Source organism: Xanthomonas sp. 3307, assembly GCF_014199735.1.
Lineage (GTDB): Bacteria > Pseudomonadota > Gammaproteobacteria > Xanthomonadales > Xanthomonadaceae > Xanthomonas_A > Xanthomonas_A rydalmerensis.
Map to the genome: position 1 here is coordinate 1 of NZ_JACHOG010000006.1, position 230,686 is coordinate 230,686.

The 230,686-nt window shown below is 68.1% G+C and carries 185 protein-coding genes and 1 riboswitch; of the genes, 87 read left to right on the top strand and 98 right to left on the bottom strand.

Annotation, left to right across the window (positions count from 1 at the left end):
* Window positions 1–178: 178 nt before the first annotated feature.
* The 11 genes from GGR64_RS14645 to GGR64_RS14695 form a co-directional block, all read right to left on the bottom strand.
* Window positions 179–658, bottom strand: a complete 480-nt coding sequence (locus tag GGR64_RS14645) for a transposase (RefSeq protein ID WP_184646746.1) — start codon at window positions 656–658, stop codon at window positions 179–181.
* A gap of 254 nt (window positions 659–912) precedes the next feature.
* Window positions 913–1,254: a lipid-A-disaccharide synthase N-terminal domain-containing protein gene (locus GGR64_RS14650; protein WP_048491144.1), complete on the bottom strand. Its 342-nt coding sequence runs from the start codon at window positions 1,252–1,254 to the stop codon at window positions 913–915.
* 1 nt (window position 1,255) lies between these two features.
* Entirely contained in the window at window positions 1,256–1,978 is a 723-nt protein-coding gene (locus GGR64_RS14655; RefSeq protein WP_010342743.1) for a glycosyltransferase family 2 protein, read from the bottom strand.
* A gap of 86 nt (window positions 1,979–2,064) precedes the next feature.
* Window positions 2,065–3,030 carry an NAD-dependent epimerase/dehydratase family protein gene (locus tag GGR64_RS14660; RefSeq protein ID WP_160969519.1) on the bottom strand — a complete coding sequence of 322 codons (966 nt, stop codon included), beginning with the start codon at window positions 3,028–3,030 and terminating at the stop codon, window positions 2,065–2,067.
* 58 nt (window positions 3,031–3,088) lie between these two features.
* Window positions 3,089–3,814: a suppressor of fused domain protein gene (locus tag GGR64_RS14665; protein WP_160969521.1), complete on the bottom strand. Its 726-nt coding sequence runs from the start codon at window positions 3,812–3,814 to the stop codon at window positions 3,089–3,091.
* 40 nt (window positions 3,815–3,854) lie between these two features.
* Window positions 3,855–4,163: a helix-hairpin-helix domain-containing protein gene (locus tag GGR64_RS14670; protein WP_017908743.1), complete on the bottom strand. Its 309-nt coding sequence runs from the start codon at window positions 4,161–4,163 to the stop codon at window positions 3,855–3,857.
* 36 nt (window positions 4,164–4,199) lie between these two features.
* A complete protein-coding gene (locus GGR64_RS14675) occupies window positions 4,200–5,120 on the bottom strand; it encodes a ParB/RepB/Spo0J family partition protein (protein WP_160969523.1) in 921 nt (306 codons plus the stop codon).
* Entirely contained in the window at window positions 5,120–5,917 is a 798-nt protein-coding gene (locus tag GGR64_RS14680) for an AAA family ATPase (protein ID WP_160969525.1), read from the bottom strand. Before GGR64_RS14680 ends, GGR64_RS14675 begins: the two co-directional genes overlap by 1 nt.
* An 89-nt stretch (window positions 5,918–6,006) precedes the next feature.
* Complete coding sequence (gene rsmG / locus GGR64_RS14685; protein ID WP_184646748.1) at window positions 6,007–6,648, bottom strand: 16S rRNA (guanine(527)-N(7))-methyltransferase RsmG; 642 nt, start codon at window positions 6,646–6,648, stop codon at window positions 6,007–6,009.
* 90 nt (window positions 6,649–6,738) lie between these two features.
* The gene (locus GGR64_RS14690; RefSeq protein WP_260303031.1) at window positions 6,739–8,067 is read right to left on the bottom strand and encodes a Fic family protein; all 1,329 of its coding nucleotides are present in this window, start codon (window positions 8,065–8,067) and stop codon (window positions 6,739–6,741) included.
* Window positions 8,068–8,190: 123 nt separating this feature from the next.
* Window positions 8,191–8,817: a 4'-phosphopantetheinyl transferase superfamily protein gene (locus GGR64_RS14695; RefSeq protein WP_184646750.1), complete on the bottom strand. Its 627-nt coding sequence runs from the start codon at window positions 8,815–8,817 to the stop codon at window positions 8,191–8,193.
* Window positions 8,818–8,946: 129 nt separating this feature from the next.
* On the opposite strand from GGR64_RS14695, the gene GGR64_RS14700 reads away from it, so the two are divergent.
* Window positions 8,947–9,198, top strand: a complete 252-nt coding sequence (locus tag GGR64_RS14700; protein ID WP_017908994.1) for a GlsB/YeaQ/YmgE family stress response membrane protein — start codon at window positions 8,947–8,949, stop codon at window positions 9,196–9,198.
* Window positions 9,199–9,262: 64 nt separating this feature from the next.
* On the opposite strand, the gene GGR64_RS14705 is transcribed toward GGR64_RS14700, so the two are convergent.
* The 11 genes from GGR64_RS14705 to GGR64_RS14755 all read right to left on the bottom strand — a co-directional run bounded on the left by GGR64_RS14705 (window position 9,263) and on the right by GGR64_RS14755 (window position 20,737).
* Window positions 9,263–9,694, bottom strand: a complete 432-nt coding sequence (locus GGR64_RS14705; protein WP_184448911.1) for a GFA family protein — start codon at window positions 9,692–9,694, stop codon at window positions 9,263–9,265.
* A complete protein-coding gene (gene xth, locus GGR64_RS14710; RefSeq protein ID WP_184448910.1) occupies window positions 9,691–10,467 on the bottom strand; it encodes an exodeoxyribonuclease III in 777 nt (258 codons plus the stop codon). The genes GGR64_RS14705 and xth overlap by 4 nt, the downstream gene beginning before the upstream one ends.
* A 78-nt stretch (window positions 10,468–10,545) precedes the next feature.
* Window positions 10,546–11,385 (bottom strand): hypothetical protein, encoded by an 840-nt coding sequence (locus tag GGR64_RS14715; RefSeq protein WP_184448909.1) that lies wholly within the window; start codon window positions 11,383–11,385, stop codon window positions 10,546–10,548.
* An 11-nt stretch (window positions 11,386–11,396) separates the two neighbouring features.
* A complete protein-coding gene (locus tag GGR64_RS14720) occupies window positions 11,397–12,281 on the bottom strand; it encodes a peptidylprolyl isomerase (protein ID WP_184448908.1) in 885 nt (294 codons plus the stop codon).
* A gap of 99 nt (window positions 12,282–12,380) precedes the next feature.
* Window positions 12,381–13,484 carry a glycerophosphodiester phosphodiesterase family protein gene (locus GGR64_RS14725; protein WP_184646752.1) on the bottom strand — a complete coding sequence of 368 codons (1,104 nt, stop codon included), beginning with the start codon at window positions 13,482–13,484 and terminating at the stop codon, window positions 12,381–12,383.
* A 531-nt stretch (window positions 13,485–14,015) separates the two neighbouring features.
* A complete protein-coding gene (locus tag GGR64_RS14730; protein WP_184646754.1) occupies window positions 14,016–15,452 on the bottom strand; it encodes a coniferyl aldehyde dehydrogenase in 1,437 nt (478 codons plus the stop codon).
* Between the two features lie 307 nt (window positions 15,453–15,759).
* Entirely contained in the window at window positions 15,760–16,443 is a 684-nt protein-coding gene (yjjG, locus tag GGR64_RS14735; RefSeq protein WP_184646756.1) for a pyrimidine 5'-nucleotidase, read from the bottom strand.
* 123 nt (window positions 16,444–16,566) lie between these two features.
* A complete protein-coding gene (locus tag GGR64_RS14740; protein WP_160969544.1) occupies window positions 16,567–17,064 on the bottom strand; it encodes a M35 family metallo-endopeptidase in 498 nt (165 codons plus the stop codon).
* A gap of 182 nt (window positions 17,065–17,246) precedes the next feature.
* A complete protein-coding gene (locus GGR64_RS14745; RefSeq protein ID WP_184646758.1) occupies window positions 17,247–18,977 on the bottom strand; it encodes a cation acetate symporter in 1,731 nt (576 codons plus the stop codon).
* Window positions 18,974–19,291: a DUF485 domain-containing protein gene (locus tag GGR64_RS14750; protein WP_184646760.1), complete on the bottom strand. Its 318-nt coding sequence runs from the start codon at window positions 19,289–19,291 to the stop codon at window positions 18,974–18,976. Before GGR64_RS14750 ends, GGR64_RS14745 begins: the two co-directional genes overlap by 4 nt.
* Window positions 19,292–19,324: 33 nt before the next feature.
* A complete protein-coding gene (locus GGR64_RS14755; RefSeq protein ID WP_184646762.1) occupies window positions 19,325–20,737 on the bottom strand; it encodes a DcaP family trimeric outer membrane transporter in 1,413 nt (470 codons plus the stop codon).
* A 215-nt stretch (window positions 20,738–20,952) separates the two neighbouring features.
* Here GGR64_RS14755 and acs point away from each other — a divergent pair, with 215 nt between their 5' ends.
* Complete coding sequence (gene acs / locus GGR64_RS14760) at window positions 20,953–22,896, top strand: acetate--CoA ligase (protein WP_184646764.1); 1,944 nt, start codon at window positions 20,953–20,955, stop codon at window positions 22,894–22,896.
* A 139-nt stretch (window positions 22,897–23,035) separates the two neighbouring features.
* The gene (locus tag GGR64_RS14765; RefSeq protein ID WP_010342764.1) at window positions 23,036–23,701 is read left to right on the top strand and encodes a response regulator transcription factor; all 666 of its coding nucleotides are present in this window, start codon (window positions 23,036–23,038) and stop codon (window positions 23,699–23,701) included.
* A 42-nt stretch (window positions 23,702–23,743) separates the two neighbouring features.
* Here the strand turns inward: GGR64_RS14765 and GGR64_RS14770 are convergent, their stop codons facing one another.
* From GGR64_RS14770 to GGR64_RS14795, 6 genes are read right to left on the bottom strand one after another with little or no spacing between them, the layout of a single operon-like run.
* A complete protein-coding gene (locus tag GGR64_RS14770; protein ID WP_184646766.1) occupies window positions 23,744–24,406 on the bottom strand; it encodes an epoxyqueuosine reductase QueH in 663 nt (220 codons plus the stop codon).
* Window positions 24,403–25,293 carry a 3-hydroxyisobutyrate dehydrogenase gene (gene mmsB / locus GGR64_RS14775; RefSeq protein ID WP_184646768.1) on the bottom strand — a complete coding sequence of 297 codons (891 nt, stop codon included), beginning with the start codon at window positions 25,291–25,293 and terminating at the stop codon, window positions 24,403–24,405. Before mmsB ends, GGR64_RS14770 begins: the two co-directional genes overlap by 4 nt.
* Window positions 25,290–26,477, bottom strand: a complete 1,188-nt coding sequence (locus tag GGR64_RS14780) for an enoyl-CoA hydratase/isomerase family protein (protein ID WP_184646770.1) — start codon at window positions 26,475–26,477, stop codon at window positions 25,290–25,292. The genes mmsB and GGR64_RS14780 overlap by 4 nt, the downstream gene beginning before the upstream one ends.
* Window positions 26,462–27,271, bottom strand: coding sequence for an enoyl-CoA hydratase (locus GGR64_RS14785; protein WP_184646772.1), 810 nt, complete (start codon window positions 27,269–27,271; stop codon window positions 26,462–26,464). The genes GGR64_RS14780 and GGR64_RS14785 overlap by 16 nt, the downstream gene beginning before the upstream one ends.
* Window positions 27,268–28,446: an acyl-CoA dehydrogenase family protein gene (locus tag GGR64_RS14790; protein WP_184647030.1), complete on the bottom strand. Its 1,179-nt coding sequence runs from the start codon at window positions 28,444–28,446 to the stop codon at window positions 27,268–27,270. The genes GGR64_RS14785 and GGR64_RS14790 overlap by 4 nt, the downstream gene beginning before the upstream one ends.
* A gap of 11 nt (window positions 28,447–28,457) precedes the next feature.
* Complete coding sequence (locus GGR64_RS14795; RefSeq protein ID WP_184647032.1) at window positions 28,458–29,972, bottom strand: CoA-acylating methylmalonate-semialdehyde dehydrogenase; 1,515 nt, start codon at window positions 29,970–29,972, stop codon at window positions 28,458–28,460.
* A gap of 138 nt (window positions 29,973–30,110) precedes the next feature.
* Window positions 30,111–30,311, bottom strand: a riboswitch (cobalamin riboswitch).
* A 506-nt stretch (window positions 30,312–30,817) separates the two neighbouring features.
* Between GGR64_RS14795 and mntP the strand changes: the two genes are divergently transcribed.
* Window positions 30,818–31,393 (top strand): manganese efflux pump MntP, encoded by a 576-nt coding sequence (gene mntP, locus GGR64_RS14800; protein ID WP_184646774.1) that lies wholly within the window; start codon window positions 30,818–30,820, stop codon window positions 31,391–31,393.
* A 292-nt stretch (window positions 31,394–31,685) separates the two neighbouring features.
* Here mntP and GGR64_RS14805 read toward each other — a convergent pair whose 3' ends face one another.
* From GGR64_RS14805 to GGR64_RS14820, 4 genes are all read right to left on the bottom strand, one after another.
* Entirely contained in the window at window positions 31,686–32,165 is a 480-nt protein-coding gene (locus GGR64_RS14805; RefSeq protein ID WP_184646776.1) for a hypothetical protein, read from the bottom strand.
* Window positions 32,166–32,301: 136 nt separating this feature from the next.
* Entirely contained in the window at window positions 32,302–35,013 is a 2,712-nt protein-coding gene (locus GGR64_RS14810) for a TonB-dependent receptor (protein WP_184646778.1), read from the bottom strand.
* 324 nt (window positions 35,014–35,337) lie between these two features.
* Window positions 35,338–37,170: a sulfotransferase gene (locus GGR64_RS14815; protein WP_260303032.1), complete on the bottom strand. Its 1,833-nt coding sequence runs from the start codon at window positions 37,168–37,170 to the stop codon at window positions 35,338–35,340.
* A gap of 145 nt (window positions 37,171–37,315) precedes the next feature.
* Window positions 37,316–40,747, bottom strand: a complete 3,432-nt coding sequence (locus GGR64_RS14820; RefSeq protein WP_184646782.1) for a PAS domain-containing hybrid sensor histidine kinase/response regulator — start codon at window positions 40,745–40,747, stop codon at window positions 37,316–37,318.
* 275 nt (window positions 40,748–41,022) lie between these two features.
* On the opposite strand from GGR64_RS14820, the gene GGR64_RS14825 reads away from it, so the two are divergent.
* Both GGR64_RS14825 and GGR64_RS14830 read left to right on the top strand, forming a co-directional pair.
* On the top strand, window positions 41,023–43,449 hold the full coding sequence (locus GGR64_RS14825; RefSeq protein WP_184646783.1) for an AAA family ATPase: 2,427 nt from the start codon (window positions 41,023–41,025) through the stop codon (window positions 43,447–43,449).
* Between the two features lie 236 nt (window positions 43,450–43,685).
* Window positions 43,686–44,231 carry a gluconokinase gene (locus tag GGR64_RS14830; protein WP_184646785.1) on the top strand — a complete coding sequence of 182 codons (546 nt, stop codon included), beginning with the start codon at window positions 43,686–43,688 and terminating at the stop codon, window positions 44,229–44,231.
* A gap of 242 nt (window positions 44,232–44,473) precedes the next feature.
* On the opposite strand, the gene GGR64_RS14835 is transcribed toward GGR64_RS14830, so the two are convergent.
* From GGR64_RS14835 to GGR64_RS14855, 5 genes are all read right to left on the bottom strand, one after another.
* On the bottom strand, window positions 44,474–45,088 hold the full coding sequence (locus GGR64_RS14835) for a DNA-3-methyladenine glycosylase (RefSeq protein ID WP_184646787.1): 615 nt from the start codon (window positions 45,086–45,088) through the stop codon (window positions 44,474–44,476).
* A gap of 385 nt (window positions 45,089–45,473) precedes the next feature.
* Window positions 45,474–47,621 (bottom strand): S46 family peptidase, encoded by a 2,148-nt coding sequence (locus GGR64_RS14840; RefSeq protein WP_184646789.1) that lies wholly within the window; start codon window positions 47,619–47,621, stop codon window positions 45,474–45,476.
* A 156-nt stretch (window positions 47,622–47,777) separates the two neighbouring features.
* Window positions 47,778–48,146 (bottom strand): hypothetical protein, encoded by a 369-nt coding sequence (locus tag GGR64_RS14845; protein ID WP_184646791.1) that lies wholly within the window; start codon window positions 48,144–48,146, stop codon window positions 47,778–47,780.
* 63 nt (window positions 48,147–48,209) lie between these two features.
* A complete protein-coding gene (locus GGR64_RS14850; protein ID WP_184646793.1) occupies window positions 48,210–52,052 on the bottom strand; it encodes a translocation/assembly module TamB domain-containing protein in 3,843 nt (1,280 codons plus the stop codon).
* Window positions 52,049–53,830 carry an autotransporter assembly complex family protein gene (locus GGR64_RS14855; protein WP_184646795.1) on the bottom strand — a complete coding sequence of 594 codons (1,782 nt, stop codon included), beginning with the start codon at window positions 53,828–53,830 and terminating at the stop codon, window positions 52,049–52,051. The genes GGR64_RS14850 and GGR64_RS14855 overlap by 4 nt, the downstream gene beginning before the upstream one ends.
* A gap of 218 nt (window positions 53,831–54,048) precedes the next feature.
* Between GGR64_RS14855 and GGR64_RS14860 the strand changes: the two genes are divergently transcribed.
* On the top strand, window positions 54,049–54,585 hold the full coding sequence (locus GGR64_RS14860; protein WP_184646797.1) for a GNAT family N-acetyltransferase: 537 nt from the start codon (window positions 54,049–54,051) through the stop codon (window positions 54,583–54,585).
* A 2-nt stretch (window positions 54,586–54,587) separates the two neighbouring features.
* Complete coding sequence (locus tag GGR64_RS14865) at window positions 54,588–55,130, top strand: DinB family protein (protein ID WP_184646799.1); 543 nt, start codon at window positions 54,588–54,590, stop codon at window positions 55,128–55,130.
* Between the two features lie 238 nt (window positions 55,131–55,368).
* Here GGR64_RS14865 and GGR64_RS14870 read toward each other — a convergent pair whose 3' ends face one another.
* From GGR64_RS14870 to GGR64_RS14905, 8 genes are all read right to left on the bottom strand, one after another.
* The gene (locus GGR64_RS14870) at window positions 55,369–56,019 is read right to left on the bottom strand and encodes a DUF480 domain-containing protein (RefSeq protein WP_184646800.1); all 651 of its coding nucleotides are present in this window, start codon (window positions 56,017–56,019) and stop codon (window positions 55,369–55,371) included.
* A gap of 206 nt (window positions 56,020–56,225) precedes the next feature.
* Window positions 56,226–56,678 (bottom strand): hypothetical protein, encoded by a 453-nt coding sequence (locus GGR64_RS14875; RefSeq protein WP_184646802.1) that lies wholly within the window; start codon window positions 56,676–56,678, stop codon window positions 56,226–56,228.
* Between the two features lie 128 nt (window positions 56,679–56,806).
* Window positions 56,807–57,613 carry an IS5 family transposase gene (locus GGR64_RS14880; protein ID WP_184646804.1) on the bottom strand — a complete coding sequence of 269 codons (807 nt, stop codon included), beginning with the start codon at window positions 57,611–57,613 and terminating at the stop codon, window positions 56,807–56,809.
* A gap of 174 nt (window positions 57,614–57,787) precedes the next feature.
* On the bottom strand, window positions 57,788–57,994 hold the full coding sequence (locus GGR64_RS14885; RefSeq protein WP_184646806.1) for a hypothetical protein: 207 nt from the start codon (window positions 57,992–57,994) through the stop codon (window positions 57,788–57,790).
* Window positions 57,991–62,574, bottom strand: a complete 4,584-nt coding sequence (locus GGR64_RS14890) for a hemagglutinin repeat-containing protein (RefSeq protein ID WP_326520345.1) — start codon at window positions 62,572–62,574, stop codon at window positions 57,991–57,993. The genes GGR64_RS14885 and GGR64_RS14890 overlap by 4 nt, the downstream gene beginning before the upstream one ends.
* Before the next feature lie 299 nt (window positions 62,575–62,873).
* Complete coding sequence (locus tag GGR64_RS14895) at window positions 62,874–63,293, bottom strand: hypothetical protein (RefSeq protein WP_184646808.1); 420 nt, start codon at window positions 63,291–63,293, stop codon at window positions 62,874–62,876.
* Window positions 63,290–78,409 carry a hemagglutinin repeat-containing protein gene (locus GGR64_RS14900; protein WP_184646810.1) on the bottom strand — a complete coding sequence of 5,040 codons (15,120 nt, stop codon included), beginning with the start codon at window positions 78,407–78,409 and terminating at the stop codon, window positions 63,290–63,292. The genes GGR64_RS14895 and GGR64_RS14900 overlap by 4 nt, the downstream gene beginning before the upstream one ends.
* A 76-nt stretch (window positions 78,410–78,485) precedes the next feature.
* Window positions 78,486–80,189, bottom strand: a complete 1,704-nt coding sequence (locus tag GGR64_RS14905) for a ShlB/FhaC/HecB family hemolysin secretion/activation protein (RefSeq protein ID WP_326520346.1) — start codon at window positions 80,187–80,189, stop codon at window positions 78,486–78,488.
* A gap of 278 nt (window positions 80,190–80,467) precedes the next feature.
* On the opposite strand from GGR64_RS14905, the gene GGR64_RS14910 reads away from it, so the two are divergent.
* The 3 genes from GGR64_RS14910 to pyrF all read left to right on the top strand — a co-directional run bounded on the left by GGR64_RS14910 (window position 80,468) and on the right by pyrF (window position 82,831).
* Window positions 80,468–81,091, top strand: a complete 624-nt coding sequence (locus tag GGR64_RS14910) for a hypothetical protein (RefSeq protein WP_184646813.1) — start codon at window positions 80,468–80,470, stop codon at window positions 81,089–81,091.
* Window positions 81,092–81,176: 85 nt separating this feature from the next.
* Window positions 81,177–82,088, top strand: coding sequence for a 5'-nucleotidase, lipoprotein e(P4) family (locus GGR64_RS14915; protein WP_184646816.1), 912 nt, complete (start codon window positions 81,177–81,179; stop codon window positions 82,086–82,088).
* Window positions 82,085–82,831: an orotidine-5'-phosphate decarboxylase gene (pyrF, locus tag GGR64_RS14920; RefSeq protein ID WP_184646818.1), complete on the top strand. Its 747-nt coding sequence runs from the start codon at window positions 82,085–82,087 to the stop codon at window positions 82,829–82,831. Before GGR64_RS14915 ends, pyrF begins: the two co-directional genes overlap by 4 nt.
* A gap of 168 nt (window positions 82,832–82,999) precedes the next feature.
* Here pyrF and GGR64_RS14925 read toward each other — a convergent pair whose 3' ends face one another.
* The 3 genes from GGR64_RS14925 to GGR64_RS14935 form a co-directional block, all read right to left on the bottom strand.
* Window positions 83,000–84,517 (bottom strand): tryptophan halogenase family protein, encoded by a 1,518-nt coding sequence (locus GGR64_RS14925; protein ID WP_184646820.1) that lies wholly within the window; start codon window positions 84,515–84,517, stop codon window positions 83,000–83,002.
* 118 nt (window positions 84,518–84,635) lie between these two features.
* Window positions 84,636–87,695 (bottom strand): TonB-dependent receptor, encoded by a 3,060-nt coding sequence (locus GGR64_RS14930; RefSeq protein ID WP_184646822.1) that lies wholly within the window; start codon window positions 87,693–87,695, stop codon window positions 84,636–84,638.
* A 91-nt stretch (window positions 87,696–87,786) separates the two neighbouring features.
* Window positions 87,787–88,848 carry a LacI family DNA-binding transcriptional regulator gene (locus GGR64_RS14935; protein ID WP_184646824.1) on the bottom strand — a complete coding sequence of 354 codons (1,062 nt, stop codon included), beginning with the start codon at window positions 88,846–88,848 and terminating at the stop codon, window positions 87,787–87,789.
* A 551-nt stretch (window positions 88,849–89,399) separates the two neighbouring features.
* Here GGR64_RS14935 and GGR64_RS14940 point away from each other — a divergent pair.
* From GGR64_RS14940 to GGR64_RS14950, 3 genes are all read left to right on the top strand, one after another.
* Window positions 89,400–90,338: a hypothetical protein gene (locus tag GGR64_RS14940; RefSeq protein ID WP_184646826.1), complete on the top strand. Its 939-nt coding sequence runs from the start codon at window positions 89,400–89,402 to the stop codon at window positions 90,336–90,338.
* Entirely contained in the window at window positions 90,338–93,004 is a 2,667-nt protein-coding gene (plsB, locus tag GGR64_RS14945; RefSeq protein WP_184646828.1) for a glycerol-3-phosphate 1-O-acyltransferase PlsB, read from the top strand. The genes GGR64_RS14940 and plsB overlap by 1 nt, the downstream gene beginning before the upstream one ends.
* 249 nt (window positions 93,005–93,253) lie before the next feature.
* Window positions 93,254–94,093 carry a YggN family protein gene (locus tag GGR64_RS14950; RefSeq protein WP_260303041.1) on the top strand — a complete coding sequence of 280 codons (840 nt, stop codon included), beginning with the start codon at window positions 93,254–93,256 and terminating at the stop codon, window positions 94,091–94,093.
* Between the two features lie 87 nt (window positions 94,094–94,180).
* Here GGR64_RS14950 and GGR64_RS14955 read toward each other — a convergent pair whose 3' ends face one another.
* Together GGR64_RS14955 and GGR64_RS14960 are read right to left on the bottom strand one after the other, a co-directional pair.
* Window positions 94,181–94,759 carry a DUF488 domain-containing protein gene (locus GGR64_RS14955; protein ID WP_160967089.1) on the bottom strand — a complete coding sequence of 193 codons (579 nt, stop codon included), beginning with the start codon at window positions 94,757–94,759 and terminating at the stop codon, window positions 94,181–94,183.
* Entirely contained in the window at window positions 94,756–94,959 is a 204-nt protein-coding gene (locus GGR64_RS14960; protein ID WP_017908896.1) for a DUF465 domain-containing protein, read from the bottom strand. Before GGR64_RS14960 ends, GGR64_RS14955 begins: the two co-directional genes overlap by 4 nt.
* A 164-nt stretch (window positions 94,960–95,123) precedes the next feature.
* On the opposite strand from GGR64_RS14960, the gene bamE reads away from it, so the two are divergent.
* Entirely contained in the window at window positions 95,124–95,702 is a 579-nt protein-coding gene (gene bamE / locus GGR64_RS14965; protein ID WP_184646832.1) for an outer membrane protein assembly factor BamE, read from the top strand.
* Between the two features lie 136 nt (window positions 95,703–95,838).
* On the opposite strand, the gene GGR64_RS14970 is transcribed toward bamE, so the two are convergent.
* The 7 genes from GGR64_RS14970 to GGR64_RS15000 form a co-directional block, all read right to left on the bottom strand.
* On the bottom strand, window positions 95,839–97,230 hold the full coding sequence (locus tag GGR64_RS14970; RefSeq protein WP_184646834.1) for an XVIPCD domain-containing protein: 1,392 nt from the start codon (window positions 97,228–97,230) through the stop codon (window positions 95,839–95,841).
* A gap of 12 nt (window positions 97,231–97,242) precedes the next feature.
* Window positions 97,243–97,878, bottom strand: coding sequence for a hypothetical protein (locus GGR64_RS14975; protein WP_184646836.1), 636 nt, complete (start codon window positions 97,876–97,878; stop codon window positions 97,243–97,245).
* A gap of 109 nt (window positions 97,879–97,987) precedes the next feature.
* Window positions 97,988–98,551, bottom strand: coding sequence for a hypothetical protein (locus GGR64_RS14980; protein WP_184646838.1), 564 nt, complete (start codon window positions 98,549–98,551; stop codon window positions 97,988–97,990).
* Window positions 98,552–98,967: 416 nt separating this feature from the next.
* A complete protein-coding gene (locus tag GGR64_RS21000; protein WP_184646840.1) occupies window positions 98,968–101,172 on the bottom strand; it encodes a methyl-accepting chemotaxis protein in 2,205 nt (734 codons plus the stop codon).
* Window positions 101,173–101,740: 568 nt separating this feature from the next.
* Window positions 101,741–103,327 (bottom strand): choice-of-anchor Q domain-containing protein, encoded by a 1,587-nt coding sequence (locus GGR64_RS14990; RefSeq protein ID WP_184646842.1) that lies wholly within the window; start codon window positions 103,325–103,327, stop codon window positions 101,741–101,743.
* A gap of 292 nt (window positions 103,328–103,619) precedes the next feature.
* Window positions 103,620–105,170 carry a cryptochrome/photolyase family protein gene (locus GGR64_RS14995; protein WP_184646844.1) on the bottom strand — a complete coding sequence of 517 codons (1,551 nt, stop codon included), beginning with the start codon at window positions 105,168–105,170 and terminating at the stop codon, window positions 103,620–103,622.
* A 52-nt stretch (window positions 105,171–105,222) separates the two neighbouring features.
* Complete coding sequence (locus GGR64_RS15000) at window positions 105,223–105,381, bottom strand: DUF2256 domain-containing protein (protein WP_184646846.1); 159 nt, start codon at window positions 105,379–105,381, stop codon at window positions 105,223–105,225.
* Between the two features lie 201 nt (window positions 105,382–105,582).
* On the opposite strand from GGR64_RS15000, the gene GGR64_RS15005 reads away from it, so the two are divergent.
* Entirely contained in the window at window positions 105,583–106,491 is a 909-nt protein-coding gene (locus GGR64_RS15005) for a DUF6624 domain-containing protein (RefSeq protein ID WP_237475320.1), read from the top strand.
* A 15-nt stretch (window positions 106,492–106,506) separates the two neighbouring features.
* Here GGR64_RS15005 and GGR64_RS20930 read toward each other — a convergent pair whose 3' ends face one another.
* Complete coding sequence (locus GGR64_RS20930) at window positions 106,507–107,085, bottom strand: hypothetical protein (RefSeq protein WP_260303033.1); 579 nt, start codon at window positions 107,083–107,085, stop codon at window positions 106,507–106,509.
* 102 nt (window positions 107,086–107,187) lie between these two features.
* On the opposite strand from GGR64_RS20930, the gene ttcA reads away from it, so the two are divergent.
* The 3 genes from ttcA (at window position 107,188) to GGR64_RS15030 (ending at window position 109,937) form a co-directional block, all read left to right on the top strand.
* The gene (gene ttcA / locus GGR64_RS15020) at window positions 107,188–108,063 is read left to right on the top strand and encodes a tRNA 2-thiocytidine(32) synthetase TtcA (RefSeq protein ID WP_184646852.1); all 876 of its coding nucleotides are present in this window, start codon (window positions 107,188–107,190) and stop codon (window positions 108,061–108,063) included.
* Window positions 108,064–108,175: 112 nt separating this feature from the next.
* Window positions 108,176–109,081 (top strand): recombination-associated protein RdgC, encoded by a 906-nt coding sequence (locus GGR64_RS15025; RefSeq protein ID WP_184646854.1) that lies wholly within the window; start codon window positions 108,176–108,178, stop codon window positions 109,079–109,081.
* Window positions 109,082–109,145: 64 nt separating this feature from the next.
* Window positions 109,146–109,937 carry a SprT family zinc-dependent metalloprotease gene (locus tag GGR64_RS15030; RefSeq protein WP_184646856.1) on the top strand — a complete coding sequence of 264 codons (792 nt, stop codon included), beginning with the start codon at window positions 109,146–109,148 and terminating at the stop codon, window positions 109,935–109,937.
* A gap of 742 nt (window positions 109,938–110,679) precedes the next feature.
* Here GGR64_RS15030 and GGR64_RS15035 read toward each other — a convergent pair.
* The 3 genes from GGR64_RS15035 to hemH form a co-directional block, all read right to left on the bottom strand.
* Window positions 110,680–112,869, bottom strand: coding sequence for a methyl-accepting chemotaxis protein (locus tag GGR64_RS15035; protein WP_184646858.1), 2,190 nt, complete (start codon window positions 112,867–112,869; stop codon window positions 110,680–110,682).
* A gap of 239 nt (window positions 112,870–113,108) precedes the next feature.
* Entirely contained in the window at window positions 113,109–113,951 is an 843-nt protein-coding gene (locus tag GGR64_RS15040) for an alpha/beta hydrolase (RefSeq protein WP_160967118.1), read from the bottom strand.
* The gene (gene hemH, locus GGR64_RS15045) at window positions 113,948–114,907 is read right to left on the bottom strand and encodes a ferrochelatase (RefSeq protein WP_184646860.1); all 960 of its coding nucleotides are present in this window, start codon (window positions 114,905–114,907) and stop codon (window positions 113,948–113,950) included. The genes GGR64_RS15040 and hemH overlap by 4 nt, the downstream gene beginning before the upstream one ends.
* 167 nt (window positions 114,908–115,074) lie before the next feature.
* On the opposite strand from hemH, the gene GGR64_RS15050 reads away from it, so the two are divergent.
* The 4 genes from GGR64_RS15050 to tatC all read left to right on the top strand — a co-directional run bounded on the left by GGR64_RS15050 (window position 115,075) and on the right by tatC (window position 117,613).
* A complete protein-coding gene (locus GGR64_RS15050; protein WP_184646862.1) occupies window positions 115,075–115,971 on the top strand; it encodes a YSC84-related protein in 897 nt (298 codons plus the stop codon).
* Window positions 115,972–116,096: 125 nt separating this feature from the next.
* Complete coding sequence (gene tatA, locus GGR64_RS15055; RefSeq protein WP_019798768.1) at window positions 116,097–116,327, top strand: Sec-independent protein translocase subunit TatA; 231 nt, start codon at window positions 116,097–116,099, stop codon at window positions 116,325–116,327.
* A 15-nt stretch (window positions 116,328–116,342) separates the two neighbouring features.
* Window positions 116,343–116,876: a Sec-independent protein translocase protein TatB gene (tatB, locus tag GGR64_RS15060; protein WP_184646864.1), complete on the top strand. Its 534-nt coding sequence runs from the start codon at window positions 116,343–116,345 to the stop codon at window positions 116,874–116,876.
* The gene (tatC, locus tag GGR64_RS15065) at window positions 116,873–117,613 is read left to right on the top strand and encodes a twin-arginine translocase subunit TatC (RefSeq protein WP_184646866.1); all 741 of its coding nucleotides are present in this window, start codon (window positions 116,873–116,875) and stop codon (window positions 117,611–117,613) included. The genes tatB and tatC overlap by 4 nt, the downstream gene beginning before the upstream one ends.
* 145 nt (window positions 117,614–117,758) lie before the next feature.
* Here the strand turns inward: tatC and GGR64_RS15070 are convergent, their stop codons facing one another.
* Together GGR64_RS15070 and GGR64_RS15075 are read right to left on the bottom strand one after the other, a co-directional pair.
* Window positions 117,759–118,658, bottom strand: a complete 900-nt coding sequence (locus GGR64_RS15070) for a BPSS1780 family membrane protein (RefSeq protein WP_160967128.1) — start codon at window positions 118,656–118,658, stop codon at window positions 117,759–117,761.
* A gap of 47 nt (window positions 118,659–118,705) precedes the next feature.
* A complete protein-coding gene (locus tag GGR64_RS15075; RefSeq protein ID WP_184646868.1) occupies window positions 118,706–119,476 on the bottom strand; it encodes a glutamine amidotransferase in 771 nt (256 codons plus the stop codon).
* A 264-nt stretch (window positions 119,477–119,740) separates the two neighbouring features.
* Here GGR64_RS15075 and GGR64_RS15080 point away from each other — a divergent pair, with 264 nt between their 5' ends.
* Complete coding sequence (locus tag GGR64_RS15080; RefSeq protein ID WP_184448848.1) at window positions 119,741–120,547, top strand: substrate-binding domain-containing protein; 807 nt, start codon at window positions 119,741–119,743, stop codon at window positions 120,545–120,547.
* Window positions 120,548–120,710: 163 nt separating this feature from the next.
* On the opposite strand, the gene GGR64_RS15085 is transcribed toward GGR64_RS15080, so the two are convergent.
* Window positions 120,711–122,531, bottom strand: a complete 1,821-nt coding sequence (locus tag GGR64_RS15085; protein WP_160967132.1) for a GspE/PulE family protein — start codon at window positions 122,529–122,531, stop codon at window positions 120,711–120,713.
* Between the two features lie 75 nt (window positions 122,532–122,606).
* On the opposite strand from GGR64_RS15085, the gene glyQ reads away from it, so the two are divergent.
* Together glyQ and glyS are read left to right on the top strand one after the other, a co-directional pair.
* Window positions 122,607–123,515: a glycine--tRNA ligase subunit alpha gene (gene glyQ / locus GGR64_RS15090; protein WP_184448847.1), complete on the top strand. Its 909-nt coding sequence runs from the start codon at window positions 122,607–122,609 to the stop codon at window positions 123,513–123,515.
* Window positions 123,516–123,668: 153 nt separating this feature from the next.
* Window positions 123,669–125,840 carry a glycine--tRNA ligase subunit beta gene (glyS, locus tag GGR64_RS15095; RefSeq protein WP_184646870.1) on the top strand — a complete coding sequence of 724 codons (2,172 nt, stop codon included), beginning with the start codon at window positions 123,669–123,671 and terminating at the stop codon, window positions 125,838–125,840.
* 543 nt (window positions 125,841–126,383) lie between these two features.
* On the opposite strand, the gene rep is transcribed toward glyS, so the two are convergent.
* Window positions 126,384–128,360: a DNA helicase Rep gene (gene rep / locus GGR64_RS15100; protein WP_160967138.1), complete on the bottom strand. Its 1,977-nt coding sequence runs from the start codon at window positions 128,358–128,360 to the stop codon at window positions 126,384–126,386.
* Between the two features lie 132 nt (window positions 128,361–128,492).
* On the opposite strand from rep, the gene GGR64_RS15105 reads away from it, so the two are divergent.
* Complete coding sequence (locus GGR64_RS15105; protein WP_184646872.1) at window positions 128,493–129,113, top strand: thymidine kinase; 621 nt, start codon at window positions 128,493–128,495, stop codon at window positions 129,111–129,113.
* 167 nt (window positions 129,114–129,280) lie between these two features.
* The gene (locus GGR64_RS15110; RefSeq protein ID WP_160967142.1) at window positions 129,281–130,042 is read left to right on the top strand and encodes a sel1 repeat family protein; all 762 of its coding nucleotides are present in this window, start codon (window positions 129,281–129,283) and stop codon (window positions 130,040–130,042) included.
* A gap of 228 nt (window positions 130,043–130,270) precedes the next feature.
* On the opposite strand, the gene GGR64_RS15115 is transcribed toward GGR64_RS15110, so the two are convergent.
* The 4 genes from GGR64_RS15115 to GGR64_RS15130 form a co-directional block, all read right to left on the bottom strand.
* A complete protein-coding gene (locus tag GGR64_RS15115; protein WP_184646874.1) occupies window positions 130,271–131,875 on the bottom strand; it encodes a glucan biosynthesis protein D in 1,605 nt (534 codons plus the stop codon).
* 365 nt (window positions 131,876–132,240) lie between these two features.
* Window positions 132,241–133,053, bottom strand: coding sequence for a bifunctional DNA-formamidopyrimidine glycosylase/DNA-(apurinic or apyrimidinic site) lyase (mutM, locus tag GGR64_RS15120; protein ID WP_184646876.1), 813 nt, complete (start codon window positions 133,051–133,053; stop codon window positions 132,241–132,243).
* A 138-nt stretch (window positions 133,054–133,191) separates the two neighbouring features.
* Window positions 133,192–133,536, bottom strand: a complete 345-nt coding sequence (locus GGR64_RS15125; protein ID WP_260303034.1) for an EF-hand domain-containing protein — start codon at window positions 133,534–133,536, stop codon at window positions 133,192–133,194.
* Between the two features lie 59 nt (window positions 133,537–133,595).
* Window positions 133,596–134,792 (bottom strand): fatty acid desaturase, encoded by a 1,197-nt coding sequence (locus GGR64_RS15130; RefSeq protein ID WP_160967147.1) that lies wholly within the window; start codon window positions 134,790–134,792, stop codon window positions 133,596–133,598.
* 135 nt (window positions 134,793–134,927) lie between these two features.
* Here GGR64_RS15130 and GGR64_RS15135 point away from each other — a divergent pair, with 135 nt between their 5' ends.
* Window positions 134,928–135,770 carry an ATP-binding cassette domain-containing protein gene (locus GGR64_RS15135; RefSeq protein WP_184646880.1) on the top strand — a complete coding sequence of 281 codons (843 nt, stop codon included), beginning with the start codon at window positions 134,928–134,930 and terminating at the stop codon, window positions 135,768–135,770.
* A gap of 239 nt (window positions 135,771–136,009) precedes the next feature.
* Here the strand turns inward: GGR64_RS15135 and GGR64_RS15140 are convergent, their stop codons facing one another.
* Window positions 136,010–136,462, bottom strand: coding sequence for a helix-turn-helix domain-containing protein (locus GGR64_RS15140; protein ID WP_184646882.1), 453 nt, complete (start codon window positions 136,460–136,462; stop codon window positions 136,010–136,012).
* 134 nt (window positions 136,463–136,596) lie between these two features.
* Here GGR64_RS15140 and GGR64_RS15145 point away from each other — a divergent pair, with 134 nt between their 5' ends.
* The gene (locus GGR64_RS15145; protein WP_184646884.1) at window positions 136,597–137,502 is read left to right on the top strand and encodes an NAD(P)H-binding protein; all 906 of its coding nucleotides are present in this window, start codon (window positions 136,597–136,599) and stop codon (window positions 137,500–137,502) included.
* A gap of 33 nt (window positions 137,503–137,535) precedes the next feature.
* Here GGR64_RS15145 and mnmE read toward each other — a convergent pair whose 3' ends face one another.
* The 5 genes from mnmE to rpmH form a co-directional block, all read right to left on the bottom strand.
* Window positions 137,536–138,879: a tRNA uridine-5-carboxymethylaminomethyl(34) synthesis GTPase MnmE gene (gene mnmE, locus GGR64_RS15150; RefSeq protein WP_184646886.1), complete on the bottom strand. Its 1,344-nt coding sequence runs from the start codon at window positions 138,877–138,879 to the stop codon at window positions 137,536–137,538.
* Between the two features lie 31 nt (window positions 138,880–138,910).
* Window positions 138,911–141,619 carry a tetratricopeptide repeat protein gene (locus tag GGR64_RS15155; protein WP_260303042.1) on the bottom strand — a complete coding sequence of 903 codons (2,709 nt, stop codon included), beginning with the start codon at window positions 141,617–141,619 and terminating at the stop codon, window positions 138,911–138,913.
* A gap of 132 nt (window positions 141,620–141,751) precedes the next feature.
* Window positions 141,752–143,485, bottom strand: a complete 1,734-nt coding sequence (yidC, locus tag GGR64_RS15160) for a membrane protein insertase YidC (RefSeq protein WP_184646890.1) — start codon at window positions 143,483–143,485, stop codon at window positions 141,752–141,754.
* 18 nt (window positions 143,486–143,503) lie between these two features.
* The gene (gene rnpA, locus GGR64_RS15165) at window positions 143,504–143,941 is read right to left on the bottom strand and encodes a ribonuclease P protein component (protein WP_184646892.1); all 438 of its coding nucleotides are present in this window, start codon (window positions 143,939–143,941) and stop codon (window positions 143,504–143,506) included.
* Between the two features lie 38 nt (window positions 143,942–143,979).
* Entirely contained in the window at window positions 143,980–144,120 is a 141-nt protein-coding gene (gene rpmH, locus GGR64_RS15170) for a 50S ribosomal protein L34 (protein WP_003469983.1), read from the bottom strand.
* Window positions 144,121–144,381: 261 nt separating this feature from the next.
* Here rpmH and dnaA point away from each other — a divergent pair, with 261 nt between their 5' ends.
* From dnaA to GGR64_RS15230, 12 genes are all read left to right on the top strand, one after another.
* Complete coding sequence (gene dnaA, locus GGR64_RS15175) at window positions 144,382–145,722, top strand: chromosomal replication initiator protein DnaA (RefSeq protein WP_184646894.1); 1,341 nt, start codon at window positions 144,382–144,384, stop codon at window positions 145,720–145,722.
* A gap of 277 nt (window positions 145,723–145,999) precedes the next feature.
* The gene (dnaN, locus tag GGR64_RS15180; RefSeq protein WP_184448832.1) at window positions 146,000–147,100 is read left to right on the top strand and encodes a DNA polymerase III subunit beta; all 1,101 of its coding nucleotides are present in this window, start codon (window positions 146,000–146,002) and stop codon (window positions 147,098–147,100) included.
* Between the two features lie 471 nt (window positions 147,101–147,571).
* The gene (gene recF / locus GGR64_RS15185; protein ID WP_184646896.1) at window positions 147,572–148,672 is read left to right on the top strand and encodes a DNA replication/repair protein RecF; all 1,101 of its coding nucleotides are present in this window, start codon (window positions 147,572–147,574) and stop codon (window positions 148,670–148,672) included.
* Between the two features lie 112 nt (window positions 148,673–148,784).
* Window positions 148,785–151,247: a DNA topoisomerase (ATP-hydrolyzing) subunit B gene (gene gyrB, locus GGR64_RS15190; protein WP_160967169.1), complete on the top strand. Its 2,463-nt coding sequence runs from the start codon at window positions 148,785–148,787 to the stop codon at window positions 151,245–151,247.
* 79 nt (window positions 151,248–151,326) lie between these two features.
* Window positions 151,327–152,172 carry a type II CAAX endopeptidase family protein gene (locus tag GGR64_RS15195; RefSeq protein ID WP_167087948.1) on the top strand — a complete coding sequence of 282 codons (846 nt, stop codon included), beginning with the start codon at window positions 151,327–151,329 and terminating at the stop codon, window positions 152,170–152,172.
* A 68-nt stretch (window positions 152,173–152,240) separates the two neighbouring features.
* The gene (locus tag GGR64_RS15200; RefSeq protein ID WP_160967171.1) at window positions 152,241–153,047 is read left to right on the top strand and encodes a M48 family metallopeptidase; all 807 of its coding nucleotides are present in this window, start codon (window positions 152,241–152,243) and stop codon (window positions 153,045–153,047) included.
* Window positions 153,048–153,194: 147 nt separating this feature from the next.
* On the top strand, window positions 153,195–154,388 hold the full coding sequence (locus tag GGR64_RS15205; protein WP_160967172.1) for a tetratricopeptide repeat protein: 1,194 nt from the start codon (window positions 153,195–153,197) through the stop codon (window positions 154,386–154,388).
* Window positions 154,389–154,654: 266 nt separating this feature from the next.
* Complete coding sequence (locus tag GGR64_RS15210) at window positions 154,655–155,215, top strand: energy transducer TonB (protein ID WP_184449011.1); 561 nt, start codon at window positions 154,655–154,657, stop codon at window positions 155,213–155,215.
* A gap of 96 nt (window positions 155,216–155,311) precedes the next feature.
* Window positions 155,312–156,076 (top strand): TonB-system energizer ExbB, encoded by a 765-nt coding sequence (exbB, locus tag GGR64_RS15215; RefSeq protein ID WP_160967176.1) that lies wholly within the window; start codon window positions 155,312–155,314, stop codon window positions 156,074–156,076.
* Between the two features lie 40 nt (window positions 156,077–156,116).
* Complete coding sequence (locus tag GGR64_RS15220) at window positions 156,117–156,542, top strand: biopolymer transporter ExbD (protein WP_010340666.1); 426 nt, start codon at window positions 156,117–156,119, stop codon at window positions 156,540–156,542.
* A gap of 3 nt (window positions 156,543–156,545) precedes the next feature.
* A complete protein-coding gene (locus GGR64_RS15225; protein WP_026143210.1) occupies window positions 156,546–156,959 on the top strand; it encodes a biopolymer transporter ExbD in 414 nt (137 codons plus the stop codon).
* A gap of 306 nt (window positions 156,960–157,265) precedes the next feature.
* Window positions 157,266–157,679 carry a biopolymer transporter ExbD gene (locus GGR64_RS15230; RefSeq protein WP_019799468.1) on the top strand — a complete coding sequence of 138 codons (414 nt, stop codon included), beginning with the start codon at window positions 157,266–157,268 and terminating at the stop codon, window positions 157,677–157,679.
* A gap of 171 nt (window positions 157,680–157,850) precedes the next feature.
* Here GGR64_RS15230 and GGR64_RS15235 read toward each other — a convergent pair whose 3' ends face one another.
* From GGR64_RS15235 to cls, 3 genes are all read right to left on the bottom strand, one after another.
* Complete coding sequence (locus tag GGR64_RS15235; protein WP_184646898.1) at window positions 157,851–158,603, bottom strand: pyridoxine 5'-phosphate synthase; 753 nt, start codon at window positions 158,601–158,603, stop codon at window positions 157,851–157,853.
* A gap of 14 nt (window positions 158,604–158,617) precedes the next feature.
* Window positions 158,618–158,884 (bottom strand): hypothetical protein, encoded by a 267-nt coding sequence (locus GGR64_RS15240; RefSeq protein ID WP_010340662.1) that lies wholly within the window; start codon window positions 158,882–158,884, stop codon window positions 158,618–158,620.
* A gap of 111 nt (window positions 158,885–158,995) precedes the next feature.
* Window positions 158,996–160,468: a cardiolipin synthase gene (gene cls, locus GGR64_RS15245; RefSeq protein ID WP_184646900.1), complete on the bottom strand. Its 1,473-nt coding sequence runs from the start codon at window positions 160,466–160,468 to the stop codon at window positions 158,996–158,998.
* A 392-nt stretch (window positions 160,469–160,860) separates the two neighbouring features.
* Here cls and GGR64_RS15250 point away from each other — a divergent pair, with 392 nt between their 5' ends.
* Window positions 160,861–161,946 (top strand): PA0069 family radical SAM protein, encoded by a 1,086-nt coding sequence (locus GGR64_RS15250; protein WP_184646901.1) that lies wholly within the window; start codon window positions 160,861–160,863, stop codon window positions 161,944–161,946.
* 156 nt (window positions 161,947–162,102) lie between these two features.
* Here the strand turns inward: GGR64_RS15250 and GGR64_RS15255 are convergent, their stop codons facing one another.
* The 7 genes from GGR64_RS15255 to GGR64_RS15285 all read right to left on the bottom strand — a co-directional run bounded on the left by GGR64_RS15255 (window position 162,103) and on the right by GGR64_RS15285 (window position 167,525).
* A complete protein-coding gene (locus tag GGR64_RS15255) occupies window positions 162,103–162,810 on the bottom strand; it encodes a 2OG-Fe(II) oxygenase (RefSeq protein ID WP_160967185.1) in 708 nt (235 codons plus the stop codon).
* 163 nt (window positions 162,811–162,973) lie between these two features.
* Entirely contained in the window at window positions 162,974–163,378 is a 405-nt protein-coding gene (locus GGR64_RS15260) for a hypothetical protein (protein ID WP_184646903.1), read from the bottom strand.
* A gap of 40 nt (window positions 163,379–163,418) precedes the next feature.
* Window positions 163,419–163,691 (bottom strand): hypothetical protein, encoded by a 273-nt coding sequence (locus GGR64_RS15265; protein WP_184646904.1) that lies wholly within the window; start codon window positions 163,689–163,691, stop codon window positions 163,419–163,421.
* Window positions 163,692–163,889: 198 nt separating this feature from the next.
* Window positions 163,890–164,441 (bottom strand): hypothetical protein, encoded by a 552-nt coding sequence (locus tag GGR64_RS15270; RefSeq protein ID WP_184646905.1) that lies wholly within the window; start codon window positions 164,439–164,441, stop codon window positions 163,890–163,892.
* A gap of 39 nt (window positions 164,442–164,480) precedes the next feature.
* On the bottom strand, window positions 164,481–164,807 hold the full coding sequence (locus GGR64_RS15275; RefSeq protein ID WP_184646906.1) for a hypothetical protein: 327 nt from the start codon (window positions 164,805–164,807) through the stop codon (window positions 164,481–164,483).
* A gap of 254 nt (window positions 164,808–165,061) precedes the next feature.
* Window positions 165,062–166,078, bottom strand: a complete 1,017-nt coding sequence (locus tag GGR64_RS15280; protein WP_184646907.1) for a class 1 fructose-bisphosphatase — start codon at window positions 166,076–166,078, stop codon at window positions 165,062–165,064.
* 244 nt (window positions 166,079–166,322) lie between these two features.
* On the bottom strand, window positions 166,323–167,525 hold the full coding sequence (locus GGR64_RS15285; protein ID WP_184646908.1) for an amino acid aminotransferase: 1,203 nt from the start codon (window positions 167,523–167,525) through the stop codon (window positions 166,323–166,325).
* Window positions 167,526–167,655: 130 nt separating this feature from the next.
* Between GGR64_RS15285 and GGR64_RS15290 the strand changes: the two genes are divergently transcribed.
* The 3 genes from GGR64_RS15290 (at window position 167,656) to GGR64_RS15300 (ending at window position 171,080) form a co-directional block, all read left to right on the top strand.
* Window positions 167,656–169,782: a TonB-dependent receptor gene (locus GGR64_RS15290; RefSeq protein WP_260303035.1), complete on the top strand. Its 2,127-nt coding sequence runs from the start codon at window positions 167,656–167,658 to the stop codon at window positions 169,780–169,782.
* 54 nt (window positions 169,783–169,836) lie between these two features.
* Complete coding sequence (locus GGR64_RS15295; protein WP_221236237.1) at window positions 169,837–170,487, top strand: hypothetical protein; 651 nt, start codon at window positions 169,837–169,839, stop codon at window positions 170,485–170,487.
* A 173-nt stretch (window positions 170,488–170,660) separates the two neighbouring features.
* A complete protein-coding gene (locus GGR64_RS15300; RefSeq protein ID WP_184646909.1) occupies window positions 170,661–171,080 on the top strand; it encodes a hypothetical protein in 420 nt (139 codons plus the stop codon).
* Window positions 171,081–171,266: 186 nt separating this feature from the next.
* On the opposite strand, the gene GGR64_RS15305 is transcribed toward GGR64_RS15300, so the two are convergent.
* Window positions 171,267–173,162, bottom strand: coding sequence for a sigma-54-dependent Fis family transcriptional regulator (locus GGR64_RS15305; protein WP_184646910.1), 1,896 nt, complete (start codon window positions 173,160–173,162; stop codon window positions 171,267–171,269).
* Window positions 173,163–173,409: 247 nt separating this feature from the next.
* On the opposite strand from GGR64_RS15305, the gene adh reads away from it, so the two are divergent.
* The 3 genes from adh to GGR64_RS15320 all read left to right on the top strand — a co-directional run bounded on the left by adh (window position 173,410) and on the right by GGR64_RS15320 (window position 176,488).
* Window positions 173,410–174,939 (top strand): aldehyde dehydrogenase, encoded by a 1,530-nt coding sequence (adh, locus tag GGR64_RS15310; protein WP_184646911.1) that lies wholly within the window; start codon window positions 173,410–173,412, stop codon window positions 174,937–174,939.
* Between the two features lie 125 nt (window positions 174,940–175,064).
* Window positions 175,065–176,093 (top strand): alcohol dehydrogenase AdhP, encoded by a 1,029-nt coding sequence (gene adhP / locus GGR64_RS15315; protein ID WP_184448817.1) that lies wholly within the window; start codon window positions 175,065–175,067, stop codon window positions 176,091–176,093.
* Window positions 176,093–176,488: a DUF779 domain-containing protein gene (locus tag GGR64_RS15320; protein ID WP_184448816.1), complete on the top strand. Its 396-nt coding sequence runs from the start codon at window positions 176,093–176,095 to the stop codon at window positions 176,486–176,488. The genes adhP and GGR64_RS15320 overlap by 1 nt, the downstream gene beginning before the upstream one ends.
* 142 nt (window positions 176,489–176,630) lie before the next feature.
* Here GGR64_RS15320 and GGR64_RS15325 read toward each other — a convergent pair whose 3' ends face one another.
* Complete coding sequence (locus GGR64_RS15325) at window positions 176,631–176,933, bottom strand: hypothetical protein (protein ID WP_167087944.1); 303 nt, start codon at window positions 176,931–176,933, stop codon at window positions 176,631–176,633.
* A gap of 159 nt (window positions 176,934–177,092) precedes the next feature.
* Between GGR64_RS15325 and GGR64_RS15330 the strand changes: the two genes are divergently transcribed.
* Together GGR64_RS15330 and GGR64_RS15335 are read left to right on the top strand one after the other, a co-directional pair.
* A complete protein-coding gene (locus tag GGR64_RS15330) occupies window positions 177,093–177,488 on the top strand; it encodes a hypothetical protein (protein WP_184448814.1) in 396 nt (131 codons plus the stop codon).
* Window positions 177,488–178,456: a Ku protein gene (locus tag GGR64_RS15335; protein ID WP_184646912.1), complete on the top strand. Its 969-nt coding sequence runs from the start codon at window positions 177,488–177,490 to the stop codon at window positions 178,454–178,456. Before GGR64_RS15330 ends, GGR64_RS15335 begins: the two co-directional genes overlap by 1 nt.
* A 44-nt stretch (window positions 178,457–178,500) precedes the next feature.
* On the opposite strand, the gene lldD is transcribed toward GGR64_RS15335, so the two are convergent.
* The 3 genes from lldD to GGR64_RS15350 all read right to left on the bottom strand — a co-directional run bounded on the left by lldD (window position 178,501) and on the right by GGR64_RS15350 (window position 181,288).
* Window positions 178,501–179,661: an FMN-dependent L-lactate dehydrogenase LldD gene (gene lldD, locus GGR64_RS15340; RefSeq protein ID WP_184646914.1), complete on the bottom strand. Its 1,161-nt coding sequence runs from the start codon at window positions 179,659–179,661 to the stop codon at window positions 178,501–178,503.
* A gap of 13 nt (window positions 179,662–179,674) precedes the next feature.
* A complete protein-coding gene (gene lldR, locus GGR64_RS15345; RefSeq protein ID WP_184646916.1) occupies window positions 179,675–180,460 on the bottom strand; it encodes a transcriptional regulator LldR in 786 nt (261 codons plus the stop codon).
* A 246-nt stretch (window positions 180,461–180,706) separates the two neighbouring features.
* Entirely contained in the window at window positions 180,707–181,288 is a 582-nt protein-coding gene (locus tag GGR64_RS15350; RefSeq protein ID WP_184646917.1) for a PEMT/PEM2 methyltransferase family protein, read from the bottom strand.
* 223 nt (window positions 181,289–181,511) lie between these two features.
* Between GGR64_RS15350 and GGR64_RS15355 the strand changes: the two genes are divergently transcribed.
* The 3 genes from GGR64_RS15355 (at window position 181,512) to fabV (ending at window position 184,823) form a co-directional block, all read left to right on the top strand.
* The gene (locus GGR64_RS15355; protein WP_160967218.1) at window positions 181,512–182,609 is read left to right on the top strand and encodes a histidine kinase; all 1,098 of its coding nucleotides are present in this window, start codon (window positions 181,512–181,514) and stop codon (window positions 182,607–182,609) included.
* The gene (locus GGR64_RS15360) at window positions 182,606–183,238 is read left to right on the top strand and encodes a response regulator transcription factor (RefSeq protein WP_184646919.1); all 633 of its coding nucleotides are present in this window, start codon (window positions 182,606–182,608) and stop codon (window positions 183,236–183,238) included. The genes GGR64_RS15355 and GGR64_RS15360 overlap by 4 nt, the downstream gene beginning before the upstream one ends.
* A gap of 379 nt (window positions 183,239–183,617) precedes the next feature.
* A complete protein-coding gene (gene fabV, locus GGR64_RS15365; protein ID WP_184646921.1) occupies window positions 183,618–184,823 on the top strand; it encodes an enoyl-ACP reductase FabV in 1,206 nt (401 codons plus the stop codon).
* A gap of 614 nt (window positions 184,824–185,437) precedes the next feature.
* On the opposite strand, the gene GGR64_RS15370 is transcribed toward fabV, so the two are convergent.
* Window positions 185,438–186,460 carry a sugar kinase gene (locus tag GGR64_RS15370; protein ID WP_184646923.1) on the bottom strand — a complete coding sequence of 341 codons (1,023 nt, stop codon included), beginning with the start codon at window positions 186,458–186,460 and terminating at the stop codon, window positions 185,438–185,440.
* 295 nt (window positions 186,461–186,755) lie between these two features.
* Between GGR64_RS15370 and GGR64_RS15375 the strand changes: the two genes are divergently transcribed.
* The 9 genes from GGR64_RS15375 (at window position 186,756) to GGR64_RS15425 (ending at window position 201,179) form a co-directional block, all read left to right on the top strand.
* Window positions 186,756–189,533: a TonB-dependent receptor gene (locus tag GGR64_RS15375; RefSeq protein WP_184646925.1), complete on the top strand. Its 2,778-nt coding sequence runs from the start codon at window positions 186,756–186,758 to the stop codon at window positions 189,531–189,533.
* A gap of 421 nt (window positions 189,534–189,954) precedes the next feature.
* On the top strand, window positions 189,955–193,767 hold the full coding sequence (locus GGR64_RS15380) for a LamG-like jellyroll fold domain-containing protein (RefSeq protein ID WP_184646927.1): 3,813 nt from the start codon (window positions 189,955–189,957) through the stop codon (window positions 193,765–193,767).
* Window positions 193,768–194,303: 536 nt separating this feature from the next.
* Window positions 194,304–195,311 carry a tetratricopeptide repeat protein gene (locus tag GGR64_RS15390; RefSeq protein WP_160967232.1) on the top strand — a complete coding sequence of 336 codons (1,008 nt, stop codon included), beginning with the start codon at window positions 194,304–194,306 and terminating at the stop codon, window positions 195,309–195,311.
* A 320-nt stretch (window positions 195,312–195,631) separates the two neighbouring features.
* Entirely contained in the window at window positions 195,632–196,651 is a 1,020-nt protein-coding gene (locus tag GGR64_RS15395; RefSeq protein WP_160967233.1) for a hypothetical protein, read from the top strand.
* Window positions 196,652–197,732: 1,081 nt separating this feature from the next.
* Entirely contained in the window at window positions 197,733–198,320 is a 588-nt protein-coding gene (locus tag GGR64_RS15405; RefSeq protein WP_184646929.1) for a hypothetical protein, read from the top strand.
* Window positions 198,321–198,444: 124 nt separating this feature from the next.
* Window positions 198,445–198,711: a hypothetical protein gene (locus GGR64_RS15410; RefSeq protein ID WP_160967237.1), complete on the top strand. Its 267-nt coding sequence runs from the start codon at window positions 198,445–198,447 to the stop codon at window positions 198,709–198,711.
* A gap of 373 nt (window positions 198,712–199,084) precedes the next feature.
* Entirely contained in the window at window positions 199,085–199,567 is a 483-nt protein-coding gene (locus GGR64_RS15415; protein WP_160967239.1) for a hypothetical protein, read from the top strand.
* Window positions 199,568–199,755: 188 nt separating this feature from the next.
* Window positions 199,756–200,121: a hypothetical protein gene (locus GGR64_RS15420; RefSeq protein ID WP_160967241.1), complete on the top strand. Its 366-nt coding sequence runs from the start codon at window positions 199,756–199,758 to the stop codon at window positions 200,119–200,121.
* 650 nt (window positions 200,122–200,771) lie between these two features.
* Window positions 200,772–201,179: an Imm41 family immunity protein gene (locus GGR64_RS15425; RefSeq protein WP_167087942.1), complete on the top strand. Its 408-nt coding sequence runs from the start codon at window positions 200,772–200,774 to the stop codon at window positions 201,177–201,179.
* A 188-nt stretch (window positions 201,180–201,367) separates the two neighbouring features.
* Here the strand turns inward: GGR64_RS15425 and GGR64_RS15430 are convergent, their stop codons facing one another.
* Complete coding sequence (locus tag GGR64_RS15430; RefSeq protein WP_160967280.1) at window positions 201,368–202,069, bottom strand: transposase; 702 nt, start codon at window positions 202,067–202,069, stop codon at window positions 201,368–201,370.
* 88 nt (window positions 202,070–202,157) lie between these two features.
* On the opposite strand from GGR64_RS15430, the gene GGR64_RS15435 reads away from it, so the two are divergent.
* The 3 genes from GGR64_RS15435 to GGR64_RS15445 all read left to right on the top strand — a co-directional run bounded on the left by GGR64_RS15435 (window position 202,158) and on the right by GGR64_RS15445 (window position 203,443).
* Window positions 202,158–202,586, top strand: coding sequence for a hypothetical protein (locus GGR64_RS15435; protein WP_160967246.1), 429 nt, complete (start codon window positions 202,158–202,160; stop codon window positions 202,584–202,586).
* Between the two features lie 64 nt (window positions 202,587–202,650).
* On the top strand, window positions 202,651–202,914 hold the full coding sequence (locus GGR64_RS15440; protein WP_184646931.1) for a hypothetical protein: 264 nt from the start codon (window positions 202,651–202,653) through the stop codon (window positions 202,912–202,914).
* A gap of 70 nt (window positions 202,915–202,984) precedes the next feature.
* Complete coding sequence (locus GGR64_RS15445; RefSeq protein ID WP_260303036.1) at window positions 202,985–203,443, top strand: DUF1851 domain-containing protein; 459 nt, start codon at window positions 202,985–202,987, stop codon at window positions 203,441–203,443.
* A 106-nt stretch (window positions 203,444–203,549) separates the two neighbouring features.
* Here the strand turns inward: GGR64_RS15445 and GGR64_RS15450 are convergent, their stop codons facing one another.
* Entirely contained in the window at window positions 203,550–204,227 is a 678-nt protein-coding gene (locus GGR64_RS15450; RefSeq protein ID WP_160967250.1) for a hypothetical protein, read from the bottom strand.
* A gap of 251 nt (window positions 204,228–204,478) precedes the next feature.
* Between GGR64_RS15450 and GGR64_RS15455 the strand changes: the two genes are divergently transcribed.
* From GGR64_RS15455 to GGR64_RS15510, 12 genes are all read left to right on the top strand, one after another.
* On the top strand, window positions 204,479–204,913 hold the full coding sequence (locus GGR64_RS15455; RefSeq protein ID WP_184646933.1) for a hypothetical protein: 435 nt from the start codon (window positions 204,479–204,481) through the stop codon (window positions 204,911–204,913).
* A 105-nt stretch (window positions 204,914–205,018) separates the two neighbouring features.
* Window positions 205,019–205,300, top strand: a complete 282-nt coding sequence (locus GGR64_RS15460) for a hypothetical protein (protein ID WP_160967252.1) — start codon at window positions 205,019–205,021, stop codon at window positions 205,298–205,300.
* Between the two features lie 59 nt (window positions 205,301–205,359).
* Window positions 205,360–205,806, top strand: a complete 447-nt coding sequence (locus GGR64_RS15465; RefSeq protein ID WP_184646935.1) for a hypothetical protein — start codon at window positions 205,360–205,362, stop codon at window positions 205,804–205,806.
* Window positions 205,807–206,263: 457 nt separating this feature from the next.
* Window positions 206,264–206,860, top strand: coding sequence for a hypothetical protein (locus GGR64_RS15470; RefSeq protein ID WP_260303037.1), 597 nt, complete (start codon window positions 206,264–206,266; stop codon window positions 206,858–206,860).
* A gap of 120 nt (window positions 206,861–206,980) precedes the next feature.
* The gene (locus tag GGR64_RS15475; RefSeq protein ID WP_184646939.1) at window positions 206,981–207,412 is read left to right on the top strand and encodes a hypothetical protein; all 432 of its coding nucleotides are present in this window, start codon (window positions 206,981–206,983) and stop codon (window positions 207,410–207,412) included.
* A gap of 120 nt (window positions 207,413–207,532) precedes the next feature.
* Window positions 207,533–208,015 carry a nuclear transport factor 2 family protein gene (locus tag GGR64_RS15480; RefSeq protein ID WP_184646941.1) on the top strand — a complete coding sequence of 161 codons (483 nt, stop codon included), beginning with the start codon at window positions 207,533–207,535 and terminating at the stop codon, window positions 208,013–208,015.
* Between the two features lie 297 nt (window positions 208,016–208,312).
* On the top strand, window positions 208,313–210,691 hold the full coding sequence (locus GGR64_RS15485) for a TonB-dependent receptor (RefSeq protein ID WP_184646943.1): 2,379 nt from the start codon (window positions 208,313–208,315) through the stop codon (window positions 210,689–210,691).
* A gap of 724 nt (window positions 210,692–211,415) precedes the next feature.
* Window positions 211,416–213,671, top strand: a complete 2,256-nt coding sequence (locus tag GGR64_RS15490) for a TonB-dependent receptor (protein ID WP_326520351.1) — start codon at window positions 211,416–211,418, stop codon at window positions 213,669–213,671.
* Window positions 213,671–213,961 (top strand): hypothetical protein, encoded by a 291-nt coding sequence (locus tag GGR64_RS15495; RefSeq protein WP_184646945.1) that lies wholly within the window; start codon window positions 213,671–213,673, stop codon window positions 213,959–213,961. The genes GGR64_RS15490 and GGR64_RS15495 overlap by 1 nt, the downstream gene beginning before the upstream one ends.
* A complete protein-coding gene (locus GGR64_RS15500; RefSeq protein ID WP_184646947.1) occupies window positions 213,951–214,223 on the top strand; it encodes a hypothetical protein in 273 nt (90 codons plus the stop codon). Before GGR64_RS15495 ends, GGR64_RS15500 begins: the two co-directional genes overlap by 11 nt.
* Window positions 214,220–215,767 carry a PepSY-associated TM helix domain-containing protein gene (locus tag GGR64_RS15505; RefSeq protein ID WP_184646948.1) on the top strand — a complete coding sequence of 516 codons (1,548 nt, stop codon included), beginning with the start codon at window positions 214,220–214,222 and terminating at the stop codon, window positions 215,765–215,767. The genes GGR64_RS15500 and GGR64_RS15505 overlap by 4 nt, the downstream gene beginning before the upstream one ends.
* Window positions 215,768–215,971: 204 nt before the next feature.
* On the top strand, window positions 215,972–217,147 hold the full coding sequence (locus tag GGR64_RS15510) for a GGDEF domain-containing protein (RefSeq protein ID WP_184646950.1): 1,176 nt from the start codon (window positions 215,972–215,974) through the stop codon (window positions 217,145–217,147).
* Between the two features lie 47 nt (window positions 217,148–217,194).
* Here the strand turns inward: GGR64_RS15510 and GGR64_RS15515 are convergent, their stop codons facing one another.
* The 4 genes from GGR64_RS15515 to GGR64_RS15530 form a co-directional block, all read right to left on the bottom strand.
* A complete protein-coding gene (locus GGR64_RS15515) occupies window positions 217,195–217,647 on the bottom strand; it encodes a GNAT family N-acetyltransferase (protein WP_184646952.1) in 453 nt (150 codons plus the stop codon).
* A 220-nt stretch (window positions 217,648–217,867) separates the two neighbouring features.
* Window positions 217,868–218,314 (bottom strand): MEKHLA domain-containing protein, encoded by a 447-nt coding sequence (locus GGR64_RS15520; RefSeq protein ID WP_221236239.1) that lies wholly within the window; start codon window positions 218,312–218,314, stop codon window positions 217,868–217,870.
* Between the two features lie 165 nt (window positions 218,315–218,479).
* Window positions 218,480–219,985, bottom strand: a complete 1,506-nt coding sequence (locus GGR64_RS15525; RefSeq protein ID WP_260303043.1) for a carboxylesterase/lipase family protein — start codon at window positions 219,983–219,985, stop codon at window positions 218,480–218,482.
* Window positions 219,986–220,217: 232 nt separating this feature from the next.
* Window positions 220,218–221,231: an alpha/beta hydrolase gene (locus GGR64_RS15530; protein WP_184647041.1), complete on the bottom strand. Its 1,014-nt coding sequence runs from the start codon at window positions 221,229–221,231 to the stop codon at window positions 220,218–220,220.
* A 440-nt stretch (window positions 221,232–221,671) separates the two neighbouring features.
* On the opposite strand from GGR64_RS15530, the gene GGR64_RS15535 reads away from it, so the two are divergent.
* The 9 genes from GGR64_RS15535 to GGR64_RS15575 all read left to right on the top strand — a co-directional run bounded on the left by GGR64_RS15535 (window position 221,672) and on the right by GGR64_RS15575 (window position 229,730).
* Window positions 221,672–222,496: a 2-keto-4-pentenoate hydratase gene (locus tag GGR64_RS15535; protein WP_184646958.1), complete on the top strand. Its 825-nt coding sequence runs from the start codon at window positions 221,672–221,674 to the stop codon at window positions 222,494–222,496.
* Between the two features lie 34 nt (window positions 222,497–222,530).
* Complete coding sequence (locus tag GGR64_RS15540; protein ID WP_184646960.1) at window positions 222,531–223,526, top strand: TRAP transporter substrate-binding protein; 996 nt, start codon at window positions 222,531–222,533, stop codon at window positions 223,524–223,526.
* A 10-nt stretch (window positions 223,527–223,536) separates the two neighbouring features.
* Window positions 223,537–224,055: a TRAP transporter small permease gene (locus tag GGR64_RS15545; RefSeq protein WP_160968606.1), complete on the top strand. Its 519-nt coding sequence runs from the start codon at window positions 223,537–223,539 to the stop codon at window positions 224,053–224,055.
* 2 nt (window positions 224,056–224,057) lie between these two features.
* Window positions 224,058–225,341, top strand: a complete 1,284-nt coding sequence (locus GGR64_RS15550; RefSeq protein ID WP_160968604.1) for a TRAP transporter large permease — start codon at window positions 224,058–224,060, stop codon at window positions 225,339–225,341.
* A 201-nt stretch (window positions 225,342–225,542) separates the two neighbouring features.
* On the top strand, window positions 225,543–226,601 hold the full coding sequence (locus tag GGR64_RS15555) for a LacI family DNA-binding transcriptional regulator (RefSeq protein ID WP_010343057.1): 1,059 nt from the start codon (window positions 225,543–225,545) through the stop codon (window positions 226,599–226,601).
* A 124-nt stretch (window positions 226,602–226,725) separates the two neighbouring features.
* Window positions 226,726–227,115 carry a VOC family protein gene (locus GGR64_RS15560; RefSeq protein ID WP_184646962.1) on the top strand — a complete coding sequence of 130 codons (390 nt, stop codon included), beginning with the start codon at window positions 226,726–226,728 and terminating at the stop codon, window positions 227,113–227,115.
* A gap of 166 nt (window positions 227,116–227,281) precedes the next feature.
* On the top strand, window positions 227,282–228,136 hold the full coding sequence (gene kduI / locus GGR64_RS15565) for a 5-dehydro-4-deoxy-D-glucuronate isomerase (RefSeq protein WP_160968598.1): 855 nt from the start codon (window positions 227,282–227,284) through the stop codon (window positions 228,134–228,136).
* Between the two features lie 65 nt (window positions 228,137–228,201).
* Window positions 228,202–228,957, top strand: coding sequence for a 2-dehydro-3-deoxy-D-gluconate 5-dehydrogenase KduD (gene kduD / locus GGR64_RS15570; RefSeq protein ID WP_184646964.1), 756 nt, complete (start codon window positions 228,202–228,204; stop codon window positions 228,955–228,957).
* Between the two features lie 116 nt (window positions 228,958–229,073).
* Entirely contained in the window at window positions 229,074–229,730 is a 657-nt protein-coding gene (locus GGR64_RS15575) for an RpiB/LacA/LacB family sugar-phosphate isomerase (RefSeq protein WP_184448782.1), read from the top strand.
* 81 nt (window positions 229,731–229,811) lie between these two features.
* Here the strand turns inward: GGR64_RS15575 and GGR64_RS15580 are convergent, their stop codons facing one another.
* Window positions 229,812–230,330, bottom strand: a complete 519-nt coding sequence (locus GGR64_RS15580; RefSeq protein ID WP_184646966.1) for a hypothetical protein — start codon at window positions 230,328–230,330, stop codon at window positions 229,812–229,814.
* Window positions 230,331–230,686: the final 356 nt, after the last annotated feature.

Consider the following 230,686-nt stretch of genomic DNA (forward strand, 5'->3'; position numbering starts at 1 on the left):
AGCTCCTGCACCTCGCCTACGGCGTTCTCAAATCGGGCACCGCGTTCGACCCGAAAAGGGGCCTTGCCTGCTAGGGGGTAAGACGGTATCTACAGTGGGCCTTCCCCACTGATTAGAAGCCCCTGAGACCACCGATACACATGCACCTCCACCGTTGGCTTCGGTTGCGACTGCCACTTCACGAAGGAGAAGTCAGCCATACCGCATCCCAGTACGGATAGTCGCCCAGACGCGGCACCAGGCCGGCACGCAATGGATTAACCACGATGTAACGGGCAACACGCAGGACATCGTCGTCGCGCCGCAGCGCATGATCATGGAAACCACGCGACCAGACACAGCCGCCACGACCGCGCGCGAGATTCACTGCGCGGGCGCACCGCCCCTTGGCCCGCTGCATGGCCTGCGCCAACGTCATGGTGGCATGTAGTTCGATCAGGCCATGCCAGTGGTCGGGCATCAACACCCAGCACAGCAGGCGAGCACCGGGCCAGCTGCTTCGCTCTGCCAGGCACGCCGCAGCCGCATGGGCGCACCGCCAATCCGCGAACAATGGCGCGCGCTCGAACGTCACAGCGGTCAGCAAGTAGAGCTGCCCCGTGTCGCTATGGCGTCCAGCGCGCAACGCGCGATGGCCTTTGGTTGGTTCGATGTGCATGGCACCAGCATCCAGCTCATCGCACCATGGCAACAGCGGCGCTTGACTGGCGCGCTTGTCGGAATAGTGCGCGAATCCATGTCGGATTGGTGCCGGCAACGGCGGGGCGCGTGCTTGCCGCGGTGTCTGCGCCGTGATCCTTGCCACTGAGGGCGGCAGGGTCCGGGTCGCGGCTGAAGCCGCTCCTACGAGAGGGCCGGTCGCGATCGGAAGGTGTTACGCGCCGTCTGCGATCCCGCGCCGGCGCGCCGCGCTCAATGCGAGGCGCGGTCGCGGCGCCAGCCGCGGTGCTTGATGTCCAGGTACAGGCTGTAGAACGCGGTGAAGGCGGGGAACAGGTTCTGCAGCACGCCCACTGAGTCCTGCTTGGCCGAGAACATGAAGTAGCTCAGCGTCATCAGGCTGCCGACCACGCTCATGTACCAGAACAGGCGCGGGATCACCGGCTTGCCGGCGCGCTTGGAGGCGACGAACTGCACCAGCCAGCGGCCGCCGAACATCAGCGCGCCGACGTAGCCGATCAGCTTCCAGCCGGTGACGTGCAGCCCGGTCCAGTACAGCGCCTGGATCGGTTCGTTGAGGAAGTGCGCGTCCATTTCAGCGCTCCTGCACTGCGGTGCGGCGGCTGCGTGCGATCAGCCAGGCCACGCCGCGCAGATCGCGGATGCCGACCAGGGCGCGGTTGAGGTTGTTGTACTTGGACACGCCCGAGGTGCGGTGGCGATGGTTCACCGGCACGCTCAGGGTCTGCCAGCCGGCGCGCTGCATCAGTGCCGGCAGGTAGCGGTGCATGTGGTCGAAGTACGGCAGGTCCAGGAACGCCTCGCGCTCGAACAGCTTGATGCCGCAGCCGGTGTCAGGGGTGTCGTCGCGCAGCATGCGTGCGCGGATCGCGTTGGCCCACTTCGACGCCCAGCGCTTGCTGCCCGAATCCTGCCGCGACACCCGCCAGCCGGCGAACAGCTTGACCAGCGGCTCGGCAGCCTGGCGCGCGGCCAGCAGCTTGGGAATGTCGGCCGGGTCGTTCTGGCCGTCGCCGTCGAGGGTGGCGATCCACAGCCCGCGCGCGGCCTTGACGCCGTTGCGCACCGCCGTGCTCTGCCCGCTCTGGCTGACGTGGTGCAGCACGCGCAGCTCCGGCGTGGACGCCTTCAGCCCTTCGAGCACCGCCAGGGTGTCGTCGCGCGAATGATCGTCGACGTAGACGATCTCGAAATCGATCGTGCCACGCAGCGCGGCGACAATCTCGGCGACCAGCGGCGGCACGTTGTCGCGCTCGTTGAACACCGGGACGACGACGGAGAGGGAAAGCTGGCTCATGGATTCGGCAAGGCTGGGCGCGGGGCGCGCGTGGGGGAAAAAGCGGCAGGCATTGTGCCGCGGACCGATGATCCGCGGATGAAGCGTCAGGCGGCGGCGCCGAAGTACTCCCGGCACCAGGCCACCACCTGCGGCAGGCCGACCTCGATCGGGGTGCTCGGATCGAAGCCGAACGCGGCCTGGGCCCGTGCAGTATCGGCCATCGTCTCGATCATGTCGCCCGGCTGCATCGGTCGGTACTGTTTTTGGGCGCTGCGCCCGGCGGCGGCCTCGATCACCGCGATGAAGTGCTCCAGTTCCACCGGGGTGTGATTGCCGAGGTTGAACACGCGGTGCGGCACCGGCTCGGTGGAGGGGTGTTCGAGGGCGCCGAGCACGCCGGCGACGATGTCGGCGACGAAGGTGAAGTCGCGGCGCATGCGGCCATGGTTGAACACCTCGATCGGGCGCCCGGCCAGCACCGCACGGCTGAACAGCAACGGCGCCATGTCCGGGCGGCCCCAGGGGCCGTACACGGTGAAGAAGCGCAGCCCGGTGGCGCGCAGGCCGTACAGCTGCGCATAGGTGTGCGCCATCAGTTCGTTGGCGGCCTTGGTCGCCGCGTACAGGGAGCGCGGCTGGTCGATGCGCTGATCCTCGGAGAACGGCGGCGTCGCCGAATCGCCGTACACCGAGCTGCTGGACGCATAGACCAGGTGCTCCACGCCGCGGTGCCGGCACAGCTCCAGCATGTTGACGAAGCCGACCAGATTGCTGTCGACATAGGCGTAGGGGTTCTGCAGCGAATAGCGCACTCCGGCCTGCGCGGCCAGGTGCACCACGCGGGTCGGCTGCACCTCGTCGAACAGCGCGGCCAGGCCGTCGCGATCGGTCAGGTCCAGGGTGCGGATGTCCGCGTTCGCGCACAGCGCGGCAACGCGGTCGCGCTTGAGCTGCGGGTCGTAGTAGTCGTTGTAGTTGTCCAGGCCCACCACCAGTTGCCCGGCGGCACGCAGCGCGCGAACGGTATGAGCGCCGATGAAGCCGGCAGCGCCGGTGACGAGAATGGGCATGGCGGAGGTCCTGGAAAGCGTGGAACGGCGTGCGCGGGGCGCGGGGCGGAGCAGCGGGTCAGAACAGCCCGAAGCGCTTGCGCGCGACATTGGGCCGGGCGGGGTCGATCACGTCCTGCAGCCCCTTGGCGTCGAAGCGGTCCAGCAGCGCCTCGGCGCCCTTCTTCAGCTTGAGCGCCATTTCCTCCGGATACAGCGGCACCAGGGTCATGAACGCGATGGTCTTGTCGGCATCGATGACCAGCTCCGCAAACGCCTCCGGGGTGCTCACCGGCGGCAGCACGATCGCGCCGTCGAAGCCGACGCCGGGCGCGTACGGCTCGGCCGGGTCACCATTGGGCACGGTGTGGCCGAACCCCAGCCAGGTGTCGTACTTGTGCGGCAGTCGCGCCAGGGTCTTGAGCAGGCGCACCGGCCAGTAGTGGCGCTCGTCCTGGAAGTCGTCCTGGGTGATCGGCCAGTCGGGCGGCAGGGTCAGCATCAGCTCCATGAAGCGCGGCGCCTCCACGCCCTCGGGCAGGACCATCGGCAGGTCGCTCATGCCCGAGGTCACCAGCCGCAGGTACGGCGCTTCCGCCGTCGCCGGCACCACGTGCACGTCCAGGTGCACGGTGTCGGAGATGATCTCGTGCAGCACGCCGGCGACCGGCCCCAGGTGGCGTTCGATGTGCGCGCCGATCTGCTCGATGCAGGAGTCGCCGCGCGCCGGTGCGAACGGCTTTTCCTCGCGATGCTGCAGGATCGGGCTACCGCCCGGGCTGATCTGCGTGTCCTCGTTGCTCATGCAATGCTCCGGTTGCTGGCCAGCGCCGCGGCGCGCGGCCTCAGCGCAAGGTCAGCGGCGCGTCCTTGGCCAGCGCCGCCTTGCGCTCCTTGCTGAATTCCCACCACGGGCGCGGCGTCTCGCCCTGCATGAAGCGCACGATGGACAGGAACACGTCGATCACGCAGTGGTCGTGGACCACGCCGGTGCGCAGGCACAGCTGCGCGTACATATCGTAGGGATCGCGGCCCTGCAGGTGCGCGGGCACGCGGATGCCGATCAGGCGCAGGTCCTTCTCGCAGGCCGGCCCGACGTTGGGCAGGTCGGTCAGGCGCAGCAGATGGTGGCGGTCGACCTTACTGGGATGCATGGCGGAGGCGGTCCTGGCGGACGCGGGCGGCGGCGCTCAGGCCTGCCGCGGACGCAGTTTCTCGAGCACGCCGTCCAGCGTGTCCAGGTCGGTGTAGTGGATCACCAGCTTGCCCTTGCCGCCGCGGCCGTGGGCGATGGACACCTTGGTCCCCAGCGACTCGGACAGCTCGGTCTCCAGCGAGGCGATGTCGGCCTGCGGCGCGGTGCGCGCCGGCTTGGCCTTGCGGTTGCTCGGCACCTTGCCGGCGGCGAACTGCTGCGCGCGGTGCTCGACCTCGCGCACCGACCAGCCCTGGTCGGCGGCGTCGGAGGCCAGGCGACTGGCCAGCTCCGGCGACAGCGTCAGCAAGGCACGCGCATGGCCCATCTCCAGGCGCCGCGCTTCCAGCAGCGCGCGGATCGCCGGCGGCAGTTCCAGCAGGCGCAGCAGGTTGGACACCGAGGCGCGCGAGCGGCCGACGGCCTCGGCGGCCTCGGCGTGGGTCAGCGAGAATTCGTCGATCAGCCGCTGCAGCGCCTGCGCCTCTTCCAGCGGATTGAGGTCCTCGCGCTGGATGTTCTCGATCAGCGCCATGGCGATGACGGTGCGGTCGTCGAGCTCGCGCACCACCACCGGCACGTCGCTGAGGCCGGCCAGCTGCGAGGCGCGCCAGCGACGCTCGCCGGCGACGATCTCGAAGCTGCCCGGCGCCAGTTCGCGGGCGACGATCGGCTGGATCACGCCCTGCGCCTTGATCGACTCTGCCAGCTCCTGCAGCTTGGCCTCGTCCATTTCCTGGCGCGGCTGGTACTTGCCTGGCTGCAGTTGCCCGACCGGCAGGCGGCGCAGGCTCTCGCCCGGCTGCAGCTCGGCGGTGGGCGCCGGCGCGGCCGCGCCCTTCGGCCCCAGCAGCGCTTCCAGGCCACGGCCGAGGCCGCGCTTCTTCGCTCCGAGGGCGGGGGGCTTGGCACTCATCAGTACGTCTCCATGGCCGGCACCGGCCGATTGCGTTCGTTGCGGCGGCGCACGATCTCGCCGGCCAGTCCCAGGTAGGCGACGCCACCGCGCGAGGTGCGGTCGTAGCCGACGATGCTCTGGCCATGGCTGGGCGCCTCGGCCAGGCGCACGTTGCGCGGCACGATGGTGCGGAACACCTTGTCGCCGAAGTGGTTGGTCAGCTCCGCCGACACCGCGTTGGCCAGGTTGTTGCGCACGTCGAACATGGTGCGCAGCACGCCTTCAATCTCCAGCGCCGGGTTCAGCTCGGCGCGCAGCGCCTCGATGGTTTCCAGCAGCGCGGTCAGCCCTTCCAGCGCGTAGTACTCGCACTGCATCGGCACGATCACCGAATCGGCGGCGGTCAGCGCGTTCAAGGTCAGCAGCGACAGCGCCGGCGGGCAGTCGATCAGGATGAAGTCGTAGGCCTCGCGCAGCGGCGCCAGCGCGGTCTTCAGCCGCTGCTCGCGCGCCGGCTGGTCCATCAGCTGGATCTCGGCGGCGGTGAGATCGATGTTGCCCGGCAACAGGTCGAAGCCCTCCGGCGCGGTCACCCGGATCTGTTCGGCGCTGCTCTCGCCGAGCAGCACGTCGCAGGTGGAGGCAGCCAGCTCGCGCTTGTCGATGCCGCTGCCCATCGTCGCATTGCCCTGCGAGTCCAGGTCCACCAGCAGGACGCGCTGCGACTGCCGCGCCAGCGACGCGGCCAGGTTGACCGCGGTGGTGGTCTTGCCGACGCCGCCCTTCTGGTTGGCGATGGCGATGATGCGGGCCATGCGGGAGCCTCGTCGGCGATGGGGTGGGACCGGGCATTATGCGGTCACAGCCCCCCATGGCGGAAATCGGGGCCGGCCGCGGCCGCCGCTCAACCGCGCTCGACCACCACCAGGTGGCGGTCGGCGCCCAGGCCGGGGACCTGCAGCGGGTGCACCGTCGGCGCCACCCAGCCCGGTGGCAGCGCGGCGATCTCCTCGTCCGGGCGTACGCCCTTCATCGCCAGCAGGCGCCCACCCGGGCGCAGCAAGTGGCCGCCGACGGCGACGATGCCGGCCAGCGTATCCAGCGCGCGCGCGGTCAGCAGGTCGTAGGCGCCGGGCTCGTCCAGCGCCTCGGCGCGCGACTCGGCCACCCGCGCGTTGTCCAGGCGCAGCTGGCGCACCGCCTCGCGCAGGAACCGCGCCTTCTTGCCGTTGCTCTCCACCAGGGTCACCCGCAGCTGCGGCCGCGCGATCGCCAGCGGGATCCCGGGCAGTCCGGGACCGGTACCCAGGTCGGCCAGCGCGCCCTCCTGGGCGAACGGCTGCATGGCCAGCGAATCCAGCAGATGGCGGGTCACCATCTCGTGCGGGTCGCGGATCGCGGTCAGGTTGTAGGTGCGGTTCCAGCGCGTCAGCAGCGCCAGGTAGGCCAGCAGCGGTGGCGCCAGCGCGGCGGCGTCCAGGCCTTGCGCGTGCAGGCCCTGCTCGAGCGCGACACGGACGGAATCGGGAAGAGAGGCATCGGTCATCGGCGGATTATCGCAGGTGGCTTGATCGCGGCCACGCTCTGATCGAGCCCATTCTCGAAACGCATGAGGCTCAACACGGCACCATGGCGCTCAGGCACCCAACATCCGTGCCAAGCCAGGCACCGGGTAGTACTCGAATGCCTTGCCAACCCGTTGTTTGTGGAGCAGCCCTGCAGCAGCCAGGGAATTCAGGTCACCCAGCGCTGTCGGATAGGTAATTGTGTGTGCCGATCGATGTCCGGCCACGGTGTATGGCCGATCCGGATCCTTCAGTGCATTGGCGAGCAAGGCGCGCTGCCTGTGATTCAGCACAGCGTCGCCTACATGTGCCTTGCGCAGCACGCGACGTGCAAGCCGATCTTCCTGTTGCTTCTTCGCGATATACGTATGCAGCGCCTGGATGGACTGCTCGATCGCTTCCAACTGCTGCGAGACGAAATAGCTCAGATCCGCACCATCGCTCTCGGTATAAAGATAGGCTCGCATGTATTTACCAGGCGACTTCTTCAGGACGCTCGAAATGGACAGATATTCGGTCAACCAGTAACCGGAGTTCATCATGCTCCAGTAGAAGAGCGCCCTGGCCGTTCGCCCATTCCCATCAACGAATGGATGGTCGTATCCGATCTGGAAGTGAATAGCGATGGCGCGCACGACCGGATGAATGAAGGTTTCACTCGCCGTGTCGTTCGCGAACGCACAAAGCCGTCTCATCCTGTCAGCCACTTGGATTGCAGGCGGAGGGACATGCAGCAGCGTCGGCGGAGAACCTCGGTCGTAGATGACGACGTTGTCTCCCACGGAGCGATATCGACCAGAATATTCCGCGCTTTCCAGCGTCCCGTCCGTCAGGATGCTATGCAGTTCCAACACTTCCTCGGGCGTGATTGGCCGCTTACCCCTCTCCCGAATCATGTTCATCGCGAGGTAATTGTTGTAGATCATTCTCTCCGACTGATCGCGAGGCAGTCTGCCAGTCGACAACATCTCTTTTGCAACCGCCCGAGTGGTAGCGGCTCCCTCAAGTTGGGACGAAGTCATAGCCTCTTCGATCAGCGAACGGATCAGAAACCTATTCTGTCCACCGCTGCTCTCCATTCCTTTGATCGCCCCAGCCGCCTCGCGATCAATGTAGTGCAGCCTGCGCTGCATTGAATCGGTAATGGAAACCACGAAGTTCTCGTCGTCTTTATCCAAGAGGTCAAGTTCGCGCGCCAGCGCTTGACGGCTCCATTTGATGCCAGCCCACCATTCTTCTGTGGTGAGGCCGTCTGGCGCGACTCTATGCCTGAGTTTGTCCCAGTGCTCGTAGCTTCCAGCCACCTCAGGGCCGATCTTCGACCTGAACACTCTCAGCATGCGTTCAGGTTCATCAGCTAGAAGACGCCAGCTGTCTGGGGGCGGCACAGGGAGCTTCATTGCACCTTCCTATAAAACACATGTATCTTTTTACATCAAATTACCTCAAAGCACGACCTCTTCAGCCAGCCATGCCGAGACTAACGTCACAAAGGCTGCCGCACGATCCTGAGGCTATGGAAACTACGACAGCCCTGGCCGCCAGGCCAAGGCGGCCCGATAGCCGGGTGCGGCCTCCCATTCGTACAGGTGCCAGGCCTGGGCCGCGCCCAGCCCCGGGTCGCACCAGACCAGGCGCAGCGCGCCGGCGGCGTCCTCGGCGAAGCGCAGCCGGTGCAGGCCGAAGGCGATGCCGTGGCCGTGCGCCTTGAGCAGCGCCTCCTTGGCGCACCACAGGCGGAAGAACACCGCCTCGCGTTCCGGCGCCGCCAGCGCGGCCAGCAGCGCGACCTCCTCCGGGTGGAAGAAGCGCTGCGCCAGTTCCAGCAGGCGCGGCCGCGGCCGCTGGCGCTCGATGTCCACGCCCAGCCGCGCGTGCGTGGCGACCGCCACCAGCAGATAGTCGCCGCTGTGGCTCCAGCCGGTGTCCACGTGCGCCAGCGGTGCGTGCAGCCCGGGCCGGCCGCGGGCGTCGCGGCGCAGCGGCAACTGCGCCGCCGGCACCGCCAGCTCCCCGGCCAGCAGGCGCCGCGCCTGCGCCTCGCCGGAGGTGCGCGGCGGATGCGGGCGCAGCCACAGCGCCACCGGGCCGACACGCCAGTCCGGTGCCTCGGCGGCAACGGCGACAGGCGGGGGTGCGGGGACGCTCACGCCGTCGCCACAAACTGTAATGGCCACTGCGCGGTGCGGCCGGCGTTATACGGCCGCTTCACGGCGGCGCTCCTTAAATGGCGCCCACCCCACCGCTTCTGGTGCGGACCGAACCGAGGAGTCTGACGCATGGGCATCATCATCTGGTTGATCGTCGGCGGCATCGTGGGCTGGCTGGCCAGCATCATCATGCGCCGTGACGCACAGCAGGGCATCATCCTGAATATCGTGGTCGGCATCGTCGGCGCGCTGATCGCCGGCTGGCTGTTCGGCGGCGGCATCAACCAGGCGATCACCCTGTGGACGTTCCTGTACTCGTTGATCGGCGCCATCATCCTGCTGGCGATCGTCAACCTGTTCACCCGCGGCCGCGCGCGCTGACGCAGCGCCCTCGCCGCTTGCGCAAACGCCCGGTTCGCCGGGCGTTTTGCGTTTTCGGCCCGGCTCACGGCGCAGCGCGGTCGGCCGGATGCCGCACGCCGTCCTCGACCGGCACCGCGATGGTCAGCGCGTACGGGTCCACGCCCTCCAGGCAGCCAACGTTGTAGCCGTACAGGCTGGGATCGGAGCGGCGCCGATGATGCGTGTAGATCCCGCAGGTGCCGCAGAAGTAGTGCTGCGCGGTGTGGGTGTGGAACTGGTACAAGCGCAGCGCCTGCTCGCCCTGGCGGACATGCAGGGCCGCCAGCGGCACCGAGGCGACGATGGCGCCGCGGCGCCGGCACAGCGAGCAGTTGCAGCGGCGCGGGTCGACGATGCCGTGCGGCAGTTCCAGGTCGATCTGCACCGCACCGCAGTGGCAACTGAGCCGATGCAGCGGCGCGATCGCGGTGTCGCCGACCTTGTCGATGCAGCGGCGCACATGGCGCTCGCTCATGCCGCCGGCTCCAGCTCGACCCAGGCCGGCGCGTGGTCGCTGGGGCGGTCCCAGCTGCGCGGCTCGCGGTCGATGCCGGCGCCGCGGGTGCGCGCCTTCAGCGCCTCGGACACCAGGGTCAGGTCGATGCGCAGGCCCAGGTCGCGGCGGAAACCGGCCTGGCGGTAATCCCACCAGCTGAAGATGCCGCCGTCGGCGTGGTGCAGGCGGAAGCCGTCGTGCAGGCCGAGCGCGAGCAGCTTGTGCAGGGCGCCGCGCTCGGCGGTGGAGGTGAGGATGTGGTTGTCGCTCCACACCAGCGGATCGTGTACGTCGCGCGCGTCCGGGGCGATGTTGAAGTCGCCCAGCACCACCAGCCGCGGATGCCGCTGCAGCTCGTCGGCCAGCCAGGCGTGCACCGCTTCCAGCCAACGCAGCTTGTAGGCGTACTTGTCGGTGCCCACGTCCTGGCCGTTGACCACGTAAAGATTGACGATGCGCAGGTCGCCGACAGTGGCGGCGATGGCGCGCTTCTGTTCGTCCTCCAGGCCCGGCACGCCGATCTGTACGTCGCTGATCGGCAGGCGCGACAGGATCGCCACGCCGTTGTAGGTCTTCTGCCCGGCGAACACGCTGCGGTAGCCGGCCTCGGCCAGCGCGGTGTCGGGAAACTTGTGGTCTTCCAGCTTGGTCTCCTGGATCCCGACCACGTCCGGCGCGAACGCGGCCAGCCACTGTTGCAGGTGCGGCAGGCGCACGTTGAGCGAGTTGACGTTCCAGCTGGCGATCTTCAAGGGAAATCCGGGACGGGGAAGCCGGCCGCTATTCTGACCGCAGCCGCCGCGGCGGCCAAACCGCGGGCACCAGGCCGTTCAGCGCCGCGCGCAGCACTGCGCGAACAGCGCAGGCGCCAGGTTCAGCGCCTGCTGCCGCTGCGCCTCGTTCAAGCCGTCGAGCAGCTCCTCGGCACCGAGCGCCTGGTCCGGCGGCGGGAACGGCCGCTCCGGCGCCTGCCGCGCGGCCAGTTGCCAGGCCGCGGCGTACGGCGGATCGGCCACCGCCAGCCAGGGCGCGCGCAGCAGTTGCGCCAAGGCGTCGATCGACGTGCGGTCGCCATGCAGCGCGCGATCTTCCAGTTGCGTCACCACGTCCTCGGCATCGTGCTCGTCGGCGGCCGACAGCGGCGTGCGGTGCCCGTCCGCGTCGACGCTGCCGGCGCGCGCGAGCAGTTGCGCCACCCGCTGCGCCAGCAACTGGCGTTGCGCATCGGCATCACCGCGCGCCGCGGCGCTGCGCAGCATCGCCTCGACCTGCGCGGCATCGAGCCCGGCAACGCCACGGCAGGCGGCGAGACGTTGCCGCTCGGCCGCCCGTCTCGCCGCAGCGGCCGCGGCGTCCTCGGCGTCTGCGCCCGGCAGCAATGCCGGACGGGACGGCGGCGCCTGCGCGCGTTGCCGGCAATCCAGCGCCAGCAGCGCGATGGCGGACAGGCGCTGCGCCTCGCTGGTGCCGGCCGCCAGTGCCGTACCGGGCGGCGTGGTCGCGGACGTCGGCAGCGGCGACGATGCTGCAGACCGCGGCAGCGCCGGCGCTTGCGCCTTGTTCGCGGCGACGGCCGGCGCGGCCGTCGGCTGTATCAGCTTCGCCGCGAGCGTGAGCGCGGCCACCCCCACCACCACCGCGCCGCCGAACCAAAGCAGCGCACGCCGCATCGCCGCCATGCTCAGTGCGCCGCCGCCGTGTAGGCGTCGCGGTCGAACGCCATCGGCTGCGCCTGGCGCAGGCGCTGCATGGCGTCGGCCGCGGCCTGCTCGCGCAACTGCAGGTCGATCTGCCCGCGCACCGCCTCGAAGCGCGCCGCGGTCTTCGCATCCAGGCGGATCAGGTGATAGCCGTCGGGTCCGCGCACCGGCGCGGAGACCCGCTCCACCGCCAGCTGGCGGATCGGCGCATCGAACGCATCGGCCAGATAGCGGCCGAAGGTCGGCGACAGCTGCCCGCCCTCGCCGGCGGTGGCGGTGTCGTCGGACTCGTGCATCGCCAGGGTGGCGAAGTCGGCGCCGCCATCGAGCTGGCGCTTGAGCGCCTCGGCGCGCTGCAACGCCTGTGCCTCGGTCAGGATGTGCCCGCTGCGCGGCCCGCCCTGCGGGTGCAGCGCAACGAACAGGTGGCGCAGGTGGTACTCGGTGTAGTCGTCCGGATGCGCGGCGAACTGCCGGCGCAGCATCGCCTCGTCGATGTGCGCGTCGGCGCCGAGCCGCGCCTGCGCGGCCTCGGCCAGGATCGCATCGGCGGCGCGGCGCAGGCGCGCGGCCACCACCGGGTCGTCCTGCAGATGCTGTTGCCGGGCCTGGTCGAGCAGGATGGCGCGGTCGGCGAAGCGGCGCACCACGGAGGCGTCGTCGATGCCGGCGTCGCCGCGCGTGGCGTCGCCGGCCAGGGCGCGGTATTCGCTGGCGGTGAACTGCTGCGCACCGACGCGCAGCACCACCGGATCGGCGGTGGCGGTCTCGGCGGCCGGCGCGGCCAGGACGGCGAACGCGGCCACCGCGCACGTGACCAGGGTGATGGACCTGGCCACGGCGGACGTTGCGAAAGACAGGGACATGCGCTTCTCCAGGAGTGAAGAGGGCGGCACGCGACGCCGGAGCGTCGCGGCCGCAACGAGGCGGCCGACACGGGGCCGGCCGCCAGGACCTGCAAGGACTCAGTCGTGCTTGCCGCGCGCCTTCAGGTACGCGATCGCCGCCTTCGGGTCGTCGGTGGTGATCAGGCTGAACGCCTCCTGGTTGACGATGAAGTTGAGATCGCCACGGTTGTCGGCGGTGTCGCGGCCGCCGGAATAGGAGAAGTACAGGTCCGACAGGCGATAGCAGCAGGCGCCGCTGTTCTGGTAGAACTCCCCGGCGCGCGGGCTGTCCGGAATCGCCTGGAACACGCCGACGCGCACGCCACGCTCGCGCACGCGGTCGGCCTGGCCCTGCAGCAGGCCACCGAGCTGCTTGACGTTGATCTCCATCGCCTCCTTGGTATCGCTCCAGGCCGAGATGGCGTTGTCGACATTGATCTTGGTCAGCATGTTGGTGGTGAACACCGGAATGCCGACCATGCTGGTGGTGTCGGCGCGGAACGCCGAGCGGCTCGGGTACAGGGTGGCATTGACCTTGGCCGCGACGAAGTTGGACGCACCCACCGAGAACGCGGCATCGGCCGCACGCGACACCGCGCGGACCGCGTCGGCGGTCTTGATGTCGAACACGATCGGGGTCTTCAGGCCGTGCTGCTTGAAGTAGGAAAACAGCTCGTCCACGCGTGGCACGTGGTAGCCGGTGGTGGTGCGGCGGTCGGGGGTCAGCAGGAACAGGCCGCTGACCACCGACCACGGGGTCACGGTGATCGACGGGTTGTAGCCCTGGTTGCTCATCGGGTCGTACTTGGTTTCGCCGGCACGGCTGGTCCACACGTTGGTGGTGCGACCGAGGTTCCAGTCGTGCAGCACCACCGGCACGCCGTCGCTGGTCATCTTGATGTCCAGCTCCACGCCGTCCATGCACTGGTCGTTGGCCAGCTGCAGCGCACCGCGCGAGTTTTCCGGCATGTCGGGGAAGTTGCCGTACTTGCCCCACAGACCGCGGTGGGCCAGCACGACGCTGTCGCCGCTGCTGTCGCCGAACAGGATGTTGCTCATCTTGGTACCGACGGTGTCGTTGCAGTTGGCCAGCGCCAGTTGCGGGGCGGCGGCCAGGACCACCAGGGCGCCGAGCACGCGGCAAGCGCGTGCCAGGGGCGAGGGAACGAATGCGATCTTCATTGGGCTGCGTCCGGTTCTGAGGAAAGGGGGAGACACGGGGGACGAGCGCCGGTCAGGTCGACGCATGGCGGCATCTCGTGTGTTGCGCTCCGCACGGACGTCTCGCGCAGGAGCCTGAGCCGCCGTGATCGGCGGCGGCGTCGGGCAAGAACCTAATAACTTACTGTGAATTATTTATTTCCGAGGTGCGACCCGGTGCGGGACTGTGGACTGCGCCCCGATTTGGTGCAGTTTCGATCCCGCGATGGGCCCTGGTGGCGGGAGTTCGGACACCGCCTTGTGGCCGCGACTGGCGCGCGCTGCCGTCGGGAGCGCGCTAGCTGCATCGAGGACGTGCCGGTCGCGGCTGAAGCACGCCTCCAGTCATCGCCGCTGTTGCCGCGACATGGCGAGACACGTGGTTACGTTGTGGGAGCGGCTTCAGCCGTGACGAGGCGTTACCGGCCAGGCTGTCGCGGTGAAGCCAAACCCGCGCGCACGTGCCCTATCGCCCCGCCCTGCACCCGCACCTGGACGTCGGCTGCGCCGCGCTCACCGCACCAGGAACGAGAGCATGCGCGCGATCCGCGCATACGGCGGTTTCAGCAGGTCGCTGCCGGCGCGGCGCGACTGCCAGAGGATCGGCAGCGCCTTGCTGAAGGCGTCGAAGCCGGCGCGGCCGTGATAGGCGCCCATGCCGCTGGGGCCGATGCCGCCGAACGGCAGCGCGTTGGCGGCGAAATGCAGCAGGCTGTCGTTGACGGTGACGCCGCCGGCGATCGTGGCGTGCAGGATGGTCTCGATCCGCGCACGGTCGTGGCTGAAGGGATACAGCGCCAGCGGCCGGTCGCGGCTGTTGATCTCGGCGATGGCCGCATCCAGGGAGCGGTAGCTGCGCACCGGCAGGATCGGGCCGAAGATCTCCTCCTGCATCAGCAGCGCGTCGTCGCCCGGCTGCAGCACCAGCGTGGGCACGATCAACCGCTCGCGCTCGGCACGTTCGCGCTCCACCGTGGCCAGTTCGATGACCTCCAGACCGCGCGCACGGGCATCGTCCAGATAGCTGCGCAGGCGCCGGTACTGGCCCTCGTTGACGATGCGGGTGTAGTCCTCGGCGCTGGCGAAATCGCCGTAGCGCGCCAGCACCTGCGCGCGCAGCGCCTGCACCAGCGCCGCCTCGCGGCCGGCGTCGACCAGCACGTAGTCCGGGGCGATGCAGGTCTGCCCGGCGTTGAACCACTTGCCGGTGGCCAGGCGTGCGGCGGCCTGTTCCAGTGGGTAGTCGGCGCAGACGATGGCCGGCGACTTGCCGCCCAGTTCCAGGGTCAGCGGGGTCAGGTTGGCGGCGGCGGCCGCCATCACCTTGCGCCCGACCGCGGTGGAGCCGGTGAACACCAGGTGGTCCAGCGGCAGCGCGGCGAACGCCGACGCCACTTCGGCACCGCCCAGCGCCACCGCCACCCGCTGCGGCGGGAACACCTCGGCCAGCAGCGACTGCAGGAACTGCGCGCTGCGCGGGGTGTGCTCGGAGGGTTTCAGGTAGACGTGGTTGCCGGCGGCGATGGCGGTGGCCAGCGGGATCAGCGCCAGGTTGACCGGGTAGTTCCAGGGCGCGATCACCCCGACCACACCGACCGGCACCGGCCGCACTTCCGCGCGCGCCGGCCACAGCCGCCAGCCGGCGCCGACCCGCTGCGGGCGCATCCAGCGCTTGAGGTGGCGCAGCAGGTGGTCGATCTCGCCGAGCACGGTCATGCCGTCGGCGAGCAGCGATTCGTGGCGCGAACGGTGGCCGAAATCGGCGGCGATGGCATCGGCCATCTCCGGCAGCCGCCGCTTCAGCGCCGCACGCAGCCGCAGCAGGTCCTCGCGGCGCTGCGTCCGCTCCGGCTTGGCCGACTGCCAGGCCGCGCGCAGGCGCTGCAGGGTGACTGGCAGGGCGGCCAGCGGCGTGTCGGCGGAAGCGGCATCGGCAACGGAGGTCGGCATGGGCGCACTATACGATGGCGGTCGCGGGTGTCGTGCGCGTCAGTCGCAGGGCAGCGGCACGACCGAGACCCTGGGGTTTCACAGCGGGTCGCGTCGGGACTGAAGTCCCTCCCACAGAGGCGCCGGAGCAACTGCGCTCGATGATGCGGCATGCCATCTTGGGGCCGACAGCCCCACCCTTCCCGCGTCGGGACTGAAGTCCCTCCCACAAGGGGCGCGCCAGCATCGCCGCGGACTGAAGTGCCACCTGTGGGAGGGACTTCAGTCCCGAACCGATAAACTCAGGCGCTCCCGCGCATCCACACAGCTACGCCGGTTCTTCCAGCAACCAAGCCTGCAACTGCGCCAGCGAGGCGACTTCATGGTGCGGCACGATGCCCTCCGGCGCCGCGGCGCCGTGCGCATTGAACCAGCAGGTGTGCAGGCCCGCGGCCAGGCCGCCGCCGATGTCCGCCTGCGGGTTGTCGCCGACCATCAGCACCTGCGCCGGCGGCGGATCGCCCAGCTGCGCCAGCGCGTGCGCGAAGATCCCCGGGTGCGGCTTGGCCACGCCCACCACCTCGGAAATGGCGATGACCTCGAAGCGATCGTGCAGGCCGGTGCGTTGCAGGCGCGCGTTCTGCAATGCGCCGAAGCCATTGGTGACCAAGCCCAGACGCGCGTGGCCGCGCAAGGCGTCGAGCAGATCCACCGCACCGTCCAGCGGCGTGCACAGTTCGGCCATCGCCGCCAGGAACGCCGTGTTCAAGATCTCCGGCTCAGTCTGCAGGCGCTGCGCCCAATCGGCGAAACGGCGCTGCTGCAATTGCAGCGCGGTGATCGCGCCGTTCTGGTACTGCACCCACAGCGGCCGGTTGCAGGCGGTATAGGCGGCGTACTCGGCTTCGCCGAACTGCACCCCGTAGCCGGCGAACATGCGCTGCAGGCCGGCGAAGGCGTCGAAGTGGAACAGGGTGTCGTCGGCGTCGAACAGGATCCAGCGGTAGCGCATGTGGCGGCACGACGAAGGCGGTGGGCGCTCATGGTAGCGCCGCCTCGCCGTGCAGACGACGACGCCGGCCCGAGGGCCGGCGTCGCGTGCGGCAACTCAGTACCACGCTGCCGCCTGGCGCCGTCATCCGCCCGTCCGTGCCAGGTCCTCGACCAGCAACTCGTAGGCATCGGCGGTGTTGCGCTTGAGCGTATAGGACAGCGCCCGGACCTGCCGCTCGCCATAGGCATGGTCGTCGGTGCCCCGCACCACCGCCCAATGCGACGCCTCGTGAACCAGGGTCCCCGCCTGCTCCACCGCATCCAGGGTGAAGTACGCCGCGCACAGGTAGATCCGCTGCGGATTGTTCGGCCACACGTACGCGATCGTGTCCTCGGCCTCGTGCTCGTCGAACTCGAACGCGGCCTTGCGGTCCAGCCGCTGCAGTGCCTCGACGATCTGTCGGTAGTCTCGACGGTAGCCGTCCAGATGCGCGGGGGTGCCGCGGCTGTCGAAGTGCTTGCCGACCAGGCCGGCGAGCGCCTGATCGGACAGCCCGAGGACGTGGTTGCAGAGGGCCACGGCGTTTGCCAGCGCTTTGTCGGCGACCTGGAATTCCTGCGGATTCAATGGGCGTGTCATCGTTCTGCCTCGTCATCGGCCACATGGCCGTGACGCAAGCGTGCGGCGACCAGCGCGAGCCGGCACTCGGTCAGCGCCTCAGATCGGCAGGCGCAGATGCTGATGCCAAAAAGTCACGGTCGCTCCAAAGCAGAACGCCGGCACGAGGCCGGCGTTCTGTCGATGACCGCCGTGTCGATGGCTCAGTGACCCGACCCGCGCGAGGCGCCCAACCCGGTCTCGGCGCGGATCTGCTGCGCCTTGAACGCGGTGCGTTCCTTGCCGGCCTGCGCGCTGCGGTCCAGCACCGAGAACAGCCAGATGCCGACAAAGCCGATCGTCACCGAGAACAGCGCCGGCGAGGTGTACGGGAACGGCGCCGAGCCGGTCGGGTTGCCCAGCGTATCCACCCACACCGACGGCGACAGCACCGTCAGCACCAGCGAGGAGATCAGGCCCAGGAAGCCGCCGATCACCGCGCCGCGGGTGGTGCAGTCCTTCCACAGCAACGACAGGATCAGCACCGGGAAGTTGGCCGAGGCGGCGATGGCGAAGGCCAGCGACACCATGAAGGCCACGTTCTGCTTCTCGAACACGATGCCCAGCAACACCGCGATCACGCCCAGCGCGATGGTGGTGACGCGCGACACCTTCAGCTCCGAGCCCGGGGCCGGATTGCCCTTCTTGATCACCGTGGCGTACAGGTCGTGGGACACCGCCGAGGCGCCGGACAGGGTCAGGCCGGCGACCACCGCCAGGATGGTGGCGAAGGCCACCGCGGAGATGAAGCCCATGAACACGTTGCCGCCCACCGCGTTGCCGACCAGCACCGCCGCCATGTTGGCCGCGCCCTTGCCGCCGTGGATGGTGCCGGTGGCGACGTCGGCGAACTGCGGGTTGGTCAGCACCAGGGCGATGGCGCCGAAGCCGATGATGAAGATCAGGATGTAGAAGTAGCCGATCCAGGTGGTGGCCCACAGCACCGACTTGCGCGCCTGCTTGGCGTCGGGAACGGTGAAGAAGCGCATCAGGATGTGCGGCAGGCCGGCGGTGCCGAACATCAGCGCCATGCCGAAGGAGATCGCCGAGATCGGATCCTTGACGAAGCCGCCCGGGCCCATGATCGACAGGCCGGCACTGGCCGCCTCTTCCGGCGAGGCGCCGCCGTTGGCCGCCACCGCGGTCTTCACCCGCACGCCCTCGGCGAACAGCGCCTCGAAGCTGAAGTTGAAGTGCCACATGATCGCCACGGCCATGAAGGTCACGCCGGTCAGCAGCAGCACCGCCTTGATGATCTGCACCCAGGTGGTGGCGGTCATGCCGCCGAACAGTACGTAGACCATCATCAGCACGCCGACCAGGCTCACCGCCACCCAGTAGTCCAGGCCGAACAGCAGCTTGATCAGCGCGCCGGCACCGACCATCTGCGCGATCAGGTAGAACAGCACCACCACCAGCGTGCCGGAGGCGGCGAAGCTGCGGATCGCGGTCGGCGCGAAGCGGTAGCCGGCCACGTCGGCGAAGGTGTATTTGCCGAGGTTGCGCAGGCGCTCGGCCATCAGGAAGGTCAGGATCGGCCAGCCGACCAAAAAGCCGATGGCGTAGATCAGGCCGTCGTAGCCGTTGGTCATCACCGCGGCGGTGATGCCCAGGAACGAGGCCGCCGACATGTAGTCGCCGGCGATCGCCAGGCCGTTCTGGAAACCGGTGATGCCGCCGCCGGCGGTGTAGAAGTCCGACGCCGAGCGGGTCTTCTTCGCCGCCCATTTGGTGATCCACAGCGTGCCGGCGACGAAGAAGGCGAACATCCCGATCGCCACCCAGTTGGTCGGCTGCTTGTCGGTCTGGCCGACATCGCCGCCCGCGGCCAGGGCCGCGCCGGCCGGCAGCAGCGCTGCGAGCAGCAGCAGAAGGAAGCGCAGGTGCTTGCTCATTGGCGGGCGTCCTCGAGGATCTCGGCGGTCAGCTGGTCGTACACGGTGTTGGCGCGACGCACGTAGATCGCGGTGATGGCGATGGTGAAGACCATCACCCCGATCGCGATCGGGATGCCGATGGTGGTGACGCCGCTGCCCATCGGCTGGGCCAGGAACGCCTTGTCGAAGGCGATCAGGCCGATGAAGCCGTAGTAGGCCAGCAACATCAGGACGGTCAGCGTCCAGCCCAGCGCGTTGCGCTGGCGCTTGAGGGCGTGGTACTTCGGATTGGCGTCGATCTTGGCGATCAGCGCGTCGTTGGAGAGGGTCATGTGGTGCCTCCGGGGTAGTGACCGCAGCGCGGATCAGAAGCTGTACTTGGTGGTGAACTGCAGGCGGGTGATGTCGCCCTTGGCGCCGCTTTCGATCTCGCGTTTGCCGTACATCAGCTCGGCGCCGATATCGACCTTGGGCAACGGCGAGTAGAAGACGTTGCCGCGGATGCTCTGCACACTCTTGGTCACGCCCAGGCCGGTGCGCGCGGTGTCGTTGTCGTAGTCGCTGCGCGCGTAGATCAGGTTGGTGCGCAGCTTGGGCGAGAACGCGTGGCGCCAGCCGACGTAGCCGGCGACCACCCCGACCGTGTCCAGGTCGCGGTCGGCGGCGTCGTACACCGCGTTCTGGGCGATGCCCAGGCCGATGTAGCGGCCGATGCCTTCGCCGCCGGTGAGTTGATAGAACAGGCTATCGCTGTCGCTGGCCACCCACTTGCCGCCCAGGGTCAGGCCGCCGGAGGCCTTGCTGGCGTCGGCGCCGGTGGCGCGGTTGTCGACCTTCTGCTGGCCGACCACGCCGGCGACGCCGAAGCTGCCCCAGTCGCCCTTCCAGCCGTAGCGCACGGTCAGGTCCGGCAGCGCGCCGCGGTCGGAACTGGTGGTGCTGACCACGCCGGCCACGCTGCGCGTGTACAAGGTCGTTTCCGGGTTCTCCAGGGCGATGCTGAAACCGCCGTTGGTGTAGCGCAGCTGCGCCTGACGCACGAACACCACGCCGTCGGTGGGGCCGATGAAGTCGGCCGCTTCCGGCAGCGCCGCAGGATCCATGAAGTTGGACCAGGTCTGGCCGGCCAGCCAGTGGTTCCAGTACATGTAGGCATGGCGCAGGGTGGCGCCGTAAGTGTTGGTGGCGGTCTGGGTGCCCAGGGAATTGCCGAAGAAATCCAGTTCCACCAGCGCGCCGGCCTTGTTGCCGCCTTCGGTGACGCTGTCCACACCGAAGTTGATCCGCGAGAACTTGGCGTGGGCGTTGTAGTCGGTGCCGGACTTGGCACCGCCCACCGGGGTCTGCCCGGGCAGGTACAGCGCGCGACCGGTGGCGTCGTCGGCGAGCTGGCCGTCGCCGGTGCGAGTGGCCAGGAAATCGGCCTTGATGAAGCCACCGACCTTGAAGGTGGTGCCGGGCGTGGCCCCCGGGGTGATGGTGGTGACCTGGATCGGCGCCTTGCCGGCCGGCGGCGCCGGGGCGGCCGGCGGCGGCGCGGCCTGGCTCGAGCGGACCGCGGCGACCTCGGTCTGGGTCTGCACGATCTGGCCCTGCTGCTGCTGTTGCGCGGACAGCAGTTGCTGCACCTGCCGCTCCAGCTCGGCCACGCGGGTCTCCAGCGCCTGTTCGCGCGCCGAGGGTTTGCCTTGGGCGAAGGCCGCGCCAGGCGCGACCAGGGCCACCAACAGCGCGGCCGCCAACGGGCGACGCGCCAAGGATGCGATGCGGTTGCTCATTACTCCCTCCCGAATAATGGATGGCCGCACGCATGCGCACGGCCGTAGCCCAGCGTGCGCGACCGCGTCGGCCGCGCCTATTGGCCATTAGTCGAACGTCGGCTGAGTTACGACCATCGTCTAAGGCCCGGCGCGTGTGCGCTTGACGCCGGATGCGGCACACTGCGCGTTGACGCGCCGCCGCATGCGGCGCCCCGTTCATTGCAGAGGGAACCATGGCCGATCTCTATCCCGTCGATCCGCAGTTCGCCGCCCGTGCGCGGGTCGACAAGACCCAGTACCAGACCCAGTACACGCAATCGGTGGAACAGCCGGAGGCGTTCTGGGGCAAGGTGGCCGAGCGCCTGGACTGGTTCAAGAAGCCGACCCGGATCAAGGACGTCAGCTTCGCCCTGGACGACTTCCATATCCGCTGGTTCGACGACGGCGAACTCAACGCCAGCGTCAACTGCCTGGACCGGCAACTGGCCACCCGCGGCGACAAGACCGCGCTGCTGTTCGAGCCGGACAGCCCGGACGCGCCGTCCTACCGCGTCACCTATCGCGAGCTGTACGAGCGCGTGTGCCGGCTCGGCAACGCGCTGCGCGCGCTGGGCGTGCAGAAGGGCGATCGCGTCACCATCTACCTGCCGATGATCCCCGACGCCGCGGTGGCGATGCTGGCCTGCGCGCGCATCGGCGCGATCCACTCGGTGGTGTTCGGCGGCTTCGCGCCCAACTCGATCGCCGACCGCGTGATCGACTGCGGCAGCAAGCTGATCATCACCGCCGACGAAGGCCTGCGCGGCGGCAAGAAGATCCCGCTCAAGGCCAACGTCGACGCGGCGCTGAAGCTACCCGGCACCACCAGCGTGGAGACCGTGCTGGTGGTGCGCCACACCGGCGGCGCGGTGGACATGCAGGCCCCGCGCGACCGCTGGTTCCACGACGTGGTCGACACCCAGCCGGCCGAATGCGCGCCGGAACGCATGAACGCCGAAGACCCGCTGTTCATCCTCTACACCTCCGGCTCCACCGGCAAGCCCAAGGGCGTGCTGCACACCACCGCCGGCTACCTGTTGTACGCGGCCTACACCCACGAGACCGTGTTCGACCTGCGCGAGGACGACATCTACTGGTGTACCGCCGATGTCGGCTGGGTCACCGGCCACAGCTACATCGTCTACGGGCCGCTGGCCAACGGCGCCACCGCGCTGATGTTCGAAGGCGTGCCCAACTACCCGAGCGTGTCGCGCTTCTGGGAGGTCATCGACAAACACCAGGTGACGATCTTCTACACCGCCCCGACCGCGATCCGCGCGCTGATGCGCGAGGGCGAGGCGCCGGTGAAGAAGACCGCGCGCACCAGCCTGCGCCTGCTCGGCAGCGTCGGCGAGCCGATCAATCCAGAAGCCTGGCGCTGGTACTACGACGTCGTCGGCGATGGCCGCTGCCCGATCGTCGACACCTGGTGGCAGACCGAGACCGGCGGCATCCTGATCACCCCACTGGCCGGCGCCATCGATCTCAAGCCCGGCTCGGCGACGCTGCCGTTCTTCGGCGTGCAACCGGCGCTGGTCAGCGCCGACGGCGAGATCCTGGAAGGCGCCACCGAGGGCAACCTGGTGCTGCGCGATTCCTGGCCGGGGCAGATGCGCACCGTCTACGGCGACCACCAGCGCTTCATCGACACCTATTTCCGCACCTACCCGGGCAGCTACTTCACCGGCGACGGCTGCCGCCGCGATGCCGACGGCTACTACTGGATCACCGGCCGCGTCGACGACGTCATCAACGTCTCCGGCCACCGCATCGGCACCGCCGAGGTGGAGAGCGCACTGGTCTCCCACCCCAAGGTCGCCGAAGCGGCGGTGGTCGGTTTCCCGCACGACATCAAGGGCCAGGGCATCTACGCCTACGTGACCCTGGTCGCCGAGGAGCAGCCCAGCGAGGCCCTGCACAAGGAACTGGTGGCCTGGGTGCGCAAGGAGATCGGCCCGATCGCCGCCCCCGACCACCTGCAGTGGGCGCCCGGCCTGCCCAAGACCCGCTCGGGCAAGATCATGCGCCGCATCCTGCGCAAGATCGCCGAGAACGCCCCCGACCAACTCGGCGACACCTCGACCTTGGCCGATCCGTCGGTGGTGGATTCGTTGGTCAACGAACGGCTCGCGCGCTAGCGCGCGCCGGGATTCGGGAGTGGGGATTGGGGATTCGCCAAGGCGGTCCCCTGTCCGTGTCCAATCTTCTGACGACGTCACGCTCCGCTGTTGCTGTTGCTCTACGAATCCCTAATCCCAAATCCCGAATCCCCGCCCCATGCCCACCCTGCTGATCGCCGACGACCATCCCCTGTTCCGCGAGGCGCTGCGTGGGGCGGTGCAGCGGGTGATGCCCGGGGTGCAGTTGTACGAGGCCGATAGCGTCGAGGCGCTGTACGCGCTGGCCGATCGCCACGCCGATGCCGATCTGTTGCTGATGGATCTCAACATGCCCGGCGCGCAGGGCTTCAGCGCGCTGGTGCACATGCGCGCGCTGCATCCGCAGTTGCCGGTGGTGGTGGTGTCCGCGCGCGAGGAGCCGACGGTGATGCGGCGCGCGCTGGACCACGGCGCGTTCGGCTTCATTCCCAAGTCGGCCGACTCGGACACCATCGGCCTGGCCCTGGGCACGGTGCTGGACGGCGAACACTGGGCGCCGCCGGAAGCGCACAACGTGCCGCCCACCGACCGCGCCGAGCGCGAGGTCGGGCAACGCCTGCGCGAACTGACCCCGCAGCAGTTCCGGGTGCTGCAGATGCTCGGCGCCGGCAGCCTCAACAAGCAGATCGCCTACGACCTGGGCGTGTCCGAGGCCACGATCAAGGCGCACGTCACCGCCATCCTGCGCAAGCTCGGGGTCACCAACCGCACCCAGGCGGTGCTGCTGGCCGGCAAGCTGGCCATCGACAGCGACGCCATCGTGCTGCCGCCGGAAGAGGACTGAGCCGCTGCCGGGAGCGCGCAAGCCCCGGCCTGCAGGCCACGCTCAGTCCGATGTCCCCTCCTCGTCGCCGTAGAACAGCACGCCGAGCTTGATCCGCTCGCGGCCCTGCGCGCGGCGATGGCGATTGGTATCGCGCAGCGAATACACGCAGCCGCAGTACTCCTGCTGGTAGAAGTGCTCGCGCTTGCTGATCTCGATCATGCGCGCGGCGCCGCCATGCTTGCGCCAGTTGTAGTCCCAGTAGGTCAGGTCCGGGTACGGGGCGGCCGCGCGGATGCCGCTGTCGGTGATCTGGCGCATGTCCTTCCAGCGCGAAATGCCCAGCGAACTGGTCATCACCGCATAGCCGTGTTCGTGCGCGTACAGCGCGGTGCGCTCGAAGCGCATGTCGAAGCACATCGTGCAGCGGATGCCGCGCTCCGGTTCGTTCTCCATGCCCCGGGCGCGGGCGAACCAGTGGTCGGTGTCGTAGTCGGCATCGACGAAGGGCACCCCATGCTGCTCGGCGAAGCGGATGTTCTCCTGCTTGCGCAGCTCGTATTCCTTGGCCGGGTGGATGTTGGGGTTGTAGAAGAACACCGTGTAGTCGATGCCGGACTCGACGAACGACTCCATCAGTTCGCCCGAGCACGGCGCGCAGCACGAGTGCAGCAGCAGGCGTCCGCCGCCGCCGGGCAGGGTCAGGCGCTCGCGGACATTGCTCATGGGGCCTCCGTCAGCAGTTGCACGACACTGGAGAAGTCCAGGCCGCCGCGGCCCTGGTGGCGATTCAGTGCGTACAGGTTGCGCGCCAGTTCGCCGAGCGGGATCGCCGCGCCGGTGGCCATCGCCGCTTCCGCCGCCAGGCCCAGGTCCTTGAGCATCAGATCGTTGCCGAAGCCACCGCTGTAGCCGCGCGAGGCCGGCGCCTGTTCCAGCACGCCCGGCCACGGATTGCAGACCTCGGTGGCCCAGCTGCGGCCGGTGCTGACCGCCATCATCCGCGACAGCGCCGCCGGATCCAGCCCATGCGCGGCACCGAGCGCGAGCGCTTCGCCAGTCGCGGCCATGATCACTCCCAGCGCCATGTTGTTGCACAGCTTGGCGACCTGCCCCGCGCCGGCCTCGCCCATGTGGAAGATGTTGCGGCCCATCGCCTCCAGCACCGGCCGCGCGCGCTCCAGGGTGGTGGCCGGACCGCCGACGATGAAGGTCAAGGTACCGGCAGCGGCGCCGGCGGTGCCGCCGGACACCGGCGCATCCAGCGGCTGCAGACCGCGGGCCACGGCCGCAGCGGCCACCTTGCGTGCCGACGCGGGAGCAATCGTGCTGCTGTCGATGAGCAGCGCGCCAGCAGGAATGTGCGCGAGCAGTCCGTCCGGGCCGAGGAACAGGTCTTCGACGTGGCGGCTGGCCGGCAGCATCGAGATCACCACCTCGGCGTCGGTGACCGCCGCCGGCGCGCTGTCGGCCGCCTGCGCGCCGGCCGCCGTTGCGGCCTCGACGGCGGCGCGGTTGAGGTCGAACACGCGCAGCACGTGCCCGGCCTTGATCAGGTTGACGGCCATCGGGCCGCCCATGTTGCCCAGGCCGATAAAGGCGATCCGGCTCATGCGCTGGTCTCCGTGTGGCGGCCGAGAACGGCCAGGGGGTGGGCCTGCGCCGGCCAGGGCGCATGGAAGAAGGCGCGCGCCCAGGCCGCGGATGCGGCGTCGAGGGTGGCCGGCTGCCAGCGCGGGGCGCGGTCCTTGTCGATCAACAGTGCGCGGATGCCTTCGGCGAAATCGCCATGCGCGGCGCAGTGCAAGGCGACGGTGTACTCCAGGCGGAACACCTCGGCCAATGACAGGGCCGCGGCGCGCTGCTGCAGTTCGAAGGCCAGCCGCGCCGAGCCCGGCGCGCCGGCGGCCAGCGTGGCCTGCGCCGTCGCGATCCACGGATCGGTGGCGTCGAGGCCGGCGATCGCCGCCACCACCGCGTCCAGCGTGGAATGCGCGCAGGCATCGGCGATCGCCGCGGCGTGCCGTTGCAACGGGCCGGCCGGCGCAGGCGTGGCGAAGCGGGCCAGCAGCGCGTCCAGCGCGCGCGAGGTGTCGTGCGCGGCATCCGGCCAGGTCGTCGCCTGCAGGGCGTCCAGCACCTCCGCGCGTGCCGCCTCCGGCACGTGCACGTCGGCCATGCCGGCATAGATCGCATCGCCGGCGCCGAGCGGCGCGCCGGTCAAGGCCAGGAACAGGCCCGCATGCGCCGGCACCCGCGACAGCAGCCAGCTGCCGCCGACATCCGGGAACAGGCCGATGCTGATCTCGGGGAAGGCGAGCCGGGAACGTTCGCCGACCACGCGGTGGCTGGCGCCCGCCATCAGCCCGATCCCGCCGCCCATCACGATGCCGTGGCCCCAGCACAGCACCGGCTTGGGGAAGGTATGGATGCGGTAGTCGAGGCGGTACTCGGTTTCGAAGAACGCCTCGGCGTGCGCATCGCCGCGCGGATCCTCGTGCAGGGCGGCGCCCTCGGTGGTGCGCGCGCGCATCCCGCGATACAGGCCATGCAGGTCGCCACCGGCGCAGAATGCCTTTTCGCCCGCACCCTGCAGCAGCACCAGCGCCACTGTCGGGTCCTGCGCCCACTGCGTCAGCTGCGCATCCAGCAGGCGCGCCATCTCCAGCGACAGGCCATTGAGGGTGCGTGGCGCGTTGAGCGTGGCAATGCCGAGGCGGCGGCCTTCGGCGGCGGCGCGCGTCTCAAACAGCACCGCAGCGGCGTCGGCGGCCGGCGCGCTCACGCGTTGCTCCATTGCGGCGCGCGCTTGCCGAGGAAGGCGTTGACGCCTTCGGCCTGGTCGGCGCTGTCGAACAGGTCCACGAACGCCTCGCGCTCGCTCACCAGCGCGCTCGCGTGCGACTGCGCGCGGGTAGCCTGCACCAGGCGCTTGGCCGCGGCCACGCTGATCGGACTCTGCCGCGCCGCCTTGGCTGCCCATTCCAGCGCGCGCGCCAGCGCCTGCCCGCTCGGCACGACCTCCTCGACCAGGCCGATCCGCAGCGCGGTCTCGGCATCGACCCGTTCGCCGAGCAGGATCATGCGCTTGGCCCAGCCTTCGCCGACCAGCCGCGGCAGGTTCTGGGTGCCGCCGGCGCAGGGCAGCAGGCCCACCGTCGCTTCGGGCAGCGCCAGTTGCGCCTGCGCCTCGGCGATGCGCAGGTCGCAGGCCAGCGCCGCTTCGAGCCCGCCGCCCATCGCATAGCCGTTGATCGCGGCGATGCTGACCCCGCGGAATCGGCTCAGCGCCTCGAAGGCCTCGCCGAAGCGGCGTGCCGCTTCGCGCGCCAGTGCCTTGTCGCCGTCCGCGAACTGGTTGAGGTCGGCACCGGCGCTGAAGAATTTCTCGCCGGCACCGACGAGCACCAATGCATAGATGTCGCGATCCGCGTCCAGCGCGCCGACCAGTTCGCCCAGCGCACGCAGGCTGTGCACCGTCCAGGTGTTGGCCGGCGGATTGGACAGGGTCACCACGGCGGTGTGGCCGTCGATCTGCAGGGCCAGCCCGGTCCAGTCCCGGCCGCGGTAGGAGGTGTCGGCAACGCTCATCGCAATTCCTCTTCGGTGTTCAGCAGGTGGCGCGCGACGATCACGCGCATGATTTCGTTGGTGCCTTCCAGGATCTGGTGCACCCGGCTGTCGCGCAGCAGGCGCTCGACCGGATACTCGCGGATGTAGCCGTAGCCGCCGTGCAGCTGCAGCGCGTCGTTGCAGATCGAAAAGCCCGCATCGGTGGCGAATCGCTTGGCCATTGCGCACCACACCGTGGCATCGCGCGCGCCGGCATCGAGCTTGCGCGCGGCGGTGTGCACCATCTGCCGCGCGGCGACCAGTTGCGTGGCCATGTCGGCCAACGTGAACTGCAGCGCCTGGAACTCGGCGAGCTTCTTGCCGAACTGGCGGCGCTCGCCCAGGTAGCGCCGCGCCGCATCCAGCGCGCCCTGCCCCGCGCCCAGCGAGCACGCGGCGATGTTGAGGCGACCGCCGTCGAGGCCGCGCATCGCGATGCGGAAGCCCTCGCCTTCCTCGCCCAGGCGATGCGCGAGCGGCACGCGCACGCCGTCGAAGTTCACCGCGCGGGTCGGCTGGCTATGCCAGCCGAGCTTGTCTTCGTTGCGCCCGTAGGCGATGCCCGCCGCATCGGCCGGCACCGCGAAGGCACTGATCCCGCGCGGGCCGTCCTCGCCGGTGCGCGCCATCACCACCAGCATGTCGGTCGCGCCGGCGCCGGAAATGAACGCCTTGCTGCCGTCGATGCGGTAGCCGTCGCCGTCGCGCACCGCCCGGGTCTTCAGCGCGGCCGCATCGGAGCCGGCACCGGGTTCGGTCAGGCAGTACGAGGCGAGCTTGCTGCCGCTGGCCAACGCCGCGCCCCAGTCGTTGCGCACGGCCGGCGTGGCGAAATGGGTCAGCATCCAGGTGGCCATGTTGTGGATGCTGATAAAGGCGGCGGTGGACGGATCGACCGCGGCCAGTTCCTCGAACACGATCGCCGCATCCAGGCGCGACAGCCCGCTGCCACCGGCGTGCTCGTCCACGTACAGGCCGCAGAAGCCGAGTTCGCCGGCCTTGCCGATCGCCTCGCGCGGAAAGATCCCGTTCGCGTCCCAGCGCGCCGCGTGCGGCGCCAGTTCGGCCTGGGCGAAGCCGCGCGCGGCCTCGCGATAGGCGCGCTGCGCCTCGTCCAGGCCGGCATCGGCCGGCTGCTCCAGCGGCCACTGCATCGCCGTGGCCATCACGACAGGCGGATCGTGGTGTTGACGCCCTGCCCGGCGCCAGCGTCGTCGAACCAGCGCGCGGTGACGGTCTTGGTCTGCGTATAGAACTGCACCGCCTGCTTGCCGTAGGGGCCGAGGTCGCCGAGCTTGGACGCACGCGAACCGGTGAACGAGAACAACGGCACCGGCACCGGGATCGGCACGTTGATGCCGACCTGGCCGACGTCGATCTCCTCCTGGAACTTGCGTGCGGCGGCGCCGGATTGGGTGAACAGCGCCGTGCCGTTGCCGTTCGGATTGGCGTTGACCAGGGCGATCGCGTCCTCCAGCGTGGCCGCCTCCAGGATCACCAGCACCGGGCCGAAGATCTCCTCGTCGTAGATGCGCATGCCCGGCGCGACCCCGGAGAAGATCGTCGGGCCGACGAAGTTGCCGTGCGCGAACCCGGGCACGGTCGGGTTGCGTCCGTCCAGCTCCAGCGTCGCGCCCTCGGCGATGCCGGTGGCGATCAGCGCTTCGATGCGCTCGCGCGCGCTGCGCGAGATCACCGGCCCCAGGTCGGTGCCGGGTTCGCTGCCGGCGTTGACCTTCAGCGTCTGCGCCTTGGCCACCAATGCCGGAATCCACTGCCGCGCCGCGCCGACCAGCACCACCGTCGAGGCGGCCATGCAGCGCTGCCCGGCAGCGCCGAAGGCCGCCCCCACCAGCGCGTCGAGGGTCTGCTCGCGCGCCGCATCCGGCAACACCACCGCATGGTTCTTGGCGCCCATCATGCATTGCACGCGTTTGCCGGCCAGCGCCGCACGCCGGTAGACATGGGTGCCGACCTTGGTGGAGCCGACGAACGACAGCGCCTTGATGTCGGGGTGGTCGCACAGCGCATCGACCACCTCGGCGCCGCCATGCACGACGTTCAGCACGCCCTTGGGCACGCCCGCCTGCACCGCCAGTTCGACCAGGCGCATGGTCACCAGCGGATCCTGCTCGGATGGCTTGAGCACGAAGGTGTTGCCGGTGGCGATGGCCATCGGGAACATCCACAGCGGGATCATCGCCGGGAAGTTGAACGGGGTGATGCCGGCGCACACGCCCAACGGCTGCAAGAGCGTGTAGGTATCCACGCCGTTGGCGACGTTGTTGGCCAGTTCGCCGAGCTGCAGGTTGCCGATCGCCGCGGCCTGTTCCACCACTTCCAGGCCGCGGAACACGTCGCCTTCCGCGTCCGCCAGGGTCTTGCCCTGCTCGCGGGTGAGGATCGCCGCCAGCTCGCCCATGTGCGCACGGATCAGTTGCTGATAGGCCAGGAAGATCCGCGCGCGGGTGCCGATCGGCGTCTTGCGCCAACTCGCGAACGCGCGTTGCGCGGCGGCCACGGCGGCATCCACTTCCGCGGCCGTGGCGAACGGCACGCGCGCGAGCACGTCCTGGGTCGCCGGATCGACGACCTCGCGCCATTGGCTGCTGCTGGATTCGACGAACGCACCGTCGATCAAGAGCTTGACGGTCGCCACGTCGGCGCCGGTCCGGGTCATCTGGTTCACGGGTCCTGTCTCCTCATCGCATCACCACCGGGCGGGCGGCGATGGACAGGACAAGCGAACGCGCGGCGCAAGGGCCCCGACGTCGTTCCGCTCGTCAGGTTGCCCACCGCAACACCCGAGAAAGAACGTCGCAGGACGTCCACGTCAGGCCGGTCTCCGGGCTTGCGAGCAATGCGGGACCGCATCACCCCGACACCTTCCCGCTTGCGCAGTGGTCTGTTGTCGGGTGTTCTCGCCTACCGTTGCGGGGGCAGCGCCGGAATCGGACCGGCTTCCCGTTTCACCCGGTGCGTCTTGCGACGACCAGGCACCTGAAGCGTGGCCAGTGTAGTCGCGCCGCGGCAACAGCAACACGCTGCAGCGCAGCGCGCGGTGTTGGCGTCAGCACGCAGCGCCGCCATTGCCGACCGCGCACAGCCGCGTTCGCCTAAGCAGGCGGCGCGTATCACCAGCATGCACAGCGCCGCAGCGGCGACACCGGATTCCCTGCAGCGATCAACCGAATGCGCTGCAGTGATCACGGGCGCTGCGGGCCATCGCAGCACCCCACGCGGAACGCCGGCCGGCACGCCCCGCTATAGCCGATGCTAAGAAGAGAAGCTGCAGGTTCGCGTGCGTTCCAGGGATGTTCGCCGCAGTTGGCCGCTGTTAGACTGCGCGTCCCCTTGGGGAGTAGCCTGCTGTCCGACCTGCGCGGACAGCGCCCGTGTCAACACACTCGGCCGATGCGCCGTGGTACGGGCAGCCAGTTCGGTTGGCGAGACCAGCGGCGAGTGCGCAAGGCGAAGGCCGGGCGCGCGCGCTCGTCGTTGTCGCCTGTCCCGGTACGGTCCCCCATGTCGTTTCTTTCGATTCTCCTGCTCGGCATCGCCATGTCGACCGACGCCTTCGCCGCCGCCGTCGGCAAGGGCGCGGCGATGCAACGCCCACGCTGGGCCGACGCGCTGCGCGCCGGCCTGATCTTCGGCTGCATCGAGGCGCTGACGCCTGCGCTGGGCTGGGTGCTGGGCCAGGCCGCGTCCAAGTACGTGGTCGCCTTCGACCACTGGATCGCCTTCGGCCTGCTCGGCGCGCTGGGCGTGCACATGATCGTTGCCGGCCTCAAGCCGGAGAGCGACGCACCGGAGGACGCCGCGCCCAAGCGCCATGGCTTCTGGAGCCTGGCCGCCACCGGCTTTGCCACCAGCATCGACGCGATGGCGGTCGGCGTCGGCCTGGCCTTCCTCGAAGTGAACATCGTCGAGGTCGCGGCCATCATCGGCCTGTGCACGCTGACCATGGTCACCCTGGGCATCATGCTCGGCCGCGCGCTCGGCGCGCTCGCCGGCAAGCGGGCGGAGATCGTCGGCGGCGCCCTGCTGATCGCGATCGGCAGCACCATCCTGTTCGAGCATCTGCACGGCGCAGGTTGATCGCTGCGGCCGCGCCATGTGGTCGGCCAGCATTGGGGATGCGCGACGACATTGTGTGCGCTCCGCCAATGCGGTGGCGTGGTTCGCGCCGGCTTGGCGGTGAACCAGATAGGTGAGCGGATGATTTGCCGCCGCAGCGCGGCGGCAGGCACGCGTGCAGGGGCATCCAGCAGGCGCAGCATCAGGCATCGACCGTGAGCATGCGCAACTGGTGAGGCTCAGCCACCGCTGCAGTGATGGCATCGCCCCGCGCCACCCAGGGAATTGGGTGGCGCGACGCGATCAACATGCATCAGTTCTGCGGGAAGAATCCATAAATCGTCGTTACTCCGCCGGAATCGGCGAAGCTTTCGACGAAGCTGGCAACATCGCCCTTCATTGAAGCTTCCGCTTGCGCCCGCGCGGGAACGGCTCTGACGTCCGAATCCCGTTCGACACCTCCATCGATCAAGTCATTGAAGGACGTGACCGGAAGATTCTTGATCGTGTAATAGTGATCGACAAGGAGATAGCCGCCGGGTGTCTGCGCGTACTTCTCGATCTGGACTTGGTTGCCGACCTTGACCGGCCCCCAACCCTTACTGCTTGCTGCGGATGCGTAGGCACTAAGCGCGATCTTCACGTAGCCCAGTACGGCGTCCGTATTTTTCGCCACTGCGCAGTCGGCGCATTGAATGAATATCTCATCGACCCTGTCGGTGACGACGGTGGCACTTGCGCCGAAGGACGAGGCGGACAGCACTACACCCAGCAGACCATATGCAAATTTCATGAGCTAAATCCTTGCCGTTGAAATTGAAGAAATTTTCTTGAGATCCTCACCAGCATCAAACCGACAACAAACCACGACACATGAAATCAGCGCCCCATGATGGGGCGCCGATACCATTTCCTTTGCAACAACGGTATTAGAACTTGTACGTGGCCCGCATCCAGTAATAGCGGCCGAGCGTGTCGTAGGTGCTCACGTCGGTGTTCGCGTTCAACACGTTGTTCTGATACATCATCGGCGGCTGCTTGTTGGTCAGGTTGTCCACGCCCAGATCCAGGCGCAGGTTCGCCCCGGCCATGTCGTAACCCACCTGCAGCGCGTGGTACATGTAGCTGCCGTAGTCCAGCACCACGCCCTTGAACTGCGCGTCGGCGGACATGTTCTGGGTCAGGTCGCCGCTGCCGACCTGCATCTTGCCGACCCAACGCGTGGTCCAGCTCGCATCCCAGTTGCCCAGCTTCCAGCCGAGCAGGGCATGCGCGCGCCAGTGCGCGTAGTTGCCGTAGGACGAGTTGTAGCGCCCAGCCATGTGCACCACCGTGTCCCCGGTGTCGATGTCGTAGCGGTGCAGGTAGGTGCTGTCCACGGTCACGGTGAACTTGCCGTAGTCGGTGGCGGGCAGCGCGTAGCTCGCGCCCAGGTCGATGCCCTGGGTATTGAGCTTGCCGATGTTCACCACCGGCGTCTGGATGTAGTCGATGTTGCCGGCGCTGACGCTGCTGGCGGGATAGCGGTGGATGTAGCTGCAGTACGGGCTGTTGTTGTCGTTGTAGCAGAGGTCGGCCACGGTCTGCGCGGAGATCGGCTGGATCAGATCATTGAGCTTGACCTTCCACCAGTCGAGGTTGACCGACAGGCCCGGCACGTACTCGGGGCTGTAGACCAGGCCGTAGTCGAACGAGGTGCCCTTCTCCGGCTTGAGCTGGTAGCCGACATAGGTGGCACCGGACTTGATCGCGTTGGTCTGCGAAAGGCCCGTGCCGCTGAAGCCGGCCGGCACGCCGGCGCAGGCGTTATCATGGCCGCTGCCGCTATAGCCGACGCACGGATCGATGAAGTTCGGCGCGTCGGCGGTCGGGCCCTGGTAGATGTCGGTGATGGTCGGCGCGCGGAACACCTGCGCCGCGGTGCCACGCACCATCAGGTCGTGGATCGGCCGCCATTCCACCTGGAACGAGGCGCTGTTGTTGCCCGACCGCACGCTGCTGTAGTCGGAGTAGCGGTCGCTCAGCGTCAGGTTGAGCGCGCCGATCGGCGAGGACTGCTCCAGCACCGGCATGAACAACTGCGCGTAGGCTTCCTTGACGTTGAAGCTGCCGCTCAGCGGCGAGGCGCAGGCTTCGGAGGAGACCGCACAGGTGTTGTCGCTGTTGATCAGCGCGTTGGCCGACACGCTGGAGCTCAGGCTCTCCTTGCGGTACAGCGCACCGACCGCCAGCTGCGCGGCACCGGCCGGCATCTCCCACAGGCTGCCGTTGGCGCTGGCCTCCCACTGGCGCATGATGGTGGTGGTTTCCTGGCGCGGGATCGACTCGTTGCTCTGCAGCCAGGCGACCGTGGTCGGGCTGCCCTGGTCGAGGATGTTGACCTGCCCGGCGTTGATGGCGTTCTGCAGCGCGGCGTAATCGACGTAGCCGTGGCTCCAGTTGCGCTGGCGGTAGTGGCCGTAGTTGAAGTTGGCGTCCCACACCCAGCTGCTGTCGCCGATACCGCCCTTCAGGCCGATCACGTCCTGATCGGTGGCGGTGTCGTAGAAGCCTTCGCGCTGGCCGAGCGAGGTGAAGCGCGTCTGATACTCGTAGCCGTTGGGGCCGAACTCCACACCGAACGGGTTGTACGGATTGTTGGCGGCGATGGTGATGCCGTCGTTCTGCGCGTCGAGCGGCAGCGGCGCGATCGCGAAGTTGGACATGGTGTGGTTGTGGTAGGCGTTGACGTACGCCTGCATCGAGTCGGTGATGTTGAAGCTGCCGAGCACGAAGCCGCCGACGCGCTGCTGCGGGGTCAGCAGCAGGTTCTGCGCCTCGTAGTTGTAGGAATCGGCCGAGGAGCTGTAGCACTTGTAGCCACCGCTGCCGTTGCCGGTCAGCGCGCCGTCGGCGGCGCAGCCGTTGGCCGCCAGGGTCGCCGCCGGCAGCTTGTAGTAGCCGGTCGGCGTGCGCGCGGAACCGCCCTTGTAGACGCTGCCGCTGGACAGGTACATCGCGTACTTGGAGAACGCGCGGTTGGCGGTGGAGACCTCCTTCTGCTTGTTGTAGTCCAGGCCGACCACGACGTTGCCGCGGTCCCAGGTCTTGCCGAAGGTGAAGCTGCCGCCCTGGCGCGCGCCGTCGCCGCGGCTGGTCTGGCCATAGTTGGCCGAGACTTCGCCGCCTTCGAAGTTCTTGCGCAGGATGAAGTTGACCACGCCGCCGATGGCGTCGGAGCCGTACATCGCCGAGGCGCCGACCTTCAGCACTTCGACGTGGTCGATCATGTTGGCCGGGATCGAGTTGACGTCGTTGTTCTGGATGCGGTGGCCGTCGATCAGGATCAGCGTGCGCTCGTCGCCGAGGCCGCGCAGCGAGATGGTCGAGGCGCCGTCGCCGCCGCCGTTGTTGACCTGCGGGTTGGTGGCGGCACCGGCGATGCCGGGCAGCGCCTGCAGCAGATCGCCCAGGGTCTGCTTGCCGCTCTGCTGGATCTGCTGGCGATCGACCACGGCGACCGGGCTGGCGGTCTCCACGTCCACGCGACGCACCAGCGAACCGGTGACGGTGAGCTTGTCCAGGGTCACCGGCGCATCGCCGGACGCGGCCGCCGCCGGCGCGGCGCTCTGCGCATAGAGCGTGGCGGGAAGCGTCGCCATGGCCAGGCAAACGGCGTGGGCGAGTCTGTTCTTTGCTACGGACATCGGGAAGACCTCATGTGATGTGCGACAAGCGCCAGCGCTGCACGCAGGCGCGAAGCGTCCCGAACGCGCGGCTGCGCGGCGGGTGGAATGGATGCCTCGGGCCTGCGGTCCATTACAGGACCGTCAGGCACTTGTTAGTTTTTTATAAGAGGGGTGTTGTTTCGGTGTGCCAACGTGCGCCAGGGCCTGACAAAAACGCCACTGCAACAGGCTGCAGCGCACGCGGCGTCCTTGCCGTTCAACCGGCAGACGGGAACGGTTCAGACAACCGCGCGCGCCTCAAGCGCCGCGGTAATCCCAGCGCCGCAGGAACGGCTGCAGTACCGGCAGCACCGGGGCGAAGGCATCCTGGTAGGCACGCCAGCGGTCCAGGGCCTTGCGGTTGATGCCCTCCACCACCTGCGCGTAGCTCGGCGTGCTGATGAAGCCCTTGCCCTGCGCATGCCGCTGGAACTCCAGCAGGCGTTCCGGCTGCTCCAGGTGCAGGAACTGCCCCAACCGCGCCACCTGCGCCTGCGGGTCGGCCACCAGGTCCTCGTAACGCAATTCCAGCGCGCGCGGCTGCAGCAAGGCGGCGTGATACAGCCAGAACTCCATCGCATCGGCATAGCCGCGGGCCAACCGCGGCAGGCTGGAACACAGCAGGGCGAAGGCCGGCGAGCGGAACGCCTGCATGTAGCAGCTCAGCAGCACATCGCAGGGATGGCGCAACGCCAGGATCACCGGGGCCTCCGGGAACAGCCGCCGGATCAGCGGCAGGCGCAGCAGGTTCAACGGGTTCTTGTCGACCAGGCGCTGGCCCGGCTGCAGTTGCACCACCCCGCGCACCGCCTGCCAGTACTCGGCGCGCAACTCGGCGCAGGCGGCATCGTCGAGGTCGCCCAGCCCGTCCGGCCAGGCCACCCCGCGGGCCTCCAGGCGATCGGCCAGTCCCTGCAGGAACGGCCGCTCGTCCATCGCGACCAACTGCGGATGGGCGTCGAGCATCTGTTCCAGCAAGGTGGTACCCGAGCGCGGGAAGACGACCACGAAGATCGGCGAGTCCGCCATCGCCGGCGCCTTCACCGGCCGCGCCGCGGCATGGCGCGCCGGGTCCCAGCGAGAACGCGCGACCGGCAACGGCGGCGCATCCGCCGCCGCCAGTTCCGGCACCAGCGCGGCCAGGCCGTCGACCTGGCCGGCGTGGCCCTGCGCGCAGGCATCCAGCGCTTCGTCATGCAGGCCCAGGCGGTCGCAGACCCGCGCCAGGGCGAAGAACAGATTGCTCTGCTTGCGCCGGTCGACCGCACTGCCGTCGGCCAGCAGCCCGCGCAGCAGCGCATGCGCCTGCTGCCAGTGGCCCTCGCGCATGGCCAGCACCGCCAGCGCGTTGGCAGCGTCCTGGCGCACGTCGGGGTCGTCGATCCGCTCCGGCGGCGGCAGCTGCGCGGCGGCCTCGCGCGCCTGCGGCAGGCGATTGGCGCGTTCGAGCACCAGCACCAGCCGCGACCAGGCCCGCGCCGGCTGTGCCATCGGTCCTTCGGCGCAGGCGCGCAGCAGCGTGCAGGCGACATCGGTCGCGCCGCCCTGCGACAGCAGCCAGGCCAGTTCCACGGTGGTGTCCGGACCCAGCGGCGGCCACTGCCGCCAGTCGGCGATCAGTGCCTGTACGCGCTGGAAGTCGCCGCATTCGTGGCAGGCCATCGCCGCGTGCACGCACAGCGGCGGGGCCTGCGGCGCCAGCGCATGCGCATCGAGCAAATGTTCGCGGGCAGCGGCGTAGTCGCCGGCGTCCATCGCCAGCAGGCCCAGATTGTGGTGCGGCAGCGGATCGTCCGGCGCCAGCGCGCGGGCGCGAAGATAGGCCTCGCCGGCCGGGCCGGGTTCGCCGGCCTCGCGCAGCGCCGTGCCCAGGTTGTTCCAGTGCGCCACTTCGTGCGGCTCGCGCTCGGCCAGCGCGCGGTACACGGCGGCGGCCGGCGCCGGCTGGCCCTGCATCTGCAGGCTCATCGCCAGCAGGCTGCTGGCCAGGACATCGTCGGGGCGCTGCCGCAGATAGGCGCGGGCACCGTGTTCGAGCGTCTGCGCCTGGCCGGCCTCCAGCGCCGCCAGCAGGTCCGGAAGCGAAGGCATCGCGGTGTCGTCCAGGGAGGTCATGCGCAGGCGGGTGGTGGGCGGTCCACCACCTTAGCCGCCCGCCCGCGCCGTGCGCCACGCCGGCCGCGCCGCCACTTGCCACACAGCGCATACATTGCCGTTACAAAACACACGACGGTCCCTAGATCGGATCGTGATAGGCGGTGAGGAAGGCGCGCAGCGAGGCCGGCTTGACCGGCTTGGTCAGCAGCCGGTAGCCGCGCTCGCGGGCCTGCAGCTTCAGTTCGTCGCGGCCGTCGGCGGTGAGCAGCGCGCCGGCCACCGGCCCGGGCATCGCCGCGCGCAGCGCGTCCAGCGTCTCCAGGCCGTCGAGCCGGTCGTGCAGGTGGTAATCGACCAGCATCACGTGCGGCGCGCGCGCGGCCTGCGCCAGCGCCTCGTCAACGGTGCTGGCGCAGATCACCTCCACCTGCCAGCGGCCGAGCAGTGCGCGCATGCCGTCGAGGATCTCCTGGTCGTTGTCCACGCACAGCACGCGCAGTCCGGCCAGCGAGTCGGCGGCCGCCGCCGCGCGTGGCGCGCGTTGCTGCGCCTGCGGTGGCGGCGCCGCCCGCGGCACGCTGATGGAGAACATGCTGCCGTGGCCGACGCGGCTGCGCGCGTCCAGGTCGTGGCCGAGCAGGCGCGAGATGCGCTGGCAGATCGACAGGCCCAGGCCCAGCCCCTGCTCGCCCCAGTCGAACGGCTGCTGGTAGCGCTGGAACTCGTCGAAGATCTGCTGCATGTGGTGCGGCGGGATGCCGGGGCCGGTATCCCAGACCTGCAGTTCCAGCGCCGCGCCACGGCGGCGCATGCCCAGCACGATGCGGCCCTGGCGGGTGTAGCGCAGCGCGTTGGCAAGGAAGTTCTGCAGCACCCGGCGCAGCAGCCGGCGATCGCTGCGCACCCACAGCGGGCGCGCGTACACGTGCAGCCGCAGCCCGCGGCCGGCGGCGATCGGGCTGTACTGCGCCGCCAGTTCGCGCAGCAGCAGGCCGGCATCGACGTCCTCGATGGTCGGGCGCAGGCCGCCGGCATCCAGCCGCGACACGTCGAGCAGGCCGTCGAGCAGTTCCTCGGCCGCGCGCAGCGAGGCATCCACGCGCTCGGCCAGGTGCCGCTGCTCCTCGCTCTGATGCGCATCGCGCAAGGCCGAGGCGAACAGGCGTGCGGCGTTGAGCGGCTGCAACACGTCGTGGCTGATCGCGGCCAGGAAGCGCGTCTTGGACTGCTGCGCCAGCTCGGCCTCGCGCGAGCGATCGGCCACGCGCTGCTCCAGGGTCTCGTTGGCCTCGAGCAGCGCCTGTTCGGCGCGCTTGTAGTCGGTGATGTCGTTGTAGCTGGTGACGTAGCCGCCGCCGGGCAGCGGCTGGCCGCGCATCTCGATCACCTTGCCGTCGCTGCGGGTGCGTTCGAACACGTGCGGGGTGCCGGCGCGCATGTGCGCGATGCGGCGGGCGATCTGGTCCTCGACCTCGCCGCCGCCGAGTTCGCCGCGCTCGGCGTTGTAGCGGATCAGGTCGGCGACTGGCCGGCCGACGTAGAGCATGCCGTCGGGGTAGCCGAACATCTGCTGGTAGCGGCGGTTCCATGCGGTCAGGCGCATCGCCGGATCGACCACGCTGACCCCGGCGCTGATGTTCTCCAGCGTGGTGGAGAGGATCTCGCGGTTGAAGCGCAGCTCCTGCCCGGCCTCGTCGAGCACCGCCACCACCTCGCCCAGGTCCATGCCCGAGCCGCGCAGCAGGCTGGTCAGCACCAGGCGCGCGGAGGCCGCGCCGATCGAGGCGGCGAGCAGGCGCTCGGTGAACTGCACCCAGGCGCGGTCGGCCACGGCATTGGGTTGCGGCTCGCGGCCAAGCAGTTGCGCCTGCTCGGCGAAGGCGCGGCGGGCGTGGCGTTCGCCGACCATGCGCTCGGCCAGCGCCTGCAGATCGATCACGCGCACCTGCCCGAGCCAGTCGCCCGCCACCGCCGGGCGCTGCGAGTACGGCTCCAGGAACGGCGCCGCGCGCAGGCGCTCGTCCAGGCCCGGCCGCCAACGCGCCGACACCAGCATCATGGTGCCGACGTTGACCAGCAGCGACCAGAACGTCCCGTGCGCCAGCGGGTCCCAGCCGCTCATGCCGAACAGCTGCTGCGGGCGCAGCCAGGAGATGCCGAACGGCCCGTCCAGCAGCCAGGCCGGCGCCAGCCAGCCGGCCTGGGTCAGCGCTGGCAGCAGCAGCGTGTAGATCCAGGTGGCGAAGCCCAGCACCATGCCGGTCTCCACGCCCTTGCGGCTGGCGCCGCGCCAGTACAGGCCGCCGATCACCCCCGGCGCGAACTGCGCCACCGCGGCGAAGGCCATCAGCCCGTACGAGGCCAGCGTCGTGTCGTTGCTGCTGCTGCGGTAGTAACCGTAGGCGATCAGCGCCAGCAGCAGGATCGCCAGGCGGCGTATCCACAGCACCTTCGAGGCCACGTCGGCACCGGCCGCCTGGTGCCCGCGGCGGCGCAGCAGCACCGGCATCACCAGGTCGTTGCTGATCATCGTCGCCAACGCGATGCTGGAGACGATGACCATGCCGGTGGCGGCGGAGAACCCGCCCACGTAGGCGACCAGCGCCAGCGCGGTGCGGCTTTCGGCCAGCGGCAGCGCCAGCACGATGCTGTCGTCGGCCACGTCGCCGCCGCCGAACAGCGCGATGCCGGCCGCGGCGATCGGCACCACCATCGCCGAGATCAGCACCAGGTACAGGCCGAACAGCCAGCGCGCCTTGCGGATGTCGCCGACGTCGCTGCACTCCACCACCGCCACGTGGAACTGCCGCGGCAGGCACACCAGCGCCAGGAAGCTGAGCAGGGTCTGCGAGATGAAGCCCACCGGCGGGGTGTTCTGGAACAGCGTGCGCGCCGACTGCAGCACCTGGCCGCCGTCGCGCACGGACAGCCACACGTAGGCGAACACGCCCACCGCCACCATCGCCAGCAGCTTCACCACCGACTCCAGCGCGATCGCCAGCATCATGCCGTGGTGGTGCTCGGTGGCATCGACCTGGCGGGTGCCGAACAAGGTGGCGAACAGCGCCATCCCCAACGCCACGTACAACGCCGGGTCGGCGTAGAACGGCGCACCGGCGCTGGACTGGCCGCTGAGCACCTGCAGGCTCATCGCCACCGCCTTGTACTGCAGCGCCAGATACGGCACCACGCCGACCAGGGCGATCACCGCCACCAGCGCGGCCAGGCGCCGCGAGCGGCCGAAGCGCGAGGAGATGAAGTCAGCGATGGACACCGTGTTCTCGCTGCGCGCGATCAGCGCCAGGCGCTCGACGATGCGCCAGCCGAACAGCAGCATCAGCAGCGGGCCCAGATAGATCGGCAGGTAGCCGGCGCCGTTGCGCACCGCGCTGCCGACTGCACCGTAGAACGTCCACGACGAGCAGTACACGGCCAGCGCCAGGCTGTACACCGCCGGCCGCAACCATGGCCGCTCCGGGTACAGCGGACGGCGGTCGCCCCACCACGCCACCGCGAACAGCAGCGCCGCATAGCCGACCGACACCAGCAGCAGGATCCAACTGGAAACCAAAGGCGAGCCCCCACGACGATGCGTGCAGTCTAGAGCGTGCGCTGGGTTTCGGCGTAGTCGGGGGTTCGGCTCGTGCGTCTCGCCCAGCCAGGGCAAAGGCAAAGCTTTCGCCTTGCGGCGCGTTCCTTTTCTGTGCTCGTGCAAAGAAGAAGCAACCGCCTCACGCCGGCCTGCCGTATCCAGCATGGGCGATCTCCCACCGCAGCCAGCCACGGCAGCCCGACCGGCGCTCGGGCTAAGATGCGCGCGGTGACCACCTGCGCCCGCCCCCGCTGATGTCCTGCATCCCGGCCGCCTCGCCGACGCCCCCGCCAGCGCTGCAGCAGCAGACGCAACGCCTGCTCGCGCAGGTGCAGCAGGCGCAGGCGCGCCAAACGCAAGCAGAGACGGAGGTGGAGCGGCATCTGCCGGCGGTGGAGCAGGCGGTGGCCGCGCTTCGGCACCGTTTCATGGCGCACGCCCAGGCCGCGTCGCGTGCGGCGGTGCGGCGCGAACGCCGCCGCGCCTGGGGGCCCGCATTGCTGCTGCGGCCGCTGCTGCCGGACTGGCGTTGGCGGGCGGCATTGCTCGGCCTCCTGCTGCTGGTACTGCCATGGACGAGTGCGCACTGGCTGGGCGAGACGCGTGGCTTCCTGGACTGGTGGCGCCAGGTCGGCCAGCACGGCGATGGCAGCCTGCTGCTGCAAAGCCTGCTGCCTTCGTTACTGGCGTACGGCCTGCTGGTCGCCGCCGGTGCACAGTTGCTGGCCTGGCACCACAGCCATGCCGAGCGGCGCGCGCTGCACGCATTCGCACGCATGCCGCTGGCGCTGGTGCAGGTGGCCGACGCGGCGCAACGCGATGCGGCCTCCATGTACACGGTCACCCGCGCACCATGGCCGCAGCGTGCCTTGCATGGCCGCTGGTCCATTCCCGCCCTGCATGGCGATCTGTCCGGCGCGCGCCTGCTGGCGTTGCATGACGGCGCTGCCGAACCGCGCCTGCTCGCCTTGATCGTACTGCCCGGCACCGACCACGCCGCGGCCTGCATCGTCCTCGACCACGCCGTGACCGAGACCGCGCCGCAGGCGCTGCACGCCATGGCGCTCGCGCTCGCGCAGGACGCCGTGGAGGATGCCGCCCCGATCGCCGCGCTGCACGATCACGTGCAGGCGTGGGAGACCGCGCGCGTCCAGCAACGCGCGCTGCAGCAGCGGCTGCAGAGCCTGGATGCGGTGCAGCGGCACTGGGCCGACATCGCCCTGCCCGACGCCACGCTCGACCAGATCCTGAAACTGGTGGACCTGTTCGTATCCGGACGCGCCCCGGCGCCGAAAGGCATGCTCCTGCATGGGCCGCCGGGCACCGGCAAGACGCTGATCGCGCGCAAGCTGGCACGCCATGCCGGCTGCCATTTCGAGGCGCTGGGCGTGGCCGACCTGAAGGCCGCGCACATCGGCCACACCGGTCCCAAGGTGCAGGCGATCTGGCAGCGCTGCCGCGAGCACGCACCGGCGATCCTGTTCATCGACGAATGCGAAAGCGTGTTCGCGCGCCGCGGCGGCACCGACAGCGACAGCTTCGGCGCCGAGCTGGTGCAGACCTTTCTCGCCGAATGGGACGGTTTCCACGCCGCGCATGGACAAGTGCTGGTGATCGGCGCGACCAACCGCCCGGCGCTGCTGGACGATGCGATCCTGTCGCGCTTCACCGCCAGCATCGCCATCGGCCTGCCCGACGCCACGGCGCGTGCCCGCATCCTCGGCGCCGAACTGCGGCGGGCCGGTTTCGCCCTGGAGCCGGATACGCAGGTGATCGCCGACAGCAGTGGCCTCTCCGGCCGCGACCTGCACACACTGGTCGCGCGGGTCGCCGCCGAGTGCGTCGACGGCACGCTCGACAACGCCACCCTGCTGGCGCAACTGCGCGCGCTGCGTGGCAAGGGTTCCACCGCCGTCGTCACGCTCGGGTGGGACGACATCGTGCTGCCAGCCGCCACCGTCGAGGAGTTCGTCGGCCTGGGCAAGGAACTGCGCAATGCCGAGACCCTGGCCACGCTGGGCGTGCCGGTGCCGCGCGGTATCCTGATGGTCGGCCCGCCGGGCACCGGCAAGACCCAGGTCGCGCGCATCCTCGCCAGCCAGTCGGGCCTGACCTTCATCGCCCTGAGCAGCGCCGACCTCAAGGCCGGCTACCTCGGCCAGTCCGGCCAGCGCGTGCAGGCCGCGTTCGAGCGTGCGCGGGCGCAGGCGCCGTGCATCGTGTTCGTCGACGAACTGGACATCGTCGCGCCGGCGCGCGGTGCCGACGGCGACGACGCCTTCACCCGCGAGATCGTCGGCCAGTTGCTGCAGGAACTGGACGGCGTCGCCAGCCACGCGGGCCAGGTGTTCCTGCTCGCCGCCAGCAACCATGCCGCCGCGATCGACCCGGCGCTACTGTCGCGACTGGACCGGCAGATCGCCATCGCCTTGCCCGACCACGCGGCGCGTACCGCCATCGTCGCGCGCCTGCTGCATGGCAAGCCGCTGGATCTCGACGCGGACGCCGCGGCGGCCTGGATCGCCGATCGCAGCGAAGGCCACTCCGGTCGCGACTTGCAGAACTGGATCAGCCGCGCCATGCGCCGCGCCGTCCGCCGTGCCTTGCAGGACAGCGACGACGCCTCCGGTACGCGGCTGCAGTGGGATGATCTGGTCGAGACGGCGAGTGCGGCGACGTAAACACCGGGCCGGAAGATGCGGTGGTGCGTCACCAGGAGCGCCGACTGGAGTCCCTGTGGGAGGGGCTTCAGCCCCGACGCCAGGGTCCAGACAGAATCCGGTTTCCGCGGCGCACCCACCAACAGCAGCTGCCAGGGCTGGGGCGCGAAAGGCGCACGACCTGGTGACAGCTGCGCTGCACGTCGACACAACGTCCACGCTGGCATCATGCGTGGGACCCGACAGGACCGCACCACGTGACCCAACCCGCCTCGTCCCTGCCGCCACGCGCCGAAGCCATCGTCGTCATGGGCGTGTCCGGCAGCGGCAAGACCAGCGTCGCCCAGGCGCTGGCGGCGCACTACCGGCTGACCTTCCTGGACGCCGACGATTTCCACAGCGCCGCCGCCAAGGCGCAGATGGCGCACGGCATCCCGCTCAGCGACGCGCAACGCGCGCCCTGGGTCGCCGCCCTGGCGCAGCGCCTGCGCGCGTCGGTCGATGCCGGGCAGAGCGTCGTGCTGGCCTTCTCCGGGCTGCGCAAAGCACATCGGCAACAGTTGCGCGATACAGGCGTGCCGATGCGCTTCGTGTTCCTGCACGCGGCCGCGCACGTGATCGCCGAGCGCCTGGCCACGCGTCACGGCCACTTCATGCCACCGGCGCTGCTGCAGAGCCAGCTCGACACCTTGGAGCTCCCGCTGGACGAGCCCGACGTGATTTCGGTGGACGTGGACGCACCGTTCGCCACGGTCGTGGCCGATGCCATCGCGCAACTGGATGCAAGCGCCGCGATCGCCTAGCGTGTGCCTCGTCGGTACACCCTCAATCATGCAAGCCAGGTTTGTCGCGGTGATGATGCAGCTTGCCTGTCGTAGGAGCGGCTTCAGCCGCGACGAACGAAGAAAAGATATCTGAGACAGGCTTTCGTGACCGAACCGCAGCGCCTTCCGTCATAACCGCATAGCGTGCCTTTGGCTTGTGACGTCGAGCAAGGCGCCGGCCTTCTTGCAGCTTGTAGGACGACGATGCCCACAAGCGCCAACTACCCGCGGCGCTTCGCCCGACCCGCCACGAAGCGCGACACGTTCGCCTCGTCGGGCACATGCCAGCGCCACGGCGCGTCCATCGCCTTGCTGATACCCACGCGCTTGGTGACGACCGGCGCGACGGGCGGCGGCGTCCCGTCCTGGCCCAGCCACAGGCGCGACTGCGGCGTGGTCAGGTCCAGCCCGTTGTCCGCGCCCGACACGCCCAGCGCCTTCGCCAATCGCCCCGGTCCACGGGTGAGATCGGCCGTGCGCACCGCGCCGCGTGCCAGCTGCATCGCCTCGATCCCCGCCACCGGCGCCAGCGCGCGGATCAGCACCGCATGCCCCGGCGCACCGCCGCACACCGCATTGAGCGCCCAGTGCATGCCGTAAATGAAGTACACGTACAGATGCCCGGGCGGGCCGAACATCACCCGCGTGCGCGGGGTCATGCCGCGGAACGAGTGCGCCGCCGGATCCTCCGCACCGCAGTAGGCCTCCACCTCGACGATGCGTCCGCAACGACCGTCGGCCGCGATGAGCAGCTTGTTCAATAGTTCCGGCGCCACCACACGGGCATCACGCGCATAAAACGCACGTGACAAGGGCTTAGCGACAAGCAGATCCATCCGATAAGTCTAAGCCCTGCGGCAGGGTCGCTGAGTGAGCCGCGACGGTGCATTTCGAGCATCGTGATTCTTCCAACCGAATGCTAAGACTGCCAACGGCGCCGCATGCCGCCAGTGTGGGAGGGACTTCAGTCCCGACACATGGAGGGCTCCAGAATCACGATCTTCTTCCTCGTCTCCGACGGCGAACCGCGCATCGCGACGAACGGTGGCAGCTCCCTAGCCGCGGCAGCCGCCGGGGTGCGGAGCGTGTTCGACCGCTGCGACGGCGACTGGGTTTTACCAGTCATGCCACCACCGCATCAGGACGCAGGGCACATCGCATGCCCCGCCCCGATTCTGCTTGAGGCAACGCCAAGCATCGTCCGCGTCCCAACTTGCCCACTCACTCCTGCGGAACGTTCAACTCCTTCAGCAATTGCGGTGCCGGATACACCTTGGCCATCAGCCAGCGCAGATAGCGCATGTCCACGTGGATCGCGCGCTTGTAGCGCGGGTCGTACCACCAACTGGCGCTGACCGCCTCCCAGTTGCTGTCGAAGTTCAAGCCGATCAGCTCACCGCGCGCATTGAGCACCGGCGAGCCGGAGTTGCCGCCGGTGGTGTCCAGATTTGTCAGAAAGTTCACCGGCTGCGTTTTCGTCTGTGGATCGGCGGTGCTTCCGAAGTCACCCTTGGCAATCGCCGCCAGCAGCGGCTTGGGTGCATCGAACGGCTCCTTGCCGGTGTTCTTCTCGACGATGCCGGCCACCGTGGTCAGCGGCGCGAAGCTCACCGCATCGCGCGGCGCCAACGGCTCGACGCGGCCATAACTGATCCGCAGCGTGCTGTTGGCATCTGGATACACCGCACGCCCCTGCTGCTTGCGCCAGGCGAACAGCGCACGCATGTAGGCCGGGCGCAGCCGCAACTGCTCGCCCTCGCGCGCCTTGCGCTCGTCATCCAGCCGCAACTGCGCCGGCACCAGCGTTGCGGCCAGCGCCAGCAACGGATCGGCCGCGGGCGCCTTGCCCTCGCGCGCGGCCACGAAGCGCGACAAGCGCTCGGCCTCGGTGCCCAGCGCGGTGCCGGCATAGGCCTTGTCCAGCGCCGCCTGCAATTGCGCCGGCGTCCGCCCGAACGCCGCATCGAACTCCGGCACCCGCTGCGCCTCCGGCAGCTGCTGGTAGCGGGTCAGCAGCGTCGTCAGCAGCGCCTTCTCCACGGCTGGCGAATAACGACGCTGCACCTGCTTGAGCATGCCCTCGATCAGCGCCAGGTCGCGCTGCTGATAGCCGCTCTCGCGCTGATCGTCCGGCTTGGCCGCCTCCAGCCTCAGCCGTTCCAGGGTGAGTGCCGAACGCAGCGCCTGCGTCTGCGTGGCCATCAGTCCCAGCAGCAGGTCGCGTTCGCGCAGCGCCGAAGCCTGGCCGAGAAGCTTCTGCAACGCGGCGATGTCGCGCGCGTCGCTGCCGTGGGTGGCCGCGGGCATGCCGCGCTCGTCATCGGCGCGCAGTCGTACCGCATCGCTGCGCTGCAGCCCTTCCAGTTCGCCGGCGGCCCGCTTGCGGTTGTTCTTCAGCGACTGCAGCTGCGACGCGTAGCGCGTGCGCGCCTCCACATCGGCCTTGCCAGACGCCTCGATCACCTCGATCAACTGGTCCAGCACCGCCACTCGCTGCGGCAACGTCGCCTCCACCTGCTCGGCGAACTCGGCCGCCGTGCGATGCCGATAGGTGATGCCCGGATAACCGGCCAGCATCGCAAAATCCCCGGCCTTCGGCCCATCGATGGCGATCTGCAGATGCGCCGGCGGCTGGTAGGGCACGTTGTCGGCGCTGTAGTCCGCCGGCTTGCCGTCCTTGCCTACGTAGGCGCGCAGCAAGGTAAAATCGCCGCTGTGCCGGGGCCACATAAAGTTGTCGATCTCGTCGCCGTAGTTGCCGATCGCCCGCGGCGGCGCATACACCAGGCGCACGTCACGCAGCTCCAGCTGGCGGATCCGGTAGAAGTCCGTGCCGTAGTACATGTTGGCCACGCTACAGCGCACCCCAGCCTCGCGCTCGCAGTCGGCAACGATCCGCTTGCTCGCCGCATCCACCGCATCGTAGTAGGCGCGCCCCGTCTTGCCCTTGGCCGACCCCAGCACCTGATCGGTGACCTTGTCGAAGCCCACCGTCACCAGCACCCGGAAATCGGGATTGGCCGCGCGCTCGTCGGCGCGATCCCGCGCGATGAACCCGTTCTCGATCAGGTTCTCCTTCGCCGAGGTGTTGTACTGGATCACCCCGTAGGCGACGTGGTGATTGGTCAACAGCAACCCATCCGCGGAGACGAACGCACCGGTTCCGCCTCCGACCTTCACCACCGCACTCAGCGGCGGCTGCGTCACCTCGGCCAGCGCCTGTGGATCGCCCTGGAAGCCAGCCGCGTGCAGCGGCTCGGCTAGCTCCGGCATCTGCGACGGCATCCACATGCCCTCGTCGGCTTGGGCTGTGGCGGTCAGGGCAAGGCTTAAGGTGAGTGAGGCGGCGAGCTTGGCAGGAATGGGCATGGAACGGTTCGGGAACAAGACAGGACCAGACCTTAGCATGCGGCTTGTGCCAACCAGCCCAGGTCGCATCCTGGGAACACGCACCAACTCCCTCCCATCGAAGCGCTACCGGAGCCCGTTTGGTAAGTACACGGTGCGTTCGTCGCTGTTAGAAGGTCATCTTTTTTTCTGAAGATCCTCTACAACTCTGTTTAAAAACCTTGTGACCTGCAGTGAGTCAAAGAATCTACCGTCCTTGACGCCTGTGACAGGCATCAGCACTTCCCTCTCAGAGGAAAGTCGAATGAGCAAACATAGACTCTTCTTCTCATGAGGAAGCGAGTTAGAGAGTATTTCCCCATACTTGACTTGAAGCACTTCCATGTTTTCGCGCCATGCCACCCCCTCCGAGAAGAACGCGATATCTCCAACATGCTCTGCTCTATTTTCATAGAGCCCGAGAAAGTTACCAAGCGATACGTCTCTGAACTCTTCGGGGACAGAACAACTTTCCTTCGATATAACGAAGTTTTCTAGTGTGCGCAAAATTCTATGCGCGCGGCTTTGAGGATTCATAGGAAGTCGATAGATCCGTTGAAGGAAGTGGCACTACTTCTCCTTCCGCCAATTCACCGACCCACGGTTTTCCACCGTGCTCGATTCCACCTCGGCGTCGAAGCCGCGGCCGAGCAGGTATTTCAGCGTCAATACCGAGCCGCTACCGATCAGCGACACGCCGTAGCTGACGTAGAGTTTCGGAGAGAGGTATTTACCGAAGCCCACCACCGAGCCGCCGAGGGCGCGCGACTGGCTGACGCCGGCGTCGTCGAAGCCGAGCTTGGCGCCAAGCTGCGAGGCGAGCAGGCCGCTGCCGGCCGACAGTGCGCTGGCCGCGGCGGTGACCTGGTCGGCTTCGGCGCTGCTGGTGTTGCTGAGGCTGCGGCCCAGTACGAGGTAGGACATGGCCTCGGATTGCGACATCGACGGGTCCGACCACACGTCCGCATGCGGGGCGGTGGCGCGGCCGGTGACGTCGATGCCGGCGGTGACGTCGGCGACCTGGCGCTGGGCGCGGATGTTGATGCGCGGGTCGGAGACGATGTTGTTGCTCCAGGTGAGCTGGCCGCGGGTGATGGTCAGGTCCTGCCCGTACGCCTTGTACTTGCCGCTGACGTCCAGCCCGCCAGTGGCGGTCATTTCGCGGCCCTGCCGCGAGCGCACCTGCATGGCGCCGGTCAGCGCGCCCTTGAGGCCGAAGCCGGCCATCTTGACCTGGTCGCCCAGGGTCATCCGCAGGTCCATCTCCAGCGGCGAACTCGGCGCGGCCTCGGGATCGGCCGGGTCCAGCACCACCACGTCCTCGGACAGCGAGGTGCCGCGGTCCAGCCGTTCCAGGTCGATGTCGGCCGACGGCACGGTGACCTGGCCGCTCAGCATCATCGTCTTGTTGGCGATGCCGAACTGCAGGTCGGGATTGGCCACCGCGCGCAGTTCGGCGGTGTTGGACACCAGCACGTTGGTGCCGCGGATGTTCAACTGCAGCGGCGTGCTGTCGCCGTACCAGGACAGTCCACCGTCGACGTTGAGCGTGCCTTCGCCGGACTTGACCGAGGCGACGATGCGCGCCGAGCCGTCCGGCTGCGCGTCGAAGCGGCCCTTGCCTTCGCTCAGCGTCAGACCCAGCGCCGGCAGTTCGCCGGTGAAGTTGCTGAGCGTGGCGTCGCCGCCCATCGCCGGCTGCGAGCGGGTGCCGCGCAGGCTGACGTGGCCTTCGACCAGGCCCTTGGGCCGGACCAGGTCGGGCGAGAACAGTTCGAGCCAATACAGCTTCGACATGTTCATGTAGATCTCGCCGTTTAACGGTGCGTACGCGTCCCAGCCGGTGTCGACGGTGGCGTCGACGAAGCCGTCGCCCTGGAAGCCGATGCCGAGCTTGGAGTGGATGTGCTGGGCGCTGAAATCGGTGACGAAACTGAACTGGTCGTAGCGCAGCAGTTCGCCGCGGGCATTGTCGCCCAGGCGCAGGCCGCCCTCGCGCGAGGCCAGGCGCAACGAGCCCTGCCAGGCGTTGCCGGCAGGCTTGAAGTTGCCGTCGATGGACAGGTCGCCGCGCAGGTACATCTTGCGGCCGCTGTTGGGTGGCAGCCACGGCTGCACCAGGGCCAGCGGCAAGGCATCGCCGCGCAAGGTCAGGCCCTGCTTCGGCCAGTCGGCGGACACGCACAGCGCACCACCGCTTCCCGGCGCCAGGCAGCTCTCGGACAGGCTGAAGGCGCTGCCGGCCACGCTGAAATTGGCGGCCTGCCGCAACTGCCACGGCTCGCCCTTGGCGGGGGCGATGCGCAGCGTGTTCAAGGCGCCCTGCCAGCGTGCGCCGTCGCGGCGCACCTGCCCGGCCAGGGCCAATGCGCCCATGTCGTTCTGGGTCTTGGCGTCGAGTTGCAGGTTTTCGACCGCACCGCGCGCATCCACGCTCAGCGTCTGCAGCAGCACGCCGGCATTGAGTGCACTGCCGCGCAGGGCGAGTTCGCCACCATTGCCACGCCACGGCAGACGCCCGCGCAGGCTGAGGCTGTCGGCGCTGTAGCTGTCCCACTTCAGGCCGCTGCCGGTGAGGTCGGCGGTGAGGTCGGGGGCGTCGCGGCGTCCCTTGATCTGGACGCTACCGCGCAGGCTGCCGGCGCCGCCCGGCAGCAGGTCGGCCAGTTGCAGCGGCTGCAGTTGCGCGTCGATGTCGAGCTGGTCGCCGACCTTGCCCTGCGCCTGCAGGCGGCTATCGCCCAGGCTCAGCTGCAGCTTGCCCTCGCCCTGGCTGCCCTGCAGCGCGAGCTTGGCGTTGGCGTCGAGCGGGCGGCTGCGCAGGTTGCCGTTCAAACGCGGGATGTCGAGCGTGGCCTGGTAGCCGGCGGCGCTGCCGTCCGGCCGCGCCGGCAACTGCTTGCCCTGCGAAGCGAAGGTGCCGGACAGCTTGCCGTCCCAGCCCGGTGCGAAGTAGCCCGGGTCGAACCCGGCCAGCGTGCCTTGCACGTCCCAGTTCAATTCCGGGACCCAGGCCACGTTGCCGCCCAGGTCGAGGGTGCCGCTGGGCATTGTCGCGCGCACCTGCTTCAGCTGCGCCTGGCGATCGTCGCCGCGCACGTCCAGCTGCAACTTGGCGCTGTCCTTGCCGCGGGCGACGGTGGCCTCGCCGTAGGTGGCCCACTGCTTCATCGTGCCGGCCACGCCGAGGTTGGCCTCGACCAGCTTGATCGGCACCGCAGGCGCGTTCGGGGTGGACGGATCCGGCGCGCTGGCGAAGCTCATGCCGCTGGCGTTGACCGCGAAGCGCAGCTGCGTGTTGTCGGGATCGCGCAGATCGGCGGTGCCGCGCAGGCGCAATTGCCCGTCGAACGCGCGCAGTTGCAGCGGCGCGACCGTGAGCACCTGGTTGTCCAGGCTCAGGTGCGAGGGATCGAGCACGAGCTTTTGCCCATCGCGCGACAGCTCGCCCTGCAGATCGGCATTGCCACCCTTGCCGTTCGCACGCAGGTCGAAGGCCAGTGGCACGGCCGCCGGCGCGTCGTCGGCCGGCGGCACCAGCAGCGACGGATCCAGCGCCTTGCTGCTGGCGGCGAACTCCCACACCGGATCGGTGCGGCCGGTGAACACCAAAGTGGCGCGCAGCGGCGCCGGTGCGTTGCCGGCGATGGCCACTTCCATCTTGTCCAGGTCGCCGCGCGCGACCAGGCCCAGGCGTGCCGGGGTGCGACCGCGCGCGGCCGGCAGCACCGCGCTGGCGGTGAGGTCGGCCTTGTAGTCCTGGCCCGGGAGGTAATCGCCGTTGACGCGGAAATCGCCGCGGTCGCTGTTCACCACCACCTGGGTGGCGCGGAACTCGCCATTGGCCACTTCCACGCCGCCGCGCAGCGTGCGGATGTCGATCATCGGCTGCTGCGCCTGGGTGATGCGCAGGCCGTCGATGGCGATGCGGTCGGCCTGCAGGGCCAGCGGCACTTCGATCTGAGGCAGCGACTGCGGCCAGCGCGGCAGTTCGAACGGTTCGTCGCTCTTGGCCAGGTTGAGCGTGGCGTTGGTCAGTTCCAGCGCATCCAGTTGCAGCTTGCGCCCGAGCAGCGGGCGGATGTCCGGATCCAGGTAGGCGCGCTCGGCAGTGAAGTGGATCTCGTTGTAGCGGAAGTCCAGGTTGTGCAGGGTCAGCGGGCCGGCCAGCGGCCCCTCGGCGCGCTCCCAGGTCAGCGTCGAGCCGGCCGGCAGCCGCGCCACCACCTGCGCCAGCAGCACATCGCGCCCGGCCACGGTCTGCAGCAGCCAGTACAGCGCGATCACGGCAAGCAACAACAGGCCGGCAATGGTCAGCGCCGAACCCCACCAGAAGCGCTTGCGCCGGTAGAAGCGCGGGCGCCGCGGCGGCGTCGGCGCGGCGGGCGACGTCGGCTCCAGCGGCGCGCTCACAGATTGGCTCCGATGTTGAGATAGAGCTGGAACTGCGAATCCGGGTCGTTCAAGCCATGGGCGATGTCCACCCGCACCGGGCCGACCGGCGAACGCCAGCGCAAGCCGAAGCCGACGCCGGTGTGCCAGTCGGGCGTGTCGTCGAACGCGCTGCCGCTATCGACGAACACCGCGCCACCCCACGGCCCGCCCTTGAAGTAGTGCTCGTACTCGGCGCTGCCGGTGAGCACGTGCTTGGCGCCGAGCGCGAAGCGATCCGGCCGCGGCGTGCGCGGGCCGACCTCGCGAAATGCATAGCCGCGGATGCTGTTGTCGCCGCCGGCGAAGAAACGCAGGCTCGGCGGCATCGCCACCAGCGCGTCGGTCCAGGTGCTGCCGGCTTCGCCGCGCAGGATCAGGCGGTCGTTGTCGCCGATGCCGTGGAACCAGTTCACCCGCATGTGCGCCTGCACGAAGCTGGCGTCCGACCCCACGCCCTCGGCGCCGCCGCGCAGGCTGATGTTGCCGCTGAAGCCCTTGCGCGGGAACACCTTGTCGTCCACGCCGACGTAGTCGGCTTCGATCTGCGGATAGAACAGCGTGGAGGTCTGGTACAGCGCGCCGTCGAAGACCTCGTCGGTCGAGTAGCGCCAGCGTTCGCGCAGCGCGTTGATCGAGGCGATCGCGGTCCAGTGCTCGTTGATCTGGCCGCTGCGGCTGCCGGTGAGCTTGACGTTGCGCAGGTCGATGTAGTCGGTCTGCTCGTCGTAGACGCGCAGCGAGGTGGTGTACCAGCCGTCGAGCCACCGGAACGCCGGGATCCGGTAACTGGTGATGAAGCTCTTGCGCTTCTGCGCGTAGTCCAGCTGGGTGCTGAGCTTGTGCCCGCGCGCGTTGACGTAGCGGCGGTCCACGCCCAGGCGCACGCCGGCGCCGCTCTCGCTGCCGTAGCTGAGGCCGGCGGTGTAGATGCTGCGCTTGGCGCGGGTGAGGTTGACGTCCACCGGCACGTCGCCGTTGGCGTCGGCTTCTTCCGGCTTGGGCTGGAGGTCGATCACGCTGAAGTAGTCGAGCTTGACCAGCGACTCGCGCAGGCGGTCGAGCTTGCCCTCGTGGTAGTAGCTGCCTTCCTTCCAGTACACCAGGGGATCGAACAGCTTCTGGTTGAAGTAGTCCTGGTGGAAGCGGATCGGGCCCATGTTGTAGCGGCGGCCGCTGTCCCAGCTCAGGTCGATGTCGGCGGCGTGGTCGGCGCGGGTCACCTCCACCTTGCGCTGGGTGAAGTCGGCATCGAAGTAGCCGCGCTCGGCCAGGCGTCGGGTGATGGTGACCTTGCTGGTCTCATAGACGCTGCTGACGAAGATGTCGCCCTTGCGCGGACGGAAGTTCTTCAGGTCGTCGCCCAGGTAGCGGTCGTCCTCGGCCGGCCCGGTGATGCCCACATGGAAATTGCGTACCCGGATCGGCTCGCCCTTGTCCACGTGCACCACCACGGTCAGCTTGTCGTCCTGGCGCGGCGCCTCGACGGTGATGGTGGGGGTGAAGTAGCCGAACGGCTCCAGCGCCTGCCGGGTCTGCCGTTCGGCCTGGCTCAGCAGGTACTCCAGGCGCGACTCGCCCTGGTCCTTGCCGATGGCCTCGTACAGCGACAGCGAGACCTGGATGTTCTCGATCATCGCCGCGTCGTCGTCCTTGTTCAGGCCCTGGATCTGCACCTTTTCAATGACGCCGCGGGCCTCGGCGAGACCGGCCAGGGAGAGCAGGGACAGGACGATGGCGAGACGGGGGATGGGTCGCATGGGCGTCAGAATACCGGCACCCCATGTGAAGCTGTTAACTAGACGTTTGTTATGCGTGACCGGGATGTCGGACGCGACCGCCTCTGCACAGAGGATTTCGCGCTTCCCGGACCTACTGCATCGGGGCGTCTACGCCACGAAACGCGGGTCCGGCGGTGCCGCTTGCCAAGCCGTGGCGACGGCGCCACGCTGGCGCCCCCGACCCGCAGGAGCGCCGCATGTCCACCGTGATCGAGACCGCGCGCCTCGTACTGCGCCGACTGGACCCCGAGCGCGACGCCGCGCCGATGCTGGCCCTGCTCAACGACCCCGGCTTCCTGGCGCACATCGGCGACCGCGGCGTGCGCGACGAAGCGCAGGCCAGCCGCTACCTCACCGACGGCTCGGTGCGTAGCTACGCCGAGCACGGCTTCGGCCTGTATGCCGTGGAGCGCCGCGACGACGGCGCCTGGCTTGGCGTGGCTGGGCTGGTGCTGCGGCCGACCCTGCCCGCGCCCGATCTGGGCTATGCCCTGCTGCACCCCTACGCGGGCCAGGGCTACGCCAGCGAGGCCGCGCGTGCGGTGCTGGACTATGCACGCACCGTGCTCGCGCTACCGCGGGTCTACGCGATCGTGGCCCCGGGCAATGCGCGTTCGCTGCGGCTACTCGCCGCGCTGGGCTTCGTCGCCCAGGGACGAGTGCGCCTGAGCCCAGAGGCGTCCGAGGTCGAACTGTATCGTTGCGAGCTGCATGCGCCCCAGGAGCGCGCCTGATCATGGACACCTTGCACGCACTGCGGCTGTTCGCCAATTACAGCCAATGGATGAACCAGCGCTTGTACGCCGCGGCCGCGACCTTGCCGGATGCCGCCATCGCTGAGCCGCGCGGTGCCTTCTTCGGGTCGTTGTTGGGCACGCTCAACCATCTGGTGGTGGCCGATACGATCTGGCTGCAGCGCTTCGCCCAGCATCCGGCACGCTATCCGGCGCTGCAGGCCATCGCCGCCACGCCGATCCCCGCCGCCCTGGATGCGCCGCAGGCCGACTGCCTGGCGGACCTGCGGACACAGCGCGAGGTTCTGGATGCGACGATCGCCGAGTGGATGTCGCAACTCCATGCCGACGACCTGGACGTGGCGCTGCGCTATCGCAACACCCGTGGCGAATCGCACGGCCGGCGCTTCGGCGACCTGCTGCTGCACTTCTTCAACCACCAGACGCATCACCGCGGCCAAGCCACCACCCTGCTCAGCCAGGCGGGCGCCGATGTCGGCGTAACCGACATGCTGGCGGTGATTCCGCAGGTGGAGATGGACTGACTGGTGCAACCGCAGGCCCGCGACGATCGGTGAACAATGCGGTGCACCTCTCATCACTCGCGTCGCCGCGGCTCAGCCGGCCCGTCATTGCCCTCGTAGGAGCGGCTTCAGCCGCGATGGACTTTACCTGGAGTGCCTATCGCGGCTGATCCCAAGAAGGGGACAAGAGCTGCTCCTACAGGCAGGCGAGGCTTCCGTTGTTACTGCAGGCTCAAGATTCTCGGAGGCGCGCGACGCCTCAATCCGGCACGCGCTGCGCCTGCAACTGCGCCACGATCTCGCGCAGCTCCGCCACCTCGGCCTCCAGCACCTGCACCCGACCTTCCAACTCATCTTGGCCCGCGGCAGTCGGCCGCGTCTTGAACGTGGCCGCGAGCGCCTCCGCATCCACCGGCCCGGCGAGCAAGTGCATGTAGCGGTCCTCGCGCTGCCCACTGGCGCGTGGCAACTGCACCGCCAACTGGCGCTGGGCCAACCGTTCCAACTGATGACGGACGTCATCCGCATCGGCAAAGCGCGCCATGCGCTCGGCGCGTGTCAGCAGCTCATTGACCGTCTGCGGGCCACGCAACAGCAGCAGGCCGAGCAAGGCCACCTGCTGCTGGGTCAGATCCAATGCCGCGGCCATCCGATGCTCGTAGCGTTCGGCGCGCGAAGAGAACTGCTGCCGCACCAGGCCGCGCCCCTCCAGTTGTCGCAGCGCATGCTGCACATCGCCGGGACTCAACGACATCACCGGCTCGCGCGAGGTCTTCTGATTGGCCGCCACCACCGTCGCATTGACCGTGAGCGGATAAGCATCCGGCGTGGTCGCCTCCTTCTCGATCAGGCAGCCGAGGGCGCGGGCTTCGGTGGTGGAGAGAGTAGGAACAGTGGCGGTGTCGGTCATCGTGTGAACTGCTTGCTGGTTAGCGGCCAAGCATACTGCCTGAGAGTTCCGGCTCCACAAGCTGAGCAATTAGCCCTTGGCTCACCTTGAAGAGCGGCGCACTTCAAGAAAGTCGGTGCTGTCGCATGGTTAGATCGAACTGCTAATGCCGTGTTCGGCCGGAGTGAGCAGGTCGGCTCCCCATTCAAATAGCGCACCTAAGGGGGCTAGCTTGGCACGTCAGGGAACGCACTCTGAATATGCTTGGTGAGACCCTCCAAGTCGTCATAAGCAATAGGACCAAACTCTGGCTCATAAGTGGCTAAATATTGACTCGGGGAGAGGCCCAACTTTGACGCCTCTTCTTCTACCTCCCACAATCTGCTTGGGCCTATTGTCCAATTTGTTCCAGGCAAGCCATCCCGCTTGCGCTCATACAACATCCAGCGAACCGCCCCACAATAACCGTCCACTGCAGCCTTAATCCTTTTTATAACTGTCTTGCATTCATTTTCAAATATAAATGAAATATAAGGTGGATACTTGCTTCGATCCATCTTTTCAAAATGATCACCAACCCAAACCCTAGGCTGTCGCTGTTGATATTTCCTCCACTCCAAAGGATTTATTTCATATAGAAAATTCAACAACGCACCCTCCGGTGCTTCAATTTTTTTCATCCACTATAATTCTTTTAATTTATCTGAAATTTAAAAGATCACCTGGTTCAAAAGAATTGATTTTACACTTTTGCTTTCTTCAAAGGCAGAAGCTGCTGCTTTATACATGTCCATCTTACTAGAGCGTGTTATGAACTTTGAAGGATAGTGGCGGCGTTGCTGAGCATGAGGACGGTGAAGACGACGAAGTGCAGGCCAGCCAAGGTTTCCGGCAATCGCTCGTAGTCGCATGCCAGTCGACGGAATCGATTGACCCAATAAAAGGTGCGTTCAACTACCCAGCGCCGAGTAAGCAGCACGAACTCTTTTTTGGCCTCGAGAAGCTTCACCACGTGCAGTTCGATTCCTTCGTCCTGAGCTGCTTGCGCAGGCTCCTGCCCGGTGTACCCCTGATCCACGAACGCCAGCTTCACCGTTTCGCCCGTGACATGTTGCACTTCCTGAGCCCGTGATCGCACCTGCGCCCGTTCCTGTTCATTGGCGGGGGTGATCTGCACCGCAAGCAGGTGCCCGAGCGTATCCACAGCCATGTGGACCTTGCTGCCCTTCTTGCGCTTGTAGCTGTCGTAGCCGGCACGCGCGACACTCTCGAAGGTGGATTGCAAGGTGCGGCCGTCCAAGATGACAGCACTGGGCTGTCCCTGTTTGCCCTGAGCCACACATAGAATTGAGCGCAGATCACTGACCATGGCTTCAAAGCAACCAGCTTGCAGCCAGCGTTGCGTCTGCTGGTAGACCGCTTCCCACGGGGGGAAATCATTGGGCAACAGCCGCCAGGGCGCTCCAGCGCGCGCCATCCAGCGCAGCGCATTGAACATCGCTCGCAATTCGTACTTGCGCTGCGAAGCCTGATCGGTCATCAGGCTCAGGTACGGCGCTGCAAACGCCCACTCTTCGTCAGAAATGTCGGTCGGATACGGGCGTTTGCTCTGCATCAAACTACGATAGCTGCAGCGGCTCAAAGTTCATAACACGCTCATCCGTCTTTAGATTTTATCTAAAGCGTCGCCTGCGATTAAGCTTACATGCATCTTTTGCGCACCCAGACACTCGCCTGCCGAACTGCTTTTCGCCTAAGCCAGCGGCTACATATTTTCAATTATATTTATTTAGATTTCTATACCCTCTCTGTCTGCAAATTCCCGAAGCTTCATAGATACGCCTATGATTTCATCCTTATTGAACCCACAATAAGTAGGAAGTGAATCCTCTGGTACATTTTGTATTAAAGCGATTCCACACGCTATGAAGTACCTAAGCTCCTTTTCGGTAACCTTAACATTAATTCCACCAAGATCTTCGATGTTACTCTTCATTTGTTTGGCACCTGAGATTTTAAATAATTTTCCCAACCAACTCCGCCCACATCAGGCCTAAATGCGGTAGCTTCGCCTCTACGCCCGCGTATTACGATAGTCTTTGTTGAATAATCAAGATAATAAGTTGTCCCGTCAACTGCCTGGCGACGCTCAATCGCGGGGTCGGCGACTATATTTTCAATAAAATCTTGGAACTGCTTTTTATTAGTAATCCCAATATCGATAAACTCGCCTTTTTCAACTACATGTTTTTGATATGCATGCCCATTTGCGACTTCTTCGGCTATCAGCTGAGGTTTGAGGCGACTACCGCTCACTGCATCGGCTTCACCATTGGATCGAACAACGGGTGGTGCGCCTGCTTCACTATCCGTGTCCCAAGTCGAAATCGATGGCTCGCGCTTGACTTCATTAGCATAAAATTGATTCTTTCTCAAACTCGTCGAATCTAGGATGTCAGTCGCCGCGCCTGGCACACGTATCCCTTTTATCACGGCCCCTTCCATAGCTATCCCCGCCGCAGTGGCGACGAGAAGACGAGCGCGTTCCTCAGTAGTCATGGTCAACGACCCACTGATTCCATACTGCATGTACAGTCCAGGCAACGGCGCCTGTGAATAGTTCTTCAATGCGTCGCCTGCGTTTAGCAGTCCGCTCCAGGTACCTTTTGCCAAATCCGCAGTCACATCCATGCCAGGACGTGCAAAGAAAGCTGCTAGATCAAAAGCACTACTACCGGCTTTACGAGCTAGATAGCCCAGTTCCTGAGCAGGCGCATATCCAGAAAATATGGCCTGATCTTCCGTGATTCCGGTTCCCGTCCAGTAGGTGTTTTGCCTATTTAATTGCTCTGCCTTATATTCTTCGCGGGTCCAGCCGGCCCCCGCCATGTAGTCCTGACTCACTTCCTGAGCCACCGCTCCTTGATAAGCGATCCATTCCTTTTCTCTTGCGACATCGATCGCGTCAATTTCTCTAGTAATCCCGTCTTTACATGCTTGGACGTCCCCACCGGCCTTATCGCACGCGCTGCGCAGTGTATCTGCCGCATTAATTTCTTCACGCGACAGCCAATTATTCTCAACCGCATTCTTGGCAACCGTGCTTCCCACCGCCGCATCGTTCAAGCTGCCGCCCGTCATTCCGCCGACCAATGCACCGACCGCTTGCGACAACGCCAGGATCGTCTGCTTGTCCTGCTCGGACAGATCGCTCGGCTTGACGTCAGCGCCATAGAGCGTCTTGGTCAGGTATTGCGCCGCAGCTTCACCACCCGCTCCAGTGAGTGCGCCGCCTGCGGCGGAACTTCCGTTCGCCTCGGCCAACACCGCACCCAGCAGCGCGTGCGATAACAACTGCAACGCCTTGTTTGGATCACTGCCGTGGTTGGCATCAAACGTCTGCCCGATCAGTTGTGCCGCATACGGCGCCAGGGCGTTGCTCGCCACCTGCGTGCCGCTCTGGCTCGACACCCCGCCCACCAGGGCGGTGGTCACTGCCTGCAAGGCGCGGCTGTACTCGCCACCGGTGCCCCATTGCTTCTCTTTTGCGTAAGCGTCGCTGTAAGCCGCGCTTTGGCTAAGTAGCACGTTCTGCTGCGCCGTCGGGTCCAGCTTCGCGAACGCCTCTTGCTCATCGCCGTTGAGGCCTTTCAGGTACGCCGCGCGCGCATCGTCAGCCTTGCTCGCCGCATTGGCCGCGATGTCGCCCGCCACCTGGCGGCTGGTCTCCAGCACCGTTCCGGCCGCCGCGCCCATGGCTTGCTGCTCGGCCAGCACCTTGCGCACGTCCGGCAGCGTCGCCAACGCCTCGTTCGCCTTGCTGGCATCAGTGTTGATGCCCGTCTCCGCTGCCGTGGTGCGCTTGCCGCCGATCGTGATGTTGCCCTCGGTCAGCGTGGCACGCGTGGTCGTGCTGTCCTTGCCGCTCTCGGACATCGGCAGGCTACCGCCCAACCCACCACTGTTGACCTGACCATAGTTGCCGTTGGCGATGTTGCTGCCGATGTTCTTGGCTTGGTCGCCCGCGCTCACTGCCACTGGATTGCCGTTGGCATCGGTGGCCGGCTTAGCGCTGCTGCCGAACCCTCCACTCAGGCTACCCGAGCTGGCCGAGTAGCCCATCTGGTTCTGCAGATCGCTGAAGGTCAGCGACGTGGCAGTCAGTTCGCTGTTGTCCGCGTTGGTGCTGGCGATGGCGCCGCCGATCAGGTTCACGTTGCCCGCATCGACGTGGTAGCCGCCCTTGCCCGCGAACAGGCCCGACTGTTCGGTCACCCCAGAGGAGGTGCCGTTGGCCTTGGCCGTGCTGGCATAGCCGCTGGCGTCCCAGGCGGTGCCGAAGGACACCTGGATGCGGCCGCCATAGCCGCTCTCCTTGGACTGGATGTTCGACGTGTCCTGCAGCGACTCGATGGTCAGGTCGCCGCCGGTCTGTACGTCGATGCGATCGGCCTTGGCCACGGCACCGCGCAGCGTGGTGTCGCCCTTCGAAGTGAGGGAGATGTTCTGCGCGGCCAGCTCCGTGTTCTTCCAAGTGGCGCTGTCGGCGTTGGAGGAATGGCTGCCGACGCTGGCCTGCGCATAGGCATAGACGCCGGTCTGCGCGCCGACCGAGGCGCCCACGCCCACTTCCAGGCCGGCGTTGCTGCCCTTGCTCTGTTCCGAGCCCGAGGACTTGCCTGCTTCCAGCACCAGATCGCGTGCCGCGTCCAGGCTCAGGGTGTCGCCGGCCTTCAGGTTGCCCTGCACCACGTGCAGGTCGCCGCTGGTGCTGGTCAGGCTGACGTTGCCGCCGCCGCTGATCGTCGAACCTTGCGCGGTCTGGCTGCCTGCCTTGTACTTCTCCGTGCTGGTGGCATAGCCCACGCCGGCTTCCACGCTGACCAGCGCGCCGCTGCCGGAGCCGCCGGCCATGCTGCTGATGGCGCTAGCGGTCTGGTAGCCGTTAGCCAGCGCCGCCATGCCCTGCATCGCCGACAGTCTGCCGTCGGAGTTGCGTGCCGCATCGACGTTGTTGATCAGGTCGATCAGCGGCGATTTCACCCGCGCGAACGCGCCAATCTTGAGCGTGTCGTCCTGCGAGGAGGCCGCATGGCTGTCGTTGGCCGTGAGCAACTGGATCGTGGCCGCAGTGATGTCCACGTCCTTGGCCGCGACCACGTTGCTGGCGCTCTGCGTGTAGGTGCCGCCCGCGCTCAGGTTGACGTTGCCGCCCAGGCTGCCAACGCTGCTGGCCACCTGCGTCACCGTGGCGTTGTCGTCGCGGTGCTTCTCGGTGTGATAACCGGAGAAGCGCTCGGTATCGGAGATGACCACCGTGCCGATCGCCTTGTTGTCCGAGACGTTGGCGTTGCCGGCGGTGTCCTGCCCGCTCTGGATGGTCAGGTCGCCGGCGGCGTGCATGTTCACATCGCCCTTTGCCGCGATGTTGCTCGCGGTCAGGGTGATGTCGCCCTTGGTCGTGCTCAGGCTGGCGTTGCCGCCCACCGACAGTTGCGTGCCGGTGATGGTATCGGTCTGGCCGTTGCCGTTGCCCTTCAGGTTGTAGTTGCCGAACGGCAGGCTCGCCGCATTGTTGAAGCTCCAGCCCTTGCCGCGGCTGTCGTTGCCGCTGGACTGGGTGGTATGCGCCACGCCCAGGTCGATGTTCTGGCTCGCCAGCAACAGCGCATTGCCCTCGGCAGACAGTTGCGTGCCCTGGCTGGTGATCGAGCCGTCGCTGGCGAGCAGGGTCAGGTTGCCGCCGGCGCTGACCTGGCTCACCCGCGCGGTGCTGATGCTGTCGTTCTGACCGGCAGTGGAGCGGTGCGACCCGGCCTGGATCACCACCGGCGTCAGCGCCGCCGCGGTGCCGGCCATGTCGCCTTCAGCCCGACGACTGAGCTTGCCCATGGTCGAGCCGCTGTCAGGCATATTGCTGGTCGCCGAATCGCGTGCGCTGCGATACGCCGCGGCCGGGTCGTAGGTCACGCCGATGGAGAAGCCGCTGGACTTGCTCGACTGGTTGGACTGCTTGTCCACCGTGTCCTGACCGGCGAGCAGCGCGATGTCCTTCGCCGCCAGGGTCAGGTCCTTGCCCGCTGCAACGTCGGATGCACCGATGGTCAGCTGATCGCCGGCACTGATCAGCAGATTGCCGTGCTTGGCACCGACTGCCGAGGCCACCTCAGTGGTGCTCTCGGTGCTGCTGTCGTTGCTGCTGCGCGACTTGCCATAGCCGAGGCTGGCCACGCCGCCGGAGAAGCTGGCGCTGAAGCCGGACTTCTTCTGGGCGCTGCTGTGCGCCTCGCTGCTATGGTCCTGCGCCGCGACGATGGCCACATCGTTGCCGGCCACCAGGCGCGCGTCCTGCTGCGCCAGCACGGTCGAGCCGACCACGGCGATGTCGTTGCCTGCCTTGATCTGCACGCTGCCGGCGTCGAGCGAAGTGCCAACGGCCAAGCTGTCGTGCCACTCATCGTGCGTGGTCGTGGTCTTGCTGGACAGGAAGCCCTTTTTCTTCTTCTGCATGTCCTGCACGGCGTCGTGCTGCTCTTGTGCGGCGAGCAGGTTGACGTCGTGGCCGGCGCTGAGCACCAGGTTGCCGCCGGCGGTAAGCGTCTGCTGGTCGATGTCCTGGGTCGTGGTGGTCGTGACGACCTTGGTCTTGCCTGGCTGGTCTGGTCGGCGACGGTGCGGCTTTCGTCTAGCACCTCTAAAGCACTGTGCTACCTAAAACCGAGAAGACATCAATAACAGCGATAAAGCGCGCGCGCATTTAAAATGGATTTTTGATCGCTTCAGGACCTAAAGCGATCAAAAATGAGGAGAAGTACGCCAATCTACTGATGTTTTAATCAGCCACACCCGGATCCGTGGCCTTTACAGACACCGCCCTAATTTTCGACAGTTACATCAAATACACCATCACCATTTTTTATTTCATAAGCATGCCTAAATGATCCATCCGGATAATATACGAGATAGCGACCCGTAGCCATTTCAACATCCATAATGTAGTCCCCAATTACGACTTCTGTTTTTAGAGCACTAGAAATGCGAGAGGCGAACTCCCCAAGTGACTCACCGTACAAATCAACACAGGAGACGCCGTTAATTAAAGTTTTGTAACCGATGCTAGAATATATAATCTCAAGCCCAACTGAAATTTCCTGCTCCTCCAGGGAAAGAGAAAAAAAAGAATCATAATCGACCGTGGATTTTACGCTTCCGCCCATGCAGTCCAATACCACGGAGGCCACTTCCGTAAGATTAAATATTTCTCTTAGGGAAATTTCAAAAAGGGAAATACTCATTTCTTACTCCCAAATAATTCAACAAGCTTTTCTTCAGAAAATTCATCAACCCCCTTGTTCCCAGCTTTCAAAAGGGCCTCCAAACGCTTGAGTGCACTGTTTTGCAAGCCGCCGCTTTTTAGCATCTCTTTGTAAATTCCAAACTCTGCTTGCGATAATTGAATTAATCCGGGGCCGCTCTTAGGAAATACCGTTGAACTTCCCGGATGTGTTCCGTATACGCGCCCAGATGATGTTAAGACATCGCCATTTTCAAGCAACTTCGCTTTGCCTGCACTAATCTCATCAATGTCCATCTGAAGATTCACATCTCCTTTGGCAACAGTCTTAGGGACCGTACGATTTCCGCCGCCGAATCTAGTGTCCTCCGTTATCGTGTTAACACTGTGGGCATCTGAGACTTTAACCTGATTCGAGGGAATAAATTTTACGTCGGACTTTAAGGCCTGCGTGAGCAGTTCTTCACTCCCATAGATCTCTCCCGCAGGCCCCTGGATAACATTTTCACCATCGTTACTTACTAGCCGACGATATCCCTCTGGCAACCCACCTGTCTCATTTGCAGATGCTCCTCCCGACTTCAACCGGCTATAGCCAGGAGGCATCTCAGGGAAGCCCGCCAAGCCAGATGTATCGATTTCATTGCCTCTAGGCACATCAACCACACTGCTCGGGTTAGGTGCCTCTGGCTTCAACAACGGCACTTCAGTGAGTACATCCCCCGCGGTGCCAGTCGTTGCTGTCTCCTTCACCACCAACGGCAGCACCGAATCAGAAGCGCCCTTGGTTGAACTCAACGCTTCTTTGATGATGGTGACAGCCTTGCCGGCGACGATTCCCCCCAACTCACCGACCTTGGACAGCACCACGGCACCAGCGACCGCACTGAGAGCGCCCTTCGCATCGCCCGTCGCCAGCTTGTGTGTTACATCCGCGACGAACCCAACATCGCCAGTGAAGGTCGTCCCGATGGCCCATGCGTCTCGGTTCAAGACGCCATGGACATAGTCATCGGTCCAGCCAGCATCCGTGCGGTTCAGCGCCTGCAGCAAGTGGCGCTGGTCGTCCTGACTCGTTGCGGTGCGCAGCACTGCGCCGTACACCTGATCAAGCGCTGGTGTGCCGCGCAAGGCATCGGCGAACATCGAGTGATCGTTGTACTGAGCCCAGTCGGCAGAGAAATCCGTGTAGTCGGGTTTACTCTGCTTGAGCGCGTCCAGGAAGCTGAGCGCGTTTCCATCCTGGGCGACTAACCCGCCCATGCCGAGGATGTCGTTCCAACGGCTGTCCGTTTGACGCATGGCCTGAACGATCAGGCGCTGCCGTGCGGCTTCCACCTGCTCCGGCGTGCATGCTTGGCCGCACTCCGTAGCTGCGAAGTTGGCCGCGTTCGCATTGATCTTCTTCAGCTCGTCCGGATGCAGCTGCCGGTTGAAGTTCTCGCCATCCACAGCAACGCCGGCACCAGTCTCGCCACCGGCGACTCCGCCGACCAACGCGCTGACCAGGTTCTGCACAAGTTTCGATTCACCTTCGGTAAGAGGGCGCGCAAGTTCTGCGGCGCCAGCACCTAGCGCGCCTTGCATCGCGTTTCCGCCACCAAGGCTCGCAGCGACCGCACCCGCCACGGCGTGCATCAGCGTCTTGCCGGTTCCGCCGTCCTTCCAGAGATCGTTTTGCTCCTGATACGCCGCCATGGTGGCTTTGGCAGTGTCCAGGTTCTGCTGGATTAGGGCACGCTGCTCCGGAGTCAGATCGTCACGCTTCAATTGCCTTTCAGCGCCATCCGCAACGAGTGCGGCGTCCTTGTATTTGCTGGTCAGCGCATCTCCAATGGCTCCAACCGTGCGGAAGCCAACCTCCCCCGCGACCCTGGCCATCTCCATTTGATCTTTGACTTTACGTTCGTCGAAGATCTGCTTCAGACCCGACTGCTGCAGCTCAGTCGCGTTACGATCCAGGTTTGCGACCGCCGAGTCGTCTCCGTTGCGAACTTCGATCGTCCCTGCGGAGACGCTGCTCTTGGTGACGCTGGTAGTGTTGCCGTTCTGACCTCCAGCCAGACTCAGGGCGGCTCCAAGCGCTGCCTTCGTCGCACTGGACGCCATGTCCGAGCTAACACCGACGCTGCTGGCTTGGTACTCCGCCTTGTTCTGCACGTCCTGGACCGTCAGGCTATTGGTGGTCAGGCGGTTCTTCTCGGCATCGGCCGTGCTGGCGATGGCGCCGCCGATCAGGTGCGTGTCGCCGCCAACGGTAACGTCAAACCCACCGTTACCAGCCTGGATGCCGCTCTGCTCCTTGACGCTGGTGTAGCTGCTGTCGATCTTCTGCTGACTGTAATAGCCGCTGGCGTTGCCCCCGGTGCTATAGCCATAGACCAATTGCACACCGGCCTGCTGCTGCTTGCTCTTGTAGTCGTTGGTGTCCTGCTCGCTCTGAATCAGCAGGTCGCCACCGACCTTGGCCAGTACCTTGTCGCCGATCGCCTGTGCGCCTTTGATCGTTGTGTCGTTGCCACTGGCCAGGATCAGCGTGTCCTTGGCCGTGACCACACTTTCGGTATGCAGTTCGCTATTGCCCTTGGCACTGCCCTTGCCGGCGTATGCAGTCAGGTAGACGCCAGTGGTGGTGCCAACGCTCACACCGATCTCGCCGCCGGCGTTCTTGTTGCTCGACTTTTCGGTGTTGGTTTCCTGCTGGCTCAGCAGGTTGAGATTGTTGGCCGCGGCCAGCGCGACGTTCTGGCCGTCGATCTTGCTCCCGATCACGTTCAAGTCCCCACCGGTGGCGGCGATGGTGACGTTGCCGTCGCTCAGGATGCGGCTGCCGCCGGTGGTTTCCTCATGGGTCACGGTCTTGCTGGACGCGCTGCTGGCACCGATGCCGATGCGCAGACTGATACCGCCCATCTGTGCGCCTTGCGCGTCAGCGGCTTGGTAGGCATCGACGCTGTCCTTGACTGCGTAACCGGCCTTTGCCGCATACAGCGCCTGCAGCCGGCTGTCCTCGACTTCGCTGCCGCGCTTGGTGGCGCCATATGCCGCTTCGGCCGCCTGTACCACCGCGCCGGTCAGGCCCAGGGTAATCCCGGCACTCTGCTGCTTGGACGTCTGCACCGTGTCCACGCGGTTCTCGACCGCGGCGATGGTCACCTCCTTACCGACGATGGCGGTGCCGGTCTTGCTCAGCACGTCACTGCCGGTGATGCCCACGGCATTGCCGGCGGTGAGCGTGACCGACCCGTCGGTGCTGCCCACCAGGCTGCCGCTCTGGCTCACCTCGGTGGTGTCGAGCGTATTGGTTTGCTTGCTCGCGCCCAATGTGACGCTGAAGCCGCCGCCGCTGTACAGGCCGGTCTTCTTGACTTTCTTGTCGTGTTCCTCGCTATGCGTGTTCTGCGCCGTCTCCAGCGTCAGGTCGTTGCCCGCGGCCACCACCACGTTGCCGGTGCCGGCGACCTGCGCGCCTTGCGAGAGTAGGTCGTGGCCGGCGGCGATTTGCACGGTATCGCCGCTGAGGGTCGTCGCCACTGCGGTGCTGTCATGCCACTCGTCGTGCGTGGTCGTGGTCTTGCTGGACAGGAAGCCCTTTTTCTTCTTCTGCATGTCCTGCACGGCATCGTGCTGCTCTTGTGCGGCGAGCAGGTTGACGTCGTTGCCGGCGGACACGGCCAGCGCACCGGTCTCGGTGAACGCCTTGGCCGCGGTCAGGTTCACGTCGTGGCCGGACTGCAGGGCGATATCGCCGCCGGCGGTGAACTCGCTGCCGTGGACGGTCTCGTCGCGGGTGCTGGTGGTCTGCCTGAAGCGATTGCGCGTTTCTACGGTGTTGCTAGTATCGACCGTGGTCAGCGTGGTGCTATTGATGTCGTGGCCCGCAGCCACGACCAAGCCCTTGCCAGCGTCGAGCTTGGCGGCGGTCAGGTTGACGTCGTGGCCGGCGCTGAGCACCAGGTTACCGCCAGCGGTGAGCGCCTGCTGTTCCAGGTCCTGGGTAGTGGTGGCGGTGACGAGCTTGGTCTTGCCCTGTCGGGTCTCGTCGGTAACGGTATGGCTGTCGCCTAGCACCGAAGTCACGTCGAGGTTGTGGCCTGCTGCGGCGATCAGATCGCCGCCGGTCTTCACCTGCGCCTGGCGGATGGTGAGATCGTTGCCGGCGGCCAATTGCAGATTGCCACCGACAATGAGGCTGGACGTGTCACCGCCGCGCATCAGGCCGGACTCATCACGCAGTGCCGTGGGTTGCAGCAGCAGGTTGCTGCCTGCCTGCAACGCGGCATTGTTGCCGACCTGCAGGGTCGTGCCAGTGAGGCTGAGGTCACGACCGGCCTGCAGCAGCAGGTTGTTGCCGGCAGTGATGCCCGAACGCAGGTCGCCGCCAGCGAGGGCGTCGCGGGTGGTGCTGGTCAGGTCGCGACCGGCACTGAGCAGCACGTCGCGGCCGGCGATCTGGCCGCCGAGGTTGAGCAGGTCCTGATTGGCCTGCAACGCCACGGTGCCACTGGACACAATGCGGCCCTGGTTGAGCAGGTTGCCGACGTTGGCGCTGACGTTGGCGCCGCTGATGGTGCCGGTGTTGCTCAGGCCGGCCGTGGCGTTGAGCGAGACGTCGCCGTTGTCGCTGGCCAGCAGCGCGCCATCGCTGCGCAGGGTCAGCGCGGTCTTGGACGACAGGTAGACCACGGGCACCAGCACCTTCTGGCCCTGGTACTCCTGTTCGACCATCCACACGATGTCGTGGGTCAGCGCGGCGACCTGCGCGGCGGTCAGCGCCACGCCCACGCTCAGGTGCAGCGTGCCGGCCTCGGCCACGCCGCCATCGAGCAGGGCGCGGTACTGGGCCACGCCGTCGGCGTAGTTGCCAAGGTAGCGGCGGCCGGTGAGCTGGGTGATCTGGTCCAGCACCAGGCGCTGTTCGTAGAAACCATCGCCCAGGCGGGTCTGGGTCCACTGCGGATCAACGCCGAGCTTGTCCAGCAGGTAATCGCTGCTGATGAAGTTGTTGTAGTCGACGAAGCGCGGATCGGTCTCGATCAGGTAGCGGCGACCGGGGTTGCTGTTGTTGGCCTTGACCCCGCCCAGGCCGTTGGCGGCGCGGCCCAGCGCGTTGGGATTGGCGCCGTTGCTGCCGACCAGGCGGTACAGCCCGCCCATCGGCAGCACGATGTTGCCCAGCGGCGCGCCGACGCCACCGACCACCTGCGGGACCTGGCCGGTGCCTGGGTCGATCTGCTGGTACTGGCCAGGCACCGTTCCGCCGGTCAGTACCGCCTGCGCGCCGTTGGCCTGAACCTGGCTGCGGCTGCCATTGCCGGCGCCGCCGAGCTGGGCCTGCACGCCGTTGGCCTGGACATTGGAGGCATTGACGGCGCTGCTGCCGTTCAGTGCGGTCTGGACCCCATGCGCATGGACGTCGACCGCAGTCGCGTCGGTGGTGCCGACGAGGCTGCCGCGACCGTCATCGACACGGATCTGGCCGAATCCGGCGGCGGCAATGCGGTTGCCGACACTGGCGCCGCCCGTGGCGGCAGCGGTCTGCGCCTGCACGGCGATACCGCCAGCACCGTCGGCGCTCTTGGTGCCGTACCGGTTCAGGCCTCCGCCCTGGGTGGCGTTGAAGGAAGCGCCGCCGATGCTGCGGCCATCGCTGCCGACCGCGCCGTTGCTGATGGTGGCGCCGCTGATCGCCACGCCCTGCCCGCCGGTCATGTTGGCGGCGAGGGCGATGTAGCCACTATCCGATGTCCCGGAGTTGACTTCGTTTTCCTCGACACTGTAGGTACATCCCGTTCCTCGAATTCCTCGAGCACAGTCGCCATCATCCAAGACTGCGACGCGCTCGATATCGGTGTACTTGGTCTTCTGACTCAACGCGAGCGCGTTGTTCTGCACTACCTCCCGCCCATTGATGAGAGCGTCACTCAATCCATTGGTGCCAAAGCGATTAACCAACAGCTGACCGGCGGCTGCAATCGTGGACGCGTTGTTGTTCACGCTCCCAGAGATCGCGATGTTTCCCCCGGCAGCGATGCGCCCTTCCGCGCTGGCGGAAATGAGTTGGTCACGACTGATGACATCGTAGTATCGGGTCGTACCAAGGCTGACCCTGTCGCCGACGTTCGGGCCATTCTGTTCGGGCATCGGCTGGCCGACGTACAGCACTTCAGAAGGCGTCGTGGCGTTGATTGCCTCGCGCTCGGAGTCCGACAACGGCGTGGTTCTGGCATTGACCACGCGCCGCCGGTTATTGATCTGATTGGCTGCGATCAGGATGCTGCCATCGGCCTCGATGCTGCCGGACACGTTGTCCAGCGTGCCGGTGCGTGCGATGAGCGTGCCGCTGCTGTCGCGCGCGGCGCCGATGGCGATGTTGCCGAGGCTGAAGATCTTCGCGTCGCGGTTGACCAACTGGTCGCGCACCAGCAGGGTCATGCCGCTGGTGGCGCCGATCAGCGCGCTGCCGTAGGCGGCGTTGTCGGTGGCGCCGCCCAGATCGGCGCCGTTGATCAGGGTGCCGGTGTCCACCAGCACGTTGCCGCCGACCAGGCTGCCGGTGTTGCTCACCGACCCAGCAGTGACCTGCAGGTTGCCGCTGGCGGAAATGTCGCCGGCGTTGCCGACGCTGCCGCCGGTGTTCAACTGCACGTTGCCCGAGCGCATGCTGGCGCCGGCAAGGTTGCTGATGTTGCTGGCGTTGATGCCGAGGCTGCGCCCGGCCTGCAGCGCCGAGGCATTGACGAAGTTGCCGCCCACTGCCAGGCGGAAATCGCCGTTGCTGGTGATGTCGGCACCGGCGCGATGGGTGTAGTCGCTGCGGATGGTCAGGTCGAGCAGGTTCTGGCCGAGGATGCTGCCGCCGCCGTCGAAGCCGACAGTGTCGATGACCACGTCGCCCGCACCGCCGGCGCTGCTGCCGGCGCCGATCTGGCCGCCGCTGTTGCTCAGGTTCTGCAGGGCCAGGCGCACCGCCTGTTCGGCCTTGATCTTGCCGTTGCGGTTGTCGAGCGTGGCGCCGTTGCGTTGCAGCAGCATGCTGGCGCCGGCGTAGACGCTGCCGCCCTGGTTGTCGAGCGCGTTGGTGTTGGCGATCAGATCGCCGCCGGCCACCAGTTGCCCGCTGCCGTTGGCGATGCTGGCCGCGTCGAGCACCACACTGCCGCGCCCGCCCAGGCTGCCGCCGACATTGCGCAGGTCCCCACCGGTGGTGAGCCGGGTCAGGCCGCCGCCGTTGTTGACGATGCTGCCCTGGCTGTTGTCGATGCGGCCGCCGGACAGGGTCATGGCGTTGCCGCTGTCGAGCTGGCCGCCGCTGTTGAGCAGCGCACCATTGACGGCGACGGTGAGATCGCGCGCGGCGCCGATGCGGCCGCTCTGGTGGTTGTCGAGCTGGCCACGCGCGGTCAGTGCCAGGTCGCGGCCGGCCTGCAGGGTGCCGGCGCTGTTACTGACGTTCTCTGCGCCCAGGGTCAGATCGGTGCTGGCACCGATCACGCCGGAGTCGTTGTTCAACGTATGCGCCAGATCCACGCGCAGGTCGCCACCGGCACCGCCACTGCTCAGCGCCTGTATGGTGCCGCCGCGGTTTTCGAGGCTGTCGGCGCGCAGTACCAGGCTGCCGCCGGTGGCCTGCACTACGCCCAGGCGGTTGTCGAGCGCACCGCTGCCCAGTTGCAGGTTCAAGCCGCGCCCGGACACGCTGCCGCCGATGTTGCCCAGGCCGGCCGCGGTGACACTGGCATCGCCGGCCGCGGCGATGGCGCCGCCCTGGTTGTCGAGCGTGTTGCCGGCGCTGAGCTGCAGCTGGCCCTGGGTGAGGATGCGACCGCCGGCATTGCCGAGGGCACCAGCGCTGCTCACCGTGAGGGTGCCACTACCGGCGTGTTCGATGCGCCCTTGCGCGTTGTTGATCGACGCCGCGCCCAGTTGCAGGTCGCTGCCGTTGCTGACCAGGCGGCCGCTGCCGTTGTCGAACGCGCCGGTGACGGCGATGCGGGTGATGCCGGTGCCACTCTGCACCAGGCTGCCGCTGCCGTTGCGCAGCGTGCTCGCGCCCAGGTCCAGGCCCGCCGCCTGCAGCGTGCCGCCGGCGCCGTTGAGCGCGCTGTTGTCCAGCGCGCCACCGGCACGCACGGTGAGCTGGCCGCCGGCGAGCAGGTCGGCGCCGCGATGGTCCACGTCGCCGCTCGCGGTCAGCGCGGCGTTGCCGCCGACACGGGTGGTGCTGCCGGCCAGCGCGAGTTGCGTGGCGTCTGCGGTGAGATTACCGGCGGCGATCAGGCGGCCGCTGGCGCTGAGCGTGCCGTCGGCATGCAGGGTCAGCGCGCCGCTGTTGCCGAGGCTGCCGTCGCTGCGCACGCCAGACGCGGCCACGCCGCCGATGGCGACATCGCCGCCGCTCAGGCGCAGGTTGCCGCTGGACAGGGTCTGCCCGGCGTTGTCGATGCGCTGGCCCTGCAGCGCGATGTCGGCGCCGTTGACGGTGCCGTGCTGGAGCACGCCGGCGTCGCTGCCGAGCACGACCTGGTTGGCGCTGAGCGTGCCGGCCACGGTCAGGTCGCCGTGTGATTGCAGTTGCAGGGTGGTCGCGGCACTGAGCGCGCCGCTCTGGTTCAGTGCACCGCCGGCCTGCGCGCTGAACGCACCGGCAGACGCCAGGGTGCCGCCCAGAGTCAGATCGCCCTGGCTGACCAAGGCGACATCTCCGCTCTCGCTGCCGAGCTGGCCGCTGCTGGCGACGCTGGCGGCCTGCACGCGCAGGGCGTTGCCGCCGATCAGGTCGCCGCGGTTGTCGACCGCACCGTTGGCGGTGAGCGCCAGGCGCTGCACGCCGTAGCTGCGCCCGGTCTGCTGCAGCGAGCCCACGTCCAGTTGCAGGCGCTGGCGCGCACGCAGCGCGCCGGCGTTGCTGAGCAGGCCGCTGACGGTGAACGTGCCATTGCCCAGGGCGGCGAGCATGCCGCTGGCGCTGTTGGTAGCGCTGGCGGCGGTGAGGCTCAGATCGGTGCCGGCGACGACCTGGGCGGCGTTGTTGAGTGCGCCGGTGGCGCGCAGGTCGAGCGTCGAAGCGGACTGCACCAAGCCACCGAGGGCGAGGTCGCCCGTGCTGGTCATCGCCAGGGTGGTGCCAGCATCGGCGGTGCCCTGGCTGTCGATGGCCGCGCCGCTCAGACGCAGTGCGCCGGTGCTGTGCAGCACGCTCTGGCTGCCACTGCGCAGGGTGCCGCCGGCTTGCAGCGTGGCGTCCTGGCCGGCGCTGAGGCTGCCGTTCACTTGCAGGTCGCGCTGCGCCTGCGCCTGCAGTCCCTGCGTGGTGGCGAGCTGGCCGCCCAGGGTCAGGTCGCGGCCGGCGCGCAGGTCCAGCGCCTGCGCGCTGAGCGTGCCGGCCTGCAGCAGATCGCCCTGCGCTTGGGCGCTGAGCTGGGTGGCTGCGGCGACGGTGCCGCCCAACTGCAGGTCGCCCTGGCTGGTCAGCACCACCTGGCCGCTCTGGCTGCCGAGTTGGCCGGTGCTGGCGATGCGCGCGGCGTCGAGTTGCAGGTCGCGCTTGGCGATCAGGTCGCCCTGGCTGTCGACGGCGCCAGTGGCGTGCAGGGTCAGCGCGTCGCCGGCGTAGGCCTGGCCGCTGTGCTGCAGGTTGCCGACCTGCAAGGTCATGGCCTGGCCGGACTGCAGGGTGCCGGCATTGGCGAGGGTGCCGGCCGTGGTCAGGGCCAGCGCGCCGCGCGCGCCGAGGCTGGCGCCGGCGGCGTTGACGATGCTGGCAGCGGTGACGGTGAGATCGCGCCCGGCCAGCACCTGCGCGGCATTGGTCAGCTGGGTGCCGGCGGCGAGCGCGACATCGCGCCCCGCCTGGGCCACGCCGGCCAAGGCCAACGTGCCGTCGCTGCGCAGGCCCAGATCGGTGGCGGCGTCGAGCGTGCCGCGGCTGTCGATGCTGCCGCCTTGCAGGGTGATCGCGCCGGCCGTGCTCTGCAGCACGGCGGCGTTGCCGGTGGCCACGCTGGCACCTTGCAACTGCAGGTCGCCGACGGTCAGGGCCTGGCCATCGACGCTCAGGGCGCGCTGCGCCTGCAGCGTCGTCGTGGAGCCGCTTTGCAACGCACCGGCAATGCCGACGTCGCGCCCGGTCAGGGCGACGGCCCCGGCCTTGGCGACGCCATCCAGCCGCAGATCGCCTAGCGCGGTGGCGCTCAACGCCTGTGCAGCGACGATGCTGCCGCCCAACTGCAGGTCGCCCTGGCTGGTCAGCGCCACCTGGCCGCTCTGGCTGCCGAGTTGGCCGGTGCTGGCGATGCGCGCGGCGTCGAGTTGCAGGTCGCGCTTGGCGATCAGGTCGCCCTGGCTGTCGACGGCGCCGGTGGCGTGCAGGGTCAGCGCGTCGCCGGCGTAGGCCTGGCCGCTGTGCTGCAGGTTGCCGACCTGCAGGGTCATGGTCTGGCCGGACTGCAGGGTGCCGGCATTGGCGAGGGTGCCGGCCGTGGTCAGGGCCAGCGCGCCGCGCGCGCCGAGGCTGGCGCCGGTGGCGTTGGCGATGCCGGCAGCGGTGACGGTGAGATCGCGCCCGGCCAGCACCTGCGCGGCATTGCTCAGCTGGGTGCCGGCGGTGAGCACGACATCGCGCCCGGCCTGGGCCACGCCGGCGACGGCCAGCGTGCCGTCGCTGCGCAGGCCCAGATCGGTGGCGGCGTCGAGCGTGCCGCGGCTGTCGATGCTGCCGCCCTGCAGGGTGATCGCGCCGGCCGTGCTCTGCAGCACGGCGGCGTTGCCGGTGGCCACGCTGGCGCCCTGCAACTGCAGGCCGCCCGCGGTCAGGGCTTGGCCATCGACGCTCAGGGCGCGCTGCGCCTGCAGCGTCGCGTTGGTCGCGCTCTGCAACCCACCGGCGAGGCCGACATCGCGCCCGCTCAGGGCGATCGCGCGCGCCTTTGCCACGCCGTCCAGGCGCAGGTCGCCCTGCGCGGTGGCGCTGAGCGCCTGCGCGGCGATCACGCTGCCGCCCAGTTGCAGGTCGCCCTGGCTGGTGAGCGTGACCTGGCCGTTCTGGCTGCCGAGTTGGCCGCTGTTGCTGAGGCTGCCCACGTCCACCAACAGATCGCCGCTGGCGATCACGTTGCCGCGGTTGTCCACCGCGCCGCTGCTGCGCAGGGTCAATGCCTGGCCGGTGGAGAGTGTGCCGCTGTGCTGCAGGCTGCCGGCCTGCAGTTGCAGCGATTGTTCGCCGCGCAGCAGGCCGGCGTTGTCGAGCAGTCCATCGACGTGCAGGTCCAGTCCGCGACCGGCGGCCAGCGTGCCGGCGGCGCGGTTGACCGCACTCGCCGCCTGCAGCTGCAGATCGCGCCCGGCCACAACCCGGGCGCTGTTGTCGAACGCACCCGCAGCCGTCAGCAGCACGTCGCCACCGCCCTGGGCGATGCCGGCCAGGTGCAGCACGTCCTGGCTATGCAGGGTCAGGTCGGTGCCGGCGTCGAGCGCACCTTGGCTGTCGATGCTGCCGCCATCCACAGCGATGTCCGCCACGCTCTGCAACACCGCGGCGCTGCCAGTGCCGACGCTGGCACCCCGCAGGTGCACGCTGCCGCCAGCCAGTGCCTGCCCGTCCAGTTGCAGCGCGCGTTGCGCCTGCGCCTGCAGGGTGCTGGCGCTCTGCGTGGTGCCGACGAGATTCAGGTCGCGCCCGGCATCCAACTGCACGGACTGCGCCTTGCTGGTGCCGCCGTGCAGCAGATCGCCCGCCGCCTGCAGGTGCAGCGCGGTACCGGCGACCTGGGTGCCGGCGAGTTGCAGATCGCCGGCGCTGGTCACGCTCAGTTGGCCGTCCTGACTGCCGAGCTGGCCGCTGCTGGCGACGCTGCCGGCGGTGATCGCCACATCGTGCTTGCCGATCAGATCGCCGGTGTTGCCGAGTGCGGTCGCCGCCTGCACGGTCAACGTGTCGCCGGCGTAGGTACGGCCACTCTGTTGCAGGCTGCCAACGCGCAAGCTCGCGGTCTGGCCGGCCTGCACCAGGCCGGCATTGTCGAAGTTGCCTTGCACGGTGGCGTCGAGTGTCGTCTGTGCGAGCAACTGGCCTTGCGCCTGGTTGCTGGCACTGGCGGCGGTGAGCTGCAGTGCGCGGCCGGCGAACACCTTGGACTGGTTGTCGAGGTTGCCGTCGGCCAGCACCGCAACGTCGCGCCCGGCCTGGGCGATGCCGGCCAGGTGGATGTCGCCCGTACTGTGCAGCCGCAGATCGGTGCCCGCGTCCAGCGCGCCCTGGCTATCCAGCGCCGCCGTCTCCACCTGCAGGGCGGTTGCGCTCTGCAGAATTGCGCCGGTGCCGAGTGCAACGCTGGCGGCATTGACGCCGATCGCGCCGTTCGCGCTGGCCTGGCCGTCCACGCGCAGCGCGCGTTGCGCCTGCAGTTGCAGGGTGTCGGTGCTCTGCACGGTGCCGGCCACGCCCAGGTCGCCCGCGGCAGCGAGCTGCACGCCGGCCGCACGTAGGCTGCCGCGCTGCTGCAGATCGCCCAGCGCCTGCGCGTTCAAGGCACCGGCGGCCGCGACCACGCCATCGAGTTGCACGTCGCCGCGGCTGTTCAGCACGACCTGGCCGTGCTGGCTGCCGAGCTGGCCGCTGCTGGCGAGACTGCCGGCGTCGATCTGCACATCGCTACCGCCGACCAGATCGCCCTGGTTGGCGACGGCGCCATCGACGGTCAGGGTCAGCGTGGTGCCGGCATTGGCCGAGCCGGTCTGCGCGAGGCTGCCGGCGCGTAGGCTGAGCCCGCCACCGGCGTACAGGTGGCCGTCGTTGGACAGCGCGCTGGCGCTGCTCAGGCTGGCGTCGCCCAGGGCCGACAGACTGGCGCCGGCAGCGTTGCTGAGACTGCCGGCGCTGGCGCTGAGTGCGCCGCCAGCCACGACCTGGGCCTGGTTCTGCAGCACCCCGGCACCGGTCAGGGTGAGGTCGCTACGCGACTGCGCGGTGCCGGCCAGCGACAGGTCGCCGGCGCTGCGCAGCGCCAGGGTCGTGCCGGCATCCAGCACGCCGGCCTGGGCGATGCTGGCGCCGTCCAGTGCCAGTGCGCCGCCGGTCTGCACCTGTCCGCTCTGCAGCAACGCGCCCTGCGCGTGCAGCGTGGCGTTGCCGCCGGCGGCCAAGGTGGCGCTGCTGCGCAACTGGCCGTCGGCGCTCAACTGCAGGTCGCCATCGGTGCGGATCACGCCGTCCAGCGCGGCGTCGCCGGTGGTCTGCAGCTGCGCGCTGCCCGCGCGCAAGGTGCCCGATTGCAGCAAGATGCCGCCGGCCTGCGCGGTCAGCGCGCCTTTCGCCGCCACCTGCCCGGCCAGGGCCAGGTCGCCGCGGCTGCGCAAGGCGACGTCGCCACCCTGGCTGCCGAGTTCGCCGCTGCTGAGCAGTTGCGCCGCGTCCACGCTCAGCGCCGCGCCGGCAACCAGGCTGCCGCTGTTGCTCAGCGCCGCAGTCGTGGCGAGCGTCGCGTTGCGGCCGGCGTAGCTGCCGCCGCTGTTGCCGACGCTGGCCGCGTCGATGCGCAGATCGCGTCCGGCATACAGCGTGCCGGCGTTGTCGAGCGTGCCTGGCGTTGCCAACGCAATGTCGCCGCCGGCCGAGACCACCGCACCGGCCGCATTGCCGATCGCCGCCGCGCCCAGGTCCAGGCGCCCGCCGGCGCTGAGCTGACCGAGCGTGTCCAGGCGTCCGCCGGCCTGCACGCTGGCGTCCTGCCAGGATTGCGCCAACCCGGACAGGCGCATCTCGGCATCGCTGCGCAAGTTGAGGCCCGCACCGGCGTCGAGCGCGCCGGCGGCATCGATCCGCGCCGCCTGCACCGCGAGGCGACCGGCGCTCTGCACGGTACCGCCGCGCTGCAGCCAGGCCGCTCCGGCCTGCAGTTGCGCCGCGCCGCCAGCATAGGCGCTGCCGCTGCTGCGCAACTCGCCACTGGCGCTCAGCGACAGATCGCCGCCGCTGTAGAGGCTGCCGCCGGCGTCCAGTTCCGAACCGAACAGGGTGATGGCACCGGCGCTGCTGCGCCCACTGTGCGCCAGCGCGCCACTGGCGGCCGCATCGAGCAGGCCATGGGCGATGGTGTCGCCACTCATCGTCAGTTGCGCGGCGCGCAGGCGCACGCCGGCCTGCTGCGAGCCGAGCACGCCCTGCTGGCTCAGCGCACCCGCCGCGTGCAGCTCGACATCGTCGCGTGCCACCGCAGTGCCGGTGAGGCTGAGCTGCCCGGCGCTGTCGATCTGCAGGCTGCCGCTCTGCGCGGACAGGGTGCCGCGGCTGACCACGCCCACACCGGCCTCGGTGGCGATCAGGCGGATGCGGTCGGCATACATGCCGCCCAGGTACGCCACATCGATGCCGATCGCCGGCGGTGCGCCGTCGCTGCCCGGCAGCACCTCCAGCAACATGCCGTCGTAGCCGATGCGCTGCGCACCGGCGCTGGCCAGCAGGTCCTTGGCCCACACCGAACCATTCACGCTCAACTGCCGCGACAGCAGGTCCAGGCGATCGACGTTGTAGGCGTCCAGGCCGTTGCTGCCGACGCTCAGCGCGCCGCCGGTGATGGAGAAGCCGTTCAGGGCGCCATCGGCGCCGAGCAGCGGGACGCCGGTGGCCAGGGTGACGCGCGAGGTGTTGAGGAAGCCGCAGCCGTCGCAGACGATGCCGTTGGGATTGGCGATCACCAACTGCGCCTTGGCCCCGGCGATTTCGGTATAGCCCTGCAGGCGGCTGGTCGTGGAGGTGACTTCGTTGAGGATCAGCGTGGCCGCGCCGCTGTTCTTCAGGTTGTCGTTGCCGGCGATGTAGCCGCCGAGCTCGGTCTTGGAGATCTGCGCGCTGTTGTTGAGGATCAGGCCGTTGCTGCCGACGTCGAAGCGCGAATAGCGATTGTGCGAGACGCCACGCGCGTTGGGAGCGACGATGTCCACCACCGGCACGCCGTTGGCCGCGGCCTGCTGCCCGGGCTGGCGCCCGTCCGGATTGGCGACCGGCGCGACTTGCGCGTACAGCGGCAGCGAGGTCCAGGTGACGGTGCAGCACAGCAGGGCGGCGAGGCCGCGCTTGAGCGGCTCGAGCAGGCGGTGGCGGCGGTCGGTACGGTCCATGTGCATCGTCGTCTCTCTCGTGCCGCCCAAGGCGGCAAATCCATTGCGTTGCCTGCCGCCAATGGCGGCAGTGATGTCAGAACTGGTAGATCAGGCGCACGCCATAGGCCGGCTGCGCGCTGTGCAAGTCGCGCGGCGCGTGCAGGTCCCAGCCGGCGAAGCCATCCCAGCTGAGCCCGCCGCGCGCACCGCGCACGCCGACGAAGCCGCCGACCAGGCTGCGCCCGGCCTGCGCCGACGCGCTCGGCCCGGCGATGCGGCCGGCATCCACGCCCAGGTATGGGGTGATGCCCAGGCGTTGCACCGGCAGGTTGAGGGTGTTGCGCCAGTACGCGCCGCGTTCGGCGCCCAGGGTGCGTTCGCCGTCGAAGCCGCGCACGCTGTAGCGCCCGCCCAGGGTGATGAATTCCGACCCCAGCAGCAGCTGCGGTGAGGTCTGCGCATGCAGACTGCTGTCCCAGCTCAGCGCCACCGGGCCCAGCGCGAACGGCAGGCCGGCGCTGACGTCGAGCGTGGTGACGCCGTAGCGGTAGCCGGGGAAGCCCACCGCCGGGTCGTAGCCGGTCCACTGCCCGTCGAACCACGGGGTGCCGCGGCGGTGACCCAGGCGCGTGTCCAGCTGCAGCTTGCCCAGGTAGTGGCGATGACTGAGGTAGAACTCGGCGCTGGTGGTGTGGCGGCGCTGGATGCCGATCTCCACCCCGTCCAGGTAGCTGTGGGCTGCGCGCTTGGCCACCACCATGCCGAGCGTGGTCTTGCTGGTGCCGGTGCGGTGGATCACCCGCTGCAGATCCAACTGCGCGCTGTTCGAGCTGCCGCTGGACTGGAAGCTCTGGCGGAAGCCGTCCACCTGCTGGTGGTAGCGGTAGGACGACAGCGACAGCGAGGCCGTCCACCAGCCCCACGGCACGCTATAGGACAGGCTGTTGCCGCGCGTGCCGCGGGCGGCGCCGTCGTCGACGAGGTCGTGGTTGTAGCCGATCGAGAGCAGGTCGTTGATGCCCAGCGGCGCATCCAGGGCAAAGTCGATGCCACCCTGGTAGCGGCCGGTCGCCTGCACGCCCGAGTCGTCGGCGTTGAGCACCGCGCGCCAGCGCTTGCTGCGCTGCACGGTGATCAGCAGGTCCGACTCGCCCGGCTGCTCGCCCGGGGCGATGTCGATCTTGGCGTCCTGCGAGGGCACCCGCTTGAACTGCTCCACGCCCTGCTCGATCGCGCGCAGGTCGAGCACGTCGCCCGGGCGCAGCGGCAGCGCACCGCGCCAGAACACGCGGCCGTCCGCCGACTGCACGCGCACCTGGCGCAGGCGCCCGGGCAACAGTTCGAAGCGCAGTTCACCGCTGGACAGGTCCTGCGCCGGCACGCCGAGGCGGGTGGTGACGAAGCCGCGCGCGACCAGTTGGTCCAGCGCGCGGCGTCGGATCAGGTCGATGCCGGCCGTGCCGATGCAGCGGCCCTCGTAGCGGCGCAGCGACTGCCACAGCCAGGAAAAACGTGCCGCGTCGGGGCCGCCGCCACCGAGGCGGATGCGCCGGATCGGAAAGCACAGCGCTTCGGTCGGCAAGGCGGTGCTGCGCATGTCCGCCGGCGCTTCGGCCTCGCGCGGACCCACGAACGGCGCCTGCCGGTCCTGTTCCTGCTGCCGCTGCACCTGCTCGGCCTGGCGCAACTGTTCCTGGCGGTCGAGCGTGGTGGGTTCCTGCGCGTGCGCCGACCGCGCAGCCGCCAGCGCGCACACGGCCAGTACGACGAGAGAAGCTCCTTTTCTCCAACTATCCACTGCAACGTCCCCTGTGACGCTTCCGGCGGTTGCCTGCATATGCAGGCGCGATCGCGCTGCAGCGCGCGAGGCGCCGCATCTTGCGGTTTTCCGTACGGAGAAGTGTGGTGCAAATCACAGCGAAGCGGCATCCGGACGCTCCTGACGTGCTGTCAGGAAATTCCCTGCAAAACAAACATTTACGTGAGTTTCGTCACCTTCTGAAAAGACGTTCGTCACATCTGGCCGCGATCCGCAGCCGCTGCCACACTCACGGCCCACCACCTCGCGGGCGTCGCATGCTGCCGCTCACCCTCCTGCTGGCCCTGGCCTCGCCTGCCGCCCTCGGTACCGCACCGGCCCACACCGCCGCGGCGCCAACGCCGACGGAATGCCCCGCTGCGCCGGGCGCCGTGAGCGATGCCGACGTCTGCGATCCACGCCGCGGCATGCTGCAACTGGCCTATCGCGCCGGTCGCGTCGTGCTGCAGGTGCCGGGACACGCGCCGACCGTGCTGGAGACCATCCCGCGCGCCTACGCACCGGAACGGATCGGCACCGAGCGCGCCATCCGCCTGTGGCCGACCCGGTTGCAGCCGTATCTGGCGCGCGACCGCCTGCTGTACCTGTCCGTGCGCCGGTCTTCGCCCGGGGACGGACACGGCTACTGCGGCGCCGGTGCGGAGATGGCGCTGACCGTGGTCGGCCTGCACGGCACGCCCACGATCCTGGCACGCGTGCCGGTGTCCAGTTGCCTGGACAACATCGATCTGGACGCGCCCGACCTCGATGACCTGACGCCCTACACCGTGCGCGATGGCCGCCTGCGCATCCGCTTCAGCACCTATGCCGGCCACGACAGCGACGCCCCCGTCGAGGCGGTGCTCGCCCCGGATCTGCGCGCACTGACGTTCGTGCCCTGAGCATGGCGGCCCGCCTGCGTTGCGCCGCACCTGTCATCGCAACCGGCTAAAATCCGCGGTTCATTTGCCTAGGTTCCTGCGCCCGATGACTCCGATCGCCCGCACCGCACTGGCCTGCGCCGTGCTCGCCCTGTCCGCCTGCAAGCCGCAGACGCAGGTCGCCGACCCGGCCGCCAAGCCGGCCGCCACTGCATCCGCTGACGCGTCTGCCGCCGCGCCGGGCGCCGCCGACGACAACCTCAACGCGGTGCTGTGGATGCAGCGCTCGGCCGAGTACCAGGCCCTGACCGAGCAGACCTATCGCGCCGCCGCCGACCGCCTGGATGCAGCGCTGAAGGAACCGAACTGGGACGCGCTGGTACCGGAGGAGCGCGGCAACGCCGCCGCCGGGCTGAAGCCGGCGGTGGTGATGGACGTGGACGAAACCGTGCTGGACAACTCGCCGTACCAGGCGCGGCTGATCCGCAACGGCAAGGAGTACGACGAGGTCAGCTGGGACCAGTGGGTGGCCGAGAAGAAGGCCAAGCCGATTCCGGGCGTGGTCAATTTCGCCAAGGCCGCCGACGCCAAGGGCATCACCGTGCTGTACGTGACCAACCGCGCCGTGCACCTGACCGACGCGACCCTCGCCAACCTGCGCAGCGCCGGTCTGCCGGTGGCCGACAACAGCGTACTGCTGGGCCTGGGCACGGTGGTCAAGGATTGCGAGCAGAACGGCTCGGAGAAGAACTGCCGGCGCAAGCTGGTCGGCCAGCAGTACCGCGTGCTGATGCAGTTCGGCGACCAGCTCGGCGATTTCGCCCAGGTGGTGTCCAATACTCCGGAAGGCCGCGCGCAGTTGCTGCAGCAGTACCACGACTGGTTCGGCGAGCGCTGGTGGATGCTGCCCAACCCCAGCTACGGTTCCTGGGAGCCGGCGCTGTTCAACAACGACTTCACCCAGTCGCGGGCGGCGCGCCACCAGGCCAAGGTGCAGGCGCTGGAGCTGGCGCAGTGAGCCGTGCGCCGCTGCCGCTGGCGCCGCACGAGCGCCTGATCTTCGCCCTCGACGTGCCCGGGCGCAGCGAGGCGCTGGAGTGGATCGAGCGGCTCGGCGATGCGGTGGCGTTCTACAAGATCGGCATGGAACTGCTGGCCTCGGGCGAGTACTTCGACGTGCTGGACACGCTGGCCGGACGCGGCAAGCGCGTGTTCGTGGACCTGAAGTTCTTCGACATCCCGGCCACCGTGGGCGGGGTGATCCGACGACTGTCGCAGTGGCCGGTGGACTACTGCACCATCCACGGCTGGCACCCGCCGATGATGCAGGCCGCGGCCGAGGCCAACGGCAGCGACATGCGCCTGCTGGCGGTGACCGTGCTGACCTCGATGGGCCGCGCCGACCTGGCGTCGATGGGCATCGACCGCGCGCCGGAAGACGTGGTGGTGGAACGCGCGCTGGCCGCGCAGGCCGCGGGCATCGACGGCGTGATCGCCTCCGGCCAGGAAGCGGCGCCGATCCGCCGCGCCACCGGCGCCGGTTTCTCCATCGTCTGCCCGGGCATCCGCCCCGGCGGCCCGGTCGGCGACGACCAGCAGCGCACGGTGGGCGTGGCCCAGGCCTTTGCCGACGGCGCCGATGCGATCGTGGTCGGCCGGCCGATTCGCCAGGCCAGCGACCCGCGCGCCGCGGCGGAGGCCATCCAGCGGGAGATTGCGTCGACGCTGGCCAGCAACACCGATTTCAAATCAATAACTTAGCTGACGAATCCTAAAGTATTGCTTTAGCTTCGGCATGCCGGTAGCATGCCCAGCGTCCGGCTCTGCCGGAGATGTGCCATACCGTTCTCCGGCTTCGGTCGGATTTGAAGAGGCCCGCGCCTGGTGCGCGTGGCCTCTTTTTTTGTGCCCGTGTGGCGTGGGCGGTGCTTACGCAGCCTTGGCCGCGCAGTAGCGGTCGATGAAGGCCTGGTGCGGCGGCATCGCGTCGGCGCAATGGCCGATGGTCTGCTCGACGCTGGCCATGAAACGCTCCAGGTCGGCCTGCGGCACCTGGTCCACCAGCGGATGATAGGCGCGCGGCAGGATGCCCTGCCCGACCATCACCTGCACCCAGCTGATCTCGGCAAACATCTCATCGCCGTTGCGGTAGAAACGGCCGCTGTCGCGGAACAGGTCCAGCGTCTCCTGCAGCTCCGGGGTGATCGGCATGCTGCGGCAGTGCCGCCAGAACGCGCTGTCGTCGCGCTCGGTGGCGTGGTAGTGCAGCAGCAGGAAGTCGCGGATGCGGTCAAACTCGAAGGCGATGCGCTCGTTGTAGCGCCGCACCAGCACCGGGCTGATGCCTTCGCGCGGGAACAGTTCCAGCAGCTTGGAGATGCCGGACTGGATCAGGTGGATGCTGGTCGATTCCAGTGGTTCCATGAAGCCGCTGGCCAGGCCCAGCGCGATCACGTTGCGGTTCCACACCTGCTTGCGGCGGCCGGTGACGAAGCGCAGCGGTCGCGGATCGGCCAGGGCCGGGCCGTCGAGGTTGGCCAGCAGCGTGGCCGCTGCCTCGTCGTCGCTGATGTGCGAACTGCAGTAGACGTAGCCGTTGCCGGTGCGGTGCTGCAGCGGGATGCGCCACTGCCAGCCGGCCGCGCGCGCGGTGGCGCGGGTGTAGGGCGTGGGCGGGCCGACCTTGGCGCAGGGCACCGCCAGCGCGCGGTCGCAGGGCAGCCAATGGCTGAAATCGTGGTAGCCGGTGTGCAGCGCCTGCTCGATCAGCAGGCCGCGGAAGCCGGAGCAATCGATGAACAGGTCGCCGGCGATCGCCTCACCCGAGGCCAGGCGCACCGCGCTCACGTCGCCCGATTCCGGATGCAGCAGCACCTCCTCGACGATGCCCTCGCGCCGGGTCACCCCGCGCTGCTCGGCGTAGCGGCGCAGGAAACGCGCATACAGCGCCGCATCGAAATGGTAGGCGTAGGCGATGTTGGCCAACGGCGAATTCGGCGGCACGTCGGTGGCCGAGGTCATGAACCGGTCGCGCTTGGCGGCGACGGTGTTGAGCGTGTAGGCGCCCAGCGGCCTGGCCTTGCCGGCAAGCGCCTGCTTGAACCAGTACTGCTGGAACGGCAGCAGCCCGAGCGGATGCCCGATCTCGGTGCCGAAGCCATGCACGTAGGAGGTACCCGGGCGCTGCCAGTCGGCGAATTCGATGCCGAGCTTGAAGCTGCCCTGGGTGTGGCGCACGAACTCGGCCTCGTTGATGCCGAGCAGGTTGTTGAAGGCCTTGATGTGCGGCACGGTGGCCTCGCCGACGCCGACGATGCCGATCTGCTCGGATTCGATCAAGGTGATGCGGTAGTCCGGACCCAGCACACGCGCCAGCGCGGCAGCGGCCATCCAGCCGGCGGTACCGCCGCCGACGATGACCAGGTTGCGAAGAGGGGCGGCGATCATGCGTGCGTGGTCCTGTACCGAGGAAAGGGGCGACCGCAAACGCGGACGGGGCCACCTGGCCCCGTCCGTTGAAACCCCACGCGCGCCGGTCGGGCACGCGCGTGGGTCATGCCGTGGATCAGAACTTGGCGCCGATCTCGAAGGTCACGGTGCGCGGCACGTAGTTGATGTCGCCGGTGGTGTTCAAGCCGACATAGCTCGTATCCAGGCGTCCGCCGGTACCGAAGTAATTGCCGGTGCCGTCGGGACCGCCGTAGATGTAGCTCGAGTAGTTCTTGAAGTTGAACGCGTTGAGCAGGTTCACGCGCGCCGTCAACTTGAAGTCGTTGTACACGGTGAAGTCCTTCGTCGCCTGGAAGTCGACCGTACGGTAGCCCCAGATCTTGCCGCCGACCAGGAACTTGCCGCTGCCAGGAGGCACGAAGCCGATCTGCTGGCAGGTCGCCCCATCGGGATCGGTCTTGCCGTAGCACGCAATGGTGTTGACCGGCTCGGGCGTGGCCAGTACCAGCTTGGCGCCGAAGGTCAGGCCCCACGGACCGTCGATCGAGCCGGAGGCGACGAAGCGATGCGCCGACACCGCATCGGACTTCACGAACGGATAGTCGTGGATGGTCGCCTTGTCGAACGAGTACGGCTCGTCGATGTTGCGGTTCTGACGCGCGCTGGTGTGGGTGTAGGACAGGGTCAGGCCCCAGCCCGATTCCTTGGTGTACGGCTTGTCGGCCGACAGCAGCACCTGGCTGCTGCGCTGCTCGAGGCCATTCATGCCCAGGATCGTGTTCTGGTACCCCGGCACCGGCTGACCCCACGGCGCGTTGCCGTCCTGGAAGTACGCGCCATTCGGGTAGCGGTTGATCAGCGACATGGCGAAACCGTCATAGCTGAGGATGCGCTGGAAGGTCACGTCGGTCTGCCAGTCGCCAACCTGATTGGTGATGCCGATGCTGTACTGATCGCTGTACGGTGTCTTCAGGTGGTTATTGAACATGAACAGCTCAGCGCTGCCGCTGACGCCGGGGATGGTGTTCAACTGATCCACGCCATTGAGGTAGCGCGGATCCCACGCGGTGCAGACGCGGTCGCTGCGGTAGCACTGGCCGGTGGCCGGGTTCTGGAAGTACACCGCGACCGGCGACAGCGCAGCCTTGCTGGTTTCCAGCGCCAGCTGCTCGAACAGATTGCGATCGTAGGAGCGGCCAGCACCACCGTGCAGCACCGAGCGCTCGTCGCCGAAGAAGTCGTAGGAGAAGCCGAGGCGCGGCGCCCAGCCATCCTTGAAGTTCTTACGGTTGCGACCGGTGCTGATGTAGTCGGCGGCGTTGATGCCGCTGGGCAACAGGCGGTTGGCCCAGGGCTGGCCCGGGTTGGCCGGATCATTGGAGTACAGCGCGTTGACGAAGGCCTGCGATGTGACGAAGTCGGTATAGGCCGGGCTGTCCTCGTAGTCCCAGCGCACGCCGACGTTGATCATCAGCTTGTCGGTCGCCGCCCAGTCGTCCTGAATGTAGATGCCGTATTGCTTGGAGGGCGACTCCACCGTGGCCTTCTGGCCCGGCGTGTTGTACGGCGCGACGTAGTCCACGCGGTACGGTGTCGCCGCCACGCCGTTGTTGTTGACCGCATAGCTGAACTGCGGGTTGAGCGCTGCCGCGTCCTGCGAGGTCAGCTTGATGTCCTTGTAGCTGACGCCCATCTTGATGGTGTGCTCGCCGTGCCACTGGAAGCTGGTGAAGGTCAGGTCGTTCTGCAGGAACCAGCCCTTCTGACTCTTGCGCTGCACGTTCAGGCCGCCGGCGGAGCCGGTTTCCAGGAAGGTGTACTCATCCACGTCCGTAGTGGAGCCAAGGCGCGGAGCCAGGTACTTGTAGACGATACCGTTGCCGATGCTCTTCGGATTCGGATTGTTTTCCGAGTCCTCGGTGCCGACGATCAACTCGTTGAACCAGTTGTCGGCGCTGTGCTGCCAACGGATGTTGGCGCGCTTGTCCTTGTTGATCTTGTCGGTGCCGTGATCCGGCGCACTGGTGCCGCCGACATTGCCGGTCTGGGTCTCGTCGCGGTACTGGCCGCTCAGTTCGATGCGGTCGCGATCGGTCGGCTCGAAATCGATCTTGCCGAAGTACAGATCCTCGCTGAACGGCATGTTGGCTGCACCGAACTGATTGGAGATGTTCGACGGCAGCAGGCCGATGTAAGGCTGCGCGTTGGCGTCGGCCTGCACGCTCTTGGGCACCACGTTCTCCTTGCCTTCGTAGGCAACGAAGAAGTGCATGCGGTCCTGGATGATCGGGCCGCCCAGGGCGAAGCCGTATTCCTTGGTCTGCGAATCGATCTTGCCGTTCTTTTCCTCGTCAGGACGCTTGTCGCGCAGATCCTGGTCGGTGTAACGGTAGAAGGCCTCGCCGTGGAACTCGTTGGTGCCCGACTTGGTGGCTGCAGTAATAGCCGCGCCGCTGATCTGGCCGTACTCCGCCTTGTAGTTGGAGGTGATGACCTTGTACTCGCCGATCGCCAGCTGCGGGAACGGGTTGCCCTGGGTGTCGCTCTGGCCGGCGATGCCGCCGCCCTTGACGTAGCTCTTCTGGCCAACGCCGTCGATGTACAGGTTGCCGGCGCTGGCGTTGGACGCACCGCCGCGCAGCTTGGTGTTTCCGTTGCCATCGACCTGGAACACCATGCCCGGCACGGTGTCGGCGAACTCCAGGAAGTTGCGGGTGGCCTGCGGCAGCTGCTGGATCTGGTGCAGCGACACCACGTTGCCCACTTCCGAGGTCTTGACGTCCTTCAGCAGCGGCGCGCTGACGGTGACGGTATCCAGCGTGGTCGCGTTGCCGCCGGCGGCGGTGGTACCGGCGTCGAGATCGACGGTGGACGAGGACGCCACCTGCAGGGTCACCGTCTTGGTGACGCCATTGGCCTCGACCTTGTAGGTGCCCGGCTGCAGGCCGACCACGGTATAGCTGCCATTGGCGGCGACCGGCGCGCGGCGCACCGAGCCGGTGGCGATGTTGGTGACGGTGACTTCGGTGCCGGCCTGGGCGGCGGCGACCTGACCGCGCAGGGTCGCGTTGCTGGACTGGGCCATCGCCGGCATCGTGGCGAACAGGCAGGTGGCCAGCGCGCAGCACAGCAGGCTGCGTGCGGGCAGGTTGGAAGCGGAACGCGGTTTCTTCATGACAGAAGCCCTCCCAGGGCGGTAAACGGGATCATTGTTGTGTTCTTCTAGGTGCAGCAAAAAAACGACATCGGTGCGGCATGCGTCGGTGTCAGTCCATGGTGGTCCCTCGCTGAGCACTGGAGGCACGAACGATGAGTTGCGGGGCGATCGCGCTGGCCGACGCTGCCGATGCCGCCGGAGCGGCATGCGGTTCCAGCGCGGCGAGCAGCAGTTGCATGGCGCGGGCGCCGAAGCCGGCGATGTCCACGCGCATGGTCGTCAGGGCCGGATGCACGTAACGTGCCATCGGCACGTCGTCGAAGCCGGCCAGGGCGATGTCCTCGGGCACGCGCAGCCCGGCATGGGTGAAGGCGAACAGGCAACCCAGCGCCATCATGTCGTTGGCGGCGAACACCACGTCCGGCCGCTGGCCCTGCAGCAGGGCTTCGCCGGCGCGGTAGCCGGAGGCCTCGTCGAAGGCGCCGGGCAGCACCAGGGGCGCCTCCTGCGGGCAGCGCTCGCGCAGTTCGTCGCGGTAGCCGCGCAGGCGCTCGCGCGCGTCGAAGTTGTCGTCCGGCCCGGCGATGAAGGCGATACGGCGATGACCCACGTCCAGCAGATGGCGGGTCATGGCGCGCGCGCCACCGTAGTTGTCGACGTTGAGCACCTGCGCCTCGCCAAGGCGCTCGGCGCAGTTCATCAGCACCGCCGGCAGCGTGCCGGGCAGCAGGTCGGCCGGGTCCTCGGCATCGTTGGCCAGGTACGGCGACATGATCAGCAGCCCGTCGACGCGCCCGGGCATGCGCCGCACCGCCAGCCGCTGCTGCTCGGGTTCGCCGTGGTAGCTGGACACCAGCAGGTGCAGGCCGCGCTCTCGCGCCACCGTGTCGATGCCGCGGATCAGCTCGGAGAAGAACTCGCCGTGCAGGTCCGGCAGCACCACGCCGATGGTGTGGGTACGGCGGCTGCTCAGGCTGCGCGCGGCATGGTGCGGCACGTAGTGCAGGGTGCGCGCGGCTTCCAGCACCCGCGCGCGCACGGTTTCGGCCACGTGCTGATGGCCGTTCATCGTGCGCGACACGGTGGCGACCGACACGTTGGCCAGGCGCGCCACGTCCTTGATGGTGATGTTGGCGCGCGGATCCGGCGCCGGAACGGGGGGCGGGCTCACCAGCGTGCCTCCAGGGTCCGGTCGGACCTGCGCGTGGCGACGCGCAGGTGGGCAGACAGGCGCGGAGCGACGGACACGGTATGGGTGCCTCGCAGCGCACGGGACGAACGCGCCGCCGGCCATTGCGCACGCGGCGGCAAGCGGCGGTCCTGCGCCTGCGCTGGGGCCGTCATCGCAAGTCCGCACCGGACTGCAGACAACACCCAGCCGCAGCGGCGCGCGCCACCGTGACCGAGCACTCGGATGATCTCTGACGAATATCGCACTGGGTCCCCCGGCCAGCACCGCCTCAATCGAGGTGGGCGGACGTTAGCAGCAACTGCAAGCGGTTACATGATGCGTTGCAACATGTGCAATCCCCTGGCACATCGGGCGATACGCCGACATGTCTGTCCCGGCGGTCCCAGGCCGGGTCATGAAATGTCCTGCCGCGACAGCCCCGCCCCCTGGATGCCTGCCGGGTCGCCTCCGCACTGCCGTACCGTCCGGCTTGCCGGAATCGCCCGCGCCCAGCAAGATGCGGGACGTTTTGGGGAACGAGCCCGTACCGTATGTCGTCCTGCCCGACCCGGGTCATCTCCTCGCGCGCGCTGTGCATCCTGCTGCTGGCGATGCTCGCCCTGGCCATGGGCGGATGCAAGCGCACGCCCGCCGAACTGCCCGGCGCCAGCGCCGAGCCTGCCGCGGCGGTGCGCACGCTGGCGCACGCGCTGCAGCGCAACGACCTGCTCGGTTACGCCCAGGCCGCGGTGCCGCCGGCCCAGTACCAGCGCCTGCAGCAGGCCTGGAGCGAGGACCGCAGCCGCTGGCCGCTGACCGAACTGCCGCTGGCCGAACGCCTGCCCGAGGTGCTCGACACGCTCGCCGCGCCGGACGCCGAGCGCCAGCTGCAACGCGCCTTCGACGCGCAGTTCGGCGGCCAGGCGGCAAGCCTGAAGCAGGCGGCGCACTCGCTGGGCCTGTTCGGCGTGCAGTTCCTGCGCAACCAGGGCCACTACACGCCCGAGCAGCGCGGCCACTACGTGCAGTTGGTGCAGGCGCTGAGCGCGTGGGCAGCGCGCGCGCCGCTGTCCGAGCGCAAGCGCGCCCAGGCGGCGATCGCCCGGCTGTGCGCCGCCGCGCGCCGCACCGGCGTGCGCAGCGATGCCGACCTGCGCCAGCTGGGCATGGACGAGAGCCTGCGCCGGCTGGGGCCGTTCCTGGCCGACCTCAAGGCGGTACTGGCCGACTACGGCCTGGACCTGGACGCCAGCGCCGGTGCGCTACGCACCGGCCTGGTGAACCAGCAGGGCGACCAGGCCGTGGTGCGCATCCAGTACCCGCTGGACGGCGAACAGATCGACACCACCGCGGTGCTGGTGCGCCGCGACGGGCACTGGTACCTGCGCGACACCCTCAGCGAGGCGGATGCAGTGCTGGCGGCCAGCGCCGGCACCGCCGACACGGCCACGGCACCCGCCGCCGACCCCGCCCCGCCGGCTAAGCGATAATGGCCCCGATGCCAGAACAAAACCCCCTTCCGTTCCCCGACGACGCCGCGGCTGCACGCGCGGCCGACGCGGCACGTGCGCCCGCCGACGCCTCCCCGGCCGACCCCGGCGCGTCCCCCGCTTCGACTGCCGCTGCCCTGCCGGTGGCGGCGACCGCCCCACGCCAGGCCAAGGGCCCGCTGTGGGCGCGCCTGCTCGGCCGCCTGGCCGACCCCTGGCTGGGGCTGAAGATCGAACCGGCCGAGCCCGGCCAGTACAACGACGGCCGCCCGGTGGTGTACGTGCTGGAGGACTACGGCCTGTCCAACGCGCTGATCCTGGACAAGGCCTGCCGCGAATCCGGCCTGCCCTCGCCGCTGGTGCCGCTGCCCGGCGATCCGCTGGGGCGCAAGCGCGCCTACCTGGCGCTGTCCCGGCGCAGCAGCAACCACGCGCTGCTGCCGGAGCAGCGCGGCGCCAAGACCCACTCCGATTCGCTGGCCAAGCTGCTGCAGGCGCACCGCGAGCGCCCGGACTTGGACATCCACCTGGTGCCGGTGTCGATCTTCGTCGGCCGCGCCCCGGACAAACAGAGCGGCTGGTTCGCCGTGCTGTTCTCGGAAAACTGGGCGCTGGTGGGCAGCTTCCGACGCCTGCTCGGCGTGCTGCTCAACGGCCGCAGCACCATCGTGCGCTTCGCCCCGCCGGTGTCGATGCGGCAGACGGTGGAGGAAGGGCTGCCGCCCGAGCGCACCGTGCGCAAGCTGCAGCGCGTGTTGCGCACGCACTTCCGGCGCATCCGCGAGGCGGTGATCGGCCCGGACCTGTCGACCCGGCGCCTGCTGGTGGACCAGGTGCTGGCGGCCGAGCCGGTGCGCGAGGCGATCGCCTCGCAGGCCAAGCGCGACAACAGCAAGCCGGTGGACGCCTGGCGCAAGGCGCATGCCTATGCCTGGGAGATCGCCGCCGACTATTCCAGCCCGGTGGTGCGCTCGGCCAGCTTCCTGCTGACCCACGTGTGGAACCGCATCTACGCCGGCGTGCTGGTCCACCACCTGGACAAGCTCAAGGACGCCGCACCCGGGCACGAAGTGATCTACGTGCCCAGCCACCGCAGCCACATGGACTACCTGCTGCTGTCCTACCTGCTGTACGAACGCGGCATCGTGCCGCCGCACATCGTGGCCGGCATCAACCTCAACCTGCCGGTGGTCGGCACGCTGCTGCGCAAGGGCGGCGCGTTCTTCATCCGCCGCTCCATCAAGGGCAACGCGCTGTACTCGGCGGTGCTCAGCGAGTACGTGGCGCAGCTGGTGGCCGGCGGCTATTCGATCGAATACTTCGTCGAAGGCGGACGCTCGCGCACTGGCCGGCTGCTGCAGCCCAAGGGCGGCATGATCGCGATGACCCTGCGCGCGTTCCTGCGCCAGCCGCGCAAGCCGGTGCTGTTCCAGCCGATCTACGTCGGCTACGAGAAGCTGATGGAGGGCAACAGCTACCTCGACGAACTCAGCGGCCGGCCCAAGGAGAAGGAATCGATCTGGGCGCTGCTGTGGGGCATCCCCAAGGTGCTCAAGCAGAACTACGGCCAGGTGGTGGTGAACTTCGGCGAGCCGATCGCGCTGAGCCAGATGCTGGCGCAGCGCGCGCCGGAATGGGACGGCCAGCCGCTGGGCGAGGACGAGAAGCCGGCCTGGTTGAACGGCACCGTCGATGCGCTGGCGCAGCAGATCCAGGTCCATATCAACGCTGCCGCCGACGTCAATCCGGTCAACCTGCTGGCGCTGGCGCTGCTGTCCACGCCCAAGCACGCCATGGGCGAGGCCGACCTGATCGCGCAGATCGAACTGTGCAAGAAGCTGCTGGCGGAACTGCCGTACTCGGACCGGGTCACGGTGACCCCGCACTCGCCCGAGCGCATCATCGCCCACGCCGAAGAGATCAACGTGCTCACCCGCACGCCGCATCCGCTCGGCGACGTGCTCAGCGTCAACGGCGACAACGCGGTGTTGCTGAGCTATTTCCGCAACAACGTGCTGCACCTGTTCACCGCCTCCTCGTGGGTGGCGTGCTGCTTCCAGAACAACCGCCGCATGAGCCGCGCCGGCCTGCTGCGGCTGGGCCGCACCGTGTACCCGTTCCTGCAGTCGGAACTGTTCCTGCCGTGGAGCGAGGACCAGTTCGCCGAGCGCATCGAACGCACCATCGAGGTGTTCGTGCGCGAAGGCCTGCTGCTGCAGCTCAACGAGGACGACGGCAGCGTGCTGGCGCGCAACACCGGCCAGACCGACGAGGTGTTCCGTCTGCGCGCCATCGGCCACTCGCTGCAACAGGCGTTCGAGCGCTATTACATCGCCATCTCGGTGCTGGTGAAGAACGGCCCGGGCAAGCTCGGCGCCGGCGAACTGGAGAGCCTGTGCCAGCAGGCCGCGCAACGCCTGAGCCTGCTGTACGCACCGGCCGCGCCGGAGTTCTTCGACAAGACCCTGTTCCGCGGCTTCATCCAGAAGCTGCGCGAACTGAAGCTGGTGTGGCCGGACGAGAACAGCAAGCTGGTGTTCGACGAGCGGCTGGACGCGTGGGCCAAGGATGCGAAGTTCATTCTTGGCCGCGAGCTGCGCCACACCATCGAGCGGGTCAGCCCGGAAGCGGCCAAGGTGGAGGAGCCGCCGGTGCCGCAGGACTGAGGCGGCTGCCGTACCTCCGGTCGTGACGCGGTAGGAGCCGGGCGCGTGGCGACGCGTCAAACACGAGGGCGCCCTTCTATCACTACAGCGCGGCGCGTGGCGACGCGTCAAACACAAGGGCGACCCGCTATCGCTGCGGCGCGGCACAGTGACTTCCGACACGCGACCGCGGGCCGGTGCCGCCGCGAGCATGCTCCAGACTCCCTGCTGCGGATTCCGGCAATGCGCACAGCTCCCCTCTTCGTCCTGTTGCTGCTTGCCGCCTCCAGCGGACCCGCGTGGGCCGATCAGGGCGAACCCGATGGCAAGCACGACCATCGGCCGCAGGTGTCCTCGCGCCAGTGCGGCCTAAGCACGCCGTTCAACGTGCTAGCCGACAGCGGCGGCATCTGGCTCACCCGCGACGGCGGCGAGGGGCCGCGCGAGGTCTTCTTCCACGCCGGCGAACTGAGCGTGGATCATCGGGTGCAGCAGATCGGCCAGGCCGATGCGCAACGGCTGCTGGAGATGGAGCGCGAGACCCGCGCGCTGATGCCGGAAGTGGCCGATCTCTCGCACGAAACGGTAGACCTCAGCTACGACGTGCTCGGCGTCATCGTCGACGTGCTGACCGGCAGCGCCGGCAACGCGCGCAAGATCGAGCGGTTACGCAAGCAGGCCAATGCGTACGTCGACGGAACGCTTGGCATGGGGCGTTGGGACCAGACCGCATTCGACAGCAATTTCGAACGCTATGTTCAGACCCAGGCCGAGAGTTTCTCCGGCAGCATCGCCCGCCACATGATGTGGCAGATCGTCACCGGCCGCGCCGAGGCCATCGACAAGCGCGCCGACGGCATGGACGCCACCGTCGACGCCCGCCTCGATGCGCGCAGCAAGCGCGTCGAAGCCAAGGCCGCGGCGCTGTGCACGCGGGTCGCGCACCTGGATCACTTGCAGCAGGCGCTGGAGTACCGCTATCACGGCCAGCCGCTGCGCCTTCTCGTGGCGACCCAGGACGGCGTGACCGGGCCCGGCACCACCAGCGTCACCAGCATCGATGCGCCGCGCGGCAACGCGGTCGCGGTGCCGCCGGTCCCACAGAAGTGAGTCCGGCGCTGCAGCGCGTGTCGCGATCCGCGGTGGACTCCTGAAACGACGTGCCAAACACCCTGGTCCCTGCTACCGAGGCGCGGCTCAGGCCTCGAACAGATCCCCAGTGCGCGGCCCGGGATCGGCCGCATCGGGCGGGTACGTCAGTTGCCCCTGCGCACCGACGCGTGCGGCCGGGTTGGGGACCGCCGGCTCCTGGCGGCCGACATCGATCAGATGCACGACCGGGTGGCCATGGTGCAGCAGGTGGTCGCAGATGATCTGGCGGTGGCACTGGCGCCAGTAGGCCTCGGCACACATGACCGCGCAGGCGCCGTCATTGCCGAAGGCCTGCAACTCCGCCAAGGCCTCGGCGAATTCGCTGCCCAGCGCGTAGTCGGCGTAGTTGTGGAAGCTGACGCTGCGCCAGTAGCCGTTGCGTTGCGGATCGACGCCCGGCTGCTTGCCGCGGCGCCCACCCAGGGCGCGGAAATGCCGGTAGGCGACGCCCGCGGCAGCCAGCGCCGGCGCCAGCGCGCTGCCGTCGAACTGCGGGAACCGCCGCGAATACGGAAACGCGCGCACGTCGGCCAGGTGGGTGACGCCCGCGCCCTGCAGGATCTGCAGGAAGGTCTCCAGGCTGCGCGTGGAATGGCCGACGCTGAAGAAGGTCGCCGCGCTCACGCCGGTTCGTCGGGGATCAGCAGATGCTCCAGGCGCAGGATGCAGTCCTTCAGTTGCAGCTTGCGCTTCTTCAGCCGCTTGGCTTCCAACTCGTCGTCCAGATTGGCCGGGATGCGCTGCAGCTGTTCGTCGAGCGCACGGTGCTCGCGACGCAGGGCGTCGATGCGCAGGGAGATCTCGGCGGGCGTCAGGGTGTCCACGAGGTTCGAGCATACACAGGCCACCGGTCCGTCGTCACCGTGCAGCGCGCCGCTATCCCGGGCGCGGGCCAGCCTGCACAATGCGCATGGGCGCCGCGGCGGAGGCGGCACCCTCCCACCCTCGTGCCACCCGCGGCAGGATCGCCGCGCCGAAAGGAGTCAGCATGCGTTCGTTCCGTTCCCCGTTCGTTCTCGCCCTCGCCCTGGCGGCAGCCCTGCCGCAACTGGCCGCGGCGGCCGATCCCAAGTTCTCCGGCTTCCTGTGCTGCAACATGCGCAGCGACGGCAGCTGGATCAGCGACAGCAACTACGCCGAAGACGGCAAGCGGGTGATCCCGGCCGGCACCCCGGTGCAGGTGACCGGCTATGGCCGCTACCGGGTCAATGTGCTGATCGACGGCAAGAAGCAGTCCATCGGCAACGACTACAGCCGCGACCTGGGCAACGAGGCCTTCGCCCAGCGCTACGTGGTCGCGCAGGATCCCAAGCTGAAGCTGGCGGCCTACCCGCCGAAGATCCGCGAGGCGATCGCCGCCAACCGCGTGACCAAGGGCATGACCCGCGAGCAGGTGCTGATGGCGCTGGGCTATCCGATCAGCAGCGAGAACCCGAGCCTGGACGCGCCGCTGTGGCGCTACTGGCTCGACAGCTTCAACGAGTTCCAGGTGTCCTTCGACGGTGCCGGCAAGGTCGATAAGGTCACCGCCGATCCGAAGACCCAGAACCTGGTCTGGCAGCCGTAATCCCGGCGCGTCACTGCGCGCCATAGCGCCGCGCTCCCGATCCGGCGGAGGCGGCGCGAACCGCGCGCCATGGCCGCGGACTGCCGCGACAATGGCGCACCGGGAATGCGGCGCGGCGCGCCGCCGCCCGCTGCAATCAGCGACTCAACACCTGCGGCGGATCGGTCCGCGTCGGGCCTTGTTGCGACGCCTGCAGCGCCTGTTCCTGCTCCTGCACCTGGCGCTGCGCCTGCCCCTGCTGCGCCCCCAGTTGCTGCAGCTGCTGGTAGGTCTCCTGCGCCGGCCGCGCGATCGCCTCGCTGGTCGGCATGTGCGCGCGATTGGCATAGGGATCCGGCGAGACATCGCCGCCGCTGCGGTACACGAACGCCAGTTCGCCGCCCTGGTGGGAGGCAGTGGGCCGGTTGAAGCCCACCGACAGCTGATCGCGCTCGCTGAAGCCGCTCTGCCTGGCCAGCAGGGTCAGGCTGGCGGTCATGCGCTCGCTGTTGTCGTCCCAGCCCTTGCCAATCGCCTGTTCGGCCTGGGCCACGCCGCTGCGGACCCGGTCATGCAGGGCGCGGTCGGCGGCGCCCGGAGCGCCGGCCGGCTCGCCGGCACGCGGCGCGGGTGGTTGCGCTTGCGGCTCGGGCTGCTGTGCCGGCGCTGGCGCCGGTGCGGGACCGTCACGGAATCCCGCCGGCAGCAGGTCGCGCGGCACCTGCACGGCATCGATGCCGACCGCCTTCAGGTCGGCATGCACCGCCGGCGGCGTGCGCTCGGGGTGCTGCGCCTGCGCCCGGTCTTCGGCGTTGGCGATCTGCGCCAGCGCGCGCTCGCCATAGTTCTGCGGATAACCACGCGCGTCGTAGAACAGCTTGCCCATCGCCTCCACGTTGCGGGGGTTGTCGGCGTCGATCTTCAGATCCTTGCCGAAGCTCAGCCCGTCCCTGGCGGTGTAGGTGGCCTTGCTGCCTACGCCCTGCTTGTCGATGTAGCTCGCCATCTCGCTGCTGGCGTTGTACAGGTCCTTGAGCGTGGCCTTGGGGTTGTTGCGGGTGACGTAGTCGGCCAGGGTGTTGACCCCGGCGATCTCGTCCTTGGCCTCGCGGGTGCGCTGTTCCTGCCCGTAGGCCTGAAGCGTGGCGGTGTAGTCGTGCGGCGAGGGCGAGGCGGCGATGCCGTCGACCTTGGCGGCGAACGCGGCGTCGCTGCGGTCGATGGCGGCCTTGTTGATCGCATGGCCGATCTCGTGGCCCAGCACGATGCGGGCGGTGTTGGCCGAATCGTCGCGCGGTGCGTTCATCTTGGCCGTGGCCAGCACGTCCATCGGCAGCTCGATCTGTCCGGTGCGCGGGCTGTACGAGCCGGTGCCCGCCTCGGGGCTGGGCGCGAAGCCGGACAGCTGCTGTTGCCCGATCGCCTGTTCCACGCGCGAGCGCAGCTCCGGCGTGTTGTCCAGCATCTGCCGCAGCGCCTGGCCTTCCCTCGGATGCGCCTGCGCGAAGGTGTCGACCATGCCCTTCAGGCGTTCGTCGTCGTGTGCCATCTCCGCTCTCCCTTATGCGTCGACCTGGATCTGCAGCATCTCCACGCACGCCTGCGCGTCGTGTTCGCCAGCGTCCTTGCCGAGGAAGGCGTACACGGCGACCGCACCGCGTTCGAAATGCCAGCGGCCGGCGCTGCCCTGGCGCGGCGGCGCGATCCAGTGCGGCACGAAGCCGGCAGCGACCAGCGCCTGGCGATATCCGGCCAGCGACTGCGTGCACTGAGCCGGCGCCGCGCCCGGCGCGGGCGTGAAGCGCAGGTCCAGCCGCGACGGCGGTGCATCGTCGGCATCGGCGACCGATTCCAGGGTGTAGCCGCCACCGCCGGCGAGCGTGCCGGACGCGCTGAACGCGTGACCGCCCTCGTCCTCGACCTGCACGCCGGTCTGCGCGGCGACCTGGGTGGCGACCAGATCCTGCTTGCCGCCGATCGCCAGGATCAGCCGTACTACGCCTTGTGTCAGTTGCTCTGGCGTCATCTCCGCCATGGCCCGCTCCTTGTCTGCAGGGGTGATCGAGGGGGAAGAGGAATGCGCGCCGGCACAGGCGGCCAGCAACGTGGTGGCCAGCACCAAGGCCGCGCGCAGCGCCGGGCGCGTGCCGGCTGCGTGCCGCGCGCTGCGGCGATTGCGATACAACATCCGCTCCATGAAACGCCTCTCCGTCAAACGCCTTCCGCGCATCGGGACGCGGTCGGGCATGAGCGTGCGATTGTAGCCAGGGCGTCGACGTCTGGCAGCCCAGGGCTGCGCCGCTGCGTCAATCCCAATCGGCGAGGCGCTGCCAGACGAAGCCGGGCAGGTCGATGCGCTTGCGCGGCGTGCCGTCCCAGTCCACGGTGAAGCCTGCCGCGCGCAACGCCGCGGCGACCTGCTGGCCGGCCGCCAGGTCCGCGTCCTCGCGCCCGTCCAGATCGCCGAACGCCAGCATCAGCCCGTCGCCGTCGATCGCCCGCTCCATGTCCTGGCCGTGATAGAAGCAGTAGCCGTGGTAGCGCCTGTCCGGCGTGTCGGCCACCGCCTGGTTCACTTCGACGTGGCCGTCGGACATGGTGTAGCCGGCATTGGCCACGGCGCAGATGCCGGTCTCGTGCAGCCGCTCGAACAACGCATCGAGCCGGTCGCAATCGGTCTGCGCCGGCCAGGTCTGTTCGGCCTGCTGCTTGGCCTGCCACTGGCTGGCGACCGAGGCGCGCAGCATCGCCTCGTCGCAGTCCTCTTCGAGGATGTCCTCGATCATCTCCTGGATCTCGTCCTGGGAGTAGAACCCGGACCAGACCCATTTGCGGATCGCGTCGTACACGTAGGCGTCGGATTCGTTCATGGCAGCGCCTGCGGGCTTTCGGGACCATCCATGATTCCACACGTCAGCCGTCGCTGCAGCGCCTCGGGATCGGTCACAGGAGCTCTCTGGCGGATATCTGCATCGCCCGCGTGCTTTGCAGGCGCCGGCAAAAGTGGGCGCCGAGGCACTGGCTGACGGTTGACGCAGGCGCGTCCCTGCCGCGAGATGCCGGCATGGCCTCGTCTTGCACGCGCGCCTGACGCCCGAGCGACGCTGGACCACGACGGAACAGCAGGCGGCCGGGGCCCCACGGACATCGAGGGTTGCCATGAAACAGCATCCGCGAGCATGGATCGCGCTCCTGCGAACGCACGCCGTGCACCATTCTCCCGGGGGAACCGGGGAGAGGCGTGGCGAACGCGCTGCGGTCAGCAGCGCGCGCCATCTCGGCGTTCCTAGCAGGCTTGTTCGACCAGTAACGGCGCCACCTGACGCGGACCACGCCGGGAGGTCGAGGTACCGGCCGTGCCCAAGGGCTTGGCCTGGCGCCGCGCCGTCAGGTCCCCGTTGCTGCCGGACAGGACGAACACCTTCACCGCGTCGCTGAGCTGGATCGCCTGCTCCTCCATTGACTGGGCCGCCGCCGCCGCTTCTTCCACCAGGGCGGCGTTCTGCTGCGTGGCCTGATCCATGTGGGTGATGGTCTGGGTGACCTGCTCGATGCCGCTCGACTGCTCCTGCGAGGCGGCCGAGATCTCGGTCATGAAGTCGGTCACGCGCTGCACGCTGACGACGATCTCGTGCATGGTGCTGCCGGCGCTGTTGACCAGCAGGGAGCCGGCGTCCACCTTGCTCACCGAGTCGTCGATCAGCTGCTTGATCTCCTTGGCGGCCTCGGCCGAGCGTTGCGCCAGCACCCGCACTTCGCTGGCGACCACGGCAAAACCGCGGCCCTGCTCGCCGGCGCGCGCCGCCTCCACCGCGGCGTTGAGCGCCAGGATGTTGGTCTGGAAGGCGATGCCGTCGATCACGCTGATGATGTCGGCGATCCGCCGGGACGAGGTCTGGATGCCGTTCATCGTGTCGATGACCTGGGCCACCACCGCGCCGCCTTGCGAGGCCACCGCGGTCGCGCCGATGGCCAGCTGATTGGCCTGGCTGGCGCGTTCGGCATTTTGGCGCACGGTGGAGGTCAGTTCCTCCATCGAGGCGGCGGTTTCCTCCAGGCTGGCGGCCTGCTGCTCCGTGCGGCGCGACAGATCGGCGTTGCCGGCGGCGATCTCGCCGGCGGCGCCGGTGATCTGCCCGGACGCATGCTGGATGCGGCCGACGATCCCGGTCAGCTGGGCCACGGTGGCATCGGCATCCTCGCGCATCTGCGCGAACACGCCCTGGAACTGCCCCTCCATGCGCGTGGTCAGGTCGCCGCTCGCGATGTCCTGCAGCAGCCTGGACAGCGCCTGCAGGTTGCCGTCGGTAGTCGCCATCAACTGGTTCAACCCCTCGACCATGTCGCGGAAGTCGTACTGGAAGCGCGCGCTGTCGCCGCGCACGGCGAAGTCGCCGGCGGCCGCGGCGTCGACCAGTTGCCCGATCTCGGCATTCATCGCCGACAGATTGCGCTTGACCTGGTCCATGGTCTCGGTGAGCGCGGCCTGCTCGCCGGGCAGGCGATCCATGTCCTGCGACAGGTCGCCGATCGCATAGCGTCCCATGATCTCGAGCAAGCGCTGTTGGAGGCTCACGTGCATGTCGAGCAACGCATTGCTCTCCCGCACCATGCGCGCGTACTCGCCGGGAAACGCGTGCTCGTCCATGCGCTGGCTGACGTCGCCGCGCTCGTGGTGCCTGGCCATCTGCGACTGCGCCGCCATCACCGCCTGCAGCTGCGCCTGCATGCGGTCCATGCTGGTCAGTAGGCGGCCGGTCTCGTCCTTGGGCTGCGGCGGGATCCGATGGTCCAGCCGGCCCTGAGCGATGGATTCGGCGATTTCGGTCGCGCGCCCGAGCGGTCCGGCCAGGCTGCGGGTGATCAGCACGCTCAAGGTCGCGCCGAGCACCGCCGCCAGCAGGCCGAACCCGATCAAGGCACGATTGCTGAAGAGCAGGGCCGCCTGGATCTGCTCGGAGCTGAGCGCGTTCTGCCGGATCTGCAGATCGACCGCGTTCTGGATCACCTCCACGCGCCGCGCCAGCAACGGCGCGGCATCGCCGTACAGCAGTTGCCTGGCCGCCTCGATCTCGCCGGCACCGGCCAACGCCAGCACCCGGCTGTTGACCGACCGTGCGGCCGCCTGCGCGGCATGGATCTGCTTGCGCATGGCCAGACCTTCCGGCGTGCCTGGCAGGGCGTCCAGGGCCTGGCGAAGGCGGTCGTTGTCGGCACGGATCTCCTGGATCTTGGCGGCGATCGCCGGACGCTTGTCGGCCGGCGACAGCATCATGTCGCGCAGGTAGCGCTCCGCGCTCATATTGTTGCGCAGCATGGTGTACAGCAGTCCGGTCTTCTGATTGTTTTCGTGGACGATCTTGTCGACCGCCTGGCGCACGTTGTGGAACTGGTAGAGCGCCAAGGTAGAGGAAGCGCCAAGCAGCACGATCAGCAGGCCGAACGACAGCGCAAGGCGCTGACTCACCTTGAAGGAGCGAAAGAAATGCATCGGGGGGGGGGACTCGCGAGGGGGGTACCTTTATCGGTATCTGCATCGCGAACTTGACCCCCTGCGAGCGACCCAGGTCCCAAATCCGGAAAGTCGCAGGCACAGGCGTCGCTGGCGCCGCGCCATCGCGCGGCACCGCCGATGCCCACAAAAGAAGATACGCCACCGTATTGCCCGCGCGGCGCGCGCGGCAGGCTCGAATGGCGTTGTTGGCGCGCACTGCAACGCGCGCTCATGCCTGCAGCGGTGAGTTCTGCGCGACGTCGACCGCCGCCTGACAGACGTTGGCAGGCGCACCGGACAGGATGCGGCGTATGTCGAGCGCACGGTCGCGGCGCGATCGCTCGGCGCGGGGCCGCATGCAGCGGACTGGTCTGCGACCCGACACCCATCGCAGTGCGTACGACGGGGCCGCCGCGCCGCCTGGGTGCCGCATTACCGCATCGGCGCATCGGTGCGGGAAGCGGCGTCACCGCACGCGCTTCTCATCCCGGCGACGGACGCGCGGTCGCATCGGCCAAGCCGGCGCGACCGCGCACTGCCCTGCGGCTAACGACGGCAGATCGGCTTACTTGATCTCCACCGCACCCAGATCGCACACCGCGGTATTGCGCGGAGTGCCGCGCTGGTCGATGGCGGTACAGCCGGCGCCGGCGTTCAACGCGGGGCTGTTGGCCGCAGGCAGTTGGGTAAGCGTCGGTCCGCCGTTGTTCGCAGGGGCGGACAGCAGTGGGTCGGCCGTTTTCACGTTGCCCGCGGCTAGGCAAGCGTTCGGCCAGACCGCGCCCTTGGCCGAGTACTCGATGAGGTTGTTGCCGGTGTTGCTCTGGTTGTTGCAGAACACGCGCTCGGTCTTGGAGTACAGGATGCTGTTGCGGATGTCGAACTTGTCGCCGAACAGCGTCACCCACGGCGTGTTCTCGGCGAAGGTGACGTTGTTGAAGCGCACGCTGGGACTGCCCTGGTCGCCGTTGGCCGGCTGCCAGCCGACATGCTGGATGGCCGCGCCCACGCCTTTGGCGGAGTTGCCGTGGAAGGTGCTGTTGCTGACGTCGCAGGCGCCGTAGCAATCCAGGTACAGCGCGCCGGCGTTGCCCTGTTCGGCGGTGTTGGACAGGAAGCTGGTCTCGGCAATGTTGATGGTGCCCGGCGTGGTGATGGCGGTGCCGGCATGCGAGGTGTCGGTGAAGCCCATGCTGATGCGCGCACCGCCGCCCGGGCCACCGGTGGCGACGTTGTTGGCGAAGGTGGAGTACTTCACGTCGATGGTGTCCGGCGCATACGCCCACAGCGTGGCACCGCCGGACCCGTTGGCGGCGACGTTGTTGCGGACCACGGTGCCGCACATCGCCAGCGTGCCGCCGCTGCCGACGCCGCCCTTGAGATAGCCGGCCAGCGACGCACCGTCGGTGTCGATCGCCCCGCCGCCACCGAAATTGCCGGCATCCGGGAATCCTTGCGGGGCGTTGATCGCCTGGTTGTTGGCGAACTCCGAGCCGACGATGGTCAGCCGGCTGAGCTGGGTATACAGCGCGCCGCCGAGCCAGGAGGTGTTCTTGTAGAAGCCGCTGCGGACGATGGTCACCTCCGCGTCGCTGCCGGCGAAGATCGCGCCGCCGCCGATGCTGCTGCGGTTGGCCAGGAACTGGCTGTTGATGGCTTCCAGCTTGCCGCGGTAGCCGACCTTGATCGCGCCACCGCCCCAGGTGCCCGGGTCGTAGGCCTGGTTCGATGCCGGCTGCACGGAACTGCCGTTCTGCAGTTTCAGGTTGCGCACCGACAGCGCGCTGCCGGCGTTGACCAGCAGGATCCGGGTGGACTGGCGGCCATCCAGGGTGATCTTGCCCTGGCCATCGAGCACGGTGGGCGTGGTCGCCGCGATGGTGATCGAGCGGTCGATCGCGATGCTGGTCGGCTTGGCGCCGCAGTTGAAGGCGATGTAGCCGCCTTGTGCGACTGCGGCGGCCAGCGCACTGGCAGTGCAGCTGGCCTGCGTGCCGTTGCCGACCACCGTGGCCGCGGTCGGGAGCGCCCAAGCCTGCGGCACGCTGCATTGTGGCGCCGCGGGGACGGCGGCGATCGCCGTGGCGGCGGTCATCAGGGCGATAACGCCAGCAGCATGCGCGCTGGCTTTCAGGGAACGCGTCGTGGTCATGATCGTGCTCGATAGGGTTGCGGGGGAACAACGCGACACGCGACAGTCATTCGACTGTCATGCATGTCGCTGACACCTCGAGTGCAGGACGGCCGCCGGGCCGACCGGCGGCATAGGGTGCTTGAGCGCGTGTCGATCGACCAGAACGCAGGTAGCAGATCGCGCGATTGCGCACACACCACATGCGACAGCGCGCCGATGCGCGGCGCGTGGCACGGTTTGGGTGCGTTGCAGGGCACGTTCCGGCAGCGCATCCGGTTGCTGTACGTGCGCGCGAAGCGCCTGGCCCGCGCTACAGCGTGTCCAGGCGTCCGCGCAGGTGTTGCGCATGCGTGCGCAAGGCCTGCAGTTGCGCGGCCGGCAGCTTGCCGAGCTGGCGGTAGACCATGTCCAGGCGGCGATTGCGCCCCAGCGTGTCCTGGTGCCGCGCGAAGAAGTCCCAGTACAGCGCGTTGTATGGACATGCACGCGCGCCGGTCTTCTGCTTGCGGTCGTAGCGGCAGCCCTGGCAGTAGTCGCTCATGCGGTCGATGTAGGCGGCGCTGCTGACGTAGGGCTTGGTCGCGAGCAGGCCGCCGTCGGCGAACTGGCTCATGCCCACCGTGTTGGGCAGCTCGACCCACTCGAACGCGTCGATGTAGACGCCCAGGTACCAGCGGTGCACCGCCGCCGGATCCAGGCCGGCGAGCAGTGCGAAGTTGCCGATGACCATCAGCCGCTGGATATGGTGGGCGTATGCATCCTGCAGGGACTGGCCGATGGCGTGGTGCAGGCAGCGCATGTGCGTGTCGCCGGTCCAGAACCAGGCCGGCAGCGGCGTGTCGTGGCCGAGCGCGTTGCGTGCGGCGTAGTCGGGCATGTGTGCCCAGTAGATGCCGCGCACGTACTCGCGCCAGCCCAGGATCTGTCGAACGAAGCCCTCGACCGCCGCCAGTGGCGCGGTGCCGGCGTCGTAGGCCGACAGCGCGCGCTGCACCACTTCCTGCGGCCGCAGCATCTTGGTGTTGAGGGCGAAGGAGAGCTGCGAATGGAACAGGCGCGGACTGCGCGTACTCATCGCATCTTCGTAACGGCCGAAGTACGGCAGGCCGTCGGCGATGAAGCGATCGAGGCAGGCCAGCGCCTCGGCGCGGTGCAACGGCCAGCGCAGCACGTCCGCCTGTGGCTGGCCGAAGCTATCCACGCCGGCGGCCTGGATGGTTGCCCACAGTGCGCTGTGATCGTGGACTGGGCGCGCATCCGGCGGCGGCGGCGGATCACCGGGCCAGGGCTGGCGATTATCGTGGTCGTAGTTCCACTGCCCGCCCTCGGGCGTGCCGTCGGCCACCAGCAGGATTTGGTGGCGCTTGCGCATATGCCGGTAGAAGTGCTCCATCAGCCATTGCGGACGCCCACGGAAAAACTCCGCCAGTTCGCCGCGGCGAGTGTAGAAGTGCGCGCTGTCCACCGCTTCGGTGGCGAAGGCCTGCGTCGCGCCCCACTGCCGCAGTTGCTGGTCCAGGCGCCATTCGTCGGGGTCCTGGTACTGCAGGCGCTGCGCACCGTAGTGCGCCATCAGCGCAGCGAGATTGGCGGGGATGGACTGGCGGTTGCTGGCGTCGTCGATCGCCACATAGCGCACGCGGTGGCCCGCCGCGCGCAGCTGGGCGGCGAATGCGCGCATGGCGGCGAAGATGGCGAGGATCTTCTGCGCATGGTGCAGGACGTAGTCGGTCTCCTGCCGCACTTCCATCAGCACATAGACCACGCCGGGATCGCGCACGTCGAACCAGGGATGTTCGGGATCGAGCTGATCGCCCAGCACCAGACGCAAGGTGTGGGCGGTGGGCTGCATCGGGCTCATGCAGCGCGGCCGGCGTGCGACCACGCACCGCGGCGGCGCGCCATGCTGCGGCTCATGGCGGCCCCGGCACGGACACGCGCTTGCGCTCGCCACGGCAGCGGTCGGAACAGTACTTCACATCGTCCCAGACCTTTTCCCACTTCTTGCGCCAGCGGAACGGCCAGCCGCAATGCAGGCAGGGCTTTTCCGGCAACTCGTGTTTCTTGCGCATCCTCGGTCCCCGGGCGGTGTGGGATGGACCGGCGTGGCCGGGGCCGACAACCGGCGTATGCATAGTGTGCCCCGCTGTCCCTTGGCGAGACACTCTGCTGCGGGCAGAGCGCAACGGCGACCAGATGCCGCCATTGAGACCGGACTGCGCTACTGTCCGCCCACGCTGCGCGCCGCGCGATCACGACAGAGTGGGTCCGTTATGCACCGGGGATACGTGCTGTTTGTTGCATTGCTGGCCGCGAGCGCGGCGCCGGTCTCGGCTGCGGAGCCTGCTCGCATCACGGACGCGGTTGCGGCGTACGACGCGAAGGACTACGGCACCTGCGCCGACACCTTGGCGCGAATCGACGGGGCGCCGGCCGGCCTGCCGAGCGGGGCGGATCTGTTCTACGTCGAATGCCTGGCCGCCGCCGGCAGGACCGAGGCGGCCCTGAAGGTGCTCGACACGCGGTTGGCGCAAGGCCGCATCGATGTAGAGGAGCTCATGCACAAGGATCGGCCCGGTCTCAACCGGTTGCGCAGCTTGCCGACGTGGCCGTCGCTGCTCGCACGTGCCAAGACGCTCGATGCGACGCGCCAGGCACGCGTCGACCAGCCGCTGCGGCAGGAGTTGCTGGCACGTGTGCAGAAGGACCAGGCCGTCCGACAGAAGGCCATCGACGAGGGAAACACCCCCGCGTCATGGCAACGGACGGTGGCGGTTGACCGGGCCAACACCGCCTGGCTTAAGACGGTGGTGACGAAGAACGGATGGCCGACGCGCACATCGGTGGGCGAAGACGGATCCAAGGCAGCGTTCCTGATCGCCCAACACGCCACGCTGGACCCGGGCTTCCAGGAGCAGGTGCTCGCGTTGATGCAGTCCGCCCTGGCGCAGAAGGAAGCGGATCCTTCCGACGTTGCGATGCTGCAGGATCGCGTGCTGCTGCACCAGGGCAAGCCGCAGCTTTACGGGACGCAGTTCAGAACCGAGCCGGACGGCACGATGGTCCTGGACCGGACCCAGGACGTCGATGGCCTGGATGCGCGCCGGGCGACGATGGGCCTGCCGCCGATCGCCGAGTACAAGACCTTCCTCTCCGAGGTCTATCACGCGCCCGTACGATGAGCGCACCTGGCGCCGTCACTCCTGCGCCGGCCACTCGCGGAACACGACACAGACCGTGGTGGGGTCCAGCATCGCGAATTCGCGCGCGCCCCAGGGCTTGAGCGCGACGGTGCGGGCGTTGGGATGCAGCCACTGCGGTGCGCGTGCGGACAACTCCGCATGGATCGTGTCGATGCAGTCGGTTTCGATGCCCAGTTCCGGCCGATCCTTCGCCGCCCATTCCGCGTTTTCCACCAGGTAGGCCTTGGCGCCGTCGCGCGCGATCACCGCCATCGTCTCGTCCTGATACAGCACCTGGAAGCCCAGGCCATCGACGAAGAACGCCAGTCCATCCTGCAGGCGCTCGTAAAAGATCTTGGGAATGAGGTTCTTGAACATGCGAGGACCCTGCGTGCGTGGCCAGCGGCGAGTGTAGCGGGCCGGTCCCGGTGCGGCATGACTGCGGAGGACGGACCGCGCCGGATGCGCGTCCTTCGCGGAAGACGGCACTGCCTCGGCGCCAGCGCGGCCGATGCCGTTCGCGGTGATGCAGTGCACCGCGGACGGCCTGTCCTTCTGCGCGAACAGCAGCGAGGAGCTGCGCTGCTTAGGCACCGTCATTGACCGCCTAACCGGCACGTTCGGCACGGTCGCGGTGGTGGAACTGGAGTGAGCCGCAACGCCGCCGCGCCAGCCACGCCGACTACACTACCGCCGATGACCTCGCCCCTGCCCCTGCCGCCGCTGCAACCGCTCGCCGATCCCGCACCGCCCAGCGCGCGCAATGCCGCGGCGCTGGGCAAGCGCCTGTGCCGGCAGGTCGGCCAGGCCATCGCCGATTTCGGCATGATCGGCGCCGGCGACAAGGTGATGGTGTGCCTGTCCGGCGGCAAGGACAGCTACACCCTGCTGGACATCCTGCTGCAGCTGCAGCGCAAGGCGCCGGTGCCGTTCGAGCTGGTGGCGGTGAATCTGGACCAGAAGCAGCCGGGCTTTCCCGCCGACGTGCTGCCGACCTACCTGCGCCAGCGCGGCGTGCCCTGGCATGTGATCGAACAGGACACCTACTCGGTGGTCACCCGGGTGGTGCCGGAAGGCAAGACCCTGTGTTCGCTGTGCTCGCGGCTGCGCCGCGGCGCGCTGTACCGCTACGCCGCCGAGCACGGCTTCACCAAGATCGCGCTGGGCCACCACCGCGACGACATCGTCGCCACCTTCTTCATGAACCTGTTCTTCCACGCCAAGCTGGCGGCGATGGCGCCGGTGCTGCGTAGCGACGACGGCCGTCACCTGGTGATCCGGCCACTGGCCTATGTGCGCGAGGACGACATCGCCGCCTACGCGCAGGCGCAGGCCTTCCCGCTGATCCCCTGCACGCTGTGCGGCAGCCAGGAGACGCTGCAGCGCCGCCAGGTCGGGCAACTGCTGCAACAGTGGGACCGGGAGCATCCGGGGCGGGTGGAGCAGATCGCCCGCGCCCTGGGCAACGTGCATCCGGCGCAGCTGGCCGACCGCGCGCTGTTCGACTTCGCCGCGCTCGGCGGCGCGGCGATCGCCCCGGCTGCCGCCTGGGCGGACGACGCGCCGGGCTGAGGCCCCTCGCTGAACCGCCCGATGCGGTGCCCGGGCGGGCGCGATGCGACAATGGCCGCCGCTCCCCGGCGCGTGCCGCCGGACCGTTCCGTTTCCTTCCGCTGGATGCTCGATGTTCTTTCGCAATCTGACCCTGTTCCGCTTCCCCACCACGCTCGATTTTTCCGAGGTCGAAAAGCTCCTGCCGGAGGCCCAGCTCAAATCGGTCGGCCCGCTGGAAATGAGTTCGCGCGGCTTCATCTCCCCGTTCGGTCGCGACGAGCAGGAAGCGCTCTCGCACCGCATCGCCGACTTCCTGTGGTTGACCGTCGGCGGCGAGGACAAGATCCTGCCCGGCTCGGTGGTCAACGACCTGCTCGCGCGCAAGGTCGCCGAGATCGAGGAGAAGGAAGGCCGGCGCCCCGGCGGCCGCGCGCGCAAGCGACTCAAGGACGACCTGATCCACGAGCTGCTGCCGCGCGCCTTCGTCAAGTCCTCGCGCACCGACGCCATGCTCGACCTGCAGCACGGCTACGTCGCGGTGGACACCTCCAGCCGCAAGACCGGCGAAAACGTGATGTCGGAGATCCGCGGCCTGCTCGGCAGCTTCCCGGCGTTGCCGCTGAACGCCGAAGTGGCGCCGCGCTCGATCCTCACCGGCTGGATCGCCGGCGAGACTTTGCCCGAAGGCCTGAGCCTGGGCGAAGAGTGCGAGATGAAGGACCCGATCGAAGGCGGCGCGGTGGTCAAGTGCCAGCACCAGGAACTGCGTTGCGACGAGATCGACAAGCACCTGGAAGCCGGCAAGCAGGTCACCAAGCTGGCGCTGGTGCTCGACGACCACGTGTCCTTCGTGCTCGGCGACGACCTGGTGATCCGCAAGCTGAAGTTCCTCGACGGTGCGCTGGACCAGCTCGAGCATGCCGACCAGGACGGCGTGCGCGCCGAGCTGGACGCGCGCTTCGCGCTGATGAGCGCCGAGGTACGGCGCCTGTTCCTGCTGCTGGAAGAGGCGCTGAAGCTGAGCAAGGCCGACTGATGCGGCGGAGGCAGCCGCACGCGGCTGTCACCGTGCGCCCCCGCGCCGGCGGTATGCTGTGCCCATGCCCGATCTGCTCCGTCGCCTGATTGCGCCGCCACCGGCGGCCGTCGAACGCGACCTCGTCCGCTTCCGCCTGGACGAGCGCGAAGTCGAGGTGCTGCGCGTGCGCGACCCGCGCGCGCGGCGCATCAAGCTCAGCGTGGACGAACGCGGCGCGCGGCTGACCCTGCCGCTGCGCGCCAGCCTGATCGCCGGCGAACGCTTCCTGCTGGAGAACCGGCAGTGGCTGGCGCAGCAGCTCTCGCGCTATGTCGCTGCCGAGACGCTGACGCCGCTGCGGCCGGGCGAAGCGGGCGAACTGCCGCTGCGCGGGCAGTCGCTACCGGTGACCTGGCACGACGCGCGCTACGCGCGCATCGAGGTCGCCGACGGCGTGGCCCACCTGCACCTGCCGCCGCGCGGCGGCGATGCGGCGCTGCGCCGGGCGCTGCGCGATTTCTACGAAGCCCAGGCCCGCGCCGACGTCGGCCGCTGGTTGCCGCAATACCTGCCATCGCTGCCGCGCGCCCCGCGCGCGGTGCGCTACAAGATCATGTCCTCGCAGTGGGGCTCGCTGGCGCCCGACGGCAGCATGGCGCTGGACTTGGCGCTGGTGCTGGGGCGGCCCTCGGCGTTCGAGTACGTGCTGGTGCACGAGCTCTGTCACCTGATCCAGGCCAATCACTCGCCGGCGTTCTGGCACGAAGTGGAAGCGCGCTTCCCCGACTGGCGCGCCGAGCGCACCTGGTTCCACCAGCACGGCCGCCAACTCAAGGCGCATCTGCGCTGGCTGCTGCGGCCGGAGCGCGACTGAAGCGCGCATCCACGAACGGTGGCAAACGCGCCGTAGGAGCGGCTTCAGCCGCGACGGGCTTCATCGAGAACGCCCACCGCGGCTGAAGCCGCTTCTACTGGCCAAGCTGCACACGATAGGCCTGGGCGAAAGCACGTTCTTCGAAGGGCACGGAAGACGCTGTGGCGGTTACACCCGGCCCGCGACTGAACGCCGAACAACGCGATGCGATCGGCGTGAACGGCGAGGGTGTGGTTGGGGAGCGAATCGGGCACACATGCTGCACTGCGGCACGACACGGCGCGCAAGCGGAGATGCGAACAAGGGGGATGAGCGTGCGAGTGGGCGCCGATGCGGTCGCATCGCGATGTGTCACCCCAGCGCTGCGGAAGCAGAACTCCATGCAGCGCCCGGCAGGCCCCCTCTCCTCCCGCCTACCGCGAATCAGGCGCGTCCTCCGGCGCCAGCGAGGCGGTACGGTCCGTGCGGCGCTACGCCGGCATGTCAGGACGCCGGGATCGAGCCGCGTACACAGGACGTATCGCGTCTACGCCTGTTGACGGCAGGCGTGGGCGCAACTTAAGCGAAAATTTTTCTACACACAAGCTTCACTTTGAGTGTGTAGGGAGCACACCTACACCGCTGTCCGCAGGCCCCTGACAGCCACGCATTGACAGCCACGCATTCGGCATGGCGGCGGAAGACACACGGCACCGCCGGCGCTGCGCGCATGGCGCCCGATCCGCCCGACAGCCGCCTTCGGTCAGGCGCTGCGCGCGTACTCGAAACCGACGGGCGCAGGCTGGATCGCCAGCATCGGCTCCTGCGCGTGCGGCACCGGCGTTGCCGCGTCGGCCAACCGGAACACCGCCACCGCCTCGCTCAGGCTGCCGGCCTGCTGCTCCAACGCACGCGAGGCCGCGGTGGCCTGTTCCACCAGCGCCAGGTTCTGCTGGGTGCTGCGGTCCATCTGCGCCATCGCCTGGCCGACTTCGTCGATGCCGGCGGCCTGCTCCTGCGAGGCCGCCGCGATGCCCGCCATGAGCGCATTGACCTCGCTCACCGACGCGAGCACGCGGCCCATGGTGCTGCCGGCATCGTGCACCTGCGCCGACGCCACCGCGACCTGGTTCACCGATGCCTCGATCAGGCGCTTGATCTCCTTGGCCGCATCGGCCGAGCGCTGCGCCAGCGCGCGCACCTCGCTGGCGACCACGGCGAAGCCGCGGCCCTGCTCGCCGGCACGTGCGGCTTCGACCGCGGCGTTGAGCGCCAGGATGTTGGTCTGGAAGGCGATGCCGTCGATCACTCCGATGATCTCGCCGATCTTGCGCGAGGCCACTTCCACGCCCTGCATCGCACCGACCGCCGCGTCGATCGACGCACCGCCATGACCGGCGACCGTCGCCGCCGCGTCGGCCAGCTCGTTGGCGTGGTGCGCATGGGCGGCGTTCTGGCGGACGGTCTCGGTCAGGCGCGCCGCCGCACGGACGGTGCGTTCCAGCGTGCCGGCCTGTTCGGCGCTGCGCTGCGACAGGTCCTGATGGCCGCCGGCGATGGCGCCGGCTTCGGCGTCGATCGCCGCGGCCGCGTGCTGGATGCCGGCCACGATCGCCGCCAGCTGGTCGGCGCTGGCGTTGGCGTCGTCGCGCATGTCGGCGAACACGCCGCGGAAGTCGCCGCGCATGCGCACGCCGAGGTCGCCGCTGGCGATGGCGCGCAGCAACCCGGACAACTCGCCCAGGTTGCCGTCCACCGTCGCCATCAACTGATTGAGGCTCTCGAGCATGATGCGGAAATCGTGCTGGTGCGCGCCCACGTCGGCGCGTGCGCTGAAGTCGCCGGCCGCAGCGGCCTCAGCCAGGTGCCAGATGTCGCGGCTGAGCGTGCCGAGGTTGGCCTTGATCGCATCCATCGCCTCGGAGATCGCCGCCTGCTCGCCGGGCAGGCGCGGCATGTCCTCGCTGAGATCGCCGATGGCGTAGCGCCGCATCAGCGCCACCATCGACTGCGCGGTGCCCACGTGCAGGTCGACCAGCGCATTGGCGTCGCGCAGCAGCTGCCCGTAGTCGCCGGGGAACGCCGCCGCGTCGCCGCGGCAGGCGATGGCGCCGTCGGCATGCTGTTGCGCCATCTGCCGCTGCTCGGCCAGCACCGCGCGCAGCTGCGTCTGCATGGTCTGCATGCTGCGCAGCAGGTCGGCGGCCTCGTCGTTGCCCTGTGCCGGCACCACCGCGTCGAGCTGGCCGGCGGCGATGGCCGCGGCGACGCGGGTGCCCTCGCGCAGCGGCCGCACCAGGCTCTGGGTGATGCACCAGCCCAGCCAGGCGCTGACCGCCAGCAACAGGCCGCCGCCGAGCAGCAGCAGCCAGCGCGCATGGGCCATGGTGGTCACCGCCTGCGCATAGGAACCATCGCTGAGCGTGCGCAGGTGCGCGGCATTGCGCTGGATCGCCTGCTGCCACTGCGCCAGCAGCGGCTGCAGGGTGTACAGGTGCAGGGTCTGCGCATCCAGGTTCTGGTTGTCGGCGGCCAGTGCCAGCACCTGCGACTGGAACGGCTGCACCTGCGCATAGGCCTTGTCGATCGCCGCGCGCAACTGCGCGCCGGTGCGGTCGGCCGGGTCCAGGCGCATCGCGAACAACTTGCGCCGCGCCTGCGCGTAGTCCTGCTGGGCCGCGCCGATGGCGCGCACCACCGCCTGCTTCTCGTCGGGATTGGTCAGGATGACATCGTTGAGCAAGCCGATCTCCAGCCGCGCCTGCGCCGCGACCATCGCGTTGGACAGGCGGATCTTCTCCATCTTGTCCAGGGCGATGTCGTCGAGCTGATGCCGCGCCAGCGCCATCGACGCCAGGCTGGCCACAATCAGGGCGCCGCAGATCGACAGCAGGGCGGCGAAGGCGAAGGTCAGGCGCGGGCCGACCCGGTAGCGGCGAAGGAGGCGGATCATCGGAAGTGCGGCGTCAGGGCGAAGGGTGCCCGCTACGCTGTGCGCCGAAGTTTTCCGAAACGCGACGGCGCGGCGACAACATGTCGAACTGTGACGCCGGGAGGAGGACGACCGCGGCGTAGTGCGCAGCGCTGGCTGTCGCTGCGTCGCAGTATGCGTGCGCGCTGTCCGGCGGCATGGCCGCGCAGCGCGCGCTGCGCCCGCGCGTGCCCAGGCGAGCGCGCGCCGCCGCGGCCGCCTCAGAGGAAGTCGTGCAGCAACGCGGCCACCGCCGCCGGCTGTTCCATGTGCAGATGATGGGTGCCGGGCAGCGTGTGCACGCGGCCGTCGCGCAGGCACGCCGCGCGCTGCAGGCGCAGCGGCTCGGGCAGCATGTCCTGCGCCGGATCGGCGAACACCACCGCGGTCGGGCACTCGATGCCGGCCAGCAGCGCCTGCATCTGTGTCTCGGTCGAACGGATCGCCGTCGGCAAGGTCAGGCGGCGGTCGCTGCGCCACACGTAGCCGCCGTCCACCGCGCGCACGCCGCGTTCCACCAGCAACCGTGCCGCCGGCTCGCTGAGCTGGTTGGCCAGCATCCGCGCGCGCACCGGCGCGGCGAGGTCGGGGAAGACGCGCAACGGTGCGGCGTTGGCGCGGCGAGTGCTGGCGACGCTGTTGCGCAGCCGTGCCACCGCGCCGTCCTCGCTCTCGGCCAGGCCGCCCAGCATCTCGATCGCCACCAGCTTCTCGATGCGCTGCGGCGCCGCGGCGGCCAGCAGGCTGGCGATGGCCGCGCCCATCGAATGGCCGATCAGCACGAAGCGCTCCCAGCCCAGCGCATCGGCCGCGTCCAGCACCGGATGCAGGGCACTGGCCAGCAGGTACTCGGCGCCCTCGGGCAAGGCGCTGCTGTGGCCATGGCCGGGCAGGTCCAGCATCACCAGGTCCAACTGCGGCAGGTGCCGGCTCAGCGGCACGAAGCTGGCGGCGTTGTCGAGCCAGCCGTGCAAGGCCAGCGCCTTGGGTCCATCCGGATTGCCGCTGCGCAGCCCGGCCAGCGCGCCCACCCGCGACGGGCAGGCGAAGGGACGCAAACTCATGCGGCGCGGGCCGCCAGCTGTGCCAGTGCGCGCGCGTGCGCCGGGGCGTCGTTGAGGCAGGGGATGTAGCGCACCTGCATGCCGCGTTCGGCGCAGGTCTCGACGAAGCCCATCGCCACTTCTTCCAGGGTTTCCAGGCAATCGGTGGCGAAGCCGGGACAGATCACGTCCACCTGCTTGACCCCCTGCGCGGCCAGGTCCCACAGCCGCGGTTCGGCATACGGGCGCAGCCAGCGCTCGGCGCCGAAGCGCGACTGGTAGCCGAGCTCCCATTCCCCGGCCTCCAGGCCCAGCGCGGTGGCGATCGCCTGCGCGCTGGCTTCGCAGCGCTGCGGGTAGGGATCGCCGTTGTTGGCCACGCGCTGCGGCAGTCCATGGAACGAGAAGAACAGGCGCTCGCCGCGGCCGTGCTGCGCCCAGTGCGCGCGCACGCTGTCCGCCACCGCGGCGACCCAGGCCGGATCGGTCGGGTAGTCCTCGATCAGGTGCACCGGCAGCTGCGGATGGCACGCCTGCCAGGCCTGCACCACGTCCTCGATCGAGGCGGTGGTGGTGGTCGAATACTGCGGGTACAGCGGCAGCACCACGATCCGGCGCACGCCGGCCTCGCGCAGCGCGTCCAGGGCCGGCGCCAGCGCCGGCGTGCCGTAGCGCATCGCCCAGGCCACGCGGTGCCCGGGCAGTTCGCGCTGCATGCCCTCGGCCAGGCGCCGGGTGTACACCGCCAGCGGCGAGCCATCGGCTAGCCACACCTGCGCGTACTTCTCCGCCGACTTGGGCGAGCGCCGCGGCAGGATCACCCAGTGCAGCAGCGGCCACCAGAACAGCCGCGGGATCGCGACCACGCGCTTGTCGCCGAGGAACTCGGCCAGATAACGGGCGACCGCAGGCGCGGTCGGCGCCTCGGGCGTGCCTAGATTCACCACCAGGATGGCGGTCTCGGGTGCGTAGGACATGCGCGCATTGTGGCAGAGCGCGCGAGTCGCGGCGTGTCGATCCGCTCGATCGCGACGATCGATGGCGCCTGTGCATGGCGCCGGTACCACTCATTGCCGATTCATTGCCCTGTGACTAAGTTCAAGCACTTGCAGTATCTTGCTGCGGACCTACTTCGGAGCCCGCCATGCCCCTCCTGCCGCGCCTCGCCCTGTTGATGAGCACCGTGTTGTTCGCTGGCCACGCCGTGGCCGGTCCGGAAGAGGACGAGCGCGCCCGCAATGCGCTGCGCGTGCTGACCGACATCCAGAAGATCCCCGAACAGTCCATCCCCGACAAGCTGCTCGACGAGGGCCGCGCCATCGTGGTGATCCCGGACACGCTCAAGGCCGGCCTGGTGATCGGCGGGCGTCGCGGCCATGGCCTGATGTCGGTCAAGCGCCCCGATGGCACCTGGTCCAATCCGGTGTTCGTCAAGCTCACCGGCGGCAGCATCGGCTTCCAGGTCGGCGTGCAGTCCTCCGACGTGGTGCTGGTGTTCCGCAACGACCGCAGCCTGGACAACATCGTCAACGGCAAGTTCACCCTCGGCGCCGATGCCGGCGTCGCCGCCGGCCCGGTCGGGCGCAACGCCGCCGCGGCCACCGACGGCCAGCTCAAGGCCGAGATCTGGTCGTGGTCGCGCGCCCGCGGCCTGTTCGCCGGCGTCGCCCTCGATGGCGCCGCGCTGCAGATCGACGATGCCGCCGACCTCAACGCCTACGGCCCCAACACCACCCCGCGGATGATCTTCGAGGGCCGCACCACGAACCGGCCGTCCAACGACATCGTCGCCTTCCGCGACAAGCTCGAGGAAGCCACCTACGCCGCGCGGCAGAGCCGCGGCACCGACAGCAGCGGCGATTCGACCGCAGCCCCGGCACCGGCCATGCCGGCACCGCAGGCCGCGCCGGAACCGACCGCCGCGCCCGACGCCGCCGCCAGCACCGTCCCCCTGCAGGGCCAGACGCAACCGGCGCAGCAGGGCTTCCAGCCGGTGTCCGACGGCGAGATCCGTACCGAGAAGCTCGACGGCGATCGCTGAGCGTCGTTCCCAACGCCACCTGTCCATCCCGCCGTACAGGCATGCCTGCACGGCCGGGAAAGGTAACGCGGCACGGCGCGGTGCGTTATCCTGCGGGTTCCTTACGACTTTTCTGCGAGCGGATCATGGGCAGTCTTAGCATCTGGCACTGGCTGGTCGTGCTGGTGATCGTGCTGCTGGTGTTCGGCACCAAGCGGCTGACGAGCGGCGCCAAGGATCTGGGCAACGCGGTCAAGGAATTCAAGAAAGGCATGCGCGACGAGGACAAGCCCGCCGGCCAGCTCGGCGACGAGACGCGCAGCAGCAGCGAGCCGTCCCGCCAGACCCAGGCCGAGCGCGACCGCGACGCGCACTGACGGGACACCGCCGGCGTGTTCGATATCGGATTCAGCGAACTGCTGGTGATCGCGGTGGTGGCCCTGGTGGTGCTCGGCCCCGAGCGCCTGCCCAAGGCCGCGCGCTTCGCCGGGTTGTGGGTGCGCCGTGCCCGCGCGCAGTGGGACTCGGTGAAGCAGGAACTGGAACGCGAACTGGAAGCCGAGGAACTCAAGCGCAGCCTGCACGACGTGCACAGTTCGCTGCGCCAGGCCGAGACCCAGTTTCGCGACGGCAGCGAGGAACTGCAGCGGCAGACCGAGGCGCTACGCCGCGAGATCGACCCGCACCCGCCGGTGCCGCCTGCCGACAGCGCTTCGGCGGCCGTGCCGCCAGCGGCTGCCGCCGCAACCGACACTTCGACGCCGCGCGTTGCCGATTCGGCCACGCCACTGCCACCGTCGATGGCGCCAGCAGCGTCCGCCGTGCCGGCCGCCGCGCGCGGTGCCGCCGCGCCACATCCGGCGCCCTCCGCCACGGCGACGGGCAGCGCCCAGTCGCCCTCCAGTGAGCCGGAGGCACCGCGATGAACGTCGAAGCCGAAAGCAGCCTGATCGAACACCTGATCGAACTGCGCGCGCGGCTGATGCGCGCGCTGATCGGCCTGGGCGTGGTGGTGGTGGCGCTGCTGCCCTTCTCCAAGCGCCTGTACTCCTGGCTGGCCGAGCCGATGCTGGCGCAGTTGCCGGTGGGCCAGAGCGTGATCGCCACGCACCCGGCCGGCGCGGTCATCGCCCCGCTCAAGCTGGCGTTCTTCCTGGCCCTGTTCGTGTCCGCGCCGTGGCTGCTGTACCAGGCCTGGGCCTTCGTCGCCCCTGGCCTGTACCAGCGCGAGAAGCGCCTGGCGCTGCCGCTGCTGGCCTCGGCGGTGCTGTTGTTCTACCTCGGCTGCGGCTTCGCCTACTTCCTGGTGCTGCCGGCGGTGTTCCACTTCCTGACCACGTTCAAGCCGGACGTGATCCAGCTCACTCCCGATGCCGGCGCCTACCTGGACTTCGTCCTGGCGATCTTCTTCGCCTTCGGCGCCAGCTTCGAACTGCCGGTGGCGCTGGTGATCCTGGCCCTGCTCGGCTGGGTGACCCCGCAGCAACTGCGCGAGGGCCGCGGCTACGCGGTGGTCGGCATCTTCGTCCTGGCCGCGGTGCTGACCCCGCCCGACGTCGTCTCGCAGCTGATGCTGGCGATCCCGATGTGCCTGCTGTACGAACTGGGCATCATCGCCGCGGCGGCGGTGACCAAGAAGCCGGGAGTGGAGATTCGGGAATAGGGATTCGTAAGCGCGGTTCGCTGCGTCTGACCCATCCTCGGACCAGATAGCGCTCGCCTGCACACAGCAAAACGGCCCCGAGGGGCCGTTTTTGCTGTTGCTGTCGCTCTACGAATCCCGAATCCCCACTCCCGAATCCCAGCCCTCAAGCCACAAAGACGTTCGAAGGCGGCGGCGGCACCGCCGGCGCGGCATCGCCGGCGTGCACGAACATCTGCTTCCAGGCCGCGTACACGATCCCGGCCAGGACCGGCATCAGCAGCGCCATCAGCAGCAACTGCGCGACCAGCGCCGCCACCGCGGTGCCAACCAGGAACTGCAGCACCAGCATCACCACGGTCAGCGCGAAATAGAACGCGAACATGGCCAGGAAGGCGAGGACGAAGAACACCAGCATCGCCGGCAGGTTGTGCAGGCAGGCGCGCAGGCCGTGACCGATCGCGGCGATGCCGTTGCGGCCGTCGAACATCACCTGCGGCGCAAACAGGAACAGGGTCAGCGCCACCGCCACGAAGCCGACCGCCACCAGCATCAGCCACAGCAGGATGCGCAACGCCGGCAGGGTCGCGACCAGTTGCTCCACCTGCAGCGGATCCGGCTGGGCGCCGGACTGGCCCAACTCGTTGAGCTTGTTCATCACCGTGGTCAGCTGTTCGAGCCCGCCTGGACCGATCACCACCACGGCCAGCAGCGCCAGCGCCAGCCCGACCACCACCTGCGGCAGCAGCGCCACCAGCAGGTTCGGCGTGCGGCCGCCCTGCAGGCCCTGCAGCAGGTGCGCCGGCTCGGCGCTGCGGCCCTGGTCGACCTCGCGTACGGCCCACACCAGCCCGCCGAACAGCAGCGGCCCGGCCAAGCCCATCAACAGTTGCGCCAGCATGCCCAGGGTGGGGTTGAGCACGCCCAGGAACAGCGCGATCAGCGCCGCCAGGCCCCAGACCAGTCCGAGCCGGCCCAACGCCCACGGCGCCCGTCGCAGCAGGGACATGCCGGCCAACAGCCATTCCGCGCCGGCCGAGGCCGGCAGCTTGCGAATCTCGATCATTGCCAATCCGAAGTGGGGGACGCCGTACAGCGCGGCGACTGCACAGATTATCGCGGTTTTGCCTGGCCGCTGCTGTGCTGCCCGCGTGCGTGCTGAACGAAGCGCCGCAACAGTTTGCGTGCCAGCGGTGCGGCGCTGACCTCGCGGGCGATGGTACGGGCGCAGCGTCCGGCGCTGCGTAGACAGTCGGCACGCGCCTGCACGTAGCCGCGCATGTGGTGGGTGGCGAACTCCGGATGGAACTGCAGGCCCCAGGTCGCCTCGCCCCAACGGAAGGCGTGGCACTGGTCCTGCGCCGAGCGCGCCAGCACCGTGGCGCCGGCCGGCGCGCGCAGCACCGTCTGCAGATGCGTGGCATGCGCAGGGAACCGCGCCGGCAGGCCGGCGAACAACGGATCCTCGGCGGCGGGCGGATGCAGTTCGATGTGCACCGTGCCCGATTCGCGCCCGGCCGGGTTGTAGGCCACCTCCCCGCCCAGCGCGTGCGCCAGCAGCTGGTGGCCGTAGCAGATGCCCAGCAGCGGCGTGCCGTCCTCGGCGGCCTCGCGCAGCCAGGCCGCCGAGCGCTCGCTCCAGTCGGCCCGGTCGGTGACGAACGCCGCCGAGCCGGTGACGATCACCCCGGCGAAGTCGCCCCGCGCCGGCAAGGCCTCCCCGGCGGCGACATTGGCCACCACCGTCTCGCGCTCGGCCAGGCCGGCGGCGACACGGATCCAGTGCGGAAAGCGGCCGTAGCGCCGCATCGTCGCCACCGGTTCGCCGGTTTCGAGGATCAGGAAGGGCGCAGCACGGCGACGGACGGGAGAAGCCAACGGCATGGTGGGATTCTAGACGGCAGCGCGCGGCTTTTTCCGAGCGCCGAAGGTGTCGATGGCATAAGCATATAACTGCGAGCAAGGGGAGGCGGCCGCGACGCGGCCGGGCCTGATCCCCGGCATGACGGAGCCGCGGTGGGATGGCAGCGCGGTGGCGCACAAGCGATCCGGCGGGGCATGCGGTCGGGTCGGTGCGCGGCCACGGCTTCCCATCCGCTTCAGCGCGGCGCGCGCAGGCTGTCGCTCTTCCTTCCTGGCAGGTTCGATATGCGCAGTCCGCTGATTTCCTTGGTCCTGGTCACGCTGCTGAGCGTGTCCGCATCGGTGGCGGCGGCGCCGGAGTCCGGCCGTCCCGCCCAGCCCACGACGCTGACGGTGCTCAGTTCCGGCGGCATCATGGGCGCCATCCGCGCCGTCGCGCCCGACTACGAACGCAGTACGGGAGTGAGGCTGCACATCGAGGCGGCGCCGTCGATGGGCGACACGCCGCAGGCCATTCCCAACCGCCTCGCCCGGCACGAGCCGGCGGACGTGCTGCTGATGGTCGGCGCGGCGCTGGACACGCTGGTGGCCAACGGCCAGGCGCGCCCCGCCAGCCGCGTGGACCTGGGCGAGTCCTACATCGCCATGGCAGTCAAACAGGGTGCACCGAAACCGGACATCTCCACGATGGAGGCCTTCCGCAAGACCTTGCTCGACAGCCAATCGGTGGCCTATTCCGACAGCGCCAGCGGCGTCTATCTGTCGCGCACGCTGTTCCCGCGGATGCGGCTCGGCGCCGGCTTCGCCGCCAAGGCGCGGATGATTCCCGCCGAGCCGGTCGGCGCAGTGGTCGCGCGCGGCGAGGCACAACTCGGTTTCCAGCAACTGAGCGAACTCAAGCCGGTTCCGGGCATCGCCATCGTCGGCCTGATCCCCAAGCAGGCGCAGCAGATGACGCTGTACTCCGGCGCTGTCGCCACCGCCAGCACGCAGCCGCAGGCGGCGCAGGCGCTGCTGGATTACCTGGCGTCTCCTGCGGCGGCCAAGGCCATCGCGGAGAGCGGCCTCACGCCGATGGCCGGGAAGAAATAACGGCGGCGCGAATCACGGCGCTGCGGACGGCGTTCTCATCCGACGCGTGGGCGGTGCGCTCATTCTCTGTGGTCGCGGCTTGGCGATGCGCTCCCGCAAGCGCATCGTGTGCGGCAGACCAGCGCGCGAGGAGACCCATGCCGACCACGCCGCCCCCGCCCGCTCACTCCCGCGGCGGCAACACCGACAGCACTTCCTCGATGGTGGTCAGCCCGGCAGCCACTTTTTCCAGGCCGGCGCGGCGCAGCGTGCGCACGCCCTCGTCCTGGGCGGCGCGGCTGAAGCCGGCCAAGTCCATGTCGGCGCGGATCAGGGTGCGCAGGCGCGGGGTCACCGGCAGCAGTTCGTACAGGCCCACCCGGCCCAGGTAGCCGGTGCGGCGGCACTCCAGGCAGCCGACCGGGGCGTAGGGTTGCAGCGGCTCGGGCAAGGCCTCGCCCGGCTCGCGCAGCGCGTCCCACTCGTGCGGCTCCAGCGTGTGCGGGCGCTTGCAGTGGCCGCACAGGGTGCGCACCAGGCGCTGCGCCAGCACGCCGTTGAGGGTGGAGGCGACCAGGTAGTGCGGCACGCCCAGGTCGAGCAGGCGGGTGATTGCCGAGGGCGCATCGTTGGTGTGCAGGGTCGACAGCACCAGGTGTCCGGTCAGCGAGGCCTGCACCGCCATCTGTGCGGTTTCCAGGTCGCGGATTTCGCCGATCATGATGATGTCCGGGTCCTGCCGTAGCAGGGTGCGCACGCCGCTGGCGAAATCCAGGTCGATGTTGGTCTGCACCTGCATCTGGTTGAACTCGGTGGCGATCATCTCGATCGGGTCCTCCACGCTGCACACGTTCACGTCCGGCGTGGCCAGGCGCTTGAGCGTGGAGTACAGCGTGGTGGTCTTGCCCGAGCCGGTGGGGCCGGTGACCAGCACGATGCCGTGCGGGCGTTCCACCAGCGCGTTCCAGCCGGCCGCTTCCTGCGGGCTGAAGCCGAGCTGGTCCACGCTCTTGAACGCGGCATCAGGATCGAAGATGCGCATCACGCACTTCTCGCCGAAGGCGGTGGGCATGGTCGACAGGCGCATCTCGGTCTCGCGCCCGCCCGGCGAGCGGGTCTTGATGCGCCCGTCCTGCGGCCGCCGCCGCTCGGCCAGGTCCATGCGCCCGAGCACCTTGATGCGGCTGACGATGGCGGTCATCACCGCCGGCGGCACTTCCAGCACCTTGTGCAGCACGCCGTCGATGCGGAAGCGCATGCGCCCGGCCTCGCGCCGCGGCTCCAGGTGGATGTCGCTGGCGCGCTGCTCGTAGGCGTACTGCAGCAGCCAGTCGACGATGTGCACGATGTGGTGGTCGTCGGCGTTGACGTCGCCGCCGCGGCCCAGTTCCACCAGTTGCTCGAAACTGGGCAGGCCGCTGCTCTGTTCGGTGCGCCCGTCCTTGGCGCCGCGCACCGAGCGGGTCACGCCGAAGAACTCCATCGTGTAGCGATGCAGGTCCAGCGGGTTGACCACCACCACTTCGATGCGGCGCCGCGCCAGGTGCTGCACGTCGCCGAGCCAGTCCAGCGCCAGCGGTTCGCTGGTGGCCACCAGCAGGCGCTCGGGCTGCAGGGCGAGCGGCAGGATGCGGTGGCGGCGCGCGTAGGCGTGCGAGACCACGCCGGTGACTGCGGCCACGTCGACCCGGGTCGGGTCGATGCGCAGGTAGCGCAGGCCGCAGCGCTGCGCCAGCCATTCGGTCAGCCGTTCCAGGCTCAGCTCGCTGCCCGGCGGACGGGTCGCGGCGAGTTTCAGGTTGGACAGCAGCACCAGCGGATGCACGTCGCTGACGGTGCGCGCGGTCTGCGCCGAGAACTGCACGCGACCACGTTCGGCCGGCGCGACCAGGCCGTCGGCGAGCAGTGCGGCGGCCACGCGCTCGAAGCTCAACCGGCCCGGCGGCAATGCCACGGCGGGCTCGGCGGGCAACGACGCGGGGGGCGCGGCAGGGCGCGAATCCATGGTCCAGGTCCGGTGCGCGGAAGTCCCCGCGAGTCGGTCGCTATACTAGCGCACCCCTCAACCGGCCCCTGCTAGATGTCCGTCACCCGGTCCGTACCGATCACGTTCCAGGGTCTGATCCAGACCCTCAACCAGTTCTGGGCGCAGCACGGCTGCGTGCTGATCCAATCGCTGGACCTGGAAGTGGGCGCCGGCACCTTCCATCCGTCCACGTTCCTGCGTGCGCTCGGACCGGAGCCGTGGAATGCGGCCTACGTGCAGCCCAGTCGCCGCCCCACCGACGGCCGCTACGGCGAGAATCCGAACCGCCTGCAGCGCTACTACCAGTACCAGGTGGCGATGAAGCCGAACCCGGACAACATCCAGCAGTTGTACCTGGATTCGCTCAAGGCGCTGGGCATCGATCCGCTGGTGCACGACCTGCGCTTCGTCGAGGACAACTGGGAATCGCCCACGCTCGGCGCCTGGGGCCTGGGCTGGGAAGTGTGGCTCAACGGCATGGAAGTCACCCAGTTCACCTACTTCCAGCAGGCCGGCGGCCTGGAGTGCAAGCCGGTGCTGGGCGAGATCACCTACGGTCTCGAGCGCCTGTGCATGTATCTGCAGAACTGCGACAACGTCTACGACCTGGTGTGGACCTACGGCCCCGATGGCACGCCGGTCACCTATGGCGACGTCTACCACCAGAACGAGGTGGAGCAGAGCGCGTACAACTTCGAACACGCCAACGTGGCCGAACTGTTCCACCGCTTCGACGCGTGCGAGCAGGAAGCGCAGGCGCTGGTCGAGGTCGGGCTGCCGCTGCCGGCCTACGAACAGGTGACCAAGGCCAGCCACGCCTTCAACCTGCTCGACGCGCGCCGCGCGATCTCGGTGACCGAGCGCCAGCGCTACATTCTGCGCGTGCGCGCGCTGGCACAGGCGGTGGCCAAGGCCTACTACGCGCAGCGCGAGAAGCTGGGCTTCCCCGGCGTCAAGAAGTGATGCAAGCCCCTCTCCCCCCGGGAGAGGGGTTGGGGTGAGGGTACGTCGGCACGCAAGGCCGGCTACTCCGCCCCCAGGCGCCCGCACCCTCATCCGCCCCTTCGGGGCACCTTCTCCCACAGGGAGAAGGAACCGCTAAGCAAGGTCTGACACATGAGCGAACACCTTCCCCTGCTGATCGAACTGGGCACCGAGGAACTGCCGGTCAAGGCATTGCCGGGCCTGGCCCAGGCGCTGTTCGACGGCGTGATCGCCGGGCTGGAGAAGCGCGGCATCGCAGTCGAGCGCGGCGACGCCAAGCCGCTGTCCACGCCGCGCCGGCTGGCGGTGCTGCTGCCGGGCGTGGCCGTCGAGCAACCGGAGCAGCGCGCGGAAGTGCTCGGCCCCTACGTCAACATCGCGCTGGACGCGGATGGCCAGCCGACCAAGGCGCTGCAGGGCTTCGCCGCCAAGGCCGGGATCGACTGGACCGCGCTGGAGCGCGCCAGCGACGCCAAGGGCGAGCGCTTCGTGCACCGTGCGGTGAACCCGGGTGCGCGCACCGCGACGCTGCTGCCAGAGATCCTGCGCGAGGCGATCGCGGCGATGCCGATCCCCAAGCCGATGCGCTGGGGCGATCACGACTACGGCTTCGCGCGGCCGGTGCAGTGGCTGGTGCTGCTGTTCGGCAGCGAGGTGGTGCCGATGCCGCTGTTCGGCGTGGAAGCCGGCCGCGACAGCCGCGGCCACCGCTTCCTGCACGACGCGCCGGTGCCGCTGGCGCAGCCGGGCGACTACGTGGCCGCGCTGCAGGCCGCGCAGGTGCTGGTAGACCCGGACGTGCGCCGCGCGCGCATCGTCGCCGAGGTCGAACAGGCAGCGCGCGAGGCCGGCGGCAGCGCGCGCATCGCCGAGGACAACCTGGAGCAGGTGGTGAACCTGGTCGAATGGCCGTCGGCGGTGCTGTGCAAGTTCGAGCCGGCGTTCCTGGCGGTGCCGCAGGAAGCGCTGATCGAGACCATGGAGAGCAACCAGAAATTCTTCCCGGTGCTGGATGACGGCGGCAAACTCACCGAGCATTTCATCGGCATCGCCAACATCGTCTCGCGCGACGTCGCCGAAGTGGCCAAGGGCTACGAGCGGGTGATCCGTCCGCGCTTCGCCGACGCCAAGTTCTTCTTCGACGAAGACCTCAAGCAGGGCCTGGAGGCGATGGGCGCCGGCCTGGCCAGCGTCACCTACCAGGCCAAGCTCGGCAGCATCGCCGACAAGGTGCAGCGCGTGGCCGCGCTGGCCGAGGCGATCGCCGCGCAGGTCGGCGTGGACCCGGCGCAGGCGCGCCGCGCCGCCGAACTGAGCAAGAACGACCTGCAGTCGCGCATGGTCAACGAGTTCCCGGAACTGCAGGGTATCGCCGGCCGCCACTACGCCGTCGCCGCCGGCGAACCCAGCGAGATCGCCCTGGCGATCGACGAGGCCTACCAGCCGCGCTTCGCCGGCGACGACATCGCGCTGTCGCCGCTGGGCAAGGTGCTGGCGATTGCCGAACGCCTGGACACGCTGGCCGGTGGGTTCGCCGCCGGCTTGAAGCCCACCGGCAACAAGGATCCGTTCGCGCTAAGGCGCAATGCGCTGGGGTTGGCGCGGACGGTGATTGAGAGTGGGTTTGATGTGGATCTGGAAGAGATGCTCGGCTCTGCGCTGATCCAGGTGCAACATGCACTTGCTGACGTTAGCGCGCGCGAAAAAATTCAAGCGCTTATTGCCGCGAAGAAAGCAGGGATCAAGACGTCGTCGGGCGTGACTGTATCTGCCTCGCTGAAGGGTTCTCTTGCGGAAGAAATTTACGATTTCATCCTCGACCGCCTGCGCGGCTACTACTCCGACAAGGGCGTGCCGGCGACGCAGTTCAACGCGGTGGCGGAACTGAAGCCAGCCTCCCTGTACGACTTCGACCGCCGCATCGACGCGATCGGCACCTTCGCCGCCTTGCCGGAAGCCGAGGCGCTGGCCGCGGCCAACAAGCGCATCCGCAACATCCTGCGCAAGGCCGAGGGCGAGATTCCGGGGCAGATCGACCCGACCCTGCTGCGCGAGCCGGCCGAAAGCGCGCTGGCCGAGGCGGTGGAAGCGGCGATCGTGGAAACGGACGGCGCGCTGCGCCAGCACGACTACGTCACCGTGCTGAACTTCCTGGCGCGGCTGCGTCCGCAGGTGGACGCGTTCTTCGACGGCGTGATGGTCAACGCCGACGATCCGGCGCTGCGCCGCAACCGCCTGGCCCTGCTCAAGCGCCTGGGCGACCGCCTCGGCAGCGTCGCGGCGATCGAACACCTGTCGGCGTAAGCGTCAGCGCCGCCGTAACGAGAGACGGGCCGCCTAGCGCGGCCCGTTCTCGTTTCATCGAGATGGCTGCCGCCGCGATGCGGCGCGACTGGCTTCGGCACACCGCACTGCGTCGGGACTTAAGTCCCTCCCACAGTGGGTTGACCATGTGCTCCGCAAGCCTCGGCAGGAGCCGCGCGTGTTTCTGCCGCGACGAAAGAAACAAGCAATCCCACGGCAGGGAGAACGCGCTTGGCAGGAAGCCCGCAACTCTGCACACAACGGACAGTGTGTGAGCGCCCGCAATCAAGCCCCTCTCCCCCCGGGAGAGGGGTTGGGGTGAGGGTACGTCGCGAAGCGACCCGCAGCGTGTGAGTGCACGAGGCTTCGCCCGTACCCTCATCCGCCCCTGCGGGGCACCTTCCCCCGAAAAGGGGGCCGTGGTCCCAGTGGGAGAAGGCAACAGGGTGGCCTACCCGCGGAGCACATTCCAACCGCGGCGACCGCAGCGCAACGCAACACCGCCGTTACGAATCCCCAATCCCGATTCCCCAATCCCGGCTCTCAATCGAACAACGCCTGGATCGCCGCCAGCCCCGCATTGGCGCGCTCCTTCTTGCGCGCCGCATCGGCCACCGGGTCGGCGCCGTCGCGCTGCATTTCCTCGGCCGGGATCTCGTCGAAAAAGCGGCTGGGCTTGAGCCGGATGTGCTCGCCGAACTTGCGGGTGAGCTTGCTGTAGCTCATCCACAGCTGCTCCTTGGCGCGGGTGATGCCCACGTACAGCAGGCGCCGCTCTTCCTGCAGGTTGCCCTCTTCCAGGCTGACCTCGTGCGGCAGCACCCCGTCCTCGCAGCCGACGATGAACACGTAGCGGAACTCCAGGCCCTTGGAGGCATGCATGGTCATCATCCGCACCTGGTTGCCGCCGTCGTCCTTGTCGTTGCGCGACAGCAGCGCCAGCTGCGCGGCCAGGTCGCCGACGGTGGCGCCGCGCGGGCCGCCCTCGAACCACTTGGCCAGTTCCTCCAGGTTGCCGCGGCGGCGCTGGAAACTCGCTTCGTCCTTGCACTGATGGCGCAGTTCGCGGATCAGCCCGGATTGCTCGGCGAGCTGACGCACCACGTCGGCCGAGGACAGCGTGGTCGAGGCCGCGCGCAATTCATGCAGGATGTCGACGAAGTCGCTCAGGCCGTTGGCCGCGCGCGGCGGCAACTGCTGCAGCGCGCCCACCGACTCGGCCGCGCGCGACATCGGCAGGTGCTTGGCCGAGGCCAGCTCGGCCAGCTTGGCCAGCGAGGTCGCGCCGACCTCGCGCTTGGGTGCCTGCACCGCACGCAGGAACGCCGCGTCGTCGTCGGGATTGACCAACAGGCGCAGCCAGGACAGCACGTCCTTGACCTCCTGCCGCTCCAGGAACGCGGTGCCGCCGGTGATGTGGTACGGCACGCCGGCGATCTGCAACGCCTTTTCCAGCGGCCGCGACTGGAAATTGCCGCGGAACAGGATGCAGAAGTCGCTCCACGGCACCTGCTTGGCGGTGCCCAGGTAGGCGATCTCGGCGGCCACCTTCTCCGCTTCGTGCTCGCTGTCGCGGCACTCCCACACGCGGATGCGCTCGCCGTCGGCCTGGTCGCTCCACAGCGTCTTCAGGTGCTCGTGCGGGTTGTGCGCGATCAACGCATTGGCCGCGCGCAGCACGCGGTTTGAGCAGCGGTAGTTCTGCTCCAGCTTGATGATCTGCAGGGCCGGATAGTCGCGGCCCATCTGCATCAGGTTTTCCGGGTTGGCCCCGCGCCAGGCGTAGATGCTCTGGTCGTCGTCGCCCACGCAGGTGAAGTTGCCGCGCGGGCCGGCCAGCATCTTCAGCAGCCGGTACTGCGCGTCGTTGGTGTCCTGGCTTTCGTCCACCAGCAGGTAGCCGATGCGTTCGCGCCAGGCCATCACGATGTCCTCGTTCTCCTCCAGCACCTGCACCGGCAGGCGGATCAGGTCGTCGAAGTCCACCGCGTTGAAGGTGCTCAACCGCGCCTGGTAGCGCTCGTACAGGCTGGCCGCTTCCTGCTCGCGGTTGCTGCGCGCCGCCGCCATTGCCTGCTCCGGCGACAGCCCGGCGTTCTTGGCGCGCGAGATCAGGTTCTTGGCGTCCTCGATGGCATCGGGCTTGGCCCCCGGCATCAGGTCCTTGATCTGCGCGGCGGCATCGTCGGCGTCGAAGATCGAGAAGCCGCGCTTCAACCCCACCGCGGCGTGTTCGATCTGCAGGAACTTCAGCCCCAGGGCGTGGAAGGTGCAGATGGTCAGGCCGTCGGCGGCCTCGCTGCGGATGCGCTTGGCCACGCGTTCGCGCATTTCCTTGGCCGACTTGTTGGTGAAGGTGATGGCGGCGATGCGCTTGGCCGGATAGCGGCCGCTGGCGATCAGATGCGCGATCTTTTCCACGATCACGCGGGTCTTGCCGCTGCCGGCGCCGGCCAGCACCAGCAACGGACCCTCGCAATGCAGGACCGCGGCGCGTTGGGGAGGATTGAGACCGTGCATGAAGACTTCCCTTGGCCGCGCATTGTAACGGGCGCCGGCCGGCGCCGACGCCCCACCGCCGCGCCGGCGCTGAACCGGTTCGCGATCCGCCTGGCGGCCGGGGTGCGCGGCCGCCGCGCTAGAATCTGTGGCATGGCGAAACTGTACTTTTACTATTCGGCGATGAACGCCGGCAAGACCACCACGCTGCTGCAGTCGGCGCACAACTACCGCGAGCGCGGCATGCGCACGGCGATCCTGACGCCGCGGCTGGACCACCGCGCCGGCAGCGGCGTGGTCGCCTCGCGCATCGGCCTGCGCGCCGACGGCATGGGTTTCGGCGCCGACACCGATCTGCTGGCCACCATCGAGGCCGACATCGCCAGCCACGGCCCGCTGCATTGCGTGCTGGTGGACGAGGCGCAGTTCCTCAGCCGCGCGCAGGTCTGGCAGCTCAGCGAAGTGGTCGACCGGCTGCGCATCCCGGTACTGTGCTACGGCCTGCGCACCGATTTCCGCGGCGAGCTGTTCGAGGGCAGCCAGTACCTGCTGGCCTGGGCCGACGAACTGCAGGAGATCAAGACCATCTGCCACACCGGCAGCAAGGCGACGATGACCGTGCGCGTGGACGAGAACGGCCATGCGGTGCAGGACGGCCCGCAGGTGGAGATCGGCGGCAACGAGCGCTACGTGTCGGTCAGCCGCCCCGAGTTCAAGAAAATCATGCGCGGTGAAGGCCGCATCGATCCGCTGCAGATCGCCCTGCCGCTGTAACCCGGATGTCACCACTGACGCACCGCGCTGGTGCGTCGCGCCCGCATGCAATGAACCGTGGCTGACGCGTACCGTACACGCTTCTGTTCCTATGCCATCAGTCTATGGAGCACGCACGGGCGGCGTGCCTAGAATCGCGCCGATCGCTCACTCATGGGATGAGGAACATGCTTTCGTTGAAAGGATTTTTTGCCGGCAGCGGCACCGCATTGGCCTGCGCTTTGCTGCTCGCCCTGCCCGGCCAGGCCGCAGCGGCCCCGGGCGACCACACCTTCCAGGACATCCCGGCGCAGGTGCTGACCGACGGCTTCCTTGAGGCGCACCTGGATCTGTTCTATCGTCGCGCCGGCATCCGCGCCGACAAGAAGGGCGACTACGCCGAGGCCAGGAAGCAGTACCAGTTGGCCGCGCGCTACGCCGACAAGCCGTCGCAGGCACGGCTGGGCGAGATGTACTGGGAAGGCCAGGGCGGCGCCGCCGACCACACGATGGGCTTCCTGTGGATGGCGCTGGCTGCCGAGCGCGGCTACGACCAGTTCGGCGCGCGCAAGATGGAGTACTGGAATCAGCTGACGCCGGACGAGCGCAAGCGCGCGGCCAAGCTCGACAAGTCGATGCTGGCCGAGTACGGCGACCAGGTCGCCAAGCCGCGCCAGGAAGCGGTGCTGCGGCGCGAAGCGATGCGCAGCACCGGCGGCCTGCTCGGCCACTCCGGCGCGGCCGGCCCGCTGTCGATCAACGGCCCGCGCGGCGGCAGCATCGATCCGGAAGTGTTCTACGCCAAGCAGTTCTGGGAACCGAGCGCGTACTGGAAGCTGCAGGACCAGGTGTGGGACGGCCGCACACCGGGCCGGGTCGACATCGGCGATGTCGAGGACATCAGCACGCAAGGCGCGCCGCCGCCGCCGCAGGAACCGGCCAAGCACTGAGTGCGAGGCGGACAGCGTCGGGACTGAGGTCCCTCCCACGGGAGGCGTTCGGTGTATCGCCCTGCTTTGCAGGCGCGGCTGCGCGTTTCTCTCGACCGAGTGCAATCCCCCTTGTGGGAGGGACTTCAGTCCCGACGAGCGAAGCGCGACGACATCGCATCGCCGCGCCTCCCGGGATGAACGTCCACGCGCCGATGCCAAGCATCGGCACTACGTGCGCGCGCCTCCTCAGTACAACTTGCGCTCGGCCACCGGCGGCGGCGTCCACTGGTACAGCCAGGTCTCGGTCAGCGGGCGCTCGCCGCTGCGCAGGTACAGGCGGATGTCGATCTGCTCGCTGCCGTCGTCCGGCGGCACCACGTCGAACATCGCGCGGTAGCCGGCAATCTCATGCAGCGGCCGGGCCGAGACGATTTCGGTGCGACCACGGTTGAGCTGCAGCACCACCTCGACCTTGGCGTCCTTCTCCTTGCCCAGCTTGGCCAGTTCGCCACCGGCGAAATCCACCGCGAAGCGCCAGGAGAAGTAATGACGCTTCTGCCCGACCACGCCGCCCAGGCCGGTGCGGGTGGCCACGCAATGCGCCAGCGGCGAGGACGCCGGCGGCTGCGCGCCCCAGTACAGGCGGTAGCCGAACAACAGCTCCTGGCCCGGCTGCGGCTTGTCCTGCGGATTCCAGAACGCGACGATGTTGTCGAAGGTCTCGTCGACGGTGGGAATCTCCACCAGTTGCACCGAACCCTTGCCCCAACCCTGCTTCGGCTCCACCCACAGGCACGGGCGCTTCTCGTAGAACACGCCGTCGTCCTGGTAGTGATCGAAGTTGCGGTCGCGCTGCAGCAGGCCGAAGCCGCGCGGGTTGTCGTCGACGAACATGTTGAAGCGCAGGTGCGGCGGATTGCACAGCGGCCGCCAGATCCACTCGCCGCCGCCGGTCCACATCGCCAGGCCATCGGTGTCGTGGATCTCCGGGCGCCAGTCCCAATCCATGCGGCGGTCGTTCTCGCCGACCTGGTACATGCTGGTGCACGGGCCCAGGCCCAGGCGCTCGATGGTCTTGCGCGGATACAGCGCGCTGTCGATGTCCATCAGCAGCACGTCGCCGTTGGTGATCGCGAAGCGGTAGGCGCCGGCCACGCTGGGCGAATCCAGCAGCGCGTACACCACCACCGTGTCCGACCCGGCCTTGGGCTGCTCGAGCCAGTAGGCGATGAAGTCCGGGAATTCCTCCGGGCCGCCGGTACCGGTGTCGATCGCCAGCCCGCGCGCCGACTGCCCGTACTGGCCCTCCTTGCCCACCGCGCGGAAGTAGCTGGCGCCGAGGAACGCGGCGAAGTCGCGCTCGGTGTCCTGCTTAGTGTTGAGGCGGAAACCGGCGAAGCCCAGTTCCTTGGGCAGGTGCGCGCCCTTCAGCCCGCTGCTGCCGTAGTCGAACGCCGCGCTGTCGTAGGCCAGTTCCTGCGCCTGCCCGTCGACCAGATCGAACATGTGCACCGGCGTCTTGAAGTACAGCCCCAGGTGGAAGAACTTGGCCTGGAACTTCGGGCCTTGGTCGGCCGCCCACAGCGCGTGGTCCTGGCGGTAGCGGATCGACTGGTACTGGTCCCAGGTCAACGCCTCCACCGGCGCCGGCAGCACCCGCTTGTGGCTCTGGTATGGCGCATCGGCCATGGCCCGCGCGTGGCCCTTGAGCCAGGCGTAGTCGAACGGTTGCGGCTTGCCCAGGCGGCGCAGGCCCACCGCAGGAGCGGCCTGGCCGAGCATCGGCATCGCCGGCAAGCCCATGGCGGCGAAGGCGGCGGCGGCGTTCTTGAGGAAATCGCGTCGTTGCATGGCCGGACCGAAACGAAAGAGGATGCCCATGATAGACAAGCGGCGCCGAAGGCGGCGGTGATGGGCTCACCGGATGCATCCCAGGCGCAGACGCGCCGGAGCCGGCGCACTGCTGCTGGCGACATAACTTTCCCACCCAACCGCATCGGCGGCGGCGACGCGCGAGCGGGCAAGGCGTCTAGAGGAGCGTCTACTAACGCGAGAAAGCCACTGATAGAGGCGCTTGAGCCGACGCGTTAACGCGAATGTATGTCGCGGCCGAAGTCGCCCTCACGGTCGCGACGGCATGGCTCGCTGCGCCGCCACAAAACCGCGTTGTTGGAGGTGCACCGCAGGCGCCGAACCGCCTGCGTCAGGCTCATCGCTCAGCGCTGGCAGTGGCCGCACCAGACGCTGGCGCGCTGACCGATGCTGGCGTGGCGCAGCGTGCGCCCGCAGCGCTTGCAGGCCTCGCCCTCGCGGCCATAGACCGACAGTTCCTGCTCGAAGTAGCCCGGCGCCCCGTCCGGGCTGATGAAATCGCGCAGGGTGGTGCCGCCGCGCTGGATCGCATAGCCCAGGATCGCCTTGGCGGCCTCGGCAAGGCGCGCATAGCGGGCACGCGAGACCTCGCCGGCTTCGCGCAGCGGACTGATGCCGGCCTGGAACAGGCTCTCGGCGGCGTAGATGTTGCCCACCCCGACCACGATGCGCTGATCCATCAGGAAGGTCTTCACCGGCGCGGTGCGGCCGCGGCTGAGCCGGAACAGATGATCGCCGTCGAACGCATCCGACAGCGGCTCCGGCCCCAGTTCGGCGAGCAAGGGATGGGTCTCGCCCGGCGCCTGCCACAGCAGGCAGCCGAACCGGCGCGGGTCGTTGAAGCGCAGCACGCGGCCGTCTTCCAGGCTGATGTCGACGTGGTCGTGCGCCCGCGGTGGCGTGTCGCCGGGCAGCACGCGCAGGCTGCCGGACATGCCCAGATGCAGCAGCGCACTGCCGACCGCGGTATCCAGCAACAGATACTTGGCACGCCGGCGAATGCCGTCGATGCGCTGCCCCGGCAGTTGCTCCGCCACCTCCGGCGGAATGGGCCAGCGCAGATCCGGCCGCCGCAGGATCACCCCATGGATGCGCCGCCCCGACAGATGCGGCTCCAGGCCGCGCCGGGTGGTTTCGACTTCGGGGAGTTCGGGCATGGGTTCGTCGAATGTCGCAGGTAGATGGACAAGCTTAGCGGGCGCGAGGTGCGCTTCTGCTGAAGCTAGGGATTGTTGAGCAGACACTCCGCGCGCTGCGCGACGGAACGCACAGCGCGTGTGGCGACACGACCGTGCTCACTGCGGCGGCGCCGCCAGCTCCCGCGCGCTCAGGTAGCCATCGCCGTTGGTGTCCTGCTTGCGGAAACGGGCGGTCAGGGTGGCGATGTGTTGTGCGCGGGTGATCGGCGGGCCGCGGCCGCCGGGCAGTTCGGCGGGGCTGAGCACGCCGTCGTGGTCGAGGTCGCGCGCATCGAAGGCGTAGCTCATCCAGGCCAGGTATTCGTCCAGGCTGACGCGGCCGTCGCCGTCGCGATCCATGCGCTGCAGGTAGCTGGCGGTGCTGTCGATGGCCTGCGCTTGGGCGTTGACCATGCCGCCGGCGAACAGGCTGCAGGCGATGCTCAGCGTCAGCCCGGCCATCAACGACGAACGCCGCGCGAGGCGGCGTTCGTGCGACCGGCTGCGTGGTACGCCGCGGCTCATGCCAGGGCGTAGCCCTTCAGTCGCGCCGCGTATGCCTGCAGCGCGGCGATGCCGCTGGCTTCGGCGTCGTGGCACCAGGCCTGCAGGTGCTTGAGGCGTTCGCTGGCGTCGTGGGTGCGGGCTTCCAGCAGGGCCGCCAGGCGCGCGCGGTGCTCGACCAACGTGCGCATGCGTGGGCGCTGCGCCACCCAATGCTGCAGTTGTTCGCGGGCGTCGGGCTTGAGCCAGCGGCCGTCGTCGACCAGGCCCTTGCGCAGGCGCCGCGGCAGCAGCTTGCGCAACTTGGCGCCGGCCTGCGCCGCTTCTTCCTTCAGCGCGGGGGTGAACACGTTGCGCTGGTAGTCGGTCATCGCCTGGAAGCGATGCGACAGCAGCGCACGCAGGGTGTCGGCATCGGGCACGGCGATGTTCGGGCGCACGTCCAGGGTCGGCGCGACGCGCAGGATCTTGGCCAAGCGCAAGGCAGCCAGTGCGCGGATCGCGATCCAGCCGATGTCCAGTTCCCAGCGACGCATCGAGAAGCGCGCCGAGCTCGGGAAGGCATGGTGGTTGTTGTGCAGCTCTTCGCCGCCGATCCACAGCGCCCACGGGGTCAGATTGGTCGAGGTGTCGGCGGACTCGAAGTTGCGGTAGCCCCACCAGTGGCCCAGGCCATTGATCACGCCGGCGGCCCAGAACGGGATCCACGCCATCTGCAGCGCCCACAAGGCGATGCCGGGCAGGCCGAACAGCGCGAAGTTGAACGCGAACAGCGCCACCGGCCCCAGGTTGGCGTACGGGGTGTACAGGTGCCGCTCGATCCAGTCGTCCGGCGCGCCCTTGCCGTACTGCTCGATGTCGCCGCGCTGGGTGCGCGCTTCGCGGTACAGCTCCACGCCGCGCCAGAACACGCGGGCGATGCCCTTGGTCTGCGGGCTGTGCGGGTCTTCCTCGGTCTCGACCTTGGCGTGGTGCTTGCGATGGATCGCCACCCACTCCTTGGTGATCATCGAGGTGGTGAACCAGGTCCAGAAGCGGAAGAAGTGCGACAGCAGCGGATGGAAATCCACGCCGCGATGCGCCTGGCTGCGGTGCAGGTACAAGGTCACCGCGAAGATGGTGAGCTGGGTGAACAGCAGCAGCACGGCGAGCATGCCCCACCAGCCGACGCCGAGCAGGCCGTTGCCAAGGAAGTCGAGGATCGCGTCGAACATTGCCAGAAGCTCCAGAGCGTAAGACGGCGTGAGGGGATGACGACATGATGGGGGTTGTGCGGGCAAACTTCACCCGGCGCTCGCGTATGGTATTCAGCCGCCAAGCGCTTCCGATCACAGAACGGTGTCGGTTACATGTCAGCCGCCTCTTCCCAAGCAACCCCCGTGCCAGCGGCCGCGCCGTTGATCGAACTGGACCGCGCCAGCGTGATCCGCGGCCAGGTCCGCGTGCTGCACGCGCTGAGCCTGCGCATCGCGCTCGGCCAACACACCGCCATCCTCGGCCCGAACGGCTGCGGCAAATCCTCGTTCATCAAACTGATCACCCGCGAGCTGTACCCGCTGGCCCGCGCCGGCGAGGAACCGGCGGTGCGGGTGCTCGGCCAGAGCCGCTGGCAGGTGGATCGGCTGCGCAGCCAGTTGGGCATCGTCAGCGGCGACCTCAGCGTCAATCTCGCCGACATGCCCGGGCTGGACGTGGAGAGCGCGATACTGTCGGGATTCTTCGCCAGCTATGTGGTGCCGCCGCACCGCGAAGTCACCGACGCGATGCGGGCACGGGCGCGCGAGGCGTTGCAGGCCGCGCACGCGCTGCCGCTATTGCGGCGCGCCTACGCCGAGCTGTCCGCCGGCGAGACCCGCCGCGTGCTGATCGCGCGCGCCCTGGTCAACCGGCCGCAGGCGCTGCTGCTGGACGAACCCAGCACCGGCCTGGATCTGATCGCACGCGAGCACCTGCTGGCGACGATGCGCGACCTCGCCCGCCAGGGCATCACCCTGGTGCTGGTCACCCACCACATCGAGGAGATCGTGCCGGAGATCGCGCGGGTGATCCTGCTGCGCGAGGGCCAGGTGTACGCCGACGGCACGCGCGAGGAACTGCTGGCCGATGCGCCGCTGTCGGCGGTGTTCGGCGGACCGGTGCGGGTGCAGCGCGATGGCGACAGTTACAGCGCGCGCGTGGTCGCGGAGGGCTGATCCGCGCAAGCCCACGAACCCTCGGGGCCGCGGGCTTGCGGTCTGCGCAATGTCGCAGGTGATGCGGGAATGTCTGTAGGAGCCGCTTCAGCCGCGACAGGCGTTACCGGGAATGCCCGTCGCGGCTGAAGCCGCCCCTGCAGATGACCTTTCGTCGTTGGTTAGAGCCGCCCCGAAGCCGCTTCCACACGCGGGACGTCCACCGTCATCGGGAGTTCCGGTAACCGTGCCGAATGCGCTCAGGCAAACGCCGCGCTCGATCCTCGCGCCGGTGCGTCTGCTTCGAACGCGGCGCGCGCGCCGCGGATCTGCGCATGGTGATCGGCGGCCCAACGCACCAACGGCGCCAGTACCACGCTCAGCGAATGCCCTAGCGGGGTGAGCCGATACTCCACCCCAGGCGGCACCGTCGGCAGCACCTCGCGGGCGACCAGCCCTTCGCGCTGCAGGTCGCGCAGGGTCTGAGTGAGCATGCGCTGGGAGATGTCCGGCACCGCGCGGCGCAGTTCGCCGAAGCGGTGCGGGCGTTCGGCCAGCAGCATCACGAACAGAGTGCTCCACTTGTCGCCGATCTGCGCCAGCACGTCGCGCACCGGGCACTGGTCGATGGCCATGCCGGCGCGCTGGTGGTCCTGCAGTTGCTGGCTCATCAATCCGTCGACGGCGGCGACCGACGGCAAGACGCGATCCATGGTGGTTACCTCGAGGTAATCAGGGGCGGAAAAAGTGCCGTCTTTACAGCCCGGCCAAGGTCTCTAGGATAGACCAGGTTCCTTTTCCAGGCCATGGCGTCCTGCGACGCCTCCCTTTCCTCAGGAGACCTGTCATGTCCGCATCTTCCGATTCCCTGCTCGTCACCGGCGCTGGCGGCCAGTTCGGCCAGCGCGTGCTCGCGCACCTGCTCGACACCCTCCAGGTGGCGCCGTCGCGGGTCGTGGCGATGACCCGCCAGCCCGAACGCCTGGCCGCCTGGGCCGCGCGCGGCGTGGACGTGCGCCACGGCGATTTCGACGACGCCACCTCGCTCGACACCGCGTTCCGTGGCGCCGGCCGCGTGTTGCTGATCAGCACCGACGCGCTCGACCGCCCCGGCCACCGCCTGCAGCAGCACCAGGCCGCGATCGCCGCCGCCGAACGCGCCGGCGTCGGCCACCTGGTCTACACGTCGTGCCCGGAACCGCACGACTCGCCGCTGCTGCTGGCTGCCGATCACGCCGGCACCGAGGACAGCCTGGCCGCCAGCGCCCTGCCCGCCTGGACCGTACTGCGCAACCACTGGTACTTCGAGAACCTGTTCATGAGCCTGCCGCCGGTGCTGGCCTCGGGCCACTGGTACAGCGCGGCCGGCGACGGCGGCATCGCCCACATCGCCCGCGACGACCTGGCCCGCGCCGCCGCGGTCGCCCTGGCCAGCGGCGACGGCAAGCGCACGCTCACCCTCAGCGGTGCGCGCGCCTACACCACCGCCGACATCGCCGCGCTGGTCGCGCAGGTGCTGGACGTGCAGATCCAGGTGGTGCCGGTACCGGTCGAGGGCCTGGTGCAGGGCATGGTCGGCGCCGGCCTGCCCGAGCCGGTCGCACGCATCTATGCCTCGTTCGACACCAACACCGCCGCCGGTCGCGTCGCCACCGTCACCGGCGACTACCAGGCGCTGACCGGGCAGGCGCCGCTGCCGTTCGAACAGTGGCTGCAGGACCAGCGGACGCAATTGGCGGCGTTGAAGCCGTAAGCGAATTCGGCGGCGCGCGCACGCAGGTGCGCGCTACTTTCCGATGCAGAAGCTGGAGAAGATTCGCCCGAGCAGGTCGTCGGCGCTGAGCGTGCCGACGATCTCGCCGAGCGCGGCATGGGCCAGGCGCAGTTCCTCGGCGGCCAGTTCCAGGCGTTCGTGCTGCAGTTCGGCCGTCGCCGCATCGGCATGAGTCGCGGCACGCTGCAGCGCATCGACGTGGCGGGCGCGCGCGGAGAACTCGCCGTCGCTGCCCTCGCCGGCCGCGGCGCCGGCGATCGCACGCAGCTGCGCATGCAGTTGCTCCAGGCCGCTCCCGGTCGCGGCGGAGACATAGACGCGCTCGGCGCTGGCCACGGGCACGATGGCGAGCAGGTCGCTCTTGTTGTGGATCCACAGGCGCTGCGGCACGTCGGCGATGGCGTCGGCGATCGCCGCATGGCCGGCCTCGGCCTCGCGCGCATCGAGCACGATCAGCGCCAGGTCGGCGCGCTGCAGTTCCTGGCGCGCGCGGCGCATGCCCTCGCGCTCGATCGCATCGCCACCCTCGCGCAGGCCGGCGGTGTCGACCAGGGTCAGTTCCACGCCGTCCAGGCGCACGGTCTCGTGCAAGGTGTCGCGGGTCGTGCCGGCGATGTCGGTGACGATGGCGCGATCGCTGCCGGCCAGCGCGTTGAGCAGGGAACTCTTGCCTGCGTTCGGCGGGCCGACCAGCACCGCGTGCAGGCCATCGCGCAGGCGCCGGCCGCGTTCGGCGTCGGCACGCAGTTGCGCCAGGTCCGCGCGCGCCTGCGCCAGGCCGGCGCGGACCTGCTCGCCGCCCAGCGTGTCCAGCGCCTCGTCGGCGAAATCGATCGCCGCCTCGATGTGGATACGCAGGCGGATCAGCTGTTCGGCCAGCTCGTCGACGCGACGCGAGAACACCCCGTCCAGCGAACGGCGTGCCGCGCGTGCCGCACGCAGGTCGCCGGCGGCGATCAGGTCGGCGATCGCCTCGGCCTGGGCCAGGTCGAGCTTGCGGTTGAGGAAGGCGCGCTCGCTGAACTCGCCTGGGCGCGCTGGCCGCGCGCCGAGTTCGCAGCAGCGCGCCACCAGGTGCCGCAGCAGCACCGGGCTGCCGTGCGCCTGCAGTTCCAGCACGTCCTCGCCGGTGAAGCTGCGCGGCCCCGGAAACCACAGCGCGATGCCGTCGTCCACGATCTCGCCGTGCGCGTCGCGAAAGCGCGCGTAGCGCGCGCTGCGTGGCATCAAGGCGCCCAGGCCAAGCCCATCGGCGATGACCGCGGCCGCCGGACCGGACACGCGGACCACGCCGACACCGCCCGCACCAGGAGCGGTGGCGATGGCGGCGATGGTGTCGATGGCGGGAGACGGCATGGCGGAGGCAGCAGGTCGATAGCGCGGTGGATTACAGCGTCTGCAACTGGCCGCGCACGTAAGCCGCCGACGCGCCGTTGGGTTGCAGTTCCAGGTAGGTCTCGAAGGCGCGCTTGGCCTTGGTCGCATCGCCCAACTGGCGGTAGGCGTCGCCCAAGTTGATGTAGGCCACCGCGCGCGAGGGATCGATCTTCAGCGTGTTCTCCAGCCAGCGCACGGCCTGCGCGAACTTGCCCTGGCGATAGTAGATGAAGCCGAGATTGTTGGCCGCCAGCGCGAAGTCCGGGCGCAGCTTCAGCGCCTCGGTGAACTGCGCTTCGGCCTCGTCGTAGCGCTTCTCCTTGTACAGCTGCAGGCCGCGGTCGTTGGCGCGCTGCGCACGCTGCCGATCGGACACTGGACCGGCCGCCACCGGCACCGCCAGCGGCCGTTCGCCGCCCTGCAGGTCCTTGACCACCACTGCCGGCTTGGACGGGGCGGCCGGCGCGGCGGCGCTGCTGGTGCTGGCGTTCGGCGTCGCGGTCGACGCCGGCGCGGCCGCATCGACGCGATCGTTCATCGCGATCGCGGCCGAGGACAGTTGCTGCGTGCTGGCGGTGAGGAACTCTTCGCCTTCCGGCACCTGCAGCACGAACTCGCCGCCCTGCGAACCGGGCAGGCTGCCGAACGCAGGCGTCTGCTGCGAGATGCTCGACACCGCCGGCGCCACGTAGGCGGCCAGTTCGGTGCCGGTGATCAGGCCATCGCCGTTGAGGTCGGCTTTGCCCGACAGTGCCTGCAGCAGCACCCAGGTGAACACCGAGTGGCCGTTGGGGCCGCTGTCGGCGACCTGCTGGTCGGCGCCGCCGGCGGTGAGCATCTGCCGGGCGATGCGCCGCGCGTTTTCGCGCAGGTAGGCGCTGGTGCCACCGCCGCGGGTCAGGCCCAGGCCGCTGTAGCACGCGTCCATCACGAACAGCACGTGCTTGGCTTCCAGGCTCTCGGCGATGTCCTGGATCTCGGTCATCGGAATCGCGTCGGTGGCGAACTGCGCCGGATCCGAGTCGGCGGGCACGATGTAGCCGAGGTCGCGTCCGGAGGCCAGCTTGCGCGTTGCGCCATGGCCGGCGAAGAACACGAACACGCGGTCGTTCTTGCCGACGCCGCCATGCGCCAGGCGGTCATGGAAGGCGGCCAGGATGTTGTTGCGGGTGGCCTCCTGGTTCTTCAGCACGATCACCTGCGACGACGGGAAACCGAAGCTGCCGGTCAGCGTCTGCGCGATGGCCTGCGCGTCGTTGGCCGCGTACTGCAGCTTGGGCCAGTGCGCGTAGTCGTCGATGCCGATCACGATGGCCCAGGACTTGTCGTAGCCGCTGGTCACCGCCGGTGCGGCGGCGTTGCTGGCCGCGCGCGCCACGCTGAAGTCGCGCCCGTTCCAGGCGGCGAACTGGTAGCCGTCGGCGCTGAGCCGGTCCAGGATCTGCGGCAGTGCCTTGACCGTGCGTTCGTGGATGTCGTGGAACAGCAGGATGCCGCGCTGCTCGCGGCCGACCTGCTCGAGCACGCGCTGCACGATCGACTCCGGCACCGGGTCGGCCCAGTCCAGCGAATCCACATTCCACATCACCGACTTCAGGCCGGCCTCGCCGAGGATCTGCATGCCCTCGGCGTTGCGCGCGCCGTAGGGGAAGCGGAACAGCGGCGCACGCTTGGCGTCGACCGCGCGCAGCATGCGGTCGGTGTCGAGGATCTGGCTGCGCAGCGCGGCCCCGGTTTCCTTGGACAGTTGCGCGTGGGTCAGGCTGTGGTTGCCGACGGTGTAGCCCTGCTCCATCAGGCTGCGGCTGACGCTGGCCAGCGGCGACAGATCGACCTTGCCGTCCGCTTCGAGCTTGCCCAGGTTGCGGCCAACCTCGAAGAACGTGGCCGGCACGTCGTAGCGCTTGAGGATGGCCACGATCTCGTCGGTGTACTCGCGATGCGGGCCGTCGTCGAAACTCAGCACCACGGTCTTGGGCGGCAGGTCGCGGCCGAACACCTCGCGGTCGCTGTCCTTCATCGACATCGGGTACGGGGTGATCACGCCGTAGTCGCGCAGGATCGCCTCGCGCGTGTACAGCGTGCCGAGGTGGGCGACGTAGTCCTCCCACTTCTCGCGCTTCTGCACGATCGCGCGGGTGCGGTCGAAGCGGCTGAAGATCGCGGTGATCTCGCGGTTGTAGGTGCGCTCGATCTCGTCGAGCGCTTCCAGGTCCTCGCCGATGCGCTGGTGCAGCTTGATCGCCGGCAGCGAGGAGTCCTTGCCGATGCGCAGCTGCCAGTCGGCGAGGACCTCGCGGAACGCCAGGCGGTCGGCGTCGTACAGGTCTGGTGCCGATTCGACGTAGTCCAGCAAGCTGCCGACCGCGGCGAAGCGCTGCGGGTCCGGCAGCGCCAGCAGCGCATCGAACTGCTTGGCCAGCGCCTCGCGGCGCTCCAGCCCCTCGTGGAACAGCTGCTGGCCGACGCTGCTGGAGGTTTGCCGGTCGGCCGGCGACTGCTTGGCCTCGTCGGCCAGCAACACGATGATCTTGCGCTGCGCCGCCAGCTGCGCCTGCAGGCCCTGCAGCAGCGCCGTCGCCTGGGACTGCAACGCCGGCGAGCCGGGGATCGCGATCGTCGGGGCGGGCGCCGCGGGCTTGGCGGCAGTGGCCTCGCTACTCGCAGGCGGGCGCTGGCAGGCGGCCAGGGCCAACGCGAGCAGGCCGATCACGGCCATGGACGGCGACAACGGACGACGGCGCTTGCGCATGACCACGGACTCGCGAGCAAGGCGATGCGGAAAACGCATGTGCCGGCGCCTTCCCCGGCCGCATGCGCAACGCCCGCCGGAAGGCGGGCGTTGTCGTGTTTACTTCTTCGTCTTGACCGGTGGCTTGCCGCTACCGCCACCACCGCCGGCGGTCGCCGGTTCGCCGTGGCGCTTGGTCATCCACCACTGCTGCAGCAGACCCAGCGAACCGTTGGTGACCCAGTACAGCACCAGGCCGGACGGCACGAAGGCCATCATCACACCGAACACCAGCGGCATGAACTGCATCATCTTGGCCTGCACCGGATCCATGCCCGGCGACGGCGTCAGCTTCTGCGTCAGCCACATCACCGCCACGTTGATCACCGGCAGGATGAAGTAAGGATCGCGCGCGGTCAGGTCCTGGATCCAGGCGAACCACGGCGCCTGGCGCAGTTCCACCGACTCCACCAGCACCCAGTACAGCGCGAAGAAGATCGGCATCTGGATCAGCACCGGCAGGCAGCCGCCCATCGGGTTGATCTTCTCCTTCTTGTACAGCTCCATCATCGCCGTCTGGAACTTCTGCTTGTCGTCGCCGTAGCGCTCCTTGAGTTGCTGGATGCGCGGCTGGAACTTGCGCATCTTGGCCATGCTCTTGTACTGCGCGGCCGACAGCGGATACAGCATCAGCTTCAGCAGCACCACCAGACCGACGATCGACCAGCCCCAGTTGCCGAGCAGGTTGTGCAGGTGGCTGAGGATCCAGAACAGGCCCTGGCCCAGCAGCGCCATCAGCGAGAAACGGCTGTAGTCGACCACGCGGTCGAGGCCGCGCACGTTCTCCTTGGCGATCTGGCTGACCAGCTTCGGGCCGACCCACAGCCGCGCCTCGGTGCTGGCGCTGGCACCCGGCGCCACGGTGAAGCCCGGGCCGCGTGCTTCGATCACATGCCGCGGGCCGTCGTTGGACAGCACGTACAGCGCCTGCTGGTCGGCCTGCGGAATCCAGCCGGTGAAGAAGTGGTGCTGCAGCAGCGCGATCCAGCCACCGGAGATGGTCTGGTTGAGCGGGCCGTCTTCCAGGTAGTCCTTGAACGCACGACGCTGGTAGCCATCAGCCGGGCTGAACCAGGTGGCGCCGTTGAAGCTGAAGGAATCCGGATTGGTCATGCCGCGGCTGACGATGGTCGGCACCCGGCTCAGCTTGCGGAACACGTAGCCCTGCCAGGGCTTGCTGCCGTGGTTGACGACCTCGTCGCGCACCTGCACGGCGTAGTGGCCGCGCTGCAGGGTGTAGATGCGACGGATCGTGACGCCGTCCGGGCCGTTCCACACGAACGGCACCTGCAGGCTGTCCTGGCCCTTGGCCAGCACGTAGTCCTTGCCCGGCTGCTCGGGACGGAAACCGCCCGGGCCCGGCGACGGCGAATTGCGCTCGCCGACCCAGCCGCTGGTGGCGGTGTACGGATGCGCCGCATCCTCGGTCAGCAGCTGCACCGGCGGGCTGCCGGGCTGCTTGGTCTGCGGGAACAGCAGCAGGTCGGCGTCGAACACGCTGCGGCCATCCAGGGTCAGGCGCAGCACGTCGGTGGTGACGGTGACCCGCGGCGCGGCGCTGGCGGCGGCGGTCTCGGGCGTGGTGCTGGCCGGCGCGGTGCCGGGCACCGTGGCCTGCGGAACGGCCGGCGCATGCGTGGCGCCGGCATCGGCGTCCTGCGCCGGCGGCACCGTGGTCGCCGCCGCGACCGTCGCCGCGTTGGCGTTCGGCGCGTGTTCCTTGTTCCATTCCATCCACAACAGCGCCGCGACCATCAGCCAGGCGAAAATCAGGAAAAGGCGGGTCTGGTTCATCGGACAGGCAAGCTCGGCTCAGCCAGAAGCAGGTTCTGACGTGGATGTGGGGGAAGAAGGACGATCGGGCGGCGGCATTGTGCCGTCCGCGGACGGGGCCGGCAATGCGCCGGCGCGACGCAGCAGGCGCAGATAGGCCTGGCGCAGTTGGTCGCCGCTGGCCTGGGCGGCGGCGCTGCGCGCCACCACCACGTAATCGCCGGGCGCCAGCCACGGCAACAGCTGCCGCGTGGCCTCGCGCAGCACGCGCTTGATGCGATTGCGCACGACTGCGCGCTTGTCGACCTTGCGCGACACCGCCAGGCCCAGCCGCGCCGGGTGCGGCGCACTGCGCCAGTGCAGGCTCATCAGCGGCTCGGAACAGCGGCGCGCGGCATCGAACACGACGCGGTATTCCGCAGACGTGCGAACCCGCGCAGAGCGAGGAAATCGCCTACGCGGGTCGGGATGATTCACGGTCCGGATTGCAGGCGCCGCCTGGGGCGGCGAAGCAATCAAGCGCTCAGGCGCTTGCGGCCCTTGGCGCGGCGACGGGCCAGGATCTTGCGGCCGTCGGCGGTGGCCATACGGGCACGGAAGCCGTGGTCGCGCTTGCGCTTGAGGTTGCTGGGCTGGAAGGTGCGCTTGGTGGCCATCGGGGCGCTCTGATCTGAATGGGGCGGAAAGAACCGGAAATTCTATAGGACCGCTCACGCCGCGGTCAACTCCCTGTATTGACCGCGGGAGAGGACGGCAGCACCCGGCCTGTGGATGGATCTGTGAATAGCCGTGGGAAAACCATTCCCGACCCTGCGCGCCGGTGGTAGTCTGATCCATCCGCTTTCCTCTCCCACCGGCCGAATGCGCCGCGCCCGAGCGCGCCCTTCATGCCCGGTCTATCGACGAATTTAGATCTGATGGATGCTTGGCCCCGTTGCCTGGAACGTCTGGAAGCCGAATTTCCAGCCGAGGACGTTCACACTTGGTTGAAACCGCTGCAAGCCGAACAGCGCCATGACAACAGCATGGTGCTGTACGCCCCGAACGCCTTCATCGTCGAGCAGGTGCGCGAGCGCTACCTGCCGCGCATCCGCGAGCTGCTGACCTATTTCGCCGGCAGCGGCGAGGTGCTGTTGCAGGTCGGTTCGCGCCCGCGCGCGCCGGAACCGACTGCCGCACCGCCCAGCGAGAGCGCGGCCGCACGCACGCCGGCGCCGCCGTTGCTGGAGCCGTTCGCCGGCAACCTCGACTCGCACTACACCTTCGCCAACTTCGTCGAAGGGCGCAGCAACCAGCTCGGCCTGGCCGCGGCGGTGCAGGCCGCGCAGAAGCCCGGCGACCGCGCGCACAACCCGCTGCTGCTGTACGGCGGAACCGGCCTGGGCAAGACCCACCTGATGTTCGCCGCCGGCAACGCCATGCGCGAGCAGAATCCGAATGCGCGGGTGATGTACCTGCGCTCGGAACAGTTCTTCAGCGCGATGATCCGCGCGCTGCAGGACAAGACCATGGACCAGTTCAAGCGCCAGTTCCAGCAGGTGGACGCGCTGCTGATCGACGACATCCAGTTCTTCGCCGGCAAGGACCGCACCCAGGAAGAGTTCTTCCACACCTTCAACGCGTTGTTCGATGGCCGCCAGCAGATCATCCTGACCTGCGACCGCTATCCGCGCGAGGTCGAAGGGCTGGAGCCGCGGCTGAAGTCGCGCCTGGCCTGGGGCCTGTCGGTGGCGATCGATCCGCCCGATTTCGAGACCCGCGCGGCGATCGTGCTGGCCAAGGCGCGCGAGCGCGGCGCGGAGATCCCCGACGACGTGGCGTTCCTGATCGCCAAGAAGATGCGCTCGAACGTGCGCGATCTGGAAGGCGCGCTCAACACGCTGGCGGCGCGCGCCAATTTCACCGGCCGCGCGATCACCACCGAGTTCGCCCAGGAGACCCTGCGCGACCTGCTGCGCGCGCAGCAGCAGGCGATCGGCATCCCCAACATCCAGAAGACCGTGGCCGACTACTACGGCCTGCAGATCAAGGATCTGCTGTCCAAGCGGCGCACGCGCTCGCTGGCGCGGCCGCGGCAGGTGGCGATGGCGCTGACCAAGGAACTGACCGAACACAGCCTGCCGGAGATCGGCGACGCGTTCGCCGGGCGCGACCACACCACCGTGCTGCACGCCTGCCGGCAGATCAAGCACCTGATGGAGACCGACGGCAAGTTGCGCGAGGACTGGGACAAGCTGATCCGCAAGCTCAGCGAGTGAGCCCAGGCGGGACTACCGGGGGGCCGCTTGATAAATCGGTGCATGACTTCGCGACAAATCCGGGAGAAACTGTGGATAAAGCGCGACGCGGCGGCGACGGCAAAACTATCCACAGGTTTCCCCACCAGTTCCGGGGCAGTAGTACACGGGATTGAGGGCGTGAAAAATCTTTTGTATTCAGTGGTTTGAGCTACATTTGCACCGAATTTCGCTCTACCATCACCACCAAGCTTTTGATTTATTCCACATCTTTTAAAGCATAGGGGCACGGAACCACATGCGTTTCACACTGCAGCGCGAAGCCTTCCTCAAGCCATTGGCGCAAGTCGTCAATGTGGTCGAACGCCGCCAGACCTTGCCGGTTCTGGCCAACTTCCTGGTGCAGGTGCACGGCGGGCAGCTGTCGCTGACCGGTACCGATCTGGAAGTGGAAATGGTCTCGCGCATTGCGGTCGACGATGCCCAGGACGGCGAAACCACGATTCCGGCGCGCAAGCTGTTCGAGATCGTCCGGGCGCTCCCCGACGGCAGCAAGGTCACCGTGTCCCAATCCGGCGACAAGATCACCGTGCAGGCCGGGCGTAGCCGCTTCACCCTGGCCACGTTGCCTGCCAACGACTTCCCGTCGGTCGACGAAGTGGAAGCCACCGAGCGGGTGGTGGTGCCGGAAGCGGCGTTGAAGGAACTGATCGAGCGCACCGCGTTCGCGATGGCGCAGCAGGACGTGCGCTACTACCTCAACGGCCTGCTGTTCGACCTGCACAACCAGACCCTGCGCTGTGTGGCCACAGATGGCCATCGCCTGGCGCTGTGCGAGACCGAACTGGAGAACGCCGGCGGCGCCAAGCGCCAGATCATCGTGCCGCGCAAGGGCGTGACCGAACTGCAGCGCCTGCTGGAAGGCGGCGAGCGCGAAGTCGAGCTGGAAGTCGGCCGCGCGCACGTACGGGTCAAGCGCGACGATGTCACGTTCACCTCCAAGCTGATCGACGGCCGCTTCCCCGATTACGAAGCGGTGATCCCGATCGGTGCCGACCGCGAGGTCAAGCTGGATCGCGAGATCCTGCGCGCGGCGCTGCAGCGTGCGGCGATCCTGTCCAACGAGAAGTACCGCGGCGTGCGCGTGGAAGTCTCGCCGGGCCAGCTGAAGATCAGCGCGCATAACCCGGAACAGGAAGAAGCGCAGGAAGAAGTCGAAGCCGACACCAAGGTCAGTGACCTGGCGATCGGCTTCAACGTGAACTACCTGCTCGATGCGCTGTCCGCGCTGCGCGAGGAGTTCGTGGTGATCCAGCTGCGCGACGCCAACTCGTCCGCGCTGGTGCGCGAAGCCAGCAGTGCCCGCTCGCGTCACGTGGTGATGCCGCTGCGTCTCTGACGTTTCGCTTCGTGTTCCACGTGGAACACGCGCGGAAAGCGACCCGGCCTTGTGCCGGGTTTTCTTTTTCTGTGGACGGATGGGTCCAAGCGCCGAGGTCACACATCGACGCAACCTGACGCGCGGCCCCATCGTGGCGGCACGTACGGAGGCGCTGCTACGCCTAGCTGCGTGAGCTTAGGACCACAACTGCGCCGACATTGGAGATACGCTCCTTTGTCGGTCCGCCGGCAAACAGATCGAATAGCGACGTTTTCGCCTGCTCCAATTGCGCCCTGCTCGATCTCCCTTCCGCAGCTCGGCCGACAAGTCTCCGGCGTCAGCACGAAGCATTCCGGTCCATCGCACTGCGAGCTGGTGCCCGGCGCACCGGCTGCACAACGCCAACCAGCCGTTTTGGGTATGCTGCCGCCCTCCCCCTGATCCCGATCTGCGTGCGCCCGGCGCGAGCGCTTTCGCCTCCTTTCCCGCATGCACGTCTCCCGCCTCGACTTTCACCATCTGCGCAGGTTCGCGACGCTCGAACTGGCGCCTGCGCCCGGGCTGAACCTGATCACCGGCGACAACGGCGCCGGCAAGACCACGGTTCTCGAGGCGATGCACCTGATGGCCTATGGGCGGAGCTTCCGCGGCCGGGTGCGCGACGGACTGGTCAGCCGAGGCCAGGAAGCGCTGGACGTCTTCGTCGAATGGCAGGAGCAGGCGGGCGAGGCCGGTGCGACACGTCGGCGCCGCGCCGGACTGCGCCACAGCGGTCAGGAGTGGCGTGGCCGCCTCGACGGCCAGGACATCGCCCACCTCGGCACGTTGTGCGCAGCGCTGGCGGTGGTCACCTTCGAGCCGGGCAGCCATCTGCTGGTCAGCGGGGGGGGCGAGCCGCGGCGCCGCTTCGTCGATTGGGGCTTGTTCCACGTGGAACCTGACTTCCTGTCGCTGTGGCGGCGCTACGCGCGAGCGCTCAAGCAGCGCAACGCCCTGCTAAAGAGCGGCGGCAGCGGCGCGGCGCTCGACGCCTGGGACCACGAACTGGCCGAGTCGGGCGAGCCACTGACCTCGCGCCGCCAGGACTACCTGGACCGGCTGCTGCAGCGCCTGCTCGCCCTCGCCCCTGAACTGGCGCCGACGCTGGGCATCGCACATCTGCAGTTCGCGCCCGGCTGGCGCCGCCAGGACGTCTCGCTTGCCGATGCCCTGCTGCTCAACCGCGAGCGCGACCGGCAGCTCGGCTACACCTCGGCCGGCCCGCACCGCGCCGACTGGAGTCTGAGCTTCGCCGAGATCCCCGGTCGCGACGCCCTCTCCCGCGGCCAGGCCAAGCTCACCGCGCTGGCCTGCCTGCTGGCGCAGGCCGAGGACTATGCCGCGCAACGCGGCGAATGGCCGGTGATCGCCCTGGACGATCTGGCTTCGGAACTGGACCGGCACCACCAGGGGCGTGTGCTGGAGCGTCTGCGGGCCGGACCCGCCCAGGTCTTCGTCACCGCCACCGAAACCCCGCAGGCGCTGGCCGATGCCGGCCTGCCGATTGCGCGGTTCCACGTGGAACATGGACAAATCCTGGTTCCCTCATAGGCCGCCATGGGGGCAGCCGCCCGGGCTGCTATAATTTCCGCCAATCCCCTATCCAGCGGCGCGAACCGGCCCCGGCCTGTCTTCGCCGCCTCGTGGAGCCTACGGCACCCGCATGACCGACGAACAGAACACCCCGCCCAGCAACGGCAACTACGACGCCAACAGCATCACCGCCCTGGAAGGCCTGGAGGCGGTCCGCAAGCGGCCCGGCATGTACATCGGCGACGTCCATGACGGCACCGGTCTGCATCACATGGTGTTCGAGGTCGTCGACAACTCGATCGACGAAGCCCTGGCCGGGCATGCCGACCATGTCGCGGTGACCATCCACGCCGACGGTTCGGTGTCGGTGTCCGACAATGGCCGCGGCATCCCGGTCGGCAAGCACGCGCAGATGAGCGCCAAGCTCGGGCGCGAGGTCTCCGCCGCCGAGGTGGTGATGACCGTCCTGCACGCCGGCGGCAAGTTCGACGACAACAGCTACAAGGTCTCCGGCGGCCTGCACGGCGTGGGCGTCAGCGTGGTCAATGCGCTGTCGGAGAAGCTGCTGCTGGACGTGTTCCAGGGTGGCTTCCACTACCAGCAGGAATTCAGCAACGGCGCGGCCGTGGCCCCGCTGGCGAAACTGGGCGAAACCAGCAAGCGCGGCACCACCGTGCGCTTCTGGCCCTCGGTGGTGGCCTTCCACAACAACGTGGAGTACCACTACGACATCCTGGCCCGGCGCCTGCGCGAGCTGTCCTTCCTCAATTCCGGGGTCAAGATCGTGCTCGCCGACGAGCGTGGAGAGGGCCGCCGCGACGATTTCCACTACGAGGGCGGCATCCGCAGCTTCGTCGAGCACCTGGCGCAGCTGAAGACCCCGCTGCACCCGAATGTGATCTCGGTCACCGGCGAGCACAACGGCATCACCGTGGACGTGGCGCTGCAGTGGACCGACTCCTACCAGGAGACGATGTACTGCTTCACCAACAACATCCCGCAGAAGGACGGCGGTACCCACCTGGCCGGCTTCCGCGGCGCGCTGACCCGCGTGCTCAACACCTACATCGAGCAGAACGGCATCGCCAAGCAGGCCAAGATCAACCTGACCGGCGACGACATGCGCGAAGGCATGATCGCGGTGCTGTCGGTGAAGGTGCCGGATCCGAGCTTCTCCAGCCAGACCAAGGAAAAGCTGGTCAGCTCCGACGTGCGCCCGGCGGTGGAAAACGCCTTCGGTGCGCGTCTGGAGGAGTTCCTGCAGGAGAACCCCAACGAGGCCAAGGCCATCGCCGGCAAGATCGTCGATGCCGCCCGCGCCCGCGAGGCCGCGCGCAAGGCGAGAGACCTCACCCGTCGTAAGGGCGCGCTGGACATCGCCGGCCTGCCCGGCAAGCTGGCCGACTGCCAGGAAAAGGATCCGGCGCTGTCGGAGCTGTTCATCGTCGAGGGCGACTCGGCGGGCGGCTCGGCCAAGCAGGGCCGCAACCGCAAGAACCAGGCGGTGCTGCCGCTGCGCGGCAAGATCCTCAACGTCGAGCGCGCGCGCTTCGACCGCATGCTGTCCTCCGACCAGGTCGGCACGCTGATCACCGCGCTGGGCACCGGCATCGGCCGCGACGAATACAACCCGGACAAGCTGCGCTACCACCGCATCATCATCATGACCGACGCCGACGTCGACGGCGCGCACATCCGCACCCTGCTGCTGACCTTCTTCTACCGGCAGATGCCGGAGCTGATCGAGCGCGGCTACGTCTACATCGGCCTGCCGCCGCTGTACCGGCTCAAGCAGGGCAAGCAGGAGCTGTACCTGAAGGACGACAACGCGCTCAACGCCTACCTGGCCAGCAGTGCGGTCGAAGGCGCGGCGCTGGTCCCGGCCAACAACGAGCCGCCGATCACCGGTGCGGCGCTGGAGAAGCTGCTGCTGCTGTTCGCCAGCGCCAACGAGGCGGTGGCGCGCAATGCGCACCGCTACGACCCGGCGCTGCTGACCGCGCTGATCGACCTGCCGCCGCTGGACGTGGCCCAGCTCGAGGCCGAGGGCGAGGCGCATCCGAGCCTGGACGCGCTGCAGGCGGTGCTCAACCGCGGCAGCCTGGGCTCGGCGCGCTACGCGCTGCACTTCGAACGCGGCAACGAGCAGAAGCCGGCGATGTTGAAGGTGATCCGTCGCCACATGGGCGAAGAACTCACCAGCTGGGTGCCGATGGCCGCCTTCGAGAGCGGCGAACTGCGGGCTCTGCGCGAGGTCGCGCTGGCCCTGCATGGGCTGGTGCGCGAGGGCGCGCAGATCGTGCGCGGCAACAAGGCCCAGGCCATCAGCAGCTTCGCCCAGGCGCATGCCTGGCTGTTCGAAGAAGCCAAGAAGGGCCGCCAGATCCAGCGCTTCAAGGGCCTGGGCGAAATGAACGCCGAGCAGCTGTGGGAGACCACGGTGAACCCCGACACGCGCCGCCTGCTGCAGGTGCGCATCGAGGACGCGGTCGCCGCCGACCAGATCTTCAGCACCTTGATGGGCGATGTGGTCGAACCGCGCCGCGACTTCATCGAGGAAAACGCGCTGAAGGTCGCCAACCTCGACATCTGACCGCGGCGGTTCCCGCCCCTGGCCTGCGCCGGGGCGGGCGTCCCGTTGTGCCTTCCGCCCGCTTCCGCCCTGGATCGCGATGACCGCACCGCCGTTGCCCGTCCCCCCGCTGCCGTTGCCTTCCACGCCGCCGGCCCGCCCGCGCCGGCCGATCCTCGGTTTCTTCCTCGACGTGCTGCTGGCGGCGGTGGTGCTGCTGGCGGTGAGCGTGCTGTGCGGCCTGGTCTGGGGCGTGATCCGCGGCGCCCAGCTGGCCATGGAGTTGAAGGCGCAGGGCATCCCTGCCGATCGCCTGGCTGCGCTGGTCGCGCAGCAGGTCGGCCAGCCGGGCGCGCTGGCGCAGCTGTTGATCGCCCTGGTCAGCACCCTGTCCGCGGCGCTGCTGCTGTACTTCCTGCGGCGGCCGGCCAACGCCGCCGAGCGTCGCGCCTCATGGCAGGCCGCGCGCCTCCCGTCGACCTGGGGCTGGGTGCTGCTGGTCGCGGCCGGGGTGTTCTTCGGCAGCGCGGTGATCTCCGCGCTGGCCGCGCAGATCGGCATCAAGCCGGTGCCGACCAACCTGCCGCTGATGCAGGAAGCGATGGCGCAGATGCCGCTGTTCCTGATCGTGTTCGCGGTGGTGATCGCTCCAGCCTACGAAGAACTGCTGTTCCGTCGCGTGCTGTTCGGGCGGCTGTGGGATGCCGGCCGGCCGCGGCTGGGCATGCTGCTCAGCGGCGCTGCCTTCGCCCTGGTGCACGAGGTGCCGGGGACTACCGGCAACAGCCTGGCCGCAACCGCACAGCTGTGGCTGGTCTATGGCGGCATGGGCGCGGCGTTCGCCTGGCTGTACAAGCGCACCGGCACCTTGTGGGCGCCGATCGCCGCGCACGGGCTCAACAACGCCCTCGCGGTCGCCGGCCTCTATTGGTTTGGCGCAACCTGAAGGTTTGTTTGACGAAATGTTAAGACACGGCCCCCCACACTGCGACGCGTGTTAGGAGGGGGGACCGTATGAAGCAAGTGGTACTTGGCGCGTCGCTTGCGATGCTGCTGGCAGCGTGTGCGACGACGACATCGCCAACCGGGCGGACCCAGGTCGTGGGCGGCATCTCGCAACAACAACTCGACCAGATGGGCGCGCAGGCGTTCGCCGAAGCCAAGGCCAAGGAACAGCTGGACACCGATCCCAAGCGCAACGCCTACGTGCGCTGCGTGGTCAACACGCTGGTCGCGCAGTTGCCCGCCGAATGGCGTGGCACCGGCTGGGAAACCGCGCTGTTCAACGACAAGGAACCCAACGCGTTCGCCCTGCCCGGCGGCAAGGTCGGGGTCAACAGCGGCATCTTCAGCGTGGCCAAGAACCAGGACCAGCTCGCCGCCGTGCTCGGCCACGAGATCGGCCACGTCATCTCGCGCCACCACGAAGAACGCATCACCCGCCAGCTCGGCGCGCAGGCGGGCCTGAGCGTGATCGGCGCGCTGGCCGGCGCGCGCTACGGCCAGGGCGCGGCCGACACCGTCGGCCAGGTCGGCGGCATGACGGCACAGACGCTGTTCCTGCTGCCGGGCTCGCGCCAGCAGGAAACCGAGGCGGACATCGTCGGCCAGCGCCTGATGGCGCAGGCCGGGTTCGATCCGGCGCAAGCGGTGGATCTGTGGAAGAACATGATGGCCGCCGGCGGCGATCGTCCGCCGCAATGGCTCTCCACCCACCCCGATCCCAGTGCACGCATCGGCGAACTGCAGCGCGACGTCGCCGCGCTCGAGCCGGTGTATGCGCAGGCGCGCAGCGCCGGCAGGACGCCCAAGTGCGGCTGAGTCGGTCGTCGTCCCCGCGCCTGTCACGGAAAACGCATCTAAAAACGTTTTCACGGCGTACAGGTTTCTGATAGGTTTGCTGGCTCGGCCGAGGAATGGCCGCTCCGTCTTCCGTGCCGCTCCGGGCGGTTTCCACCGAGGTGACCCATGAAATTCCGCATCCGCAAGCAAGCGTTGTTGTCCCTGGTGATCGCAGGTGCCCTCGGTGGCGCGGTGGTGACCGATGCCGCAGCGCAGAGCGATCGCTCCGACCACCGCTCCTCGCGCAACGCGAAGACCGAGAAGGCGGCGGTGCTGTTCCCCAACGCCGAGCGCAAGGAGCCCAACGGCAAGCCGTCGTCCAAGCTCGGCAGCAAGCTGCAGAAGCTGATCGACACCTACAACAAGGGCGAGGACTACGCATCGGTGCGCACCCAGGCCGATGAGATCCTGGCCAACAGCGGCGCCAACGAGTACGACAAGTCGCTGGCCGCGCAGCTGGCCGCGCAGGCCGCCTACAACCTCGACGACAGCAAGGCCGCGCAGGCGTACCTGAAGCAGGCGATCCAGTTCAACGGCCTGGACAACAACGGCCACTTCCAGTCGATGCTGATGCTGGCGCAGTTGCAGCTGCAGGACGACCAGACCGCCGAAGGCCTGGCCTCGCTGGACAAGTTCCTCGCCGAGTCCAAGTCGACCCGCCCGGAAGACCTGATCCTCAAGGGCCAGGCCCTGTACCAGGCGCAGCGCTACCAGGAAGCGATCCCCGTGCTGAAGCAGGCGATCGCCGCCTCGCCGGAGCCGAAGGACAGCTGGAACCAGCTGCTGATGGCGTCCTACGCCGAAGCCGGCCAGACCGGTGAGGCGGTCAAGGCCGCCGAGGCGCTGGCCGCCAAGTCGCCCAACGACAAGAAGACCCAGCTCAACCTGGCCAGCATGTACATGCAGGCCGACCAGATGGACAAGGCCGCAGCGGTGATGGACAAGCTGCGTGCCGCCGGTCAGTTGACCGACGAGAAGGAATACAAGCAGCTGTACTCGATCTACGCCAACACCGAGGGCCACGAAAAGGACGTCATCGGGGTCATCAACGAAGGCATGCAGAAGGGCATTCTGAAGCCGGACTACCAGACCTACCTCGCCCTGGCGCAGTCGTACTACTACACCGACCAGCTGCCGCAGGCGATCGAGAACTGGCAGAAGGCCGCGCCGCTGTCCAAGGACGGCGAAACCTATCTGAACCTGGCCAAGGTGCTGCATTCGGAAGGCCGCATTGCCGAAGCCAAGCAGGCCGCGCAGCAGGCACTGGCCAAGGGCGTCAAAAAGCCGGAAGACGCTAAGAAGATCATCAACCTGAAGTAGCACGCAAAAAAAGCCCCCGACGACCAGTGCTGAAAGTAGTGCAGGTAACAGGGATTGGTATAAGCTTGGAGGTTCCTGCGGTGTCATCCCCGCGTGAACTTGGGTTCCGCTCCACAGCGAAATCCGCCCCCCATTAATCGAGTCATTGGCGCATGACGGAACAACTGGTCATCCATCGGCATTACGACAAAGATGACGCCTCCGGCCTCAGCTGGCCGCGCATCATCGGTATTGCCTTCGTAATCGCGCTGCACCTTGCAGCGCTGATGTTGCTGCTGATTCCAGCCGTTGCGCCCAAGGCAGTGGCGGAGAAGGAACGCAACATCATGGTCACCCTGGTGGACGCACCGCCGCCGCCTCCCCCGCCGCCGCCGCCGCCGCCGAAGCCGCCGGAAACGCCACCGCCGCCGGTGAAGAACCTGGCGCCGCCGAAGCCGACCCCGCTGCCGCCGCCGCCGGAGGCCCCGGTGATCGACGTGCCGGAACCGCGCCCGAACGACGTGGCCACCCCGCCGTCGCCGCCCGCGCCGCCGTCGCAGCCGACCGACATCGGCGCCAGCGTCGATATCTCGTCGAAGAACATGAATCCGCCGAAGTATCCGCCGGCCGCCTTCCGCTCGGGTGCGCAGGGCGAGGTGATCCTGATCATCGATGTCGATGCGAATGGTAACGTGACGAACGTTGCCGTCGAAAAATCCAGCCGCAACCGCGACCTGGACCGCGCCGCCATGGAAGCAGCGCGCAAGTGGCGATTCAACGCCGCTACGGCCAATGGACAGAAGACCGCCGGCCGCGTCCGCGTCCCGGTCAACTTCGCGCTGAACTGATACAAAGGCACGTGGGCCTGCGCACCGCAGGTCCACCCGCCCTGTCTACTCTTTGCACCACCCTCATCACCACCACACACAACAAAGGTACGCGTCATGCTGCAGGAAATTTTCATTGCCGCCGCTGCGGGGGGCAACAACGCGTCGAACGCCCTGTCGCAGATGGGCTTCGAGCACCTCATCACCGAAATGACCTCCAAGCCGGGTGACTTCGCCGTCTCCTGGGTGGTGCTCATCACCCTCATCATCATGTCGGCCTCGTCCTGGTACTGGACGATCATCAACATCTTCCGCGCCACCCGCCTGAAGAGCCAGGCCGACCGCGTCACCAGCCTGTTCTGGGACACCCCGAACGCGCAGGACGCCATCCGTGCGATGGAAGAGCAGCCGGCTTCCGAGCCGTTCTCCAAGATCGCCCTGGACGCTGCGCAGGCCGCCGCGCACCACCAGCGCGCCGAAGCCGGTGCCGGCAATGGCCTGGGCGAGACCCTGAGCCGTTCGGAGTTCGTCGACCGCGCCCTGCGCCAGGCCGTGACCCGCGAAAGCACCAAGCTGCAGTCGGGCATGACCCTGCTGGCGACCGTCGGTGCGACCGCGCCGTTCGTCGGTCTGCTGGGTACCGTGTGGGGCATCTACGGCGCGCTGATCAAGATCGGTGCCACCGGCTCCGCCTCGATCGACGCCGTGGCCGGCCCGGTCGGTGAAGCGCTGATCATGACCGCGATCGGTCTGTTCGTCGCGATCCCGGCCGTGTTCGCTTTCAACTTCTTCAGCAAGGTCAACAGCTCGGTGATCGCCAAGTTCGACACCTTTGCTCACGACCTGCACGACTTCTTCGCCACCGGCTCGCGCGTTCGCTGATCCCGGCTAAGTCGTCCACGCAACGTTAACGGAGCCCGTTATGGCTTTCAGTAGTGGTAACAGCGGCGGCCCCATGGCCGACATCAACGTCACGCCCCTCGTGGACGTGATGCTGGTGCTGCTGATCATCTTCATCATCACGGCACCGCTGATGTCCCACAAGGTCAAGGTGGAACTGCCCCAAGCCAACTTGAAGCAGGATCCGGACAAGGACGACAAGCGTTCGAATCCGATCACGCTGGCGGTCAAGGAAGACGGGTCGCTGTATTGGAACGATGAGCCGATCTCCAAGGAAGCCCTGGAGTCGCGCTTCTCGACCGCCGCACAGCAGACCCCGCAGCCGCCGCTCAACCTGCGTGGCGACCGCACCACCAAGATGCGCACGATCAACGAGATCACCAAGATCGCGCAGAGTCAGGGCATGCTGGACGTCGGTTTCGTTGCGACCAAAGAGAAGGGGAACTGAGCCATGGCGTTCAGCTCAGGAGGCGGCCGTGGTCCCATGGCCGACATCAACGTCACGCCGCTGGTCGACGTGATGCTGGTGCTGTTGATCATCTTCATCGTGACCGCGCCGATCATGACCTACCCGATCGACGTGGATCTGCCGCAGCGGGTCATCAACCCGCCGCCGCAGTTGCGCGATCCGCCACCGCCGATTGATCTGCGGATCGATGCGTCGAACCAGGTGTTCTGGAACAACAGCCCGGTGGCAGTGACTGCGCTCCCGCAGATGATGGAAAACGAAGTCCAGCGCGATCCGACCAACCAGCCGGAACTGCGCATCGATGCCAATCCGGATTCCGAGTACGAAGTGATGGCCAAGGTGCTGGCCGCCGCCAAGAATTCGGACATGAAGAAGATCGGCTTCGTGCAGCAATAAGCTTCACCGCAATTCGCTTCACCGCAACACCTCAGTCATGACGCGACTGCAAACGCCACCGGCAACGGTGGCGTTTTTTTATGCGCGTCGATTGCCTGCTGTCTGCCCATTCGACGCTGTCGCCGTGTGGTCCAGCGCGATGCGCCGTCCGCCTCGCTGTACACATCGCGCGGCTGACGGCATCTGCGCCCGAGCGACCGCATTGGTTCGAAGCCCGCGGCAAAGCCAGACCACACCGCCCCTCGCACACCGCCGCGGTGCGGGTGTAGGCTGGGTCCGCGACACCACACCCACAGGAGGCTGGCCATGGCGTTCAGTGCTGCAGGGAATCGGGGACCGCTGGCGGAGATCAATGTCACCCCGCTGGTCGATGTGATGCTGGTGCTGTTGATCATCTTCATCGTCACCGCGCCGATGCTGACGCGCACGATCACCATGGACCTGCCGCAACGAACGTCGGCGCCATCCACGCCTTTGCCGCCGCCCGACCCGATCCAGTTGCGTCTGGATGCCAGCGGCCAGCTGTTCTGGAACGCCGCGCCGCTGCCCTTGCGCGATCTGCAGCCGCGCCTGCAGGAGGCGATGGCGCAGGCGGCCGGCAACCCGCCCGAGCTGCGCATCGACGCCAGCCCGGATGCGGAGTACGCGTCGATGGCCAAGGTGCTTGCGGCGGCGAAGAACGCCGACGTGCAACGGATCGGTTTCGTCCAGGCGCACTAGTCGGCGCGGCTGTAGCGCGCGTCAGCAGCGATGCTGGCGCGCGTGAGGTTCTGCGCTTGTCGGACTCCAGCCCGGTGGCGTGCCGAGCCTCGTTTCACGCGCATCGCGGACGTTGTGCGGCGGTCGCCGCATGCGGCTGCGCTCAGGGCAGCGCAGCTCGGGTCTAAGCGACTACCGGTTCGCGTCCAGAACCGCCAGATAGGCCTTCACCGTCGCATCGAGCCCGGCGTACAGCGCCTCGCCGATCAGCGCGTGGCCGATCGACACTTCCAGCACCTGCGGCACGTTCGCCAGGAACGCGCCGAGGTTGGCCTGGGCCAGGTCGTGGCCGGCGTTGACGCCCAGTCCGGCGGCCTGGGCGCGGCGTGCGGCGGCCGCGAAGGGCGCCGCCGCGGCGCTGTCGCCCTCGTCCCACGCGGCGGCATAGGGGCCGGTGTAGAGCTCGATGCGGTCGGCGCCCAGTTCGGCCGCCACCGCCAGGTCAGGATTGTCGGCATCGACGAAGAGACTGACGCGGCAGCCCAGCGCCTTCAGTTCGGCGATCAGCGGGCGCAGCCGCGCACTGTCGCGGCCGAAGTCGAAGCCATGATCGGAGGTGAGCTGTCCGTCGCCATCGGGCACCAGGGTGGCCTGCGCGGGGCGGGCCTGCGCGCACAGCGCGATCAGCCCCGGGTAGCCGGGCCGCGGCGGGGCGAACGGATTGCCCTCGATGTTGAATTCGACGCCGCGCTCGCGGGTCAGCGCGGCCAGCGCCAGCACATCCTCGGCATGGATGTGGCGTCGATCCGGGCGCGGGTGCACGGTGATGCCGTGCGCACCGGCATCCAGGCACGTACGCGCGGCCTCGAGCACGCTGGGCAGATCGCCGCCGCGCGAATTGCGCAGCACCGCGATCTTGTTGACGTTGACGCTGAGCTTGGTCATCGCCGGCCTGCCGCTTACGGCGCCGCGGCGTCGTCGCTGGCGGCGGCCGCAGCGCGGCGCGCCTCGGCCTGCTCGCGCAGCCGGCGCAGTTCGGCCGGATCGATCATCGGCATCGCGTCGCGCTGGCTGGCGTCGCCGATCTTGGCCACGTACCAGCCGCGTGCCCAGGCCAGCAGGAAGGCCAGGGCGGCCAGCAGGCTCACCACCAGCAACCACATGTGCGGCGTCGTGAACGCCAGAACGAAAGCACCCAGCGCGAGCGGCAGAAAGAGCCAGTACATGACGATCTCCCCAAGGATGGCGCAGTGTAGCGCCGCCGGGCGTGCCGGTTCCACGTGGTGCGCGGCCGGCGCGCCACGGTCCGGGCGCCGGGGGCACCACGATGGTCGCGGCTACAACAGCGGCGAGGTCAGTCGCGCCACCGCCTCCGGCAACCGGTAGCGCCACAGCGAGCGCTTGCGGTCGTCGCGCACGCGCACCGCGTCGGCCATCTCGCCTTCCAGCAGTTCGGCTAGCTGCCGGGTCAGCCCGCGGTCGCGGAACAGCGTGGCGACCTCGAAGTTGAGCCGGAAACTGCGATTGTCGAAATTGGCGCTGCCGACCAGGCACAGGTCCTCGTCGGTGATCAGCGCCTTGGTGTGCAGCATGCGCGGGCCGTACTCGTAGATCCGCACGCCGGCCTGCAGCAGTTCGTCGAAGTACGAACGCGCGGCCAGCGTCACCAGCCGCGAGTCGCTGCGCTTGGGCACCAGCAGGCGCACGTCCAGCCCGCCCAGCGCCGCCGAGGTCAGCGCCATGCGCGCGGCCTCGCCCGGCACGAAATACGGCGTGACCAGCCACACCCGCCGTTGCGCCTCGTAGATCGATGCGACCTGCAGGCGATGGATGCTCTCCCACGACGAGTCCGGCCCCGACACCAGCACCTGCGCCTGGATGGTGCCGGCGTCGCGGCTGGGCATGTCGTTGGGCCAGATCCGCGCCATGTCGAAGGCGTCGCGGCCCTGCCGGGTGGCGTACAGCCAGTCCTCCACGAACACCAGTTGCAGGCTGCGCACCACGTGGCCCTCGCAGCGGACGTGCAGGTCGCGGTAGGCGTCTGCGCGCAACGCCTCGTTCTCCTCGTCGGTGACGTTGATGCCGCCGGTGAAGGCGATGCGCCCGTCGATCACCACGATCTTGCGGTGGGTGCGCAGGTTGACCCAGGGCCGCTTGAACTTGAACGGCCGCAGCAACTGGGTGGGATGGAACCAGGCCACCTCGGCGCCGGCCTCCAGCAGCGGCCGCAGGAAGCGCTTGCGCACCTGCGAGGAGCCGACCGCATCCAGCAGCAGGCGCACCCGCACGCCGGCGCGGGCGCGCTCGACCAGCGCATCGCGGATGCGCGTGCCGGTGCGGTCGGGGTTGAAGATGTAGTACTCCAGGTGCACGTGGTGCTGCGCCGCGCCGATGTCGCGCACGATCGCCTCGTAGGTGGCCGCGCCGTCGACCAGCCATTGCACCGCGGTGGCCGAGCTCGGCGCCAGGCCGGTGGTGGCCTGGGCGATCTTGGCCAGCTCGGTGCAGTCGGCGTCCGGCGGACACACGCTGCTGTAGTGCTCCATGCCCGAACGCGAACGGCCGCGGCGCAGGCGCTGCCGCTTCACCTTCTGTGGGCCCAGCAGGTAGTAGATGACGAAGCCCAGGTAGGGCAAGGCGGCCAGCGACAGCACCCAGCTCAGCGTCGCCGCCGGCTCGCGCTTCTGCAGCACGATCCAGCCGCTCAGCCACAGGATGTACAGCAGGTAGGCGGCGGTGACGTAGGCGCCGATGTGCGGGATGCCGGTCAGCCGGTCCCAGGTGTTCTGCAGAGTCGCGATCACGAGCATCGGCGGATTCTAGAGGGTGCGGTGGCCGTTGCGGCGATGGCGATGCCGGTGCGGGTCTTCGGCGACCGACCAGATCGCGCGCGGTTGCTGTCGGGCTTGCTGGTGGCGACCCGTTCTGCGAACCGGCGCGGCACTTCATGGTGTATGCCACGTGTTCGCGGCAGCCGCGTGACGCCTGTCGTATCGCGTTCGCGAGCGACGGGTTCCGCTCCGGCGAACGGCGACATCGTCGCGACCGGTCGGCATGGAGCGTCGATCGGCTGCGTTGCCGTCGCGCTCGATGCCTGCACGAGCCGCGCATGTGGCCATACGGCAGGCATCGGTCTGAAAGATTCAGCGCACCGGCGCGCGCCGTCGCATCCGCCGAGACGGCCGGCGCGTAGCCTATGCCGATGAGCACTGCCATCAAGGGCCGCGGCGCCGGCAGCCACCTGCCTGGCCGCTTCGAACGGATCGTCAGCCAGGCCGAGGACGACGGCTGGCACCCCGACGACAGCGAGGAGTTCGCCGAACCGCGCCTGCGCACCCAGGTGAGCGAGGAGACCGCGCGCAGCATCATCAGCCGCAACCAGTCGCCAGACGTGGGGTTCGCGCAGTCGGTGAACCCGTACCGCGGTTGCGAGCACGGCTGCAGCTACTGCTTCGCCCGCCCCAGCCACGCCTATCTGAACCTGTCGCCGGGGCTGGATTTCGAGACGCGGCTGTTCGCCAAGACCAATGCCCCGGAGCTGCTGCGCCGCGAACTGGCCAAGCCCGGCTACGTGCCCAGCCCGATCGCACTGGGCATCAACACCGACGCCTACCAGCCGATCGAGCGCAAGCTGCAGCTGACTCGGCGCCTGATCGAGGTCTTCGCCGAGACCCGCCACCCGTTCTCGCTGATCACCAAGAACGCGCTGGTCGAGCGCGACCTGGATCTGCTGGCGCCGCTGGCCCGCGATAACCTGGTCAGCGTGCACTTCTCGGTGACCTCGCTGGATCCGCGGCTATCGGCCAAGCTGGAGCCGCGCGCCTCGGCGCCGCACGCACGGCTGCGGGCGATGCGGACCCTGCACGAGGCCGGCGTGCCGGTCGGAGTGATGGTGGCGCCGGTGATCCCGTGGATCAACGACCATGCCCTGGAGGCGGTGCTGGAGGCGGCCCGCGACGCCGGCGCCGAGTCCGCCGGCTACGTGCTGCTGCGCCTGCCGCACGAGGTGGCGCCGCTGTTCCGCGACTGGCTGCAGGCGCACCATCCCGACCGCGCCGCGCATGTGATGAGCACGGTGCAGCAACTGCGCGGCGGCAAGGACTACGACAGCACCTTCGGCAAGCGCATGCGCGGCGAAGGGGTCTATGCCGACCTGCTGGCGCGGCGCTTCGCGCTGGCGCACAAACGGCTGGGCTATGCCGAATCCCCGCGCCGCCGCCTGGATTGCAGCCACTTCGTCAAACCGCTGCCACCACGACCGCCGTCGCCGCAGGGTGAGTTGTTTTGAGCGGGGATTGGGGATTCGGGATTGGGGATTCGCAAGAGCGGCGCGGCGGCGGCCTGAAGCAGCCGCTGCAATCCAGCTGGCAAGAAAGCAGCTTTTACGAATCCCCAATCTCGAATCCCCAATCCCTGCTTTTGACGAATCCCCAATCCCCAATCCCTACTCCCGGCCGTAAAGCGCCTGCGCCGACTGGAACAGGATCCAGCTGGTGGCGATGAACTTGTCGCCGCGCTGCGGGCGGTTGCCGCGGTGGGTGTGGGTGAAGGCGGTGGGGGCGATCAGCAGGCTGCCCGCACGCGGGGCGATCTTGCGGCGCTGGAACAGGAATTCGGTCTCGCCCTCTTCGAAATCGTCGTTGAGGTACAGGGTCCACAGCAGGTGTCGGTGCAGGGTCTCGGCGCTCGGATCGCGCGGATACAGCTCGCAATGCCAGTACGGATAGCCGCCCTCGCCCGCCTCGTACCACTGCAGGTTGATCGCGCCCGGGCGCAGGCAGGTACGGGCCAGGTTGGACAGCGCGGCATCGTCGAGCAGGGCGAAGTCGTCGGCACCGAGCCGGTGCGGCTGGCCATCGGCGCCCGGCACCTGCAGCATCAGCGGCGAGATCAGGGTCTGCGGGTACTTGCGCAGATAGCCGAGCAGCCCGCCGAAGACGGCCTGCTGCAGCCGCTGTTCCACGTCGCGCCATGGTTCCAGGCCGCTGATGCGCAGGTCGCGGCTGCGCTTGAGCTCGGGGAACACGCCGCTGCCGACCTCGCCGGGCCGCAACTGGGTGCTGCCGCGCAGGCGGCGCAGGATGGCGGCGCAGTCCTCGCGGGACATGGCGCCCTCGAACACTTCGATGAAATCGGGATGCGTGTCGGACATCGCGCGACCTTACCAGCGATCTGCCGGCGCCGCAGCTATGGCGGACGCCCGTGCGCATGTTGCCGGCAGAGGGCGGTTTGCCATGCCCGGCCGCGCCGAGGTCTGCCCCAGCAAACGTCGGCCCCCAGTGGCGCACCTCGCCCCGCGAACGCCACTGCCGGGTTCAGCCGACGTCGGCCGCCGCTCCCTCGAAGATCGTCAGGTGTGGGGCCAACTCGGTGAACAGCAAATAGTCCCAATGCATGTACAGGAATTCGGTGCCGTCCGGGAGCCGTCGAAGTCCGAAGCGTCTATCCGAACCGTCGACCAGACGACCCCAGCCAAGCAACTTTTCCGCCTGCAGGATCAGGTGTTCGGTGGTGATCGCGGCGACGCTGCAGACGCGACCGCCGCGCTCATCCAGAAAAGCCTGCACCGTGAGGTGCGGATAGCTCAGGCCAAGCTCAGGATGCCTGATCGCCGCCAGGCGCTTTTCGTATTCGGTCTCGGCACCGCTCGGCTTGCGGTAGCGGATGGAAAAGGTCCTGCGGTCCTGACCCCATTGGACTCGGCTTGCGATGCTGCGCATGCCGATGCAGAGAGGTCCGCTTGCCGGGTGTGGGGTTCCGCTAGGGTTCCTTCGACTGCGCAGGATTACCGCGGATCGCGATGCCCAGCAGCGCCAGCCACACCGCCAGCGCCAGCAGGGTCGGCAGCTCGAAGCGGCTGGAGTTGTACAGGGTGAAGCTCCTGGCGGCGAAAAACAGCACAGTCCACAGCGCCAGGTTGACCAGCACGATGCGCTTTCGCCAGCGATGGCGGGTGAACAGCGAGATGACGGTGGGCATCAGCGCGACCGGTGCGGTGGCGAAGAAGAACAGCACGACAAGGGTCTGGTTCATGGTTTCCTCCCACCCGGTACGACCCGGTGCACGCGACGACCGCCGGCCATCAGTGCGTTCCGCGCTCGCCGGACGCCGCTACCCTACCGCAGCCAGGACGCTAGGCAATGGCCGACGCGCCGCCGGCGGTGCAAATCGGGCGTCGCGGCGGACGGATCTGTCATGCGCCAGAACGCACGCGAACGCGTGGATGCAGCCTCAGTGTGCCGCACTCGCTGGCCAAACCCGATCGACCAGGTCGCCGACCTCCATCGGCGACTGTTCGCCTTCGGCGGCACGCTGCCACGCCGCTGGCCACGGGCCTTGGCGCTCGGTCGGCGGCGCGTCCCATAGCGTGACGTTGAGCGCGAACACCACCACGCCGCCCTTGGCCTGGAACGGCGGCACGCGCTCCAATGCGGTGACCAGCGGGTTCGCCACCGCATCGGGAAGTGCGGGTGCCAGATCCAGCCAGACCCGGGAACGGCCGCCGGGGCGGACGGCCACGACCACGAAACCGGCTGCGGGCCGTGGCGCACCGACCCGCGCCAGTTCGCGCGACGCGGTGGCATTGAGCGCCTTCACATATGCCGCGAGCGCGTCGACGTTTTCGGCGCGATCGCGCATCACCGATTCGGGTTGCAGCAGCATGAGGTTCTGCATGCGAAAGGGTTCGGCAGCGCACAGCAGCCCGCTCCACAACCCCGCCACCAGCATCACGCACCAACGCATCGGAACCTCCTTGTTCGTCTCGGTTGCATCCTGCCGCATCGCCGCGCGCCCGGGCAGGGGCGCGGCGTGCGCCTGCGATCAGTACAGCAGATCGACGTAGTGGATCTTCTTTGCCCCGAAGCCGCCACAGCCCTCGCTGGTCGTGTACTGCAGCACGACCTGGGTCCTGGACGTGGCGGCGGAGAGGATGGCCGAATACTTTTCCTTGGCGATGGCATCCGCGGAAAAATCGATCACCCAGCGCCCGTCGGAGGCGCATTCGTTGCTGGTCGGCTGGTTCTCCAGCCAGACCGAGGCGTAGTTGGATTCGACCACGACGCGGGTGATCTTCCCTTGTTGCGTGGTGTCGGCACAGGCGACACCCGAGACGAGCAGCAGCAGCAGCAGCCCGAAGACACGTTTCATTGCATTTTCCCCTGTTTGAGTTTTTTACCGGCCTCGGCGCTACCGCGACAGCGCGCACCCTCGAGCCGAGACGTCGCCCCGGAGCGACTGTTGTCGTTCCAGGACGATCTCTCCGGATCGCAATGCGCTACTTGCAGCGGTCTCCCCTTGCAGCCGCCGCGACCATGCCGGCGATGCGGCACCGACTATACGGCAGCGCTGGCGACAGCCGCCATCGTCCAGGGGCGTCCGCACGTGCGGCTGTCGAACCACGCTCAGCCTTGGCGGCTGTCGTGCTCCAGGTGATACCGCACCGCTTCGGCCACCTCGTTCTTGGAGCCCAGGAACACCGGCACGCGCTGGTGCAGTTGTTCCGGCTGCAGGCCGAGGATGCGCGCGCGGCCGGTGCTGGCGGCGCCGCCGGCCTGCTCCACCAGCATGCCCATCGGGTTGGCTTCGTACATCAGCCGCAGCTTGCCAGCCTTGCCCGGGTCCTTCTTGTCCCACGGGTAGATGAAGATGCCGCCGCGGGTGAGGATGCGGTGCACGTCGGCGACCATGCTGGCGATCCAGCGCATGTTGAAGTTCTTGCCGCGCACGCCTTCGCTGCCGGCCAGCAGGTCGGCCACGTACTGCTGCATCGGCGCTTCCCAGTGGCGCTGGTTGGACATGTTGATCGCGAACTCGGCGGTGTCCTCGGGGATGCGCATGTCGGCCTGGGTCAGCAGGAAGCTGCCCTCCTCGCGCTCCAGGGTGAAGGCATGGGTGCCGTGGCCCAGGGTCAGCACCAGCATCGTGCTGGGGCCGTAGATGCAGTAGCCGGCGGCGACCTGCGCGGTGCCCGGCTGCAGGAAGTGCTCGTCGCCGGGCTTGTCGGTGCCCGGCGGTGCGCGCAGCACAGAGAAGATGGTGCCGACCGAGACGTTGACGTCGATGTTGGAGCTGCCGTCCAGGGGATCGAACAGCAGCAGGAAATCGCCGCTGGGATACTTGTCGGGCACCGGCTGGCAGTGGTCCATCTCTTCCGAGGCGCAGGCGGCCAGGTGCCCGCCCCAGGCGTTGGCTTCGAGCAGGATGTCGTTGCTGAGCACGTCCAGCTTCTTCTGCGCCTCGCCCTGCACGTTGCCGGTGCCGGCGTCGCCGAGCACGCCGCCGAGGGCGCCCTTGCTGACCGCGATGGAGATGCGCTTGCAGGCGCGGGACACGATCGTGATGAGCTGGCGCAGCTCCGGGCCGATACGCCCGGCGTGCTGTTCTTCGATCAGGAAGCGGGTCAGCGAGGTTCGCGACATGGGCGCAGGCAGCCTTTCGTTGAGGAAGGCGCCTATTGTCGCGGCTGTTGCATGAGATTTCGATTAGCGCGGGAGCGATGGCATGCAATGGCGCCGCAGCGCCATGGCCGATGGGAGATTGGCGTGTCCGGAGGACGGCATGCGTCGGGGCCGAAGCGCCCCACAGCAGGCGCGCAAGCGCAGGCACAAAAAAACCGGAAGCGCAGGCGCTTCCGGCTTCGTGTTGCGATGCTTCCGCGCGCGATCAGCCCTTGTGCACGGTCGCCACGGCCTGGGTCACGTAGTCCAGGTTCTTCTGGCTCAGCGCAGCCACGCAGATGCGGCCGGTGCCGACCGCGTAGATGCCGAACTCCTCGCGCAGCCGGTCCACCTGCGCCTTGCTCAGGCCCGAATACGAGAACATGCCGGCCTGCTGCTGGATGAAGCCGAACTCCGGCGCCCCCAGGGCCGCCAGCTTCTGCACCATGCCGGCGCGCAGGGCGTGGATGCGCTCGCGCATCTCGGTCAGCTCCTGCTCCCACATCGTGCGCAGTTCGGGGCTGTTGAGCACTCCGGCGACCAGCGCGGCGCCGTGCGTGGACGGGCTGGAGTAGATGGTGCGGATGATGCGCTTGACCTGCGACTGCACCGCCTTGCTCTCGGCGGCGTTGGCCGAGACCACCGACAGCGCGCCGACGCGCTCGCCGTACAGCGAGAACGACTTGGAGTAGGAACTGGCGACCACGTAGCTGTCGATGCCGACCTCGGCCAGCAGGCGTACCGCGTAGGCGTCGGCGTCGATGCCCTTGTCGAAGCCCTGGTAGGCGATGTCCACGAACGGGAACAGGTTGCGTTCCTTCAGCAGCTCGGCCACGGTGCGCCACTGCGCCTGGCTCAGGTCGGCGCCGGTGGGGTTGTGGCAGCAGGCGTGCAGCAGCACCACGCTGCCGGGCGCGAGCTGGCGCAGGTCGGCGAGCATGCCGTCGAAGTTCAGGCCGTGGCTGGCCGGATCGAAGTAGGTGTACTCGACCACGTCGAAGCCGGCGGCGCCGAACACCGCGCGGTGGTTCTCCCAGCTCGGGTTGCTGATGGCGATGGTCGAGGTGGACAGCAGCTTCTTCAGCAGGTCCGCGCCCACGCGCAGCGCACCGCTGCCGCCGACGGTCTGCGAGGTGGCGACGCGGCCGGCGGCCAGCAGTGGCGACTCGGCGCCGAACAGCAGTTTCTGCGTGGCCAGGTCGTAGGCGGGCAGGCCGTCGATCGGCAGGTAGCCGCGCGGCTTGGCGTCCTGTGCCAGCTGCTGCTCGATCTGCTGCACGGCGCGCAGCAGCGGGATGCGGCCGTTTTCGTCGTAGTAGATGCCCACGCCCAGGTTGACCTTGGTCGGGCGGGAGTCGGCGTTGTAGGCCTCGGTCAGGCCCAGGATCGGGTCGCCTGGGACCTGTTCCACGTTTGCAAAGAAGGACACGGCGGTACTCGTTCGGTGGCGGAGGTGGGGGCCGGGGGGACCGGAGCCGGCGCGGTCAAACACCTCATCCTAACAAACGCTGCCGCGCTTGGCCGGGTGCGGCCCGGCGGCACATGGGCGATGATGGCGCATGTCCGTTCCCCTGCCCTCTGCCCTGCTCTGCGGGGCCTGCGCCTTGGCGTTGTCCTCCCTGGCCCCCGCCGCTCCCGGCGAGGATCCCGCCACCACCCTGCCCGCGTTGCAGGTCCAGGCCGCCCGCGTCGGCGGCGTGGCCGATTTCGACCTGCCGGCGTCGCTGACCACCACCGGCCTGGGCGACAGCGACCGCCTCGGCGTGCAGGCCTCCGAGGCCCTGGCCGGGGTGCCCGGCCTGCTCGCCCGCGACCGCCAGAACTATGCGCAGGACACCCAGCTGTCGATCCGCGGCTTCGGCGCGCGTTCGGCGTTCGGCGTGCGCGGCGTGCGCCTGCTGCTGGACGGGATCCCGGCGACGATGCCGGATGGCCAGGGCCAGCTGTCCAACTTCAACCTGTTCGGCAGCGAGCGGGTCGAGGTGCTGCGCGGGCCGTTCTCGGCGCTGTACGGCAACTCCTCCGGCGGCGTGGTGCAGTTGTGGAGCGCCGACGGCCAGCCGGACGATCCATGGCGGCTGCGCAGCGCGATCGGCAGCCACGGCACCGCGGCCCTCAGCGCGCAGGCGCTGGGCCAGCAAGGCGACGTCCACTACAACCTGGCCGCCACCCATTTCAGTACCGACGGCTACCGCGACCACAGCCGTGCGCAGCGCACCACCTTCAACGCCAAGATCGGCATCGACCTGGCGCCCGGGCGGCGCCTGGACCTGCTGCTCAACGCGCTGGAAGCGCCCGATGCGCAGGATCCGCTGGGCCTGAGCCGCGCCCAGGCCGCCGCCGACCCGCGCCAGGCCACCGCCGCGGCCGGCCAATTCGACACCCGCAAGTCCACCCGCCAGGTGCAGGCCGGTGCCATCTTCACCCAGCAGGTGGACCAGCAGACCTGGCGGCTGATGGGCTACGCCGGACGCCGCGACGTCACCCAATACCTTTCGGTTCCGGTGGGCGCACAGAGCAATCCGCTCAACGCGGGTGGCGTGATCGACCTGGACGGCGACTACGGCGGCCTCGACGCGCGCTGGGCCTGGCAGGGCGCGCTGGGCGGCCGCCCGTTCCAGTTCACCGTCGGCGCCAACGCCGACCGGCAGCAACAGCACCGCACCGGCTACGAGAACTTCGTCGGCAGCACGCTCGGGGTGAAGGGCCGGCTGCGCCGCGACCAGGAGGACCGGGTGGAGAACGTAGACCAGTTCGCCCAGGCCTGGTGGCAGTTCGCCGAGCGCTGGTCGCTGCTGGCCGGCCTGCGCCACAGCCAGGTGCGATTCCGCTCGGACGATGCGTACATCGTCGGCCGCAATCCCGACGACAGCGGCCGCACCGACTACGCAGCGACCACGCCGGTGGCCGGGCTGGTGTTCCGCGTCAGCGACGACCTGCGGCTCTATGCCTCGGCCGGGCGCGGGTTCGAGACCCCGACCTTCAACGAGCTGGGCTACCGCAGCGACGGCGGTGCCGGCCTGGCGCTGGACCTGGCCGCGGCGCGCAGCCAGAACCTGGAACTGGGCGCGAAGTGGCGCAACGCCGCCGGCGCCAGCTGGGACGCGGCGCTGTTCCGCGCCAGCACCGACGACGAACTGGCGGTGGCCAGCAACCTCAATGGCCGCAGCACCTACCGCAACATCGGCCGCACCCGCCGCCAGGGCGCCGAGACCAGCCTGACCCTGCCGTTGGGCGACAGCGCGCAACTGCAGGTGGCCTACACCTGGCTGCAGGCGACGGTGCGCCAGGCCTACCTGACCTGCGCCAGCAGCGGCTGCGCCACGCCCACCGCGGTGGTGGCGGCCGGCACCCGCCTGCCCGGCGTGCCGCGCCAGCAATTGTTCGCGCGCTGGCAGTGGCAGCCGCGCGCCTGGCAGTTCGCGGTGGAGGGCGTTGCCGCCGGCGACACCGTGGTCAACGACCTGGCCAGCGAGTCCGCACCCGGCTACGCGCTGCTCAACCTGGAAGCGGCGCGGCGCTGGACCACCGCGCACGGCACCCTGCGCACCTTCGCGCGCATCGACAACGCGTTCGATCGCCGCTACATCGGCTCGGTCATCGTCAACGACGGCAACGGCCGCTACTACGAGCCGGGTCCGGATCGCAGCTATACGATCGGGCTGCAGTGGGATTTGCCGCACTAGCCGAGAGAAACTGCCAGTCGATCACCTGTTGGAGGTGCCGCCTCCGGACGCCACATGTATACCTTGCATCCCAGCGCAGAACTTCGCCGGCACTTCAGCGAACGTCCGTTCCAAGGAGCAGCTCCATGGGACGCACGCTTTCTGTTTGTTGGGCTCGATGCGAACTATGCACCTGACATTGAGCGCAGCCCGATCTTCCCCGAACTGCTGCGCTATCACCAGGACGGCGTGGACTTCTGGCGCCAGCACCGTTTCCACCATCCGTTTCTCCTGCCCGGCTACCGCGGGGATGGCCGTCGCTACCACCGCAACTTCGCGCGACTGGGCTTCCTGCCGGGAGACGCCGCGGAGGTGTCGTTCGTCGAACTGCTGCATCTGCCAACGGTCGGACGTAACTCCCTGGTGGTGTCCGATCTGGATCCCAGCCACCTGCGCATGCTCGATATGGCGATGCGTCAGGGGCGAGCGCGGCACGTGTTCGTCTCCGCTGGCGTTGCGAGACTGCTGCGTCGCCTGCCGTCGTTCGGCTGGCTACGTGCGCAGCCACTGATCGGCGATGGCCTACCACAGCTGTACGCCGATGGCGGTCGATGCGTCCATCAGTATCTGCACCTATCGAACTACGGCAAGTTCGAAGCCCGGATGCAGCGCGAGGCACACGCGGTAGCGGCGCTACGGCAGGAGGCGCTTGGCAGCCTCGTGTGAATCCGTACGAGGTGCCGTGGTGTCTACACGTTGCGCCGCCGCTGCAAGCCATCTACCAAACGCACTGCACCTGTCTACGCGAACCGGCAGCGGACGCTGGCGGCGCGGTTTGCGGCGGCGCTAGCGTAGCGACACCCCCCGCACACCGCCATGCACTCTCCAGGAGACGCACCATGAGCACATCCGACGACAGCCGCGACAACGCCGGCACCAAGAGCAAACCCGCATTGGCCGAAGGCGTCAGTGCCACGCCGTACCAAGGCACCTTCACGGTGGTCAATTGCACCGGCCAGACGATCAACAACGTCAGCGTCAAACACACCTGCGGCGATTACATGGATCCGGCCGCTTCGGCGTCGCTGCCGGCGGGTGGCGCGATCGCCTCCACACCGCTACGTGCGCAAACCGGCTCCAACGACTATTGGAACCTGTCGTTCCAGATGAGCGACGGCAGCTCGCGTAGCCGCAACAGCAAACAATGCAATTACGTGCAGAGCGATGCGCCGGGGACCTGCATCATCGCGCTGTACGCAAGCAGCTTCAGTGTGCTGACGCCGGTCAGCTCGCCGTGCATGAACAACAGCTACGACTGAGCCGTCGTGCATGCGCTTGCCGCTGCCGCTTCCCGACCGCGGCAAACCGCCGTAGGAGCGGCTTCAGCCGCGACGGGCATTCCCATGAATCGCTGTCGCGGCTGAAGCCGCTCCTACAGACGATCCAGGGCTAGCGGATCGCGCGGCTTCTTGCCGAAGAGGTCCCCCGCGTCTGCACCGCCTGCGCTACTGCGCCCCCAACTGCAGCCGCCGATACAGCGTGCTGCGGCTGATGCCCAATCGGCGTGCGGCCTGCGAGACGTTGCCGTCGCAGGCGTCCAGGGCCTGGCGCATGGCGTGCAGCGCCAGGCTGTCGAGATCGGCGGCCGGTAGCGGCGACGGTGCGACGTGGGTGCCGCCCTGCTCCGCCGCGCGGATGCCGGGCAGATAGGCCGGCAAGGCGTCGGTATCGACCAGCGTGCCCGGCTCGCTCAACGCCACCAGCGTGCGCAGGCAGGCTACCAATTGGCGCAGATTGCCTGGCCACGCATAGGCGCCCAGTGTCGCCAGGGCCGCCTCGGTCAGGCGCCTGCCCTGCCCCAGCCGCGCCCACAGTTCGCCGACCAGTGCGCGCCGGTCCGGATGCGCGCGCAGCGACGGCACCTGCACGCAGTGGTGGGCGATGCGGTAGTACAGGTCGGGCCGGAAACGCTGTTCGGCCATCGCCGCGTCCAGGTCGCGGTGGGTGGCGCAGACCAGGGCGAAATCCAGCTTCACCGGCTTGCCGCCGCCCAGCGGCAGCAGTTCGCGTTCCTGCAGCACGCGCAGCAGCCGCGGCTGCAAGGCCAGCGGCATGTCGCCGATCTCGTCCAGGAACAGCACGCCGCCATCGGCCTGGCGCAGCAGGCCTGGGCTGCCGTGCTTGCGCGCGCCGGTGAAGGCGCCGTCCTCGTAGCCGAACAGCTCGGCTTCGATCAGCCCTTCCGGGAGCGCCGCGCAGTTGACCGCCACGAACGGGCGCCCGGCGCGCGCGCTGCGCCGGTGCAGTTCGCGCGCGAACACTTCCTTGCCGGTGCCGGTTTCGCCCTGCACCAGCACCGGCAGTTGCGCGTCGAGCACGCGTCGCGCGCGTTCCAGCGCAAGCTCCTGTGCGGCGTCGAACAGCGGCGTGTCGGACGCGGCCGTTGCCGAGGGCCGCGACGCCGTCACGGTGATCGGCGCCTGCTGCGGGCGCCGCCGCGGGCGGTCGTCGGCCGGACTATCGATGCGTCCATGCAGCGCCCGCCCCTGCAGGTCGAACACGCTGCCCTGCTGCCGCAGCCGCGACAGCGGTTCCTCGAACAGCGCCTCGTAGGGCGCGCGCCCGAGTTCGTGGCGTTCCAGCCCGAACAGCCGCAACCCGGCCTGGTTGGCCGCCACCAGGCGGCCGTTGCGGAATGCCAGCAGTGCCTCGCGCGCCGTGCCGAGCAGCGCCGGGTCGTGGTGCACGCGCAGCAGTTCGCAGCCGGGAATGCCGTCGTCGAAATAGCGGTGTTCGATGTTGGCCACCGCCATCCGCGCCAGCGCCAGCGCATGCATGTGCTGCACGCTGGCGTCGCCGGAGATGTCGAGCACGCCGGCCAGGCGGCCGTAGGGATCGAAGATCGGCACCGCCGCGCAACTGAGGATCTGGTGCGGGGCGAAGTAGTGTTCGCCGCCGCGCACTTCCACCGAGCGGCTTTCGACGATGGCGGTGCCGATCGCATTGGTACCGACCTGGGTCTCGCTCCAGCACGCGCCGGGCATCAGCGCCACCCTGCCCGCCTTGTCGAGGAAGCGCGGGCTGCCTTCGGCGTCGAGGATCCAGCCGGCCTCGTCGGTGAGCAGCACGATGCTGCCGGTGGCCGCGGCGTCGCCGGCCAGGCCCTCCAGTTCGGCGCGGGCCAGCCGCCACAGCCGCTCGTGCGCCTCGCGCAGGGTGCGCAGGCGCGAGGCTTCCAGCGGCTCGATCGCGGGCTTCGCATCCGCGGCCAGGCCCAGGCGCTGGCAGCGCTGCCACGATTGCAGAATGGTGTCGGGCACCTGCCCGACCGGCGCGCCGCCGCGTTCGAAGAACGCGCGGCGGGCCTGGCCGAGCTGATGTTGGGAAGGTTGCTGCGCCATGTCCGGCTCCGCTGTCGCAGATTGCGACACCTGTTGATACGGGTGTTCCGATAAACAGCACATCCGCCGGCACGGTGCAATCGGCAGGCGTGACGCGACGCAGCAAAACCGGCACGTATGCGTCGCTGTGTCGCGGTGCGACGACATGACGCGGCGCAGCACGCAAAACCTGGCATCGGTCTTGCGCCTACGCAGCTACCCGGACGGGCCTGCCCTGTCCTTCTCGACCGCCGAAGGAGACACCACGATGAATGCCGTCAGCACCGCCAAGCCGCATGCCACCGATCCGCAGTCCATCTTCAAGTCGCGCTACGGCAACTTCATCGGCGGCAAGTGGGTGGAGCCGAAGAGCGGGCAGTACTTCGACAACAGCACGCCGATCAGCGGCAAGGTGTTCACTGCGGTGGCGCGCTCCAACGCCGAGGACATCGAGGCCGCGCTCGACGCCGCGCACGCGGCCAAGGACGCTTGGGGCAAGGCCTCCAGCACCGAGCGCAGCAACGTGCTGCTGAAGATCGCCGACCGCATCGAGCAGAACCTGGAGCTGCTGGCCTACGCCGAGACCTGGGACAACGGCAAGCCGGTGCGCGAGACGCTCAACGCCGACGTGCCGCTGTGCGTGGACCACTTCCGCTACTTCGCCGGCGCGGTGCGCGCGCAGGAAGGCGGCATCTCCGAGATCGACCACGACACCATCGCCTACCACTTCCACGAACCGCTCGGCGTGGTCGGGCAGATCATCCCGTGGAACTTCCCGCTGCTGATGGCGTGCTGGAAGCTGGCGCCGGCGCTGGCCGCGGGCAACTGCGTGGTGATGAAGCCGGCCGAGCAGACCCCGGCCTCGATCCTGGTGCTGATGGAGGTCATCGGCGACCTGTTGCCGCCGGGCGTGCTCAACGTGGTCAACGGCTTCGGCCTGGAAGCGGGCAAGCCGCTGGCCAGCAACCCGCGCATCGCCAAGATCGCCTTCACCGGCGAGACCACCACCGGCCGGCTGATCATGCAGTACGCCAGCCAGAACCTGATCCCGGTGACGCTGGAGCTGGGCGGCAAGTCGCCCAACATCTTCTTCGCCGACGTGATGGCCGAGGACGACGATTTCCTCGACAAGGCGGTGGAGGGCTTCGTGCTGTTCGCCTTCAACCAGGGCGAGGTGTGCACCTGCCCGTCGCGCGCGCTGATCCAGGAATCGATCTACGAGAAGTTCATGGAGAAGGCGCTCAAGCGAGTGGCGGCGATCAAGCAGGGCAACCCGCTCGATCCCAACACCATGGTCGGCGCGCAGGCCTCCGGCGAGCAGTTGGAGAAGATCCTGTCCTACATCGACATCGGCAAGCAGGAGGGCGCCGAAGTGCTGATCGGCGGCGAGCGCAACGCGCTGGACGGCGACCTGGCCGGCGGCTTCTACGTCAAGCCGACGGTGTTCAAGGGCCACAACAAGATGCGCATCTTCCAGGAGGAGATCTTCGGCCCGGTGGTGTCGGTGACCACCTTCAAGGACGAGGCCGAGGCGCTGGCGATCGCCAACGACACCCTGTACGGACTCGGCGCCGGCGTGTGGAGCCGCGATGCGGCGCGGCTGTACCGCATGGGCCGCGCGATCCAGGCCGGGCGCGTGTGGACCAACTGCTACCACGCCTATCCGGCGCACGCCGCGTTCGGCGGCTACAAGCAGTCAGGCATCGGCCGCGAGAACCACAAGATGATGCTCGACCACTATCAGCAGACCAAGAACCTGCTGGTCAGCTACTCGCCGAAGGCGCTGGGCTTTTTCTGAGGCACGGGGCCGGCCGGCGCCACGCGGCAGGCGTGGCGTCGTCCGGCCCGGCAACTGATCTGGATCAAGGCAATCCGTCGCTGGACGCGCGATGGTGAAGTACCGTTTTTCTCAGGAGCATTGCAATGGACAAGACGATGAAAGCCGCCGTGGTGCGGGAGTTCGGCAAGCCGCTGGCGATCGAGGAAGTGGCGGTGCCGCGGCCGCAGGCCGGCGACATTCTGGTCAAGATCGAGGCCTGCGGTGTGTGCCACACCGACCTGCACGCCGCCGAAGGCGATTGGCCGGTGAAGCCGAATCCGCCGTTCATCCCCGGCCACGAGGGCGTGGGCCATGTGGTGGCGGTCGGCGCCGGCGTGGACCACGTCAAGGAAGGCGACCGCGTCGGCATTCCGTGGCTGTACTCGGCCTGCGGCCATTGCGAGCATTGCCTGGGCGGCTGGGAAACCCTGTGCGAGGCGCAGCAGAACAGCGGCTACTCGGTCAACGGTGGGTTCGCCGAATACGCCTTGGCCAATGCCAATTACGTCGGCCATCTCCCGAAGAACATCGGCTTCGTCGAGATCGCGCCGATCCTGTGCGCCGGCGTCACCGTGTACAAGGGCCTGAAGGTCACCGACACCAGGCCCGGCAACTGGGTGGTGATCTCCGGCATCGGTGGGCTCGGCCACATGGCGGTGCAGTACGCCAAGGCAATGGGCCTGAACGTAGCCGCGGTGGACGTGGACGACGCCAAGCTGGCGCTGGCCACGCGCCTGGGCGCAACGGTGACGGTTAACGCGCGGACCACCGATCCGGTGGCGTACCTCAAAAAGGAAATCGGCGGCGCACACGGTGCGCTGGTCACCGCGGTCTCGCCGAAGGCGTTCGAGCAGGCCATCGGCATGGTCCGCCGCGGCGGCACGGTCTCGCTCAACGGCCTGCCGCCGGGCCAGTTCCCGCTGGACATCTTCGGCATGGTGCTCAACGGCGTGACCGTGCGCGGTTCGATCGTCGGCACCCGCCTGGACCTGCAGGAATCGCTGGAATTCGCCGAGCAGGGCAAGGTCGCCGCGACGGTGGCCACCGACACCCTGGACAACATCAACGACGTGTTCGCGCGCATGCACGCCGGCAAGATCGAAGGCCGCATCGTGCTGGACATGGCCGCCTGATGGACATGTCCGCGCCCGAGGCCGCGCCGCCGCCGCAGGTGCTGGCGACGCTGCCGGCCCTGCAGTTGATCGCGACGCTGCGGGCGCGGCACGGCGCGCTGCTGTTCCACCAGTCCGGCGGCTGCTGCGACGGCTCCTCGCCGATGTGTTATCCGCAGGACGACTTCATCGTCGGCGACCGCGACGTGCTGCTGGGCGAGATCGGCGAGGCGCCGTTCTACATCAGCCCGTCGCAGTTCGCCTACTGGAAGCACACCCAGCTGATCATCGATGTGGTGCCCGGCCGCGGCGGCATGTTCTCGCTGGAAAACGGCGAGGGCGTGCGCTTCCTGGTGCGCTCGCGGCTGTTCAGCGACAGCGAGTACGCCGCGCTGGAGGCGGCGGGGAAGGTGTAGGCGAAAGCGCGCAGCCAGATGCCTCTGTAGGAGCGGCTTCAGCCGCGACCGTGGCGTTATCTGTAACGCTCGTCGCGGCTGAAGCCGCTCCTACAAACGTGATGCATGCGCAGCAGCGCAGGGCCAACAACACCCCGACGCCCTAAGACGCCTTCGGCGGCTTCGCGGGCACGAACGGCGACACCGGGTCGCTGGCCGGGAAGGTTTCTTCCAGCGCTTCGTCCTGGTTGGCGTCGGCATGCCGTCCGTGCACCGTGTCCGGCGTGGAGTGCGCTGGCGTGTCCTGCGGGGCAGGGCGGTGTTCGCCGGTGCGCGGTTCGTGTTCGACGATGGTCTCGGGGCTGTCGCCAGCGCCGCGGTCTTCGTTGAGTTGTGTATCGCGTTTGCCGCGCTGTTCGCCGGGAACGGGAGCCGCGCGGCGCAGCGGATCGGTAGGTGTGGACATGTCCGGTTCCTCCAGGGAATGGCGGCGGAAGTCCAGTTCACCGCCGCCGCGGTGAAGCCATTGCGAATCGCGCATCCTCCACGCGTCGGTCACGGGTCGCTAACGGCCACAGCGCTACTGCTGCGCATCCCCCGCCGACGTTGCCGCCCGGAGCCTGCCATGCGCCCCAGCGACCGCCCCGACCCGCTGCTGTTCAACGCCCATCTGGATCCCTTGCCGAGCGCACCGGCATACCGCCGCCGTGGCGCCGCGCCGCGTCCGCACGACGCGCCGGACTATCGCCGCTACAGCCTGGCCGACTACCGCCAGCGCCGCGCCCGCCACCGCACCCCATGGCGCGACCTGTGCCCGGCCTACGCCTTCGCCCTGCAGACCCATGCCCGCGGCTGGCCGCGCGGGCCGGGGGCCGAGACCGAGGACGAACTCGCCGCGCACTGGGACCTGATGCGTGGCGACTCGCGGCTGGACTGGAACCAGGCGCGGCAGGTGATCGAGGACGCCTGGCAGGCGCTGGACCATTTGCCGGCGCAGGCCGCCGGCGGGGAGGCGCACTGATGCCGCGCCCGATCTGGACCGGCACGCTGTCCTTCGGCCTGCTCAACGTGCCGGTGTCGCTGATGTCGGGCGAACGCCGGATCGATCTGCACTTCCGCATGCTCGACTCGCGCGACAAACGCCCGATCCGCTTCGAGCGGGTCAACGCCGACACCGGCGAGGAAGTGCCGTGGAAGGACATCGTCAAGGCCTACGAATACAGCAAGGGCAACTACGTGGTGGTCGAGCAGCAGGACATCGCCTCGGCCGCGCCGGAAAGCCACGAGACGGTGGAGGTGGAGGCCTTCGTCGACGCCACCGAGATCGACCTGCGCTACTTCGAGAAACCCTACGTGCTGGTGCCGGGCAAGAAGGCCGAGAAGGGCTACGTGCTGCTGCGCGAGACCCTGCGCAATACCGGCAAGGTCGGCATCGCGCGGGTGGTGATCCGCACCCGTGAGTATCTGTCGGCGGTGATGCCGCTGCAGGACGCGCTGGTGCTGATCCTGCTGCGCTATCCGCAGGAACTTGTCGACCTGGACGATTACACGCTGCCCAGCGGCAAGGCCGCCGACTACCGGATCAGCGCCAAGGAAACCGAGATGGCGGCGCAGTTGATCGACTCGATGTCCGGGCGCTGGGATCCCGATTCCTACCACGACGAATTCCGCGAGCGGCTGCACGCGGTGATCCAGAAGCGGATCAAGGCGCAGGAGGGCACCACCCAGGTCGACGAGGACGCCGAGGCGCCGCAGCGCGAGGATGCCACCACCAACGTGGTCGATTTCATGTCGCTGCTGCAGAAGAGCCTGGATGCCAAGAAGCGCACGCCGGCCAAGCAGGACGAGCGCGTGCCGGTGCGCAAGACCGCGAAAAAGGCCACCAAGACGGCGGCCGGCAAGGCGAAGAAGGCGACACGCGCCAAACCGGCGGCGGCCAAGGCCAAGCCAGCTGCGCGCAAGGCGCCGGCGCGGCGCAAGGCCGGGTAGGGCAGAGTCAGGCAGGTTGCGGCGGCGCTCGGGCCGCAGCGGCCCTACGCCGCGACCATCCCCTCGCGCGTCACCTGCGCCAGCGAATCGCGCGAGATGGCGGCGATCGACTTGGCGCCGGTCAGGGTCATCGCCACCTGCATCTCCTTCTCGATCAGGGTCAGCAGATGCTCCACCCCGGCCTGGCCGGCGGCGGCCAGCGCGTAGACGAAGGCGCGGCCGAGCAGCACCGTGTCGGCGCCCAGCGCCAGCATGCGCACCACGTCCAGGCCGCTGCGCACGCCGGAGTCGGCCAGGATCTTCAGCTCGCCCTTCACCGCATCGGCGATCGCCGGCAGCGCCCGCGCGCTGGACAGCACGCCGTCGAGCTGGCGCCCGCCATGGTTGGAGACGACGATGCCGTCGGCGCCGAAACGCACCGCGTCGCGCGCGTCGGCCGGGTCGAGGATGCCCTTGATCACCATCGGCCCGGTCCAGAATTCGCGGATCCACTCCAGGTCCTTCCACGCGATCGATGGATCGAAGTTGGCGCCGAGCCAGCCGATGTAGTCGGCCAGTCCGGTGGGGTGGCCGCGGTAGGTGGAGATGTTGCCCAGGTCGTGCGGACGCCCGTGCAGACCCACGTCCCAGGCCCAGCGCGGATGCGTCACCGCCTGCAGCATGCGCCGCAGCGGCGCGTTGGGGCCGCTCATGCCCGAATGCGCGTCGCGGTAGCGCGCGCCCGGCACCGGCATGTCCACGGTGAACACCAGGGTGGTCACGCCCGCCGCCTTGGCCCGTTCCAGCGCGTTGCGCATGAAGCCACGGTCCTTGAGCACGTACAGCTGGAACCACATCGGCCGGTCGATCGCCGGCGCCACTTCCTCGATCGGGCACACCGAGACCGTGGACAGGGTGAACGGCACGCCCTTGGCCGCTGCGGCCTTGGCCGCCTGCACCTCGCCGCGGCGCGCGTACATGCCGGTCAGGCCCACCGGCCCCAGTGCCACCGGCAAGGCCAGGCGTTCGCCGAACAGTTCGGTGTGCAGGTCCAGCGCCGACATGTCGCGCAGCACCCGCTGGCGCAGGGCGATGTCGCTCAGGTCGGCCACGTTGCGGCGCAGGGTGTGCTCGGCATAGGCGCCGCCGTCGATGTAGTGGAACAGGAACGGCGGCAGCCGGCGCTGGGCGGCGGCACGGTAGTCGGTGGAGGCGGAAATGATCATGGCGGCAGGGCGGTCAGGGAGAGGAAGGCAGGCGCGAGGCACGGGCGCGGCGCGCATCGTCCTCGTCGAGGGTGCGCAGCGCGCTGTGCACGAATTCCAGGTGGGCGTGCGCGGCGGCGCGGGCGCGTTCGGGGTCGCCGGCCAGGATCGCGTCGCGCAGCGCGCGGTGCTGGGCGTGCAGCGCGGTGAAGATGCGCGGCGAGGCGAACAACTGCTGCCGGCTCTGCGAGATGTTGGCCTGCAGCAGGTCGAACAGCCCGCGCATCACCTGCAGCAGCACGCGGTTGTGGGTGGCCTCGGCGATGGCCAGGTGGAAGTCGGCGTCGGCGTGCGCCTGCGCTGCCGCGTCGGCCTGCGCATGGGTCTGCTGCAGCGCCTCGAACGCGGCGTCGATGCGCGCGCGGTCGTCGTCGGTGGCACGCAGCGCGGCGTGCCAGGCGGTGGCGCCTTCCAGGGCGTGGCGGGCCTCCAGCACGTCGAAGCGGTACTCGGGGTCGGCGTGCAGCAGCGGCAGGAACGGCTGCAGCGGCGCCACCACCTGGTCTTCCGGGGTCGGTGGCCGTTGCACGTAGGTGCCGCCGCCCACCCGGGCCCGCAGCAGCCCCTGGCTGGCGAGCTGGGCGATGGCTTCGCGCAGCACCGGGCGCGAGACGCCCAGTTCCGCCGCCAGGGTGCGCTCGGCGGGCAGGCGCGCGTCGGCCGCCAGGCCGCGTTGCGCGATCAGCGTGCGCAGCTGCGCGGCGACCCGGTCGCTGAGCCGGGCAGGGGGCTCGGCGGCAACCGGCGGGCTAGTAGCCATGAAACTTTTGGTCATACCAATTGCGCGGTGGGAAAGCGATGGCAGGGCCATTAGGCGCCGGATCTCAGGCGGCGTCAATCACTTCAACGAGATGCTCGCGATTATTGGTAATACCAATCAGCTAATGCGCAACGGTCCACCGCCCTGGCCAGCATCCGTCCCGCCACCAATATGCGATCAGCAGCGGCATCGCCAGGTGGGGCAGGGCGGCCAGGATCCAGTCCCCGCAGGGCGATCGCCGCGGCCTCACCACACCCACGGCAGCAGCCGCCAGCTGTGCGCGGCGTAGTCCGGGTACTCTTCGGGGAAGGCCTGGGTCAGCATCGCTTCCTCGACCTGGATGCGGCGCAGGAACGCCCAGGTCACCGGCAGCACGATCGCCAGCAGCGACAGCACGTTGCCCATGCCCAGCGCCAGCCCGTAGAACGCCAGCAGCACGCCGGTGTACGAGGGATGCCGCAGATACCGGTACGGCCCGTGGCGAACCAGGCGGTGGCCCTCCTGGATGGTCACGTCCACCGTGAACCAGCGCGCCAGGACGCGGATCGACCACAGCCGCAGCGCCAGTCCGCTGGCCAGCAGCGCGCAGGCCGTCCAGCGCAGCGGTTCGCGCAAGTGCGGCGCGTAGCGCCACACGCCGAGCAGCGACAGCAACACGCCCAGCGCCACCGCGGCGTACAGCACGCGCCACAGCAGGCGCAGCGTGCCCTGGTCGCGGGCGCCGCCGTCGGCAGCGCGGCGGCGGCGCCCGAGCACCATTTCGTAGGCACCCCAACTCAGGCTAAGCAGCAGGAACAGCAGATCCGGATGGCGCAGGGTCAGGAGCATGGCGGTGTTCCTCGTGGCAGCGTGCGCCACACAGTGCGTGGCAGGGTGGATGAATCGGGTCCGTCCTGCGTGCCGATCGTCCGGCATGCAGCGGGCATGGACGCAGTGTGCCGCCATCGTGGTGGCGCGACAGTGGCCGCTGGTCATGCCGGCCGCCTGCCGGAAGTCACTTTCTGCGTGCGCCCCATTGCTGCGGCGTCGGCACGCGGTCAGCATCCGTCGCATGAATCGATTCCTGCGTGACCTGATCGAACCCAAGCGCCTGGCCGGGCTGCTGACCGTGGCCACCGTGTTGTGGTCGTTCCAGTTCGCGCCGCATGCCCTGGCGGCTTGGCGCTGGATCGCGGCGGCGCTGTTCCTGCTACCGCTGATCGGCGCCCACTACCTGCCCGGGCGTTGGCGCGACGCCGCACTGTGGCTGGAGGCCGCGGCTGCGATGGCCCTGGTCTGGCTGGAACCGCGCGTGGGCACCGCGCCGGTGCTGCTGGTGGTGGTGGTCGCGCAGGTGGCGCTGCAGTGGCCGCCGCGACAGGTGCTGGCGCTGGCGTTGCTTGCCAACCTCGGCACGTTCCTGGCGTTGTCCGCCGCCGGGATCCGGCATCCGCTGCCGACCACACTGATCTACGCCGGCTTCCACGCCTTCGCCGGTCTGAGCGCGCATTACGCGCGCACCGCCGAGCTGGCGCGCGAAGCGCTGGCGCGGGTCAACGCCGACCTGCTGGCCACCCGCGCGCTGCTCGCCGACAGCACCCGCGATGCCGAGCGCCTGCGCCTGGCGCGCGAACTGCACGACGTGGCCGGGCACAAGCTCACCGCCATGCGCATCCAGTTGCGCCTGCTGCTGGCCGATCCGGCGCTGGTGCAGCGCACGGAGGTGGCGACCGTGGAGCAGCTGTCCGGTGAACTGCTGACCGATATCCGTGCGGTGGTGCAATCGCTGCGCGACGACCGCGGCGTGGATCTGGAGACGGCGCTGTGCGCCCTGGCCGCACCGTTCCCACGACCGCAGTTGCAGCTGCAGATCGACCCGGCGCTGCGCATCACCGATCCGCACCTGGCCGAGACACTGTTGCGGCTGGTGCAGGAAGCACTCACCAACGCCGCGCGGCATGCCGACGCCGCGCATGTGCGGGTGCGGCTGGGCCAGGACCGGCAGCAGCTGTGCCTGGACATCGAGGACGACGGCCACCGCGCCGAGCGCATCCGCGAAGGCAACGGCATCGCCGGCATGCGCGAGCGCTTGGCCGCCCTGCAAGGACGCCTGGAGCTGGGCCGCACGCCGCTGGGCGGCATGCAGTTGAGCGCGAGGCTGCCGCTGTGAGCGCGCTGCGGATCGCCCTGGCCGACGACCAGGTGCTGGTGCGCGCGGGCCTGCGCGCGCTGCTGCAGACCCAGGGCATCGTCGTCGCCTGCGAGGCCGACGACGGCCAGGCCCTGCTCGACGCGGTCGCGGTCACGCCGGTGGACGTGGTGCTCAGCGATATCCGCATGCCGGGCATGGACGGCATCCAGGCGCTGCAGCAACTGCGCGCGCGCGGCGACCGCACGCCGGTGCTGCTGCTCACCACCTTCGACGAATCCGACCTGTTGCTGCGCGCTACCGCCGCCGGCGCGCAGGGCTTCCTGCTCAAGGACGCCGCACCGGAGGACCTGCGCGAGGCGATCGCGCGCGTGGCCGCTGGCGAGACCTTGCTGCAGCCGGTCAGCACCGACCCGGTGCGCGCGCGCTACCGCTACCGCGACGAGGACGCCCCGCGCGACACCTTCAACGAACGCGAAGTGGCGATCCTGCGCCTGCTCGCCGGCGGCTACTCCAACAAGGAGATCGCGCGCAGCCTGTTCCTGGCCGAGGGCACGGTGAAGAACTACGTCTCCACCATCCTCGACAAGCTTGGCACCCGCGACCGCACCCGCGCCGTGCTCAAGGCGATCACCTTGCGCATCATCTGATGCGCGCAAGACGGTGGCGCTGCGACGTCCACCGGCGGCGCGTCGGGACTGAAGTCCCTCCCACAGTGACTCCATCCGACATGGCGGCACCGTCGCAATGGCGGTACCGTCCCATCCCGTAGGAGCGGCTTCAGCCGCGACAACCGACGCCGCGGTGCGCTGCTCGCCGCTCAGCGCTTTTTCCCTCCAGTCAGCACAACATCCGCCACCGCGACGCCACCCATGTGGGAGCGACTTCAGTCGCGACGCGACACCCCCGAACGCGCGCGCCTCCACCCACACCGAACTCCATACCCCGCCGTGTGCTGCCGCCGGGACTTCTGCGCGCCGGCCGCAGACATTAAGATGCCGCGGGCATTGTGCCGATGAGGAATTCACGTTGATCATCCATCCGAAAGTCCGCGGTTTCATCTGCACCACCACGCATCCGCTCGGCTGCGAGCGCAACGTGCTCGAGCAGATCGCCGCCACGCGCGCGCGCGGCGTGCGCCACGATGGGCCAAAGAACGTGCTGGTGATCGGCGCGTCCAGCGGCTACGGCCTGGCCTCGCGCATCACCGCCGCGTTCGGTTTCGGCGCCGCCACCCTCGGCGTGTTCTTCGAGAAGCCCGGCAGCGACAAGAAGGCCGGCACCGCCGGTTGGTACAACGCCGCCGCGTTCGACAAGCAGGCCAAGGCCGATGGCCTGTACAGCAAGTCGATCAACGGCGATGCCTTCTCCGACCAGGCGCGCGAGAAGGTGATCGAGCTGATCAAGCAGGACATGGGCGGCCAGGTCGACCTGGTGGTGTATTCGCTGGCCTCGCCGGTGCGCAAGCTGCCGAGCACCGGCGAAGTGAAGCGCTCGGCGCTCAAGCCGATCGGCCAGACCTACACCGCCACCGCCATCGATACGAACAAGGACGCCATCATCGAGGCCTCGATCGAGCCGGCCACCGAGCAGGAGATCGAAGACACCATCACCGTGATGGGCGGGCAGGACTGGGAACTGTGGATCGACGCACTGGACGCCGCCGGCGTGCTCGCCCCGGGCGCGCGCACCGTCGCCTTCAGCTACATCGGCACCGAGATCACCTGGCCGATCTACTGGCACGGCGCACTGGGCAAGGCCAAGGTCGACCTCGACCAGACCGCGCAGCGCCTGCACGCGCGCCTGCAACCGCAGGGCGGCACGGCCAACGTGGCGGTGCTGAAATCGGTGGTGACCCAGGCCAGCGCGGCGATCCCGGTGATGCCGCTGTACATCTCCATGGTCTACAAGATCATGAAGGAAAAGGGCCTGCACGAAGGCACCATCGAACAGGCCGACCGCCTGTTCCGCGAGCGTCTGTACCGCGAGGACGGCCAGCCGGCCGCCACCGACGACGAGAACCGGCTGCGCCTGGACGACTGGGAACTGCGCGACGACGTGCAGGACGCCTGCAAGGCGCTGTGGCCGCAGGTGACCACCGAGAACCTGTTCCAGCTCACCGACTACGCCGGCTACAAACACGAGTTCCTCAAGCTGTTCGGCTTCGAGCGCAAGGACGTGGATTACGATGCCGAGGTCGACCCCGACGTGAAGTTCGATTGCGTGGAGCTCTGAGGGGCGGGGATTCGGGAGTGGGGATTCGGGAGTCGTTTTGATCCCGAAGCCCGGACAGAACATGCGGCCGGCAGCGATGTCGGCCGTTTTCTTTTTCCGGTGGCCACCGCGGCGATGGCGAGGCCGAGATGAGCGGTACCTGCGTAGCGAAGCAGGCGAGGGCGATGCAGTTGCGGCAGGCCAAGGCCGTGCAGTGGATTAGCGGCGCTGCCCGCAACACCGAAGCAGCGACATGTGCGCCATTGCGCTCGCACCGCGCATCGCCAACGTGCGATTGCCGGTCGCGGCTAAAGCCGCTCCTACAAGAAGAGCGCCCGCTGCACCCGGAGGAGCGGCTTCAGCCGCGACAAGCGAAGCGGCGATGCGCGAGTTGATAGAGACCGCGTCGGGACTGAAGTCCCTCCCACAAAGACCCCATCCATCCCCGCGGCAGCTTCCCCCCGTAGGAGTGGCTTCAGCCGCGACAAGCGAAGCCGCGGTGTCGGAACTGCCCGCACAGCATCAAGCATCAGGACTAAAAAACCCGCCGCAGCGCAGCGCCAATCCGCAAGTAAAACCCACACCGCCAGCGCCGCAAAACCAATCTCCAATCCCCATTCCCCAATCCCGGCCTTTCAACGCCTCACATCGAACCGCGTCGCCCCCACGCAGGCCTGCACCTCGGCCTCGCTCAGCGCAAGCACGTCGCCCGGTAGCGTGTGCTTGAGGCAGCCGGCGGCCAGGCCGAAGCGGATCGTGGCGGTGTCGTCCCAGCCCTGGCTCAAGCCGTGCAGCACGCCGGCGGCGAAGGCGTCGCCGCCGCCGATGCGGTCGACGATGCCGCTCAGTTCCTCGGCCGGTGCCTGCGCCACGCTGCCGTCGCGGCGCAGCAGCATCGCGCCCAGGCTGTGCCGGTCCACGCTGTGCGCCACGCGCTGGGTGCAGGCCATCGCCTGCAGCTGCGGGAACGCGGCGAAGGCATCGCGCGCGCCGGCCTCCACCCGCGCCTGCACGCTGTCCTGCGGGTAGCGGCGGCCCAGCACCACTTCCAGGTCGCGGTAGTCGGCGAACAGCACGTCCGCCTGCGCCAGCAGCTGCCGCAGGATGCCCGGCGCATCGCCGTTCCAGGCCTCCCACAGTTTGGGCCGATAGTTGCCGTCGAACGATACCCGCACCCCGGCCGCGCGTGCCGCCTGTGCCGCCGTCAGCGCCGCGGCGGCGCCACGTTCGCCCAGTGCCGGGGTCACCCCGGACAGGTGCAGCCACTGCGCGCCGTGCAGCAGCGCCGGCCAGTCGTGCCGGTCGCCGGCATCCAGCGCGAAGGCCGAGCCGGCGCGGTCGTAGGTGACTTCGCTGGGCCGATGCCCGGCGCCGGTGCTGAGGAAGTACAGGCCCATGCGCCCTGGCACGAAGCGCACCCCGGCGGTGTCCACGCCATGCCGGCGCAGTTCGCCGGCGGCGGCCTGGCCCAGCGGGTTGTCCGGCAGCACGCTGACCACCGAGACGGCGTGGCCGAAATGCGCCAGCGCCACGCCCACGTTGGCCTCGGCGCCGCCCACCTGCACCTCCAGGCGCGGGGTCTGCAGCAGGCGTTCGTGGCCAGGCGCGCCCAGGCGCAGCAACAGTTCGCCGAAGCAGACGATGCGGGAAGCGGTCATGGCGGGCGGGTCCGGCGGCCGAAAGGACGCCAAGCATGCCGCGAAACGCGGACGTCGGCCAGAACAAGTGACCATCGGTGTCATTTCTGTGCGCCAGCAGGCGCTTCGGCACTGGCCGGCGTCGCGCTCTTGCGCTATCTCATTGACTGCAAAGACCCTCTTCCCGCCTAGCACTCTGTTGCGCTGCAAGATGCCGCAATGTTTCGCAACTGTTAACGTTGATTTTGACCAGCGGTGTCATTCGCGACAACGCCCGCAGTTCCACGCCGTCATGTAACCCTTGGGAGGGGAGGACATGCAATCACGTACCGAACGCCGGAAGACACCGGTTACCTTGCTCGCGCTGTCGATCGGCCTGGCCCTGCAGGCCGGTGCCCTGCAGGCGCAGGAGGCGCCGGCGTCCGCGCCGCCCGCCACGGCCTCCGCCGATGCCACCACCGAGCTCGACACCGTCGTCGTCACCGGCTACCGCGCCAGTGTGGAGAAGGCGCTGGACATCAAGCGCGCCGAGAAGGGCATGGTCGACGCCATCGTCGCCGAGGACGTGGGCAAGTTCCCCGACACCAACCTGGCCGAATCGCTGCAGCGCATCCCCGGCGTGGTCATCACCCGCGACGCCGGCGAAGGCCGCAACATCTCCGTGCGCGGCCTCGGCCCGGACTTCACCCGCGTGCGCATCAACGGCATGGAAGCGCTGACCACGGTGGGCGCCAGCGACCAGAGCGGCGGCACCAACCGCGGCCGCGGCTTCGACTTCAACGTGTTCGCCTCGGACCTGTTCACCCAGATGGTGGTGCGCAAGACCGCCTCGGCCGACGTCGAGGAGGGCTCGCTGGGCGCCACGGTCGACCTGCGCACCGCGCGTCCGTTCGACTACGACGGCTTCACCTTCGCCGCCAACGGCCAGGCCACCTACAACGGCATGTCGCAGAAGGCCGATCCGCGCATCGCCGCGCTGGTCGCCAACACCTGGGCCGACGGCACCTTCGGCGCGCTGATGTCGGTGGCCTACTCCGAGCGCCAGGTGCTCGAGGAAGGCAGCGGCACCACGCGCTGGGCCAACGGTCCCAGCAACAACGGCTACAGCCCCACCTCGCCGTTCGCCGCGGCCAACAGCGCCAACGTGTTCAGCCCGCGCATCCCGCGCTACACGCAGATGGAGCACGAGCAGAACCGCCTGGGCGTGACCGGCTCGCTGCAGTGGAAGCCCAACGACAGCACCGAGTTCTCGCTGGACGGCCTGTACTCGAAGATCGATGCCAAGCGCGACGAGCACTACATCGAGGCGATCAGCTTCAGCCGCGGCCGCTCGCAGAACGGCAAGCCGGACATGATCGTGCGCGACGGCTACGTCGACCCGGCTTCCGGCGCGCTGCTGTACGGCCGCTTCGACAACACCGACATCCGCTCGGAGAACCGCCACGACGAGTGGAACACGGTCTTCAAGCAGCTCACCTTGAACGGCGAGCACCGCTTCAGCGACACCTTCAAGATCACCGGCGAGATCGGCACCTCCAGTTCCAAGCACCGGAACCCGATCCAGACCACGGTGATCATGGACAAGAACAACGTCGCCGGGTACAGCTACGACTACCGCAACAGCTACACCTCGCCGGTGTTCAACTACGGCATCGACCCGACCGCCGCCAACGGCTGGACGCTGGCCGAAGTGCGCATGCGCCCGCAGTCGGCCAACAACAGCTTCGACACCGGCTCGCTGAACTTCGAGTGGAACCTGGGCCCCAACTTCACCCTCAAGGGCGGTGTGCTGGCCAAGAACTACGGCTTCGACACCAAGGAGTTCCGCCGCGCCTCCGAGACCAGCGTGCCGACCTTCGCCACCGGCAACCGCATCGTGCCGACCGACCTGGTCGCGCTGGCCGGGCTGAAGGGCATCGAGGGCACGCCGTCGAACTGGGCGGTACCCGACCTCAACGGCATCGCCGATGCACTGGGCATCTACAGCGGCACCGGCACCTGGACGCTGACCGAACGCGCGGTCAACACCCGCAGCGTGGAAGAGAAGGACCGCGGCGCCTGGTTGATGGGCGACTTCGCCTTCGACATCGGTGCGATCCCGTTCTCCGGCAACGTCGGCGTGCGCTACGTGAAGACCACCCAGTCCTCCACCGGCTACGCCCTGGTCGGCGCGAACCTGATCAACACCACGGTCGAGCGCACCTACAACGACACCCTGCCGTCGCTGAACCTGGTCGCCGAGATCACCCCGGATTTCCTGATCCGCTTCGGCGCCGCCAAGGTGATGACGCGGCCGGGGCTGGGCAGCCTGACCCCGGGCGTGACGGTTGCCGTCGCCGGTGGCGCGCGCACGGTCAGTGGCGGCAATCCGAACCTGGATCCGATCCGCGCCAAGACCGCCGACCTCGGTTTCGAGTGGTACCTGCAGGAAGGCGCGATGCTCGGCCTGGCGCTGTTCTACAAGGACATCGACAGCTTCGTGCAGACCGCGCGCACCATCGCCCCGTACTCCAGCAGCGGCCTGCCGGTCAGCCTGCTCGACGGCACCGGTGCGGCGGCCAGCGACGACTTCGTCTTCAGCGTGCCGCTCAACACCCCGGGCGGCAAGCTGAAGGGCGCCGAGTTCAACTACATCCAGCCCTTCAGCTTCCTGCCGGGCAAGTGGGCCAACTTCGGCACCCAGCTCAACTACACCTACGTGCAGTCGAAGATCCAGTACGTCACCGGGACCGGCGCGCTGTCGTTCAACACCGACCTCACCGGCCTGTCGAAGAACTCCTACAACGCCACGCTGTTCTACGAAGGCGAGCGCTTCAGCGGGCGCGTGTCGCTGACCCACCGCGACGGCTACCTGACCCAGGTGCCGGCCACGGAAACCGGCTTCGACGTGCACGGCATGCGCGGCACCAATGTCGTGGACGCCAAGCTGACCTACAAGATCGACGAGAAGATCGACATCAGCCTGGAAGGGTCGAACCTGACCAATGTGCCGTACTACGAGTGGGTGCAGACCAGCGCGGGCGGCGCGCAGTTGCCGCTGACCTACAGCGAGACCGGCCGCCAGTACGCGATCGGCGTGCGTTACAAGTTCTGAAGGTTGCGTTCGCCGGTGCCGCGTTGCGGCATCGGCAACGCCCCGCCGCCCGCATACTCGTGGGCCGGGGAGGGAGATCGCCGCGCGCTGTCATGGCGCGCGCCGATCGCAAAGGAGCGAGATGAAACAGGCAATGTGCCGCAGCGCCATGCGCGCTGCCCGTGGTGTGGCGGCAATGGGGGTCCGGGGATGGCAGCGCCTGGAGGCATATGCGATGCGATGCCTGACCGCCATCGGCTCCGTATGCACGCCATCGGATGTGCCGGCATCGCGCGTCGCGGCTGAAGCCGCTCCTACACCAGCACCTGCTCTTCGTAGGAGCGGCTTCAGCCGCGACGGGCTTTCCCGATCCACTTTGGCACTCCAGAGCTGTAACGCACGCATCGCCAACGCGAAGGCTCCACGCCGCATCGCACACCGCTTGGCCCTGCTCTGCACCCTCGCACTCCCCACCATCGCCACAGCCGCCACCCCCGAACTCCTTTTTCGCGTCTCCGCCGACCACGGCCTGGACGCCGACGTCGCCCACGGCGACGCTACACCCAACTTCCGCGACAAGATCGCCCTGGTGCCCACCGGCGTGTCCGGGCAGGCGATCGAATGGGCAGACGACGGCGTGATGTCCTGGAACGCCCCCGGCAACATCTACACCCAGCGCGGCACGCTGTCGTTCTTCTGGCGTTCGCGCTACCCGGTGGGCGAAGCGCCGTTCGTGATCTTCCGCGTCGGCTACGCCGACCACACCAGCTGGGACATGGCCTGGCTGCGCATCGACTGGAACGGCCACGGCTTCGATGCCTTCGTCACCGATGCCAACCTGGCCCGTACCCGCGTCTCCTTCAAGCTCGACAAGCACCCGGCGCCCAGCGCCTGGACCCACCTGGCCTTTGCCTGGGACGAGACCCGCGGCGTGCGTCTGTACGTGGACGGCAAGGAAACCGCACGCGTGGACTGCACCCAGGCCTGCGCCGATGGCGGCTCGCTCGACTTCGACGCCGCGCTCGACCAGCTCGGCCTGGCCGCGCGCGTGCTGGCGCCGCACCAGGTGCAGAGCCGCTACAACTTCCTGCGCGGCAGCGATGTCGACGAGATCCGCGTCTACGACCGCATGCTCGATGCCGCCGGCGTCGCCGCCCTGGCCAAGCAACAGGAACCGCGCAGCGCCGAGGCCGTGCCCGACAGGGCTGCGCGCAACGCCTGGCTGCACCGCTTCGGCTGGGACCACGGCCGCGCACCGCCAGCGCTGGACGCCGCGTCCACGCGCATCCGCAAGGTCGAGTTCGCCGACGCCAAGGACCTGAAGGAGTGGATGTGGAAGGCGACCGACGGCATCGCCGAGACCACCTGGCCCGGCGTCTACAACCGCTCGCGCCTGCCCGGCCGCAACGACTACTTCCAGTTGCCCGACTGGAACGTCTACGTCGAAGGCGGCAAGGCGTTGGATCTGGTGCTGCCGGACGAACCGTTCAACCGCATCGAACTGCGTGGCGCCGCCTACGGTCAGGCTACTTACGCCGCTGATGGCGCGACGCCCACGCCGCTGTTCTCGCGCGCCCAGGGCACCGTGCGCAGCGTGGACCAGTTCGCACGCCGCCGCGGCGGCCACCTGCGCTTCACCAATGTCGCCCAGGAAACCCCGATCCAGGAGATCTGGGCCTACAACGTCGGCGCCGGCGCCGAGCCGGAGAACCCCAGCGCCACGCTGCGCTACACCGTGCATAGCGACATCGCCCCGGACTACGCCAACCTCGCCGCGTTGCGCGCCTACATCGCCGGGCGCTACCCGCCGGAAGAGCGCAGCACCGTGGTCGCGCTGCCGACCAAGGCGCCCTCGCGCAAGCGCGCCGACGACAAGACCGCGGCGCCGCCGCTGCCCATCGTGCACGTGCTCATCCCCTCCAACCTCGGCGACGCACCGGCCGCGCAGCCGCTGATGCGCAGTTGGTCGTACGGCTGGGAGAATATGCACGACGGCCTGGACGGCATCGCCATCGACCTGCCGGCGCTGCAGCTGCCGGCTACGCACAACGGCCTGATCCCGCTCAACATCCGCGTCAAGGATCCCATCTGGCCCGGCCGCGACATGCTCGACGTGTCGGTCTCGGTCGCGCCGGGGCAGGCGCGCACGCTGTGGCTGGACCTGCGCGACCGCATCCTCGGCGACGACAGCCTGATGCTCAGCATCACCTCGGCCGCGCCCGGCTTCGACGCGCGCGCGCTGGATGGCGCGCAACTGCGCCTGCTGTTCAAGCCGCGCGAGCAGGCCAAGGCCGAGCACATCGCCGACCGCTTCAACCAGGTCAAGGACAACTGGGGCTTCCTGGTCGAGGAACACACCACCTCCAAGCGCCAGCGCCTGTACGCACGCCTGGATGCCGACATCCACGACCTGCTGCGGGTGGACCCGGACAACGCGCTGGGCCGCCAGTACTGGGCCGACATCAGCTACGGCAACCAGGGCCCGCTTCCGGTGCAACTGCCGCAGCCGCCCAAGGGCGTGCCGGGCTGGGCGTTCTGGCAGTTGGAAGACCTCAAGGCCACGCGTCGCTACATCAACTGGTGGATCGACGAGCGCCAGGTCGACTACGGCGATTTCGGCGGCGGCATCTCCGACGACTCCGACCTCACCCAGCAATGGCCCGGCGTCGCCCTGATGGGCGTGGACCCGGACAAGCTCAACGCCTCGCTCACTGCACTGTCCGACGCCAACTACCGCAACGGCATGTTCACCGACGGCCTCTCCACCATCGAGACCGACGAACTGCATTCCTACGAAGACGGCATCAACATCAACAGCGAAATGCTCTACCTCAACTGGGGCGACCCGCTGACTGTGGAGCGGCTGATGCGCACGGTGAAGGCCTTCGACCGCATCATCCAGGTCAACCCGCAGGGCCACCTGCTGTTCGCCAGCAACTGGTTCGGTGGGCGCAAGGTCTACCGCGAACCGAACTGGCAGTGGCAGAAGCCTTACTCGTTCCCGATCCTGCACCCTGCACTGCTGCTGGGCGGCTACAACGCCGACCCCAACAGCCGCCGCATCGTCACCGGCCTGGCCGATGGCTACCTGGCCCACGCCTACACCGACGCCAAGGGCCAGTGGGCGCTGCCCAACGAGATCAACTGGGCCACCGGCAAGACCCGCGGCGGCAGCCTGTTCGACGGCAGCGGCGGCCCCGACACCCTGCACACCTTCTGGGCCGCCTACCGCTGGACCGGCGACGCGCGCTATCTCCAGGCCATCGACTACCGCGTCGCCAAGGCCGGCCCTGTCGGTCTGTCAATGCTCAACGAGAACTTCCTTGACGTGCTCGGCAAGCGCGACAGCTGGGGCGCCGACCTGGCCAAGACAGCGGCCGACGCCGACGCCGACGATGCCCCTGACTTCGCCCACCATGTCGCCTGGGAACAGAGCGGCGACCCGCGCTGGCTGGAAACCCTGTACCGTGCCGAGACCCGCGACAAACTGCAGACCTTCTACATGAACACCGAAGGCCACTGGTGGAGCGACCGCGTCGAATCGCCCACCGTGAACCTGCAACGCGCCCGCCTGGGCGGTGTCGCCCTCAAGCGCAACCAGACCTATCCCGGCCACACCGTCAGCTGGCGTTTCTCCGATCCGGAAGGCGCGGTGCAGGTGGCGCTGTTGCTGCAGAAGCCGCGGCAGGATCGCTTCACCGTCATCGGCTACAACACCAGTGGCAAGACGCAGCGGGCGCAGATGACTGGCTGGAATGTCATGGCGGGGCAGTGGCGCATGCGTGTGGGTATCGATCGCGATGGCGATGGGAAGATCGATGGCAAGGCGGCAACGCGCGAGTTCGCGTTCGAGAGGAGCGGGGCGGTGGATGTGGAGTTTCCGGCCGGCAAGACGGTGGTGATGGAGTTCGAGCTGGTTGCGCCTGCCGCGGTGCCCGTCGAGCTACGGCCGGATCTGGGGATTGGGCGTGGGGATGTGCGGGTAACCGCGGATGCTATCGAGGTCACCGTGCATAGCCTGGGGCATGTGGATGCGCCTGCGGGGTTTGTGGTGCTGGAGGATGCGCGTGGCCGGGAAGTGGCGCGGGCGGCGTTTCCGGTGCTGGAGGCGCCGCGCGATCTGGAGCCGAAGACGGCACAGGTGCGATTGGTGGCGCCGGCCGGAAAGAGCGCCAAGGGAGGTCGGCTGCGTATCGTCACCCAGGGCGACGTGGCAGAACTGACGCAGAGAAACAATGTGGTGGATGTGCCCTGATTTAATCGGCCCCACTTCAAGACGCGCCCTTGCCTAGCGGGGGCGCGCATTCACCTCGGAATGTTCCCTACTGACGGCCGCATTTGTCTCCCCCAAAAGTGTGACGCTGTGCTAGAACAGGATTGTCTGTGGGGAGAACGGACTTCCACCAGACCTGATTGGACGGCTGAGCCTGCGGCATACGCGGCGCAAAGTGTCCATATGTAATGGGAACGCTAGGACGCCACATTTTCTCAGGGGAAATCTATGTTTGCCAAAGTCTCGATCATCGCGGCGCTGGCAGGGTTCGCCATGTGCCTGGCTGCGGCATCTGCGGACGCACGTGTGCGTGCACCCGGCTCACACCACACGACCAGTCATGGTGGGCATTACACGTCGGGCCATGGCTCTTCGCATAAGGGCGGTAGTTATCGTAGTCCGAGCACCAACAATCAATACCGCCGGCATAAGTCTTAGCTTGCACAAACTGCGTGTTCGGTGACGCGAACAGCATTTAACTTCATTATAGATGAAGTTCACAATAACAAGGGGGAATAATGAGCTTTGTTCCAGCTGAGTGTCCAAGTTGCCTTAAGATTATCCAAGTTCCAATCGACGTAGAAATTTCGAAGTGCATGTACTGTGGAGAAGAAGTTTCACGGCCACATGTTTTAGTGACTGCCACTACGCCTAGTCTTTCCAATCTACTGGGGATGGCGCGAACTGCTTCTTTAGCTGGCAACTTTGGCGAGGCGGAGAGCTATTACAACCGAGTTCTGGAGATTGAGCCTAGAAGCGCAGAAGCATGGATTGGCAAGGGAAAATCTGCGGCTTGGCAATCAAGTATTGCCAACATCCGTACTAATGAAATGGCCGTTGCATTCAACAACGCTATAGGCGCATCTGACAATGAAGGGCGTAGCTCAATAGTTGAATCCTGTGTGCAGGAAATGAATCACATTGTCGCCATGCTTTACGGTATGGCGAACAAACAGATGCAAGAGTATGTAGCTCTAGATAGTACCTGGAATTCTTACATATCCCAAGTAGCTCAATTACTAGGCGGATTGGAATCAGCGCTAGCTTGGGATCCAAACAATGTCACTACGCTAGAGAACATTGTACATCTCTGTAAGGACAATATTGAAGGCGTCACCTATCGTGATCCTTATGACAGCAACATACAAAAAGTTTGGTCGCTATCACCAGCCTATGAACAGACGTTGCGTGGACAGCTTGATGCGGCAAATGAAAAGCTTAAATCACTGAATCCGAGTTATGTCGCCCCGTCTATTGAGAAGAAAAAGCTAGATTCCTGTTTTGTTGTAACCGCTACAATGGGCGACGAGAAACACCCGGCCGTCACGCTATTACGACAGTTCAGAGCTGAATTTCTGTCGGGAACTTCGACGGGAGAGGCATTTATTCGCTGGTATTACCGCAATGGACCAAAAATTGCTAGGGTAATCAATGCAAGTGATCTATGTAGAGTTGTAAGCTATATTATAGTTGTGACTCCCGCGGCTTTCATTGCTTATTTTGTTTTGCTGCTGCGGCGCAAGTGATATCAGAACAAAGGGGAGGAAGGAAGGGGGCGTAGGGAATTAAGTGAGTGTCCCATTGGCTGTCGCGGTAGCGTCTGGTTGAATTCGCGGTATGCGACGAGAAGGCGCGGATTGTTCTCGTCGTGTGAGCTGCCATGCTCGTAACACATGCCTAGAGTCTCTAGGCATCGTGATGTATGTCGCCCGGCTGGTGAATGTCGTGCATGTGGCCAGCCGAGAGATACAAGGACTAGAAGGTTCGCCCCGCTCCCTTTTGTTCAAGTCGAACCCGCCTCGCAGGTTGGCTTAAATCAGGCGTTAGCCTCTACCGGAGAATATCGTTGGCAAAGATCACTTTTATTCAGCAGAACGAGCCGATCGACGAGTATGGACGGGCCCTTTATGCGGTTGCTCGATCAATTCTGCGGGCGCTACTAGACTCGCTTTCCGCTGAAGATCTAACGGATCTGAACTGTCCGATCAAGGATGTGACAATGCGTCAACTTGCCAAGGTAGTACGCCTGGATCGTGACAAGGGCATGCGTGGAGACGGCTTTGAATGGGCAGTCCATGAAGCCATTACAGGCAAAGAGCCGTTAGTAACGCAGCTAGTCCATGATGGAATGCGGCGCGCATCGAAGGCGATTACGGGTGCTGCACCAGAATCTTTGCTGTTCGGTTACGAGCGTGCCAAGTATCTAGGCTTCCTTGAGGCTACTATTCAAGCTGCTGGTCACACTCCTTACCTATTGCCCGACGGCTCCGGTCGGCCATACAAGTTCGACACTTGGGTTGCGAGGGCAGCGAAGGGCGAGGCCGCAGAAGCCGAGCTAACTGACCGTATCAAGAAGATCTGGAAAACTGACCTCTTTCTAACGGGAACCGGCGACGAGCGTTATCTGGCAGCAACTGTCAAATCAAACTACGCGCTACTTGAGGGCGGTAGAGGCCTCAAGATCGGCATTGTCCCCGAGTCCACTGTTACCGGGCATAAGCCTGGCGTGTCATTTGATCAAAAACATGGTTTGTGGTTAGTAACGTTGGCAGATCCAAACGGATTTACTGGATTGTATAACGATGCGTACCTGGCAGTCGGGCGAGCAATGTGCACGCTGGGCAAGCAAGAGCCGCCACCGTATTACACAAAGCCAAGTGCTAAGGGGCAGCGCGTGCAGCATCAGCTTGAGAAATATCCGACTGCGACTGTTATTGAGATTGAAGGCGCACTCAACGAGGCAGCGCAGCAGAACCTTGTTGGGGTAACAACTAAGCTTGTGGGCGTCAATGCTCCAGACTGGCTTCATATCAAAACCAAAGCGCCTAAAATCATCGCGCCGAAGCCAGCATTTGAGAAACTATAGCGAAAGCAGGCTGGAATAGATAACGGGGTCAGGTTGAGCCACGCCCGATTCCTCGGGTAACGCTAAATGGAGCCAGAGTGCACATTCTCGTAGCTGATAACGGGGTGGTGATGACGGGGTCAGGTTGACTTATTCGTTGATCGTGGTGGGTTTGCGTGGTCGATGGGCTGGCCTGACACCAGTGAAGCGGCGGGTCTTGGCCTCGACCATGCCGCGAAACGCATCGTGGCCGAGAGCCCGTTGTTGCTGGAGGTACTTGCGGATGTCGGTGAGCAGTTCCTCGCTTAGGTCCTCATCAAGCCATGCGCGCTAAGCGCTGGACCGCTCGGCTGCATCATTACCCAGAGCGAGCCAGGACGGGTGGGCGTTAGTGCCGAGTGTTCCCGCTGACCGAGATTGGCTGCGCAACTGGACCAGCGATACGCGGCCGGATCGTCGATGAGACGAGCGCGTACCGGGTTGAGTACGATGTAGCGATAGCAGCGCAATACATAGTCGGCACTGTCCACAAGGCATGACGTGTAGCGCCCTTCCCAAAGCGCGCGGGTGCGGCCGTGAAGGCCATTGAAGAGGCCACATAATGACGACCGAGTCGCTGCATTAGCTATACGATCCTTCCAGCCTCTGGCGGTGTGGCATGCAGGTGCACATGGTTGTCCATCAAGACGTAGGCCTGTAGTTGGCAGTGGTTGGCATCCAGGGCACCCCGCAAGAGGTGCAGATAGCGCATGCGGTCGCCGTAATCTAAAAAGCATGGAAGGCGTTATCGGCGCGCTGCATGATGTGTTGGGATGCGAGGAAGATCAAGGAGAGGAAGGCGAGCCGTGCCGGCAAGTGTTGTGACTGATCGCGATCCCGACATCGAGCAAGCTCCGTGACAATTGTCAGGCATCGCCGTGTCGGCCTGTAGGAAGTGAACCTGCCCCCTTTCTTGCAAGACTACGATCTGTGGCATGCTTGGCCCTTGGCGGCGGTGCTGGGGAACACGGTCCATGCTTCACCAACTCCCGGCATTTCGCCGAACAATCCGTCAAACCGATGCCGCTTGGCGGTGTGGCTTCGCTCAGGCGCTAGGCGTCCAATGATCAAGGCAGATCAAGCCAAAGCGTTGGTGCTTCACTGCTACGAAGCCTCTTGCGAAGGAAGGGAGCGCTTTGCTATTCAGTCCTGCACGCTTTCCGAACGCGGTGACTACTGGATCGTCCGTGCAAACAGCGAAGATTTTGTTCTGCGAGGTATTCAAGAGCGCTGCTACGTTGGCATAAATGCTCATCTTGTTAACACTACGTCCGGTGAGATTGAAATCGTCGGTAGCGGTCAGTGTCTTGATGAGTATCTTCAAGACAAATGCGATGCTGCAAACGCGGGTGCCAGTCATTACGTGTTATGCCCGGACTTCGACACAAGCGACAAGGCGAGCGTCATTCGCCTTCGGCAGAGATTGGAATGCTCGCTCCAGAGAGCAATACAACTCGCATCCCCGGAGTTCGGCTGTTGGCTCACGGGAAAGAGACGCATGCTGAGCAACGCTAAGGAGATGCTGCAGAACGAAGGAATTGCCGTGAGGATTCGGTTACTTGAGAACCCGAGATGTGCAGTCACAATCGAAAACTACATCTTGCACTGGACCGAGCTGAGGTCAGCATTGAATCGCGTGAAGACGAAATGAGGCATCAGGCGCCTAATCCGTCCTTGCAGCCAGAACACGGGTCATAGGCATTTTCCTTGGGAATGCGTTTCGACCCTTGCTCTCAAGCAATTCGCCGGTTGGTCTAACCCAGAAGCTAGGTCGCATGAAGAAGGTCTTTGCAAACCTAGTAATAGCGCTCGGCGCGTTAGTCGCGTTGACCGGCCTACTCGGCACGCCGCTAGTACTGCATCAGCTTCCGATTTCCTTGATGTTGTCAAGCGATGGGCAGACTTCCCATCGATACTTTCGGGCTGTCCCTGCTGAGCTACCCTGGCCGGGCTACCTGCCGTACCTTTTTCTTCTTGTAGGGGGCACCATGTTTATTGCCGGCGTACTTTGGCTCAAAAAAATTCGTGGCACCGCGGCGTAACGGAAAAATAGGGGTCAAAGTACAATTTTCCTGTGTGCGATACCTTTGAAAGTTCACTCTGACCCCAGTTCGCCCTCTGACCCCAGTTCTCCATAGGCGATGTACAGCGTTAGGCTTGTCGAGTGTTTTAAGATGAATTCAGAAGAAGAAATATGCTATGTGGTGGCAAGTGATGTCAGACCGCGCAATGGTATCGGGCTGAGACGTACATCAATTGCGAACTGGTCATGGAAATCCTCAGGGATGACCCGGAGCGGCGAACCTACATGACCCTATTCGTGCGGCAGCTAGAGTTTGATGTTCTTGAAGCTTCCGTTGCAGAGTTCAGAAAGCGCATAGACCTTAACTACATTGATGATGAGGATGGGACGACATGAAGAAGCATCTCGCCGTACTGCTGCTGATCGTGGGCCTGGTCTGCAGCGCGCCCGCGCTCGCCCAATCCTCCAAGTCGCCCTTGCTCGGCAAATGGGTACTCGATGTCGCGAGCATGCCGGCGCCGCCCGAGCAGCGGCCGAAGAGCGGCGCGATTACCTACAGCGATGTTGGCAAGGGCAAGTGGCAGACGAATGCCGACATCGTCGGTGGCGATGGGCATGACATCCATGCCGTCGCCATCTATCCGCTCGATGGCACCGCTGCCCCAAGCAATGGATACCCGACGATCGACACGACGGCCGTGTGGCTGCCGGCACCGAACGTAATGGTCGCGGCATTCTACTTGAAGGGAATGCCACGCACGACGCGCACCTACACCGTCGCCCCTGACGGCAAGACGATGACCGAAACCGTGGTCTGGTTGAACATCAACGGCCAGCCGGCAATCACGATGAACCGCTTCAACCGCGCGGAGTAGCCGATGACGCGTCGGCGACGCTTGCGATAGCGCCGCACTGCCGGCTGCGGCCGCCAGGCCAAGCGCCAATCCGGCCATGCACGTGGCCGGCAGCGCGCTGGAAGAGCCGCCTATGTATGGGGTGGTTGATCCGGGCCTGCGTCGTATCGCACTACAATGCGGCGCAGTCTTTTGATAGACCGGGCAACATGAGCGGTTTGAACATTTCGTGCGGCGACCTCGTCACGGACGAAAAGTCGGGCTCCGCGCTCGAGCGCGTGCTTGAGGATCTGACCGACATCGAGGACGCCATCAAGCAGCAGATTCTGTCTGGCCTGGACGAAGACGACAGGGTCCTGATCGAGCCGCCCGTCGCCAAGGACTTCGTGCCCGTCCTCCGTGCTTACCGGGACCAGTTGGTCGCCGACATCGGCCACGACGACCCCTTCAGGAACTGCGGCGCGAGGACGAGACAGGTGCCGACTCCGTCGCACTCAAGTGGGGCGAGGGCCGTGGCTGGTGCCTCTACTGCGCGAAGGACCTGTTGCGGCCTGCGAGCACTCGGCGGTCACTGAAGAGCCAGTCGTGATGAGTGTCGACTAGCGTGGTCACGCTGCTTGTGGGCGGACGCTTCGCTGCTCCTCGCCCGCAACCGGAAGGAGCCGTACGCAGCGACGTCGCCGATCACGGAGTGGCGCGCGAGTGCCGGACGTCCACCGTAGTCGGACCAACGACGCGAACCGACGCCACGCCTTGCACACCGCCGCCGATCCAGTGATTGGTGGCGATTGACCTCAATCACTGGCTCGGCGAGGATCCTGCCATGCCGCGCCTCTGCGGCAAGAGAAACAAATAGGCCACAGATGGACGGTACAGCGATTCGCTTAGGGATTGTGGCGCTGGTCTTTGTCATGTGTGCTTCAGTGAACTACTCCGCTCTCCGGATGGCTGGTGGCCTGCCGAGTAGGATGAGGACACTTGGCGTGACGTTTGGCGCTGTGGGCATCCTGCTGATGGTTCTGGTGGTGGTATGCGTCTTCATCTCCCTGCTTCAATACTTCATCGGCGGCGCCTATCTTGTCGCAAGGCTGTTTGATCCCCTCCTTTTGGGAGTGGGTTCTGCACCACTGGTTCCCTCATTACCCTAGTGCTCGGCGCGCGGGGGAGGCATGACAAAGACGCCCGTTGACTCAGTCGGACCTACTGCACTCAGTGGATCGATGCAATGCAAGCGGATAGCGCCTTGAATGCCACGAACGTTGTTACCCGCAACTTGGCCCGATGCGCCGCATATGACGACGGCTCGTTCGTCGGCCGGCTCCATGAAGAGATGCGATGGAACTGGGACGAGTACTGGCTGTTGGAGAAGGCACTGTATGACTTGGCGACCGATGGCGAGCTTGAGCGCGAGACGGCATGGCCTCTGTTCCGTATCTTCAGCTTCGTGCTGATGCTCCTTGGCTGTCACTTCGATCCGAACGATTTATTTGCGATCAAGGGCGTCTCCGACGAAGACGTCCGCGACCTGCTTGAGCGGTTCCAGTTAGTGTTTGAAGGCTTCTATGCTGGCAGGATGCCGGCATACGAAAGCCTCGACCCGCCTAACCCGTTATTGGCGTCGACCCATCACTAAGCACATCAGGCGCACCCAATGGATCTGTCCCAACTCGATTTCCACGACGCGACGCTGATGGGCGTTTCCCTCGACCCGGTCGAGCGCACCGCCGAGCTCCGGCTCGCTTACTATCCGACCAGTCGATCGCGCGAGCGGGTATTGGGCGTCCTTTGCTTCAGTGGTAGCAGTAACGGGGTCAGGTTGACTTATTCGTTGATCGTGGTGGGTTTGCGCGGCCGATGGGCTGGCCTGACACCAGCGAAGCGGCGGGTCTTGGCCTCGACCATGCTGCGAAATGCATCGTGGCCGAGAGCCCGTTGTTGCTGGAGGTACATGCGGATGTCGGCGAGCAGTTCGTCGCTTAGGACTTCATCAAGCAAGGCCCGATAAGCGCTGGACCGCTCGGCTGCCTCATTACCCAGAGCGAGCCAGGACGGATGGGGCGTTAGGGCCGAGTGTCCCCGCCGACCGAGATTGGCTGCGCAACTGGACCAGCGATACGCGGCCGGATCGTCGATGAGACGAGCGCGTACCGGGTTGAGTTCGATGTAGCGATAGCAGCGCAGCACATAGTCGGCACTGTCCACAAGGCATGACTTGTAGCGCCCTTCCCAGAGTGTGCCGGTACGGCCGTGACGGCCATTGAAGATGGCGACATAGTGACGACCGAGTCGCTGCATTAGCTGTCCGACCCTTCCAGCCTCCGGCGGTGTGGCAAGCAGGTGCACATGGTTGTCCATCAAGACGTAGGCATGTAGCTGGCAGCCGGTGGCGTGCAGGGCATCACGCAACATGTGCAGATAGCGCATGCGGTCGCTGTCATCCAGAAAACATGGAAGGCGATTATTGCCGCGTTGTACGATGTGTTGGGGTATGCCAGGAAGATCAAGGCGAGGAAGACGAGCCATGCCGGCAAGCATGGTCACCGATCGCTATCACCGACATCGAGCAAGCTCCGTGACAATTGTCAGGCATCGCCGTGTCGGCGTGTAGGAAGTGAACCTGACCCCGTTCTTCCACCCCGTTCTTCCCGCCGGCCTGGTTTCATTGAAACGAATCCTCCTTACGCGCATGCCCTCAAATTGGAAGTGGCCCAGCACATTTCACCTCGGCTTGCTCCGACCGAGGTTCGCCCTGGCCGTTCTTCTGGTTTGGATCCCGGGGCTGAGCTTTGCCGGCTATCTCGATAGCCGGAGCGGCGAGTTCGCTACGCCGGTGTCGCTGGCCGTTGCCGGTGTTGTTCTTGCTCTATCAGCATTGTCGTTTTGGCGTCTTGCTGCGAACGAGCGGACGTGGATCAGGGTGATGCGTCCGACCGTCGATCGCGCGTCGCATCTTTCGGGCGTGCGTGCTGGCATCTACATCACCGCGCCTGCGGCATTGTTCTGCTTTCTCAAGGCCGCACACCTCTGGTGGGCCACCTGAAGCAAGCTACTCGTTTAGCGTCTCGCCGCGCCATCAGCACAGCATTCATAGGTCGCCATCCCCCATGACCACATTCCAATTCCAACCCCGCTGGAAGGAGGAACTCGTCTGCACCGGCCCGGGCGGCGAATTCGTTCTGGATTTCCCGATGGGCGTGCCCACGGTCTACGTCCCCACCGAGCACGCGTGGGCGCAGAGCGCACCTGCATGGGCGCGCGACCTGTGGCCGGTGTTCAAGGCGGAGCTGGAAGCCTGGTGCGAAGCGCGCGACGTGCAGTTCTTCCTGGATGGCTCTGCCAAGTGCTACGGAACTGTCGCCAAGGCCTAGGTGATCACGATGACCGCAGGCGGACGCGCGTGCCTTGGTATCCTAGGCCGCCATCGCAGCAAGGTCTCCAATGAGCCAGAGTGCAGAGCGTGGTGACGCGACGAACGTCCCGCTGTATTCCCTGATCACGCCGGAATCGCACGAGGTGCTCGGCCCCTGGGCGGACGCGTTCCCGGCGTACACTGTCGTCGTCGGCTACTCGAGTCTCGGCCACTTCTTTTTGCATGATCCGGCCAGCCAGGATTACGCGGTGTTGCATCCGTTCAAGGCCGCGGGCAAGTCGTATGGCGCGCATGCCTCTACCGCGGCGTTCGAGGAGGCCATCCTGCGCGATCCGGGCTTTGAGGAGTACGTGCTACGCGGCGACCACGTACGGGAAATCGCTGCGCGTCTCGGCCCGTTGAAGCCTGGACAGATCTATATCCCGCAGCCCTATCCGACGCTGGGCGGAACGGAGGCACCTGAAACGTACGACAAGGGCGATGTGTGGGTGTTCGCTGACCTCGTCGCGCAAAGCGTGGGTTTGTGACGCAAACTGGAATCACACCGCGGGGCGCGATCTTCTAAAGAAAACCCAGGCGGCACCGGATCGCCGCCTGGACCACACCGAACGAGGGAACCGCAGAGGCTGCGCCTCAGTGCTTCGCGGCCTTGCGCCGGTACACACCATTGAAGCTCACATTGGCTCCGCCGCACTGCAGGTTATCCGAGACGACCATCAGGTCGCCGAGCAGTTGCAGGCGGACCTTGCAGTCGTCCTCGCTCAGCTCCAGCCGATTGCCTTCGGGAAAGCCGCGCGCGGTGACGGCGCCCAGGTTCGGGCCGCCGGGCCTTTCCTCGGGACTCGGGTTGGCGCTGGGCCAGTAGGCATCGCCGTTGGCGGTGATGGTGCCGTCGCCATTGGCGATCAGTTGCAGTTCGTTGTCGCCGTCGTGCCATTGACCGACCCAGGCCTGCGGCTTCGGGGCGGCCGTCGCCGGCAGTGGCTGCACGCTCGACGCCGCCACCCAGCCGGCGCTGCCGCCGACCTTGTTGGGGTAGAACGCGCAGACGAAGCCGCCCTGACGCTGCGCCAGGATCACGGTGTCGTCCTTGACCACATAGGCGCGCTGCCGGCACGCGGCCTCGCCCTTGGCCGGGCAGCCGTCGTCGTCGTTGAGCAGGTACAGGCGCGGCACCGCGACCTTGGCGAGCGAAAACCCGGCCGTGCTCATGGGGAAGCCGCCGTTGCGGCACATCGCGGTGTCCTCGTCCGGGGCAGCGTGGGCCAGTGCGGGAACCGCCAACAAGGCGAGCAGCCAGGTCTTGTGCATCAGAGTCGCTCCAAAGGTGGGGAGACAGTGTGGGCCACCGGGGGTGAACCGGTGGCGAGCGAACGATGGGCGAGGAGGTGGCGGCGTCTGGCCGGCATGACGCTGTGGCGCGCGGCACGGCTCATCGCACGTCATGCGCGTCGACCAGCAGCGGAACGCCGGCAAACGTCTCGACTTGTCAGGTAGGTGCCATCAAGCAGGACGCAGGGATACCCTTGCGATCCAGCTTTCAGACGAAAGAGGGCGGTGGCATGGCAGCGAAGTACCGGGCGGGCGATGTCTTCGCGGTCCCGTTGGACACGGCGGTGTACGCGCTCTGCCAGGTGCTGTGGGCGCCGCAGGGCGACTATCGCAAGGTGATCGGCTTCTGTGTGCTGGAACATCAGGCCTCGGCCCCAACGCTTGGTCCGTCGCCGGCACGGCCGCTGCCGGTGCGCGATGGCGACAAGGACATCCGATTGCTGTTTACCGGCGCCCAGAAGCTCAAGAGCGGCGACTGGCAACTCATCGGCCACGCGCCGCTGCCCAGCGACGCCAGGGAACGGCTGACCTTCCACATCGCCGGCGCCTTGCACGAGGGCGATACCTTCGTGCGGATGTTGTCGGTGGACGAGTACGCCCGCTATCCGTCGATGTCGGTGCTCGGATTCGAGCTGGTGCAGCGGCTGCTCAGCGATAGCCGGTGATCGAGCCATTGACGGCCACCTGCTGCTCGGCGAGCATCGCACGCCGCTTCAACGTAGGGGCGTGGCCAACGCCCCACATCACTGCTGCCTGGATCAGGTGACACCATGCCCGCAAGTCTGCTGACCGAGGTCGTGCTGCGCCCACTGTTCGAGATCGTCCTCTACGGCCTGTGCTATCTCGTCGGCATGCTCGTGGTGCCGGCGTTCTCGTTCGGCTATTACAGCGTCGAACCGTGGAGCAGCAAACGGCGCGGCAAATCCGGCAAGCGCAGCGCCTATCTGGCCCCACGCGTGGTCTCGGCCGACGCGGCGGCCTTCTGGGGCGGGTTCGCCCTGGTGGGATTGGGGCTGTTGGGCTATGCGTTGTGGAGCGCGGCGGGCGCTTAACCTCGAAGCGGCTGCATCGCGCTACGCTTTCTGGCCTTGGACTGCAATGGATTGCACCTATGCCGCATTCCGGCACCTGCTTCATCACGCGATACACGCTGTCGGCGCTGCGCGATCAGATTCACCAAAGACCCGAACTGGTGATGGCGCTCGAAGGCTTGATCGAGGTGGAAGAGGAACACTTCCCTGATCCACCGACCTACGCTGCGCTGTCGCATCTGGCGCAATGTAGCGCTTGCCAGGCCTGGAGTGCGCTCTGGCTGGAGGCACAGTTTCCCGAGAGCGGGGCGTGGCGCGAGCGCGTCGCTCGCTATTGCTGCTTCAGCATGTTCGAGGCAGTGACCAAGCCGGACAGGGTGGTGCGGATCGGGTTCGAGTTGTTCCGTGGCGAGGATCCGACCTGGTACCTCAATGACGCGATCTGCGTGCAGTTCTGCCCGTGGTGCGGGCAGCGACTGCCCGATCGTCCGTTCGAGCCGGATCTGGAGCCGGAGCAAACACCGTGACCCAGTGCCGCCGCCGCGTCGCCGCGACCGCTTCAGGGCAGCCGCGGCGATGGACCTCCCTGCGGGCTCCTGCCGAGGTTGCGGATTCGCCAAACGGATCCCAGGTCTTTGCCGGCGCGTGGCGACGCCGGCGCAGAACGGCACGCGATGAGGCAGCGGGTACTCACCCTCGCGGTCGCGCTGCTGTCCGCCGGTTGGGTGCTGCCGCTGTGGCGCGGCGTCGAGGCATGGCGGACGTTCTGGCAACGCCAGGGCGCGGCGCCACTGCAGCATGCTCATCCGGCGACCCTGCCTTCGCCTCGGCCCGCTTCAAGCTCGCCAGCGTGTGGCTCGCCGCTGCGATCGGCATCTGGGCATATCCGGGTGCGCGTGCCTGTCTACGCAGGATGCGATGAGTTGTCATGCAGGCGTGCTGGAATCGATGTGGCCCGTTGCGGCGCGGCGGGGTCCGGATCCGGTGGACCTGTCGCTGCAAGCGACGCATGCGCCCGCGGCGGTTGCCTTCCGCGTGTCGCAGGTCTGCATGACGTGCGGCGCCGCTGTCCACCTGGACCGACGCGCATGCGTTTACCCTCCGGAACCGCCCATCCGTGCATGCTGTGACGCATGCCGCGCCGATGCGGGCGTCCGCCATCCGATCGTTAGAGAGTCAAGCTGCCGCATGCATCCTGTTATTCACTTCCGCTCCCGCCTGTTCGAGGTGAGCGCCGAGCCGGAAAATCCGATCAATCCGATCCGCGGCAGTTCGCTGCTGGACTGGCTGCGCGTGCGTGTGGGCCACGCCATGGTCCTGTCCGAACCGGACCCGGAGGATTGGGGCTGGGCTTCCGAAGCGGAATGCCAGGGGCGCAGCTATCTGGTCGGCGCCTACGCCGAGGAAGAGGTCGATGGCAACCATACCTGGATGCTGCAGATCGAAAAGCAGCGCTCGTTCTGGGAGCGCATCCTCGGCCGGCATGCGATGCGCGACGACGATCCGTGCTTTGCGCAGTTGCATGCGCTGATCGCCGCCGAACCGCGGTTCACCGAGGTCGTGGTGGAGCGCGAACCCTGACGGCCGGTGTGGTCTCGGCGGCAACGCCGTACGGCACACTGCGGTGATGCCGCCGGGCTGCAGTACGGCCGCCATCGCGCTTGGGTATGCTCGGCGGCCCGTCTCCATCCGCGTGCCACGATGCCGATCCGAACCCTGTCGCTGTTTCCGCTGCTGTCGATCGGCATTGCGCCCGCGCTGATGGCAGCGCCCAAGCATTGCCTGCCGTACGGGCCGACCCAGGTCACTTTGTCCGGCACGCTGGCGCCGTCGTCCGTCGAACCCGCCGCGCCGCATGCGCACACGCATGCCGATGCCGGTGCGGCAGCCACCCAGGAAGAGGTGCTGATCCTGCCGCAGCCGTTGTGCGTGGCGGCGTCGGCGGACGGACGCCAGCCGCGGCACGAGCAGGTGCGCCAGCTGCGGCTGGCGGTCACCGTGGACCAGGCGGCGCATCTGCGCGAGGAAGGCACTGGGCAGGTGGTGCGGGTGATGGGACGATTGGCGCATGCGCCGGCCGGCCCGGACGCACCGCCGCTGCGCCTGAGCGTACTCGGAGTGGACAGCGATTGAGGCACGCCCTGATGACGTGCTGGCGCGCGCGGCCGCGCCCGCATTGACGGCGCGCAGCGCCTGGTCGAGGATCGCCGGGCCGCGCCTGGCGGCCCAAGGGGTCGGCGATCCATGAGGGGAATGCGGTTCCTGTATGCGATGAGCCTGTGGCTGAGCGCGTTCGCCGCCACCGCGGGCGAGTCGCCGGTGAGTACGGTCCAGACGTTCTATGCCTGGGCGATCGCGCCCGAGCATGCCGACGGCGACGTCGCGCAGGTACGGCATCTGCTGGGGCGGGAATTGTTCGCGGCGCTGGAGGCGCAGCGCGCCTACGAGGCGGCCTGCGCCAGGCGAGTGCCGGCAGACGTCAAGCCGCACATGCTGGACCAGAGTCCGTTCTTCCTGTGGCCGGACCAGCCCACCGCGATGGTCTCGACGATCGCGCAGGTCAAGGGCGACACCGCCCGGGTGCGCGCCCGCCTAGCCGTCGATAGCCTGCAGTGGACGGACACGGTGGTGCTCGGCCGGCAGGACGATCGCTGGGTGATTCTCGACATCGCCTGGCGGGAAGGAACGCTCACCCGGCGCCTGGCCGAATTCGCCGCGCAGCGCTGCACGCCTTGATGGGCCACTGGCGCGGGCGAGGGCGTCCGTGCCCAGGGTGTCTGCGCGATGTGGTGACGCGCAGGCCTGACCAGGTGGCGGCGCAGTGAGATGCAGGTCCGCGGATGTCCGCTTCGCGGCGTGGCGCGACGTGAAGCGGTCACGCGCCGCCGCGTCGTCGCCCTGGCGCCGCCATTGCAATGGCGGTGCAACACAAACGACATATCGTGCCGCGCTGCGCCACCGTATGGCGCATGCCGTCGCGGGCTGCTGCGCAAGCCGAACGGACTCGATTCTGCGCGCTCACAAGGATCCGACATGCTGCATCCCCAACTCTCCCCGCGGCCGCTGACCGCGCGCGCCGCGCCGGCCCGTACCCGCCTGGCGCAGGCCTGCGCCGCCCTGGTGCTGGCCTCGGTCGCCGCCGCTGCCGCCGCGCAGGACAGCGCGCCGTCGCTGGCCGGCAGCGAGACGCGGCCGGCCAATGCCGCCGGCAATGGCGATGCGGCGACCTCGCTGGACACCATCATCGTCACCGCCGAGCACCGCGAGCAGAACCTGCAGGAGGTACCGGTGTCGGTGGGCGTGGTGCAGGGCGAGGCGATGCGCGACTTCACCGCCGGCGGCGACGACACGCTGCTGGCGCTGTCCGGCCGGGTGCCCAGCTTCTACGCCGAAACCACCACCGGCCGCATCTTCCCGCGCTTCTATATCCGCGGCCTGGGCAACATCGATTTCTATCTCGGCGCCTCGCAGCCGGTGTCGATCATCCAGGACGATGTGGTGCTGGAGCACGTGGTGTTGAAGTCCAACCCGGTCTACGACGTGGACCAGGTGGAAGTGCTGCGCGGCCCGCAAGGCTCGCTGTTCGGCCGCAACACCACCGCCGGCATCGTCAAGTTCGACAGCATCAAGCCCAGCGACGACTACACCGGCCGCGTCACCGCCAGCTACGGCAGCTACAACACGGTCTCGGTCGACGGCGGCATCGGCGGCCCGATCAACGACGTGCTGTCGTTCCGCGTGTCCACGCTGTACCAGCACCGCGACGACTGGGTGGACAACACCTACAACGGCCCCAGCGCCGACGGCACGGTCACCCCGAAGAAGGATGCGATGGGCGGCTACGACGACCGCAACGCACGCCTGCAACTGCTGCTGAAGCCGAGCGAGAACTTCTCGTTGCTGGGTTCGTTCCACACCCGCGACTACGACGGCACCTCCACCCTGTTCCTGCGCGGCGCGCTGACCAAGGGTTCCAACAAGGTCGACGTGCCGCGCGACCAGGTGGCCTACGACGAAGCCCACGACAACCCGCAGGCCTACAAGACCCACGGTGCCTCGCTGAAGGCGATCTACGACTTCGGCGGCGTCTCGCTGACCTCGATCAGCGCCTACGAGACCACCTCCGGCTACAGCCGCGGCGACACCGACGGCGGCGCCGCGGCCAACTTCCCGGTCAACGGCGTGCCCAACGGCTACGGCCAGTCGATGGGCCAGGTGCGCGACCTGGACCAGTACACCCAGGAACTGCGCCTGGCCAGCGAGGGCGACGCGCCGCTGCAGTGGCAGGCCGGCGCGTTCTACTTCGACGGCAAGGACACCACCGACTTCTACCAGCGCGCCTACTTCCTGCAGACCGCCGCGCGCAATCCCAACAACTGGGTGCGCCTGCACAACAGCAACACCTCCTGGGCCGGCTTCGGCCAGCTGACCTACAAGGTCACCGATGCGCTGACCCTGACCGCCGGCGTGCGCCAGACCCGCGACAGCAAGGAGACCAAGCTGCTCAAGACCGCCGACACCGCGGCCGGCGTGGTCACCTACAAGGGCCGCCGCGACGTGCGCCTGGCCGACACCCAGCCGAGCTGGGACCTGAGCGCGATGTATGAGCTCAACCCGAACGTCAACGTGTACGCGAAGGTCGCCCGCGGCTTCCGTGGCCCGACCATCCAGGGTCGCTCGGCGGTGTTCAATTCCGACTTCACCACTGCCGACTCGGAAACCATCCTGTCGTGGGAAGCGGGCATCAAGAGCAACCTGTTTGACAACCGCCTGCGCCTGAACGTCACCGGCTTCACCTACACCGTCGACGACATCCAGCTCAACGGCAACGACTCCAACGGCAACGGCGTGCTGTTCAATGCCGACAAGGCCAAGGCCTACGGCATGGAAGCGGACCTGGACTGGCGCCCGATCCCCAACCTGTCGCTGACCGCCGGCCTGAGCCTGCTGCACAGCGAGATCCAGGACAAGCGCGTATACGCGCAGGTGTGCGGCCTGAACGGCGTGGTGGTGTGCACGGTGAAGGATCCGACCATCCGCATCGGCAGCAATACCTTCGCCCAGATCGATGGCAACCCGCTGCCGAACGCACCCAAGTACAACGTCAACCTGGCCGCGCGCTACGACATCTCGGTCAACGACGGCGGCGCGTTCTTCGTCGCCACCGACTGGAACAAGCAGGGCTACACCAGCTTCGTGCTGTACGACTCCACCGAGTTCACCTCCAACGGCAACTTCGAAGGCGGCCTCAAGCTGGGCTACACCGGCGACTACGGCGCATGGGAAGTGGCCGCGTTCGCCCGCAACATCACCAACGAAAAGAACCTCAAGGGCGTGATCGAGAACTACATGGCGGCCGTCTACAACGAACCGCGCATCGTCGGCGTCTCGTTCAACCTGCACTGGCACTGATCGCAGGCGTTGCAGCACACCACGTCGGCAGCACATGCCGGCCCCAGCGGGCGGGAGGGCAAAAGCCCTCCCGCCCGTTTGCGTTTTGTAACAGTACGTTGCCGTAGCTGTGGGCCTAGCCCTAGCCCTAGCCGTTGCTGTTGCTGTTGCTTGGCTTTGGCTCTTGCTTTTGATTTACCGGGTTCCCTTCCGAAGCGGCGGCCAGCGCGGGGAAAAACCCGAAGGGCGGCGCACATGGATGTGCGCCGTTCGCGGCAGGGGCAGGATGCCCCTTCCGCGAATCCCCGCGATGGACGCGGACCCGGAGCGCGCAGCGCGGAGGGCGCGAGGCAGGGCGCGCTTTCTTTTGGTTACCTTTTCTTTGCGCGAGCAAAGAAAAGTAACTCGCCCGAAAGGGCGAAAGCCTTTGCTGTTGCTCGAGAGGTAGGTGTCGGACCAGAAGAACCGTAAGAGCGGCATCAGCCGCGACCGCGACCTTCGCGATAAAGCCCGGTCGCGGCTAAAGCCGCTCCTACGCCCCCGGGACCCCGGACCCCGCGGCCCGAGCCTCCGGCAAACCTGCCGCCCATCCCAGATCCCATGGCGACCCAGCCCCCGCTCTGCTAAAGTCCGCGCCCAGCGCTGCCGGGTCCGGCAGCCGGGCACAGCCGCCGCCATGCCTTCATCCGTGAGTCTTTCGGGGGAGTGGTGCATGCGCGTCGCGCGGTCGGTGTTGTCCTTGTCTGTGGTGTCCGTCTTACTCGGCTTGGCGCCGCCAACACGCGCAGCCGGCGCCGATGCTGCGCCTCCCCCTGATCCCACCACCCTCGACCAGATCGTCGTCACCGGCGAGAAGAGCGGCCGCAGCGTGCAGGACACCACCAGCTCGGTCGCCGTCACCACCGAAGCGCGCATCGAGCAGGAGAACCTGCAGAGCGCCTACGAGGTGTTCAACCGCACCGCCAACATGGCGCAGACCTACGGCGACGCCGGCTTCAGCATCCGCGGCATCCGCAACATCGACGGCGGCAGCGATGCGCCGCTGGCCACCATCTACCTGGACGGCGCCGCACTGCCGTGGAAGGCGATCAGTTGGGTGCCGCTGAGCCTGTGGGACCTGCAGCAGGTGGAAGTCCTGCGCGGTCCGCAGTCCACCCTGCAGGGCGAAAACGCCCTGGCCGGCGCGATCGTCCTGCGTACCGCCGAGCCGACCATGGACTGGCAGGGCAAGCTGCGGGTCCTGGCCTCCGACCCGTCCGACCGCAGCCTGGCCGGCGCGGTCGGCGGCCCGATCGTCCCCGACGAACTGGCGTTCCGCGCCTCGGTGGAGCAGCGCAGCTTCGACGGCTACAACTGGAATCTCACCCGACAGGCCGCCGACGATGCGCAGGTCTCGGCGATCTACCGCGGCAAGCTGCTGTGGACGCCGTCGGCGATCGCCGGGCTGAAGGTGCAACTGGGCTACACCCGCTCGCACCGCACCGGCCCATACATGTACAGCTACGTGCGCACCGACCTGCCCGACTATGCCGAGCACCGCTACGCCACCAACAACACCCCGGACCGCACCCGCAGCGACAGCGACATCGTCACCCTGCAGGCCGATTACGCGCTCTCCGACGCCTGGTCGCTGTCCTCGGTCAGCGCCTGGAACAAGGTCACCTCGTCCAGCATCTGGGACATGGACCATGGCCCGGACAACGCTGGCTACGCGCAGCGCCAGCTCGACGACACCACTGCCTCGCAGGAACTGCGCCTGCACTACGCCGGCGCCTCGGTGCAGGGCCTGATCGGCGCGTACTGGGCGCGGCATGTGGAAGACAACGACGCGCAACTGCTGAACAACGTCGCCACGCCGACCACGACCATCGCCGGCCTGCTGCGCGGCGCCGGCTTCCCGGCCGCCACCGCCACCGCGATCGCCACCCGCTACGCGCAGGCCTTGCCGGTGATTCCGGTCGACTACGTCAGCGCCAGCCCGACCCGCTCCAGCAACCGCGCGCTGTTCGCCGATGGCCAGTGGCAGGTCGGCAGCGGCTTCTCGCTGCTGGGCGGGCTGCGCTACGACCGCCAGCGCTACGCCATGGCTTCCGACACCACCGCGGCCTTCGCCGGCCGCTATCCCGACCCGGCCGCCTTCGCCGCCAGCGGCACTGCGCTGTACCGCGCCGTCGTCGCGATCAACCAGGGCGTGGCCGGCATCGTGCGCTCGGCCAACGGCGAAGTGGCATGGAACACGCGCGACTTCGATGCGCTGCTGCCCAAGCTCGGGGCGCGCTACGACTGGAGCCCGGACCTGTCGACCAGCCTGGTGGTGCAGCGCGGCTACCGCTCCGGCGGCTCCAGCTTCAACTCGGCGCGCAGCCAGGCCTTCCCCTACGACCCGGAATACACCTGGAACTACGAAGCCTCGCTGCGCTCGCAGTGGCTGGACCGGCGCCTGACCCTCAACGCCAACGCCTACTACATCGACTGGAAGGACAAGCAGACCACCGCCTACTTCGGCCTCAACAGCTTCGACTACAACACCGTCAACGCCGGCCGCGCGCATCTGTACGGCGCCGAGCTCGAGGCCAGCCACCGGCCAAACGAGGCGTTCGACTGGTACGGCTCGCTGGGCTACGCGCGCACCCGCTACGACAGCTTCACCACCGTCGCCGGTGCCTCGATCATCGACTACGCCGGCCGCGAGTTCGCCTACGCGCCGCGCTGGACCGCGGCGCTGGGCGCCAACTGGCGCTTCGCCGACGGCTGGCTGGCCAACCTCAATGCCAGCTTTCGCGACCGCGTCTACACCGATGTCGGTGCCGGCGCGGTGCAGCTGGCCTCGCGCACCGTGGTCAATGCCAAGTTCGGCTACGAGACCCTGGACTGGAGCGCGTGGATCTTCGCCAACAACCTGCTCGACCGCCACTACGCGCAGTACCGCTGGGCCACCGATCCGATCGCCATCCTGGGCGCGCCGCGCGTGGTCGGCATCGGCTTCGAGGCGCGCTGGTGATGCCTGCCGTCGCCACCGCCGGCTATCTGCTGGCCGCCGCGCTGGCGGCGCTGGCGTTCTACCTGGCCACCGCGCACCAGCGGCTGTGTCCGGCGTGGCGGCGGCACGCACGCGCGCTGCGCGTGGCCGGCACGCTGTTGTGCGTGGCGGCGCTGGGCGCGGCGATCGTCGCGCTGGGCGTGTGGGCCGGCGTCTTCGCCGCGTTGAGCGCGACGATGCTGGCGGCGGTGGCCTTGCCGTACCTGGATGCCTGGTGGCACCTGCACGGAGGCGATGCCGATGTGGGCTAGATGGCTGGCGGCGATCGTGCTCGGCCTGCCACTGGCGGTGGGCGTCATCGGGCTGTGCGTGCTGCTGTGGCCGGGCGACCTGCAGGTGCACACGCTGCCGTGGCTGTTGCTGGTGTTCCCGGCATGGATCGGTGCGATGTCGCTGGCCTTCGTGTTCCGCAGCGGCGCGCGCGCGTGGCTGTGGCTGGGCGCGGCGACCGCGCTGTGCTACGTGGCGCTGTTCCTGCTCAAGGCCAGTCATCTCGTGCAGGTGACCCCATGAAGGCCGCGACCCTGCGCCAGTTCCTGTCGGCGCACAGCTGGATGGGCCTGCTCGCCGGCATGGCCTTGTTCATCGCCTTCTATGCCGGGGCGATCAACGTGTTTACCCACGACCTGGAGCAGTGGCCGCGGCCGCCAGCGGTGCGCGCGCCGGCGCTGCCGCCGGAACAGGCCACGCAGGCGCTGGCCGATGCGGTGCTGGCGCGGCATCCGGCGCTGGCCGAGTCCTACACGCTGATGCTGCCCGGCGAAGGCCGCACGCTGCCGCAGTTCTATGCGTTCGGCCCGGCCGCGCAGCAGGCCTTCGGCGGCATCGTGCAGTTCCAGCCCGGTGCCGATGGGCAACCGGTGCAGCTGCCGCAGCGCAGTGGTTTCGTCGACTTCCTGTACGACCTGCACTTCACCGCCGGGTTGCCGCGCACCTTCGGCACCTATCTGTTCGGCGTGGTCTGCCTGCTGTACGGGCTGGCTCTGGTCAGCGGCGTGGTGCTGTACGCGCCGGTGCTGCTCAAAGACCTGTTCGCGCTGCGCCGCGGTCGCAACGTCAAGCGCCTGTGGCAGGACGCGCACAACGCCATCGGCATGTTGTCGCTGCCGTTCCACGTGATCTTCGCCTGGTCCGGCGCGGTGCTGACCCTGGGCGTGCTGTTGCTGGCGCCGTTCCAGTACCTGGTGTTCGACGGCAAGCTGATGCAGGTGTTGCAGCCGGACTTCGAACTGGCCCCGCACGTGCAGCCCGCGCACGTGGCCGCACCGATGCTGCCGGTGGCCGAGCTGGTGGCGCGGGCGCGCGCGGCCAATCCCGGCTTCGTGCCGGAGAGCCTGTCCTTCCACGATGCCGGCGACGCCAACGCGCAGGTGGAACTGTACGGCCACCAGGACCAGCGCCGGCTCAACACGCTGGCCGGCGTCGCCCTGCGCGCGGCCGACGGCAAGGTGCTGCGGGTGCTGTCGCCGCAGACCATGTCGCCGGGCGTGGCGTCGCTGCGCGGCCTGCAGACCCTGCACTTCGGCAACTACGGGCGTTGGCCGCTGCAGTGGCTGTACTTCCTGCTCGGGCTCGGCGGTGCGTTCCTGTTCTACAGCGGCAACCTGCTGTGGGTGGAAGCGCGACGCAAGCGTCGTCAGCACGCGCAGCCGCTGCGCACCCACGTCATGGCACGGCTCACCACCGGCGTGTGCCTGGGCTGCGTGGCCGGGGTGTCGGCGCTGTTCGTGGCTGCGCGCCTGTTGCCGCCGGGGATGGAGCGCGGTGCGTACTACGCCGTGTTCGCGCTGGGTGTGGCCTGGGCGCTGCTGCGGCCGACCGCGCGTGGCGCCTACGAACTGCTGCTGGCCTGCGCGGTGCTGACTGCACTGGTGCCGTTGGCCGGCTTGCGCGGCGCCACCGGTTGGGTGGCACCGTGGAGCAGCGGCACGCTGCTGGCGATCGACGCCTGTGCGGTGGTGCTGGCCTGGGCCTATTGGCAGATGGCGCGCGCCGCGTCCCGCCGCGGGCAGGGCGGCGATCCGCATAGCGTGTGGGCGTTCCCGCCGCCGCGTTGACGCTCGGCCTGCCGCGCCATATCGGGCGCGGCAGGGCGCCACTGTCACGCAACCGATCGTCCCAAAAGTGGACAATCACGCGCCGGTGCTTTTTCATGGTCGCGACGTGGGCACCGCAGCGTCCGCGCGAAACCGAATCGGGTGACATGATGTGATGTGACCTGATCCGCACTTCGCGCCGCGTTGCCGTCGACAGGGGACTGCATGCACGAGCGTTACCAGGAGCCAAACGACGCGCCGCCGGGCGAGGCCTATGCGGCGCAGTTGCGCAAGGGATTCGCCGCGCTGCGTTTCGATCCTCCGCTGGAACGGGCGTATCGCCGCTACACCGCCGCCACATTGGGCTTCGCGCAGCGCGTGGCGGCCTCGCTGGGCGTGTTGATCGCGCTGCTGTTGCTGGGCTGGGACGCGGTGCATTTCGGCTGGCGCGGCGGCGGTCTGCCCGGCTATGCGGTTGCGGTGCGAGCAGCGACCCTGCTGGCGCTGTTGTGGGTGGCCGCCGCGATCCACCGGGCCGACACGCACGGGCCCGGCCGTGCCGCGTTGTTGTTGCTGGTCGGCGGCACCGGACTGGTGCTGTCGAGCATCGGCTACCCGCCGCAGGAGCTGCGCTATGCGGCGGCGGTGATGACCCTGGTGATCGTGGCCGGCTTCTTTCCGCTGGGCATGGCGCTGTGGCAGAGCGTGGCAGTGGCGCTGCTGCTGTGCGCGATCAGCGCCGTGTCCGGCCACCTGCTGCTGGACGGCGCCGCGCACGATGCCTACCTGCGCCTGCAGTGGCTGCTGTGGACCGCGGTGCCGGTCGGCGCGGTCGGCGGCTACCTGCGCGAACACTCGCGCCGCGAAGGCTTCCTGCAGCGGCGGGTGCGCGACGACGAAGCCTTGCGCGACGCGCTCACCGGGCTTGGCGACCGCCGCCGCTTCGACGAACACCTGGCGGTGGCGCTGGCCGAGCGCGGGCGCCTGCAGCGCGGGCTGGCGCTGATCCTGGTTGAGTTGGACGGCTTCGCCGCGCTGGCGCAGCGCAGCGGTGCCGGTGCCGCCGACCGCGCGGTGCTGGAGGTGGCCGAAGCCATGCAGTGCCTGCTGCGGCCGCTGGACGTGGCCATGCGCATCGGCGCCGACCGCTTCGCTCTGGTGCTGTACGACGCCAGTGGCGCGCACCTGCGCCAGGTGGCGCCGGCGCTGCGCGACATGGTCGAGGTGATGGCGATCGCGCAGGACACAGCGGATGCGCCGCCCCTGACGGTGAGCGTCGGTGCGCTGTTGGCCGCGCCCGAGGACACGCCGGCCACGCTGATGCAGCGCGCCGAGGCGCTGCTGGATTCCGCGCGCGCCGTCGGCAACCGCGTGGTGCTGGCCGAGGACACCGGTTGGTAGCGCGCGCTGGCGATGCGGTGACAATCGCCGGCGCTGCCGGCGCCCATTCACTCCGTTGAGCGTGGCACCGACGGGCGCAACGCGCGATACGCCGCCTCGCTCCAGACCAACGCCATCCCTTCGCCCTTGGGCGCCACCGGCTGGAATCCGTACTTGGCGTACAACGCCGGCACATCCGCGACCAGGCTGATGTAAGCGCCTTCGACGGCATGCGTGTGCAGCCACGCCATGAGCGCGTCCATGATGCGGCGACCCAGACCCTTGCCCTGGTGCGCCGGATCGACCGCGATGTCGACGACGTCGAAATTCAGCACGCCATCGCCGACGATGCGTCCCATGCCGACGATCTGCTCGCCATCGCGGACATGGACGCCAAAGCAACTGCCGGGCAGCGCGCGGCGCACGCCCTCCAGCGGACGCGGCGAAAGTCCCGCCACCTCGCGCAGGCGGCAGAACACCTCGGCTGGTGGCGTTTCCTCGACGATCCGGTAATCGCTCATGGCGGTGCTTCCTTTCGCGCGCTTTTTGCGCCTCGCGTGCAGCGTAATACAGGTGGCTGCGGCGCGGAATGCACATCGACAGGTGGTGGATAGGACTCGCGTAGCGCCTCGCGATCGAAATCCCTCCAATGGCCTTACGGCCGATGCCCCCATCGAACTCCCACTGCAGGAGCGCCTTCAGCGGCGGCGGGCGTCGCCGGCAATGTCGGCCGCACGCGTGCTAGTCCAGTGCCACGGTCTGGCGAGGGCTCGGCCAGAACAGGGCGGCCTGACCCCACGCGGCGGCGCTGCCGAAGCCCAGCTGCCAGATTTCGCCATCATGGATGAGGAAGCTGTTGCCCAGCTTGTCGACCCGTGGCCCGCTGTAGCCGTCGGCGAAGCCGTTGCGCTTGACGGTCTCGAGCAATCGTTGCCGTTCGGCGCGATCGGAGGGACCCGCACTCAGGCGGGACGGCAGTGAGAGCATCTCGCGCTCGCTGTACTTGAAGCAGTGCAAGGCGCAGCGATTGGCGTAGAAGAACACGGGATCATCAGTGCCGGCGTCATGCGCGAGGATGGCGTACGGCGCATGCGCGTGCAGCCAACGATAGCGATCTGCGATGGTGTCGGGGCAGTACAGCCGGTGACCGCTGAGCGCGCGATAGCAGTCGTCGATGCGCGCGAGCAAGCTCAGCTGGCGATCGGAAGGCGGCATGGGTGCGTGTGAGTCGCCTGCAGGAGCAGGGATTGTCGCGGACACTGCGCGATCGTGGACGTGACGCCGCGCATGCTGCGCGCATCCTCGGCGGTGTGTCTACGACGCTGTCACGCACGCGAGGCGACGCGCAGATCCTCAGAACGTCCCACGCTGCACGAACGGCACCTGCGCGTAGAGCCGGCGTTCGCCGCCGCGCGGGTCGTGCGCCAGGCGGCTGTCGTTGTCGAACAACAGGGTTTCGCGCCGGGCCAGCGAATAAGGTTCCCAACGCGACAGGCCGGCGTGGTTGGGATCGCCGTGGCGGGCGAAGGCAAGCAGCGCTTCGCTCATCGTATCGGCCATGCGCTGCGCGTCGGCGCCATCGCCGGTGCGCGAGCCGGGCTGGCGGATGTTGTCGAACACCAGCGGGATGTCCAGGGTGTGGAAGGCGCCGAACTTGCCACCGTCCAGCGGCGAGCCCCAGTCGAGCTGGTAGACCCAGGTGGGCGCGCCCTGCCGCGCCCGCGCCTCGGCTTCCTCCACCGCGCCGCGCCAGGAACGGCCGGCGGTGGTCGCGGCGAAGAACACCTCGCTCGGCGTGTAGTGCGGATACAGCCGCCGGTACTCGGCGATCACCACCTGCGGCGACAGGTCCACGAACTGCTCCTGCGCCAGCTTGTCCGGCAGGGCGTCCCAGCTCAACGCGAAGTTGGCCGGATCGTGGCCGAGGAAGGCGCGGGTCTCGTCGCGGGTGTTGCCGATGACCATCGGGATGCGCGCCGATTGCGGCGTCGCGTCCGGCCAGAACGGATGCCGGTGCAGCACCTGCGCATCCAGCACCGGGCCCAGGTACAGCGCGGTGGTCTCGGCGCGCGACGGGTCGGGCGTGCGCGTGGCCTCGAGCACGCGCTGTAGCGGCAGCGCGCGCAGCGTGTCCAGTTGCGAGGGCTTCAGCTGCAGGGCCTGCAGCAGCAGCTGCGCGCGCTGGCTGGCGGCCCGCGGCCCGGCGGCGGTGACCTGTTGCCCGCTCATGGTCCAGGCGCGGTGGAACAGACCCTGCGCGGCCGGCATCGCCATCAGCGTGGCGATCTTGGCGCCGCCGCCGGACTGGCCGAACACGGTGACGTTGCCGGCATCGCCGCCGAACTCGGCCGCGTGCGTGCGCACCCACTGCAACGCCTGCACCAGGTCGAGCTGGCCGACGTTGCCCGAGGCGGCATAGGCATCGCCGCCGAACGGCGCCAGGTACAGATAGCCGAACGCGTTGAGGCGGTGATTGACGCTGATCACCACCACGTCGCCGCGCTGGCACAGGCGCACGCCGTCGTACAGCGGGTCGCTGCCGGAGCCGTTGTTGTAGGCGCCGCCGTGGATGTAGAACAGGATCGGGCGCTTGGCGTCGTCGCGCAGGCCCGGGGTCCAGACGTTGAGGAACAGGCAGTCCTCGCTGACCGGCTCGGACCCGCGCTGCGGCGCCGACGCGGCATAGGCGCTGCAGTCGCGCACGCCGTGCCACGGCTGTTCCTGCAACGCCGGCTGGAAGCGCCGCGGCGCGGTGTCGGCGCCGTAGGGAATGCCCTTGAACACGCACACGCCCTCATCGCGCACACCGTGGATGCGGCCGCTGCGGGTGCGCGCCAGCGGTGCCGCTGGCGTCGGCATCGTCGCCGTTGCGAGACCGGGCAGCGCGCCGCTCAAGGCCAGCGCGCCGAGCGCGCCGTCGCGCAGGAAGCGGCGCCGGCCGTGGTCGTCGGGGGCGGTCACGTCGGGTGCGGCAGGAAGCGGGGCGGGCAGGCGAGGGCGGGTGGTCATGCGTGGACGGTGTCCTGGCTAGGCGATCGGGGACGTTTGTGTGGCGTGGCGGCGCGATCGCCTGGCGGGGCAGCCATGTGGCTCACTTCCCCCCCGTCGGCGGCGGGATCGGCGCGCGGGCGCGTGGATCGTCCTGCACGTTGCGCATCCAGCTCAGCGCCAGTTGCGGCCACGCCGCCAACGGCAGGCCGGCAATACCGCGGGTGCCGAAGCCATGGCCGCCGTGCGCGAACAGGTGCAGCTCGGCCGGCACCCCGGCCTGGCGCAGCGCCTGGTAGAACAGCAGGCTGTTCTCCTCCGGCACCACCCGGTCGTCCTGCGCGTGCACCAGGAAGGTCGGCGGCATGCCGGCGTGCACGCGGTTCTGCAGTGAGTAGGCGGCCATGGTCGCCGCGTCCGGGTGGCGGCCGAGCAGGCGTAGCCGCGAGCCGGTGTGCGCCGCGGTGCCGCTGCCCATGTCGATGACCGGATACAGCAACAGCAGGAAGTCCGGGCGTGCGCTGACCCGATCGATCGCATCGCGGGCCGGATACACCGGGTCGTCGTAGCGGGTGCCGAGGCTGGCGGCGACGTGACCGCCGGCGGAAAAGCCGATCGAGCCGATGCGGTGCGGGTCCACGCCGTAGTCGGCGGCATGTGCGCGGATCAGGCGCAGCGCGCGCTGCGCGTCGGCCAGCGGCTGGTCGCGCGCGGCGGCGCCATCGGCGGCGGCGTCGGGGAGCCGGTATCGCAGCACGAACAGGGTGATGCCGGCCTGTTCGGCGAAGATCGGCACCAGCGCGGTGCCTTCCTTGTCCAGCACCACGCGCGCATAGCCGCCGCCCGGGGCAACCAGCAGGGCGCTGCCGTTCGGCGTCTTCGGCCGGTACACCACTAGGTAGGGCTGGTAGCGGCCGCTGAGCGCGCGATCGGGCAGGGCCGGATCGTCGCTGCGCTCGACCAGGTGCGGTTGATCGGGACCAGCCGTCGATCCCGGCGCCGGACCTGGCCACAGCGGCAGCCGCGCCGCCAGCTCGGCGGCGCTCTCGCTGGCCGGCCGCTCGGCCGCCGCGGCCGTGCCGAGGGCACCCAGCAGCAGGCCCAGCGCCGCCAGCACGGCGATGCACGGACGGGACCGATGCCTGCCGCGGCGCGGGGACAAAGGTTCGGCGGGGCGCAGACGGGTGGGGAGCAGCAGGGCCGACATCGTCGAGATCTCCGTCGTGGATGGAAGAAACCCGCGTGGCGCGTGACCGACGAGGGCGGTGGCCCCAGTGTGCGCGTGGCCTGCGCCAACGCATGACGCTGTGTTGCTGTTGCTGTTGCTGTTGCTGTTGCTGTTGCTGTTGCTGTTGCCGTTGCCGACTCCCGACTCCCGACTCCCGATTCCCGATTCCCGATTCCCGATTCCCGATTCCCGATTCCCGATTCCCGATTCCCGATTCCCAGCTCTTTGCCGCACCGCACATTGCCAATGACACCGGTTTACCATATACAACGGCGCAACGCGCTGTCGATGCGCGGCGCAGCAATTCCCCGACCCCCATCCTTGCGGAGATGCCCTTGAGCCTTCCTTCCGGCCCGTCGCAGACGCCACCGCCCGCGTTGGCCGACATCGCGGCCCGCTTCGTCCAGGCCCGTCGCCAGGGCCGCGCGCTGCCTGATTTCCCCGGCGTCATCCCGGACGATCTGGAGACCGCCTACCGCGTGCAGGACCTGGCGATCGCGCAATGGCCGGACCGCGTGGTCGGCTGGAAGGTCGGCTACATCGCGCCCGAGCGCCGCGACCATTCCGGGGACGAGCGTCTGCTGGGCCCGATCTTTGCCGCTGCGCTATGGAATGCTACCGGTGGAACAGCGGACATCCCGGTGTTCGACGGCGGCTTCGGCGCGGTCGAGGCCGAGTACGTGCTGCGTCTGGATGCGGACGTGCCGGCCGAGCAACTGGACTGGACCGCGGAACAGGCAGCGCAGGTCCCATCCACGCTGTTCATCGGCGTGGAAGTGGCGAGCAGCCCGCTGGCCACGATCAACCAGCTGGGGCCGCGCGTGGTGATCTCCGATTTCGGCAACAACAACGGCCTGCTGCTGGGGCCGCAGGTGCCCGACTGGAGCACGCTGGACGAGACCGCGCTGCGCGCCGAGACCTGGATCGAGGGCCAATGCGTGGGCAGCGGCGGCGCCACGCTGCTGCCGGGCGGCCTGCGCGCGGCGTTCGCGTTCGCGCTGGCGCGTTCGGCCAGGCGCGGGCGGCCGCTGCGCCGCGGCGAGCTGATCGCCACCGGCAACGCCACCGGCATCCACGACATCGCCATCGGCCAGCAGGCGACGATCCGCTTCGACGGCTACGGCGAACTTCACTGCAGGGCGGTCGCGGCCTAGGCTGCGACGGCAATGACGCGCGGGAGGGCGCAGCATGATCACTCGTAGACGATTCCTGGGCGCGGGTCTGACCGCGGCGGCAGCGGCCGGCGTGCCGCTGGGCGCGCTGGCGCAACGCGGCCAGACGCGCCTGCTCACCGCCACCGACGTGCACGTGGCCGACTACCCCACCGTGGAGGCGGTGCGCTGGTTCGGGCAGACCCTGGAGCAGAAGACCGGCGGCCGCCTGCGCCTGCGCCAGTACCACTCCGGCCAGCTCGGCCGCGAGGCCGAGGCGATCGACATGGCGCGCTTCGGCGCCATCGACATCACCCGCGTGTACTCCGGCGCGCTGAACAACGCCTTCCCGCTGACCCAGGCGCTGTGCCTGCCGTACGTGTTCGACTCGGTGGCGCACCTGCGCCGCGCGATCGACGGCCATGTCTGCGACAGCATCCTGCGCAGCTTCGAACGGCGCGACCTGGTCGGGCTGGCGATCTACGACTCCGGCGCGCGCTGCTTCTACAACACCAAGCATCCGCTGCGGCAGCCCAAGGACCTGCACGGGCTCAAGCTGCGCGTGGCGTCCTCGGACATCTTCCTCAAGCTGATGCGCATGCTCGGCGCCAACCCGACGCCGATGTCGCTGGGCGAGACCTTCTCGGCGATGGAGACGCACATGATCGACGGCGCCGAGAACAACATGCGCAGCTTCCAGTCCAGCCGCCACTTCGAGGCCGCGCACTACTGGTCGCAAAGCGATCACTCCTACGCGCCGGACGTGCTGGTGATGTCCAGGCGCAGCTTCGAAGCGCTGGCGCCGGACGAGCGCGCGCTGGTGCTGGAGACCGCGCGGCAATCGGTGACGGTGATGCGCCGGCTGTGGGACGCCTCCGAGGCGCAGGCGCGGCAGCAGGTGATCGACTACGGCGTGGCCATCAACGCGGTGGACATGCCCGCCTTCCGCAAGGCCGCCGCGCCGCTGCTGGCCGAGTACCGGCAGCAGCCGGAGATCGAAGCCCTGTACCGCCGCATCCGCGATTTCGCCTGAGTCCATGCCGATGACCGACCACGACCCCGCCCTCCCGGTGCCGCCGTTGCAGCGGCTGCTGGACCGCATCGCCAACCTCGCCATCGGCATCGCCGCCGCGGCCCTGCTCGGGCTGGTGGTGGTGCAGGGCTGGCAGGTGTTCACCCGCTACGTCCTCAACGATTCGCCGAGCTGGACCGAGCCGGTGACGCTGCTGCTGCTGAGCACGGCGATGAGCCTGGGCGCGGCTGCCGGCGTGCACACGCGCCGCCACTTCGGCTTCTTCCTGCTGGCCGAGACGCTGCACGCCACCCTGCGCCGCGTCATCGACCTGCTGCGCCCGCTGCTGGTGGCCGCCATCGGCGCAGTCATCGCGTGGTGGGGCGCGGTGCTGCTGCTGGACGGGCTGGACATCAAGATCGCCGGCGCGCGGATGCCGCAGAGCATCAACTACCTGCCGCTGTCGATCGGCGGCGCGCTGATGAGCGTGTTCGCGCTGTACCAGGCCTGGCGGGTGCTGCGCCCGGGTACCACCATGGGGAGGAACTGAGCATGGCCATCGCCATCCTGTTGGGATTGTTCGTGGTGCTGCTGCTGATCGGCGTGCCGGTGGCGTACGCGCTGGGCACGGCGGCGCTGGCCACGCTGCTGTACCTGGACCTGCCGGCGGTGGTGCTGGTGCAGCAGATCTCCGCCGGCAGCGGCTCGGCGTCGCTGATCGCGATCCCGTTGTTCATCTTCGCCGGCGAGCTGATGCTGCGCGGCGGCATCTCCGACCGCCTGATCGCGCTGGCCTCCTCGCTGGTCGGGCGCATGCGCGGCGGCCTGGGCCAGGTCAGCGTGCTGTCCTCGCTGTTCTTCGGCGGCGTGTCCGGCTCGGCCATCGCCGACGTCTCGGCGGTCGGCGGCACCATGATTCCGCAGATGATCAACCGCGGCTACGACCGCGACTACGCGGTCAACGTGAGCATGACCGCGGCGCTGGTGGCGCTGCTGGTGCCGCCTTCGCACAACCTGATCCTGTTCTCGGCCGCGGCCGGTGGCGGCCTGTCGATCGCCGACCTGTTCGCCGCCGGCATCGTCCCGGCGCTGCTGATGACCGCGGCGATGATGCTCACCGGCTACGCGGTGGCGCGCTCGCGCGGCTACGGCACCGAGGCGTTCCCGGGCTGGCGCGCAGTGGCGCTGCGCCTGGTGGGCGCGCTGCCGGGCCTGGGCCTGGTCGCGCTGATCTTCGTCGGTATCCGCGCCGGCATCTTCACCGCGGTGGAGAGCGCGGCGATCGCGGTGGTGTACGCACTGCTGGTCACCGCGCTGCTGTACCGGCAGTTGCGCTGGGCCGAGTTCTTCGCCGCGGTGACGCACGCCGCGCGCACCACCGGCGTGATCCTGTTCGTGATCGCCACCGCGGCGGTGTTCGGCTGGCTGCTGGCCTACCTGCAGGTGCCGACGGCGGCGGTGCACTTCCTGCAGTCCATCGCCCACAGCCAGCACACCGTGCTGCTGATGATCGTGGTGATGCTGCTGCTGCTGGGCATGTTCATGGACCTGGCGCCGAAGATCCTGATCTGCACGCCGATCTTCCTGCCGGTGGCCAAGGCCTACGGCATCGACCCGATCCATTTCGGCCTGGTGATGGTGCTGGCCGGCGGCATCGGCCTGATCACCCCGCCGGTGGGCTCGGTGCTGTTCATCGGCACCTCGATCGGGCAGATCACCGTCGCCCAGAGCATGCGCACCATCTGGCCGTTCTGGCTGGCGGCGCTGTGCGTGCTGCTGATCGTGGCGTTCTTCCCGGAACTGTCGCTGTGGCTGCCGCGCGCGCTGCGCGCCTGAGCCGGCCCGGCGGCGCCGGTTCGCGCCAGGCGGCTGACCGCGGGCCGTGCGCGCCGATCGCCGCTGCCGGCGCAGGCCCACGGGTCCCGGGTCCCGGGTCCCGGGTCCCGGCATGGTGCGCTTACACCGCTTCCGTGACCGTACGCTGGAGCGAGCATGACACCCAGTAGAATCCCCTTTCTTTCGTCCGGTCTTCCGTCCATGGCGCCGAACAAGCCCCGTCCCGCCGATGCTCCCGCTTCCGCCCACGGCAAGGCCGCGACGATCAACGACATCGCGCGCCTGTCCGGGGTGTCGAAGAAGACCGTGTCGCGGATCATCAACAACTCGCCGCTGGTGCGCAAAGACACCCGCGAGAAGGTCGAGGCGCTGATGCGCGAGGTCGGCTACGCGCCGGACCCGCTGGCGCGCGGGCTGGCGTTCCGCCGCTCGTTCCTGATCGGCATGGTCTACGACAACCCCACCGCGCAGTACATCGTGGACATGCAGTACGGTGCGCTGGACGCGCTGCGCGGTTCCAGCTTCGAGTTGGTGGTGCACCCGTGCGACAGCCGCAGTCCCGGCTACATCGAGGGCGTGCGCCGCTTCGTGCAGCAGCAGAAGCTGCACGGAGTGATCCTGGTGCCGCGCGCCTCCGAGGACCAGGCGCTGGCCGACATGCTCGCCGGCATTGGCGTGCGCTACACCCGCATCGCCTCGCTGCCGCTGGACGACACCTCGCAGATGGTGGTCACCCACGACCGCGACGGTGCCGCCGAGGCCGCCGACTACCTGCTGTCGCTGGGCCACCGCGACATCGCCCTGATCACCGGCCCCAGCGCCTACCGCTCCGCGCACGAGCGCACTGCCGGCTTCATCGACGCGCTGACCCGACGCGGCATCGAACTGCCGCCGGCGCGCATCGTCGAGGCTGGCTACACCTTCGAATCGGGCGTGGCCGCGGCGGAGAAGCTGCTGCTGGGCAAGCAGCGCCCCAGCGCGATCTTCACCGGCAACGACGAAATGGCCGCCGGCGTGTACAAGGTCGCGCTGCGCGCCAACATCAACATCCCGCGCCAGCTCTCGATCATCGGCTACGACGACAGCCCGCTGGCCTCGCGGCTGTGGCCGTCGCTGACCTCGGTGCGCCGCCACACCCGCGACACCGGCCGCACCGCCGCGGCGATGCTGATCCAGCCCGAGGGCACGCCATCGCTGGCGGTGGCCAGCGTGCGCCCGCACCTGATCGTGCGCGACTCCTGCCAGCCGCCGGAAGACTGAGCACGGCGCGGCGGGTGTAGACTGCCCGCCGACCGTGCGGACACCGCTCCGCCCATCGAAGGCCCGTTCCGTTCCGGCACCGCCCGGGCGGACCCACGCGGCCTTCCTGCGAGGAGCCTTCGCCATGTCGTCCCCTGTCCCTGCCGCCACCGCGGTCCGTTTCGGCCGCCTGGCGCCGACCGTGCCCGTCGCCGAGATCGCCCGCGCCGTCGCCTTCTACACGGAACGGCTGGGCTTCCGCAGCGTGTTCCAGAACGGCAGCCCGGTCGGCTTCGTGATCCTGAAGAAGGACGACGCCGAATTGCATCTGACCCTGCGCCCCGGCCACCGCGGCAACACCAGCAACGTCGCCCATCTGCTGGTCGACGACGCGGCGGCGCTGCACGACCACCTGCAGACCCAGGGCGTGCGCATCATCAAGGCGATCCGCGATGCCGACTTCGGCCTGCGCTGCTTCGTCTTCGCCGACCCCGACGGCAACCGCATCGACGTCGGCCAGCCCCTGTCGCGTTGAGCCGCTGAGCCGCTGCGCCGCCCCGCGGCGCAGTGCTGTCCATCCCCAATCCCGAATCCCCAATCCCCGCCCTTCGTGCACTGCGGAATGACACCGGTTTACCAGACCCGCTAGACTGTCCTCCGTGGCGGGCTGCCGCATGCCGTCGCCTGCACTGGAGAAGCCCATGTCCCTGTACTGCAAGACCCACTACGCCACCCATCCCGACGCGATCAAGGGCGCCAGCAACGACCAGTTGCGCGACCTGTACCTGCTCGACGGCCTGTTCGTGGACGACGCGGTGACCCTGAAGTACACCCACTACGAGCGCTTCGTGCTCGGCGGCGCCGCCCCGCGCACACGGGCGCTGACGCTGCCGGCGCAGACCGAGCCGGCCTCGGCCGCCGGCCACCCGTTCCTGGAGCGGCGCGAGCTGGGCGTGATCAACGTCGGCGCCGGCAGCGGCACCGTCACCGTCGACGGCACCGCGTATCCGCTGGGACCGAAGGACGGTCTGTACGTGGCGATGGGCAGCGTCGAGGTGGTGTTCGCCTCCGACGACGCGGCCACGCCGGCGCAGTTCTACCTGGCCTCCACCCCGGCGCATGCGCGCTTCGCCACCAAGCGGCTGTCGATCGCCGAGGCGGTGGCGCTGGACCGCGGCGCGCTGGAGACCAGCAACGAACGCACCATCTACCAGTACATCGTGCCGGCCACCTGCCAGTCCTCGCAGTTACTGCTGGGCCTGACCGTGCTCAAGCTGGGCAGCGTCTGGAACACCATGCCGCCGCACCTGCACGATCGCCGCAGCGAGGTCTATTTCTATTTCGACCTCGGCGCCAACGACCGCGTGTACCACTTCATGGGCGAGCCGGACGCGCAGCGCCACATCGTGGTGCAGAACAACGAGGCGGTGGTGTCGCCGCCGTGGTCGATCCACATGGGCGCCGGTACCGCCAACTACGCCTTCATCTGGGCGATGGGCGGCGAGAACCTCGACTACACCGACATGCACGTGCTGGACATCTGCCAACTCAAGTAGGCCGCCGTCCGCGCCGTGCTCCGCCACCGTCCCCGCCATCCGCATCCCTTCTAGGAGCCCCCGCAATGACCCATCCGTTCAGTCTCGAAGGCAAGGTCGCCCTGGTCACCGGCGCCAACACCGGCCTCGGCCAAGGCATCGCCCTGGCCCTGGCGCAGGCCGGCGCCGACATCGCCGCCGCCGGCATCCAGGCGCCGACCGAGACCGAGGCCAAGGTCACCGTACTGGGCCGGCGCTTCCTCGCCATCGAGGCCAACCTGATCAGCATCGCGCCGGTGCAGCGCATCCTCGACGAGACCCTGGCCGGCCTCGGCCGCCTCGACATCCTGGTCAACAACGCCGGGCTGATCCGCCGCGCCGACGCGGTGGACTTCAGCGAGCAGGACTGGGACGACGTCATGAACGTCAACATCAAGTCCGCCTTCTTCATGTGCCAGGCCGCCGGCCGCCACTTCATCGCCCAGGGCAGCGGCAAGATCATCAACATCGCCTCGATGCTGTCGTTCCAGGGCGGCATCCGCGTGCCGTCCTACACCGCCAGCAAGTCCGGCATCGCCGGCATCACCCGCCTGCTGGCCAACGAGTGGGGCGCCAAGGGCGTCAACATCAACGCCATCGCCCCCGGCTACATGGCCACCGACAACACTGCGCAGTTGCGTGCCGACGCCGCGCGCAACCAGGCGATCCTGGACCGCATCCCGGCCGGCCGCTGGGGCGTGCCGGAAGACCTGGGCGGTACCGCGGTGTTCCTGGCCAGCAGCGCCTCGGACTACGTCAACGGCACCGTGATCCCGGTCGACGGCGGCTGGCTCGCCCGCTAAGCAGAGCGCGTGGCCTTTCCCTTCCCCCACCGGGGGAAGGTGCCCGCAGGGCGGATGGGGGTACGCCCACCGCCGACCCATCCCAACCAAACCCAAACCCCCCACCAAGGACCCCCATGAAAATCGCTCTAATGAACGAATTTAGCCAGGCCGCCAAGAACCCGGTGATCCTGCAGCAGCTCAACGACGTCGCCGCCGCGCAGGGCCACAGCGTGTTCAACGTCGGCATGGACGGCGACGCCGACCATCGCTTGACCTACATCCACCTCGGCATCTGCGCCGGCCTGCTGCTCAACGCCGGCGCGGTGGACTTCGTGGTCGCCGGCTGCGGCACCGGCCAGGGCGCGATGATGTCGCTCAACGCGCACCCGGGCGTGTTCTGCGGCTACTGCATCGAACCCACCGACGCCTACCTGTTCGCCCAGGTCAACAACGGCAACGCGCTGGCGCTGGCCTTCGCCAAGGGCTACGGCTGGGGCGCGGAGATCAACGTGCGCTATATCTTCGAGAAGGCCTTCAGCGGCGAGCGCGGCATGGGCTACCCGGCCGAGCGTCGCGAATCGCAGCAGGCCAACGCCGGCATCCTGACCCAGGTCAAGCAGGCCCTGGCCAAGTCCTACCTGGACGGCCTGCGTGCGCTGGACCCGGAACTGGTCAAGCAGGCCGTGGGCGGCGCGCGCTTCCAGCAGTGCTTCTTCGACAACGCCAAGGACGCCGACCTGCGCGCCTTCGTCGCTGGCGTGCTGGGCAAGGCCGACGCGGCCGCGGCCTGAGGTCGCAGAGACACTCGGGCGCATTCGCCCGGTCGCGTGTCCGCCAAACGCCCCGCACCTGCGGGGCGTTTGCATGCGGACTTACTGCACCAGCAGCAGGCCTTCCGCCAGCGGATAGTTCCGCTCCGGGCAGGCGATATGCATGCTGTCCACCACGTAGAACGTCTGGCCCAGCTTCTGCTCGGTGTGCACCAGGTAGGTCAGCGTGCCGCGCGGCGCGTACAGCTTGGCCAGGATGCCGTGGCCGACCAGCAGCCGCTTCAGGTCCTTGGCGAAGTTGTTGGCGATGGAGTTGGTCTGGCTCTGCGCGCCGACCTGGCACGCCATCAGCACGATCTCCTCGAACGACTCCCTGCCCAGCCCCTTGGCCAGCAGTTGCTGCAGGAACGCCTCCGGCGTCAGCCCGGCAAAGACGTTGACGTTGCCGTGCGAATTGATCACCAGGCGCTTGCCGCGGGTTTTGTTGCTGGGCGACAGCGACGTCGCGTCGAGCATGGTCAACGCGTGCGACTGGGTTTCGCCGAAGTGGGATTGCAGGGCCTTCAGCTTGGTGCCGCGCTGATCCGCCTGATCGCCGTCCAGGCCGACATAAATGAGCATGAGGAGTCTCCCGACGCACAGGACCGCCAACACGCGTTGGGCGGGAGCGTCCGGGAATCCGGGGTGACCGCGTCGTGGCGCACCGATCTCGCTCGCTGCGCAGCGTAGGTGCGCCATCGGTGGCGCCGGGATCGGCGCATTGCCCATTTGCCGACGTGTACCGTCCGATCTCTGCCGCGGTGCAGTTTGTCGCAGCTGCCAGCCGCCGCAGCGGCCCGGCCTGACTGTGCGGCGACGCGAGGACGCGCTGTCCGTGTCCTGGGGCATCGCGACGCGCCTGCAAAACACGCCTAAAGTTTCAGGTGACCCCGCCGATACCCGTCACCTAGTTGGGTCCCGCTGCGTCGCGGGACGAC

Bases quoted from the DNA above. Each gene is read 5' to 3' on its own strand.
- GGR64_RS15250 (WP_184646901.1), top strand. From the start codon at position 160,861: ATGAGCACTGCCATCAAGGGCCGCGGCGCCGGCAGCCACCTGCCTGGC.
- GGR64_RS14690 (WP_260303031.1), bottom strand. From the start codon at position 8,067: ATGAAGCTCCCTGTGCCGCCCCCAGACAGCTGGCGTCTTCTAGCTGAT.
- GGR64_RS15230 (WP_019799468.1), top strand. From the start codon at position 157,266: ATGGCGTTCAGTGCTGCAGGGAATCGGGGACCGCTGGCGGAGATCAAT.
- GGR64_RS14900 (WP_184646810.1), bottom strand. From the start codon at position 78,409: ATGGACCGTACCGACCGCCGCCACCGCCTGCTCGAGCCGCTCAAGCGC.
- kduI (WP_160968598.1), top strand. From the start codon at position 227,282: ATGTCCCTGTACTGCAAGACCCACTACGCCACCCATCCCGACGCGATC.
- GGR64_RS15200 (WP_160967171.1), top strand. From the start codon at position 152,241: ATGAAGCAAGTGGTACTTGGCGCGTCGCTTGCGATGCTGCTGGCAGCG.
- mmsB (WP_184646768.1), bottom strand. From the start codon at position 25,293: ATGAGCCGGATCGCCTTTATCGGCCTGGGCAACATGGGCGGCCCGATG.
- GGR64_RS14700 (WP_017908994.1), top strand. From the start codon at position 8,947: ATGGGCATCATCATCTGGTTGATCGTCGGCGGCATCGTGGGCTGGCTG.
- GGR64_RS14885 (WP_184646806.1), bottom strand. From the start codon at position 57,994: ATGAAGAGTAACATCGAAGATCTTGGTGGAATTAATGTTAAGGTTACC.
- GGR64_RS15140 (WP_184646882.1), bottom strand. From the start codon at position 136,462: ATGGATCGCGTCTTGCCGTCGGTCGCCGCCGTCGACGGATTGATGAGC.
- GGR64_RS14720 (WP_184448908.1), bottom strand. From the start codon at position 12,281: ATGTCCCTGTCTTTCGCAACGTCCGCCGTGGCCAGGTCCATCACCCTG.
- GGR64_RS14780 (WP_184646770.1), bottom strand. From the start codon at position 26,477: ATGGAGCAACGCGTGAGCGCGCCGGCCGCCGACGCCGCTGCGGTGCTG.
- GGR64_RS14980 (WP_184646838.1), bottom strand. From the start codon at position 98,551: ATGAACGAATCCGACGCCTACGTGTACGACGCGATCCGCAAATGGGTC.
- rpmH (WP_003469983.1), bottom strand. From the start codon at position 144,120: ATGGCCACCAAGCGCACCTTCCAGCCCAGCAACCTCAAGCGCAAGCGC.
- GGR64_RS15210 (WP_184449011.1), top strand. From the start codon at position 154,655: ATGTTGCTGCTGATTCCAGCCGTTGCGCCCAAGGCAGTGGCGGAGAAG.
- mutM (WP_184646876.1), bottom strand. From the start codon at position 133,053: ATGCCCGAACTCCCCGAAGTCGAAACCACCCGGCGCGGCCTGGAGCCG.
- kduD (WP_184646964.1), top strand. From the start codon at position 228,202: ATGACCCATCCGTTCAGTCTCGAAGGCAAGGTCGCCCTGGTCACCGGC.
- GGR64_RS14675 (WP_160969523.1), bottom strand. From the start codon at position 5,120: ATGAGTGCCAAGCCCCCCGCCCTCGGAGCGAAGAAGCGCGGCCTCGGC.
- GGR64_RS15205 (WP_160967172.1), top strand. From the start codon at position 153,195: ATGAAATTCCGCATCCGCAAGCAAGCGTTGTTGTCCCTGGTGATCGCA.
- GGR64_RS15220 (WP_010340666.1), top strand. From the start codon at position 156,117: ATGGCTTTCAGTAGTGGTAACAGCGGCGGCCCCATGGCCGACATCAAC.
- GGR64_RS14705 (WP_184448911.1), bottom strand. From the start codon at position 9,694: ATGAGCGAGCGCCATGTGCGCCGCTGCATCGACAAGGTCGGCGACACC.
- rsmG (WP_184646748.1), bottom strand. From the start codon at position 6,648: ATGACCGATGCCTCTCTTCCCGATTCCGTCCGTGTCGCGCTCGAGCAG.
- recF (WP_184646896.1), top strand. From the start codon at position 147,572: ATGCACGTCTCCCGCCTCGACTTTCACCATCTGCGCAGGTTCGCGACG.
- GGR64_RS15255 (WP_160967185.1), bottom strand. From the start codon at position 162,810: ATGTCCGACACGCATCCCGATTTCATCGAAGTGTTCGAGGGCGCCATG.
- adhP (WP_184448817.1), top strand. From the start codon at position 175,065: ATGGACAAGACGATGAAAGCCGCCGTGGTGCGGGAGTTCGGCAAGCCG.
- GGR64_RS15300 (WP_184646909.1), top strand. From the start codon at position 170,661: ATGAGCACATCCGACGACAGCCGCGACAACGCCGGCACCAAGAGCAAA.
- GGR64_RS14925 (WP_184646820.1), bottom strand. From the start codon at position 84,517: ATGATCGCCGCCCCTCTTCGCAACCTGGTCATCGTCGGCGGCGGTACC.
- GGR64_RS15525 (WP_260303043.1), bottom strand. From the start codon at position 219,985: ATGCCGACGCCAGCGGCACCGCTGGCGCGCACCCGCAGCGGCCGCATC.
- GGR64_RS14875 (WP_184646802.1), bottom strand. From the start codon at position 56,678: ATGAAAAAAATTGAAGCACCGGAGGGTGCGTTGTTGAATTTTCTATAT.
- GGR64_RS14665 (WP_160969521.1), bottom strand. From the start codon at position 3,814: ATGAGCAACGAGGACACGCAGATCAGCCCGGGCGGTAGCCCGATCCTG.
- GGR64_RS15295 (WP_221236237.1), top strand. From the start codon at position 169,837: ATGTATACCTTGCATCCCAGCGCAGAACTTCGCCGGCACTTCAGCGAA.
- GGR64_RS21000 (WP_184646840.1), bottom strand. From the start codon at position 101,172: ATGCATTTCTTTCGCTCCTTCAAGGTGAGTCAGCGCCTTGCGCTGTCG.
- mnmE (WP_184646886.1), bottom strand. From the start codon at position 138,879: ATGCCGTCTCCCGCCATCGACACCATCGCCGCCATCGCCACCGCTCCT.
- GGR64_RS14740 (WP_160969544.1), bottom strand. From the start codon at position 17,064: ATGACACGCCCATTGAATCCGCAGGAATTCCAGGTCGCCGACAAAGCG.
- GGR64_RS15355 (WP_160967218.1), top strand. From the start codon at position 181,512: ATGAATCGATTCCTGCGTGACCTGATCGAACCCAAGCGCCTGGCCGGG.
- GGR64_RS15075 (WP_184646868.1), bottom strand. From the start codon at position 119,476: ATGCCGTTGGCTTCTCCCGTCCGTCGCCGTGCTGCGCCCTTCCTGATC.
- GGR64_RS15370 (WP_184646923.1), bottom strand. From the start codon at position 186,460: ATGACCGCTTCCCGCATCGTCTGCTTCGGCGAACTGTTGCTGCGCCTG.
- GGR64_RS15575 (WP_184448782.1), top strand. From the start codon at position 229,074: ATGAAAATCGCTCTAATGAACGAATTTAGCCAGGCCGCCAAGAACCCG.
- GGR64_RS15115 (WP_184646874.1), bottom strand. From the start codon at position 131,875: ATGCAACGACGCGATTTCCTCAAGAACGCCGCCGCCGCCTTCGCCGCC.
- GGR64_RS15495 (WP_184646945.1), top strand. From the start codon at position 213,671: ATGCCTGCCGTCGCCACCGCCGGCTATCTGCTGGCCGCCGCGCTGGCG.
- GGR64_RS14870 (WP_184646800.1), bottom strand. From the start codon at position 56,019: ATGACCGACACCGCCACTGTTCCTACTCTCTCCACCACCGAAGCCCGC.
- GGR64_RS15535 (WP_184646958.1), top strand. From the start codon at position 221,672: ATGCCCTTGAGCCTTCCTTCCGGCCCGTCGCAGACGCCACCGCCCGCG.
- GGR64_RS14940 (WP_184646826.1), top strand. From the start codon at position 89,400: ATGTCGTCCTGCCCGACCCGGGTCATCTCCTCGCGCGCGCTGTGCATC.
- GGR64_RS15560 (WP_184646962.1), top strand. From the start codon at position 226,726: ATGTCGTCCCCTGTCCCTGCCGCCACCGCGGTCCGTTTCGGCCGCCTG.
- GGR64_RS14865 (WP_184646799.1), top strand. From the start codon at position 54,588: ATGGACACCTTGCACGCACTGCGGCTGTTCGCCAATTACAGCCAATGG.
- GGR64_RS14755 (WP_184646762.1), bottom strand. From the start codon at position 20,737: ATGAGCAACCGCATCGCATCCTTGGCGCGTCGCCCGTTGGCGGCCGCG.
- GGR64_RS15455 (WP_184646933.1), top strand. From the start codon at position 204,479: ATGGCAGCGAAGTACCGGGCGGGCGATGTCTTCGCGGTCCCGTTGGAC.
- GGR64_RS15390 (WP_160967232.1), top strand. From the start codon at position 194,304: ATGAGCTTTGTTCCAGCTGAGTGTCCAAGTTGCCTTAAGATTATCCAA.
- GGR64_RS15475 (WP_184646939.1), top strand. From the start codon at position 206,981: ATGCCGATCCGAACCCTGTCGCTGTTTCCGCTGCTGTCGATCGGCATT.
- GGR64_RS14860 (WP_184646797.1), top strand. From the start codon at position 54,049: ATGTCCACCGTGATCGAGACCGCGCGCCTCGTACTGCGCCGACTGGAC.
- GGR64_RS15375 (WP_184646925.1), top strand. From the start codon at position 186,756: ATGCAATCACGTACCGAACGCCGGAAGACACCGGTTACCTTGCTCGCG.
- GGR64_RS14785 (WP_184646772.1), bottom strand. From the start codon at position 27,271: ATGAGCGTTGCCGACACCTCCTACCGCGGCCGGGACTGGACCGGGCTG.
- GGR64_RS14910 (WP_184646813.1), top strand. From the start codon at position 80,468: ATGCTGCCGCTCACCCTCCTGCTGGCCCTGGCCTCGCCTGCCGCCCTC.
- bamE (WP_184646832.1), top strand. From the start codon at position 95,124: ATGCGTTCGTTCCGTTCCCCGTTCGTTCTCGCCCTCGCCCTGGCGGCA.
- GGR64_RS14840 (WP_184646789.1), bottom strand. From the start codon at position 47,621: ATGCCCATTCCTGCCAAGCTCGCCGCCTCACTCACCTTAAGCCTTGCC.
- GGR64_RS15240 (WP_010340662.1), bottom strand. From the start codon at position 158,884: ATGTACTGGCTCTTTCTGCCGCTCGCGCTGGGTGCTTTCGTTCTGGCG.
- GGR64_RS15550 (WP_160968604.1), top strand. From the start codon at position 224,058: ATGGCCATCGCCATCCTGTTGGGATTGTTCGTGGTGCTGCTGCTGATC.
- GGR64_RS14825 (WP_184646783.1), top strand. From the start codon at position 41,023: ATGTCCTGCATCCCGGCCGCCTCGCCGACGCCCCCGCCAGCGCTGCAG.
- GGR64_RS15080 (WP_184448848.1), top strand. From the start codon at position 119,741: ATGCGCAGTCCGCTGATTTCCTTGGTCCTGGTCACGCTGCTGAGCGTG.
- lldR (WP_184646916.1), bottom strand. From the start codon at position 180,460: ATGGCTACTAGCCCGCCGGTTGCCGCCGAGCCCCCTGCCCGGCTCAGC.
- GGR64_RS15410 (WP_160967237.1), top strand. From the start codon at position 198,445: ATGAAGAAGGTCTTTGCAAACCTAGTAATAGCGCTCGGCGCGTTAGTC.
- GGR64_RS15420 (WP_160967241.1), top strand. From the start codon at position 199,756: ATGAGCGGTTTGAACATTTCGTGCGGCGACCTCGTCACGGACGAAAAG.
- GGR64_RS15485 (WP_184646943.1), top strand. From the start codon at position 208,313: ATGCTGCATCCCCAACTCTCCCCGCGGCCGCTGACCGCGCGCGCCGCG.
- GGR64_RS14975 (WP_184646836.1), bottom strand. From the start codon at position 97,878: ATGGAGCGGATGTTGTATCGCAATCGCCGCAGCGCGCGGCACGCAGCC.
- GGR64_RS15235 (WP_184646898.1), bottom strand. From the start codon at position 158,603: ATGACCAAGCTCAGCGTCAACGTCAACAAGATCGCGGTGCTGCGCAAT.
- GGR64_RS14645 (WP_184646746.1), bottom strand. From the start codon at position 658: ATGCACATCGAACCAACCAAAGGCCATCGCGCGTTGCGCGCTGGACGC.
- GGR64_RS15510 (WP_184646950.1), top strand. From the start codon at position 215,972: ATGCACGAGCGTTACCAGGAGCCAAACGACGCGCCGCCGGGCGAGGCC.
- GGR64_RS15195 (WP_167087948.1), top strand. From the start codon at position 151,327: ATGACCGCACCGCCGTTGCCCGTCCCCCCGCTGCCGTTGCCTTCCACG.
- GGR64_RS15025 (WP_184646854.1), top strand. From the start codon at position 108,176: ATGTTCTTTCGCAATCTGACCCTGTTCCGCTTCCCCACCACGCTCGAT.
- GGR64_RS14990 (WP_184646842.1), bottom strand. From the start codon at position 103,327: ATGACCACGACGCGTTCCCTGAAAGCCAGCGCGCATGCTGCTGGCGTT.
- GGR64_RS14880 (WP_184646804.1), bottom strand. From the start codon at position 57,613: ATGCAGAGCAAACGCCCGTATCCGACCGACATTTCTGACGAAGAGTGG.
- GGR64_RS14680 (WP_160969525.1), bottom strand. From the start codon at position 5,917: ATGGCCCGCATCATCGCCATCGCCAACCAGAAGGGCGGCGTCGGCAAG.
- GGR64_RS15050 (WP_184646862.1), top strand. From the start codon at position 115,075: ATGCCCCTCCTGCCGCGCCTCGCCCTGTTGATGAGCACCGTGTTGTTC.
- GGR64_RS15350 (WP_184646917.1), bottom strand. From the start codon at position 181,288: ATGCTCCTGACCCTGCGCCATCCGGATCTGCTGTTCCTGCTGCTTAGC.
- GGR64_RS15465 (WP_184646935.1), top strand. From the start codon at position 205,360: ATGCCGCATTCCGGCACCTGCTTCATCACGCGATACACGCTGTCGGCG.
- mntP (WP_184646774.1), top strand. From the start codon at position 30,818: ATGTCGTTTCTTTCGATTCTCCTGCTCGGCATCGCCATGTCGACCGAC.
- GGR64_RS15290 (WP_260303035.1), top strand. From the start codon at position 167,656: ATGTCCGTTCCCCTGCCCTCTGCCCTGCTCTGCGGGGCCTGCGCCTTG.
- GGR64_RS15040 (WP_160967118.1), bottom strand. From the start codon at position 113,951: ATGAGTTTGCGTCCCTTCGCCTGCCCGTCGCGGGTGGGCGCGCTGGCC.
- GGR64_RS15135 (WP_184646880.1), top strand. From the start codon at position 134,928: ATGTCAGCCGCCTCTTCCCAAGCAACCCCCGTGCCAGCGGCCGCGCCG.
- GGR64_RS15325 (WP_167087944.1), bottom strand. From the start codon at position 176,933: ATGTCCACACCTACCGATCCGCTGCGCCGCGCGGCTCCCGTTCCCGGC.
- hemH (WP_184646860.1), bottom strand. From the start codon at position 114,907: ATGTCCTACGCACCCGAGACCGCCATCCTGGTGGTGAATCTAGGCACG.
- GGR64_RS15275 (WP_184646906.1), bottom strand. From the start codon at position 164,807: ATGAAACGTGTCTTCGGGCTGCTGCTGCTGCTGCTCGTCTCGGGTGTC.
- GGR64_RS14915 (WP_184646816.1), top strand. From the start codon at position 81,177: ATGACTCCGATCGCCCGCACCGCACTGGCCTGCGCCGTGCTCGCCCTG.
- GGR64_RS15105 (WP_184646872.1), top strand. From the start codon at position 128,493: ATGGCGAAACTGTACTTTTACTATTCGGCGATGAACGCCGGCAAGACC.
- GGR64_RS15000 (WP_184646846.1), bottom strand. From the start codon at position 105,381: ATGCGCAAGAAACACGAGTTGCCGGAAAAGCCCTGCCTGCATTGCGGC.
- GGR64_RS15035 (WP_184646858.1), bottom strand. From the start codon at position 112,869: ATGATCCGCCTCCTTCGCCGCTACCGGGTCGGCCCGCGCCTGACCTTC.
- GGR64_RS15260 (WP_184646903.1), bottom strand. From the start codon at position 163,378: ATGCGCAGCATCGCAAGCCGAGTCCAATGGGGTCAGGACCGCAGGACC.
- GGR64_RS14790 (WP_184647030.1), bottom strand. From the start codon at position 28,446: ATGCAGTGGCCGCTGGAGCAGCCGGCCGATGCCGGCCTGGACGAGGCG.
- GGR64_RS15335 (WP_184646912.1), top strand. From the start codon at position 177,488: ATGCCGCGCCCGATCTGGACCGGCACGCTGTCCTTCGGCCTGCTCAAC.
- GGR64_RS15580 (WP_184646966.1), bottom strand. From the start codon at position 230,330: ATGCTCATTTATGTCGGCCTGGACGGCGATCAGGCGGATCAGCGCGGC.
- GGR64_RS14650 (WP_048491144.1), bottom strand. From the start codon at position 1,254: ATGGACGCGCACTTCCTCAACGAACCGATCCAGGCGCTGTACTGGACC.
- GGR64_RS14805 (WP_184646776.1), bottom strand. From the start codon at position 32,165: ATGAAATTTGCATATGGTCTGCTGGGTGTAGTGCTGTCCGCCTCGTCC.
- GGR64_RS14810 (WP_184646778.1), bottom strand. From the start codon at position 35,013: ATGGCGACGCTTCCCGCCACGCTCTATGCGCAGAGCGCCGCGCCGGCG.
- GGR64_RS14715 (WP_184448909.1), bottom strand. From the start codon at position 11,385: ATGCGGCGTGCGCTGCTTTGGTTCGGCGGCGCGGTGGTGGTGGGGGTG.
- GGR64_RS14655 (WP_010342743.1), bottom strand. From the start codon at position 1,978: ATGAGCCAGCTTTCCCTCTCCGTCGTCGTCCCGGTGTTCAACGAGCGC.
- GGR64_RS14835 (WP_184646787.1), bottom strand. From the start codon at position 45,088: ATGGATCTGCTTGTCGCTAAGCCCTTGTCACGTGCGTTTTATGCGCGT.
- GGR64_RS15450 (WP_160967250.1), bottom strand. From the start codon at position 204,227: ATGCACAAGACCTGGCTGCTCGCCTTGTTGGCGGTTCCCGCACTGGCC.
- GGR64_RS15265 (WP_184646904.1), bottom strand. From the start codon at position 163,691: ATGAACCAGACCCTTGTCGTGCTGTTCTTCTTCGCCACCGCACCGGTC.
- GGR64_RS15320 (WP_184448816.1), top strand. From the start codon at position 176,093: ATGGACATGTCCGCGCCCGAGGCCGCGCCGCCGCCGCAGGTGCTGGCG.
- GGR64_RS14895 (WP_184646808.1), bottom strand. From the start codon at position 63,293: ATGAGTATTTCCCTTTTTGAAATTTCCCTAAGAGAAATATTTAATCTT.
- GGR64_RS15005 (WP_237475320.1), top strand. From the start codon at position 105,583: ATGCACCGGGGATACGTGCTGTTTGTTGCATTGCTGGCCGCGAGCGCG.
- GGR64_RS15225 (WP_026143210.1), top strand. From the start codon at position 156,546: ATGGCGTTCAGCTCAGGAGGCGGCCGTGGTCCCATGGCCGACATCAAC.
- yidC (WP_184646890.1), bottom strand. From the start codon at position 143,485: ATGAACCAGACCCGCCTTTTCCTGATTTTCGCCTGGCTGATGGTCGCG.
- GGR64_RS14660 (WP_160969519.1), bottom strand. From the start codon at position 3,030: ATGCCCATTCTCGTCACCGGCGCTGCCGGCTTCATCGGCGCTCATACC.
- GGR64_RS15110 (WP_160967142.1), top strand. From the start codon at position 129,281: ATGCTTTCGTTGAAAGGATTTTTTGCCGGCAGCGGCACCGCATTGGCC.
- GGR64_RS14725 (WP_184646752.1), bottom strand. From the start codon at position 13,484: ATGAAGATCGCATTCGTTCCCTCGCCCCTGGCACGCGCTTGCCGCGTG.
- GGR64_RS15480 (WP_184646941.1), top strand. From the start codon at position 207,533: ATGCGGTTCCTGTATGCGATGAGCCTGTGGCTGAGCGCGTTCGCCGCC.
- rep (WP_160967138.1), bottom strand. From the start codon at position 128,360: ATGCACGGTCTCAATCCTCCCCAACGCGCCGCGGTCCTGCATTGCGAG.
- GGR64_RS14750 (WP_184646760.1), bottom strand. From the start codon at position 19,291: ATGACCCTCTCCAACGACGCGCTGATCGCCAAGATCGACGCCAATCCG.
- GGR64_RS14765 (WP_010342764.1), top strand. From the start codon at position 23,036: ATGCCCACCCTGCTGATCGCCGACGACCATCCCCTGTTCCGCGAGGCG.
- cls (WP_184646900.1), bottom strand. From the start codon at position 160,468: ATGCTCGTGATCGCGACTCTGCAGAACACCTGGGACCGGCTGACCGGC.
- GGR64_RS15085 (WP_160967132.1), bottom strand. From the start codon at position 122,531: ATGGATTCGCGCCCTGCCGCGCCCCCCGCGTCGTTGCCCGCCGAGCCC.
- gyrB (WP_160967169.1), top strand. From the start codon at position 148,785: ATGACCGACGAACAGAACACCCCGCCCAGCAACGGCAACTACGACGCC.
- GGR64_RS15440 (WP_184646931.1), top strand. From the start codon at position 202,651: ATGACCACATTCCAATTCCAACCCCGCTGGAAGGAGGAACTCGTCTGC.
- GGR64_RS15155 (WP_260303042.1), bottom strand. From the start codon at position 141,619: ATGGCCGTGATCGGCCTGCTCGCGTTGGCCCTGGCCGCCTGCCAGCGC.
- GGR64_RS15545 (WP_160968606.1), top strand. From the start codon at position 223,537: ATGACCGACCACGACCCCGCCCTCCCGGTGCCGCCGTTGCAGCGGCTG.
- GGR64_RS15505 (WP_184646948.1), top strand. From the start codon at position 214,220: ATGAAGGCCGCGACCCTGCGCCAGTTCCTGTCGGCGCACAGCTGGATG.
- GGR64_RS15130 (WP_160967147.1), bottom strand. From the start codon at position 134,792: ATGTTCGACGCGATCCTCGACTTCCTTGGCAACGGCCTGCTCGGCGTC.
- tatA (WP_019798768.1), top strand. From the start codon at position 116,097: ATGGGCAGTCTTAGCATCTGGCACTGGCTGGTCGTGCTGGTGATCGTG.
- GGR64_RS14795 (WP_184647032.1), bottom strand. From the start codon at position 29,972: ATGACCCGGACCGGCGCCGACGTGGCGACCGTCAAGCTCTTGATCGAC.
- GGR64_RS15515 (WP_184646952.1), bottom strand. From the start codon at position 217,647: ATGAGCGATTACCGGATCGTCGAGGAAACGCCACCAGCCGAGGTGTTC.
- GGR64_RS14995 (WP_184646844.1), bottom strand. From the start codon at position 105,170: ATGAGCCCGATGCAGCCCACCGCCCACACCTTGCGTCTGGTGCTGGGC.
- GGR64_RS15405 (WP_184646929.1), top strand. From the start codon at position 197,733: ATGATCAAGGCAGATCAAGCCAAAGCGTTGGTGCTTCACTGCTACGAA.
- GGR64_RS14930 (WP_184646822.1), bottom strand. From the start codon at position 87,695: ATGAAGAAACCGCGTTCCGCTTCCAACCTGCCCGCACGCAGCCTGCTG.
- glyS (WP_184646870.1), top strand. From the start codon at position 123,669: ATGAGCGAACACCTTCCCCTGCTGATCGAACTGGGCACCGAGGAACTG.
- lldD (WP_184646914.1), bottom strand. From the start codon at position 179,661: ATGATCATTTCCGCCTCCACCGACTACCGTGCCGCCGCCCAGCGCCGG.
- GGR64_RS14670 (WP_017908743.1), bottom strand. From the start codon at position 4,163: ATGCATCCCAGTAAGGTCGACCGCCACCATCTGCTGCGCCTGACCGAC.
- GGR64_RS15425 (WP_167087942.1), top strand. From the start codon at position 200,772: ATGCAAGCGGATAGCGCCTTGAATGCCACGAACGTTGTTACCCGCAAC.
- GGR64_RS15070 (WP_160967128.1), bottom strand. From the start codon at position 118,658: ATGATCGAGATTCGCAAGCTGCCGGCCTCGGCCGGCGCGGAATGGCTG.
- GGR64_RS15540 (WP_184646960.1), top strand. From the start codon at position 222,531: ATGATCACTCGTAGACGATTCCTGGGCGCGGGTCTGACCGCGGCGGCA.
- exbB (WP_160967176.1), top strand. From the start codon at position 155,312: ATGCTGCAGGAAATTTTCATTGCCGCCGCTGCGGGGGGCAACAACGCG.
- GGR64_RS15280 (WP_184646907.1), bottom strand. From the start codon at position 166,078: ATGTCGCGAACCTCGCTGACCCGCTTCCTGATCGAAGAACAGCACGCC.
- yjjG (WP_184646756.1), bottom strand. From the start codon at position 16,443: ATGCGCTACCGCTGGATCCTGTTCGACGCCGACGACACCCTGTTCCAC.
- GGR64_RS15430 (WP_160967280.1), bottom strand. From the start codon at position 202,069: ATGGCTCGTCTTCCTCGCCTTGATCTTCCTGGCATACCCCAACACATC.
- GGR64_RS15030 (WP_184646856.1), top strand. From the start codon at position 109,146: ATGCCCGATCTGCTCCGTCGCCTGATTGCGCCGCCACCGGCGGCCGTC.
- GGR64_RS15270 (WP_184646905.1), bottom strand. From the start codon at position 164,441: ATGCGGCAGGATGCAACCGAGACGAACAAGGAGGTTCCGATGCGTTGG.
- GGR64_RS15445 (WP_260303036.1), top strand. From the start codon at position 202,985: ATGAGCCAGAGTGCAGAGCGTGGTGACGCGACGAACGTCCCGCTGTAT.
- tatC (WP_184646866.1), top strand. From the start codon at position 116,873: ATGAACGTCGAAGCCGAAAGCAGCCTGATCGAACACCTGATCGAACTG.
- GGR64_RS15305 (WP_184646910.1), bottom strand. From the start codon at position 173,162: ATGGCGCAGCAACCTTCCCAACATCAGCTCGGCCAGGCCCGCCGCGCG.
- GGR64_RS15460 (WP_160967252.1), top strand. From the start codon at position 205,019: ATGCCCGCAAGTCTGCTGACCGAGGTCGTGCTGCGCCCACTGTTCGAG.
- GGR64_RS15125 (WP_260303034.1), bottom strand. From the start codon at position 133,536: ATGGCCGGGCTGACGCTGAGCATCGCCTGCAGCCTGTTCGCCGGCGGC.
- GGR64_RS14855 (WP_184646795.1), bottom strand. From the start codon at position 53,830: ATGCGACCCATCCCCCGTCTCGCCATCGTCCTGTCCCTGCTCTCCCTG.
- GGR64_RS15555 (WP_010343057.1), top strand. From the start codon at position 225,543: ATGGCGCCGAACAAGCCCCGTCCCGCCGATGCTCCCGCTTCCGCCCAC.
- GGR64_RS14730 (WP_184646754.1), bottom strand. From the start codon at position 15,452: ATGCCGACCTCCGTTGCCGATGCCGCTTCCGCCGACACGCCGCTGGCC.
- glyQ (WP_184448847.1), top strand. From the start codon at position 122,607: ATGTCCGTCACCCGGTCCGTACCGATCACGTTCCAGGGTCTGATCCAG.
- GGR64_RS14970 (WP_184646834.1), bottom strand. From the start codon at position 97,230: ATGGCACACGACGACGAACGCCTGAAGGGCATGGTCGACACCTTCGCG.
- adh (WP_184646911.1), top strand. From the start codon at position 173,410: ATGAATGCCGTCAGCACCGCCAAGCCGCATGCCACCGATCCGCAGTCC.
- GGR64_RS15330 (WP_184448814.1), top strand. From the start codon at position 177,093: ATGCGCCCCAGCGACCGCCCCGACCCGCTGCTGTTCAACGCCCATCTG.
- GGR64_RS15145 (WP_184646884.1), top strand. From the start codon at position 136,597: ATGTCCGCATCTTCCGATTCCCTGCTCGTCACCGGCGCTGGCGGCCAG.
- GGR64_RS14815 (WP_260303032.1), bottom strand. From the start codon at position 37,170: ATGCCTTCGCTTCCGGACCTGCTGGCGGCGCTGGAGGCCGGCCAGGCG.
- plsB (WP_184646828.1), top strand. From the start codon at position 90,338: ATGGCCCCGATGCCAGAACAAAACCCCCTTCCGTTCCCCGACGACGCC.
- GGR64_RS15500 (WP_184646947.1), top strand. From the start codon at position 213,951: ATGTGGGCTAGATGGCTGGCGGCGATCGTGCTCGGCCTGCCACTGGCG.
- acs (WP_184646764.1), top strand. From the start codon at position 20,953: ATGGCCGATCTCTATCCCGTCGATCCGCAGTTCGCCGCCCGTGCGCGG.
- ttcA (WP_184646852.1), top strand. From the start codon at position 107,188: ATGACCTCGCCCCTGCCCCTGCCGCCGCTGCAACCGCTCGCCGATCCC.
- dnaA (WP_184646894.1), top strand. From the start codon at position 144,382: ATGGATGCTTGGCCCCGTTGCCTGGAACGTCTGGAAGCCGAATTTCCA.
- dnaN (WP_184448832.1), top strand. From the start codon at position 146,000: ATGCGTTTCACACTGCAGCGCGAAGCCTTCCTCAAGCCATTGGCGCAA.
- GGR64_RS15415 (WP_160967239.1), top strand. From the start codon at position 199,085: ATGAAGAAGCATCTCGCCGTACTGCTGCTGATCGTGGGCCTGGTCTGC.
- GGR64_RS14745 (WP_184646758.1), bottom strand. From the start codon at position 18,977: ATGAGCAAGCACCTGCGCTTCCTTCTGCTGCTGCTCGCAGCGCTGCTG.
- GGR64_RS14770 (WP_184646766.1), bottom strand. From the start codon at position 24,406: ATGAGCAATGTCCGCGAGCGCCTGACCCTGCCCGGCGGCGGCGGACGC.